Raw genomic sequence first — 227413 nt, 5'->3', positions numbered from 1 at the left:
TGCATCAGCACGCCCTTGACGAGGATCTCGCGCGGAGTGGGATCGGCCTGGAGCAGATCCATCACCTCGGTGGCGAACTCGGCGAGGTCGAGCGCGCGGGGGTTGAGCCGAGCCTGCTCGGGCGTGGTGGCGACAGCCGGGGGGACGAGCTCGGACACCTCGATGCCCGTGCCGTCCAGTTGCGCGCGCAGCGCCTCGGTGTAGGCGTGCACCGCGGCCTTCGACGCCGCGTACGTCGGCATGACCGGGAACGGCAGGAACCCGATACCCGAGGTGACCGTGATGACGGCGCCGGCGCCGCGCCCGACCAGGTGCGGGGTGAACGCGTCGATGACGCGGATGGTGCCCAAGAGGTTGGTGTCGATCATCTGCCGTGCGGCGCCGAAGTGCGCGGGATCGCGCAGGTCCTCGGGCATCCCGATCCCGGACATCGTCACGATCGTGTCGAGGCCCGGGTGGCTGCGGAGGATCGTGTCGCGGGCACGGCCGACGCTGTCCTGGTCGGTCACGTCGATGGGAACGGTGCCGAACCGCTCGGCTGCGAGCCGGTCGAGCAGGTCGGCTCGCCGGCCGCCCAGGACGACGGAGCTGCCGGCCGCGGCGAAGCGGCGAGCGAGCTCGAGACCGATTCCCGAGGTGGCGCCGGCGATGAAGACCGTGCGGTTGGTGATGTCCATTGATTGCTCCTGCTCAGGGCCGGCCCGTCCGCGGCAAAGCCGCTGGGCGCGCTCGTCGAAGTTCCGGATTGCGGTTCCTGCGCCGCGGTGTCTTCAGTGTTGATCCGCTCTCCGGCTGGAGGCAGTGCCCCCGTCTTCCGGGGTCCTGCCAGGGCCCCCTTGGCGCGGAAAGCCCGAAATACGATGGTGAACATGAGCGACGACACGCGTGCCAATCTGCTCGGCGGCTACCTGCGTGCCCGGCGGGCCCTGGTCACCCCGCAGCAGGCCGGGCTCGCGCCGGGCCCGAACCGCCGCGTTCCGGGGCTTCGCCGTGAAGAGGTCGCCATGCTCGCGGGCATCAGCGCCGACTACTACCTGCGGCTGGAGCGCGGCCGCGACAGGAACCCCTCAACGCAGGTGCTCGAATCGCTCGCGCGGGTCCTGCACCTCGACGAGCTCGAACAGGACTACCTTCTCGGCCTGGCCGCCGCACGCCCCAGGTCCCGGCCGCGCAGGAAACCCGAACGCGTCCCCGCGCGGTTGCACCAGCTCCTGGCGAGCGTGCAGGTTCCCGCCTTCGTGGAGGGCCGCGCGTTCGACGTGCTCGCCTCCAACCGACTCGCGGTCGCGCTCTCTCCGCGCCTCCAGCCCGGGTACAACCGTCTGCGGTCGCTGCTACTCGATCCCGAGGAGCAGGCGTTCCAGCAGGACTGGACACGCTCCGCGGAAGGATTCATCGCCGCCTTCAGGAAGTCCGCCGGGGACGACATCGACAACCCGCGCTTCGTGGAACTGGTCGGCGAGCTCGCCCTGTCGAGCGAGCGCTTCCGAACCCTCTGGGCGCGCCACGACATCCGCACCCTCGACGGCGGCACCACCACCGTGAACCATCCCGTCGTCGGCGAGCTGCGCCTGCACCGGGACAAGCTCCCCGTGGACGGCCTGCTCCTGGTGCTCTACTACGCCGATCAGGGCAGCGAGAGTGACGAGAAACTCCGCATCCTCGCCTCCATGGCCCGGACGGCACCCGCCCCGACGGGCGTCGGCTCACCTACGGTGACCTGAGCATCGGCTCGGCCCTCCCCACGCCACCCATCGCGCCGCTCGCGGCCCTGGCGTAGCGGCGGGCCAACTGCGCGAAAGCCTCCCTGAGCTCGGCCGGGCCGACGACCTCGATGCCGGCGTCGAACCTGCCGACGACGACGGCCACATCACCTCCGGGCGCCTCGCGCCGAGGGAAACGCGGCCCGGTGGGGGAGCGCGGGGTGATCCGATCGGCGCGGAAGGTGCGCCAGTCCTCGCGGTCGAGGTCCCAGGCGACCACATGCCAGCGCCCGCCCCAGGTGACCAGATGATGAGGCTCCACCCGGCGCGGCGGCGTCAGCACCCCGTCGTCGTCCGCCTCCTGCGGGGACGCGGCCGCGTAGTCGAAACGCAGCACCTCACCGGCGTGGACGGCGGCGCTGAGCGCCACGAGCACGCCGCCGTCGACCCGTACGTCCGGCCGCGTCGCGAGCCCCTCGACGGTGGTGACCTGGAGGGTGTCGATCCGGCGTCGCAGCCGCGCGGGCATGACCTGCCGGACGGTGTTCAGCGCACGCGCCGCGGCCTCCCCGATACCGGCGCCGGTTGTGGTGGCCGTTCAGAGGGCCACGGCGAGGGCGACGGCCTGGTCGTCGTCGAACAGCAGCGACGGTCAGTCACACAGGGTCCTGGACAGGCGCCGGGAGGCGAACCAGACCCCCGCCCCGGCCAGCACGACCAGGTAGGCCGCGTGCCCCAGCAGCCCCCACCCCAGCACCCCCATGCACAGGCCCCGCACCAGCTCCACCGCGTGGTAGAGCGGCGTGAGCTGGATCAGCACCTCGACCCCGACCGGGTAGCCCTGCACGGGGGAGAACGTCCCGGAGAACAGGAACAACGCGAACTGCCCGGTGCCCATCAGATCGAAGTCCTGCCACCCGCGCATCAGCGTGCTGACCGCCATGCCCAGCCCGCCGAAGGCCAGCCCCACCAGCACGGTCGCCGGAAACGCGGCCAGCGCCCAGCCGGGCTCCACCAGCCCCATCACCACCATCACGACCAGGAAGATCACGGTGTAGAGCGAACCCCGGACGATCGCCCACACCAGCTCGCCCACCGCGATCTCGATGGGCCGCACCGGCGTCGCCAGCACCGCCTCGAACGTCTTCATGTACTTCAACTTGAAGAAAAAATTGAACGTCGTCTCGGCCAGCGCCCCCGACATCGCCGACACCGCCAGCATCGCCGGCGCGACGAACGTCGCGTACGGCATGGTCCGCCCGTCCACCGTCAGCTCACCGATCAGCGCGCCGACACCGACACCGATCGACAGCAGATACAGCAACGGCTCGAAGAAGCCCGACAGCAGCACGATCCAGTACGACGGCCCGGAGCGCAGCGCCCCCACATTGCGGCCGATGACGGCGCCCACCCGGCCGGGGGAGACCCGGGACGCCACCAGCGTCGTCATCATCAGTCCTCCAGCTTCCGGCGGAACGCCCGCACCGCCAGGAAAAGACCCGCCACCGCCCACACCAGCAGGTAGCCGGCATGCACCGGAACCGGCCAGGCCGGGGCCCTGCCCAGCGTCGCCGCCCGGCACAGCTCCACCGCATGCCACATCGGCGAGGCGTACGCCAGCGGGCGCAACACCGCCGTGAGCTGCTCGACCGGGAAGAACACCCCCGAGAACAACGACGCAGGAAGCACCACGAGCCGAAACAGCAGCGAGAAATAACTGTCATGGTCGATCGTGGCGGCGAACGCCGTCACCGGCGCCGCCACCGACACCGTCAGCAACGCGCACACCAGCGGGGTGACCAGCGCCCACGGCGAATGCAGCCCGCCGAAGAACACCACCACGACCAGGAAGGCCACGACGGCGATCGTCACCCGGAAGACCAGGTAGAGCAGATGCCCCCGGACCATGTCCACCGGCTCCACCGGCGTGGCCCGCATCGCGTGATAGGCCCGGACCCACTTAAAGTCACCCAGCACCGAATAGGTCGACTCGCCCACCGCGATCTGGAACGCCGTCGACGCGAGCACGCCCGGCACGATCCACGACAGGTAATCGACCCCCTGCACCCTGCCGACATAACCCCCCACCCCGATGCCGATGCTCAGCAGGAACAGCACCGGCAGCACGAACGAGGAGAACACCGACGCCTGCCACAACCGCCGGTAGAGGGTCAGGTGCCGCTCCAGCACCGCGACCGTCGGATGAACCACCCGCGCCGCAGCCGTCTCGGTCCGCAGTGCCATCTCAGTCCACCAACGTCCGGCCCGTCAGATGGAGGAACACATCCTCCAGCGTCGACCGCCGCACCAGCACGCTCGACGGCTCCAACCCGCGCCGCTGGATCTCGGCCAGCGCGGCGTCGCCGTCGTCCACGTAGACCAGCACCCGATCGGGCAGCGGATCGACCCGCTTGCCCACCCCCTCCAGCGCCCCCGCGTACCGCGCCCCCGCCTCGGGCATGCCGGGGAAACGCACCTCGACCACCTCGGCCGTCGAGTAGGTCTCGATCAGCGACCTCGGCGACCCCTCCGCCACGATCCTGCCGCCGTCCATCACGACCAGCCGGTCGCACAACTGCTCCGCCTCGTCCATGTAATGCGTCGTCAGCACCAGCGTGGTGCCCCGCTGCTTGAGCCGGAACAACCGCTCCCACAACAGATGACGAGCCTGCGGGTCGAGCCCCGTCGTCGGCTCGTCGAGCAGCACGAGATCAGGCTCGTTCACCATCGCCCGCGCGATCGTCAGCCGCCGCTTCATGCCCCCCGACAGCGGCTCCACCTTCCCGCCCGCACGGTCGCGGAGCTGCACGAACTCCAGCAACTCGTCGGCCCGTCTGCGGCTCTCCGCCCGCGACAGCCCGAAATAGCGGGCGTAGGTCACCAGGTTCTCCCGCACCGTCAGATCGGGATCGAGGTTGTCGAGCTGAGGACACACCCCCAGACGCGCGCGGATCCTCGGCCCGTCGTGAACCGCGTCCATGCCCAGGATCCGCAGCTCCCCGGCGGTCGGCGTGGACACACACCCGATCATCCGCATGGTCGAGGACTTGCCGGCCCCGTTGGGCCCGAGGAACCCGAACGCCTCGCCCGGCGCCACATCGAGGTCGATCCCCGCGACGGCGGTGAACTCCCCGAAGCGTTTGACCAGGCCACGCGCGTAGATCAAAGGTTGACCAGCCACGATCCGAGACCCTAACCAACGGCCCCGACATTTCCGCAACAGGTTATCCGCGCCACCCCGACCGGCCCTGCCCCGCCTCCCCGGCGACCACCGCGAAGACGGTCACGCCGCACCTGATCCACCACGACCCGCCCCCAGCCCCGGCCCCGTATCCAGGCGCCCCCCGCGAGCCGTACGCTGACTGGCGTGAACACGTTCGAGCTGGGCACCGACGGCCCGCGAGTGATCCTCGTCGGCATCGACGGCTCGGATACCTCCCTGCGCGCCGCCGCGTACGCCTGGGGGCTCGCCCGCCGCCAGGGCTCGCACGTCGTCCTCGTCTACGTCACCAACCCCGGCGCGATCAGCACGATGATGCCGGCCGCGTCGGCCTCGGTCATCGAGGCGGGGGAGGAGGTCGCCACGGACTTGCGCGCACAGGTGGAGCACTTCGCCCAGACCACGCACTCACCCGTCGACTACACCTTCCGCACCGAATACGGCGATGCCGCCGGCGTCCTCGCCAAGATCGCCGACGAGATCAGGGCGGACGCGGTCGTGGTGGGAGCCTCCACCCAGGCCGGCCACCGCTTCATCGGCTCGGTCGCGCTCCGCCTGGTCCGCACCGGCCGCTGGCCGGTCACCGTCGTCCCCTGATCCACCGCACATCCACCGGGGCTCAGGCTCGGCGGCGGTCCGGGTCCGACACGTCCAGCGCCCGCAGGCCTTCCAGCACCCGCAGCAGCGTCGCCTCGTCCGGGCCGTCCGTCCGCGCGCCCACCGGATGCCGCCGCCCCCGCCGCGGCAGCGCCCCCGCCGACACCCCCGCCGATGCTGCGGCCGATGATCCTGCCGCTGCCGCTGCCGCCGGCCGCCCGCGCGGCCCGGAACCGGCGGCCGGAGCACCCGCCGCCCCCGGCGGACGCGACACCTCCACCGGCGCGATGGCCAGCTCACACCACACGATCTTGCCCCGATCCGGCGCCGAATAGTGGCCCCAGCGCAGGGCCAGGCTGCCGACCAGAACGAGCCCCCGGCCGGTCTCGCCCAGGTCGCCTTCCCCCTCGCCGTGCGGCACCGGCTCGCGGTCGCTGACGTCCCACACCTCGATGAACAGGCTGCGCCGCTCCGGCGCCACCCGGACCCGCAGCGCCACCGTACGCAGGGCCACCGGGAACATCGACGAGGCCATCGGCGGGCTGACCACGGCGTCCGTCGCCCGCACCGCGTTCGTCACCAGTTCGGAGACGACCAACTCCGCCGTCTCGGCCAGGTCCGCGAGCTCCCACCCCCGTAACTGGCACCGCACGAACGCGCGGGCCCGGTGCGGGGCGCTCGCGGCCGACCCGAACACCTTGTAGGCGATCCTGCGGCCCTCCTGTGAAGGGAAGGGAGAGATCAGCATCACACCGGCCGGGCCTCGGCGGACCGGCCGGCGAGAACCGGGACGGCCGGTCGGGGAATACACATGCCTCCGATCATCTGTCATGAACGGCTGAAAAGTGACGGGCTTGACGGCATTCGTCTGACTTTCTCCTCCCGCTCACCATTGGACAGCACCGCATGGACACCGCCGTACCTGACGGAAGATGTCAGGAAAACGCGGCACGCTGGACATATGAACGGACACGCCACCGGCGCCTTCGACATCACCAACTGGACCGAACTGGCCACCGAGGAGAAGGAAGGCACCACCTTCGGCCGCAACCACATCACCAAGGCCTTCCACGGCGACCTCGTCGGCACCAGCACCACCGAAATCCTCACCGTCGTCACCCCCGACGGGCCCGCCGCCTACGTCGGCGTCGAACACGTCGAAGGCATCCTCCACGGCCGCAAAGGCACCTTCGCACTCCAGCACAGCGCGGGCAGCCACAACGGCGAACAGTGGATGAAATGGCAGATCGTCCCCACCAGCGGCACCGGCGAACTGGCCGGCCTCACCGGCGAGGGCACCATCCGCGTGGACGACGGCCACCACTACCTCATCGACTACACCCTCCCCGAGGCCTAACCCGCCCCCATCCGGGTAGCCGCCGGTCCATGGTGAAATCCGCTGACCGGCGGCCCGCGGACGACCCCGCCGCCGCGCCTGCCACCCCCCGAACCCCGGTGCCCCGCGTCGCCGTCATCGCGCACCGCAAGAAAACCCTCGGCGGCGGCCTCGACGAGCTCCGCAAGCTCATCACCGGCTACGACGTCGACGACCTGCTCTGGTACGAGGTCCCCAAGAGCAAGAAGGCCCCCAAGAAGGTCCGCCAGGCCCTCAAAGAAGGCGCCGAGCTGTTCTTCCTCTGGGGCGGCGACGGCACCGTGCAACGCTGCATCGACGCCCTGGCCGGCAGCGACGCCACCGCCGCCATCGTCCCCGCGGGAACCGCCAACCTCCTCGCCCGCAACCTCGGCATCCCCGAAGACCTCCCCGAGGCCGTACGGATCGGCTTCGAGGGCCGCCGCGCCAAACTCGACCTCGGCAAGATCAACGGCGAGCACTTCGCCGTCATGGCAGGCGTCGGCTTCGACGCCGAGATGATCGCCGACGCCGACCGCGGCCTCAAGGACCGCCTCGGCCGCTTCGCCTACATCTGGACCGGCCTGCGCCACGTCGGCGGCGCCGTCACCCCCATGAAAATCAAAATCGACGACAACGACTGGTTCGAGGGCGACGCCAGTTGCGTGCTCATCGGCAACGTCGGCACCGTCACCGGCGGCATCGACGTCTTCGAAGACGCCCAATACGACGACGGCTGGCTCGAAGTCGGCGTCTCCACCGCGGAAGGCCCCATCCAATGGGCCCGCGCCCTCGGCCGCATGAGCGCCGGCAACGCCGAGAAATCCCCCTTCGTCCGCATCACCCGCGCCCGGAAGGTATCGGTCAAACTCCGCACCCCCATGGCGTACGAACTGGACGGGGGAGCCCGCGACCGGGTCAAGCGCATCACCGTCAAAGTCGTGCCCCAGGCCATCACCGTCTGCCTGCCCGGCACCACCACCTGACCCCACGAGTCCCCAACGCTCCGCGCCCGGCTCAAGGACGAACCCCACCATCCGAACCGGCCGGGCGCCCCGAACGGCGACACGCCACCCGGAGCGACCACGACGGCGACCGTGACACACATCACAACGCTCGCGCCGAACCCGGAGACCCGGCACAGTACCCACACACGATGGATAACACGGACCTCCGGCTGCTGCGACTGATCGCCACCGGTGACGAGCATGCCTTCGAACAGCTCTACACCCGGCACGCCCACGCCCTGCTCGCCTACGCCGAAGGACTGCTACGCGACCGCGGCGCCGCCGAAGAGGCCCTGCAGGAAACCTTCATCGCCGTCTGGCGCTCGGCCGGATCCTACGAAGGCCGCTCCACCGTCCGCACCTGGCTGTACGGCATCTGCCGCCGCCAAGCGCTCAAACGCATGAACGGCGGCCGCCCGGCCCCCCCGCCCCCTCGACGAAGCAGCCCACCTCCGATCCGCCGAACCCGACCCCGAAGTCGTGGCACTCGCCCGCGCCGACACCGCCGCCGTCGCCGCCGCACTCACCGCACTTCCCGCCACCCACCGGGAAGTCCTCACCCTCGCCCTGTCCGCCGGACTGTCCCACGCCGAGATCTCCCAGATCCTGGGCATCCCCGTCGGCACGGTCAAAAGCAGGCTGTTCACCGCCTGCGCCACCCAGGCCCGCGCATGGCACCGCACCGCCACCGCCGTACAGGACGACACCGCACGCGTCGCCCCACCGGCCCCGGACCTGTTCGCCGCCATCCGCCGCCGCCTGACGACCACCCCCAACCCGTCCGGCGCGCACCCCGTCCCCGCCTACGTCCTCCGCCGTCAGCCGCCCCGACGGCACCCGTTACCGTCTCGTCAGCCCCGCCCGGCCCGACCCCCGCGCCGTACCGGTCCAGCCCTCGCTTGAGGAGGGGTACGTCGCGCTCATGCACGCGGCCACGAGCGGCTGAACAGCGGGGGAGAGGGGCTGGATGGTCCGGCCGGATGACTCGGGTGTGTCCCGAGTCATCCGCAAATGATCATCTGTCGGCGCGACAGGGGGAGTGGCCCGTCACCGTTGAGCTCGTCGGGCCCGATGGCCTCCGCTGCCACACCCGCTGTCGGGGCAGCACGACCGGCTCGGTCCCGGGCCGCCCAATCCCGCGTACTGGAGCGCTGTGAGCCCGGCGTCGTCGTGATGCGGTGACGGGTCAGGATCGCGAGGAAGAGTACGCGGGATCGGGCGGCGGGAGGAGCGGCCGGAACAGCTTACTTGACATAATGTTCATTATCGAGCAACACAGAAAGGGGCCCGAAGGGCCCGCTCGACAGGGATTGTCCGATCGTCCGGCGGACCGCTCACCGGCCCGCCCGGCGGACTACGCCGTGCATGGATGACGCAGTCCACGGGCGACGGAGTGCACGGACTACACGGACTACGCGGTGCACGAATGACGCAGTGTACGGATAACGGCGTCCGGGCCGTCGCCGCGACGGGCTGCCGGCTGAGCTGTTCGGCCGCCCGCGACGGTGATCCTTTTCAGGGGCCGGAGTGCCCGAGCGGGACCCCGGGAGTCGCATTCTCGGCACCCGGGGTCCCGAGATGCTCCTTCCGACTGCCCGCCTCGCCGAACGGGAACGCTCTCGCCGAACGGGAACGCTCTCGCGTCTCTCCGCCGGGACGACAAAACCCCCACCATGGGCCAAAGACTCCGATTCTGGTTCATACCGGACAGAAGGTGAATTCTGTTCGGTTAGAAAGTGATGTCCGGTCTCTCTGTCGTTGGCCCCGCAACTGCTTGATCGGCTGCCGTACGCACCGCATAAGGGTGCCGTCACACGGGCGAGCACCTCGGCCATCCGCGGGCCGGTCGGCTCGCTCCGGCGATCTCGATCCTTCGGTCTGAACACAGCCGCCCGGAACGCCGCTCCCCCGCTTGCCGGCCGGTCAGGGAGTGACGACGCGGCCGTTCGAAGAACCGTAGTGACCCGAACTTAGGGATTTTGGCGCAGATGTGGTGTTGCCACATTTCTGCGGTGACGATAACGTCACACCGTGACTGCCGGGTCGGCCATGGGCCATAAGCGAGTGAGGCACCCGGCCACGGCGTGATGGCTGGGCGGGCGCGAGGCCCGCCGCATCTGCGACCTCCTGATTCGAAATTCTTCTTCCCGCGTATCGGCACGCCCCTCGGCGTCGGCGACATCTCCGCCGCGCCTCCCCTTTGCCGTGCGCGTTTCCTTCATTCCTTCGTGACCGCCGTCCCTCATTCGGCGACGCGGTCGATTCGCCATGCCCGAAACAAGAAAGCAGAGAATGCCGCACGACTTCAATCAGCAAATCATTCAGGAATTCCGCGCGAACCGCGGGAAAGTGGGCGGCCCCTTCCAGGGAGCCAGGCTGCTCCTCCTGACCACCACCGGCGCCCGCTCGGGAGTCCCCCACACCGTGCCCCTCGGCTACCTGGATGACGAGGGGGGCCGAATGCTCGTCATCGCCTCGGCCGGCGGATCGCCGCGCCACCCTGCCTGGTATCACAATGTGCGTGCCAACCCCTACGTCACCGTGGAGACGGGCGTCTTCACGATCGAGGCCGAGGCCGCTGTTGTGGAAGGCGCGGAGCGTGAGCGGCTCTTCGCCCGCGCCGTGGAGGCGGACTCCGGCTGGGCCGACTATCAAACGAGGTCCGGGCGCGTCCTGCCCGTCGTCGCGTTGACTCCGCGCTCCGGTTCCGAAGGGCACCGGCGCGCGGGACATCTGGACGTCACGCGGGTCCCCGCCACGTCTGACGACCGTGCGGCCGTGACGGCCTCGATCCGGGCTCTGGTCACCGGCCCTCCGGCGCTCGCCGCCGACGTGACGCCCGCGCTCCCCCATACCGGAGGCGTACCGGGACGGTGGGTCAGCGCGGCCGGCGGGTCGGCCACCGAGGACGGCGTCACGCTGTACGTGCACGGAGGCGGCTTCGAGCACACCCAGCCGACGTTGGAGCCCCTCATGGCCTGCCGCCTGTCCCAGGCGACCGGGCGTCCCGCGTTCAAGGTGGACCAGCGCCTGGCGCCCGCCCATCCGTACCCCGCCGCTTTGGACGACGTCGTGGCCGTCTATCGCAGCCTGCTCCAGCAGGGCGTTCCCGCCGATCGCGTCATCGTGTGCGGCGAGTCGTCGGGCGGCACGCTCGTCCTGTCGGCGCTGCTGGCGCTCAGGCAGGCGGGTGATCCCCTTCCCTGCGCGGCCGTCGCGATTTCCCCGCTGACCGACCTGACCCTGTCGAGCCGGTCTCTGGACTCGGGCGACGGCCGCGATGTGATCGACCGCCGTGTCGCCGAACACGTCACCGCCCAGTATCTGGCCGGGGCCCGCGCCGATCAGGCTCCGCAGTCTCCGCTCCACGGTGACCTGCACGGCCTGCCCCCGCTTCTGCTCGTGGCGGGGACCGCGGAGGTGCTGCTGGACGACACCCGTCGCTTCGCCGCAGCCGCCTCGGCCGCCGGTGTCGAGGTGACCCTCGACCTGTATGAGGGCATGCCGCACGCGTTTCACGCGAGCGTGATGGCACAGGACCCGCCCCCCATCGCCGTGACGTTCCTGCGCCGCCTCACCGGCTGGGTCGCTGGAACCCGGGCGGGGAGCACGAGGCTGCGCTGATCAGGCCATAGCGGCCCCTGACCGCCCGAGCAGAACAACCGGCTGGGCGCCCCGTCCCGGGACGGGGCGCCCGGAAATCGCGGCTGCTCGGGCGGTCACCTCGGGAACCCACGTCAGTCAAGGCCCCGGAGGCCGTCCATGCCACCACTCACGGTAGATTCCACGGAATATAGTGCAATGGAAGCTACTTACGGCGGGAGCACACCAATGAGCAAGGAACAGCGCGCCCAGATCGACGCGATGATGCGACAGCCGCGGCCCGATGGCCCCCGGTCGGTCGAGGCGATCCGAGCGGGGTTCAAGGCGCTGATGGCCCGGATGATCGTGCCTGACCGCATTCGCGTCACGCGGACGACGCTGGGCGACCGGCCCGCACTGCGTGTCGAGCCGGACGACGGGCGCCGCGCCGGAACGATCCTGTACTTCCACGGCGGCGGCTGGGTCTTCGGCTCTCCGGAGACCGCCCTGTCGCTGACGGGAAACCTGGTGGCCAAGACCGGCTTCGGGGCGTACTCGGTGGACTATCGGCTGGCCCCCGAGCATCCGTTCCCGGCCGCGATCGAAGACACCCTGGGCGCCTACCGGGCCCTCCTCGACAGCGGGGAAGATCCCTCGACGATCGCGTTCGCCGGCGACTCCGCGGGCGGCGGCCTCACCGTCACCACCTGCCTGGCCGCCCGCGACGTGGGTCTTCCGCTGCCCGCCGCCATCGTGGCCTTCTCCGCGGGCCTTGACGCCACCCGGACGGGCGAGAGCATGGATACCAAGGAGGGCATCGACCCGATCTTCACCCGCGAGGCCGTCGAACGCACCGGAGCCATGTACGTCGCCGGAGCCGACCCGCACCAGCCCCTGCTCAGCCCGGCCGTCCTCGCCGATCTGACCGGCTTTCCTCCGATGCTGCTCCAGGTGGGCACCAATGAGATCCTCCTGGACGACTCCACCCGCCTGGCCGCACGCGCCAGGGCGGCGGGAGTGGATGTCATCCTGGACGTCACCGCCGACGTGCCGCATGTGTTCCAGTCGTTCGCCGGTGTCCTGGACGAGGCGGACGAGGCGCTGGACCGCGCGGCCGTCTTCCTCGGTCAGCGCCTGCGCGCCGGGGGCGCGGCGCGCACGCCGGTGGAGTGGGACCGGCCACGGCCGTCCTCGAGCTGATCGGCACCGATCCCGGCGACTCCGCGTGATCAGCCGGCTGTGGCGGCGCTGACCCGTCGCCGCTCCGCGTACTCGGTGGGAGTTACATGATTACACTGCAATGGTTACCTTTTCTTCGGCAGTGCGACCTCTGGGGTGAAGATCATGATTGTCGAGTACATCCGCTACCGGATCGGCCGGGCGGACGCGGAGGAGTTCGAGGCCGCCTACGGACGTGCCGCGGCTTCCCTGGCGGCCGCGCCGCAGTGTGTGGACTACGAACTGTCCCGGTGCGTGGATGAGCCCGAGTGGTACGTGCTGCGCATCACGTGGACCTCGGCGGATGATCATCTGCAGGGTTTCCGCGGTGGCGAGCACTTCGCGGCGTTCTTCTCCGCGATCAAACCCTACGTCCAGCAGATCGAGGAGATGCGGCACTACGAGCGCACCGCCGTGCGCGGCGCCGGCTCCTCGGTCCCGAGCATGTACGACTGGGCGGGCGGCATCGAGGCGTTGGAGCGGCTCACCGAGACGTTCTACGAGCAGGTTCTCAAGGACGACCTGATCGGTCCCCTCTTCGCCCACATGGACCCGGGACATCCGAAGTACGTCGCGATGTGGCTGGCGGAGGTCTTCGGCGGGCCGTCCCGCTACACCCACGAGCGGGGCGGCTACCATCACATGCTGGTCCAGCATCTCGGCAAGGCCATCACCGAACCTCAGCGCCGCCGCTGGGTGAATCTCCTCATGGACGCCGCCGACGTGGTCGGCCTGCCGTCGGATCCCGAGTTCCGCGCCGCCTTCGCGAGCTACATCGAGTGGGGCACCCGCCTCGCGTTCGCCAACTCCCAGCCCGGCGCTCGCCCTCCCCAGCAGGCTCCCGTCCCCCGCTGGGGCTGGGGTGTGGCCCCGCCCTACTCCCCCACGTCCTGATCTGTCACGGCTGGCGGGGGTCGTCGATCCCCGCCGGTCGGCGGTTGGGCATCGTGGCGGTGGGTCAGCCGATCGGCATGCCGAGCTGGGCCAGCAGTTCCAGTTGGTCGAAGTAGAGGCGCATGCTGACGATCAGCCCGTTCTCGATGGCGCAGACATAGCAGCAGCGGAGATTCAGCGGGCGGCCTGTCGACGGGATGATCTTGCCGCCCGGTCCCAGGTAAGGCCCCTTGTGGGTGCCGATGAGCACCAGCTCGTCGACTGTCATGTCGTCGACGTCGAACGACTCCAAGACCACCGTGTGCACGTCGGGGAAGGCCGCCCAGAACTCCTCCAGGTAGGAGCCCAGTTCCTCACGGCCCTCGGCCATGCCTTCCGGGGTGAGGAACGCCCCGTCAGGGCTGACCGTGCCGAGCAGCGCGTCAATGTCATGCGCATTGAACGCGGCGTTGTATCTGTCGCGCACCCGGCGGGCTTCGCCCACGATGTCGGCCCTCCCTTATCCGGATGGATGCCCTCGGAACGCGACAAGGCGTCCCTGTCTTCGCAGTCTTTGCCGGGCTCTGTTCATAGCCATTGCCCGCCTGAGGCGTTTTCGTCCCGTACGGTGAAGCCGCCTTGGCCGTCGGAGGTCACCTCCGAGGGTCGCCGTGTCGATCCCGGCGCGTCCGCCCAGTGGTAGACCGGCTGCTTCCGCAGCGCGGCTACCCTGCAGCGCGGCTACCCTGCAGCGCGGCTACCCTGCAGCGCGGCTACCCTGCAGCGCGAACACTATGCAGCGCTGGAGCCCAGCACGCCGGGTCTCGTACGATCACGGCATGGCGGAGCTCGACCGGCGTCATCCCGAGGGGCCCGAACCGGATGGGCCGCTCCCCCACAATAGGGAGGACTTCGATGTCGCCGCGTACGTGCGGCGCGTCAGAGGTGGTCCCTGTTTCGTCTGCGCGGTGGTGGCGGGCGACCCCGGCTACGACTTCGAACAGGTCGTGTTCGAAGACGATCATCACATCGCTTTCCTCGACCGTTACCCCACGTTGCCGGGGAAGGTCCTGGTGGCGCCGAAAGCCCACGTCGAGCATGTGGTGCGGGACCTGGACGAGGAGGCGTACGTGCGGCTGATGCGGACGGTGCGCCGGGTCGCCCTGGCGGTCGAGGCGGTCGTCCCCTCGGAGCGTACGTATCTGCTGTCACTGGGCAGCGGGCAGGGCAACGCCCACCTGCACTGGCACATCGCGCCGCTGCCGCCTGGGACGTCGTACGAGCGGCAGCAGTTCCACGCGCTGATGACGGAGAACGGGCTGATCCCGTGGTCGCGGCGGCAGGCGGCCGATCTCGCGGAGAGGTTGCGCGCGGCGCTCGGCGGTCCGGCTGGACCGCGTGTCCCCGAAGAGCGCGAGGAGGTGCTGACCGGGGGTGGGGTCAACCGTGTCGTGCGGGTCGGCGGCACGGTGCGCCGACCGGCCCGCCGGTGGACGCCGGCGGTGCATGCCCTGCTGGACCATCTGGCGGCGGCCGGGTTCGGTGGCGCGCCGCGAGCTCACGGGTGCGACGGCGAGGGCCGGGAGGTGCTGGATTTCCTCCCGGGTGAGGTGCCGGACTATCCCCTGCCGGCGTACGCGATGGCGGATGAGGCGCTGGCCGGCGCCGGGGCGTTGCTGCGGGACTACCACGACGCGACGGTGGGATTCGCGCCTGCGGAGGGCGCCGAGTGGTGCTTTCCGCCGCGTGCTCCGGCGGAGGTGGTCTGTCATGGTGACGTGGCGCCGTACAACTGCGTGTTCCGGGAGGGGCGGCCGGTGGCGTTCATCGACTTCGACACCGCGCATCCGGGGCCGCGGGTGTGGGATGTGGCGTATGCCGCCTACCGGTTCGTGCCGTTGCATGATCCCGGCCGTGACCGGAGCGCTCCAGAGGTGGAGGAGCAGGCGCGGCGGCTGCGGGTGTTCGCCGACGGCTACGGGCTCGGTGTGCGGGACCGGGAGGTGCTGACGCGGACGGCGCGGGCCCGGCTGGAGCATCTGGTCGTCCACATGCGTGCGGAGGCGGCGGCGGGTCACGAGGCGTTCGCCGCTCATGTCGCGGAGGGGCACGATCTGCTGTATCTCACCGACAGCGCGCATATCGCGCGTCATGAGGCGCTGTTCCTGGCGGCGCTTTCGTCGGAGGGGCGGGGCGGCAGGGTCGGGATGTCGGCGGGGTAGAGCGAGAGCAGCAGCCCGTACGGCTCGCCGTCGGGGGGCGGGGTGCGGCCGGGAGGGGGCAGGAGGTCGCGGAGCCGGGCGATGAGGGCGTGGGCTTCCTGCTGGGTGAGCCAGAGGTGGTTCAGCAGGGTGTGCTCGGCCTGGCCGGGCCGGGCGGGCAGCATCTCGGCGAGGGCGGCCCTGATGAGGAAGTCGGGGCCTGCCGCGGCCTCCTCGTGCAGCCGGAAGCCCCGGCTGACCAGGGCGAGGGTCTGCTCGGTGCCTCCGCGTACGTGCCGGGTGCCGGCGAGGCGGACGATGCCGGCGTCGCGCAGGACGCGGACGTGGTAGCCGACGGTGCCCTTGGCGGCCCCCAGCGCCGTGGTCAGCTCCCCGAGTGTCGCGGGGCGCTGGCGGAGCAGGTTGACGATGCGGTGACGGACGGGGTGGCCGAGAGCCTTGAACTGCGCGGGGGTGCGGAGCTCCAGGAGGTCGGGGTCGTGCGGGGGTGTGGCGGGGGGCTCCCCCGTCGTCGTCTCGTCGGTCACGGAGAAAAGTGTCGAGGATCGTCGATGCTTTGACAAACGGGTGAGGTGGCCAGCAGAATCGCCGGGTCGGAAGCGTCGAAAAGTCTCGACTCTTGATGTCTCAGTTGGAGGAAGCCGATGCCTCATTCGACGGCGTACGTCGTCACCGACAGGCCCGAGCGCTACATCAAGCAGCTCGTGTCGGACATGAATCACAAGGTGGAGGCCGTGCTCGGCGGCGACGGCCGGGCGGTGATCGAACTGGGGTCCGCGCGTTGCGTGCTGCGGCCCCGCCGCGGCGGATTCGAGATGATCGCGACCGCCGCCGGCGAGGAGCCGCTGGCCGGGGTGCGGGACGTCGTCACCCGTCACCTGCTGCGGTTCGCCGCCCAGGAGGAGCTCGTGGTCGACTGGTCGCCGCCGGTCGGGGGCGACGCGGCGTGGACCCTGTCCCCGGTCGTGGACGACTACCTGCTCACGCACTGCTCCCCCGCCGATGAGGTGCTGCGGGATCTGGTCGTCAGGACGCGGGAGGAGACGGCCGGCGCGGCCGGGATGCAGGTCTCCCACGACGAGGGCGCCCTACTGACGATGCTGGCGCGGATGTCGGGCGCCCGCCTGGCGGTGGAGGTGGGGGTGTTCACCGGTTATTCCTCGATCTGCATCGCCCGGGGGCTGCCCGCGGGCGGGCGGCTGCTGGCGTGCGACGTGAGCACGGAGTGGACGTCGATCGCCAGGAACTACTGGGAGCGCGCGGGCGTGGCCGACCGCATCGACCTGCGGATCGCGCCGGCGCTGGAGACGCTTCGGGCGCTTCCGGCCGAGCCGGTCATCGGTTTCGCCTTCATCGACGCCGACAAGGAGAGCTATCCGGACTACTACGAGGAGGTGGTCACGCGGCTGAGCCCCGGCGGCCTCGTCGTGGTCGACAACGTGTTCCAGGGTGGGCGGGTGTTCGACCCGGCCTTCCAGGGGGACGCGCAGGTGGCCGTACGCCGCCTGAACGAGACGATCGCGCGTGACGAGCGGGTCGAGTCGGTGATGCTGCCGGTGCGCGACGGCGTCACGATCGCCCGGCGGGTGGGCTGACCCGCAAGGGCTGGTGCGGGGGTTCAGTTGATCAGGCGGGCGAGGAATTCCTCGAAGGTCGTCGGGGTCGCGGTTTCGGCGTCACGCGACTGAGTCATGGCGATCCGGCGCTCGGCGACGTCGATGGTCATGGCGGTGGTGCCGTCTGCCATGTGCGGGGAGAATCCCGCCGCGAGGAGACCTTCGCGCAAGGTGGCGGCGTCGATCCGTTCATAGCGAGCCCCAGGTCGTCCGACCGCCTCGCCGATCGCGGCGGTGATCTCGTTGAGCGTGATCTCTCGGGGGCCCTGCAGTTCGAGTGCGCCGGCGCCGGCCTTGCGGCGCCCGGCGAGAAGATCGGCAGCGACGGCGCCGATGTCGGCCGTGGCGATGGCCGGGAGCGGAAGGTCCCCGGGAATGAGTCCGTGGGCGGTGCCGGTGGCCCGCACCTCCTCGATCATCGGCAGGGCGTTCTCCATGAACCACCCGGGCCGCAGGTGGGTCACCTCCACACCGGTCAGGGTGTCGAGCGCTTCTTCGAGTGGCCGCAGCCCCCACACCGGACCACGGGCACCGGCATGGTTCGCGGCCCAGCCGCTCAGACCGACGATCCGGGTGAGGCCGTCGAGCGCGTCGAGCGCCCGACGATAGGCGCTGATCACGCGCCGCTGGTGGGCGGGGAAGTCACTGCTGCCGGGGATGAGACCGGGTGCGATCATGACGAACGCCCCGTGGGCATCGGCGAAGGCCTCCCGGAGGCTGTGGGGGTCGTCGGTGCGTACTTCGGCCGCTTCGGCGCCGCGCTCCACGAATCGCCGGAGGCGGTCGCGGTCGCGGCCCAGCACCCGAACCTGGTGTCCAGCGGCGAGCAGCGCGTCGGCGACGGCGGAACCGGTGTTGCTGGCGGCGGATGAGACAACGATCATGAGTGTTCCTTGCGTGTGGGATCTGCGATGTGTTGGCGACCGGCGTGCGCGCAGGCCGGCGGTCGGCGGCGCGGACCCGGCCGGTCAGCCGGCGGCGCGGGCGCCGAGAAGTGCGAGCCGGTCGGCCGAGCGCGTGCCGGCCCCGGCGGCGCTGACGATCAGACGCTGCCCCGGATCGTCTGGCAGGCGGAGGATTTCCTCGTTCAGCTCCAGCTCGCCGACGAGAGGATGCCGATAGCGGCGAACGGTGTGCAGGCAGTCGCGTACCGGATGGTCGCGCCACAGGCGGGCGAAGTCGTCGCTGCCGGTGGCGAGCTCGGAGACGAGCCGGTGGAGGGCGAGGTCATCGGGCCGCTCCGCCGTGGCCAGCCGCAGGTAGGACGCGAGATCCTCGGCCTGGCGCTCCCAGTCGGCGAACAGATCGCGGGAATATGCGTCGAGGAAGACCCGCCGGGCCTGATTCGGTGCGTCAGGTGTCCCGATGGCGGCGATCTCGTCGGTCGTGAGGCACCACAGCGCGTATCCGAGCGGATTACCCGCGAGGATGTCGGTGCGCCGTCCGACGAGCACGACGGCGCCGAGGCTGCTGTCGACGAGATCACGGATGGGACCGCGTACGTGGTCCTCGTGGCCGGTCCCCCGCACGGGCGGGAGGGCCCGTGCCAGGCGGTAGAGGTGCGCGCGCTCGTCGGGTGACAGCTTCAGTGCCCGTGCGACGGCCTCCAGGATCGCATCCGAGACCTGATGGCTCTCGCCTCGCTCCAATCGGGTGTAGTACGTCGTGCTGAGCCCGGCCAGCTCGGCGAGCTCCTCCCGTCTGAGTCCCGGCACCCGCCGGCGGTCCCCGTAGGAGGGGGTGATGCCGAGCTCCTGTGGGGTCACCGCGGCACGACGTGCCCGGAGAAACTCACCGAGCTCCTCCGACGAGGACTTGCCGGTCATCACCCCTCCATCATGTCTCGTCGCCCGGGCGGCCTGGTCGCGCCGGGAACCGTTCTCAGGGCCGGTGGTCATGCGGGTTCCAGTGGACGATACGGCGCGGGCACCCACCGGGCCTCACCGTCACGGAATCGGATACGCCCGATGCCGGGGAAGGGAAGATGTGCGCCTCCGACCACCCACCCCCGCGTCCGAATCTCCTCCAGGACGCGCATGCGGGCGGCGCGGGCACCGGGCCGATCGCTGTCGATGTCCATCGCGACGTGCGGGGCCCGCAGCTGAACGGTGTGACTGTGCATGGTGTCACCCCACAACAGCAGCTGTTCCCCTTCACCGCTCACCAGGTAGCCGCTGTGGCCTGGGGTGTGGCCGTGGAGATCGACTGCGGTCACGCCCCGCACCGGCTGCTCACCGTAGGCGAAGGTGGAGAACCGGCCGCCGGCGCGATACGGCGTCAGAGCCTGCACGGCCCATCGGTGGATCTGTGCCTGCACGCCCTCGGCGTTCGCGGCTGCGGCGTCGTTCAACCAGTGCTGAGCGTCGAGTCTCGACAGATGCACGGTCGCGGACGGGAAGGCTGCCTCGCCGTCCGCGGTCACGAGACCGAAAGCGTGATCGGGATGCAGGTGCGTGATGAGTATGTCGTCGACCTGTTCCGGGCGGACTCCGGCGGCGCGGAGGTTCTCCAGCAGATGACCGGTGCCTGGTCCGACGGATGTGCCGGCGCCCGCATCGACCAGCACTGTGCGTCCGCCCGTCTGGAAGAGGAAGGTGTTCACGGCCGTCAGAAGGTCGCCGTCCGGTGGGAGGAATCCGTCAGCCAGGAGCTCGGTGATCCGCTCCGGCGACTCGCCGTGCATGTCGACGGCGAGGATGGGCAGCGCCCCGTCGTAGACGGTGGTCACTGTGATCGCACCGACGCTGGTGCGCGCGAATCCCGGAGCCTGGGCTGGAGCTGTCGCGGTCGAACTCATGACTTGAGTATTCGAGAGGCGGCTGTCGTGTGCCTGTCCATGTCGTGGTCAGGCACACGACCGCGGTATGGCGCTCGCCGGGAGGGGCTGACTGTTCCATGGGACGGGGCATACGATCATCACATGTTCGGCTTGGGCACGGTCGAGGTGTTGATCCTCGCCGTCATCGTGATCGCGCTGCTCGCTGTGGGATTCGCGGCCATGCGGGCCGGCGCCCGCCCGGACGGGCCACTGGCCTGGCGCAGCCCCGGGCTGCTGCCGCCGGTCTCGGCCGACCTGCAGCACCGGGTGCGGGACCTGTACGCCGAGGGCAAGAAGATCGAGGCGATCAAGGTGATCCGCGAGCAGACCGGGCTGGGGCTGAAGGAGGCCAAGGACCTGGCCGACGCCCTGGCCTCCGGGCGGCCGCTGCCGGTGGCGCCGGGGCACGCGCGGCCGGACCTGGCGTCGCGGGTGCGGGAGCTGAAGGCGGCCGGGCGCGGCGAGCAGGCGGTGTTCCTGGTGCGCGGCGAGACGGGCATGGGCCAGGCGGAGGCCGAGCGGTTCGTCGAGGCGATCGACGTCACCGACGCGGGGGGCGGCGGGGCGTAGGAGAGCGCCGCCGCGGCGTTCGCTGTCGGTGCGGCTCGGTACGGTGTCGATCATGCTGCCCGTACAGGTGAACAGGCTGACCGTGCAGGAGGCCGCCGACCGCTATGTGGAGCTGGTCCGGGCCAAGACGGTGACCGGTGCGCTGTCGCCCGCCACGGCCGAGGTCTACGCGCGGGACGTGGCCACGTTCGTTCGGCTGGCCGGGCCGGACCGGGTGCTGGACGACCTGACCGGTGAGGACGTGGACGCGGTGCTGCTGGCCTTCGCGCGCAAACCGGACGAGCGCAGGAAGATCAACGGCCGGGGGGAGGCCGCGGGGAAGAGCACGGGGAAGGAACCGGGGCAGAGCGCGGCGTCGCAGGCGAGGTTCCGCCGGTCGGTGTCGGCGTTGTTCCGGCACGCCACGTCGGCGGGCTGGGTGCATCTGGATCCGATGGCGGCCTCCTCGGTGCGGGCGCGGGAGCGGGGCGGGCTGCGGCCCGAGCGGCGGGCGCTGACACGGGAGCAGGCCGAGGGCCTGATCGAGGCCGCCGCCTCCCCCGGCGCGCCGCCCGCGGAGGCGACCGATTCCGGCTCGGGGCGGCGCAGGCGGGCCGACCAGCGTACGGAGGTGCGTGACGCGCTGGTGGTGCTGCTGCTGACCACGCTCGGCCCGCGGGTGTCGGAGCTGGTGCGGGCCAACGTGGAGGACTTCTACACCAACGACGGGGTGCGTTACTGGCGGATCTTCGGCAAGGGCGGGCGCACCCGGGACGTTCCGCTGCCCGATGTCGTCGCGGTGGCGCTCGATGCGTACCTGGCGGTGCGGGCGGGCGGCGACGGTGAGAAGGCGCTGTTGCTGTCGTGGCGGGGCAGGCGGCTGGCGCGGGGTGATGTGCAGGCCGTCATCGACCGGGTGCAGCGGCAGGTGGATCCGGGGCGGCGCCGGGAGGTGACCCCGCACGGGTTACGGCACACCACGGCGACGCACCTGCTGGCGGACGGCACCGACATGGACGCGGTACGGCGGGTGCTGGGCCACAGCGATCTGTCGACGCTCGGCCGCTACCGGGACGACCTTCCCGGGGAGCTGGAGGTGGCGATGGGGTCGCATCCGCTGCTGCGCCGCCGGCGCGGCCAGGCCGTGCAGGACGACGAGGCCGGGCCGGACACCTGACATGGGAGAGTCCACCGCGGGATTTCTGGAAAAGTTGTCGCGCCGGGTGTCGAGAATGCGGTGGCGGCTCCGTCCCAGGGGCAGGAGCGGCCACGACGGGCCGCGCGAAGAAGGAGAACCACCGTGAAATACCTGCTGCTGAAGCACTACCGAGGTGGCCCGGCCCCCGTCGTCGACTACGGGTCGCTGGACCAGTGGACGCCGGAGGAGGTCGACGCGCACATCCAGTTCATGCGCGACTTCGCGGCCCGCCTGGAAGAGACGGGCGAGTACGTCGGCGAACAGGCGCTGGCGCCCGGGGGCACGTTCGTGCGGTACGACGGCGAGGGGCGCCCACCTGTGACCGACGGTCCGTTCGCCGAGACCAAGGACCTCATCGCCGGCTGGATGATCATCGACGTGGACTCGTGGGATCGTGCGGTGCAGCTGGCCGGGGAGCTGTCCGCCGCCCCCGGGCCCCGCGGCGAGCCGATCCACGAGTGGCTCGAGGTCCGGCCGTTCCTCACCGAGCCGCCCACGGTCACCGAGTGAACGAGTCACTGCTGCGGGAGCTGGTGCCCGCGGTGATCGGCGTCCTCGTCCGGCGCGGAGCCGACTTCGCCTCGGCCGAGGACGCCGTGCAGGAGGCCCTGATCCGGGCGCTGGACACCTGGCCCGGCGACCCGCCGCGCGATCCGAGGGCCTGGCTCGTCGCGGCCGCCTGGCGCAGGTTCCTCGACGCGGCGCGGGCCGAGGCGTCGCGGCGGGGGCGGGAGCTGACCGTGGAGGCCGAACCTCCCGCCGGTCCCGCGCCCGCCGCCGACGACACGCTGCGGCTGTACTTCCTGTGCGCGCACCCCGCCCTGCCGCAGAGTTCGGCCGTCGCGCTGACGCTGCGCGCGGTCGGCGGCCTGACCACGCGGCAGATCGCGGCGGCCCACCTCGTTCCCGAGGCGACCATGGCGCAGCGGATCAGCCGGGCCAAGCGGCGGATCGCGGGGCTGCCGCTCGACCGGCCCGGCGATCTCGGGACGGTGCTGCGGGTCCTCTACCTCGTCTTCAACGAGGGGTACGGAGGAGACGTCGACCTGGCGGCCGAGGCGATCCGCCTGGTCCGCCAGCTCGTCACCTTGACCGGCGAGCCCGAGGTCGCCGGGCTGCTCGCGCTCATGCTGCTGCACCATGCGCGCCGCGCGTCCCGCACCGGCCCGGGAGGCCGCCTGGTGCCCCTCGCCGAGCAGGACCGATCGCGCTGGGACACCCGCCTGATCGCCGAGGGGGTGGCGATCCTGCAGGCGGCGCTGGCCCGCGACCGGCTGGGCGAATATCAGGCACAGGCCGCGATCGCCGCCCTGCACGCCGACGCCCGCAGCGCCTGCGAGACCGACTGGGTGCAGATCGTGGAGTGGTACGACGAGCTGCTGCTCCTCACCGGCAGCCCGGTGGTGCGGCTCAACCGCGCGGTGGCGGTCGGCGAGGCCGACGGACCGCATGCGGGCCTGGCGGCGCTGACCGGCGTGGACCCCGGCCTGCCCCGCTACGCCGCGGTGCGGGCCTACCTCCTCGAACGCGCCGGTGACCTTACGCAGGCCGCCGAGCTGTATGCCGAGGCCGCCCGCGCCGCCACCAGCGTGCCGGAACGCGACCACCTCACCCGAGAGGCCGCCCGGGTGCGGCAACTGCTGCGGCGCCCGGATCGGGGGCTTCGGTGAGGGCCGCCGGTGCCGTGCCGGGTCTACCGGCCGGCCGGGCGCCCGCGATATGCCACGGCCTGAAGTCCCTGCCCACCGAACAATGCTGTCGAACCATCCTGTCGAACTCATGCTGTACCGACACCTCAGGAGGCGACCTTCAGATGCGGTACCTGGTTTCCGTGATCGACGACAAGAGCAATCCCGGCAGCACGGACAGGCAGCCTGCCATCAGCGCGTTCAACGAACGACTGATCGCCGAGGGCTACTGGGTTTTCGCGGGCGGGCTCGCGGACACCGACGCGGCCACGGTGATCGACAACCGGGGCGAGCAGGCGGTGTTCAGCGACGGGCCTTTCGTGGAGTCGAAGGAGTACCTCGCCGGTGTCTGGGTGTGGGAGGCCCCCGATCTGGATGTGGCGCTCAAGCTCGCCGCCGAGGCGTCGAAGGTCTGCGATCGGAAGATCGAGGTGCGGCCGTTCCAGTGAGCGACGCCGAGGAGGCGATCACCCGGGCCCACCACGACGAGTGGGCGCGGGCGGTGGCCGCCCGGTCGCCGTCTGACCCCGCAAGGTACCGCCGGCCGGCCACCATCGGGCAACGATCGCGCCGTCAGGCCGCAAGGGGCGCACGGGCGTAATCGGTTGACCCTCACGTAACGGGAGGCCGCAGGCTTGGACCTCGGAAGGGAGGAGAGCCCATGGGCTACTCGGTCGGCCAGGCCGCCCGCTTCGCGGGGATCACGGTGCGCTCGCTGCACCACTACGACGCGATCGGGCTGCTGCGGCCCAGCGAGCGGTCGGCTGCCGGATACCGGCGCTACAGCGACCCGGACCTCGACCGGCTGCAGCAGGTGCTGTTCTACCGGGAGCTCGGGTTCTCCTTGGAGGAGATCGCCGTCATCCTCGACGATCCGGGCGTGGACCCGGTGACCCACCTGCGCCGCCAGCACGAGTTGCTGCGGCGCAGGATCGGGCGCCTGGAGGCGATGGCGGCGGCGGTCGAACGTGCGATGGAGGCCAGGAAGATGGGGATTTCCCTCACGCCGCAGGAGCGGTTCGAGGTGTTCGGCGACGTCGATCCCGAGCAGTACGCCGAAGAGGCGGAGGAACGCTGGGGCGGCAGCGACGCGTTCGAGCAGAGCCGCCGCCGGACGGCCCGCTACACCAAGGACGACTGGCGGGCCGTCACGGCGGAGGCCGGAGAGGTGCTGGAGGCGTTCGCGGCGGCTTTCGCCGAGGGGGCGCCCGCGGACGGCGAGCGGGCGATGGGCGTGGCCGAACGGCACCGCGCGCACATCACCCGCTGGTTCTACGACTGCACGTACGAGATCCACAAGGGTCTCGGGGAGATGTACGTGGCCGATCCGCGTTTCGCGGCGAACTACGAGCGGGTCGCCGAGGGGCTGAGCCGCTACGTGCGCGACGCGATCCACGCCAACGCGGCGCCGCACGCCTGACGGTAGAGCCGGCGCCTGCCGTCCCTGCGTTGGAACGACCAGGCCCGCCGGGTGTCTCTGGGGGCTTCACAGCCGGGAAACGCGTTGGAAACACGGCCCAGTCAAGATGGGGACTCGTGATCAGGGCCATTCTGTTCGACCTCGACGAGACCCTCTTCGATCATCGCCGGGCGGTCGCGCACGCCGCGACCCGCTGGACCGAGTCGGTCTGCCCCGGTCACGAGCTGCTGCCGGAGACACCCGCGCTGTGGCTCGACCTGGAGGACAAGCACGTGCCCGCGTGGCAGTCCGGGGAGTGCTCGCTGGCCGAGCAGCGGCGCCGGCGGCTGCGCGAGTTCTGCCGGCGGCTCGGGCTGCCCGAGCCGCCGGACCCGGACGCGGCCTTCGCCGGCTTCCTGACCCACTACGAGTCGGCCTGGGCCGCCTTCGCCGACGTGCCCGAGACGCTGGAGGCGCTGACGGCCCTCGACGACGCCCCCGTGCTAGGCGTGCTCACCAACGGGGTGGCCGTGCAGCAGGAGGCCAAGCTGCGCCGCATCGGGCTGATGGACCGCATGGAGGTGGTGCTGACGCCCGACACGCTCGGCGCGTTCAAGCCCGCCCCGCAGTGCTACCACGAGGCGGCGGCGAAGCTCGGCCTGCGCCCGCAGGAGGTGCTCATGGTCGGCGACAACCTCCTGCTCGACGCGGTCGCGCCCACCCGGGCGGGGATGCGCGGGGTGTGGCTCGACCGCTACCGCGCCGAGCCCGGCGCCTCCTCCCCCGCCGTGACGAGGATCACCACCCTGCGCGACCTGCCCGATGTGCTGGCCGCGCTGAGCCCGCGCCTGCTCGGCCCGTCCCGCGCCGCCTGAAGCGCGCCCCTGAACCGCGTCCCTGAACCGCCCAAGGCTCAGGCGCGAAGGTCAGGGGCGCGCCGTTGGTTCAGTCAGGCGCGTAGGCCGGTGGCGGCGACCCGGCGGCGGGCGAAGCCGAGCCGTTCGTAGACGACGACGGCCGCCCGGTTCCAGTCGTCCACCATCAGCGCCGCGCGGCCGTGCTCCGCGAGCAGCGCGGACGCCACGAACCTGCACACCCGCTCCCCCAGCCCCCGTCCCCGCGCCGGTTCGGCGGTCGCGACGCCGGCGAGCAGGCCCACCGTCGGCGCGGACCACGCGTCGGCCGCGACCGCCAGCAAGGCGCCCGACCCGCCGTCGCGGACGCCGGCCCAGCGGCGTACGCGCGGCAGGCCCGGCACGGCGTAGGAGCCGGGGTTGGCGGCGGCGAGCAGCGCTGCCACCTCCGGGGCGGCGGAGTCCGCCAGCCACGAGGCCGTCCCCTCCCGATACGCCCTCTCAGCGCCTATCACCTCTGGGCCTGTCACCTCTTGACGCGGCGCGAGCTTCTCGGTGCCCATCCAGGAGAAGCCGGCCGCCGGCTCCAGCTCCGGCACGGCCGCGACGACCTGTTCGATCAGCGCGGCGTCGCCGAGAGGCCGGTACGACGGCCCGGCCTCGGCCAGGGCGTGCCGCACAAGCGGGACGAGCCGGGCGGCCGTGCCCCCGGCTGTGCCCCGCACCACGAGGCGGTCGCGCCGGGACGCCGCGGGGCTGGCCACCGCCACCGCGTCCCCGTACGCCCAGGCGCGTACGCCGGGCCGCATGCCCTGCGCCGCCCACACCACGAGGTCGTCGTCGCCCGAGGCGGCGACGACCTCGGCCTCGCTGACCAGCTCACGCACGCGTGTCCCTAGAGGATCGCGCCCGGGACGTAGGCGGCGTCGCCGGGATGGCGTGCGGTGATCTCGCCGACCCGCGCGGTCACGGCCGTCACCTGGCCGGCGGCCGCGCCCGCGAAGGAGGCCCGGTCGGCCAGCAGCGCGTCGAGCTCGGCCCGGCCGAGCGGGAAACGCTCGTCGGCGGCCAGCCGGTCGAGCAGCTCGTTGCCCACGCCGCGCGACCGCATGGCCAGCGCCGATGCGACCGCGTGCTCCTTGATGATCTCGTGGGCGGTCTCGCGGCCGACCCCGGCCCGTACGGCCGCCATGAGCATCTTGGTCGTGGCGAGGAACGGCAGGTAGCGGCCCAGCTCGGCCTCGATGACCGCCGGGAACGCGCCGAACTCGTCCAGCACGGTCAGCATGGTCTCCACCAGGCCGTCGAAGGCGAAGAACGCGTCGGGCAGGGCGACCCGGCGCACCACCGAGCAGGACACGTCGCCCTCGTTCCACTGGTCGCCGGCGAGCTCCCCGCCCATCGAGGCGTACCCGCGCAGGATCACGGTGAGGCCGTTGACGCGCTCGCAGGAGCGGGTGTTCATCTTGTGCGGCATCGCCGACGAGCCGACCTGGCCTTCCTTGAAGCCCTCGGTGACCAGCTCGTGCCCGGCCATCAGGCGGATGGTCTTGGCCAGGGAGGACGGGGCGGCGGCCAGCTGCACCAGCGCGGTCAGCACGTCGTAGTCCAGCGAGCGGGGGTAGACCTGGCCGACGCTGGTGAAACGGCGGGCGAACCCCAGGTGCGCGGCGACGCGGTCCTCCAGCTCGGCCAGCCGCTCATCGCCGCCGAGCAGGTCGAGCATGTCCTGCGCGGTGCCGACCGGGCCCTTGATCCCGCGCAGCGGGTAGCGCTCCAGCAGGTCCTCCAGCCGCTCGTAGGCCACCAGCAGCTCGTCGGCGGCGGTCGCGAAGCGCTTGCCGAGCGTGGTCGCCTGCGCGGCGACGTTGTGCGAGCGCCCCGCCATGACGGTCGAGGAGTGCTCGGCGGCCAGGCGGCCCAGCCGGGCCAGCAGCGCCACGACCCTGGCGCGCACCAGCAGCAGGCTGTCGCGGATCTGCAACTGCTCGACGTTCTCGGTCAGGTCGCGGGAGGTCATGCCCTTGTGGACGTGCTCGTGCCCGGCCAGGGCGTTGAACTCCTCGATGCGGGCCTTCACGTCGTGCCGCGTGACCTTCTCCCGCTCGGCGATGGAGGCCAGGTCGACCTGCTCGGCCACCTTCTCGTAGTCGGCGATCGCCTGCTCGGGCACCTCGATCCCGAGGTCGGCCTGGGCCCTGAGCACAGCGATCCAGAGCCTGCGTTCCAGTACCACCTTGTGCTCGGGAGACCACAGACGGGCCAGCTCCGGCGAAGCGTAACGGGCGGCCAGGACATTCGGGATACGCGGCTTGGCATTCACGTTGGCCCAGTCTATTGAGCCCGTTCCCTCCCGTTGTCCGCAGGTGCCGGGCACGGCGGGCGCGGCGGGCACGGGTGAGGGGCGCAAGCCGCGGCGGGCACCGGCGCCGCCTCACCTGACGCCCTCACCCAACGCCCTCACCCGGCAGGCTCGGCCGCCCGGGACCGCGAACAGTCCTTCGCGAAGACTTCTTCACGAAGGACTGTTCGCGGTTCATCTCCGCGGCGGGCTCACTGCGGCTGGCTCACTTGGCCGGTTCGAGGGCCTCCTTGCCGTACACGGTCAGGTCACCGTCGCCGCCGCCCGATGCGGGCTGCTCCGGCGTACGGCGCATGCGCTCCTTCAGCCGCTCCACCATCGTGTAGAGGGTCGGCACCAGCACCAGTGTGAGCAGCGTCGAGGAGATCAGGCCGCCGATCACGACGATGGCCAGCGGCTGGGAGATGAAGCCGCCCGAACCGGTCACGCCCAGCGCCATCGGGGTGAGCGCGCAGATCGTCGCGATCGCGGTCATCAGGATCGGGCGAAGCCGTCGCCGGCCGCCCTCCATGACCGCCTCGACCACGCCCAGCCCCTGCTCGCGGTACTGGTTGATCAGGTCGATCAGCACGATCGCGTTGGTGACGACGATGCCGATCAGCATCAGCATGCCGATCAGCGCGGGCACGCCGAGCGCCGTGTCGGTGGCCAGCAGCAGCCCGATCGCGCCGGTCGCCGCGAACGGGACCGACACCAGCAGGATCAGCGGCTGCATCAGGCTGCGGAACGTCGCCACCATGATCATGAAGACGATCGCCACCGCGAGCAGCATGGCCAGCCCCAGGTCGGCGAACGCGTCCTGCTGCTGGGAGCTCGCACCGCCGATCTTGTACGTCACCCCGGCCGGCAGCGTCAGCGTCTTCAGCGTGTCGGTGACCTTGGTGGTGATCGCACCGAGGTCGGACGCCTCGGCGGTGCCCGACACCGTCGCGGTGCGGTCGCCGTCCTGGCGGGTGATCTGGGTCGGGCCGTCGGCCTGCACCACGTCGGCGACGTCGCCCAGCTTCACCATGCCCGTCGCCGTCGGAATCGCGAGCTTCCTGATCGCCGCGATGTCCTCGGGCGCATCACCGCCGGCGCGCAGGATCACGTCGCTGGAGCGGCCGTCGACGTCGATCGAGCCGACCGGCGCGCCGCGGAACGCCTGCGCGACCAGCTGCCCGATCCCGGCCTCGGTCAGGCCCCGGGCGGCGGCCTTCTCCCGGTCCACGTGCACCTCGACCCTCGGGACGCTGTCTTCGAGGTTGGAGGCGACGTCCCGCAGCCCGCCGATCTCGGCCATGGCGTCGCGCACCGTGGTGGCGGCCGTCTTCAGCGCGGCCTGGTCCGAGCCCTGCACGATGACCTGCACCTGGTTGGAGTTGAACCCGCCGCCGCCGCTGCCGCCGACCGTGATGTCGCCGATTCCCGTCAGGCCCTTCAGCCCGTCTCGCAGCCGGTCCTCCAGTGCGGACGTCTCCACGCCCTCCTTCAGCGTGATGGAGAACGACGCGTGGTCCGAGCCGCCGCCCACCCCGCCGAGGAAGCGGTTCCCGCCGCCGACCGTCACCTGGTAGGACTCCACGCCGCCGTCGGCCGCCAGCACCGTCTCGACCTTCTTGGCCGCCGCGTCGGTGGTCGCCAGGTCGGTCCCGGCCGGCATCCGCTGGCTGATCTGCGTGGTGTCGTTGCCCGAGTTGTCGAGGAAGTTCGTCTTGAGGTTGGGCGCCAGCGCCATCGTGGCGGCGAACACCACCACCCCGATCAGCAGCGTGACCAGCCGCCGCCGCGTCGCGAACCGCAGCACCGGCAGATAGATCCGCTGCAGCGGGCTGCGCAGCTCCTTGCGCTCGGCGTCCTCGCGCACGGCCTGCGCCTCCTGCGGCGTGAGCGCCGGCGCCTTGAGGAACCAGTAGGCCAGCACCGGGATGACGGTCAGCGCCACCAGCAGCGACGCCAGCAGCGCCACGGTCACCGTGATCGCGAACGGGCTGAACAGCTGCCCCACCATCCCGCCGACGAAGGCGATCGGCAGGAACACCGCGACCGTCGTGAGCGTCGAGGCGGTCACCGCGCCGGACACCTCGCGCACCGCGCCGAGGATCGCCCGCCGCTTCTCCTCGCCGTAGGCGAGATGGCGCTTGATGTTCTCCAGCACCACGATCGAGTCGTCGACCACCCGGCCCACGGCGATCGTCAGCGCCCCCAGCGTCAGCAGGTTCAGCGAGTAGTCGCCGATCCATAGCGCGATCAGCGCGATCACCACCGACAGCGGGATCGACACGGCCGTGACCAGGGTCGAGCGGACCGACAGCAGGAACACCAGGATCACGAGCACGGCGAACGCCAGGCCCAGCAGACCCTCGGTGGTGAGGTCCTCGATGGACCGCTCGACGTACGGCGCCTGGTCGAACACCACGGTCAGCTCGGCGCTGTCGCCGAGGGCGCGGGTCAGGTCCGGCAGGGCGTCGTTCACGTCGTGGGAGATCTGCACGGCGTTGCCGTCGGGCACCATCGTGATCGACACGCCGAGGCTCGGGGTGCCGTTGGTGCGGGTGAGCGTGGTCGCGGAGGTGTCCTCGACCTTGATGTCGGCCACGTCACCGAGCTTGACCGGCTTCGGCCGGGCCACGGGGGTCCGCGGCTGCGCCGCGCCCTGCCCGGCAGCAGTTCCCTGCCCGGCGGTCTGTCCTGTGGCCTGTCCTGCGCTCGCGCCGCCGCGCGCTCCGGCCGCGGCGCCCTGGCCCGCTGGCGTACCTTGGCCCGCGGCGGGGGCGGCGGGCGCGAGGTAGAGGTTCTCGAGGTCCTTGACCGTACGCACCGGGTCGCCGATCTGCACGGTCAGCGACTTGCCGTCCTCGCTGAGCGTGCCGGCGGGGATGGACACCCCGTTGGCGCGCAGCAGGTCGGGGATGGCCGCGGCCGACAACCCCCGCGCAGCGAGCCTGCCCTGCTCGGGGGTGATGACGACCTGTTCCTCACGGGCGCCGCTGACCGCGACGTCCCGGACTCCCTCGATCGACTGCAGCTCCGGCACCATGATCTTCTCGATCTTGTCGGCCATGGCGTGCTGGTCGCCGCCGTCGCCCACCGCGAGCGCCATCACCGGGATGTCGTCGGTGCTGCCCGCGACCACCTGCGGATCGACGTCGGCCGGAAGCTGCGTCTTGATCCGGCTCACGGCCTGCTGCATCTTTGCGATCATCTGGTCGATGTCGGTGCCGTACTCATAGGCCACCTGCACCTGGGCCATCCCCTCACGCGAGGTGGAGGTGATGTCGGTGACGCCGGCGATACCCTGGAACGCGCTCTCGATCGGTTTGGTGACCTGCTCCTCCACGATCTCAGGAGCGGCACCCGGATAACTCGCCACCGTGAACGCCGCCGGGAACTCCAGCGACGGGAAAAGCTGTTGCTTCAGCGAGGGGATCGCGAACAAGCCGAGACCCGCGAGCACCAGCGTGATCATGATCACGAGAGTGCGGTTGGCAAGGCTCAGCCTGGCCAAGGAGGTCATCCGAGCTCCTGACATCGGGGGAAAGTATTTGCCCAAGCCTAACACTTCGCATTGTCCGAACATTCCGCTGTCGTATTAACGGCTGGTAACCTCTTGACCCGAGAGGTGACAGTGAACGACAGCCCAGCCGAGTGCCGCGCCACAGCCGGCGCGGCGGCCGCCCCCCGCCCGCAGAACGACCCCGCCACCCTCAGGGAGGCCGGGGAGGACCCCGAGCGCGGGTGCCTCATCGCCCACCTCGCGGAGCTACAGCGCAGCGTGGGCCGCTTCTTCGCCCGCGACCGCTCGATGCCGCTGCTGGCCTCCACGCTCACCATGCAGCAACTCAAGGTCGTCATGTTCCTGTCGTTCGCCGGGCCCGCCTCCGGACAGGAACTCGCCCGCCACCTCGGCGTCGGCCTGGCCACCGTCACCGGCATCGTCGACCGCGTGGTCGCCCAGGGCCTGGCCGGCCGTCACGAAGACCCCCACGACCGCCGCGTACGCCGCGTCGAGCTCACCGAGGCCGGACGGCGGCTCACCAGCGAGATCATCGAAGCCGGCACCGGCGGCTACATCCGCCTCCTGCGGCGCCTCGACACCGAGACCCTGCGCACCATGGAGACGGTGATGCGCAAGATCGAGGACGTGATGCGCGAGATTCACGCCGAAGACGCTGAAGACGCCTGACCCGCCTGCCCGACCCGTCCGCCGGGCCCGCCCCGGCCTGCTGCTAGCTTCCGGCGATATGCCGATCTACATCGAGGAACTCTTCTCCCTCACCGGCCGGGTCGCCCTGGTCACCGGAGGCAGCTCCGGCATCGGATACGCCGTCGCCGAGGCACTCGGACGCGCCGGGGCGGCCGTGGTCCTGGTCGCCCGGCGGCGCAAGGAACTCGCCGAGGCCGTCGGCAGGCTCCACGGCCACGGCGTGCGCGCGGCCGCGATCAGCGCCGACCTCGGCGACCGCGCCGACGTCGCCCGCGTGTGCGAGGAGGCGGAGGACTTCTTCGGCGACATCGACATCCTCGTCAACGACGCCGCAAACAACATCCGAAAGCCCATGGCCGAGCTGACCGTCGACGACTACGACCAGACCATCGCCGTCAACCTGACCGCGCCGTTCCTGCTCGGGCAGCACTTCGGCCCGCGCATGGCCGGCCGGGGCCGGGGGCGGATCATCAACATCGGCTCCCAGCAGTCGATCAGCGCCTTCGGCGACAGCGGCGCCTACGGTGCGTCCAAGGCCGCCGTCTGCGGCCTGACCCGCTCGCAGGCCGAGGCGTGGTCGGCGCACGGGGTCACCAGCAACACGATCATTCCCGGCTTCATCCTGACCCCGCTGACCGCGGCCGCCCAAGCCGTCCCCGGACGGGTGGAGCAACTGGCCGCCCGGTCCATGAGCGGGCGCAACGGCGTCCCCGGCGACTTTCGCGGTGTGGCCGTCTTCCTCGCCTCCGACGCCTCGTCGTACGTCACCGGCCAGGCCATCTGCGTCGACGGCGGCTTCAGCGTCCACTAGAGGCGGCGCCGCTCGTCCGCGACCCGGCGGCTCCACGCGACAGCGCGGTCGAGCGTGTCCGGCTGATCCGGCGGTCGTACGCCGCGACACCACCGCGCCGATCGGTCCACCTGCGGGTTTCCGGCGCCGTGGACGACAGCTGATCACTGCTTGGCCCCGCGCCGCAGCTACGGAGTTCCGGGCCCGGGTATGAGGGGCACGTCCCGGCTGGAACCGGACGAGCGACAGCGAACCCCGGGGCAGGAACAGGAAGGCGCACACCGAGATGTCCCGCTCCCGCGCGCGCGACCCGCGCGACACCAAGGTCCCCGCGATGGGCCTCTCGATCCGGCGACTGGCCATGGCCGCGCTCGTGATCGCCGGGGCGGGGATCGCGGTCGCGCAGCCCGCGATCGCCCGCCTCGCCCCGCATCACCCGCGCGAGGGGCTCACCGCTCTCCGCAACCCCCGCCCGGGCGGAGGCGGCCAGATGATCAGAAGAGGGCGCGCGGGCGGCAATCAGACCATCAAAGGAGGGCGTGCGGGCGGCGGTCAGGGGCAGTCCGGCGCGGGCCGCTTCAATCAGAACCTGACCGGTGTCGTCAGCCCCACCTTCGTCCAGGGGAAGGCGCAGCAGGCCGTCACCGACCACGGCGTGTTCGAGGTGCAGTCCGCCTTCTGCGGATCCCAGCCGGACAACTGCTGGGTCGGGCAGAACCTGCCGGCCCGCCACGGGTCGTGACGCAACGGGACCACAACCGTGAGAGGCCTTCGGCGAGCACCCCCGGCTCGCCGCGGTCCGGGGCCCGCCGTCCGGCTCGCTCCCCCGCGCCGCCTGACGCCTGCGGCGCCAGCCCTCACCCCGGCAGAACGGTCATCGACTCGGCGGAGAGCGTGACCTCGACGGTGATGTACGGGTTGTCCAGCCGCGGGAGCTGAAGCCCGCGCGTGAACTCCTCCGCATCGTCCGGCATCACCTTCGGCTGAACGACGACCTTGATGTGGCCGGTCTCGTCATCCGGGCGCGCCGTCATCGTGGCAACCTCGGAACGGGATCGGAGCCAGGAGACGACCGTGTCCTGGGCCCGCCGGAGCTCCGCGGCCGAGAATCCCTTGCCCCCGATCAGGGTGACTTCCAAGGGGAGGGTCCGGGCCAGCTCGATCGCGCGAGCCGGGATGGGACCCTTGAAGCCGACGCGCAGCCCCCGCTGGTCGTCGACGTATCCGACGCCGGAGATCTCGTCGGGGAACTCCGCGTTGAGTTGATCGATCACCCGGCTGTTGGACGACTGTGAGCCGAAGCGGTCGATGGCCTCCGCATAGGAGATGCCCTCCGATTCGGCGATGGCCCCGAGGTCGACCAGCTCGGCGTAGGGAATGCCGTCGATCGCCACGCCCGGGTCGGTCACCGCAGGGTCGTAACCCTCGAAATCCGTCCGCCTGGGCGACGAGGTGGCAGCCACCCGGGTCGCGTACCGCTTGACCAGCTCCTCCAGGGGCCGGCCCGACGACGCCGCCTCTCGCTTGAGCCGCTCCAGAGTGGGCCGGTGCACTGTGGTCCTGTGCACTGTGGGCTGATCGGCCCGGGACAACACGATCGTCTCGGTCCCGGCCGCAGCGGACATCGGACCAGCACCAGACTGGCCGCAGGCGCACAACGACACGAGCACCGCGACGACGGCCAAACGCGATCTCTTCATACCTGAGGGACGCGCCACCGGCCTGGACGGTTCATCCAGTCACCCCGTCCAGTACGGCGAAGCCCGTTCGTCAGAGTGCGCCTCCCGGGACGGTTCCGTCGATCACCGCTGGCCTGCACGTGGACGGGCCGGTCACGGCATCACGACGAGTCGCCTGCCTTTGAGGTCGGTTCGCTGCCAGGCGGTCTCGATGTCGCTCAGCGGGACCTTCTCCATGTCGAAGGTGAGCTCGCCGGACCGCGTCCACGTCACAATCCGCTGGTACGCCTCCTCCATGGTCCGCGGGTCGAGTCCCTTGGCCGCGCCGTAGATCTCCACGCCGGAAGTACGCAGGCTCGACGCGGCGAGGGTGAGTTCGGCGCCGGCCGACTCGCCGATCTGGACCACGCGGGTCGGCTTGCCAAACGCGAACGACCGCGGCACCAGCGCGCGCAGCAGGATCTCGCTGGGCCTGCCCCACAGGTAGTCGAGGACGACGTCGTAGCCGTCCCCCCTGGCGTCGAGGTAGGCCTGCGCCAGCGCCTCGTCGGAGACCGCGGTGTTGATCACCGCGTCGGCCCCGATGGCCTGCACCTCGCGCAACTGGTCGTCGTCACGGCCGGTGGCGACGATCCGGCCGGCGCCCAGCAGCCGGGCCACCTTGACCGCGAGCCGCCCGGCAACCCCGGTGGCGCCCAGCACCAGCACCGTCTCCCCGGGAACGAACCCCGCGGCCGCCTTCATCGACATCGCGGTGACCGCCGAGGCCATCACGCTCGCCACGGCCGGGTCGACCCCCTCGGGGATCGGCACGTAGGAGCCCTGGGGCACCACGGTCTTCTCGGCGAGCGCGCCGTAGGGCAGGCGGATGCCGCCGAACCCGACGAGCGTGCCGTCCGGGAGGGCGCCGACGCAGTCGAAGGCAGGGATCACCGGGAACCGGCCGATGTACTTCTCACTGGCATAGTGCGTGCCGGCCGCGATCGCCTTGTCGACGTTCTCGACGGCGACCGCCTTGACGTCGATGATCACCTCTCCGTCGGCGGCCACCGGATCGGGGAAGTCCTCATAGCGCGGGATGCCGCCGGCCTCGTGGAGCACCGCTGCCTTCATCCCAGTTCCTGTCCGAACAGGCGGGCGATCCGCGTCTGCCACGCGGTCAGGACGCGAGGCGGACGGGCCGGAGAGTGGTTGAACCCGTGATGGTGCGAGCGGCGGTGCGTGAGGGAGTCCTGCCACCCCTGAGCGTGGCGGGCCTGGCCCTGGTGCCCGGCCGGCCGCCCAGCGTGCGCGGGAACACCTGGAGTGCGGTGGGTCGCGCGGTGCAGCAGGTCGCGGAGCGAGTGCCGGTGTCTCATCGTTGCCTCCTCTGGCACGCGTTTCTCTATCATCGATAGGGAACCCTATCACTGCTAGAGTGCGCAAGGGAGGTGCCGGAATTGGCTCTGGACAAGCGGCGGATCGTCACCGAGGCGGTCGCACTATTGGACGCGGAAGGCCTCGACGGCGTGACCACGCGCAAACTGGCCGCCCGGCTCGGCGTACAGTCGCCGACCCTTTACTGGCACTTCCCGAACAAGGCCGCGCTGGTCACCGCGATCGCCGAGGCGATTCTCGAGCAGCAGTTCCCCGAGCTGGAGCCGCCCGCGCCGGAGGAGCGCTGGCACGGATGGCTGATCGGTCTGGCCGGGCGGCTGCGCCGCGCGCTGCTGGCCCACCCGGACGGAGCCCGGATCATCGCGGTCTCCCAGCTGTCCCTCAAGATGGCCGCCATCTCCGAACTGGCGATGAGCACACTGGTCGGGCGGGGCATCGCCCTGCGGCAGGCTCGCCTGATCGTGTTGACGGTGCTGCGCTTCACCGTCGGCTACGTCCTGGAGGAACAGGCCGGCCGCCCCGACGCGGACGCCCTCGACGGCTTCGACATGGCCGCGTACGCCGCGGCGTACCCCACCGTGATGGCCGGCGTGACCGAGTACTTCCAGCCCGGCCATACCGTCGACGATCTGTTCCGCGACTGCCTGGAACAGATCATCCATGGTCCTGCGGCGCAGTCCGGCCCCACATCCTGACCGCCCGGCCCGGCACGCTGCGGCGTTCTGCGTGAAAGTTGCACGACCCGCCTAACTCCGCCGCAGCTCAGGGCCCCTCCGGGGGCCTTCCGCTTGACCGTTTCAGTACGTCCTGATCACGATCGCACGGGCAAGATCCTCCAGAAAAGGGACGTAATGAGCACCCTGCGCATCGCCAGGCCGGCCATCGCACTCCTCACGGGCGCAGCGGTGGCCGCCCAGGTCCTCACCGGCGTACCCGCCGCGACCGCCGACACCGCGCCCGTCAACGTCACCGTCAACACCCGCGCGGGCCTGGCCGCCGCGTCCGACACCGCCGTCGGCACCAACCACGCGATCTGGGACAGCAACCTCGGCACGAACGAGACCGCCGACCTCCTCAAGGCCGCCGGCGTGAAGATGCTGCGCTACCCGGGTGGGTCGTACAGCGACATCTACCACTGGAAGACCCACACCGCGCCCGGCGGCTACGTCGCCCCCGACACCGACTTCGACACCTTCATCAGCGGAGCCAAGCGCACCGGCGCCCAGCCGATCGTCATCGCCAACTACGGCACCGGCACCGCCCAGGAGGCCGCCGACTGGGTCGAGTACGCCAACGTCACCAAGAAGTACGGCGTGAAGTACTGGGAGATCGGCAACGAGAACTACGGCAACGGCCACTACGGCGCCGACTGGGAGGCCGACGACCACGCCGACAAGAGCCCGGCCGAGTACGCCAGGAACCTCGTGCAGTACTCCGACGCCATGAAGGCCGTCGACCCCACCATCAAGATCGGTGCGGTGCTCACCACCCCCGCCAACTGGCCCGACGGCATCGTCGCCGCCGGCGACCAGGCCACCTGGAACGACACCGTCCTGTCGATCGCCGCCTCGAAGATCGACTTCGTCATCCTGCACTGGTATCCCCCGTACAACGACGTGGCCGACGTCCTCACCAAGACCGCCCACATCCCCGACATGATCTACCTGGTCCGCAAGCAGATCGCCAAGCACGCCGGCGCCCGCGCCGGCGACATCGGCATCGCGGTCACCGAGATCAACAGCGGGATCGCGCCGAACACCCAGCCCGGCGCACTGTTCGCCGCCGACGCCTACGCCGGTTTCATGGAACAGGGCGTGTTCACCGTCGACTGGTGGAACGTCCACAACGGCGCCGGCACCATCAGCACCGTCGCCGGCCACACCGACTACGGCGACTTCGGCATGCTGTCCAGCGGCACCTGCTCAGGCGACACCTGCGAACCCCCGCTCAACACGCCCTTCGCCCCCTACCACGCGCTCACCATGGTCAGCGCGTTCGCCCGCCCCGGCGACCGGTTCGTCCGCGCGGCCACCGATGAGCCGCTGGTCGTCGCGCACGCCGCCCGCCGCCCCAACGGCGACCTCGCCGTCCTGCTGATCAACCGCGACCCGGACGGCGAACACCAGGTGGAGATCGGCTACGCCGGGTTCACTCCCGCCGCCGCGGCGCCCACCGTGCAGACCCTCACCAACGGCGCCACCTCGGTCAGCACCGGCCACGCCGGCACCGCCACCACCCAGACCCTCCCGCCGTACTCGCTGACCACGCTGGTGCTGCACCCGGCCAGCGCCACCACGGGCGCCCCCGCGGCCCCCGGACAGCCCACCGCGAGCGGCGTCACCGACAAGACCGCCACCATCTCCTGGCCCGCCGCCGCCCCCGGCGCGAGCCCCGTCGCCAAGTACGAGATCCACCGCCAGAACGGCGCCGTCACCGAACAACTCGGCGAGACCCCCGGCACCTCCTTCACGGTCCGCAACCTCGTCCCCGGCGCCCGCTACACGGTCAACGTCGTCGCCCGCGACACCGCCGGCCGCGTCTCCTGGGCCTCCGCGCCACTCACCTTCACCACCGGCACCCCCGACGAGAGCTCCTGCGCGGTACGCCTGACGGACACCAGCGACTGGGGCAACGGGTTCGTCGCCACCGTGGACGTCACCAACACCGGAACGGCCGCCGTCGACGGCTGGACGCTCCACTTCACCTGGCCCACCGGATGGCAGACCGTCAGCAGCGGATGGAGCGCCAACTGGACGCAGAACGGGACCGCGGTGAATGTCACCAGCACCCCGGACAACGGCAAGCTCGCACCCGGCGCGAGCACCTCCATCGGCTTCGTCGGCGCCTACAGCGGCCCCAACATCCTGCCGACCGCCTTCACCCTGAACGGCACCCCCTGCACCGCCCAATGAGCCGCACCCGATGATCCCGGGTTGACCTGGAGCGCGCCGCGACTCCCCCGCGTGGCGCGCGGCTCGTAACGCCGGCCCGCCGACCGGCACCGCCGCCGTCAGCCGGCGCGTTCGACAACGTTCGCGCCGGCCAAGCTCTGGAACGCTGAGGCCTATTGTTGAACGGCTGAATTACTTCGGCTGCGCTGGGTGTGTCGTCAAGACATGACGCGACCGTGGGGCAGCCGGTCCGCGGCCCGTCGGCTTGCCGGCCGGGAGAACGACGGCGGGGACGACCGCGGCGACGGCGATGCCGGCCGCCCACCAGAACGCGCCCTGGAATGCGCCGGTGGCGCCCTGGCCGAGGAGCGACTGCAGGACGACGGCCACGATCGCCGTACCGAACGAGGCGCCCACCTGCTGGACGATGCGGCTGTTCATGGTGGCGTGCGGGATGCCCGCCGGTTGGATGTCCTGGTAGGCGATGGACATCGGCGGGATCAGCACCGCACCGATCCCCAGACCGCGAACCAGCAGCACGGCTCCCAGCCACCACAGGCTCGTGTCCGGCCCGGCGAGCGCGAACGGGACGGTGGCGACGGCGGCGAGCAGGAAGCCGGCGATCGTCACGGCTCGCGCCCCGAACCGGTCGACCACCCTGCCGATCAGGAAGCGCGAGGCGAGCGCGCCCACGCCCTGCGGGATCATCAGCAGCCCGGCGTCCAGCACGCTGTCGCCCCGCAGCTGCTGGTAGTACAGCGGCAGCAGGAACATGCCCGCGTACATCGCCGCGCCGGCGGTGAACAGGACCGCGGACGCGCTGCCGAGCGAGCGCACGCGCAGCAGCCGCACGTCGACGATCGGCTCGCGCTCGCCGGGCCGGGAGGCCCAGGCGATGAACCCGCCCAGCAGGACGACCCCGGCCGACAGCGGCACCAGCACCCCGGCGTGGCCGATCCCGCCATGCTCCGACAGCTGCGAGAGGCCGAGCAGGATCCCCGTCAGCGCCGGCGCGAGCAGCACCAGGCCGATCCAGTCCAGGCGCCCGCGCCCGGCGGAGGAGCCGGGACGGTCGGCGGGCAGGAACCGCCACGCCAGCAGCAGCCCGGCGGCGATCACCGGCACGTTGACGAGGAACAGCCAGCGCCAGCTCAGCCAGTTGAGGATCACGCCGCCGATCACCGGGCCGAGGATCGGACCAAGCGCGATCGGCAGGCTGACGGCCGCCATCAGCCGGCTGCTGACACGTCCGCCCGCGGCTCTCACCGCGAGCGTCTGCATCAGCGGGAAGATCAGCCCGGCCGAGAAGCCCTGCAGCGCCCGGAACCCGATCAGGCCGGCGTCGTTCCACGCCGCCGCGCACAGCACCGAGGCGAGCATGAACAGCACCAGCGCGGTCATCCAGGCCCGCTTGCCGCCCCAGCGGCGTTCCGCCCACCCGGTGACCGGGATCGCGACGGCCATCGCCAGCAGGAAACCGGTGGTGACCCACTGGATCGTGTCGGCGGTCGAGTGCAGCTTCACCGCCAGCGTGTGGATCGCCAGCGTGACCATCGTCGAGTCGAGGATCGCCGCGATCCCGCCCACGATCAGCGCGGTCAGCGCGTTCTTCACCTGCGGCGACAGCTTCGCCTCGGTGGTCTCTGTCATCGCCCCGCCCTCAGATTAAGAGTGGAATCCATCTCTTATGAGAGTAGGGTGCCTTTGCTAGGGAATGCAAACCTTCCTTATGATGGGGTCGTGACCACATCTGGCACCGAGCCCGCTCGCCAGCGCCGACGCGGGCCCGAGCTTGTGGCCGCGTTGCTGGACGCGGCCTGGGACGAGCTGGTCGAGGCCGGCTTCGCGAAGCTGACCATGGAGTCCGTCGCGTCCCGGGCCGGCACCGGTATCGCCGTGCTCTACCGTCGCTGGGCCAACAAGGACCAGCTCGTGCTCGCCGCGCTGGAGCACTATCGCAACAGCCACCCGGTCGACCTCCCCGACACCGGCACGCTGCGCGGCGACCTCCTCGCCGCGCTGACCGGCATGGGCGAGGCACGCGCCGGCTTCTCCGCCATCGCCGCGGCCACCGCCTTCTCGGGGCTGCTGGCCGACACCGGGCTCACCCCCACCCAGGTGCGCGACAGGATCATCGGCGACCAGCGGCTTCCACGCGTTCGGGCCATCTACCAGCGTGCCCATGACCGCGGCGAGATCGACCTGGAACGGATCCCTCCCGCGGTGCTCGCCATGCCGTTCGACCTGGTGCGCCACGACCTGCTCATGGACCTCGAGCCCCTGAAGCCCGCCCGCATCCGATCGATCGTCGACGAGCTCTTCCTGCCCCTCGTTCTCAGCCACCACAATGGGCCGGGTCAGGCGGGAGCCGTCTGACCGCACCGCCACCTCACTCCGCGGCCCACAGGAGTCGGCGCATGAACATCGCAACCCCTTATCGCGCGCACGCCAGGCATGCCGGCCGATGAACCGGCCGGTGTGATTGCTCGACGTCGACGGCGTGATCAACGCCTCCCGGCCCGGCTGGGGAGGCGCCCCGCGCAGCGGCACCGCCTACTCCGGCAGCGACGCCTACCGCATACGGTGGGCACCGGCTCTGCTCGACCGCATCCGCGCTCTGCACCGGGCGGGCGGTGTCGAAATCCGCTGGTGCAGCACCTGGTGCGCCGACGCCGACCAGATGGAACGGCTCTTCGCTCTGCCCCGCCTGACCCGCGCCTGGTCCGAGCAACTGTCCAGCACCGCCGCCGCGACGGCCAAACTCGCCGCCGCACGGCAGGTCCTGGCGCACGGGCGGGGGCTCATCTGGACGGACGACGTCGAAGTGCCCACCAGCGGGCCGGTCCACGACGAACTGACAAAGGGCGGCCGGGCCCTGCTGATCGCGCCGTTACCCAGCAGAGGTCTGCAGCCCGAACACATGGACGCTATCGAGGACTTCGTCTCCACCTCGATGACCGAAGCTCCCCGCTCTGCCGCGGACGCCACCCTCGCGGCCGTGGCCCCCCTTACTGCGTGTCGCGCCTGGCGGACCGCTTGGCGATCTCGGTCTTGACGGTCTCGTGCAGCTCGTCCGACGCGAAACCGAGGTTGCGCAGGATCTGCGCGGACAGGCTCTCCTCGACGCGGATCAAGCCCAGCAGCGTGTGTTCCGTGCCGACCCAGTCGTGACCGAGATCGGCCGCCGCGCGCGATGCCTGCTCGATGGCCTCCTTGCTCTCCGGCCGGAACGCGATGTGACCCCGCAGCGCCTTCTGCCCGGCCGGCGGCATCGCTTCCTCGATCGCGTCACGGATACGTTGCTCCGACTCGGTCTTCGCCACCAGCACCTCGTACGCCAGGCCCCGCGGCTCGCCGAGCAGGCCGAGCAGGATGTGCTCGGTGCCGATGAAGTCGTGCTTGTGCGTCCGGGCGGCCTCCTGCGCCAGCACGATGCTGTGCCGGTTCAGGTCGGTGAACCGTTCGAACACGTTGGGCGCGTGGCGTTGCTGGGCGGCCTGTTTGGACACCCCGATGGCGTCGCCGACCTCGCTCCACGACGCGCCGGCCTGCCTGGCCTTGCGGACGTAGTGGTCGATGAGCTGGTCACCGAGGTCGGACAGGGTCTGGGCACGCAGATGCGCCCCGGGGTCCCGGAATACCGCGGCGCCGGCCAGAGCGGTCGGGGCCGGCGCCGCAGAGCAGGAATATCGAACCAGGCCAGGCACCGCCTAACATCACCGGAGGCGCGTGTCCGAGGCGGTTCCACGCGAGGACGTCGGCACGGTGATCGATCACGATCGCCGGTGTTCCAGGCATGGCGGCGAGCAGTCCACGCACTGAGGGACTCAGCTTGCTTCTACGGGCACGAGGACGAGTCGGGCGTCGCGGAGCAGCAAGGATCCGCAGATGTTCGTGCTCAGCCGGAGAGAGCTGCAACGCCGCGGCCAGCGCGTCGATGACAGCACCAGAAGCGCTGCCACTGACCCCCTGCTCCAGGCGCGTGTAGTAGCCGATACTGACCCCGGCAAGTTCGGCCAGCTCTTCCCTGCGCAGCCCCGGGACTCGCCGACGAGTAGCGCAGGGCTCGATACCCGCAGCGTCTGGTGTCAGGCGTTCGCGTCGGCTACGCAGAAAGCCGCCGAGATCGTTCGCTCCTTTGTTGACCACCAGCCCATCGTCGCGCCGATCGCCGATTTCTGCCTGCCCCAAACACGGATACCTTCGCGGACCTCCCGTGCGTTACGCGCTCCTCTCATAAACGGTCCTTATGTCGAGGTCTTCGCGGTGGTACGCCCCTCCAACCGGGCGCGTTACACACACACCTTCGACTACGGGCTCAGACGAAGTACCGGGCCTGCAGGCGGAACAACTCGGCGTAAAGCCCACCGGCCTCACTCAGCCTGTCGTGAGTGCCGACCTCGACGACCCGGCCGCCGTCCAGAACCACGATGAGATCAGCCGCCCGGGCGGTGGTGAAACGATGTGTGACGAGAATGGTCACCCCGCCCTCCAGGCGGCTCAAGTCGGAGTACCGCTGGAACAGCCACTCCTCGGCCCGTGCGTCGAGACTGGCGGAGGGCTCGTCCAGGACCCTCAGCAGCGGCGCCTGCCGCATCGCCGCCCGGGCGTTGGCCACCGTCTGCCACTGGCCCCCCGACAGCCCCTTGCCGTCCCACGATTCTCGCCCGAGCCGGGTCTCCAGGCCCTCGGGCAGCGAAGCGAGAAGCTTGTCGCCGCCGGCCGTCCGCAGCGCCTCGAGGATCCGCTCCGGGTCGTCGCGATGCTCGAGCCAGCCCAGTCCGATCGTGTCCTTCAGGGACATCTCGATGTGTACCGGATCCTGGAAGGCCGCAGTGATCCGGGCGCGCCAGTCCTCCGGCGCGAACTGCGTGAGATCGGCCCCGTCCACCAGGACGCGCCCCGCGCTCGGCCGGTAGAGACCGCTGAGCATCTTGACGAGCGTCGACTTCCCCGCGCCGTTCTCGCCGACCAGGGCCACCACGGCGCCGGCCGGGAGTTCGAGGTCGATGTCGTTCAGTGAAGGCTGATCGCGGTTCCAGTACTGGAAGCTGAGACCCTCCACCTTGATGCCGCCGTCCAGCCGGGCCGGCACCGTCACCGGCGTGCTCGGCACGACGGCCGCCCGCTCCACTGCGCCGTCCTCCACCACGTCGAGGAACGCCCGGGCTGCCCGAAGCGACTCCAGCGTCCAGAAGGTCAAGGTCAACGAGCTCTGCACCTGCCCAGTGATCTGGCTCGCGACGGCGATGGCCGCGACGACGAGGCCGAGCGAGGCGTCCCCGGCCAGGCCGGCCCTCACCATCAGGACGATTGCGGTCGCGTACGCCAGCACGAAGAACAGCCAAGCCAGCGCGACCGGCACCCGGGTCCGTCGATCGGTCCGGGCGATGTCCTGGCCTGCGGAGTCCCACTCCTCGCGGTGCCTGCGCCGCAGCTCGCTCGCCAGTCCGAAAAGGCGGGTCTCGCGCCCGGGTGCGGCCGTGGTGGCGAGCGTGAACAGATGACCGGCCAGCCGGGTCCGGGGCGTGGCGCACTGCACGGCCCGACCGCGCTTCTTGTCCGCCGCCTGGGTGGCCAGCACCGCGGGGACGGCGAAAAGCGGTAGTACGGCGAGGATGGGAACGACCGAGGCCATCAGGACGGCCGAGGCGATCAGGGCCAGCGCGGCTCCGGCCAGCCACAGCAGCCGGTCGAAGGCCGGCCCGATGTCGCCCCGCGCACCACGGACCGCCGCCGCCTTTTCCGAGCGGCTCGAACGCTCGTGGATCTCCAGCGTCGGCGTGGTGCCGACGACGTCGATGAATTGGCGCTCGACTTCGTTCTGGATCTCCTCCTGCAGGCGAAGGCGGGTGAAATAGCCGGCGATGAAGGTGCCCTGGGTGAGCATCACGAAGATCGCCACGCACAGCGCGAGTGTCACCGCACCGCTGATCGATTGCCGGCTCGCCACCTCGCTGAACAGTCCGAGCAGCACTGCGAGGCCGACCCCGGTGACCTGTTCGAGAATCGCCACCGCCACCACGAGCAAGGACCGGACCCAGTCGATGCGGGGTCCGGTCGTGAGAACAAAGCGCAGGGCGCTGATCAAGACGGTGTCTCCTCGAAACGCTTCGCCTGCAGGCGGAACAGCTCGGCGTACCGGCCGTCGGCGGTGATCAGATCCTCATGCGTGCCATCCTCGACGATCTGGCCGTTATCGAGCACGACCACCCGCTCCGCCTTGCGCACGGTCGCGAACCGATGCGAGATCGCGATGGTGGTGGCGCCCGCGGTGAGCTCGTGGAACGTGTCGTAGAGCTGGGCCTCGGCGCGGGCGTCAAGGCTCGCGGCCGGCTCGTCCATGATCAGCAGCCGTGCGCCGTGCCGCAGACCGAACAGTGCCCGGGCGATGGCGATGCGCTGCCACTCGCCGCCCGACGCGTCGACCCCGCCGTCGAAGCCACTGGACATCACCGTGTCCCAGCCCTTTGGGAGTCCCTCGATGATCTTCAGGAGCCCGGCCTGGCGCGCCACAGCCCGCAGGCCCTCCTCGTCGTCCGCATTGGCCAGGGAACCGAAGGCGATGTTGTCCCGCACAGTCAGCTCATAGCGGCCGAAGTCCTGGAAGACGGCGACCACCTGACGCTGCCAGCTCTGGCGATTGGCGTCCTCGATCGGGGTCGCACCGACGCGCACGCAACCCCCGCTCGGAGCGTCCAGGCCGGCGATGAGCCGGGCCAGTGTGGTCTTGCCGGCCCCGTTGAGACCGACGACGGCGAGCGACTGACCCGCGGGAATGGCGAGATCGATGCCGTGGAGCACCTCGCCGGAGGCGCCACCGTAGCGGAAGCGCAGATCCTCGCAGGAGATGGTCGCGACCGGCGCCGACCAGGGATCGGTGTCCGGCCCGACCGGCGTCGCCACGACCGGAAAAGCGAACGCCTCGGCGGCCGCCTTCGAGCCGAAGCCGATGCGGAGGTCGTCCTCGTCCGCCCGGAGCACCTGGAGGAGTGCCCGGACGGCAAGGCCGCCGAGCGCCAGATCACCCACCGTCGAACCTCCGGTTGCCGCCCGGTATCCCAGGTAGTAGAAAACCGAGGCGACCGTGACGCCAGTGACCACAACCACAATGACGACGAACAAGCGATGCTCACGCCGCCGTTGCCAGACCTCCATCATGTTCACGCGCCACTCCGCCTGGTAGGCATCGCGGAAAAAGGCCGCGAGGCCGAAGAGACGGACCTCCCGGGCCACACCCGGCGTGGTCGGCACGTCCCGCAAGTAGGACGTACGGCGCAGTTTCGTCGTCTGACTCACGGTCTCGATGACGGCGATCCGGTAGTTCCGGACCAGCCGGGAGTGGATCACGACGAAGACGGCGAAGACGATGAGCCCCAGCCCCCAGGTGACACGGGTAAGCAAAGCCGCGGAGCCGATGCTGCTCACCCACAGCGAGGCCCTGGTGGAGAAGCCGAAGATCGCTTCCCCGGGCGGCATGTCGATGGTCCCGTTGCCCCGGGCGCGCTCGATCCGGCCGAGGTAGGCCGGATCCTCGAGGTGGCCGATGGTCGCCGGCCCGGAGGCGGCCATCATCACTCGCTCGCTGAGCCGGCCGGTGACCCGGCGGCCGAGTGCCCGGCCCAGAGCCGTCCGCGCAGACTCGGTGATATGAGTGAGGAAGAACAGCACGACGATGAGGACGACCCAGCGATAGCACTCCCGCGCCGCCGGGGTGCCCAGCCCTTGGCCGATCGCCGAGGTGAGCCCGTCCACCAGCTCACCGATCCCAATGGTGATGCCGACCGGGGCCGCGCCGGCGAGGACGGCCAAGACCGCGGTCAGGGTGGTCAAGGCCGGTGCCACGGAGAAGGAGTATCCGACCAGGGCGGGCATCACCCACCTCGTCGCCGGAGACGGCAGGCGACTCGTACGCGCGGTCATGCCTGCCCCCCGCCTTGTTTGCTGGTTTTTCGCGGATATCGCGGCGATCTCTTTATTCTGCGACAAGCGGGCGCCTTTACAAAGTAGATCAGGATAGGAACTCAACAAGCAGACGGGCGACCTCGGCGGGGCGCTCCAGGCTCGGCAGGTGGCCGGCCCAGTCGAGATCGAGCAGCGTCGCATCCGGCAGCGCCTCCGCCATGTGACGCCCGCTCTCCCGGAAGTACGGCAGGTCGTGGCCGCCCGTGACCACCAGCGTGGACGCGGTGACCACCGTCAGATCGATCGGCTCCCTCCGCCGCTCAGGCAGCGGATCGGCGGCCAGTTGCACCTCGAACGCGTGCCGCTGCATCGCCGCCAGCCGCGCCCTGGTCGGCTCGTCCGCCTCGGGACCCAGCCACGTGCGGACGTTGAGGTCCACCGCTCCCCCGACGTCGCCCGCCTCGATCAGCCGGTCCTCCTCTCCCCCGAACGCCTCAAGGTCGGGGGTCGCCGGCAGGCCACAGCCCGCGTTCAGCAGCACGAGCCGCGAGACGAGATCGGGATGACCGGTCGCGAGCTCCAGCGCGACCCGCCCGCCGTACGACGATCCGACGAGTCCGACCCGGCGCAGCCCGAGCGCCGCGAGCAGATCCGCGACATCGCCGGCGTCCGAGTACGGCCCCTCGGACGTGCACGGCGTGTGCCCGTGTCCCCGGAAGTCGAGCCGGATGAGGCGGAACCGCTCCCCTAGCGGCTCCCACTGGGGATCCCACATGCCCGAGTCGGCGACGCCGGAGTGCAACAGGACGACGGGCTCACCGGAGCCCCGCTCCTCGTGCCAGACCGTCACCGGACCTCCAACCCGACGCGGACGCCGAGGGCGACCACGACGGCCCCCGGGGTGGGGAGGCTCTTGACCGGTTCGGGGGCTTCCGCGCGGCCGGCCACCGTGCGCTCTTCGATGGATACCTGGGTCACGTGGTTCAAAGGGACTTCTCCTGTTCGTGCTCGGCGGCGATGCGTTCGATGCCGGCCGGGGCGCGCCGCAGCCGCTCCACGTCGGCGTCGTCGAAGCGCTGCCGGATCACCCTGGCCAAGGCGGTTGTTGTCGTCATCGGCTGTTCACGGATGCCTCGTTCGATGTGATGATCGCATCTGGATCGGTGGAACGTTGCGGCGCCGCGGAGCCTTCCGCGGGCTTGGACCTCGCCAGCCACAGGCCGGTGAACACGGCGGTGGCCAATGTGATGGCGCCGGCCGCGACGAAGGCGCTGTCGATGCCTGCCTCGAAGGACGCGCCGCCGGACTGCCGGGTGCGGACGATGGCTCCGAGTACCGCCACGCCGAGCACCGCGCCGATCTGCCGGGTCGTGCTGCTGATGCCAGAGGCGAGGCCGCCTTCCTGCGGGCTGACCGCTTCGATGGCGGCGCCTGTCAGCGGGGACATGGTCAGGGCGAAGCCGATGCCGACGATTCCCAGCCGCCACCACACGTTCCCGTAGCCGGTGTCGGCGTGCACCATGCCGAGTGCCAGCAGTCCCAGGCCGGCCAGGGCCAGGCCGGTGGTGACCACGATTCGGAAGCCGTACCGGGCGGCGAGCCGGCCCGCGAACGGGCTGACGATCACCATGGCGAGGGAGGCGGGGAGGGTCTGCAGGCCGGCGCGCAGGATCGAGCTGCCCTGGACGTACACGAAGAACTGGGAGAAGAAGAACGACGAGCCCATGAGCGCGAACCCCACCACGATCATGGCGGTGTTGGACACGGTGAACAGCCGCTGCCGGAACAGCCGCAGCGGCAGCATCGGTGCCGAACAACGCGCTTCGACGGCGACGAAGGCGGCGAAGAGGATCACCGCGGCGGCGAAGCCGCCCAGGATCACCGGCGACGTCCAGCCGCGGGCACCACCCTCGATCAACCCGTAGGTCAGCGCCCCCACCGCCAGAACGGACAGCACCGTCCCCGGGACGTCGATTGCGGGGGCGCTCGGATTGCGGGCCTCTTCAAGGTGGCGCAGGCCGACCAGCAGAAGGATCACGCCGATGGGCAGGTTGACCAGGAAGATGGCGGACCAGCCGAAGGCATCTGTCAGCACGCCGCCGGCCACGGGGCCCGCGGCCAGGCCGATTCCGCTGAATCCGGCCCACAGCCCGATCGCCTTGATTCGTTCTCGCGGCACGGGATAGGCGGCGGCGAGCAGGGCCAGCGAGGCAGGGCTCAGCGCCGCGGCCCCGATGCCCTGCAGCACCCGGCCGGCGACCAGCCAGCCGACCGAGGGCGCGAGGCTGCACAGCACCGACGCGGCGGTGAACACCACCACGCCGGTCAGGTACACCCGCTTGCGGCCGAACCGGTCGGCGAAGATTCCGCCGGACAGCAGCAGCATGGCGACCAGCAGTACGTACGCGTCGACGATCCATTGCAGACCGGTCAGCTGAGTGTGCAGCCGGTGCTGCATATCGGGCAGCGCCGCTCCAACGATCGTGTTGTCGAGCAGGACCATGAATTGGCCTAGGCAGGTCACCGTGAGCAGCACGGCCCGGTTCGATCGACTGCCTACGGCCGCATGCGATGCGGTTATGGGGATTCCTCTCAATCGTGGAGTTGCGCCCGGCCACGGCTGACGCGGGTGGCGATACACCTGAGCGCTCTAAAGCAGTCAATGACTGCGTTAGGAGACCATAAGGTGGATTGCCATACAAACGCAAGTCGCGACTGCGTTAAGGTGATGGCATGGACGAGCGACAGCGGGCCCGACGGCCCGGCGGGCGCAGCGCCCGCGTCGGCGCGCAGGTGCACCAGGCCGTCACCGAGCTGATCAGAGAGCACGGCTACGGCAACTTCACCGTCGGCGAGGTCGCGGCCCGCGCGGGCGTCGCCGACAGCAGCATCTACCGCCGGTGGGGCAGCCTGGAAGCCCTGCTCACCGACGTGGCGCTCACCCGCCTCAACACGCGGTCGCCGATGCCCGACACCGGGAGCCTGGCCGGCGACCTGCGCACTTACGCGGCCAACGTGGCCCGCGAGATCACCGGACCCGACGGTCCGGCGGTGCTGCACCTGGCCGTCGCCCTGTCCGGCCACGGTCAGCAGGGCCGGCAGGCTGGTGACGACCTCCGCGCCGAACGCATGCGGCAACTGCAGTCCATGCTCGATCGCGCCCGCGAACGCGGCGAGCACGCCCCCGACGCGTTCGGCGTGCTCGACCACATCCTGGCCCCGATGTACATCCGCGTCTTGTTCGGCATGGGCCCGCTCACCCCGGACTACATCGACGGGCTGGTCGACCGGCTGCTGTGACCTCGGAAATCTCACATGCCCGAGTCGGCGACGCCGGAGCGCGACAGGACGACGGGCTCACGTACGGTGAGCGTGGTTCGGGGGCGAGGCCGGCCCGCACCGCAGTCAGCGGGCCAGGGGGATGACCCTGCGGAACTTGCCGCCGGCCGACTGCTCCGGCTGCTCCTCGGCGCGTTCCAACGCGACGTGCTCGGCCCTGTGTCCGGCCAGCAGGCGCGAGAGCTCCTCGCGCACGGTCCGCCACACGTGATCGGGATCGGCGCCGTCCGCCTGCTTCAGCCGCACCCGCAACGTGGCCGGCGCGCTCTGCACGACCTGGAACTGCGCGATGCCGGGGACGCGGTCCAGCAGCGTGCCGAACACCATGGGGGAGATGCGGACGTGCCCGCCGTCACCGGCGGGGAACTCGAGCATCTCCGCCGCGCGGCCCTGCACCTGGACGGCGGGCAGCGGACTGCCGCACGGGCAGGCGTCGGGCCGCACCAGGACGTTGTCGCCCAGGTCGTAGCGGAGGATCGGCTGGACCCGGTTGGCGAGATTACTCAGCAGGACGGTGTGCGAGGGCCGCCCCGGCGGGACGGGCCGGTGGTCGGCGTCGACCGGCTCCAGCACCGCCCAGTCGGTGTTGACGTGCAGCCAGTTGTGCGCGCAGCCGTAGGCGAGGAAGCCGCACTCGGTGGCGGCGTAGGCGGAGCGGACCTGGGCGTGGAACGCGGCGGCGATCCGGGCGCGGTTCTCCGCGGTGAGCGCCTCGCCGCCGGCGATAACCATCCCCGGGTGGATGCGCAGGCGGCCGGCCTCCTGCTCGCCGGCGAGCAGCCCGAGCATGCCGGAGAAGCCGGCGAGCGAGCTGGGGTTGTATCGGTTCAGCCCGGCGGCCAGTTCCGGCAGCGGCATGTGGATGGAGAACTCCCGCAGCATCCAGCCCAGCCGCGGGTGGTCGCGCCGGAACCGCGCGGCCCCGGCGACGGTGGAGAAGTGGCCGGGCGGCGCGGAGACGATGGCGGTGCGGCCGGCGCCGCGCATGAGGCGCACGAGGTCGCCGACCCCCAGCCCGGCTCGCGCGCGCCGCCCGACCGCGTTGCCCACGGCCACGCTCCGTTCGTCCTGCAGGAAGATGCCGCGCAGCCCGCTGGTGCCGGACGTGGTGGCCACGAGGTACCGCCCCTGGAAGCGCTCGCCCACGAGGGCGGGATCGGCGACGAACTCCCGGGCCTTGGCCAGCGTCACGTCCGGGTCGGTGACCCAGTCGTCGAAGCGCGCCATGAGCGCCTTCTTGCCGGTGACCGGGAGCCGCGCCGGGTCGTCGATCTCGTCGGGCAGCGCCCGGTACAGCTCGCGGTAGTAGGGCGAGTGGGCGCGGGCATAGGCCACAGCCTCGGCCAGGCGGGCCCGTTGCCGCCGCGCGATCCCCTCGGGGCCCTCGCGCAGCGCCCGCCGCGCGTCGCGGGCGAGGCTCCGTTCGTTCTCTGTCATGACGGGTCGCTCCCTTCTGCGGCGTCCGCGCGGACCGAGAGCAGGCCGCGCGCGGCGACGTCGAGGCCGTGCCGCGCGGCCTGCCACAGCTCGTCCTGCGACCGGCCGAGCTCGACGCTCGCCAGGCTCGCCTGCTGAACGGCGCCGATCAGGGAGCCGGTCATCGCGGCGGCGGTGATCGGATCCAACTGGTCCGGGAACGCCTTCAGCAGTTCGCCGGCCATCCTCCGCTGCAGGTCCAGCATCAGGTACAACCCCTTGGCCTGCAGCGCCGGCGTCGTCATCATCAGGCGGACCCCCGCCGACAGCTCCTCGGGCTCCTTGCGGGGCACCTCGGGGCGGCGCCGGGCGGCGTACTCCTGCACCGCCCTGGTCAGCAGCTCGCCCGGGCCCTCCTGCGGCCGCGGCGCCGCCAGCGCGCCGAGCAGCAGGTCGAAGATGTGCTCGGTGTCGGCGAACACGACCTCGTCCTTGGCGCGGAAGTAGTTGAAGAACGTCTTGGGGTCGACGTCCGCCGCCACGGCGATCTGCGCCACCGTGGTCTGCTCATATCCCTGCTCGGCGAACAGCCTCATCGCCGCGGCGACGATCCGCTGCCTGGTCAGCCGCTTCTTACGATCGCGGCGCGATTCCTCCATGCGCAAAACATACATCACATGGAAGTTTCCAGAGACTGGAGGATGTATCGAGCCGGCCGACGCGGCCGCGCGTTCACGAACCGCGATCGTGCTTTCTCACACAGCTACTTCGGGGCCGGGGACACCTTCGGGAGCGGAGGGCCATGCCGGACCGTCACCGCACCTCCAACGCGACGCGGACGCCGAGGGCGACCAGGACGGCCCCCGACACCTGTTCCAGACGACGCCGGACCGCGGGTCTGCCGAGCACGGCACCGGCGCGGCCGATCAGCCAGATCACCCCGACGTACCAGACGACGTCCACGGCCACCCAGATCCCGGCGAGCAGCGTCAGCGTCAGCGGAACGTGGGCGCCCTGGGGTACGAACTGCGGCAGGAACGACATCGCGAACACGGCGGCCTTGGGGTTGGCGCCGCACGTGGCGAGCCCGAGACCGTACGAGCGGCGCAAGCCGCCGCCCGTGGTCCGCGCCTCGCCCCCGTCGTACGGCACGGACGCGTCGAGGGGCACGGGCGCGCGCCTGGCCTTCCACAGCGACTGGACGCCCATCACGACCAGGAGCGCCGCGCCGACCGCCTTCATCGCGCCGTACGCCACCTCCGAGGCCAGGACCAGCGCGGACAGACCGAACACGGCGGCCATCGCCCACAGGAAGATGCCGGTTTCGTTGCCGAGGAGGGCGGCCGCTCCGGACGAGCGCCCGGCCCTGAGCGTCTGCCGCAGGATCACCGCGGTGCTGACACCCGGGATCATCGCGAGCAGGAGGCAGGAACCGACGAAAGCAAACCAAACCATATGCTCATCGTCCTGGCGGGAGTCCGAGCGCCACAACCGGATTCCCACCCGGCGCACCGCGCCGCCGTAGCCGGGCTGAGGCGGCCGGAAGGTGACGGGGCAGGAAGGGTTGTCCGTCCGCAGCGGACGATGCGAGGAACGGGGAGGCTCCGCTCCCCTCCACTCTCAACGTATAGCGGCCAGGGGGACTTGCGGCAAGACCCCGGTCGTGCCGCACAATCGTCGGCCGGAAGCAGCGCCGGCGGAAAACGGGGGATGCGAACGTGCGTATGGTGTCGTGGACTTACGGATCAGGGAGGCAGCGTTGCCCGTCATGGCCACCAGGCCGTCACGGCGGTCCGGGCGCCTTGGTGCGCGTAACGGTCGCAGCCGACCCAGATCGGAGCTGATAGCGTGAACCCGCTGCCCACCAGCGCGTTCGACCTTCCCGACCGCCTCGCCCACAAGGCCGATCCGAAGCTGATCGCCGCCGACGAGCGGCACTTCGCAGCCATCGCGGCCAGCCTCGACCAGTCGATCGCCGACCTGGCCGGCCGCCTCGACGCCGAGCTCAGGGCGCCCGGCGGCAGAGGCCGGCAGGCGATGGACCGGGACCTGGAGGTCCATCGGCTGACCGCGCGCCTGCGCGTGCTGCGTCGTTTCGGTCTGGATCTTTGTCTCGGGCACATGGTCGGCGAGGACGACCCCGAGCCCGTGTACATCGGACGGCTCGGCCTCGCCGACAGCGCGGGTCGCCGGCTGCTGCTCGACTGGCGCTCCCCCGCGGCCGAGCCGTTCTTCGGAGCCACCCACGCCAACCCGATGGGCCTGACGAGCCGCCGCAGGTATCGCTGGAGCCGCGGCCGGATCAGCGACTACTGGGACGAGGTGTTCACCCCGGACGGGTTCGAGGGGCACGCCGCGCTCGACGACCAGTCGGCTTTCATCGCCAGCCTCGGCAGCAGCCGGTCGCCACGGATGCGCGACGTGCTCGGCACCATCCAGGCCGACCAGGACGCCGTCATCCGCGCGGGGTCCCAGGGCGCTCTCGTGGTCGACGGCGGCCCGGGAACGGGGAAGACCGTCGTCGCGCTGCATCGCTCCGCCTATCTCCTCTACTCCGATCCCCGCCTCGGTCACCGCCGGGGCGGCGTGCTGTTCGTCGGCCCGCACCAGCCCTATCTGGCGTACGTCGCCGACGTCCTGCCCAGCCTCGGCGAGGAGGGCGTGCAGACCTGCACCCTGCGGGACCTCGTCCCCGAGGGTGCGGCGGCGGCGGTCGAGACCGACCCGGACGTGGCCCGGCTCAAATCGTCCGCGGATCTGGTGAAGGCGATCGAGCCGGCCGTCAGGTTCTACGAGAATCCGCCCGCCACGGGGATGACGGTCACGACCCCCTGGTCCGGCATCTGGCTGAGCGCCGAGGATTGGGCCGAGGCGTTCGAGGCACCCGACCCGGGCACTCCGCACAACGAGGCGCGCGACCAGATCTGGGCGGAGCTGCTCACCATCCTGGTGGACAAGTACGACGGCGACACGCCCGCCGACCTGCTCCGCAAGTCGCTGCTGCGCAACAGGGAACTGCTCACGACCTTCAACCGCGCCTGGCCGCTTATCGAACCGAACGATCTCGTCGGCGACCTCTGGTCCGTGCCCGCCTATCTGCGGTTGTGCGCGCCCTGGCTCAGCCCCGAGGAGATTCGGAAGCTGCAGCGCGCGGACGCCCACGCCTGGACGGTGTCCGACCTGCCGCTCCTGGACGCCGCGCGACAGCGGCTCGGCGACCCGCAGGCGTCACGGCGCAAGCGCCGGCGGGACGCCGCCCTCGCCGCCCAGCGCGAGCAGATGGCCCAGGTCGTCGAGAACCTGATCGAGGCCGACGACGACGGTGAAGGCCTCGTGACGCAGCTGAGCCGGGAGGACCTCCAGCGAAATCTGGTCGACGAGTCCGAGCTGCCCGCGCTCGACGCGGACACGCTCGCCGGTCCGTTCGCGCACGTCGTCGTTGACGAGGCTCAGGAGCTCACCGACGCGGAGTGGCAGATGCTGCTGCTGCGCTGCCCGTCCAGGAGCTTCACCATCGTGGGAGACCGCGCCCAGGCCAGGCACGGGTTCACCGAGTCGTGGCAGGAGCGGCTCAAGCGGGTCGGGCTCGACCGGATCGAGCTCGCGTCCCTGAGCATCAACTACCGGACGCCGGAAGAGGTCATGGCGGAGGCCGAGCCGGTCATCCGGGCCGCGCTCCCCGACGCCAACGTGCCGACCTCCATCCGCAGCGGCGGCGTCCCCGTCGTACACGGATCCGTTGCGGAGCTGAGCGGGATCCTCGGCACCTGGCTCGCCGAGCATGCCGAAGGGACCGCATGCGTCATCGGCGATCCCGCGTTCGAGGAGACCTCCCGCGTCCGGTCGCTGACCCCGGAGCTGTCGAAGGGGCTCGAGTTCGACCTGGTCGTCCTCATCGACCCCGAGAGGTTCGGCGAGGGCGTCCAAGGAGCGGTCGACCGCTATGTCGCCATGACCCGGGCGACCCAGCGACTCGTCATCCTCACCAGCTCCTGACCGCCGACCGGGGGCGACGGCCCTGTCCGGCTCGCGCGACGGCCTTATCCGGCTCGGGGCGGGGCCAGGCTCGGATCGCACGAGCCGGGCTCCTTCCTCCCCTCGCCGGAGGCGACCGCGAGGTCACCGGGTGCGCGGCGGCGCCCAGGCGCTGCCGCTGGCCGCCGTCACCAGGCGCCGTCACCAGGCGACGGGACCGAGGCGGTCGGTGAAGATCCCCGTCGGCCCGTCGGCGCCGATCATCGCGAGCCCGATGATCGAGTCCGTGCCCTCGGTGACCGTCAACTGACCGGTGTGATTGTTCATGTCGGTGGCGGCGAAGGTTCGGTTCGCGACCTCTCCGGGAGTGGTGGCGTTGAACTTGATCTTCGGAATGGCTTGGGCGTACCGGACGGTGACCATATTCAGCGCCGCTTTCGACGAGGTGTAGGCGAGCTCGTGCATCCTCGAGACGGGCTGCTCCGGATCGGTCACGACCGCGAAGGAACCACCGGCGCTGGACACCATCACCACCCGCGGATGGTCCGCCGCCTGCAGCAGGGGAAGGAACGCGTGCGTGACCCTGATCGGCCCGTACACGTTGGTTTCGTAGACGGAATGGATCTCGTCCACCGTCGCGTCCGCAGGCGGGACGACCCCTCCCGGCGCGCCGGCATTGTTGATCAGGACATCCAGCCGGTCGGTGTGCTCCCAGACGAGCCGTACGGCGCCGGCCACCGACTCGTCCGAGGTCACGTCCAGTGGGACCATGATCACGTTGACGCCATTGGCGGTCAGCTTGTCGGCGGCCGCCCGCCCCCGGCCCTCGTCACGCGAGCCGAGAAAGACCGTCCACCCCTCTTCCCCGAGCCGCCGGGCCGTCTCGAAACCGAGTCCCTTGTTGCCTCCGGTGATCAGCACTGAGGTCTGCTCCGAGTTCGTCATCCGTCCTCACCCCTTGGAGTCACATGCCGCGCGGATCGTCCGCGCGGCGTCCTGACGAACACGAGATGCCGCTGCCCCGCTCCCTGTGACGGCACGGTTGTGTGACATACGCCACCGGTCACCGCGGTCACACAGCCGCGAGCACCGGCATCTTGTGCGTGTGGCACAGTCGAGAGCGATCAGGCAGGAGCCGGTGATGAGCGGAGGACAGGTGGACGCAGCCAAGCCGCTTGTGTGCGGGGAACCCACGGACCCGGCCACGGACCCGGCCACGGACCCGGCCACCGGGGCGTTCGTCGACCACCGCAACCTCTTGTTCACCGTCGCCTACGAGATGCTCGGTTCGGCCGCCGACGCCGAGGACGTGCTGCAGGAGACCTGGCTCCGATGGGTGGGCGTCGATCTCGGCACGGTGCGGGATCGGCGTGCGTACCTGGTGCGGATCGTCACCCGCCAGGCGCTGATCCGGCTGCGTGCGCTGGGGCGGCGCAGGGAGTCCTACGTCGGCCCTTGGTTGCCCGAGCCGCTACTGACCGCGCCCGACGTGGCCGAGGACGTCGAACTCGCCGACAGCGTCTCGATGGCGATGCTGCTGGTGCTGGAGACGCTGTCGCCGACCGAGCGGGCGGTGTTCGTGCTGCGCGAGGTGTTCGACCTCGACTACGACGAGATCGCCGAAGCCGTCGGCAAAAGCCAGCCCGCGGTCCGCCAGATCGCCCACCGCGCACGCGCACACGTCGCCGCCCGACGCCCCCGCGACACCGTCTCCCCGAACCAGACCCGCGAGGCCCTCCATGCCTTCCAGCAGGCGGTGGAGACCGGCGACCTGCAGAGCCTGCTCGACATCCTCGCCCCCGACGTCGTCCTCCTGAGCGACGGCGGCGGCATCAAACACGCCCTGCTCCGGCCCGTCGTGGGGGCCGGCAAGGTGGCTCGTCTTCTGGCCGCCGGCCTGGACAGGTTCGGCACCGAGGTGTCGGTCGAGCCGGTGGGGGTCAACGGTCACCCGGGTCTTGTCATGCGGATCCACGGGGAGATCGACGGCGTCGTGGCGATGCGAATCGAGGGCGGCCTCGTCACCGGGGTCTACTTCGTCCGCAATCCCGACAAGTTGTCGCATGTGGAACGAGAGACCTCACTGAGCCGTTGAGCAGCGGAACGACCGGCAGTCCGGGCCGGTGCCGGCCGCTTAGCTTTCGCCTGCGGCGCCGGTCTCGCCTGCCGGGACTGGGCCGCCGCCCTCCGGGACCGCGCCGTACACGCGGGACAGGTCCGCGACCGCCTCGGCCATCAGTGCGCGGAGATCGGCCGGCTCCAGCACCTCGACGAGGGCGCCCATGCGCAGGAACAGCCACCGGGCGTGCGTGAGGGACTCGATCGGCAGCGTCAGCCGGGTCCAGCCGCCGGGCTCCGGCCGCCCGTCGGCCAGCGCCTTGTCGACCACCTCTCCCCCGAGGGTGTATCGGAGCAGATCCTCCGCGCCCGGCGCGAGCCGCACCACCGCCTCTGCCGTGTACATGCGTGAGGCGAACTCCGCGGCGAAGCCGCGCCAGAACGCGGCGAGATCGAAGTCCTGCGGCCGTTCGAAGCGCTCCGGCAGCACCTCGGCCTCGATGATCCGGCTCACCCGGTAGGTCCGCACCGTGCCCGAGCAGGCGGCGGCGAGATACCAGGAGCCACCCTTGAGAACCAGCCCGTAGGGATGCAGCAGCCGTTCCACCTCGGCCGGCCCCCACCGTCGGTAACGCAGCCGGAGGACGCGCTCCTCCCACACCGCCTCGGCGACCTCCGTGAGAAACGGCGCCTCGTCGGCGCCGCGATACCAGCCCGGCACGTCGAGGTGGAACCTCTCCCGCATCCTGGCCGCGTGGGAACGCGGCTCGGGCGGCAACGCGGCCAGCAGCTTCAGCTCCGCCGCCGCGGCGAAGTCGGCGAGCCCGAGTTCGGCGGCCGGGCCGGGCAGGCCGGCCAGGAACAGCGACGACGCCTCCTCCACGGTCAGCCCGTTCAGGCGGGTACGGTAGCCGTCGAGCAGCCGGTATCCGCCGAGCGGCCCGCGGTCGGCGTAGACGGGGACGCCGGCGGCCGACAGGGCTTCGACGTCCCTGTAGACGGTGCGGACCGACACCTCCAGCTCTTCGGCGATCTCTGGCGCGGTCATCCTGCCGCGGGTCTGCAGGAGGAGCAGCAGAGACAGCAACCGGCTCGCACGCATGTGACCCAGTGTGCCACCTTTACAAAGTAGATTTATTTGATTTCGCACATGTGCTGTGTTCAAATGCACACATGGAAAGTGCCGATCGGATCCGGGCCATCATGAACGCGTTGCGTACGTGCGACAGCGTCTCCGTGGCCGAGCTGGCGCTGGCGTACGGCGTCTCGGAGATGACCATCCGGCGCGACCTTGACGAACTCGCCCAGCAAGGCGTGGTGCGCCGCGTTCGCGGCGGCGCCCTGAGCCTGCTGTTGCGCGGCGAGGAGCCGCCCTTCGGCGTGCGCGAAAGGGAGGCGATCGACGCGAAGCGCCGGATCGGCGCCGAGGTCGCCGCTCTGCTGGCCGACGGCGAGGCCGTGCTGCTCGACGGCGGCACGACCGCGCTCGAAGTCGCCAGAGCCCTGCGCGAGCGCCGCCTGACCGTCCTGCCGCTGGCGCTGCAGGCGGCGCAGGAGCTGGCAGGCGCACCCCGCATCCGCCTGGTCCTGCCCGGCGGCGAGGTGCGGCACGGGGAGATGAACTTCGTGGGGCCGCTCACCGAGATGTCGATCAAGGCCCTCCGGTTCGACACTGCGGTGATCGGCTGCTGCGGCCTGTCGGCCGAACACGGCCTGACCGCGCACGACCTGCCCGAGGTCGCCATCAAACAGGCGGCGATCGCCTCTGCCCGTCGCGTCGTCGTCGCGTGCGACTCGGGCAAGTTCACCCGTACGGCGTTCGGCGCGGTCTGCGGGCTCGACCGGCTCGACATGGTCGTCACCGACGAGAACATCCCTCGGGACCAGCACGACGCTCTCACCGCCGCCGGCGTCGCCGTACGCACCACCCCCGCCTCCGTTCCCGTCACCTGAGCATCGCTCTCCCCGCGAACCAGCGCCGCCCGCGTCGCCTCGCCTCACCCACGCCAGGCGGGCGACGCGAGGGGGAACACGGGAGAGCACGGGGAGAGCACGGGGAGAGCACGGGGAGAGCGCGCACACCTCTCCTGAGCGTTCGCACAGCTCGCCGACGACACCCGCGACGACATGTGCGGCGGACACCCGTGATAACCCCCGCGATGACCCCCCGTGACGACTCCCGTGATGACACCGACGAATCTTCCGGTACGAACCTCCCAGCGCCCGAGGAGCACACCATGGCCTTGTCCGCCCCCGCTCTCCCGGCACTCCTGCGCGCTCGCGTGGCCGTCTACGGACTGTTCCTGCTGGCCGGCATGGCCATCGGCACGTGGACGAGCAGGATCCCCGCCATCAAGGCGGACCTGCGGCTGAGCGACGGCGCGCTCAGCCTGGGGCTGCTCGGCATCGCGGCCGGCGCCATCACCGGCATGCAGGTCGTCGGCAGGTTGGTGGACCGCTACGGCAGCTACCGGATCATGCTGCCGATGGCCGTCGCCCAGGGCCTCGTCCTCGTGGTTCCCGCCTACATGCCGGGCCTGCCGGCGCTCGCGCTCTCCCTGTTCGCGTTCGGCGCGGTCAACGGCACGCTCGACGTCGCGATGAACGCCAACGCCGTGGTGGTGGAGCGGGCGTCCGGGAAATCGATGATGTCGTCCTTCCACGCGGTGTTCAGCGTCGGAGGGTTCGCCGGCGCCGCGGCCGGCGGCATGTTCGCCCACGCCGGAACGAGCCCCGGCGTCACCTTCGCCGCGATGGGTGCGGTGATCATGATCATCGCCCTGCTGAGCGCCCGCTGGGCGATGCGCGACGTCCCGGCCCGGGAGGCGGCGCGGGCGGGCTCCCCCGACGCCGGACCCGCGCGCCGGCGCGTCGGCGGCGGTGTGCTGCTCCTCGGCGTCCTCGCGTTCTGCTGCATGATCGGCGAAGGCGCCGCGGCCGACTGGGGGTCGGTCTACCTGCGCGACAGCCTCGGCTCCTCCCCCGGCTTCGCCGCGGCCGCGTACGCCGCGTTCTCGATCATGATGACGGCCGGCCGGTTCGCCGGGGACCGCCTCGCCGCCTGGCTGGGGCCGGTCACGCTGGTGCGCTGCTGCGGAGCTCTCGCCGGGGCCGGTCTCGCGGCCGGGATCGTCGCCGGCGATCCGGTCGCGGGGGTCGTCGGATTCGGCCTGTTCGGCGCGGGTCTGTCGTGCATCATCCCGCAGGTGTTCTCGGCGGCCGGTCATCGCGACCCCGCTCAGTCGGGCCGCGCGCTCGCCGCCGTGGCGAGCCTCGGCTACACCGGCTTCCTCGCCGGCCCCGTGCTCATCGGCGGCCTGGCCGAGGCAGTCACCCTTCCGCATGCGCTGCTGGTGCCCGCCGTGCTCGCGCTGTTCGTGGCCTTCACCGCTCCGGTGATGCGCTCGCGCCGTCCTGAGCCCGCGTCCGAACCCATGTCCGGACCCGCGTCCGGACGCCACTCCGAGCCCGCCCGCGACTGAGGCGCACGCCCTGCCCGGCCCACAGGCGAGGGTTGGATCGGGCGGGGCCGGGCAGTGGTGGGGCGTGGCCGTCACCAACGATCCCGAGGAGCCGATCCCCGCATACCGGCGGCTCGCGGCGATGCTCCGCGAGGAGATCGTCCACGGCCGGATCGAGCCCGATCGTCCCCTGCCGTCCGAGGAGCGCCTGACGCGCGAGCACGGGTTCGCCCCCGAGGACGTCCGCCGTGCCGTCGAGGTGCTCGGCGGTGAGGGCCTCGTTTACACGGTCGAGGGCCGGGGGGCGTACGTGTCCACCCGGGCGGAGGAGACGGGCGGCGGCTGAGCGGCCGGCCCGTCCCCCACCGGTACGGCGGCTATCCGGCCTGCGCGGACGAGCGGGGCTCGCGCCACATGGGGTACATGACCGGGCCGTCGGGCAGCCGGAGCAACTCGGGCATGTCGACGTAGCCGTGGCGGAGATAGAGCCGCCGGCTCGCCTCGCTGCTCGCCTCCAGGTAGGCCGGGATCCCTTCGGCGTCGAGCCTGCGGTGGTGCTCCTCCAGCAGCAGGCTGCCGAGGCCGCGGCCGGTCCTGCCCCGCTCCAGTGCGATGAACGCCAGGTAGTGGTGCGGCTGCTCGGGATGGAGCTTGCCCGCCACCTCCCCGAACAGGCGGTAGCGTTCGGCGTTGTCGCCCGCGAAGGACGCGATCGCCTCCTGCTCCCCGGCGATCTCGGGGAACGGCGCGGTGAACCAGACCGCCACGCCGGCCGGCTCGCCCGACTCGTGGATGCCGTAGACGTCGCCGTGCTCAAGCGCGTGCCCGGCCCACATCGTGAAGAACCGCCGCTGCATCGGCAGCCGGTCCTCCGCCCGCGGGATCAGCCACCTGGTGATCTCGTCGGTGTGGAAGGTCTCGGCGATGAGCCCGCCGGCCAGGGCCGCGTCCGTCATCCGGGTGATCTCGGCCGTCACTTGGCGCCCCCGTTGACGGCCTGGGCGCCCAGGCCGATGTTGGCGTAGACCTCGGGCCGGGTCGACTTCAGCACCCGCCCCCAGACGAGGCCGAGGACGATCGCGACGACGAAGATTCCGGGCAGGATCCAGCGGAGGATCGAGTCGGGCTCGACCCCGAGGACCGTGTCGAAGTTGATCAGCGTGAGGACGATGATCACGCAGAGCGCCAGGATCGCCAGGACGGGGGCGATGCGGGTGCGCCAGGCGGTCTCCCCTCGCGGATCACGGGCGAAGAACGCGATCACCGAGATCGAGGTGACGGTGAGCAGGGTCAGCAGCCCGAGACCGCCGAACGTGCCGAAGATGAAGAACATCTTGGTGACCGGGTCGAGGCCGGAGACCGCGTAGACGACGATCACGATCAGCCCGAGCACCGTCTGCAGCAGCGATCCGGAGATCGGAGCGGCGGTGCGGGCCGAGGTGCGGCCGAAGATCGAGGGCAGGACGTGCTCCCGGCCCAGGGCGAAGATGTAGCGGGCCGTGGTGTTGTGGAAGGCGATCATGCAGGCGATGCTGCTGGTCACGAACAGCACCGAGCCGATCGTCGAGACGGTGGAGCCCAGGTGGGCGGCGGCCTGGTTGAAGATGAGCTCGGTCCCCTGCTCCGAGGACGCCTTGACGATCCCGTCCGGCCCGGTCGGCACCGTCTGCGCCCAGGCGGAGACGGAGTACAGCACGGCGATGATCGCGATGCCCAGATAGGTGGCGATGGGCACGGTCCGGTGGCGGTCCTTGGACTCCTCGGCGAAGACCACCGACGACTCGATGCCGGCGAACCCCGCGACGACGGTGGCGAGCGCCGCGCCCACGCCGGGCACGAACAGGGCGCCGGGGGTGAAGCCCTCGAAGCTGATCCCTCCCGCGGCGGCGTGGGTCACGTCGCCGAGGTCGAACAGCAGCACGATGACGATCTCACTGACCAGCAGGACGGACAGGATCTTTCCGTTGACGTCCACCCGCAGCAGGCCGAGCACGCCGGTCAGCGCCCAGGCCACGAGCGCGATCACCCACCACGGGGGCGAGCTGCCGAACCAGTCCACGAGCAGCGGCTCGGCCGCGGATCCGATGATTCCGTACAGACCGAGCTGTAGCGCGTTGTAGGCGAGCAGCGCCACCCAGGCGGTCGCAACTCCCTGGGTCCGGCCGAGTCCCTGGGCGGCATAGGCGTAAAAGGCGCCCGCGTTCACCACGTGCCTGGCCATCGTCACGTATCCGACGGCGAACAACGCGAAAATAGCGCCCAGCATCAGGAATGCGAATGGGACACCGATGACGCCCGTCACGGTATAGGCCGTCGGGACAGAACCCGCGACGACCATCAGCGGCGCCGCCGCGGAGATGACGAAGAACACGATGGACGGCACGCCGAGCCGGTCTTCGGCCAGTGCGGCCGTGACGGCGCTGGGCCGTTGCTGTGTGAGGGACACCTGGAACTCCGTGTGAGGGGGGGTGGAGGTCACCGGCGGCTGATGACGGCCTGGCCGACGGCGACCTTGGTCTGGGTGATGAGGCTCCGCACGGGCATGGGGAGCGTGGCGGTCGTGGCGGACACGAACCGGGGATCGTGCTCGGACAGGACCCGCTGGGCGCAACCGGCCGCGACCAGGAGCCCCAGGAGAACGCAGTCCCGGTCCACCGGCGCCTTGCGCCGCTGGATGGCGAGATTCAGCCGGGCGAGCGGCCACGCGGCCCTGTTCATGTCCGCCGGGGCCGGGGGCTGCTGCTTCAGCAGGTGCCTGACCGGCGGCTTGAGCAGCTTCGCCGCGATCATCCTGGCGGTGACGTCGGCATAGAGCGTCCGGGCGAAGAACAGGAGCCACGTGCTGATCGGGTGGTGCGGTTCGGCGACGATGTGCCCGAGAACCGCACGGGTGAGCGGATCGCCGGCGATCTCCCCTGCTGTCGCGTAGAGGCGTTCCGGGTTCGACGCGATGTCGAGCGCCACGCGCTCGGCGAGCATCAGTTCACCGAGGACCCCGCCGGCCAGTGCCAGCCCCGTGAGCCGGGAATGAAGCAACGGATGGCCCGTCACATTGTCGTGCAGGACAAAGTACAGGTCATCGACAAGGGACGGGCTCGAAAGATCGCTTTCAGCCACGGTCGGCGATGATATAGGCGGAATGTTCCATCTGTCATCGCGCGAATTCACAACGAGGCGATCCGGGCGCGAAATACCAGAATTTCGGCAACCGAAACACACTTTCGGTTAATGCAATTACGGCCCGCTTCGCAGAGGGTCACACCGGGCGGCGGAAACCCGCGGCAGGCGCGCCCCGGCTTCGCGACAGGCGCCGGCGCGACCCCCGGGCGGGGCGGGACGCGGCGCCGCGTACGGGGCGTGGGCGGATGCCGGCGATCGGGCGCTCCACGCGCGCCCGCCCTCTGCCCGCTCCCTGCCCGCTCGCCGGGCCGCTCGCCGGGCCTTCGCCGGGCCGAGCCCGGTTTGTCCGTTTTGTGGGCGGGCATCGTCGGCCTATGACCATCCAGGACGACAGGGGCGCGACGGCCCTGGCCCGCGCACACGGGCTCTTCAACATCGCGGGCGGCCTGTGGCCGTTGCTGCACCCGCCGAGCTTCGAGAAGGTGTTCGGCGCGAAGACCGACCGCTGGCTGGAGCGCACCGTCGCCGGGTTGCTCGTGGGCATCGGATGGACGCAGATCCGGGCCGCGTCCGCTCCCGGCGGCGCCGACCACGCGCGCCGTCTCGGCATCGCCACGGCGGCTACGCTGCTCGCCGCCGACCTGGTCTACGTGCCTGCGGGCCGCATCCGGCCCACCTACCTTCTCGACGCGGCGGCCGAGGCGATGTGGCTGCGCGTCTGGCGGGCCCGCGCCGTACGGCCGGAGCCCGCATCCAGCCGGGCCGGTTCGGTGTTCGCCGCGGCGGCGGCGCTGGCCGCCGGATGCGCCACGGGCGGCGTGCTGGCCGCGCGGATGCTGCGGCGGCGAGCCGCGCCGGACGAGTCCGAGCTCACCCGGGCCCGCTACATCCGCCACCCCGCGGCACGGTGAGCGCGGTGAGCGCGGGTCTCCGACCACGACGGCAGGGAGGGACGGGGGCCGGGAGGAACGGCCGTGCCCTCATCCGGGCAGCGTCTCGCCGCCGATCGGGGCGAGGACCTCACCCGTGTAGTACGACGACAGCCGGTTGGCGGCGAAGAACACATACGAGGGAGCGATCTCGTCCGGGTCGGCCGGCCGGCCCATCGGCGCCTGACTGCCGAACTGGTCCACCTTCTCCTCGGGGAACGTGGCGGGAATCAGCGGCGTCCAGACCGGGCCGGGGGCCACGGCGTTGATCCTGATTCCCCGCTCGACCAGCACCTGGGCCATGGAGTAGGTGAACGCGTTGATCGCGCCCTTGGTCGCCGAGTAGTCGATCAGGGTCTTGTTGCCGCGCAGCCCGTTGATCGACGAGGTGTTGACGATCGAGCCGCCCTCGGGCATGTGCCGCAGCGCGGCCTTGGTCACCCGGAAGTAGCTGTGGATGTTCACCGCGAAGGTGCGCTCCCACTGCTCGTCCGGCAGCTCTTCCAATGACCGCACCGGGGACTGCGTGGCCACGTTGTTCACGAGCACGTCGATCCCGCCGAGCTCGCGGACCGTGCGTTCCACGACCTCCTCGCAGTGACGGGGATCGGCGAGGTCACCCGGCATGATCACGCAGCGGCGGCCCTCCTGCTCCACCAGCTTCCTGGTGTGCTCGGCGTCCTCGTGCTCGGTGAGGTAGGCGATCGCGACGTCCGCCCCTTCCTTGGCGAACGCCACGGCGACGGCCCGCCCGATGCCGGAGTCGCCGCCGGTGACGAGCGCCCGCTTGCCCGCCAGCAGGTCGCGTCCGGCGTAGTCGCGCATCTCGTCCCTGGGCTCGGGCGTCATCTCGCCCGTCCGGCCGGGGTAGGGCTGCGTCTGCGGTGGCGGCGTGGAGTTCGGCTGCTCAGACATGCACGTCGGGTACCCCTGCCCGTCCGGGGCAAACGGCCGGCGCGTCGCCCGGGAGCGATCGCCCGACGGATACACACTGTTACCTATCCATCACGCTTTAACGTCCTGAGAGGGGACATCGGGTATGACGTTGCCATGACACCCCGGTCGCGGATCGCTCCGCTCGACGTGGTCTGGAGAACGTGCGACGCCGTGCCCGAGTGCCTCGGCGTCGCTCACGAGCCGTACGGCAGATGCCTGGCGCACCTCACGCCGGCGCAGTCGGCCGAGTTCCTGCGGGGCCTGACGCCCGGCCAGGCCCTCGATCTGCGCGGCACCCTCGTGTCGGAGGACCTGCTCGCGCGGGTCCTTGACGGCGTGGAGCGCCACCTGGGCAGGGCGAGGTTCGACCGCGCGATCTTCACCGGCCCGGCCCGCTTCGGCGAGGTCGTCTTCGCCGGTGACGCGACCTTCGACCACGCGAAGTTCGACCACCTCGCCTCGTTCTACGGCGCCCGGTTCCTCCGCAACGTCTCCTTCCGCGAGGCCCGGTTCCTGCGCGAGTTCTCCCTGCACGACGCGCGGGTGTGCGGCCACGCGACCTTCGACCATGTCACGGTGCGCGGCGACGCCCTGTTCGGTGCGGCACAGTTCGGTGCGGCACAATTCGGCGCGCCCCGGTTGGGCGCCCCGCCGCCCAGGGGCACGGGGAACGCATCGTTCGGGAGAGCGGACAACGGCCTTCTCCCGGAGGCGTCATCCCAGAAGGCGTCGTTCCAAAGAGCGCAGTTCCACGGGTTCGCCGCGTTCGACGCGGCCGTCTTCCACGGGGACGCCTGCTTCCGCGGCGCCCGGTTCCACCGGGCCGTCTCCTTCCGCGGCTCGGACTGCGGGGCGAGCGCCGAGTTCCAGAGCGCACGCTTCGAGGGGGCGGCCTACCTCGGACCGATGCGGGTCGTGCGGCGCCTGTCGCTCGCGGGCGCACGGGCCTGCGCGCCGTTGCACATCGACACCGGCGGGTGCCGTGTGGTGCTGCGCGCGGCGGCCGTCCTCGGGCGGCTCGCCGCACGGCTGTCCGACGCCGAGGTCGACCTGCGGGACGCGAGGCTCGCCGGGCTGTCGGCCGTCACCCGGCGCACCGGCCGGCTGCGCGTGACCTCGCTCGACGGCCTCGACGCGGACGCGCTCACGCTGACCGGGGTGGACCTGCGGGCGTGCGGGCTCGACGGGCTGCGCCGTCCCGAGGGGCTGCGCCTGCGGGAGTGCGTGTTCGCCGCACCTCCGGGCGGGCTCGGGCTGCGCCTGGGATGGCCGCCCGTACGGTGGTGGAGCCGCCGCCGGGTCATCGCCGACGAGCACCTGTGGCGGGGATGGGCGGCGCACAGTCGTGCAGAGCACGGTGTCGATGAGCACGGTGTCGATGAGCACGGTGCCAGCGAACACGGTGCCCACGAGCACAGCACCGGCGAACACGGCGCCCGCAAGCGCGGTGCCGGTCCGGCCGGTGATCCAGCGCCCGACCCGGCGCGCCTGGCGGTTCTGTACGAGCGGCTGCGGCCGGGCGTCGACGACACCCGCGTGGCGGCCGACTTCGCGTTCGGCGCCATGGAGATGCGGCGGCTGGGCAGCCCCCGCGGTCGCGGCAGGCTGCTGCTGTCGCTGTACTGGCTCGCCTGCGGGTACGGCCTGCGCGCGGGGCGGGCCCTCGGATGGCTCGCGCTGGTGGCGGCCGTCGCCGCGGGCGCGGTGTGCTGGGCCGCCGGGGTGCGTCCGGAGGGCAAGCCCGCCGTCCATCGCCCCCGGGTCGCGGTCGTACGGCCCGCGGCGACGGCCTCCCGCCCGGCGCATGGGCTCGGGGGCTGACGACCAGGGGGGAAACAGGGGGGAAACAGGGGTGGAACACCGGGGGTGAAACAGGGGGAGCATCGAAGACTTCGATGCTGAGGAGCACAAGCGTTCACGATTCTTACGGCCGTTACCTCCTGTCGCCAGCATAAGCTCAATCGTTCGCAAAACAGGAGGTTCCATGACAAAGCGCCTATCTGTGGCCATAGTCGGCGCGCTGGTCGTGTCGGCGCTCGCCGGCGGCTGCGGGCGTTCGTCGTCGGGGACCGCCGCGGGCGAGAACGCGGCGGCGACGACGACGGGCAAGACCGCGAAGGACCTGGTTCCCGAGGACGTGCGCAAGGCGGGCACGCTGCGGGTCGCCACGTCGGAGGGCTACCCGCCCATGGAGATGTACAAGAAGGGCACCCAGGAGCTCACCGGTGTCGACCCCGGCCTCGGCGCCGCCATCGCGGCCAAGCTCGGACTGAAGTTCTCGATCACCAACGCGGCCTTCGACGGACTCATCCCCGGCCTCCAGGGCGGGCGCTGGGACATCGTGATGTCCTCGATGAGCGACACCGAGGAGCGGCGCGCGGCGGTCGACTTCGTCGACTACTTCAACGCCGGCGGCGCCATCATGGTGAAGAAGGGCAACCCGGAGGGCATCAAGAACCTCGAGGACCTGTGCGGCCGCACGGTGGTGCTGGCCAAGGGCAGCTCCAACCTCGCCATCGGCGAGAAGCAGAACGAGAAGTGCGCCACGAAGATGAAGATCATGCAGAGCGAGGACGCGCCCACCGGCCTGCTCTCGATCGACTCCGGGCGCGCGACGGCCACGATCGTGGACTATCCCGTCGCCGTCATGTACGCCAAGGACACCGGCAAGTACGACGTGCTGCCCGAGCAGTACGAGGCCGGCCCGTGGGGCATCGCGATCGACAAGCGCAAGACGGCGCTGCGCGACGCGGTCGCCAAGGCGATGGAGGAGCTCCAGGCCGACGGCGGCTACACCTCCGTCCTGGACGAGTACGGCGTGACGGCCAACGCCGTCGACGGCGTGCTGGTCAACACCCAGCCGTGGAAGTGACCGGGGAGAAGGCGGCCGGAGCCGAACTGCCGATCGAGGCCGTGCGTCCCGTACGGCCCGGCCGGTGGCTGGGGGCGGCCGTCGCCCTCCTCTTCCTCGTCTGGCTGGCCTACACGGTCATCGTCAACGAGAACCTGCACTGGGACGTCATCGTCGCCTACCTGACCGACGGCAGGATCCTCGGCGGTCTGTGGGTCACGATCCAGCTCACCGTGCTGTCCATGGCCATCGGCCTGGCGCTGGGCGTGCTGGCCGCCGTCATGCAGCTGTCGGACAACCCCGTGCTGCGCGGCACCTCCGCTCTCTACACGTGGTTCTTCCGCGGCACGCCGCTGCTGGTGCAGCTCATCTTCTGGTTCAACATCGGGCTGGTCTTCCCCACCTTCGCGATCGGCGTGCCGTTCGGCGGGCCCAAGCTGATCGAGTGGCAGGCGAACGCGGTCATCACGCCGTTCACCGCCGCGCTGCTCGGCCTGGCCATCAACGAGGGCGCGTACATGGCGGAGATCGTGCGTGCGGGCATCCGCTCGGTCGACCCGGGCCAGCGGGAGGCGGCCGAGTCGCTCGGCATGTCGCACCGGCAGGTGCTGCGCCGCGTGGTGCTGCCGCAGGCCATGCGGGTGATCATCCCGCCGACCGGCAACCAGTTCATCTCGATGCTGAAGACCACCTCGATGGTCTCCGTGATCGCCGGCGCCGAGCTGCTGACCGTGGCACAGCGCATCTACCTCGGCAACTTCGAGGTCATCGCGATGCTCGTGGTCGCCTCGATCTGGTACGTCGTGCTCACCACGATCGCCAGCGTCGGGCAGCACTTCGTCGAGAAGCGGTTCGAGCGCGGGCACGTGCGGCTGTCCTCCCGGGTGCGCCGCAACCTGTCTCCGCTGCCGTCGAAGGAGCCCCTGCCGGTCGAGTCGTCGAAGGAGCCCCCGTTGCCGAAGGAGCCCTCGTGAACGCGCAGGACCAGCCGATGGTGCGGATCCGTTCCGTCCGCAAGCGCTTCGGGTCGCTGGAGGTGCTCAAGGGCATCGACCTCGACGTCCCCGCCGGCGAGGTGGTGTGCGTCGTGGGCCCGTCGGGGTCGGGCAAGTCGACCCTGCTGCGCTGCGTCAACCGCCTGGAGAGCATCGACTCGGGCCGGATCTGGGTGAACGGCGAGCTGATGGGCTACGCCGAGCGCGACGGACGGCTGCACACGCTGCGTCCTCACGAGCTGTCCCGGCAGCGGCGCGGCATCGGCATGGTGTTCCAGCGCTTCCACCTTTTCCCGCACCGCACCGCGATCGAGAACGTGATGGAGGGGCCGGTCACCGTGCTGCGCACGTCCACCGCCCAGGCCAGGCGGCAGGCGCAGGAGCTGCTCGATCGGGTCGGCCTGGCCGACCGGGGGCACCACTACCCGGCTCAGCTGTCCGGCGGCCAGCAGCAGCGGGTGGCCATCGCCCGCAGCCTGGCGATGCGGCCCAGCCTGATGCTGTTCGACGAGCCGACCAGCGCGCTCGACCCCGAGCTCGTGCAGGAGGTGCTGGCCGTCATGCGGGACCTCGCGGCGACCGGCATGACCATGATGGTCGTCACCCACGAGATGAACTTCGCCCGCGAGGTCGGCGACCAGCTCGTGTTCATGGACGACGGCGTCATCGTCGAGCGCGGCGACCCCCGCGAGGTGCTCGCGGCGCCCCGCCACGAGCGGCTGCGCGCCTTCCTCGGGCAGGTCCAGTGAGCGGTTTCGATCTGCTCATCCGCGGCGGCCTGCTGGTGGACGGCACCGGCCGCCCCGGCAGGCCCGCCGACGTCGGGGTCGCCGCCGGGCGGCTGACCGTGCTGCCCCCGGGCGAGGCCCCGCGCACGGGCGCGGCCGAGGTGATCGACGCGCGCGGGCGCGTGGTCGCCCCCGGATTCGTCGACGTGCACACGCACTCCGACGGCGTCACGCTGCTCGGCCCGTCCGGCGGCCGCTCCGCGCTGGTGCGGGCGTCGGTCCTGCAGGGCGTGACCTCCGAGATCTGCGGCAACTGCGGGTCCAGTCTCTTCCCCGCGGCGCCGGAGCGGCTGGCCGCCATGCGGGCCGAGACGCGGATCACCTTCGGCGGCGACGTCGGCGCGTACGCCGACTTCGCGGGCTTCGCCGCCGCGCAGGCCGAAGTGCCCCGGGCCAACCATCTGGCGTCGCTCGTCGGCCACGGCACGCTCCGGGCGGGCGTGCTCGGCCCCGTGGACCGGCCCGCCCGCCCGGACGAGCTGCACACGATGTGCGCGCTGCTCGACGCCTCCCTGGCGCAGGGCGCGGCCGGGCTGTCCACCGGCCTGATCTACACCCCGGGCTCGTACGCGGGCACCGACGAGGTGGTGGCGCTGGCGGCGGTGGCCGCCCGGCACGGCAAGCCGTACGTCACCCACCTGCGCGATGAGATGTCGCGCGTCGAGGAGGCGCTGGAGGAGGCGATCGAGATCTCCCGGCGCAGCGGCGCGGCGCTGCACGTCTCGCACCACAAGACCGCGGGCCGGTACGCCTGGGGGCGCACCGAGCGCACGCTGCCGCGCATCGCCGCGCTGCGCGCCGAGGGCATGGACGTCACCTGCGACGTCTACCCCTACACGGCGGGCAGCACGGCATTGGCCGCCATGCTGCCGCCCTGGGCGAACGACGGCGGCGTTGGGGCGCTCACCGGGCGGCTCGGCGACCCCGCCCAGCGCGACCGGATGCGCCGCGCCATCGCGGAGGGCGTGCCCGGCTGGGAGAACACGGTCGGCAACGGCGGCTGGGACCGGATCTCGGTCGCGTGCGCGCCCCGCCACCCGCAGGCCGAGGGCAGGACCATCGCCGACCTCGCGGCGTCGGCGGGCGCCGACCCCCTCGACACGGCCGCCGAGCTGCTGCTGGCGGAGGCCGGCGAGGTGACGATCATCAGTCACTCGATGGTCGAGGAGGACGTGCGGCGGGTGCTGGCCGCGCCGTACGCGATGATCGGCTCCGACGGCGTGCCGAAGCCGGGCGGGCGCCCGCATCCGCGCTGGGCCGGGACGTTCCCCCGGGTGCTCGGCCGGTACGTCCGGGAGCTGGGGCTGCTGCGGCTGGAGGAGGCGGTGCACAAGATGACCGGGATGGCCGCGGCGCGCTTCGGGCTGACCGGGCGCGGCGTGGTCCGCGACGGCGCGCACGCCGACCTGGTGGTCTTCGACTACGCGACGGTGGCCGACCGGGCGACGTTCACCGAACCGCTGCTGCCGCCGGACGGGATCGACGCGGTCGTCGCGGCCGGTGAGGTCGTGGTGCGCGACGGCGAGGAGACCGGCGCCCGGCCGGGAAGGGTACTGGCCCTGTGAGGGGGACGACGTCATGAGCGGAAAGGCCGCCGGCGGCACGGACTGCGCGGACGGCCGCACGCCGGAAGCGGTGCGGCCGGAGAAGGCGCGGCTGCAGGAGGCGCGGCTGGAGGAGGCGCGGCTGGAGAAGGTGGCGGCCGCCTGTCCGGGCACGCTGGCCGTCTGCGTTCCCGGGGTGCTCGGCCTGAACGAGGACGTGGTGCTGCCGCTGGCCAGCACCGGCAAGGTGTTGCTGCTCGCGGCGCTCGCGCAGGACGTGGCGGCGGGCGTCGTTGACCCGGACGAGGGCGTGACGCTGCGCGACGAGGACTACGCGGGCGGGTCGGGCCTGCTGACGGGCCTGTCGGCCCGCGATTGGACGGCCGGCGACCTCGCGCTGCTCACCGCCGCCGTCAGCGACAACACCGCGACCAACGCGCTGCTGCGGCGGCTCGGGCTCGGCCGGGTGGACGCGGCCGCCGCCGCGCTCGGGCTGACCAGGACCCGGATCCACGACATGATCCGCGAGCCCCGGCTCCCGGAGCATCCGCCGGCCTTCGCCTCGGGCACGGCGCGCGAGCTGGCGGGCCTGATGCGGTCGCTGGCGCACGGGCGTGAACCGTGGCAGCGGCTGCTGCTCGGCTGGATGGCGCACAACACCGACCGTGCGCTGGTGCCCGCGCTGCTCCCGCACGAGCCCGAGGACCGCGACCCGCCGGAGATCCTGCCGTACGCCGCCGGAGTCTGGGTGGCGAACAAGACCGGCACGGACGCCGGGACGCGGGCCGAGGTGGGCGTCATGGCCGGGGCGCGGTGGGAGGGCTACGCCGTGCTCGCGCACGGACCCGCGGGCCGCGAGCACGCCCTGGTCCAGGCGATCCGCCAGGCCGGTCTCGCCATAGCGGAGACCGTCCTCCCGGCCGGGTGACGCGGGCCGTCGCGAGCGCCTCGGGTGACGCTGCCGCCGCTGTGACCCAGGCCACATGGAGTTCCTGTCAGCAATCGGGGCGCTGCTCCGCTCAATTCACCGGAAGCAGGTGAACCGACAGGAGCATCACATGAAGCACCGCATCGTCGTACTCGGCGCCGGTTATGCCGGAGCCTACGCGGCCGGGACCCTGGCCCGCCGCCTGTCCCCCGCGGACACCGAGATCACCGTCGTCAACGCCGTGCCGGACTTCGTCCAGCGAATGCGACTGCACCAGTTGGCGGCAGGCCGGCACGTCGACGCGCCGAGGCTCGCCGACGTCTTCGCGGGCACGGGGATACGGCTGCGCGTGGCCCGCGTCACCGTGGTCGACCCCGAGCGCCAGGTCGTCGCCGTGGCCGATGACGGCGGCGGCGGCGAGCTCGGCTACGACACGCTTGTGTACGCGCTCGGCAGCCGCGGCGCAGGCCACGCCGTTCCCGGCGCGGCGGAGCACGCCTTCGACGTCGCCGCCAGGCCCTCGGCGCTGCGCCTGCGCGAGCGCCTCGACGGCATGGTCGGCAGGGTCGGCATGGTCGGCCAGGCCAGGGGCGAAGGCGGGCGGGTGGTGGTCGTCGGCGACGGGTTGACGGGCATCGAGACCGCCACCGAGATCGCGGAAGCCCGGCCCGGTCTGTCGGTGACGCTGGTCGCCCGCGGCGAGCTCGGCGCCCGGCTCTCCGCCGGGGCCCGCAGCCACCTGCGCCAGGCCTGCGACCGGCTGGGCATCACCGTCCTGGAGCACACCATCGTCGAAGCCGTCGAGGCGACGCGGGTGCTGTGCGCCGACGGCACCGCCCTGGCGTCCGCCGCGACCGTGTGGGCGGCCGGGTTCGCGGTCAGCCCCATCGCCGCCGTCGCCGGGCTGGAGGTCACCGAGAGCGGTCAGATCGTCGTCGATCGCACCATGCGGTCGGTCTCGCACCCGAACGTCTACGCCGTCGGCGACAGCGCCTACGCCATCGGCGACAACGGCCGGCCGCTGCCGATGTCCTGCGCTTCGGCCGCTTGTATCGGCCGGCAGGCTGTCGAGGCGATCGTGGGACGCCTGACCGGCCGCGCGATCGCGAACACCAAGCTGATCTATACGCTGAACCACATCAGCCTCGGACGGCGAGACGGGATCCTGCAGATGATCGGCGACGAGGGACAGGCAAAACCGAAGTACCTCGGCGGCCGGAAGGTCGCGAGGGCCAAGGCGGGCATACTCGCGATGTCGCTGTGGGCCACTTCGCACCCCACCTTCGGCATGCCCGGCCGCAAGCGCCACCTGGCCGGCGGCCCGCGCACCCGCCCCACCTCGACCGTCGCGGACACGGCCGCACAGCAGGCCACGCACGCGACGCCCTGACCCCCCACCACACACAGCACCCGCCGGCTCAGCAGGTGCCGTCGATCGGATCGCCGCCCCCGTTCACTTCTGAAACACCCGCTGGAGGGTGATCCTCGTGGACAGCACCGAGACGGAGCGCTTCGACACCGGCCGGTTCGAGGCCGACCGGTTCGAGGCCGGCCGGAACCGGCTGGCCGCACTGGCCTACCGGCTCTTGGGCTCCGCCGCCGACGCCGAGGACGCCGTCCAGGATGCGTTCCTGCACTGGCAGGCCGCGGACCGGCAACGGATCAAGGTGCCGGAAGCATGGCTGACCAGAGTCGTCACCAACCTGTGCCTCGACCGGCTCCGGTCGGCGCGGGCCCGCCGCGAACGCGCCGCCGGCGCCTGGCTGCCCGAACCGCTCCTCGACGGCGACCCGATGCTCGGCCCGGCCGACTCGTTCGAGCAGCGCGAATCGGTCTCCCTCGCCGTGCTGACGCTCATGGAACGCCTGTCACCCCTCGAGCGAGCCGTCTACGTCCTGCGCGAAGCGTTCTCCCACAGCCACGCCGAGATCGCGGAGATCCTCGACATCACCGAGTCCGCGAGCCAGCAGCACCTCCACCGGGCCCGGCGCCGCATCACCGCCACCCGCCGCGGCGGCGAAGTCGACCCGGCGTCCGCCCGCAGGGTCGTCGAGGAATTCCTCGCCGCCGCCGCCTCGGGCCACACCGAACGGCTGGTGGCGCTGCTCACCGACGACGCGACCGCGGTCTCCGACGGCGCCGGCCAGGCCGAGAAGCTGCTGTGGTACGACACTCCGCAGCGCATCGCCGCCGTCGTGCGAGCCGGCTTCAAACCCACACCCGCGAAGCGGCGCGTCGCCGGCGGCACGCCCGCCATCCACTACGCGCTCGTCAACGGCGCCCCCGCCATTCTCTTCGTGATCGACGACCGGGTTGTCCTCGCCATGACGTTCGACATCACAGGCGGCAAGATCGCAAGCGTGCGCGGCATCGCCGCCCCCACCCTTCTCGTCCGCCTCACCGAAACCTGGCGGCAGCACGATCCGGACCCGCCGCTCATCAGCCAGTGGTGACCGGGTGCCGACCGCGCGGCCAGGCGCGGCGGCCGCGTTTCACAGAAGGTCGCCCGTGAACACGCGCCGCCCGGCGGCGCGGTGGACGGCGCCACCGCGATGCATATGACCAGGTCTGATGCCGATTCGCCGATACTGGTCGCCGATACTGGGGGAATGCTCAGCAGCCACCGCCTCAAGGTGCTCCTGGAGGTCTTCAGAACCGGGAGCATCGCCGGAGCCGCCAAATCCCTGCGGCTGTCGCCCTCCGCCGTCTCCCACCAGCTCGCCCGGCTGGAGGAGGAGGCGGGGGTCGGGCTGGTGGAGCGGGCCGCGCACAGCCTGCGGCTGACAGCCGCGGGTCACCGCCTGGCCGGGCGGGCCCAGGAGGTGCTCGACCTCATCGAATCTGCCGAGAAGGACCTGCTCGCGCAGGCGCGGGCGGACGCCGGTCAGCTGCGCATCGGGTTCTTCGCCTCGGCCGGCTACCGGCTGCTGCCGATGGCGTTGTCGTCCTTCACCGCGCGTCACCCGGGCGTCGAGCTCGATCTGGTGCTCGGGCAGCCGCACGAGCTGCTGCCCGACGTGGAACGCGGCGAGCTGGACGTGCTGGTCGTGTTCGAGCACGCGTTGGATCCCTGGAAGGCGCCGAAGGGTGTCGAGGTCGTCCACCTGTTCGACGAACCGCAGCTCCTGGTCATGCCGCTCGGTCATCCCGCGGGACACCGGTCCCGCGTACGGCTGACCGACCTGGCCGACGAGCCGTGGATCACCACGTTCGGCACCGAGACCCCGGTGTCGGTGCTGGAGCGGGCCGGCGCCCTGGAAGGGATGACGCCCACCATCCGCTGCCGCAGCGACCACTACGAGGTGACGCTCGGCCTGGTCCGGGCCGGGCTCGGCGTGGCCCTCGTGCCGAGCCTCGGCGTGCAGGGCGCGGCGGGCATCCAGGTGTGCCAGGTGGAGGGACCCAAGCTCTACCGCCGGGTGGGCGCCGCCCTGCGCCCGACCAATCCCAATCCCGCGCTGCGCGCGTTCGCCGACTACCTCAGGGACGCCTCGGCCCGCCTCAGCGTCACCCTCCGATAGGTTGAGCGGCCGCGGAGGTTCCAGCGGCCGCCCGGACGTCCGGAAACGGCGCCCGGCCCGCCGGAAGGCGGGCCGGGCGTTCGTCCGTCACCAGTTGCCGAGCCTGCGCGTGCTTCCCTCGCCCCGCTCGTGCCGGCGGTACACCTGCGCCATCGCCAGCGCGGCGGCTCCCAGCGCCAGGGTCACGAGGCCGATCGCGACGTTGTTCCAAATGGTCGTCGCCGTGGCCTCACGTCCCCCGCGCAGCACAAACGGCGAGACGATCGCCCACACGCCGAGCAGCGGGAGAAGCCACCCCATGCCGTAGGTGCGCCCGTAGGCGGACGCGAGGCCCAGCGCGAGGGCGCTGATCACGAGGCCGATGATCAGGTTGTTGACGGTCATGCCCCGGAATCCGAAGAACCCGATGATCCACGGCGAGAGGGCCAGATACAGGCCGGCCAGGAAGGCCAGCCCCTCCAACACCTGGGCGGGGGCCGTCGAGCCCGCCCGATCGTAGGTCTGGCGCAGTTCGCTGACGTCGGGATGACGTTCGAGGCCGGTGGGTCCAACCATGTCTGATTCCGCCTTTCCTGCCGCGTGCGTTTGCGCCGACAGCCATACCCCCTTAAATCCTCGCATTCTCGATTTTGATTAAAATTACCGTACTTATTCGACATTGTCGGTTAAATACGTTTCGGGCCTATCCAAGCCGACATGCGGCGGGCAGAGCCGGGGAGGGTACCGATAAGCCCGGAAGGGACGGCCCGCGACGAGACCGGAAACGGGGCGCTGGGGTCATGATCGCTGTTGTCCTGGCGGTGCTCGCCGCGGCGGCCAACGCCGTCGCGTCGGTGCTGCAGCGCCAGGCCGCCCGCGGCGCTCCGGCCGACGAGGCGTTCCGGCTCGGCCTGATCTGGGACCTCCTGCGGCGGCCCGCCTGGCTGGGCGGCATCGCCGCGCTCATCGCGGGCTTCCTGCTGCAGGCGGGCGCCCTGACCTCGGGAGGGCTCGCGCTCGTCCAGCCCCTGCTCGTCGCGGAGCTGCCGATCACGATGCTCGTGGCGGGCTGGATGTTCCGGGTTCGCGTCACCCCGCAGACGTGGCTCGCCGTCGGCTCGCTGACGGCAGGCCTGGCCGCATTCCTCGTGGCGGCCTCACCCACCCCCGGTCGCCGGCTTCCCGGCGTGCTGACCTGGGTGGTCTCCGCGGGCGTGACCGCCGGGCTCCTCGCCTGCTGTGTGGCCGTCGCCATCGCCAGCGGCGGACCCGCCCGCGCGGTGCTGCTCGGGGTCGCCGCGGGCCTCGGCTTCGCCTACACCGCCGTCCTCATGAAGCGCACGGTGGAGGAGCTGCCGGGGGGCGTGCGGACGCTCGCCGGCTCCTGGTCGCTGTGGGCCATGGTGGCCGCCGGTCTGTGCAGCCTGTTCCTGCTGCAGAACGCCCTGCACAGCGGTCCGCTCGTCGCCGTGCAGCCCGCGCTGACCGTGACCGACCCCGTGGCGAGCACGGCGTACGGCGTGGCGATGTTCGGCGAGGACATCCGCACCGGCCCGTGGGTGGTGCCCGAGCTGACGGGCATGGCCCTCATCCTGTACGGCAGCGTGCTGCTGTCGAGGTACGCGCCGCTCACGGAGCAGGCTCCCATGGCCGGGGTACGGCATCGCCGGGGAGCAGGAGGCCGGGGAGGAGAAGGGACTCGGCCGGCGCCGAGGTGAACAGCGCGGCCGCCCGCGCGGTGAGCGCGCCCCGCCCGGGCAGACCGGGTTCGAGCCGGTCGAGCGCCCGCAGCAGGTCCGCGCGGCGCCGCGCGTGCACGCTCACCCCGGCGCGGGCCATCGCGAGCACACCGTCCCTGCCGTGCCCCGCGATGGGCCGGTAGGTGACGACCGGCACTCCCGCCGCGAACGCCTCCCTGCAGGTCAGCCCGCCCGCGTTGTCCACCAGCGCGTAGGCGGAGGCGAGCAGGTCCGCCAGGTCGTCCCGCCAGCCGACGGCGGCCCCCGCGCCGGCGCGGCCGAGCAGGCGCCCGAGGCGGCGGCGCAGCCGCTCGTTGCGCCCGCACAGCACGACGGGCGCGTACCGGCCCGAGCGGGCCAGGAGCCGGGCGGTCGCCGCCACCCGGCCGACCCCCCAGGACCCGGCGCACACGAGCACGATCCGGTCGCCGTCCCGCAGGCCGATGCGGGCCCGGACCTCCGCCACCGCGGCGCCCGGAGCCGCGAACCGGGGACGGACGATGGGGGCGCAGCGGAAGGCCGGGCGACCGGCGGCGGCCGTCACGGCGAGGGCCGTGGCCGTGTCCGGGCACAGGTAGCGGTCGTTGCCGGGGTGCAGCCAGAGGCGGTGCACGGCGAAGTCGGTCAGCACGACCACGCTCGGCACGGCCAGCCGCCCCCGCGCCCGCAGGTGGCCGGCGGCCTGCGCGGCCACGTGGAAGACCGGCACCACCACGGAGGGCCGGACGCGGCGCACCACCCGGGCCAGCCCGGCCGCGGCCACGACCGTCAGAGGCGAGGTGGCGGGGGCTCGGGGGGAGACGAAGAAGACGCGGTAGACCAGCGCGTACAGCCACGGCGCCCGCAGCATGACCCCGCGATACCACCACCGCAGGAGCGCGCCCAGCCGCAGCGGCAGCAGGGCGAGCACGTCCACGACCTCCGCGCGCGCGCCGGAGGCGGCCAGGCGGCGGGCCAGCTCCTCGGCCACGGCGTCGTGGCCCGCTCCCATCGAGGCGCTGACGATCAAAGCCCTGTCCCTCATGACCCTCCTTTCCGGGTGGGGGGAGGCGTGACGGACACTGGAATGCGATGAGACCTCACGCGCTCGTCGTCGCCGGGCCGGCCCTGCTGGCCGCCCTGCTGCATGCCGGGCCGGGGGCCACCTGGCTGCCTCCGGTCCGCCGTCTGCTGCCGTCCCTCGCCGGCGAGGGCGACCCCGGGCACGTGGCGCTGACCTTCGACGACGGGCCCGACCCCCGGTCGACCCCGCTGTTCCTCGACGAGCTGGACCGGCTCGGCTGCCGGGCGACCTTCTTCCTCCTCGGCGAGATGCTCGACCGCCACCCCGAGGCCGGGCGGAGCATCGCGCGGGCCGGGCACGAGGTCGCCGTGCACGGCTGGCGGCACCACAACGCCCTGGTCACCCCGCCGGGCAGGGTCGCGGCGGAGATGGGCAGGGCCGCGAGCCTCGTCACCGCCGTCACCGGCGCACGCCCGTCGTGGTATCGCCCGCCGTACGGCGTGCTGAGCGCCGAGGCGCTGCTCGCGGCCCGGTGGCACGGCCTGCGGCCGGTGCTGTGGACGGCCTGGGGCGAGGACTGGACGGAACGGGCCACGCCCGGCTCGGTGCTGCGCACCCTGGAGCCCGGCCTGCGCGGCGGGGCGACGCTGCTGCTGCACGACTGCGACCACACCTCCGCCCCGGATTCCTGGCGCTCGGCACTGGGCGCGCTCGCCGGCGTGGTCGGCCGCTGCCGCGCCGCCGGGCTCCGTGTCGGACCGCTCGGCGCCCACGGCGTGGGTGTACCCGGCGGCGTGCGGCCGCACCGGCGCCCGGTCCCGGCAAGCTTTTACCTGCGGCCGGAAGCATAAACACCCGGAAAAAAGACCACTCGCTCTCGGCGTTATTCTCGACCACTCTTTTGCTCTTTTTTCCTGATATCGTCCGGCCGCGTGCGCCGATTTTCCCGCGGGCTTGCCCATGCAAAGGCGCCTGCCGGGCCGTCGGGTTTTGTGGTGAATTGCGATGGAGATTCTTCAGACATGTCCGCAGCGGACGTACGCGACGCCGCGCGCCGGGAAAACTTCCCGGTGGCCTCCCGCCTGCTTCCGCGCGCGTACCGCCGCGACCTGATGGCCCTGTACTGCTTCGCCCGCTACGTGGACGACGTCGGCGACGAGGCGGACCCGGCCGAGCGCCCCGCCCTGCTCGACGCGGTGGAGGCCGATCTCGGCCGCCTGTACGCCGGGGGGAGCCCGCGGCTGCCCGCCGTGGGCGCGCTGGCGCCGCTGGTCGCCGGGCGGGGCGTGCCGCGGACGCCCTTCCTCCACCTCGTCGAGGCCAACCGGCGCGACCAGGTGGTGCGGCGCTACGACACCTTCGGGCAGTTGCTGGCCTACTGCGAGCTGTCCGCCAATCCGGTCGGCCGGATCGTCCTGCACGTCTTCGGCGTGGCCACCCCGGAGCGGGCGCGGCTGTCGGACCGCATCTGCTCGGCGTTGCAGGTGATCGAGCACTGTCAGGACGTGGGTGAGGACCACGCCCGCGGCCGCGTCTACCTCCCCGGCGAGGACCTGCGCAGGTTCGGCTGCCGCGCGTCCGACCTGGACGCCTCGCGCACCTGCCCGCGGCTGCGCCGGGCCGTCGCGCTGCAGGCCCGCCGCGCCGCCACCCTGCTGGACGAGGGGATGCCGCTGCTGGAGACGCTGAGCGGGTTCGCCCGCACCGCGGTCGCCGGGTACGTCGCGGGCGGCCGCGCGGCGCTCGCGGCGCTGGAGCGAGGCCGGCACGACGTCCTCGGCGGGGCGGTCCGCGCGCGCCGCCGCACGGTGCTGAGCGAGTGGGTACGCGTGCTGAAGGAGGTGAACGGTGACGGTTCCCGGCGCGATTCCTGATCCCGTTCCCGATCACCCGCCCGGCCCCGCGCTGCACCCCGTCACGCCCGCGTCCGTACCGGTGCCGGTGCCGGTTCCGGTGGCCTACCGGTACTGCGAGCGCGTCGTCCGCACCCAGGCCCGCAACTTCGCCTACGGCATCCGCCTGCTCGCCCCGCCCAAGCGCCGCGCGCTCAGCGCGCTCTATGCCTTCGCCCGGCGGATCGACGACATCGGCGACGCGGCCGGGCCGGTGGACGCGCGGCTGGCGGCCCTTGAGGAGGCGCGGACGGGGCTGCGCGCTCCGCGGCCGGACCCCGCCGACCCCGTCCTGGTGGCCCTGCGCGACACCGCCGTGCGCTTCCCCGTCCCGCTGGAGGCGTTCGAGGAGCTCATCGACGGATGCGCCGACGACGTCGCGGGCGCGCGCTACCAGTCCTACGAGGACCTGGTCGGCTACTGCCGGGATGTAGCCGGGTCCATCGGGCGGCTGTCCCTCGGCGTGTTCGGCCTCGCCGACGGGGCGGCACGCGGGGACGGGGCGCTGCGGCGGGCCGCGCGGCTCGCGGACGCCCTGGGCGTGGCGCTCCAGCTCACCAACGTGCTCAGGGACCTGCGCGAGGACCGGTGCGCGGGCCGCGTGTATCTGCCCGCCGACGACCTGCGCAGGTTCGGCTGCACGCTCGATCTGGACGCGTCAGGGGCGTTCGCCGACCCGCCGGAGCGGCTGGCTCGGCTCATCCGGTACGAGGCCGGGCGGGCGCTCGGCTGGTACGCCGAGGGGATGAGCCTGATCCCGCTGCTCGACCGGCGCAGCGCGGCCTGCACCGCGGCGATGGCGGGCATCTACCGGCGCCTGCTCGCCCGCATCGCCGCCGACCCCGGCCGGGCGCTGGCCGGGCGCGTGTCGCTCACGCCGTGGGCGAAGGCGATGGAGGCGGCGCGGGCGATCAAGGGAGCGGCCCGATGAACGGCCAGCTGAACGGCCCGGAGAACGGCACGGAGAACGGCACGGCGCACGGCACGCGGAGCGCCGGGGAGGGCGCGGCCGTTCCGCCCGTGGCCGTGGTGGGCGGCGGCCTCGCCGGCATCACCGCGGCCCTCGCGCTCGCGGAGGCCGGATGGCCGGTGACCCTGTACGAGGCGAGGCCCCGGCTCGGCGGCGCCACCCACTCCTTCACCCGGGGCGGCCTGACGGCCGACAACGGGCAGCACGTCTTCCTGCGCTGCTGCACCGCCTACCGCGGGCTGCTGGACCGGCTCGGCGGCACCGGGCGGGTGCGCCTGCAGGAGCGCTTCGACGTACGCGTGCTCACCCCGCACGGCGGACGGGGACGGCTGCGCCGGGCCGCGCTGCCCGGGCCACTCCACCTGCTGCCCGCGCTCGCGGGCTACCGCCTGCTGTCCCCCGCCGACCGGCTGCGCGCGGCGCGCGGCGCGTTCGCGCTGCGCGGGCTCGACCCGGCGGAGCCCGCCCTCGACCGGGCCGCGCTCGGCGGCTGGCTGGCCGAAAACGGCCAGCGGGAGACCGTGCGGCGGGCGCTGTGGGATCTGTTCGCGGTGGCCGCGCTCAACATCCCGGCCGACGAGGCGGCGCTGGGCCCGGCGGCGATGGTCTTCAGGACGGCCCTGCTCGGCCGCGCCGACGCCGCCGACATCGGCGTGCCGTCCGTCCCCCTGGGCGACCTGCACGGCGGCGCCGCGCTGTCCGCGATCGCCCGGCTGGGCGGCGAGGTGCGGCTGGCGGCGAAGGTCGAGCGGGTGCTGCCGTGCCTGCCGGGCCTGAGCGGACCCTCGATCCTCGTGGGCGGCGCGCGCGTCGGCGCGTCGGCCGTCGTCGTCGCCACCCCGCACGGCCAGGCCGCGCGGCTCGTGCCGCCGGAGGCCGCGCCGGACCGGGATGCCTGGGCGGGCCTCGGGGCGAGCCCGATCGTCAACGTGCACGTCGTCTACGACCGGCCCGTCACCCGGCTGCCGTTCGCCGCCGTCGTCGGCTCGCCCGTGCAGTGGATCTTCGACAGGACCGCCTCCGGCGGGCTGACCCGGGGCCAGTACCTCACCGTCTCGGTGTCGGCGGCGCGGCACTGGATCGACGTGCCCACGGCCGTGATGCGGGAGGTGTTCCTGCCCGAGCTGGAGCGGCTGCTCCCGGCCGCGCGGGCGGCGCGGGTCGTGGACCTGTTCATCACCAGGGAGCGGCGGGCGACCTTCCGGCAGGTCCCGGGCAGCGGGGGGTTGCGCCCCGGCGCGGCCACCCGGTGGCCCGGACTGTTCCTCGCCGGCGCGTGGACCGACACGGGCTGGCCCGACACGATGGAGGGAGCCGTGCGCAGCGGACTCCACGCGGCCCGCCTCGCCAGGCGGCATCTCGAACGGGAGCTGGCTCGATGACCGGCGTCACCACCGGCGTCACCGCCGGAGTCGAAACGGGAGTCGAAACGGGAGTCGCCACGGGGGTCGCCACCGGCGCCGCCCGCGCCGCGACCGCCCTGAAGGCGGCCCGCGACCACCTGCTCGGCCTGCAGGCGCCCGAGGGCTGGTGGAAGGGCGAGCTCCAGACCAACGTGACCATGGACGCCGAGGACCTCCTGCTGCGCGAGTTCCTGGGCGTGCGGACCGACGAGGAGACCGCCGAGGCCGCCCGGTGGATCAGGTCGCAGCAGCGTGAGGACGGCAGCTGGGCCAACTTCCATGACGGGCCCGCCGATGTGTCCACCACGGTCGAGGCGTACGTCGCGCTGCGGCTCGCGGGCGACCCGCCCTCGGCTCCGCACATGCGCGCCGCGGCGGCGTGCGTGCGCGGAGCCGGCGGCGTCGAGTCGGCCCGGGTCTTCACCCGGATCTGGCTCGCCCTGTTCGGGCAGTGGCGGTGGGAGGACCTGCCGGTCATCCCCCCGGAGATCATGTTCCTGCCGCCGTGGTGCCCGCTGAACGTCTACGACTGGGCCTGCTGGGCGCGGCAGACCATCGTCCCGCTCACGATCGTGACCGCGCACCGGCCGGTCCGGCCGCTGCCGTTCGGCCTGCCCGAGCTGCGCACCGGAAGGCCCGTGCGGCGGGCGCCGCGCACCGGCTGGGACGCGGCGTTCGCGGCCCTCGACCGCGCCCTGCACCGGTATGAACGGCGCCCGGTCGCCGGGCTTCGCCGCGCCGCCCTGAGGCGGGCCGTCGAGTGGGTCATGGCCCGGCAGGAGGCCGACGGCTCATGGGGCGGCATCCAGCCTCCCTGGGTCTACTCGCTGATCGCGTTGCACCTGAGCGGGTACGGCATCGAGCACCCCGTCATGCGCTCCGGCCTGGCGGGGCTGGACAGGTTCACCATCAGGGAGGACGGCACGCGCAGGCTGGAGGCGTGCCAGTCGCCGGTCTGGGACACCGCGCTCGCGATGACCGCCCTCCTGGACGCCGGCCTGCCCCGCGACCATGCCGCGCTCACCCAGGCGGGCGAGTGGCTGCTGCGCGAGGAGATCCGAGGGCCGGGCGACTGGACGGTGCGGCGTCCCGGTCTCGCGCCGGGCGGATGGGCGTTCGAGTTCGACAACGACGGCTACCCCGACGTCGACGACACGGCCGAGGTGATCCTCGCGCTGCGCCGGTTGCGCCGGCCCGACGCCCGGCCGGCGCTGGAGCGGGGGCTGCGGTGGATGGCCGGGATGGTCTCCCGCGACGGCGGCTTCGCCGCCTTCGACGCCGACAACACCCGCGAGCTGTGCCTGCGGCTGCCGTTCTGCGACTTCGGCGCGGTCGTCGACCCGCCGTCGGCCGACGTGACCGCGCACGTGGTCGAGGCGCTCGCGGTCGAGGGCATGGCCCGCTCCCCCGTCGTACGGCGGGCCGTGGTGTGGCTGCTGCGGGCGCAGGAGGCCGACGGCTCGTGGTTCGGCCGCTGGGGGGCCAACCACGTGTACGGCACCGGCGCGGTGCTGCCCGCCCTCGTGGCGGCCGGGGTGCGGCCGGGAGCCCCCTGCGTGCGGCGGGCCGTCGCCTGGCTGCGGGCGCACCAGCATCCCAGCGGCGGCTGGGGCGAGGACATGCGCTCCTACCGCGACCCCGCCTGGATCGGGCGGGGCGAGCCGACCGCGTCCCAGACGGCCTGGGCCCTCATCGGCCTGCTCGCGGCCGGGGAGCGAGGGCCGTCCGTGGACAGGGGCGTGGCCTGGCTGGCCGACACCCAGCGCCCCGATGGCACCTGGGACGAGCCGCACTACACCGGGACGGGCTTCCCCGGCGACTTCTCCATCAACTACCACCTCTACCGCCTCGTCTTCCCGGTCAGCGCGCTCGGCCGCTACCTGCGCCTGCACGAGACGGCCGGACCGGAGGCCACACCATGACCGATCTGGGCGACGCCATGACCGATCTGATCGTGTGCACCGCGCTGGGAATGGAGGCCCGGGCCGTCGCTCGCGGCCTGCGGCCGGAGCTCGGGGGCGACCATCCGCGGATCCGGGTCGTGCGGGTCGGGATGGGCCCCGACCGGGCGGCGCGCGCCGCGGCCCTGCTCCCGCCCGCCGCCGCCCTCGCCGTCACCGGCTTCGGCGGCGCCGTCCACGACGGGCTGCGCCCCGGGGACGTGCTCGTCGCCACCGAGGTCCGCTCCGGCGACCGGGTCTGGCCGTGCCCGTCGGCCCCGCTGCTCGCCGGAGAGCTCCTCCGCGCCGGGCTGCCGGCCCGCACCGGCCCGCTCGTCACCTCCCCGCACGTCGTCACCGGCCGCGGGCGGCACGCGCTGGCCCGCGAGGGCGCCTGCGCCGTCGACATGGAAAGCGCCCCGCTGGCCGAGGCGGCGGGGGCCCGGCCGTTCGCGGCCGTGCGGGTCATCGTGGACACTCCCGACGCGCCCCTGCTGAACCTCGCCACGATGGGCGGCGCGGTCGCCGCGCGGCGCACGCTCGCCCGGATCGGCCCGGTGCTGGCGCGCTGGGCGGCGGCGGCGGGGCCGCGGCGGGTCCTGCTGGCCTCGCCCCGCTCGTTCTGCGCCGGGGTCGAGCGGGCCATCGAGATCGTGGAGCGCGCGCTGGACCGGTTCGGCGCGCCCGTGTACGTGCGCAAGCAGATCGTGCACAACATCCACGTCGTACGCGACCTGGAGCGGCGCGGCGCGGTGTTCGTCGACGACCTCGCCGAGGTGCCGGAAGGCGCGGTCACCGTCTTCTCCGCGCACGGGGTCGCGCCCGCCGTGCGGGAGGAGGCGGGGCGGCGCGGGCTGCGCGTCGTCGACGCGACGTGCCCGCTTGTCGCGAAGGTCCACGCGGAGGCCCGCAGGTTCGCCGCGCGGGGCGACCTCGTCGTGCTGATCGGCCACGCCGGGCACGAGGAGGTCGAGGGCGTGCTCGGGGAGGTGCCCGGCGCGGGCGTGCTGGTCGAGGACGAGGCCGGGGTGGCCGACGCGGCGCAGAACGTGCCGTGGGGGCGCGGGGTCGCCTACCTGACCCAGACCACGCTGGCGGCCGACGAGGCCGGGCGGGTCGCGGCGGCGATCCGGCGGCGCTTCCCGGACGCCGAGGGCCCGCGCGGCGACGACATCTGCTACGCGACGACCAACCGGCAGCACGCGGTGCGGGCCGTCGCCGCGCAGGCCGACCTGGTGCTGGTCGTCGGCTCGGCCAACTCCTCCAACGCCCTGCGCCTCACCGAGGTCGCCGCGCGACAGGCGCCGCTCGCCCGCCTGATCGACGATCCGGGCGACATCGCGCTCGATTGGCTGCGGGGGGCGCGGACGGTCGGGCTGACCGCCGGGGCGTCCACCCCCGGCGCGATGGTGGACGCCGTCGTGGCCGCCCTCGGCGGGCTCGGCCCGCTGGAGGTGGAGGAACGGCGGGTGACCGAGGAGAACGTCGAGTTCACATTGCCGAAGGAGGTGCGGCCCTGATGCCGATGCCCGTACGCCAGAGTCTGCGTGTCGGTGCGTACATCCTGGCCCAGCGGCTGCGCCGGCGGGAGAGATTTCCCCTGCTGGTGGAGCTTGAGCCGTTGTTCGCGTGCAACCTGAAGTGCGCGGGCTGCGGGAAGATCCAGCACCCGGCCGGGGTGCTGAAGCAGCGCATGCCGGTCGAGCAGGCGGTGGCCGCCGTCGAGGAGTGCGGCGCCCCGATGGTGTCGATCGCCGGCGGGGAACCGCTCATGCACCCCCAGATCGGGGAGATGGTCGAGGAACTGGTGGCCCGCAGGAAATACGTCTTCCTGTGCACCAACGCGCTGCTGATCCCGCGCAAGATCGAACGGTTCACGCCCTCGCCGTACTTCGCCTGGGCCGTGCACATCGACGGCCTGCGCGAGCGGCACGACGCGTCGGTGTGCAAGGAGGGGGTGTTCGACGAGGCGGTCGCGGCGGTGCGCGAGTGCCGGCGGCGCGGCTTCCGGGTCACCACCAACACCACGTTCTTCGCCGGGGACAGCCCGCGCACCGTGATCGAGGTGCTCGACTTCCTCAACGACGACCTGGGCGTCGACCAGATGATGATCTCGCCCGGGTACGCGTACGAGAAGGCGCCAGACCAGGACTGCTTCCTGGGGGTGCGGCAGACGCGGGAGATGTTTCGCGCCGCGTTCGCGGGCGGCAACCGCAAGCGCTGGCGGTTCAACCACTCGCCGCTGTTCCTCGACTTCCTGGAGGGGAAGGCCGACTTCCCCTGCACGGCCTGGGCGATCCCGTCCTACTCGGTGTTCGGCTGGCAGCGGCCCTGCTACCTGATGGCCGACGGGTACGCGCAGAGCTATCGGGAGCTGGTCGAGGAGACCGACTGGAGCTCCTACGGTCGGGGGCGGGACCCGCGCTGCGCCAACTGCATGGCGCACTGCGGCTACGAGCCGACGGCGGTCTTCGCCACCCTCGGCTCGCTGCGCGAGTCCCTGCGCGCGCTGCGCGGCGCCTGAGCCTCAGGGGCTGAATCTCAGGGGCTGAACTCAGGGCCGCCCGAAGCGGCGGGCGAGGGCGCGGAACGCTCCGGGCGCGGCCCCGTGCAGGCGGGCGGGCAGCCGCAGCCAGGCAGGCACGTACACCTCGGCGCGGTCGCGCTCGACGGCGGCCGCGATGGCCCGCGCCACCCGCTCCGGCGGGACGGGCGCCGGCCTGCGGCGCGTGTACGGCCTGCCGCGCCGGGCGAAGAACGCCGTGTCGACCACCCCGGGCACCACGGACGTCACGCCGACGCCGTTCCCGTTCCCGTCGACGGCGGGCAGCTCGTACCGCAGGCTCTCGGCGAAGGCCAGCAGGCCCGCCTTGGTCGCGGCGTACACCGCCTCCTCCCGCACGCCCACCGCGCCGGCGATCGAGGCGACGTAGACGAGGTGACCCCGGCCGCGCTCCAGCATCCCGGGCAGCAGCAGCCGGGTGAGCCGCACGTGCGCCGTCAGGTTGACCGCGATCATGCGTTCGGCCGTGCCGCCGGGCATCCGGGCGAGCGGCCCGCTCCAGCCCTCGCCCGCGCAGGCCACCAGCACGTCCACCGGTCCCGCGCGTACGGCGAGGTCGGCCGAGGGGTCGGACAGGTCGGCGGGCACGACCTGCCCGCCGGTCCTGGCGGCGACGCCGGCGAGCGCCTCCTGGTCGCGCCCGGACAGCACCAGACGCGCGCCGCGCGCCGACAGCTCCAGCGCCGTGGCCGCGCCGATGCCCGACGACGCCCCCGTGACGAGCACCCGCGCCCCCGCCAGCCGCATGCGCCCCACCCCCTCGCCCCGGGTCGTACCCCGTGGTTTCCCGCGACGGGGTCTCCCGCCACGGGATTTCCCGCGAAGTGGTTTCCGCGAACCGGTGGACCACCGACGGTATGACTGGGTAGCCTGCCAAGTATGACCAAGAAGATTACGATCTCTTTGCCGGACGAACTCGCCGACGAGGCGCAGGCGTCCGGCAACGCCTCGGCCTACATCGCCGCGGCGCTGCGGGAGCGGCGGCGCATCCAGGGCGACCTGGCCATCATGGCCGATTTATGGGGGCCGGGCTGGCAGGACGGGATCACCGATGACGACAGCGCCCGCGCGGCGCGCCTGATGACCGGCGGCGACGCCACGGCGGACGCCGCGTGAGCGACCCCGTCCCACCGGCCGGCGCCCTGTCCGGCCACGTGCTGGACCTCGACGCCGTGGTCCACCTGATCGAGGGCAAGAGCATGTACGGCAGGGCCGTCGTGCGGCAGTCCTCGGCGCACGGCGTCACCCTCCTCGTCCCCGCGCTCGCCGTCCAGGTGCTGTCGCTGGGCCCCATCCAGCCCCGGCTCGAACGCTTCCTGCGCATGTCGATGGTGGTTACCGGCGCGCTCTCCCCCGACGACGCCGTCGAAGGCGGGCCGTACGCGCAGGCGATCATGACGAGCCTGCGGCGCCACCGGCCGTCCGCCGCCGACGCGCTCCTGCCCGACGTCCTGGTGGCCGCCCACGCGGCCGTCCACGCCACCCGCCGCAGCTGGCGGATCATCACCGCCACTCCCTATCTGTACGAGGGCCTCGGCGTCCGCCTGGAGATCCTCCCCTAGACGAGCCCGCGCTCCTGACCATGACGGCGACTACGACGGCCGCCACGACGGCCGCGGCCCTGCCGCCGGCAGGAGGTACGCGCCGGGCGTGCCGGGGTACCAGCAGGGCATGGCCGCCCTTCCGGCGTACACGCCGATGATGGCCCGGCTCGGGCCGCTGCCCGAGCCCGAGGGCGGCTACGCGTACGAGATGAAGTGGGACGGCGTCCGCGCGCTCGGCTACGTCGAGGACGGCACACTGCGACTGGTCTCCCGCAACGCCAAGGACATCACCGCCGCCTATCCCGAACTCGCCGGCCTGGCCGGAGCCACGGGCGGGCACGCGGTGGTGCTCGACGGGGAGATCGTCGCCTTCGACCAGCAGGGCAGGCCGTCGTTCGAGGCGCTGCAGCCGCGCATGCACCAGCGCAACCCGCTGAAGATCAGGCAGCTCCTGGTCACCACGCCCGTGACCTACCTGCTGTTCGACGTGCTGCACGTCGATGCCGCGACCGCGATCACGATGACCTACACCGAGCGGCGCCGGCGCCTGGAGGACCTCGTCCACGCCGGCCGCCACTGGGCCGTCCCGCCCTGCTACGCCGACGGCGGCGAGCACGCGCTGGCCGACTCCCGGCGACTGGGGCTGGAGGGCGTCGTGGCCAAGCGGCTCGCCTCGCCCTACCACCCCGGCCGCCGCTCCCCCGACTGGGTGAAGGTCAAGAACGTCCGTACGCAGGAGGTCGTCGTCGGCGGGTGGCGGGCCGGGGAGGGCCGCCGGGCCGGCACGGTCGGCTCGCTGCTCGTGGGCGTCCACGACGACAGCGGCCGCCTGCGGTACGCCGGCAGCGTCGGCACCGGCTTCACCGACGAGGCGCTGCGGCGGCTGGGCGAGCGCCTGGCGCCGCTGCGCCGGGACACGCCCCCCTTCGGCGACATTCCCAGGGAGGAGGCCAGGGGCGGCCGGTGGGTGGACCCGGTCCTGGTCGGCGAGGTGCAGTTCGCCGAGTGGACGGGCGAGGGGCGGCTGCGCCACCCCTCCTGGCGGGGCCTGCGCGACGACAAGGAGCCCGGCGAGGTCGTCCGCGGGGAAGGATGAACGCCGCAGTCGCGGCACTCCGCCGGGCTGCCGGTCGGCCGGGCGGTCCCGCCCGAAGCCGCGGGCATTCACTCGGCCGTAGGGTTGGGCGGCATGGCGCTGCGACTTGTTCAGGTGAATTTCAAGGCTCGGGATGACGCGGCCCTCGGCCGGTTCTGGGCGGAGGCGCTGGGCTGGGGTGTTTTCAGCGAGGGACCCTGTGTGACAGGCGTTGGGCCCCTGGGTTTCGTCTGGCCGGACCCCGCCGCCGTCTGCGTCTGTGTCGTCACCGTCCCGGAGCCCGAAACGGTGAAGTACCGCGTGCACCTCGATCTCGCCACCACCTCCGCGGCCCATCAGGCGGAGCTGGTCGCGCGCCTGAAGGAGCTCGGTGCGACGCCCGCCGACGTGGGCCAGGGCGACGTGCCGTGGACGGTCCTGGCCGACCCGGAGGGCAACCTGTTCTGCGTGCTTGAGCCTCGGGAGATCTACCGGGACACCGGGCCGATCGCCACGGTGGTGGTCGACTGCGCGGACCCGCGGGCCGTGGCCCGGTTCTGGGGCCAGGCGACGGACTGGACCCTGCACGAGGTGACCGACGATCACGCGCGGCTGCGCTCGGCCACGGGTGTCGGGCCGTACCTGGAGTTCCTGCGCACCACGCCCGGGGAGAAGACCGTGTGGAACCGGGTCCATCTCGACCTGCTGCCCTACCCCGGTGACGACCAAGCGGCGGAGGTGGCCCGCCTGCGGACCCTCGGCGCGACGCCCGCCGACGTCGGCCAGGGCGATGTGTCGTGGATCGTCCTCGCCGACCCGGAGGGCAACGAGTTCTGCGTCCTCGCTCCAGCCTGACGCGAGCCTTCCCGGCCCGCACCGTGGGCACCGGTGAGGGCGACCGGCCGGGCCTCGGCGACACCGTCGAAGTTCCGGCCGGAAAACCGTTTGAGCCCTCCGCCCGTAGTCCCATAGGGTGCCGGCAGCCCGTCGCCGTGAGGACAGAGGACAAGACCGCGTGACCCCGCCTGCTCTTCAGATCTGACACCTTCTTCCGCCCACCTGTAGCCGACGCTCCCGTCGGTTCTGCCGGGCTGCCCTTGTGCGCCCGGTCATACGGCGTCTGAGGCCGCGCGTAATCGGCCTCGTGTCAGGTCTTGAGAGATCATGTCTTCACATCCTCATATCATGCTGCCCTGGGTCGTCCGCCGGACCACGCTGCCTCTGCTGTCGTTGCGGTGCGTGGACTGCGGGTCGCAGTCGGCCACCACCGGCGAGGGCAGGTTCCGCGTCAACGCCAACGGCAAGCTGCTGGACGTGTGGCTGCTGGTCCGCTGCGTGTCCTGTGATCGGACGAGCAAGCTCACCGTGCACGAGCGGGCGCCGGTCAGATCCCTCGATCCGGCCGAGCTCCACGGCTACCGCGTCAACGATCCGGAACTGGTGGCGTCCACGCTGCTGGATCCGCTGCTCGCCCGGCGGGGCCGCTTCACCCTGGACTGGACGGGGGCCTGGCGGCTGGACACCCCGTCCGCACGGCTCGACGACACGTGGCCGGTCCGGGTGGAGGTCGTCTTCGACGATCCGGTGCCGGTGCGCCCGGAACGGCTCATCGCGCACGGGCTCGGCCTCAGCAGGAACGAGGTACTGCGCCGGATCAAGTGCGACATTCCGCTGCGCCGTTCGACGAGCACCGGCTTCACCTTCACCGTGATGGCCGGAGACTAGCCGGGCGGGCCGGGCGGGCCACCCAGCCCGCCCGGCCTCAGCCGGCGCCTCGGCGCCGCCGGTCAGGCGTCCTCGTCACGCCTCCACGCGGCGGCGAGGACGACGGCGCCGACGACCGCGACGAGCAGGTTGGCGTAGATCTCATAGCCGGTCAGGAAGTCCAGGCGCGGGATGACCCGGCGGTTGAAGACGTTGAGTATCGCGCCCCAGAACGGCTGCACGGCCAGGTGGTCGATGGTCCCGCTGATGCCCGCGGCGACCAGGAACGCCCCGGCGAGCCGGATGACTTCACGCATGGCGCCGACGCTAGGGAACGGCGCACCCGCCGGGGATCGGGCGTCGGCATGCTCCCGTCCGGCGAAGGTCTCCGGCCGGGAGGCAGTCCGTCCGACCGAAGTCGGACGGCGCCCGACTTCGGTATGGTCTTCGCCGCTCGGCCGTGGGCGCGCCGCCTGGCAGGTCGTACGCTGCGGAGGTAATGGATCCCTCCGCCGCCCCCCGGCACCGGCGAAACCGGCGCGACTGGCTCGTGGACTCGGCGATGTTCGTCCTCGCCGTGGCCTTCACGCTTCTCACATCGGCGGACCGCCTCGACACCGCGCCGCTGCCGCCGGCGTGGCTGTTCCCCTTCGACCAGTTCGCAGGCGCGCTCGCCTGCGCCGCGTTGTGGCTGCGCCGCCGGTGGCCGGTCGGGCTCGCGGTGACGCTCGTCGCGCTGTCGGCCGTCTTCGAGATGGTCGCGGGCCCGATGCTGGCCGCGCTCTTCTCCGTCGGGGTCCACCGCCGCCCGCGTACCTCCGGGACGGTGTTCGCGCTCAGCGTGCTCGCCGCGGCCGTCTTCACATATCTGCGCCCCGACCCGGACCTACCGCCGCTCGCGATGCTGATGCTGGGCCTGGCCCTCCAGGGCGCGGCGGTCGGCTGGGGGCTGTTCGTCCACCACCGGCGGCGGCTGGTGCTGGCCCAGCGCGACCGCGCGGCCCGGATGGAGACCGAGGCGAGGCTGCGGGCCGAGCAGGTGCAACACCAGGTGCGCGAGGCGATCGCCCGTGAGATCCACGACGTGCTCGGCCACCGGCTGTCACTGCTGAGCGTGCACGCGGGGGCGCTGGAGTTCAATCCCGGCGCCGACCCCGCCGACGTCGCCCGCGCGGCACGGGTGATCAGGGAGAGCGCCCACCAGGCCCTGCAGGATCTGCGCGAGGTGATCGGCGTGCTGCGCGCCCCGACCGGCGAACCCTCCGCGCCCACGCGGCCCGGCCTGCCCACCCTCGCCGACCTGCGAAAACTCGTCGCGGAGTCGGGGCAGGCGGGCATGCCAGTCGAGCTGTGCGACGACCTCGGCGCGCGCGAGACGGTCCCGGACCGGACGGGCCACACGGCCTACCGCGTCGTGCAGGAGGCCCTGACCAACGCGCGCAAGTACGCGCCGGGCGCCGGTGTCCAGCTGCGGCTGGCGGGCGCGCCCGGCGAGGGCCTGACGGTCGAGGTGGTCAACGACGTCCCCGCCGCCGTCGCATCGGACGCCGCCGGCGGGGGCCACGGCCTCGCCGGCCTGGCCGAGCGTGTCACGCTGGCAGGGGGACGGCTGGAGCACGGGCCCGTGCGTCGCGACGGCGACGGGGGCCCGGGTGGCTGGCGCGTGCGGGCCTGGCTACCGTGGCCTGCATGATCGCGCCAGAAGCCGCGCCGATCGGCGTGCTCATCGCCGACGACGATCCCCTGGTCCGGGCCGGGCTCGTGATGATGCTCGGCGGCGCCCCGGACATCCGCGTCCTCGCCCAGGCCGGTGACGGCGCCGAGGTGCTGCCGCTGGCCGGCCGGCATCACCCCGACGTGGTGCTGATGGACATCCGGATGCCGGTGATGGACGGCCTGGCCGCCACCGAGGCGCTACGCGCCCGCGACGGCGCGCCCGAGGTGATCGTGCTGACCACCTTCGACGCCGACGAGCACGTGCTGCGCGCCCTGCGCGCGGGGGCCGCCGGGTTCCTGCTGAAGGACACCCCGCCGGGCGAGATCGTGGAGGCCGTCCGCCGGGTGGCCGCCGGCCATCCGGTCCTGTCCCCGGCGGTCACCCGGCGGCTCATCGCCCGGGTCGCCGAGGACGGACAGGACCGGCGCCGGGCCCGCGCCCGGGAGCGCCTGGCCCTGCTCAACGACCGGGAACGGGAGGTCGCGGTGTCGGTCGGCCAGGGCAGGCCGAACGCCCAGATCGGCGCCCTGCTGCACCTCAGCGTCCCCACCGTCAAGACGCACGTGTCGAGCATCCTCGCCAAGCTCGGCCTCAACAACCGCGTCCAGATCGCCCTGCTCGTCCACGACGCCGGGCTGCTCGACGACCCGCACGGCACCGGCGGCTGACGCGGCCGTCGTGGCGGCGCCGCTATGTCCCGGCCTGCCCGGCGGACCACAGGACGGTGACCTCTTCACCCAGCTCGGCCCGGACCCGCTGAAGGGTGCGCGGGCTGGGGTCGACCAGGCAACGCCGTGCCGCGGCCCGCAGCAGCGGCAGGTCGACGGCGCTGTCGGTGTAGGCGTGGGCCACCGGTATCGTGACGCCGATCTCCCGCAGCCGCTCCGGTTTGGCCGCGCCGTGGCAGCCGCGTACCGCCTTGAATGCGTGGCGGCCACGACGCAACTGCGCGGCGATCACCTCCACCCCGTCCAGGCCCAGACTCCGGCAGACGGCGGTGGCGAGCGGGTCGGCGCAGGCGGTGGCGACGACGACCCGATCACCGGCGTCCAGATGCGCCTGGAGCCGGTCCAGCGCCACGCTGATCCGGCGGGGCTCGGCGGTGTGCGCGACGGCGAACTCCTCCGCCAGGTCGAGGAAACGCTCCGGCGGCACCCCGGCCGTGGCCAGCCATATGAACCCCTGCGTCGCCCGCCGCCTGGTGGGCGGCAGGAGGAACAGCGGCACCAGCACCACCGCCGTGGTCAGGGCCACCGTCGCCCGTAACGGGCGCCGCAGCAGCAGCATGCGCAGGAAACGCGAGAACGAGTCGCCGCGTACGAGGGTGTCGTCGAGATCGAAGACGACGACGGGCCGTTCAGGGCGCGAAGCGGCGGAACGCGAAGCGGCGGGGCCGGTCATCGGTGCTCCCGGTTCTCCGGCAGGCCGAGCAGGCCGAGCAGGACCTCCAGGACCTCATGGGAGGACCGCGCCCCGGTGGCGCCGGGTAGCGCGTTCCAGATCCACAATTGCGCCAGCCCGTGCAGGGCCGCCCACAGCGCGCCGGTGACCTGCCGGTTGTCGGCCGCCGGGTTCCACCCCTCCGCCTGGCAGGCGCCCACCAGCGCAGCCAGGGTGTCGAACACCTCCAGGCTCGCCCCGGCCAGCTTCGGCTCCTGCGGATCGACGAGGTCGTGCCGGAACATCAGGGCGAACATGCCTGGCTGTTCGAGCGCGAACCCCACGTACTCGCTCGCGGCCGCCCGCAGTCGCTCGAAGGCGCCGGCCTGCGCGGGAAGGGCGCCGAGGACCCGTTCGCCCCGTGACGCCAGGTCGCCGAACCCCAGGGCCGCCACCGCCGACAACAGGGCCGCCCGCCCGGAGAAGTGCCGGAGCGGCGCGCTGTGCGACACCCCCGCCTCCCGTGCGATGGCACGCAGGGTGACGGTCCCGGGGTCGCCCTCGGCGACCATCCCCCTCGCCACCGCGATCAGATGATCGCGAAGGCCGATCTCCACGTCCATGTGGACAGTGTCTACACCACCGGTGTAGACACTGTCCACAAAGACTGCCTCGCGCTAGGCGACGCGGTACGGCTCGGCCACTCCGGCGCGCAGCGACAGGCCGTGGCCCGGCGCGTCCGATGGGCTTACGGCGCCTCCCGTGGGATCGGCCGCGCCATCGAACAGGTCGCCCTCGATGCGCACGTGGTCGTGGAACCACTCGATGTGGCGCAGGTTCGGCGTCGCGGCGGCGACCGGCGCGTGCAGGTTGGGCGCGCAGTGCGCCGACACCTCCAGCCCGTGCCCGGCGGCGATCGCCGCCGCGCCGGACCAGCCCGTGTAGCCGCCGCAGCGGGTCGCGTCGATCTGCAGGCAGTCGACCGCGCCCGCCGCGCACATGCGGGTGAAGTAGACGAGGTCGCCGCCGTACTCCCCGGCCGCGACGTCGGCGTCGGCCCGCTCGCGCACCAGGCGCAGCCCGGCCAGGTCGTCGGAGGACACCGGCTCCTCGAACCACCGCACGTCGTGGTCGCGCATGCGGCGTTCGATCCGCACGGCCTGCTTCGCGCCGTAGCCGCCGTTGGCGTCCACGTACAGCTCCGCGGCGTCCCCGACGACGCGGCGGGCGAGCGCCACGCGGTGCAGGTCGCGGGCGGGCGCGGCGCCCGCGGACTCCCCGATCTTGATCTTGACGCGGGGGATGCCCTGCTCGTGCGCCCAGTGCGCGAGCTGCGCCGTCGTGACGTCGTCGTCGTAGGTGGTGAACCCGCCCGAGCCGTACACGGGCACGGACCTCCTGGCCAGGCCGAACAGGCGGGCGAGCGGCACCCCGAGCAGCCGGGCCTTGAGGTCCCAGAGCGCGACGTCGACCGCGGAGATCGCATACCCGGCGACGCCCGTGCGGCCCGCGTTGCGCACCCGGCGGACCATCGCGGTCCACAGGCCCGGCACGTCCATGGGGTCGCCCCCTCGCACCACCGGCGCGAGCAGATCCGTGACGACCGCCGCGGCGGCGGCCGGCGCGTAGGTCCAGCCGAGCCCGGCCGCCTCCCCGGCGTCCGCGCGGACCACCACCATCGTGGTCGCGTCCCAGCTCAGCGTGCCGTCGGCCTCCGGGCGGTCGGTCGGCACGCGGTAGGCCGACACGTGGAGGTCCCTGATCACGAGGTCCCTGATCACGGCCGTCCCCCTACCCTGGCGTGCCCCCCGGACTCTGGATCGGAGGAAAGATTTTCCATGCGGTGAGTGTTCGGCTTCCCATTCCGGGGGCAGCGCGGCACGTATGACGGAAATCGCCGCAGAAGTACTCATCAGACGGCTCGCCGACTGGGGGGTCGACACCGTCTTCGGGCTCCCCGGTGACGGCATCAACGGCATCATGGAAGGGCTGCGCCGCCACACCGATCGTGTCCGCTTCGTGCTGGTGCATCACGAGGAGGCGGCCGCGTTCATGGCGGCCGCGCACGCCAAGGCCACCGGCCGCATCGGGGTGTGCCTGGCCACCTCGGGCCCCGGCGGGATCCACCTGCTCAACGGCCTGTACGACGCCAAGCTCGACCACCAGCCGGTGTTGGCCATCACGGGCATGCAGGAGACCAGCGTGCTGGGCACCGGCTACCAGCAGGAGGTCCACCTCGACCGGCTGTATGAGGACGTGGCGGAGTACAACCTCGTGGTGGACAACCCGGCCCAACTGCCGGGAGTGGTGGACATCGCCATCCGCACGGCGTACGCGCGGCGCGGGGTGGCCCACCTGTGCCTGCCCAACGACGTCCAGGTGGCCCCCGCCGACGCCGACCCCTACCAGCACGTCGCCCCCGCGCGGCCCCCCGCGACCGCCCCCATCTATCTGTCCCCGCCCGGCGTGCCGCGTCAGGAGGACCTGCGGGCCGCCGCCGAGGTGCTCAACGCGGCCCGGCGGCCCGCGATCCTGGCCGGGGCCGGCGCCCTGCACGCCCGCGAGGAGGTGCTGGCCATCGCCGAGGCGCTGGGCGCCCCCGTGATCAAGACGCTGCCCGGCAAGGCGGTCATCCCCGACGACTCGCCGTACGCGGTGGGCGGGATCGGCCTGCTCGGCACGAAGCCGGGCGAGGAGCTGGTCGAGGACTGCGACACCCTGCTGATGGTCGGCACCAACTTCCCCTACACCAAGCACCTGCCGGAGCCCGGCAGGGTCCGCGTCGTGCAGATCGACGCCGACCCCGCCCGCGCGGGCGTGCGCATGCCGACCGAGGTGCCGATGGTCGGCGACGCCAAGGAGGGGCTGGCCGCGCTGCTGCCGCTGCTGCATCGCGTCGACGACCGGGCGCACCTGGAGAAGTACCAGAAGGCCATGGCCGAATGGCGGAAGAACATGGCCGCGCTGGAGAACCCGGAGCGCGCCCCGATCGCCCCGCAGTACCTGATCGGCTGCGTGGACCGGGCCGCCTCCAACGACGCCATCCTCACCTGCGACTCCGGCACGATCGCGACCTGGGCGGCCCGGCACTGGACGATCCGCGGCGACCGGGAGTTCTACCTGTCGGGCAACCTCGCCACGATGGCCCCCGGCCTGCCGTACGCGATCGCGGCGCAGCTCGCCCACCCCGACCGGCAGGTGATCGCGTTCATCGGCGACGGCGGCTTCGCGATGCTGATGGCCGAGTTCCTCACCGCGGCCCGGCTCGGCCTGCCGATCACGGTGGTGGTGAACAACAACGACTCGCTCGGCCAGATCCTGTGGGAGCAGATGGTGCTGGGATATCCCGAGCACGGGGTCAGGTTCGGCGAGCCGTCCTCCGACTTCTCCGCCTGGGCCCGCTCCTGCGGCGGGTACGGCCGCAAGGTCACCGACCCCGCCGACGTGGACGAGGCCGTACGGCAGGCCCTCGCCCATCCTGGGCCGGCGCTGGTGGACGTGGACGTCGACCCGAACGAGCCGCCCATGCCGGGCAAGGTCGCCCGCGACCAGGCGGTCAAGTTCGCCGAGGCGTTCCTGAAGGGGCAGCCGCACAAGGCGGCCATCGCGACGACGCTGTTCAAGGACAAGATCTCTCAATTGGGGCGGTGACGCCATGACGGACCAGGTACTCGTTCCCGGGCCCGTGACCACCCGGCCGCGCGGGCCGTACGTGCGGCTGCGCGACCTGGAGCGGGACCTCGCCGCCCGGGTGGACGGCGAGGTCAGGTTCGATCCGGGCAGCCGGGGGGCCTACTCCACCGACGGATCGAACTACCGGCAGGTGCCGCTCGGGGTGGTGGTGCCGCGCTCGGTCGACGCGGCGGCCGAGGCGATCGCCGTCTGCCGGGAGCACGGCGCGCCCATCACCTCACGGGGCGGCGGGACGAGCCTGGGCGGTCAGACCTGCAACGCCGCCGTCGTCATCGACTGGTCCAAGTACTGCCACCGGCTGGTGTCGGTGGACGCCGCGGCCCGCACCTGCGTGGTCGAGCCCGGCATCGTGCTCGACGTGCTGAACCGGCTGCTGGCCGACACCGGCCTGACGTTCGGGCCGCGCCCGTCCACCCACTCCCAGTGCACGCTCGGCGGCATGATCGGCAACAACTCCTGCGGCTCGACCGCCCAGGCGTACGGCAAGACCGCCGACAACATCGCGCGGCTGGAGATCCTCACCTACGACGGCCAGCGGATGTGGGTGGGGCCGACCGGCGAGGAGGAGTTCGACCGGATCGTCGCCGAGGGCGGGCCGAGGGCGCGGATCTACCGCGAGCTGCGCGCGATCGTGGACGAGCACTCCGACGAGATCCGCCGCCGCTTCCCCGACATCCCCCGCCGGGTGTCGGGCTACAACCTCGACCAGCTCCTGCCCGAAGCCGGGTTCGACCTGGCCAGAGCGCTGGTCGGGTCGGAGGGCACGCTGGTCACCGTGCTGCGGGCCGAGCTGCGCCTGGTGCCCGCGCCCAAGGCCGAGTGCCTCGTCCTGCTCGGCTACCACGACATCGACGTGGCCGCCGACGCCGTGCCGCGCATCGCCCGCTACGGCCCGCTCCAGCTGGAGGGGGTGGACGACAAGCTCGTGGACTACGAGCGGCGCAAGCACATGCATCCCGACGCCCTCAAGCGGCTGCCGGAGGGCGGCGGCTGGCTGATGGTCTCCTTCGGCGCCGGCTCCCAGAAGGAGGCGGACGCCAAGGCGTGTGAACTGCTGAAAGAGCTGAAGGGCAGCGAGCACGCGCCGCACATCTCCTTCATCGACGACGCCAAGATTGAGAAGGAGCTGTGGGAGGTCCGCGAGTCCGGGCTCGGCGCCACCGCCCGCGTGCCCGGCATGCGCGAGACGTGGGAGGGCTTCGAAGACTCGGCCGTCCCGCCGGACAGACTCGGCGGCTACCTGCGCGACCTGCGCCGCCTGTTCGAGGAGTTCGGCTACGGCGACGCCTCCCTGTACGGCCACTTCGGGCAGGGCTGCGTGCACACCCGCATCCCGTTCGACCTGGTGACTGCCGAGGGGGTGGCGGCCTTCCGCGCCTTCCTCGAACGGGCCGCCGACCTTGTCATCTCCTACGGCGGCTCGCTGTCGGGCGAGCACGGCGACGGGCAGGCCAGGGGCGAGCTGCTGCCCAAGATGTTCGGCCCCGCGGTCATGACCGCCTTCGAGCGGGTCAAGGCCGTCTTCGATCCCGGTGACCGGATGAACCCGGGCAAGGTCGTCGCGCCGTACCGGCTGGACGAGAACCTGCGGCTCGGCCCCGAGTGGACGCCCGCCGACCCGGCCGTCCACTTCGGCTACCCCGACGATGAGGGCAGCTTCCAGCGGGCCGTCATGCGGTGCGTGGGGGTCGGCCAATGCCGCGAGCACACCGGCGGGGTGATGTGCCCGTCCTACCGGGCCACCGGCGAGGAGGAGCACTCCACCCGCGGGCGCTCCCGGCTGCTGTTCGAGATGCTGAACGGCCACGCCGACTCCGCGGTGCGGGACGGCTGGCGCTCCACCGCCGTGCACGACGCCCTCGACCTGTGCCTGGCCTGCAAGGGCTGCAAGCACGACTGCCCGATGCAGGTCGACATGGCGACGTACAAGGCCGAGTTCCTCGCCCACCACTACGCCCGCAGGATCAGGCCCATGGACCACTACGTCATGGGGTGGCTGCCGGTGTGGGCCCGCGTCGCCGCGCTGGCCCCCGGCGTGGTCAACGCGCTGGCGCACGCGCCCGTGCTGTCCGGGCTCGGCAAGCGCCTGGCGGGGCTCGAACCGGCCCGGCCGGTGCCGGAGTTCGCGCGGGTCCGCTTCAGCGACTGGTATCGGCGGCGCGGGACGCGCGGCGGGGGCGAGCGGGGGCCCGTGGTGCTGTGGCCGGACACCTTCACCGACAACCTCCACCCCCACATCGGCCGCGCCGCCGTCGAGGTGCTGGAGGCGGCGGGCTATCGCGTGCTGATCCCGCCGCGCACGCTGTGCTGCGGCCTGACGTGGATATCGACCGGCCAGCTCGGCGTTGCGCGCCGGGTGCTGCGCCGCACCGTGCGGACCCTCGCCCCGGCGTTGCGCCGCGGCATCCCGATCGTCGGGCTGGAGCCGAGTTGCACGGCGGTGTTCCGCGCCGACGCGCCCGAGATGTTCGCGCACGACCGGGACTTCGCCCGGCTGCGCGAGCAGACCAGGACCCTCGCTGAGCTGCTGAGCGCGACCGACGGGTGGGATCCGCCCCGGATCGACCGGGACGCCGTCGCCCAGCCGCACTGCCACCACCACTCGGTGCTCGGCTTCGAGACCGACCGGGCCCTGCTGTCGCGGGCCGGCGTGCGGGTGGAGGCGGTGGGCGGCTGCTGCGGCCTCGCCGGGAACTTCGGCTTCACCGCCGGTCACCTGGAGGTGTCGATGACCTGCGCGGAGCACGAGATCCTGCCGGCCATCCGCGCCGCCGACGCCCGCACGGTCGTCCTCGCCGACGGCTTCAGCTGCCGTACGCAGATCGAGCAGGCGGGGGTGGGACGCCAGGCGATCCACCTCGCGGAGTTGCTCGCGGCCGGGGTGCGCGGCACACCGCTGGGCGACCACCCCGAGTGGCGCGCCGCGCGCAGGCCCGGCCCGCCGCGGGTCCTGGGGACGCGATGAGCGCCGGAGCCCTGAATTCCGGAGCCCTGGATTCCGGAGCGTCGCACGAGACCGACCCCGCGCTGGAGGAGGACGCGTGGTCGGTCGAGGACGCCTCGCTCGCCCTGGTGGAGATGACCCTCAACGCGGTGGCCCGCGGCTCCGACCTGTCGGTCACCCAGTTACGGGTGCTGCTCGCGGTCGACCGGCACGGCCCGCTGAACCTGAGCGGGCTCGCCGCCCTGCTGGGCATGTCGGTCTCGGCCGCGGGCCGTCTGGTGGCCCGCCTGCACACCGCCGGGCTGCTGACGCGCCTGCTGTCCCCGCACAGCCGCCGTGAGGTCAGCATCGACGTCACCGAGACCGGCCGACGCTCGCTCGAACGCATCCGCGCGGCGCGGCGCGGGCAGATCGCCATCGCGCTGCGCCGTCTGCCCCCGGGCAGTCGCCGTACGCTCGCGCAGACCCTGCGCGAGCTCACCGCGGCGGCCGAGGCGGACACCCGCTAGCCCCGTTTTCCGCCCGACCTGTGACGTCTGGGGGCCGCCATGCGTGCCATCGTGATCGAGAGATTCGGCGGACCGGAGTGCCTGGTGTACCGGGAACTGCCGGAGCCCGAGCCCGCGGCGGGCCACGTCGTCATCGAGGTGAAGGCGTTCGGCCTCAACCATGCCGAGTTGCACATGCGCAGGGGCGAATGGGCCGAGGCCGCGCCGGTGAGCGGCATCGAGTGCGTCGGCCTCGTCCACGCCTGCCCCAGCGGCGAGTTCCCCATCGGAGCCAGGGTGGCCGCGCTGATGGGCGGCCTCGGCCGCACCGTCAACGGCAGCTACGCGGAGTACACCCGGGCGCCCGCGTCCAACGTGGCGCTCATCGACTCCGACCTGCCGTGGGCGGATCTCGCAGCGATCCCCGAGACGTACGCCACCGCCTGGACCTGCCTGTTCCGCAACCTGGAGATCAGCCGAGGGCAGACCCTGGTCGTCCGGGGCGGGACCTCCTCCTTCGGCCAGGCCGCGATCAACCTCGCGGTGGACGCCGGCGTGCGGGTCATCGCCACCACCCGCGACCCTGACCGGTTCCGTCTGCTGGAAGAGCTCGGCGCGGAGCGCGGCGAACTGGACAGACCCGATCTCGGCCGGCGGATACCCGAGGCCAAGCGCCTGGACGCCGTGCTCGACCTGGTGGGCAACAGCACCATCCTGGACTCCTTGGCGATGCTGCGCCGGGGCGGGCGCGCCTGCCTGGCCGGATGGCTGGGAGGCCTCGACCCGATCCCCGATTTCAACCCGCTGGCGCAGATGGCCAGTGGCGTCCATCTGACCTTCTTCGCCAGTTTCGTCTTCGGCACCCCGGGGTTTCCGTTGTCCGACGTGCCGCTGCACGCCATCGCCGACAAGGTGGCGGCCGGCCGCCTTCGGGGGAGACCGTCGCGGGTGTTCCGCTTCGAGGAGATCAGGGAGGCGCATCGCGTGATGGAGGCCGGGGAGGCGGGCGGCAAGATGGTGGTCGTCCTCTGAGATTCGAGCCGCGTTCCCCGGCGGGTGATCAGACCGGCGGTGTGGCCGCCCGCGTGGACGACCTAGCGGTCGCGGTCGGCGGCGAGGCGGGCCAGGGCCTCCAGACCCGCCGCCGGCCCCGGCGCCGGCTCCGCCGACCGCAGCGCCTCCAGCGCCTCGGACAGCAGGTCGTCGACCCTGGCGAGGCTCCACGCCCGTCCGCCCGCCTCGTCCACCAGCCGTGCCGCGCGTGCGAGGTCGGTCTGCGCGAGCGGGTGACGGTACAGCACGGCGAGCGCCCGCCCGGCCGACGTGCCCGACGTCAGCGCGGCGACGACCGGCAGGGACTTCTTCCGGTTGCGCAGGTCGGAGTGCACGGGTTTGCCGGTGACGGCCGGGTCGCCCCAGATGCCCAGCAGGTCGTCGACGATCTGGAACGCCAGCCCCACGCGCTCGCCGAACACCCTCAGGAAGGCCGTCTGCTCGGTGGTGGCGCCCCCCGAAAGACCGGCGGCCTGCAGCGCGCCGAGGGCGCAGGCGCAGCCGAACAGCGCGCCCGTCTTGCCCTCCGCCATGCGGAGGCACTCCCCCAGGCTCACGTCCCCGCGTTCCTCGAAGCCGAGGTCGGCGCTCTGGCCGTCCAGCAGCGACTGGACACAGCGGGCCAGCGTGCGCGCGCTGTCGGCGGGCCGGCCTCCCTCGGCGAGCACGGCGAAGGCCAGCGCCAGCAGGGAGTCGCCGGCCAGGATGGCCTCGGAGCGCCCGAAGACGTTCCACACCGTGGGACGGTGGCGGCGGACCGCGTCACCGTCCATCACGTCGTCGTGGACGAGGGAGAAGTTGTGCACCAGCTCGACCGCGACCGCGGCCGGCAGTGCCGTGTCCGGGTCTCCCCCGGCGCTTTCGGCCGCCAGGAGCGTGAACGCGGGCCGGAGGGCCTTTCCTCCGCCCGCCGGCGTCGGCCGCCCCCGCGCGTCCCACCATCCGAAGTGGTATCCCGCCACCCGGCGCATCGACGGAGGCAGGGTGCCGACCGCACGGCGCAGGGCGGGCTCCACGAGGTCGCGCGTCCGGGCGAGCACGTCCGCCGCGGTCCGCACTCCCTCTGCAACCGGTTCCGTCACGCTCCCACCACCTCGGGCTCGGTTGGACCCCACAGGCCGGCTGGACTTGTCGGCATACCCCGGCCGTCCTCTCACCACACGTGCTTCCCGCTCACCGCCGGGGCGCGCACATCCGCGAACTCAGCCCTCGTGGCCGGCACCCGCTCGCCATCTCCTAACGTGGTTCCCTATGCGGAAATGGGTGCAGGAGATGGGTCTCGGGCTCGCCGCGCTCGGGCGTCCGGCGTACATCACGCTCGGCCGGGACGAAGACCTCGGCGGCGACCGCGACGTGGCGGCGATGCGGGCGCGCACCTGGGAGGTGCTGGACGCCGCCCGGGCGGCGGGCGTGCGCTACTACGACACGGCCCGCTCCTACGGCCTGGCGGAGGAGTTCCTCGCGGGCTGGCTGGCCGACCGGGGCATCCGGCCCGGCGAGGTCGAGGCCGGGTCGAAGTGGGGGTACGAGTACGTCGGCGGCTGGCGCATGGACGCCGGCCGCCACGAGGAGAAGGACCTGTCGGCCGCGCGGCTGCGCCGCCAGCTCGGCGAGACCCGGGAGCTGCTCGGCGAGCATCTGTCGCTCTACCAGATCCATTCCGCCACGGTCGAAAGCGGGGTGCTCGACGACGAGGAGGTGCTCGGCGAGCTGCGCGCCCTGCGCGCCGAGGGCGTCGCCGTGGGCCTGTCCACCACCGGCCCCCGGCAGGCCGCGACGATCGACGAAGCGATCGCGACCGGGCTCTTCGACACCGTGCAGTCGACGTGGAACCTGCTGGAGCGCTCGGCCGGCGAGGCCCTGGCCCGGGCGCACGCGGCCGGCCTCGGCGTGATCGTCAAGGAGGGCGTGGCCAACGGCAGGCTGACCGCCCGCGGCGCGCCGCCGGCGCTGGTGCGCGCGGCACGCGAACGCGGCGTCACCCCCGACGCCCTGGCGCTGGCCGCCGTGCTCGCCCGCCCGTGGGCGGGGATCGTGCTGAGCGGCGCGGCCACGACCGCCCAGCTCGCCGAGAACCTGGCGGCGACCGCCGTCACCTGGGACGACGCGGCCGAGGAGGCGCTCGCCGAGCTGGCGGAGGACGCCGAGACCTACTGGGCCCGCCGCGCCGCCCTCCCCTGGAGCTGACTAGGCGCGGAGCTCACCGTCCGTGAGTTCCAGGACGCGGTCGGCCAGGCCGACGAGGCCCTCGTCGTGCGTGGCCACCAGCGCGGTGACGCCCTCGCCCCGGACGAGCACCCGGAGCAGCTCCATGATCTGGAGGGCGGTCCGGGAGTCGAGCTGACCGGTCGGCTCGTCGGCGAGCAGCAGGCGGGGCCGGTTGGCCAGGGCCCTGGCGATGGCCACGCGCTGCTGCTGGCCGCCCGACAGCTCGTAGGGCCGCTGCGCGGCCTGGCCGGACAGCCCGACCAGGGACAGCAGCACCTTCACCCGCTCGTCCCTGTCCTTGGCGGGCACCCGCGCCAGCCGCAGCGGCACGCCCACGTTCTCGGCGGCCGACAGCACCGGGATCAGCCGGAACGACTGGAAGACGAACCCGACGACGTCGCGGCGCAGCCGCAGCAGGCCCTCCTCGGGCAGCTCGGGCACCGGCTGCCCCGCTACCCGCACCCGCCCCGCGTCGGGCCGGTCCAGGCCGCCGACCAGGTTGAGCAGCGTCGTCTTGCCCGCGCCGGAACGGCCGCGGATCGCGACCAGCTCGCCGGGGTGCGCCTCGAAGGAGACCCCTCTCAGGGCGCGCACGCCCTTGGGGTAGGTCTTGCGCAGGTCCTCGACGACGACCAGCGGCTCACTCATTCGTCTCTTCCTCCGCGTCGTCCGCGTCCTCCGCGTCGCTGCCGGTGGCCGAGGGCCAGACCCCGATGTGGTCGCGTTCGAGCTCCAGGCGCACCCGGTGCTCCATGGACAGGGCGTCGATGAACTCCCTCGGCAGCTGCAGGCGCCCGGCCCGGTCCAGCACCGCGTACTCCTCGGCGACCACCCTCCCGTCGGAGGAGGTGCGGCGGAGCGTCTCGCTGGAGGTGCGGCCGTCCCGGATGCCGATGGTCCGGTCGACCTGCCGCGACACCATCGGGTCGTGCGTCACGACGACGGTCGTGACCCCGAGCTCGCGGTTGGCGTGGCGCAGCACGCCGAAGACCGTCTCGGCGCTGTCGCTGTCCAGCTCCCCGGTGGGCTCGTCGGTGAGCACCACCTCGGGCGCGTTGGCCAGAGCCACGGCGACGGCCACCCGCTGCTGCTCGCCGCCGGACATCTCCCCGGGCCGCCGGTCCGCACGGTCCGCCATCCCCGTCAGCTCCAGCAGCTCGTCCGTACGGGACGACCTGGCCCGCCGGGACGTGCCGCCCGCCAGCCTCATGGGGAGCATGACGTTCTCCCGCGCGGTGAGATACGGCAGCAGGTTGCGGGCGGTCTCCTGCCAGACGAAGCCGACGACCGAACGCCGGTAGCGGAGGCGGTCGCGCGGGGTCATGGACAGCAGGTCGATCCCGGCGACCCGGGCCAGCCCAGCCGTGGGCACGTCGAGCCCCGACAGGATGTTGAGCAGCGTCGACTTGCCCGATCCCGAGGCGCCGACGATCGCCACCAGCTCACCCCGGCCGATGAGCAGGTCGAGGCCCTGCAGGGCGACCACCTCGACCGCGGCCGACCCCTCGGTCTTGTAGATCCGCACGAGGTTGTCGCACAGGATGTGGGCGTCCGCGCCGAACGCGGGACCGCCCCGCGCGGCCCGGGCCTCCAGGTCAGCCAGCGTGTCCACGGCTTCCTCCCAGGTAGGCGCCCGCGAGGGCGACGGCGGCGACCCCGGCGGCCAGCGCGCCGGCCAGGGCAGCGGGCAGGATGGGCAGGGCCGCACCTGCGGCCAGGGCGCCGGGGCGCCCTCCCGCGTACGCCGACAGGTCGATGCCCGGCCCGAGCAGCGCGGGCATGGCGAGACCGGCCGCCAGCCCGGCGACGGCGGTCAGGACGAGCAGCGGGGCCGCCTCCAGGACGGTGATCAGCCCGGCCTGCCTGCGGGTGAGGCCGAGGGCGCGCAGCAGGCCGAGGTCCTCCGCCCGCCGGGCCGCGCCTCCGGTCAGGGCGATCGCGACGGCCGCCAGCGCGTACGCGGCCAGCGCCGCGGCGGCGACCCGCAGCGTGGCGGTCAGCGCCGCCGTCAGCGGCGTGCCGGTGATGTCGGCGAGCGCGCCCGCCACGGTCGTCATGCGCGCGCCGGACGGCAGCAGCGGCCTGACCGCGCCGGCGTCTCCCGCGATCAGCAGCGTGTTGGCGTGCTCGGGAGCCGCGGGGAGGACGATGAGAGCGCCGTCGCCCGCCCGCACCCCCGGCATCGCGTCGACGGTCCCCGCCGGGGTGACCGTCGTCCGCACGGGCCAGCCGATCTCGAAGCTCCGCATGGCGGACAGGTCGTGCGACACCAGCGCGCCCGTCGCCCGCGCCGGGCGGCCGGGCAGGCGCAGGGGGCTGCCCGCGACCAGCCGGCGGTAGGCGTCGAGGTCGACCGCGACGACCGTGGCCGGCCGCCCGCCGAAGCCCACCTCGGCGGTCGTCGTCCCGACGGCGGCCGGGACGACGGCCCTGACGCCCGGCGCGTGGACGATCCGCTCCAGCGTCTCCCGGGGGATGCCCTGCTCGCGCTCCACCCTGATCTCGGCGCCGGCCCGCTCCCACGCCGCCTGCCGCTGGGCGTCCTCCAGGCCCCCGGCGGCGACCATTCCGTACGCCGCCAGCGCGACGGCCGGCAGCAGCGTGAGCACCGGCAGCGCGGCTCCCGGCACGGCCCGGGCGGCGGCGAGCCCGAGGAACGGAACGGCGGCGGTGCGGCGGGCGGCGGCCCGGAAGGCCAGGTGGATCACGGCCGGGCCGCCGCGCAGCACCGCCAGCGCGGCGGCCAGCGTCAGCAGCACGGGGGCCGGCGCGAGGAACGCGTCGCCGGTGCCGAGGCCGCGTGTGCGCATCAGACGCAGGCTCGCCAGGGCGACGACGAGCACCAGGATCTCCATCACGATCCGGCGGGCCGCGCTTCCGGTCAGCCATCCTTGAGCCCGCCGTCGTGGGGAGTGGCGCCTCGGGGAGTGGCGCAGCGCGACGGCGGCGCAGGCGATCGCGACGGTCCCCGCCGCCAGCGCGGCGGGTCCCAGCCGCGCTGGCGCCGTCGTGGCGCCCGGCACGAGGCCCGCGGCCGCCTGGCCCGCCGCGGCCGCCGGCACCGCCGCGAGCGCGACCGCTCCCCCGCAGGCGAGCACGACCTGGGCCAGGGACGCGCCGCGTGCGCGCATCAGCAGCAGGGCGCCGTGCACCCGCCGCACGAGCAGCAGCACGGCCAGGGCCGTGGTGCCCAGGCACACGACGGCCAGCCCACTCAGGAACACGGTGATGAGCGCGCGTGTGACGGCCAGCCGGTCCAAGTACTCCCGCAGCATGCGGTCGAACCCGGTCGACAGGGTCAGTTCGAGGTCCTGCCTGTCCAGGCGGCGGCCGAACTCCTCCACGGCCGCGAGCACGGCCGCCGTGTCGCCCGCGGTGACGCGGTCCGGCACGGGGGTGACGAGCCATCGGAAGATCATGGGCAGTTCGGCGCCCGCGAGGCTGTCGCCGTCGGTGAGCGCGGTGACGATCAGGTCGTCCTCCGTGGCGAGCGGCACCCGGTTGTGGATGACATAGGTGAGGTCCGGCTCAAGGGCCCAGAACCGGTCGGCGGGACGCGCCGGCTCGAACAGGCCGGTGACCTTCGCGGTCAGCTCGCCGAGGCGGACCGTGTCACCTGTTCTGATCGACATCTCCGCGGCGGCGGCCGCGGGGACCGCCACCTCGAGACGAGTGCCCGAGCCGGGGCCCGGGGGGCCGCCCTCGACGTACCGCACCCGCCGGTCCGCCCCGGAGACCCATTTCAGCGTCAGGTATCGATGCGCCTGGCCGTTGATCAGCACCGGCAAGGCGGAGAAATCGAAGAGCGGGTCGGGATCGGCGACCTCCCGCAGCGCCGGGGGAAGCAGGGCGCGCCAGGCGGTGTCCGCCCCGGCCGCGTCGGCCGTCGTCCGCATGGGCCTCAGGTCGAAGCCCCGGGTGTGCCGGACCGTCAGCGAGGCCGTGCCGGGCGGGGCGGCGCCGATGAGCGACCTGGCCGCCGCGTCGAGGGAGGACTCGACCATCCGGGGCAGGGCCGAGACGACCAGGGCGGCGCCGAACACCAGCGCGGCCAGCAGTGCCGCCACTCCCCTGTGTACTCCTAGAAGCCTGTGTACTCCTAGAAGCCTGTGCACACCCAGCAGGCGGATCACGACGTCTCCCCCGCACGCAGCACGGCGGCCGGCTCACGGCGGTGCAGCGACCGCGCGAGCCCCGCCACGATCACGAGGAGCACCGCGAGGACCGCGACGGCGAGCGCCGCCACCTGTGGCCACGGAATGTGGAGCAGCACCGGCAGCCCGCCCCCGGTCGCGTATCCGGCGGTCACCATCGGCGGCACCACCGCGGCGGAGACGGCCATGGCGAGCGCCACCCCTCCGGCCAGCGACAGCCCGATCACGAACGACTGCTCGGCCGCGAGCAGGCCGAGCGTCTGCCGGAAGCTCACGCCGAGCGCGCCGAGCACGGCGAACTCGCCTCTGCGCTCGCGCGCCGAGACCGCCGCGTTGACCAGGAATCCCAGCACGGCGAACGCCAGCGCCGCCGCGAAGCCGAGCAGCAGCGCGCCCTGCAGACCCGCCGCCGTGGGGTCGTCCCTGTAGCCGGCGGTCAGCGTGGCCACGTCGACGACGTCCCTGCGCGCCAGCGCGGTGGCGGCACGCGTGGTGTCGTTCCCGTCGGCGGCCAGCCACCATTCCGTCACCGGCCAGTCCGCCCCCTTCGCGCCTTGTCCCCGCAGCGCCGACAGGTCGGCGAGCAGGGCCGGGGCGCCCTCCGGCGTGCCGGGCATCGCCGTGACGACGCCCACGACCCGGATCGGGATCGACGCCGTGCCGGCCGTGATCCGTACGGTGTCGGCCAGGCCGGGGGTCACCACGACCGGAAGCGGCTGTCCGGCGGACCCGGCGATCCGGGACATCAGCGTGGCCGGCGACAGCTCCGACAGGTCGGGGCGCAGCAGCAGGACCCGGCTCAGGTGCGCCGCGTCCGCGGCGATCAGGGTGGCGTCGGCGCCGTCCGCGACGACCCTGGCGCGGTGCGCGGGCACGGCCGCCGCGACCCCCGGCAGCGTGGTGAAGGTCCGCGCGTCGTCCCCGGGGAGGGCCGGGACGCGCAGGGCGGCGCCGGCGAGGTGCCGGGCCCGGTCCTCCTGGGCGCCGCGCCAGGTCGCGGCGGTGGTCAGGGACAGCACACCGATCGCCGTCGCCATCGTCAGCAGCAGCGCGGGGCCCGAATAGCGGGCCGGGCGCCGGCTCACCTGCCGGGCGGCCAGGGCCGGCCCGAACCCGGGGCGCCGCCGCGTCGCCCGCTCGGCGACCCTGGCGACGGCGGGCACCAGCCGCAGGGCGGCCATCCCGCCGCAGAGCAGGGCGAGCGCCGGTCCCGCCCCGACGAGCGGGTCGAGCCAGAGCTCGCCGCCGAGGCGCGTCGTCTCCGGCGCGTCCTGGCCGCGCAGGCGCCAGACGGCGAGCGCCGCCAGAACGAGCAGCGCCACGTCGGCCCCCGCCCGCTGGACCAGGCCCGGCCGGTCGGCGCGCCCGCGCGCCGCCTGCTCCTCGACGTACGTGCGGCGGGCGGCGAGCAGGGGCGGGGCGGCCAGCATGGCGGCGCAGGCGAGCGCGACCGCCGCCGCGACCGCGAACGTGGTCCCGTCGGGCGCGCGGGGCGGCTCCACGCCGGTGGCCTCGATCCAGGGGAAGGCGCTCATCGGCCGCAGGAGGACGGGCGCGAGGAACGGCGCCACGGGCGCGCAGGGTAGCGCGATCAGCAGCGCCTCCCCCGCCGCCATGGCGGCGAGCCGCGACGACCCGCCGCCCCTCGATCGCAGCAGAGCCGTCTCCATCCGGCGGTGCTCGGCGAGCAGCCGCGCGGTCAGCGCCAGCGCGTACGCGCTCAGCACCAGCAGTTGAAGCACCGGCACGAGCATGGTCGAGCGGGCGACCAGGGCGCCGCGGTCGAGCCGCAGCAGCGTGCCGGACAGCGTCTCGGTGACGGAGCACCGGGGGCAGCCGGCCCGTACGTCCGCCGAGACCGCGGCGACCGACGCCGAGAACGGCCGCAGCCGGTCGGGGGAAAGCCGGCGCAGATCGGGTTCGGCGAGCCAGCGGGCCGAGACGCCGGTCGCGAACCGCTCGAAGAAAGCGCCGGCCGGCACGACCAGGGGGCCGCGGGAGGTGAAGTCGCCGGTCTGCGTGCCGTAGCGCAGCAGCTCCTCCCCCTTCCAGCGCGGATCGTCGGGGTCTCGCAGCCGGAAGACGCCGGTGACGCGCACGCGGACGGGTTTGCCGTCCAGGCGTCCGACGACGGTGAACTCGTCGCCGGTGGCGACTCCCATCGCCCGGGCGGCCGGCTCAGAGAGCGCGACCGTCGTTCCCTCCGTGGGCCAGCGGCCACTCACCAGGTCCGCCTGGCCGTCCAGTCCCTCGTACGCGGCGAACCGGGTCAGGACGGGCCGGCCGCCGTGGTCCTCTTCCTTCAGCGCGTACGAGGCGGACTCGACGCGCACGGTGACCCGTACGGGCACCTCGCCGTGGGCGTGGGCGATCCCCGCGCGGACGGCCCGGTCGGCCCCGGCGAAGTCGCCGGCGGCGACGGAGGAGGTGACGACGGTGGCGGTGGCGGCGAGCGGAGCCGTGTCCAGGGCCCGCCGCACGCCGGCCTGGGTCGCCGACCCCGCGTGCAGCAGGAGAGCCGAGATCGCCGTGGTGGCGAGCATGATGGAGCCGAACGCGGCGGCCAGCAGCAGGGGCTCGGCCAGCGCGCGCCGGACCACCAGCGGCAGCCGTCCGCGCACCGTCCTCACCATCCGGGCCTCACCATCCGGACATCACCACGTGCATCCCGGCATCATGGCAAGCATGATCGAGGAGCACCAGCGTTCCGTTCATCTGAGGTGAGGGGAAACGGGCCGAGGAGGGCTGCATGCCTGCGGTGGGGCCGTTGCTCACGGGAGCCCGGCGGGTCGCGCCGTTCTGCGTGGCCCGGGTGCTCGACTTCGACCTGGACGGCCCCCGGCGCCGCGCGCGTGCCCCTGCGCTTCACGGCACCCTTCGCGGGCGTGTGGCGCGGCAGGGTGGACTACGAGCCCGGCGCGTACGACACGACCGTGCGGCTGACGCGCGTGTCGATGCAGGGCAACTGCGTGCACAACGGCACGATCTACCTCACCGTCCACGACACTCGCCGTGCCCGTTCTAGTCGAAGAACGAGCCGTTCTTCATGATCGCCACGCTGGAACGTACATAGAGGCACACTTGCGAAACATCCGGCACGAAGGTGTATGTTGACCACCGCAAGCGACGGACGTGGAGGAAGCCGGTGTGAATCCGGCGCGGTCCCGCCACTGTCACCGGGGAGCGACCCTCACCACGCCACTGCCCTGCACGGGCGGGAAGGCTGAGGGAAGCGCCGATCCGGGAGCCAGGATACTCCGGCCGTCGGACCTTCGACCGGGGGCGCGGACACCCCCAGGGGGGACATCCCATGGCCGGGATGCCCGGCGGTGGCCTGCTTGTCGCGGGCACCACCTCCGATGCCGGGAAGAGCGTGCTGGTGACCGGCCTGTGCCGGTGGCTGGCCCGCCGCGGCGTACGGGTCGCGCCGTTCAAGGCGCAGAACATGTCGCTGAACTCCTATGTCACGGCCGACGGCGCGGAGATCGGGCGGGCGCAGGCCGTGCAGGCGGCCGCCTGCGGGCTGGAGCCGACGGCCGACATGAACCCGATCCTGCTCAAGCCGGGCAGCGACCGCCGCAGCCAGATCGTCGTGCGCGGACGGCCGGTCGCGGACGTGGACGCCATGGAATACGGCGCGCGCCGCGACGAACTGCGCGCGATCGCCGTGGAGTCGTATCGGCGGCTGGCCGGCGAGTTCGACGTGGTGATCTGCGAGGGAGCGGGATCCCCCGCCGAGATCAACCTCCGGGCCGGGGACATCGCGAACATGGGCCTGGCCAGAGCCGTCGGGCTGCCGGTGATCGTCGTGGGTGACATCGACCGCGGTGGCGTCTTCGCGCACCTGTACGGCACGGTCGCGCTGCTCGACGCCGCCGACCAGGCGCATATTTCCGGATTCATCGTGAACAAGTTCCGGGGCGCGCGGGAGCTGCTCGCGCCGGGGCTGGACATGATCGAAGGACTGACCGGGCGCCGGGTCTACGGGGTCGTGCCGTGGCTCGACGGATTGTGGATGGACGTCGAGGACTCGCTGTCGCTCGACACCCGGCCCGCGCACGCGGCGAGCGCGCCCGTCGACGGCGCGTTGCGGGTGGCCGTCGTGCGGTATCCGCGCATCTCCAACTTCACCGACGTGGACGCGCTGGCCGCCGAGCCTGGAGTCACGGTCAGCTTCGTCACCTCACCGGCCGCCTGCGCCGACGCCGACCTGCTGGTTCTGCCGGGTTCGCGGGCCACGGTGCACGACCTGGCCTGGCTGCGCGACACCGGCATCGCCGACGCCGTCGTCCGCAGGACGGGTCCGGTGCTCGGGATCTGCGGCGGCTACCAGATGCTCGCCCGCACCATCACCGACCACGTGGAGTCCGGCGCGGGCACCCTGCCCGGCCTGGGGCTGCTCCCCGCCGACGTCACGTTCGCGCCGGACAAGACGCTCGGCCGGCCGGCCGGCGAGGGCTACGGGCATCCGGTACGCGCGTACGAGATCCACCACGGGGTCGTCACCCGCGACGGCGGCGAACCGTTCCTCGACGGGTGCCGCGCCGGAAACGTGTGGGGCACGACCTGGCACGGTGCGCTGGAGAACGACGGGTTCCGGCGAGCCTTCCTCGGGGAGGTGGCGCGGGCGGCGGGGCGGGAGTTCCGCGGTGATCCGTCGCTGTCGTTCGCGGGGCTGCGGGAGGCGCGGCTGGACGCGCTCGGCGACCTGGTCGAGGGCAACGTCGACACCGACGCACTGATCTCGCTCATCGGAAGCGGGCCCACGCCGGGCCTGCGGACCCTGCCACCCGGCACGGGCGGCACGGGCGGCGCGGGCGGCCCATGCTGATCATCCGCCAGGCGGGGACGCCGGGCACGCGGCGCGCCTGTTTCCCCACGCCGGAGGACGCCGACCCGTCGGGGCTGGCGCAGGCGGCCACGCCGGCCCTGCCCGAGGACGCGGTGGTCTTCGCCGCGCCCTGGCCCGCGGCCGTGGCGACCGCGCGGGCCGCGTCCGGGCGGGAGCCGGTCGTGGCCGGCGCGCTCGCCGAGGCCGACTACGGCACGTGGGCGGGCAGGCCGTTCGCGGAGATCGCGGAGACCGAGCCCGAGGGTCTCGCCGCCTGGCTGACCGACCCCGGCGCCGCCCCGCACGGCGGGGAGAGTCTCGCCGGGCTGGGCGCGCGGGTGGCCGTGTGGCTGGAGTCGGTACGGCCGGATGCCGCCCGCGTGGTCGCGGTCTGCGACGCCGGGCCCATCCGGGCCGCGCTCGCGCACGCGCTCGGCCTGACCGCGACGCGAGCCGCGTCCTTCGACATCGCTCCGCTGTCCCGCACCGAGCTGGCCGCCCGGCACGGCGGCTGGCGGATCGCCTACGTCAACCGGAAGGCCACCCTGTGAACCCCGCCTATCCGTTCAGCGCCGTCGTCGGACTCGCCGATCTGAAGCTGGCCCTGGTGCTCAACGCGGTCTCGTCCCGGGTCGGCGGCGTTCTCGTCCGCGGGGAGAAGGGGACCGCGAAGTCCACGATCGTGCGCGCCCTGGCGGCGCAGTTGCCGCGGGTGGCGGTGGTGGCGGGGTGCCGGTTCCACTGCGATCCAGGAGCGCCGGACCCCGGCTGCCCCGACGGGCCGCACGAGACCACCGCTGCCGGCGGGGCCGACGCGGCCGGAGCGCTGCGGGCGGCGTCCCTCGTCGAGCTTCCGGTGGGGGCGTCCGAGGATCGGCTGGTCGGTTCGCTCGATCTGGAGCGGGCGCTGACCGAGGGCGTGAAGGCGTTCGAGCCGGGGCTGCTCGCGGCGGCCCATCGCGGCGTGCTCTACGTGGACGAGGTCAACCTCCTGCACGACCACCTCGTGGACCTGCTGCTCGACGCGGCCGCTCTCGGGGTCTGCTACGTCGAGCGGGAGACCGTCTCGGTACGGCACGCCGCGCGGTTTCTGCTCGTGGGGACCATGAATCCGGAGGAGGGCGAGCTGCGGCCGCAGTTGCTCGACCGGTTCGGGCTGACCGTGGAGGTGCGCGCGACACGGGAGCCGGACGAGCGTGCCGAGGTCGTACGGCGGCGCTTCGCGTTTGACGCCGATCCTGAGGGGTTCGCCGCGCGATGGGCCGCGGAGGAGGCCGTCCTGGCCGCACGGATCGCGCGTGCCCGCGCCGCCCTCGGGTCGGTGCGGCTGCCCGACTCTCGCCTGCGGCAGATCACGGCCGTCTGCGCGGGGTTCGAGGTGGACGGGCTGCGAGCCGACCTCGTCACGGCGCACGCGGCGGTCGCGCACGCGGCGTGGCAGGGCCGGGACGTGGTGACCCGGGAGGACGTCCGGGTGGCGGCCCGGCTGGCACTGCCCCACCGGCGTCGCCGGGATCCGTTCGACGCGCCCGGCTTGGACGAGCGTCTTCTCGACGAGCTCCTGGACCAGACCGAGCCCGCCGCCCCCGACGACCCCGACAATCCCGAAAGCCCCGAGGATCCCGAAAGCCCCGGGGATCCCGACGACTCCGGCGGCTCCGGCGGCTCCGGCGGCTCGGACGGCTCGGGGGCCGGCGACGGCGCGCCCGCCGCCCCCGAAAGTGCTCCCGAAGGCGCCCCCGACGGCGCCCCCGACGGCGCCCCCGACGGCGCTCCCAAGGGCGGTGCCGAAGGCGCTCCCGACGGCGCTGCGGGCCCCTCCGAAGGGTCCGGCACCGGCACCGGCTCCGGCACCGGCTCCGGCGATCGCCCCCAAGACGTGGCGGCGGCCGGTGCTCCCTTCCGCGTTCCCGTGCTCAAGGTCGCCGGGGTCGGGGCGGGTGTGGCGGGGCGGCGGTCGAGCGGCCGGGGACGGCACGGCCGGACGATCGGCGCCCGCGTTCCGACCGGCGCCGGCCCCGCCGGCATCGACCTTCCCGCGACCCTCCTCGCCGCCGCCCCGCACCAGCTCCGCCGCGGCAGGCGCGGCCCCGGCCTGGTCCTCAGGCGGGACGACCTGCGCGAGCCCGTCCGCGAAGGCCGCGAAGGCAACCTCGTCCTGTTCGTCGTGGACGCCAGCGGCTCGATGGGCGCGCGCAGGCGGATGACGGCCGTCAAGACGGCGGTGCTGAGCCTGCTGCTGGACGCGTACCAGCGCAGGGACAAGATCGGCCTCGTCGTCTTCCGGGGCGCGGGCGCCACGGTCGCGCTCCCCCCGACCTCGTCGGTCGAAGCCGGCGCGGCCCGCCTCCGGGCGCTCCCGACCGGCGGCCGCACCCCGCTCGCCGAGGGCCTGGCCACCGCCGCCGAGGTGCTCCGCGTGGAACGGCTCCGCGACCCCGACCGCCGCCCCCTGCTGGTCGTCGTGACCGACGGACGCGCGACCTCCGGCGGCGACGTGACCCGCGCGGCCGCCGCGCTCGCCGGTGTGACCTCGGTGGTCGTGGACTGCGAGAGCGGCCCGGTCCGCCTGGGCATGGCGCAGGCGCTCGCCCTGCGACTGGGCGCGCGCGTGCTTCCGCTGGAGTCGCTCGGTGATCTCGTACGCGATCGAAGGAAGGCGGGCTGACATGCCGCAGGGCAAGCCGGAGAACGTACCCGACGACGGCCTGACGACCCGGCAGCGCCGGACGAGGCCGCTGCTGATGGTCCACACGGGCCCGGGGAAGGGCAAGTCGACGGCCGCGTTCGGGATGGCGCTGCGCGCCTGGAACCAGGGCTGGCCGATCGGCGTGTTCCAGTTCGTGAAGTCGGCCAAATGGCGGGTCGGCGAGGAGCGCGCGCTGACCGTGCTGGGCGCGAGCGGCGAGGGCGGCACGGTCGCCTGGCACAAGATGGGCGAGGGCTGGTCGTGGATCCAGCGGCCGGGCACCGAGGCCGACCACGCCGCCGACGCGCGTGAGGGCTGGGAGCAGATCAAGCGCGACCTCGCGGCGGAGACCTACCGCTTCTACGTGCTGGACGAGTTCACCTACCCGCTCAAGTGGGGATGGATCGACCTCGACGATGTGATCTCGGCGCTCGCCGGCCGGCCGGGTGCGCAGCATGTCGTCATCACCGGCCGCGACGCCCCGGCGGGGCTCGTCGAGGCCGCCGACCTCGTCACGGAGATGGGCAAGGTCCGCCACCCCATGGACGCCGGGCAGAAGGGTCAGAAGGGCATCGAGTGGTGACCGGCGTCCCGCGTCTCGTGGTCGCCGCCCCGGCCTCGGGGAGCGGCAAGACGACCGTGGCCACCGGGCTGATGGCGGCGCTGGCGGCGCGCGGGCTGCGCGTCGCGCCGTTCAAGGTGGGCCCCGACTACATCGACCCGGGGTATCACACGCTGGCCGCCGGGCGTCCCGGCCGCAACCTCGACCCCTGGCTGACCGGCGAGGACCAGGTGACGCCGCTGTTCCTGCACGGCTCCGCGGGCTGTGACATCGCGGTCGTCGAGGGCGTGATGGGGCTGTTCGACGGGCGCGGCGAGGGCGACTTCGCCTCGACCGCGCACGTGGCGCGGCTGCTCGGCGCGCCCGTGCTGCTCGTGGTGGACGCCGGGAAGCAGAGCAGGTCGGTGGCGGCGCTGGTGCACGGGTTCGCGACGTTCGACCCGCGGGTGCGGGTGGCGGGCGTGGTGCTGAACCGTCTCGGGTCGGCGCGCCACGAGGAGCTGTGCCGGGCCGCGCTGGAGGAGACCGGGGTCCCCGTGCTGGGTGCGGTCCGCCGCGACGACGCCGTGATGACGCCGTCGCGGCACCTCGGACTGGTCCCGGCGGCCGAGCGGCTGCCCGCCGCCGTGTCGGCGGTGGACCGGCTCGGCGCGCTCGTGGCGGACTCGTGCGATCTGGACGGTCTCGTACGCCTCGCCGCGACGGCGTCCCCGCTCACCGGGCAACCGTGGGACCCGTCGGACGGACGCGAACCCGGCGAACGGCGGGTGGTGGCGGTCGCGGGCGGCGCGGCGTTCACGTTCGGCTACGCCGAGCACGTGGAGATGCTGGCCGCCGCCGGGGCCGAGGTCGCCGTGTTCGATCCGGTGCGCGAGGAGTCTCTGCCCGAGGGCGCGTCCGCGCTGGTCGTCGGCGGCGGTTTCCCCGAGATGTACGCGGCGGAGCTGTCGGCCAACGAGCGGCTGCGCGCCGAGGTGGCCGCCTTCCCCGGCTCGGTGGCGGCCGAGTGCGCGGGCCTGCTCTATCTCTGCGAGGAGCTGGACGGCCGTCCGATGTGCGGGCGGGTGCCGGGCGTGGGGCGGATGACCGACCGGCTGACGTTGGGATACCGCGACGCCGTGGCCGTACGCGACACGCTGCTCACCCGGCAGGGCGAGCGGCTGCGCGGCCACGAGTTCCACCGGACCGTGATCACCGGCGGCGGGCAGCCCGTCTTCCGGTGGCGGGACGGGGCCGACGGGGCCGGCGACGCCCGGCTCACCGCGTCCTACCTGCACCTGCACTGGGCGGGCGCGCCACAGCTCGCGCGGCGGCTGCTGGCCTACGCCGAACCCTCTTCGAGGTCGCCCTCGATCGCGAGGTAGGCCTCGCGCACCCCGGCGAGCACATCGGGGTCGGGGTGCTCCCACATGCGCCGCTCGGCGGCCTCCAGCAGGCGCTGCGCGATGCCGTGCAGCGCCCACGGGTTGGACGCGGCCATGAACTCGCGGTTGACCGGGTCCAGCACGTACGCCGAGGCGAGCGTGTCGTACATCCAGTCGGCGACGACGCCGGTGGTGGCGTCGTACCCGAATAGGTAGTCCACCGTCGCGGCCAGCTCGAACGCGCCCTTGTAGCCGTGGCGGCGCATCGCGGCCAGCCAGTTGGGGTTGACGACCCGGGCGCGGAAGATCCGCGCGGTCTCCTCCGACAGCGTCCGGGTGCGGACGGCGTCGGGACGGGTGCTGTCGCCCACGTACGCGGCGGGCGCGCGGCCCGTCAGCGCGCGGACGGTCGCGATCATGCCACCGTGGTACTGGAAGTAGTCGTCGGAGTCGGCGATGTCGTGTTCGCGGGTGTCCACGTTCTTGGCCGCGACCGCGATCCGGCGGTAGGCGTTCTCCATGTCCTCGCGGGCGGGCGCGCCGTCGAGGTCGCGGCCGTAGGCGTAGCCGCCCCAGACGGCGTACACCTCGGCGAGGTCGGCGTCGTCGCGCCAGTTGCCGCTGTCCATGAGCGGCAGCAGGCCCGCGCCGTACGCGCCGGGACGCGACCCGAACACGCGCAGCGTCGCACGCCGGGTATCGCCGTGCGCGGCCCGGTCGGCGTCCACGTGGGCGCGCACGTAGTTGTCCTCGTGACTTTCCTCCAGCCCCGCGACGAGCCGGACGGCGTCGTCGAGCATGGCCACCACGTGCGGGAACGCGTCCCTGAAGAACCCGCTGATGCGCACCGTCACATCCACGCGCGGGCGGCCCAGCTCGGCCGGCGGCACCGGTTCGAGCGTGGTGACGCGCCGCGACGCCTCGTCCCAGACGGGCCGCACGCCGAGCAGCGCGAGCACTTCGGCGATGTCGTCGCCGGCGGTGCGCATGGCGCTGGTCCCCCACACCGACAGCCCGACCGAGCGCGGCCACTCGCCGGTCTCCGCGCGGTAGCGGGCCAGCAGGGAGTCCGCCATGGCCTGCCCGGTCTCCCAGGCGAGGCGGCTCGGCACGGCGCGCGGGTCGACGGAGTAGAAGTTGCGGCCGGTCGGCAGCACGTTGATCAGCCCGCGCAGCGGCGACCCGGACGGCCCGGCGGGCACATACCCCCCGGCGAGCGCGTGCAGCACGTGGTCGAGTTCGTCGGTGGTGCGCGCGAGGCGCGGCACCACCTCGGTCGCCGCGAACAACAGCACCCGCGCGACCGCCGGGTCGTCCGTGACATCGGCGACGGCGGCCGGGTCCCAGCCGCGTTCCTCCATGGCGGTGACGAGCGCGCGGGCCTCGGCCTCGACGCGGTCCACGACGCCGGTCGCGGCGCTGCCGTCCTCGGCCAGGCCGAGCGCCTCGCGCAGGCCGGGCAGGGTCTCGCGGCCGGCCCACATCTGGCGGGCGCGCAGCATGGCCAGCACGAGGTTCACCCGGGCCTCGCCGGTCGGGGCCGCGCCGAGGACGTGCAGGCCGTCGCGGATCTGGGCGTCCTTGACCTCGCAGAGCCAGCCGTCCACGTGCAGGATGAACTCGTCGAACTCGGCGTCGTGCGGGCGCTCGCTCAGGCCGAGGTCGTGGTCGAGGCGGGCGGCCTGGATGAGGGTCCAGATCTGCGCGCGGATCGCGGGCAGCTTCGCCGGGTCCATCGCCGCGATCGTCGCGTGCTCGTCGAGGAGCTGTTCCAGGCGGGCGATGTCGCCGTAGGTCTCGGCCCTGGCCATCGGCGGCACCAGGTGGTCCACGAGCACGGCGTGCGCCCGGCGCTTGGCCTGGGTGCCCTCGCCGGGGTCGTTGACCAGGAACGGGTAGACGAGCGGGAGGTCGCCGATCGCCGCGTCGGTGCCGCAGGACGCCGACAGGCCCGCCGCCTTGCCCGGCAGCCACTCCAGGTTGCCGTGCTTGCCGACGTGGACCATGGCGTGCGCGCCGAACCCTGTGCCTTCCCCAGCCGACAGCCACCGGTAGGCCGCCAGGTAGTGATGGCTCGGCGGCAGGTCGGGGTCGTGGTAGATCGCGATCGGGTTCTCCCCGAAGCCGCGCGGGGGCTGGACCATCACCACGACGTTCCCGCTGCGCAGCGCCGCGAGCACGATGTCGCCCTCGTGGACGAACAGCTCGCCGGGCGGTGCGCCCCAGTGGCGTTCCACGCCGGCGCGCAGGCCGGCGGGCAGCGTGTCGTACCAGGCGCGGTAGGTCGCGGCGGGGATGCGCACGGGGTTGGCCGCGAGCTGCTCCTCGGTGAGCCAGTCCTGGTCCTGGCCGCCCGCGGCGATGAGCGCGTGGATCAGCGCGTCGCCGTCCTGCGCGGCCTGACCGGGGAACCCGTCGCCGAGGTCGTAGCCCTCCTCGGCCAGGCGGGCCAGCAGCCTGACCGTGCTGGCCGGGGTGTCCAGGCCGACGGCGTTGCCGACCCGCGAGTTCTTCGTCGGATACGCCGACAGCATCACGACGAGCCTCTTGTCCCGCGGGGGCACGTGACGCAGCAGGCCGTGCCGGACGGCGATGCCCGCGACCCGGGCCGCGCGCTCGGGGTCGGGGACGTAGACGGTCAGGCCGTCGTCGTCGATCTCCTTGAACGAGAACGGCACCGTGATGATCCGCCCGTCGAACTCGGGGATCGCGACCTGTGAGGCGGCGTCCAGCGGCGACAGGCCGTCGTCGCCGGCCTCCCACTCGGCGCGGCCGGTCGTCAGGCACAGGCCCTGCAGGATGGGCACGTCGAGGCCGGCGAGCGCGCCGACGTCCCAGGCCGCGTCGTCCCCGCCCGCGGACGCGGTCGCGGGCCGCGAGCCGCCCGCCGCGAGCACGGTCACGACGAGGGCGTCCGCGCGGCGCAGCACGTCGAGCAGCTCGGGCTCGGCGGTGCGCAACGAGGAGCAGAAGACCGGCAGGGCCCGGCCGCCCGCGTCCTCGATGGCCTCGCACAGCGCGGTGACGAAGCCGGTGTTGCCCGCCATGTGGTGCGCCCGGTAGTAGAGCACGCCGATCACCGGGCCGTCGCCGGGCCGGGCGTCGCGTTCGAGTACGCCCCAGGTCGGGGTGGCGGCCGGGGCCGCGAAGCCGCGGCCGGTCAGCAGGACCGTGTCGGACAGGAACGCGTGCAGCTCGGCGAGGTTGGCGGGGCCGCCGTGCGCGAGATAGGCGTGCGCCTCGGCGCAGACGCCGCCGCTCACCCCGCCGCTCACCGTGGACAGCTCCATCAGCTCGGCGTCCGGGGCCTGCTCGCCGCCGAGGACGACCACCGGGCGCGGGCCGGCGAGCAGGGCGTCCAGCCCGTCCTCCCAGGCGCGCCGCCCGCCGAGCAGCCGGACGACCACGAGGCCGGCCCCCTCGACCAGGGCGGGCAGGTCGTCCACGGTGAGCCGGGCCGGGTTTCCCAGGCGGAACGCCGCCCCGCTGGCGCGCGCGCTCAGCAGATCGGTGTCCGAAGTGGACAGCAGCGCGATGAGCGGCTCGTCCGTGCGCATGGCAGGGTCCTCCCTCGGGGTCCTCGCCCCGGGTCGTGGCGGCACGACGGCAGGAGTCTCCTGGCTCCCGGATCGACGCTCACCCCGGCCTTCCCGTCTTCCGACAGTGGCCGTGTGGTGGGGTTCGCTCCCCGGTCACAGTGGCGGGACCGCGCCGGATTCACACCGGCTTCCTCCGCTTGCCATCGTTCACCGCAGACCTTACGGGACGGAGGCCTGATCGAAAAACTGGCGTTAGCATCCTGCTTGTGGTCATAGGTGGCATTTCCGGACGCGTGGCTCGGGACGCCTGCCCCGGCGCGCTCCAGGTGCACGCCGCCGCGGACGGGGCGCTGGCGCGCGTCCGCGTGCCCGGCGGCGCGCTGACCGCCGGCGCGCTGCGCGAGCTGGCCGCCTGCGCGGAAGAGCTGGGCAACGGCGTCATCGAGCTCACCTCACGCGCCAACGTCCAGGTGCGCGGGCTGGCCGACCCGGCCGCGTTCGCCGCGCGGACGGCCGCCGCCGGGCTGCTGCCCTCGGCGACCCACGAACGCGTGCGCAACATCGTCGCCTCACCCCTCAGCGGCCGGTCGGCCACGAGCGTCCTCGACGTCCGGCCGCTGGTGGCGGCGCTGGACGCGGGTCTGTGCGGGCGTCCCACGCTGGCCGATCTGCCCGGCCGGTTCCTGTTCGCGCTCGACGACGGCACCGGCGACGTCCTCGGGCTCGGCGCGGACGTGACGCTCGCCGCGCGGCCCGGCGGGGATGTGACACTCCTGCTCGCGGGCGAGCCGGTCGGCTCGGTGACCGCCGGCGACGCCGTCGCCGTCGCTCTCGCCGCCGCCGAGGTCTTCCAGTCGGTACGCGGGGACGCCTGGCGGGTGGCCGAGCTCCCCGACGGCCCCGCGACGATCGCCGCCCGCCTTCCCGGCCGCGCGCCCGTGGCCGTGACGGCCGCCGAACCGCGTAAGGGCGGCGTGTTCGCGCAGGTGGACGGGCGAATCGCGGTCGACGTGATCGTGCCGCTCGGCCGGCTCACCACCGCGCAGGCGGGCCTGCTCGCCGACCTGACCCCCGCCGAGGTGCGGCTGACGCCGTGGCGTACCGTCGTGCTGCCCGATCTCGCCCCCGAGGCGGCCGGGCCGGTGACCGCCGCGCTCACCGGAGCGGGTCTGGTGACCGATCCCGCCTCCCCGTACGCCCGGCTGTCGGCCTGCACCGGGCGGCCCGGCTGCGCGAAGGCCCTGGCCGACGTCCAGGCCGACGCGCTGCGCTGGGCGGAGACCGGTATGCCCGAGCTTCGCGCCGGCCCGATCCACTGGGCCGGGTGCGAGCGCCGCTGCGGGCGTCCGCGCGGGCGGGTCACCGATGTGGTCGCCACGCCCGGCGGCTACCGCGTGAGCCATTGAACGAACAGGGGTACCCGTGCCCGAGCACGACTACGTCCGCGACGGAGCGGAGATCTACCGGCGGTCGTTCGCGACCATCAGGGCCGAGGCCGACCTGACGGGCCTGCCCGCCGACGTGGCCAGGGTCGCGGTCCGCATGATCCACGCCTGCGGCATGACCGACCTGGTCGCCGACCTCGGCTACTCCCCCGCCGTGGTCGCGAAGGCGCGCGCCGCGCTGCTGGCGGGCGCGCCCGTGCTGTGCGACGCGCAGATGGTGGCCTCCGGCGTCACCAGGAAACGCCTGCCGGCCGCCAACGAGATCATCTGCACACTGAACGACCCCCGGGTGCCCGCGCTCGCCGAGCGGCTCGGCACCACACGCAGCGCCGCCGCCCTCGACCTGTGGCTCGACCGCCTCGACGGCGCGGTCGTGGCCGTCGGCAACGCCCCGACCGCGCTGTTCCGGCTGCTCGAACTGGTCGCGCAGGGCGCGGGACGGCCCGCCGCCGTGCTGGGCGTCCCGGTCGGCTTCATCGGCGCGGCCGAGTCCAAGCGCGCCCTCGCCGCGTCCGGCCTGGAGTTTCTGGTTGTCCACGGCCGCCGGGGCGGCAGTGCCATGACGGCGGCGGCGATCAACGCCATCGCCAGCGAGCAGGAGTGACGTGACGTGACAGGTACCCTCTACGGCGTCGGCCTCGGCCCCGGCGACCCCGAACTGATGACGGTCAAGGCCGCCCGCCTGATCGGCGCGGCCGACGTGATCGCCTACCACGCCGCCCGGCACGGCCGCAGCATCGCGCGCTCGATCGCCGCCCACCACATGCGCGACGGCCAGGTGGAGGAGCTGCTCCAGTATCCCCTGACGACCGAGACGACCGACCACCCCGGCGGCTACCAGGGCGCGCTCGACGACTTCTACGCCGACTGCGCGGCCCGGCTGGCCGCCCACCTGGACGCCGGGCGCGACGTCGTCGTCCTGTGCGAGGGCGACCCGCTCTTCTACGGCTCCTACATGCACATGCACAAGCGGCTGGCGCACCGCTACCCGGCCGAGGTCGTCCCCGGCGTCACGTCGATCGCGGGCGCGTCGGCCGTGCTCGGCCGCCCGCTGGTCGAACGCGACGAGACGCTGACGGTCCTGCCCGGGACCCTGCCCGCCGACGTGCTCGCGGAGAAACTGCGCGGCGCGGATTCCGCGGCGGTGCTCAAGCTGGGCCGCACCTTCGAGAAGGTGCGCGACGCCCTCGCCGAGGCGGGCCGTCTCGACGAGGCCTGGTACGTCGAACGCGCCACCACCGACGCCCAGCGCGTCGCCCCGCTCAAGGACGTGGAGCCCGGCCAGGCGCCGTACTTCTCGCTGGCGCTGATCCCGAGCCCGGCCCAGCTCACGTTCGTGCCGGAGACCGCGGAACGCACCGGTCCCGGCGAGGTCGCGGTCGTCGGCCTCGGCCCCGCCGGACGGCCCTGGCTGACCCCGGAGGCGCAGGAGGTCCTCGCCGGGGCCACCGACCTGGTCGGATACGGCCCCTACGTGGACCGCGTCGCGCCCAACCCGCGGCAGAACCGGCACCGCACCGACAACCGGGTCGAGGCCGAACGCGCGCGTCACGCGCTCGACCTCGCCGTCGCCGGGGCGCGGGTGGCGGTCGTGTCGTCGGGCGATCCGGGGGTGTTCGCGATGGCCGCCGCGGTGCTGGAGGCCGCCGCCGACCCGCGTTACGCGGACGTCCCGGTGCGGGTGGTGCCCGGTCTGACCGCCGCGCAGGCGGTGGCGAGCCGGGCCGGCGCGCCGCTCGGCCACGACTACTGCGTGCTGTCGCTGTCGGACCAGCTCAAGCCGTGGGAGGTGGTCGCGGGCCGGATCTCCGCCGCGGCCCGCGCCGACCTGGTGCTCGCGATCTACAACCCGGCGTCGAAGACCCGCACCTGGCAGGTCGCCGCGGCCCGTGACCTGCTGCTCGAACACCGCGACCCGGCCACGCCCGTGGTCGTCGGCCGCGATGTCGGCGGCGCGCAGGAGTCGGTCGCGGTCACGACGCTCGGCGACCTCGACCCGGCCACGATCGACATGCGCTGCCTGCTGATCATCGGCTCGTCCACCACCCGCGTCGTCGAACGCGCCGGCCGGGCGACCGTCTACACGCCGCGCCGCTATCCCGCGTGATCGCGAACCCAGGTGACGGCGTCGGCGACGTCCGTCACCTGGGTGACGCCGCCTGGCGCCGGTGGCCGGTCCACCATGACGACCGGCAGCCCGAGCTCGCGCGCCGCGACCAGCTTGGCGCGGGTCAGCTCACCGCCGCTGTCCTTGGTGACCAGCACGTCGAGCCGGTGCTCGCCGATCAGGGCGCGCTCCCCCGCCACCGTGTAGGGCCCCCGATCGAGGATCACGTGGACGTTCGCGGGCACCGGCGGCTCCGGCGGGTCCACCGACCTGGCCAGGAACCACAGCCCGGTCACCGGCGCGAAGACCGGCAGGCTGCGGCGGCCCGTGGTGAGGAACACCCGGCTGCCGAGGCCGGGCAGCGCGTCCGCCGCGGCCTTCAGCGACGGCACCCGCAGCCACGCGTCCTCCGGCCCCTGCGGCCAGCCGGGACGCCGCAGCCCGAGCAGCGGCACGCCGGTCGCCGCGCACGCGCGCGCCGCCGACTCGCTCATCGTCCGCGCGAACGGATGCGTGGCGTCCACCACGGCGCCGGGGGCGTGCTCGGCGAGCCACCGGGTGAGCCCCTCCGGGCCGCCGAAGCCGCCGGATATGACCTCGCCCACCGGCAGCCGGGGGTCGGCGACCCGCCCGGCCAGCGACGACACCACCCGCAGGCCGGGCAGGGCGGCCAGCCCGGCCGACAGCGCCCGCGCCTCCGCGGTGCCGCCGAGGATCAGGACGAGCACGCCCGATCCCGCTCGGCCGAGTAGAGGTGGCTGTCGCGGAACTTCTGCGCGGCGAGCGCCCGGCCCACCACGATGACGGCGGTCCGCTTGATCCCCGCCGCGACCACCCGGTCGGCGATGTCGTCCAGGGTGCCCCTGATGATCTCCTCGTCGTCCCGGCTCGCCCGCGCGACGACCGCCACCGGGCAGTCCGCGCCGTACGCGGGCAGCAGCTCGGCCACGACGGCGCCGATCCGCTGCACGGCGAGGTGCAGCACCATCGTGGCGCGGCTGGCCGACAGCGTCGCGAGGTCCTCGCCGGGCGGCATCTTGGTGGCGCGCGCCGACGTCCTGGTCAGGATGATCGTCTGGCTCACCTCGGGCACCGTGAGTTCCCGCCCCAGCGCCGCCGCGGCGGCGGCGAAGGCGGGCACGCCGGGGACCACCTCGTACGGCACACCGTGCGCGTCGAGCCTGCGCATCTGCTCGGCGACCGCGCTGAACAGCGAGGGATCGCCCGAGTGCAGGCGCGCCACGTCGAGCCCGGCTTCGTGCGCCGCAGTCATCTCCGCGATGATCTCGTCCAGGGTGAGGTCGGCGGTGTCGACGAGCCGCGCGCCGGGCGGGCAGTCGGCGAGCAGGTCGCGTGGCACGAGCGACCCCGCGTACAGGCAGACCGGGGCCGCCTGCAGGGCGCGCAGCCCGCGCACCGTGATGAGGTCGGCCGCGCCGGGTCCCGCACCGATGAATCGAACCGTCACTGCTCGCGCTCCTTCCGCGCCGTCCAAATGGTCACCGGCATCAGGGGACGCCACCCGGTGAAGCCGCCCACCGGGGAGGCACGCTGCACCGACACCCGCACGAGGTCCCCGCCGAGCCGGGCGCGCCACGTGGCGACAGCCGCCTCCGACTCCACGGTGACCGCGTTCGCCACCAGCCTTCCGCCGGGGGCGAGGGCGTCCCAGCAGGTCTCGACCACGCCGGCCCCCGTCACGCCGCCGCCCACGAAGACGGCCGCCGGGGCCGGCAGGCCGTGGAGCACGTCCGGCGCGGACCCGGTGACGACCCGCAGGCGCGGCACGCCCAGCGTGTCCGCGTTGCGCCTGACGCGGTCCGCCCGCACGGGGTCGCGCTCGACGGCGACCGCCCGGCACAAGGGATGGACGCGCAGCCACTCGATGGCCACGCTTCCCGAACCCGCGCCCACGTCCCACAGCAACTCGCCCGGCAGGGGCGCCAGCTTGGCCAGGGTGACCGCGCGCACCTCCTGCTTGGTCAGCTGACCGTCCGATTCGTACGCGCCGTCCGCGAGCCCGGACGCCCATCCCGGTGGCTCGGCGTCCGGGACGTCGGCGCAGGTCACCGCCACGATGTTCAGGGCCGGCATCGGCCCTGCGCCCGTCCAGTCGGCCGCCGTGCCGTCGTGACGCGACTCGGTCGCCGCGCCGAGATCGCCGAGGACGGTGACGCGGCTCGCCCCGTAGCCCCGTTCGGTCAGCAGGGCGGCGACCCGCGCGGGCGTGTCCGCGTCGGCGCTGAGGACGAGAACGCGGCGGCCCGGCGCGAGCGCGGCGGTCAGCGCGGCGAGCGGACGCCCGACCAGGCTGACGGTCTCGACGTCCTCGGCGGGCCAGCCGAGCCGCGCGCAGGCGAGCGTGACCGACGACACGTGCGGCAGCACGCGCAGCCGCTCGGGTCCGAGCAGCCGGGCCAGCGTCGCGCCGATCCCGAAGAACATGGGATCGCCGCTCGCCAGCACCACGACCGCGCGCCCCGCGTGCGCATCGAGCAGCCCCGGCAGCCCTTCGACCAGCGGCGACGGGTACGGCACCCGCTCGGGGGCCACCGACGCGGGCAGCAGCGCGAGCTGCCTGGCCGATCCGACCACGACGTCCGCGGCGACCAGCTCGGCGCGCGCGGTGTCGGTGAGACCGGCCCAGCCGTCCGCGCCGATCCCGACGACCGGCACCGGCCTCATCGAGCGGGCTTCCTGAGCAGGTAGGTGTCCATGACCCAGCCGTGCGCCTCCCGCGCCTGCGCCCTGAGCCGCCGGATCTCGCCCGCGACCTCGCGCACCGGCCCGGCGAGGAGGATCTCGTCCTCGGTCCCGACGTACGCGCCCCAGTAGACGTCCGCGTCGGCGGCCTCCGGCAGGTCGGCGAACGCGCATCCCGCGTCGAGCATCACCACGAGGTCGTCGGCGGCCTCGACGTCGGCGGGCAGGCGGCGGCCGGTCGTGATGTGCAGCGGCCTGGCGACCCTGGTCAGGCTGACGCGGTGCCGCGCGGCCAGCGCCGACACGCTGCTGATCCCCGGGATCACCTCGTAGTCGAACGGCTCCCCGCCCCTGGCGAGGACGTCCTCGACGATGGCGATCGTGCTGTCGTACAGGGCGGGGTCGCCCCAGACGAGGAACGCGCCGACGCCGTCCTCGGGCACCTCGTCGGCGATGAGCCGCGCGTAGACGCCGGCCCGGCGGGCCCGCCAGTCGGCCACCGCCTCCGCGTAGGCGCCGCTCGTCCGGTCGCGTTCCGGGTCGCGGGCCTCCACCGTCCGGTACGGCTCCCGCGCGTGGGCCGCGATCAGCTCGCGCCGCAGCCGCACCAGGCCGTCCTTCTCCGCACCCTTGTCGAGCAGGAAGAACACGTCCGCCGACGCGATCGCCGCGGCGGCCTGGAAGGTGAGGTGGGCTGGGTCCCCGGCTCCGATGCCGATGATGAGGACGCGCTTCATAGGTCACGAGTATGGACCACGGCTTGACGTACCTATGCCGACGGTGCACGCTCTAGAGGACAAATACAGACAGAGGCGACGGTGTGCAGGAACCTGGTGCGAATCCAGGACGGTCCCGCCACTGTGACCGGGGAGTGTCCCCGCTGGTGACCACGGCCGAGACGGCTGGAAGGTCGGGCGACACGATGACCCGGGAGTCAGGACACTGACCCGTTGTCCTCCATCACCGGGGCGAGCGACCCCGTGAGGAGAAGGCACATGGCTCAGCCGGCCATTCCCGTATCCCGGCCCCTGCCGGTCACCATCCCCGTACGCGAGATCCTGCCCTGGGCGATCTTCGCCGCCGTGGTCGGGCTCATCCTGGTCTACTTCGTCGGCGCGGAGCAGGGCGCCACCCACCTCATCAGCGGGCACACCGTGCACGAGTTCGTGCACGACGGCCGGCACCTTCTCGGCTTCCCCTGCCACTGAGGCCCGCCCGATGCCCACCATGCGCGCCCTGCTGGTGCGCGGCATGCTCGTCGGCCTCGCGGCCGCGCTGCTCGCCTACGTCGTGGCCTGGTTCGCCGGCGAACCCCAGGTCGCCGCGGCCATCTCCATCGAGGAGACCCGGGCCGCCGCGACCGGGGAGGCCGCCGAGCCCGAACTCGTCAGCCGGATCGTCCAGGAGACCGCCGGCCTCCTGACCGCCCTGCTCGTCTACGGCGCCGCACTCGGCGGTTTCTTCTCCATCGCGTACGCCTTCGCGCACGGCCGCCTCGGCGCCCTCGGCGCCCGCGCGACGGCCCTCGTCGTCGCGTCCGCCGGATTCGTCGCGGTGTACGTGACCCCCGTCCTGAAGTACCCGCCCAATCCCCCGGCCGTCGGCAACTCCGACACCATCGGCCGGCGGACCGCGCTGCACTTCACGATGATCCTGATCGCCCTGCTGGCCGCCGCGGTCGCGGCGTACGCGGGCCGCGCCCTGTCACCCCGGTTGGGCGGCTGGAACGCGACCCTCGCGGGCATCGCCGTCTACGCCGTCCTCGTGGGCGTCTCGTACGCCGTGCTGCCCCGGATCAACGAGGTTCCCGGCGACTTCCCCGCCGACACCCTCTGGTGGTTCAGGGTGTCGTCGTTCGGCGTCCAGTTCGTCCTGTGGGCCGCCATCGGACTGCTGTTCGGCGGCCTCACCGAGCGTTCCCTGCGCCAGGGCGCACGCGCCGGGGCGCGAGCGCATCCGGCCGCGACCGCCTGACTCCGCATCAGCCGAGGGCCTCCAGGAGAGAGGTGAGGGCCGGTCCGAGAGGGACGTCGAAGGTCATCAGCGCCTCGCCGTCGCCCCGGGTCGGCCCCTGGTTGATGATCGCGACGGGGATCGAGCGGGCGGCGGCGTGCCGGACGAATCGATACCCGGACATGACGGTCAGCGAGGATCCCAGGACGAGCAGCAGACCGGCCCGCTCGGTCAGCGCGTAGCACTCCTCGACCCGGGACGGCGGCACGTTCTCGCCGAAGAACACCACGTCGGGCTTGAGCACGCCGCCGCAGCCCCCGCAGTCCACCGTGCGGAACGTCTCGATCTCGTCCACGGCCAGGACGGCGTCGCCGTCGGGGTTGATCACCGCGTCGGTCACCTTCGTGCGGGCCAGCCAGCCGGAGTTGGCCACGCGCAGCCGCCGGTCCAGCCCGTGCCGCGACGTGCGGTGGCCGCAGGTCAGGCAGCGCACCCGATGCAGACTGCCGTGCAGTTCGACGACCTTCTGCGCGCCCGCCGCCTGGTGCAGGCCGTCCACGTTCTGCGTGATGATCCCGGCGACCAGGCCACGGCGCTCCAGCTCGGCGACCGCGCGATGCCCGGCGTTGGGCGAGGCGTCCACGATGTGACGCCACCCCAGATGGCTGCGCGCCCAGTAGCGCCTGCGAGCGGCGTCGCTGCTCACGAACGTCTGGTAGGTCATTGGCTCGGCCCTGCGCCTGCGGCCGGTCTCCCCCCGGTAGTCCGGGATCCCGGACTCGGTCGACAGGCCGGCCCCGCTGAGGACCACCACCTCTCCGTCGGCCACGAGATCGGCCAGCATGCCCCACCGCTCGGCAATCCCCGCATCACGCACCACAGTCACTCATCCATGGTGCCCGAAGCATCACACATGTCAGCCCCGCCCCTCCCCCAGCCGGACGTCGAAGATGATCTCGACCTCGTCACGCAGCTTGAGCGCCCCGAAGAACGCGGAGTAGGGGCGGATGCCCCACCCGGACTGCGTGACGATCGCCCGTCCCCGGGCCCGCCCTTCCGCCAGCGCACCGTCCACCACGGCCGGCCGCGTGACGCCCACGATCGTCAGTTCGCCCTCGACGCGGAACGCCTCGGGATCGCCCTCGACCCGGGTCGACCGGAACGTGACCAGAGGGTGCTGATCCGCCTTGAGGACCTTGTCACGCATGTTCTTCTCGATCTCGACGCGGTCGGAGTCGGTGAGCGGCTTGACTCCGCCCGTGCCCTCCCGGACCCGCATCGAGGCCGCCTCGGCCTCCACCGTCACCCGGCAGGCCGCCGGGTCGTCCGGCTCCACCACCGCCTCGCCCCGCCACCTGGTGACCTCGATGGTCAGATCGTGCCCGGCCTTGGCGCCCAGCCCCGCGCGGCCGGTGAGGACCAGGAGCCGGCCGGACCTCGGCCCCAGCGCGTACGTGCCCGCCTCGACGTCCATTTCGTGGGCATTCCCGCGGAACGGGCCGGAGATGTCGGCGCGGGATGACATCGTGGTGATCCAATCACCCGAAGGAGACGGATCATGAGTGAGCCCGAGACGTTCACCGTACGGCCCGTCGGCGTCGTACGGTCCGTGCTGACCGATCTCGCCGAGGCGCCGCGGCAGGGGCGCGAGGGGGCGCCGGACGCCTGGCTGGAGGTCGACCCGGCCTTCTCGCAGGCCCTCGACGGAGTGACGGCGGGCGACGAGGTGCTCGTCCTCACCTGGTTCCACCAGGCCGATCGCGAAACCCTGCGGGTCCACCCGCGCGGGGAGACGAGCAACCCGTTGACCGGCGTGTTCGCCACACGCTCCCCGGACCGCCCCAACCCGATCGGCCTGCACCGGGCCACGGTCCTGGAGGCCGACCCGGCCCGGGGTCTGCGCGTGCACCCGCTGGAGGCGATCGACGGCACCCCCGTCATCGACGTCAAGCCCGTGCTGGACGCGACCGAGCGCTGACGACCGTCCGAGCTCCTTTACGCTGTAGATCAGGAGATCGGCCCTTCCCGTCGCCCGGCGAAGCCGATGAATGCGATCGGCGTTTGCGAAATAGCGGGCATGCGGAATTCGACGACGCGGGATTTCGCGCCGATGCGACCCCATGACCGTCCGCCGTCCGGCTCCGCCCACGCGGCCCGGCACGCGAGCAATTACCGGTAATCGATCGGAAACTTTCGGACTCGAACTGCAATTTCGGGCCGAATTTTAGGTCCGCCGCTAACAGCCGTCAAGAGCGTCCACACAGCCGCCGGCTCCGCGCGCCCCGCGGGGGGTCTCCCTGACGACAGGGCGTTTACGCAGGCAGAGCCACCTCTACTCGGGCTCCCACCGGGCCTGGGCCGGCCGATTCGAGGGGCGCCCCCGTGAACGCGTCCGTCGCCGGGCCGCCGCGGCGCGGCACGCGGCCCTGCGGCCGGCGGGCGGGTTCCACCCCTCGGACCGGAGGAGCGGCCTGAAATTTTCGCCAATCCGGCCCGACGTATTGAGCCGGACTACCCGGCGTGCTATCACTATGGGTGTTCACCTCAAGTGCGATTCACGCAATTCCTCCCCCAATCATCAGTCGCAATTGTTAACGCTATCAATGATTGGCCGCACCGAGAGAGACTCGCACGCGAAGCCCTGTCGCGAGCCGCCGGCCCTGCCGCAAGGTCCCGAGATGCCGGTTCGGGCACCGAAAGCTCCCCCTGACAACCGAACCCCGGAGTAGCCATGCGTAGACATCTGATCGTGGCCTCACTACTCGTCGTTCCGCTGATCTGGCAGGCGCAGCCGGCGGCCGCGTCGGCGGTCGCCATCGACATCGACAACAGCGCCAAGTACCAGAAGATCGACGGGTTCGGCGTCTCCACTGCGTTCCGCCGCAATGAGCTGATCAAGGCTCTGCCGGAGGACAAGCAGCGGGAGATCCTCGACCTGTGGTTCAGCCGCGAGAAGGGTGCCGGGTTCAGCCTCCTGCGGCTCGGCATCGGATCGAGGCCGGCCGGCGTCCCGTACGACCAGATGGTCTCGATCCAGCCCGAAGACCCGGGCGGCCCGGCCGCGCCGCCCAAGTACGTCTGGGACGGCGACGACAACAGCCAGGTCTGGATGGCGAAGGCGGCCCGGAGATACGGGGTCGAGCGCTTCTTCGCCGACGCCTGGAGCGCCCCCGGCTACATGAAGGACAACGGCGACGCGAGGAACGGCGGCACGCTGCTGCCCGAGTGGCAGCAGGCCTACGCGAACTACCTCGTGCAGTACGCGAAGTTCTACGCGCAGGAAGGGATCAAGATCACCGACTTGGGCTTCACGAACGAGCCCGACTGGACGGCCCCCTACGAGTCCATGCGCTTCACTCCTGAGCAGGCCGCCCAGTTCGTCAAGGTGCTCGGCCCGGTGGCCTCGGCCGCGCACGTGAACCTGGTGTGCTGCGACTCGTTCGGCTGGGACCAGGCCAAGGCGTACACGGAGGCGATCGAGGCCGACCCCGAGGCCAGGCGGTGGGTGAAGGTCCACAGCGGGCACTCCTACGCCAGCCCTCCGACCTCCCCGCTGCCGACGGACCGGAACACCTGGATGTCGGAGTGGGGCCCCGGCGGCAGCACCTGGGACGAGAACTGGGACGACGGCAGCGGCCAGGACGGCATGACGGTCGCGCAGGCCGTCAACGACGCGCTCACGCTCGGCAACGCCTCCGCCTACATCTACTGGCTGGCGGTCTCAAGCGGCGCCACCAGGGCGTTCATCAGCGTCGACACCACGAACAAGACCTACCGGGTGTCCAAGCGGCTGTGGGCGATGGCCGCCTACAGCCGGTTCATCAGGCCTGGCGCGGTACGGCTCGGGGCGACGGCCTCGGACCCCGCGCTGAAGGTCTCCGCGTTCCGCAACGCCGACGGCTCCCGCGTGATCGAGATCCTCAACACGGGCACGAGCCCCGTCACCTGGGACAAGATCAAGGGGCACGGCCGGGCGAGGGCGTACGTGACCGACGAGAACAACGCGGTGGCCCCCATCGCCCTGCACGGCAAGAGCGTGACGGTCGCGCCGCGCGCCCTGACCACCGTCGTCCTGGGCTGACTCGTTCCGCACCGCTGAACGAGGGCCGCCGAACGAGGGCCGCGCCCGCGCTCCGGCGCCGGTGCGGCCCTCGGACGGTCCGGCGCCTTCAGTGCTCGCCGTCGCGGGGCCGTACGACCGCGACGGGGCAGTGCGCGCGGTGCAGCACGGCGTGACCGACCGAGCCGATCAGCGCGCCGCGCACGCCGCCCAGCCCCCGCGACCCGACGACCACGAGGTCGGCGACGAGCGAGGCGTCGGCCAGCGCCGGGACCGGGTGGCCGCAGACCGCCGACTCGACGAGCGGGACGTCCGGGTGCTTGTCGCGCCACGGCGCGAGCCGCAGCCGCGCCGCCCGGCGCTCGTTGTCGAACACCTCCTGGAGTGCCGTCCCGTAGCCGACCGCGAAGGGCGAGAACGTCGGCATCTCCCAGGCGTAGACCGCGTGCACCCGCCCGTGCCGCGTCCGGGCCTCCTCGAAGGCGAACTGCAGAGCCGCCTCCGAATGAGGTGATCCGTCGAAGCCGACCACGACCTCGTGGTAGTCGTCCCGGTGCGGTTTGCGCACTACCACGACAGGGACCTGCGCGTGACCGGCCAGGCCGAGGCCGACGGAGCCCAGGAGCAGGCCGGAGAAGCCGCCCATTCCCCGGCTGCCGACCACGAGGGCGTCGGCATCGGCCGACCGGGCGCGCAGGGTCTCGACGACCGTCCCCTCGACGAGCTCCGTGGTCGTCTCCAGGCCGGGGGCGATCTCGCGGGCGCGGGCGGCCGCCGCCGCGAGCACGCCCTCGCAGAACTCGCTGTAGGACTGGGCGAAGCCTTCGACGGCATGGAACGGGTATTCGTGCGCCCACGCCTCTCGCACGTGGACGATCCTCAGGGCGGCCCCCCGGCGCCGCGCGTCGTCCGCCGCCCACTCCAGCGCCGCCGTCGCCGGCTTCGATCCGTCGACGGCGGCCACGATCTGTCCGGCCATGTAATTCTCCTCCTGTGCTCGGCGGGCACGGGAACGCGCGGGGGTCGGCGCTCCCGGCCACCATCGCACCGTGTCCGCCGCCCACGCCGCAGCAGACGAAAGTCCTCAAGCACAGGGACTTCCGCCCGCCCCGGCGTGCTCTGACCCCGCTCAGGCCCTCGACAGCCTGATCACGTTCCAGGAGACCGGCGGCAGCACGATCCGGAGCGGATCGCTCCGGTGGCTCGTGTTGGGCCGGGGCGCCACCCGGTCGGGGTCGTCGGCGGAGTTACGGGCGTACACGTCCTCATGGGTGAGCGTCGTCGCCTCGACGATCCGCACGGCGCCTCCACCCGCGCCCAGCGGCCCCGCGTCGAGCTCCAGCTCCAGCGGCTCGGCCGTCGACCTGTTCACCACGAACAGCGTGGTGTCCGCCCCGTCCTGGGTGGCGACCGCGTGGAGCACGGGCACCTCGCCGAACTCGGCCGTCTCGTACGTCGGGCAGACGGGCTCGACCCGTACGACGTCGCCCCTGGCGTGCTGTGTCGCCTGCGCGAACGGGTGGAAGGTCGTCTGCCGCCAGGCCCGGCCGCCCGGCTCGGTCATGATGGGCGCGATCACGTTCACGAGCTGGGCCATGCAGGCCGCCGCGACCCGGTCGCTGTGCCGCAGCAGCGTGATGAGCAGGCTGCCGAAGGCCACGGCGTCGGCGAGGTGGTAGTGGTCCTCCAGGAGCGGCGGCGCGACCGGCCAGTCCTGCCGGGGCGCCGCCGCCTGGACGCGGCTCAGGTACCAGACGTTCCACTCGTCGAAGGACAGGGAGATCTTCTTCCGGGAGCCGAGCCTGGCCCCCACCTGGTCGGCCGTGGAGACGACCGTCGAGATGAAGTGCTCCATGTCGGTGGCGCAGGCCAGGAAACCGCCGAGGTCGCCGTCCTTCTCCTCGTAGTAGGCGTGGCAGGAGATGTGGTCGACCAGGTCGTAGGTCTCCTCCAGGACGGTCGCCTCCCAGGTGCCGAAGGTCGGCATGGAGGAGCCGGAGCTGCCGCAGGCCACCAGCTCGAGACCGGGGTCGACCATGCGCATGGCCCGGGCGGTCTCGGCGGCGAGCCTGCCGTACTCGTGGGCGGTCTTGTGCCCGATCTGCCAGGGGCCGTCCATCTCGTTGCCCAGGCACCACATGCGGATGTCGTGCGGCTCCTTGGCGCCGTTGGCGATCCGCAGGTCCGACAGCGCGGTGCCGGACGGGATGTTGCAGTATTCGAGCAGGTCCACGGCCTCCTGCACCCCGCGCGTGCCGAGGTTGACCGCCATCATCGGCTCAAGTCCGGCTATCCGGGTCCACCGGACGAACTCGTCGATCCCGATCTCGTTGGTCTCGGTGGTGTGCCAGGCGAGGTCGAGCCGCCGGGGGCGCCGATCACGCGGGCCGACGCCGTCCTCCCAGCGGTAGCCGGAGACGAAGTTGCCGCCGGGGTAGCGCACGGTGGTCACGCCGAGCTCGCGGGTGAGCGCGAGCACGTCGCCCCGGAACCCCTCCTCGTCCGCCGTGGGGTGGCCCGGCTCGTAGATGCCGGTGTAGACGCAGCGGCCGAGGTGCTCGACGAACGTGCCGAACGTGCGGCGCCGTACGGGGGCCACCCGGTGGGCGGGATCGATGGTCAGCTGTGCCTGGAGCACGAAGATCTCCTTCAACGGGCAGGGGTCTCGCGTGCCGATTGTTAGCGTTCGCATTGTCTCTGGTCAAGGTTTCGTTCTGGAAGACTCGACCGCTGACCCACCTCACTGTTATCGCTAACAGACCGCACATCCGCATCGCAGGCAGTGCGCCGGCGAATGCCCGGCATCCCTCCGGGCATGCTCTCAGTCAAGGAAACTCTCGGGGCGGGAGCGTGCATCGTGAACGGCGGCGTGACAGACGGCCGGGCGGGCCGTGCCAGGTGGGCGTCCGCCGTGCTGGCCGCGCTCAGCCTGCTGGCGGGCGCGTGCGGAGCCAGCCAGGGAGTCAGCCAGGGCACCGGCCGGCAGAGCGGCGCGGCGACCGTCCAGCGGAGCAGCCCGGTGGCCACCGCCCCCACTCCCTCCACCTCCACCCCCTCCTCCACCGGGGGTTCCCTTGTGGCGGGCCGCTACCAGCCGCTGTGGCCGTTCGCCGACGAGAAACAGGCGCGGGACTGGCAGGAGAGCTACCGCTCGGGCGGCCATCAGCCCTGGCATCTGGACGCGGAACGGACCGCGCTGTCCTTCACCCAGGGATTTCTGGGCTTCACCGGCGTCGACCAGGTGGTCAAGCGCACGGTGACCGGCGGGGACGCCCGCGTCTCCGTCGGCATCCGCGGCGAGGGCGGCGGACGGCCCGGCATCGCCGCCGTCATCCACCTGGTCAGGTTCGGCGCCGGGCCGGACGCGCCGTGGGAGGTGGTGGGCACCGACGACACCACCTTCTCCCTCACCACTCCCGGCTACGGCGCCGTCGTGTCCTCACCCGTCAGGGTGGGCGGCAGGATCACCGGAGTGGACGAGAGCATCCGGGTGGACGTGCGCGCGACCGGGAGCGCCCGCCCCCTCGGCGAACGCTGCTGCGTCGCGGCCGGAGGAGACGGCGTCCCCTGGTCCGCCACCGTGACCTTCCGCGCGGCCCCGGGCCGGACGCTCACCCTCGTCGCCAGCACCGGCGGCCACGTGGCGAAGGTCGAGCGCTTCGCCGTCACCGGCGTCCGGGTGGCCCGATAAGTCGCTCACTTCGCGTGAACGCCCTACTTCGCGTGGACGACGACGCTGCCGCGGGCCGCGTCACCGGCTCCGTTCTGGTAGACCACGTCGCCGGTCCTCTCGTCCCAGATCCGGACGGCGAAGCGGTCCACACCGTCCCCGTCGCGGGTGTCGCCGTCGCGGGCGACGACTTCGAAGCCGTACCGCCCGGCGCCGCCGATCGTCCCGATGCCGCGGTAGCGGACCTCCCCGCCCGAGACCACGAGCCAGTCGTACGCCGTGGACGTGAATTCCATGGGCCCGGACTGGAACGAGAAGGTGGTGCTCCCTGTCGGAGTGGCGTGGTCCTTCCCCGCCGCGTTCTTCGCGTACCTGGCCGTGAACTCGAAGGTGGCCATGCCGGTCAGCGCCGGATTGGCGCGGTAGGCGCGGGGAGGCGAGTCGATCCAGCCGCCGCCGGTGACGAAGCCGGCGTCCCGGTCGTACACGACCACCGGACGGCCGGTCGCCGAGGCGGTCGCGCCGTCGTCGTCGGCGAGGGCGACCGCGGGCTCGTGGACGCCCGGTTTCGCATAGGTGTGCCGGGCCGTGCACGTCCCGCCGGCGACCGCGCCGGGCCGGGTGGTCCCGTCCTTCCAGTCCACCGTGCAGGTGAGCTCGTCGTTCGCGCCCCGGTCGGCGACCGGGACCGAAAGGGTCACCCGCGTGCCCGCCTCGACCGGACCGGCGGGGGTGACGACGTCCCCGGCCTCGGGAACGGCGTTGGCGATGGTCACCCTGGCGCTGTCGCGGCTGCGGCCGGAGGTCAGCGTGACGGTGTAGGCCCCGTCGTCGCTGCAGGTGAAGGCGGTCTCGGCGGCGCCGGGATCCGCGAAGGAGCAGGTGGCGCCGGAGTCGACACCCTCGCCGGGCTCGTAGCTCCACTTGGCCGCGCCACTCGCCGACCCGGCCAGCCGGATCGGGGTCCCCTCGCTGCCCTTGACGTCCGGTCCGGCGTTCGCGACCGACACCGGGGCGACGCTCTCCAGCGTCGGCACGACCTTCTTGATCAGGCCGTTCTCGTCGAACTCCATCCGGTCGACGGTGGTCTCCCGGTGGGTGCCGTCGCCGCCGGGGATGGCGAAGCGGTGATAGGCGATGTACCAGTCGTCGGTCCCGGGCACCCGTACGACCGAGTTGTGACCCGTGCCCTTGATCCCGAGGGACGGGTCCTTCTGCAGGATCACGCCCCGCTTGGTCCACGGGCCGAGCGGCGAGGCGCCGGTGGCGTACGCGACCTGGTAGTTCTCGTCGCGCGTGTCGTTCTCCGACCACATGAAGTAGTAGATCCCGCCACGCTTGAAGACGAACGAGCCCTCGTTGTAGCCGCTCGGCTTGTACGTCTTCACCTTGGCGGGGTCGAACGACACCATGTCGTCGTTCAGCGGCACCTGGTAGGAGCCGCCGTTGCCCCAGTAGAGGTACGCCTGGCCGTCGTCGTCGACGAACACATCCGAGTCGATCATCTGGCCGCCGTAGGTCCCGGCCGCCACCAGCGGCTTGCCCAGGGCGTCCCGGAACGGCCCGGCCGGCGAGTCGGACACGGCGACGCCGAGGTGCTTGCCGGTGTTGCCGGTGGCCATGCCGCCGCTGAAGTAGAAGTAGTACGTGCCGTTCCGCTCGGCGATCGTCGGCGCCCAGGCGCTGTTGTCGGCCCAGGTCACGTCGGGCCCGAGGTCGAGGACGACGCCGTGGTCGGTCCAGTGGACCAGGTCCTTGGACGAGAACGCGTGGAACTGCGTGCCGCTCCAGCCGGCGAAGCCGTCGGTGGTCGGATACATGTAGAACGTGTCGCCGAACACGGCGATGTTCGGGTCGGCGTACAGGCCGGGGATCACCGGACTCTTCATCACCCTCGCCTCGGCCGTCCACGTCCGCCGCGCGCCGTCGGAGCCGGTGACGGTGTAGGTGACCGGCTCTGACAGGTCGCGCACCGTGCCCGACGCCGGGCTGATGCCCGCCCCCGGGACCAGGGTGAACGCGGGCGCGAGCCGGGTGAGGTCGGTGCCCTCCTTCACCGGCAGCACGATCCTGCCGTTCGCGCCGTCCACGATCGCCGGGACCTTGAGCTCGGGCAGCGTGGCGCCGGCGACGTCCGCCGTGTTACCGGAGACCTGGAGCACCTCGGTCGCCGACAGCGCGTGGTCGTAGATCCGGAAGTCGTCCACCTCACCGGCGAAGTAAGGGTCGGCCGAGTAGAGCGACTTCCCGATGTAGCCGGTGTAGTCCTTGCTCGCGTCGTACAGGTCGGAGGGCTCGACCGGCACGTCGGTCGAGCGCGCCACCTCGATGCCGTCGAGGTACATGACGGCGGTCCCGCTGCCGCCGTCGACGGTCACCGCGACGTGCTTCCAGGCGCCGCCCGGCAGGGCCGGCCCCCCGGACAGTTTCGACTCGGCCTGCCAGCCGCCCGTCGTGATCGCCGAGTAGAGGATCTTGCCGCCGTTGTACGGCGAGGCGAACAGGTATCTGGTGCTGTCCGGGCCGAGGCCGTACAGCCACTGGTTCACCGTCGTGGAGGCGTTCCACTTCACGTACGTGGCGACGGTGACACCGCTGCGGCCCTTCAGCACGCCGTTCGGGATCTTCACGTACGGCGCGGTGGTGGACGAGGACGGCCCTCCGGCCATGGCGAACGAGCCGCCCTCGACGCCCTGGCCGAAGGCGGGCGTCCGCTCGTAGCTGCCGTCGTTGCCGTGGCCCGAGGCGTCGTGGACGACGGTGCCGCCCGTCTCGTCGAACGTGTACCGCAGCAGCAGGCCGGACGGATCCGCCGCTTCGGCCGCGTGCGCCGGGGGCGTGAGCCCGCCCGCCGCCAGGAACAGCGCGGCGACCGCCGCGAGGGCTCTGCGGGCGAGGCGAGGGAGACGGCCTGGGGGGCGGCATGGGGGGCTGGTGCGGCTGTGCATCGTCTCTCCCGGCCGGCGGCGCGGGACCACCGGTCTTGTTAGCGTTAACACCAGGAAACCTGGGCCACCCCCGGCGGGCCGGGGGCGGGTTGAGTCGGTTTCGTGAGTGTCAACCGCGGGACGTCTGATCGTCAAGACCCCGCGCGGGCCGGGTGTCAGTGGCCCCGGCGGATCCACTCGTCGAGGTGCGGCAGCTCCGCGCCGATCGTCGTGCTGTCGCCGTGGCCGGTGTGGACGACGGTCTCGGGCGGCAGGACCAGCAGGCGGTCGCGGATCGAGTCGACGATCAGGCCGAAGTCGGAGAACGAGCGCCCGGTCGCACCGGGACCGCCCTGGAACAGGGTGTCGCCGGTGAAGACGACGCCCAGATCCGGCGCGTGGAAGCAGCAGGCGCCGGGGGCGTGCCCGGGAGTGTGGAGCACTTCCAGGCGGGTTCCGCCGACCTCGATGACCTGGCCGTCCGAAAGCGTGCCGCCGGGCTCGCGATCGGGGTGGGTGAGCCGCCAGACCGGCAAATCGGCCGGGTGCAGCAGAACGGGCGCCCCGGTCGCCTCCGACAGCTCCGGCGCGACCCGCACATGGTCGTCGTGGGCGTGGGTGGCGAGGATGGCGAGGACGCGCCGGCCCGCGATCACGTCCGTGATCGCCTTGACGTCGTGGGGCGCGTCGAACACCACGCATTCGGCGTCGTCGCCGAGCACCCAGACGTTGTTGTCGACGTCGAAGGTCTGGCCGTCCAGGCTGAAGGTGCCCGACGTGACGGCATGGTCGATACGGGCACTCACTTGAAGATCACCACCGTGCGGAACATGACCTTATTCTGCACGTGGTCCGCGGGAAATCGCGACCGGGGGTCACGGCCCCTGCCGCTGGTCCTCGGCGGTCCGGGAGGGCTTGGGCGGCAGCACCGGCTCAAGGCGGAACATCCCGGCCGGCACCTCCTCGTGCGCAGACGCGGCCCCCCGCCTGCCCGCGACCGCCACGAGCACGTCGGTCACGGTGACGAGACCCTGCAGGGTGCCGGAGGCCCCGATGACCGGGACGACGTCCACCCCCGACTCCAGCATGACGGCCGCGACGGCGGGGAGCGACGCGTCGGGCGGCACATGCGGGCATCTGCGCCCGGTCAGCAACTGGCGCACCTGGCTGCTGGACTGCTCCGCCGGCCCGCCCGACCAGTGGGCCGCGATGTCCTCGCGCGTGAGCACGCCGATGATGCGGGAACCGGAATCCACCACGGGCAGGTGATGCATCGATCCGCGGCGCATGAGTTCCCACGCCATGAGCGGCGACTCGTCCGGCTTCACCGTCACGAGCACTCTGCTCATCACGTCGGCGGCGGTCATGGCTTCTACGGTCATCGTTCCTCCCCGCGGGCGCACGCCGACGCACACGGGCGGTGCGCCCTGGGCCGAGCACGTGCACCCACCTCCATCCGACCACCCGGGCGCGGGCGCCGCACGGGCCCAAAGACCCCACCGCCGGGGACCTCCGGCACCTGCCCGTCCGGCCCGGGCGGCGGTGGAATAACGGTGGAATGAGCCTGCGAGACCACGAGGGCGACAGACGGGGAAGGTGGACCATGCTGGCCGGTGAGGTCATGCGCAGCCCGGCGATCACCCTGCGCCGCGACGACTCCGTGCGGCGGGCGATCCGGGTGCTGTACGACCACGACATCACGGCCGCCCCCGTGCTCGGGGAGCACGGCGAACTGGTCGGGATGGTCAGCGAGATCGACCTGCTGTGCGGCGCGTTCACGCCGGGCGTCTCGGCGCCCCGCGCCGTGGGAGACGTCATGTCGCGCCAGGTGAGCTCCGTCGAGGACACCACCGACGCGCGGGTGCTGACCGACCTCATGATCACGAAGAGGGTCAAGAGCGTGCCGGTGCTGCGCGACGAGCGGGTCGTCGGGATGGTCAGCCGCCGCGACCTCATGGCGCTGCTGGCCAGGTCGGACGACGAGCTGCGCGAGGCCGTCCTGGCCGCCCTGCGCGAGCGCTACCCCTCCGATGCGTCCTGGGAGGTCCTCGTGCGCGACGGCGAGATCGACCTGCGGGGTCCCGAGGGTCAGGGCCCCGGGCACGTGGCCGACCTGCTGGAGCGGACGGTCCCGGGAGTGCGGCCGGCCCGCCTCCTCGGGTGACTCACCGCCCCCTGCCGCCTCCCCTCACGACCGCACCCCCCCTCACCACGGCCACCGGGCAGTGCGCGTGGGCGAGCACGGCGCGGCTCACCGAGCCGAGCACGGCCGCGGTGAAGGCGTTGCGCCCGTGGGAGCCGACGACGAGCATGACGGCCCGGGACGAGGCCTCGATGAGCGCGGCGACCGGATGGCCGCGGACCATGTCCAGCTCGGTCTTGACCTCGGTGTTCCCGCCCTGCCACGGCTGCAGCTCGGTGCGCGCGTAGTCCTCCGCGGCCCGCTGCATGTCGTCCGGGTCCCCGGCGATCACGGGTGCGTACGGCACCGGCGGCTCCCAGGCGCAGACGATCCGCACCCGGTGGCCGCGCAGCCGCGCCTCCTCGAACGCGTACGCCAGGGCGGGCCCGGACGCCTCCGAGCAGTCGAACCCCACCGCGATCTCGGCCACCGCCTCCGGGGGCGCCGGCCGGACGACGACGACCGGCACGGCCACGTGCCCGGCGACGTGGTTGCCCACCGATCCGAGCAGCATGCCGGGGAAGCCGCCCGCACCGTGGCTGCCGAGCACCACCTCGGCGGCGCGGGCGGCCTGGTCGCGCAGGACCCGGCCGGGACGCCCCTCGGCCGGCTCCGTCGTCACGTCGAGGCCGGGCCGCCGGTCCCGGGCGACCCGCTCGGCATGATCGAGGATCTGCCGGCCCGAGGGCGCCAGCCTGTCGTAGCTGTCGGGGATGGGATAGCACGGGACGTCGTAGGGCAGGCGCTCGACGGCGTGGACCACCCGCAGGGGCAGGCCCCGCAGGCCGGCGTGGTCGGCCGCCCACTCCACCGCCCGGGTCGCTCCCGTAGACCCGTCGGTGCCGACGACGACCGGATCGGCGCCCGGATCGGCGACCGGGGCACTGAACGGCTCGGTCATGGCGCGATGCCTCCTCCCGACGTCTTCTCACAGGGTCTGCTCACAGCGTCTCCTCATGGCGCTGCGGCAGCGGGACGCTCCAGCACAGGCGCGTTCCTCCGCAGGCGAGGGCCTCGGCGGCGCACGACCCGCCCAGGCCCTCGGCGCGGTCGCTCAGGTTGCGCAGGCCGCTGCGCCGTCCCCCCACCGGGATGCCGACCCCGTCGTCCTCCACGAGCAGCGTCAGCCGGTCCTCCTCCAGGCGCACGGTGACGCCGGCGCGGGTGGCGTGCGCGTGCCGCACCACGTTGGAGATCGCCTCCCGCGCCACGGCCAGCAGGTGCTCCCCGACCGGGGCGGGCACACGGGTGTCGAGCTGCCCGTCCATGCACAGGGCCGGCATGAAACCGAGGGGCCGCCGCGCGCCCTCGACCAGCTCGACGAGCCGGGCGCGCAGCCCGGGGGCGCCGGCCGGGGTCCGCAGTGCGAAGATCGTGGAGCGGATCTGCCGGATCGTGCCGTCGAGTTCGTCGATCGCGGTCCGCAGCCGCGCGGCCGCCTCCGGATGCTCCACGAGCCGCGCGGCGCCCGTCAGCGTCATCGCGACGGCGAACAGCCGCTGGATGACCACGTCGTGCAGGTCCTTGGCGATGCGGTCGCGGTCCTCCAGCAGGCCGAGCCGCTCGGCGTCCCTGCGCGCCTCGTCCAGTTCGAGCGCGACGGCCGCGTGCCCGGCGAAGGAGTGGACCATGCACACCTCCGCGCGGCTGAACGGGACGCGGCCGGGCCGCCTGCCCAGCGACAACACCCCGCGCACCGCTCCCGGGCCCCCCAGCGGCACGGCGCACACCGCTCCCGTCTCCCCGGCCGCCGTACGCAGGTCGGTGTCGCCCACGTCGGTGACCACGCGGGGCTTCGCGCAGGCGAACGCCTCCCCGGCCAGCGAGTCCTCGACGGGCAGCCGGCGCCCTCGGGCAGGGCCGGGCATGCCGTCCGCGATCGCGATCCGCAGCGTCCGGCCGCCGTCCTCCGGCAGCAGGATCGCCACCGTGTCCGCGCCGGCCATCCGCCGGGCACGGCGGGCGATCAGCGTCAGCACCCGCGGCGTCTCGGCGCCGGACAGCAGGCTCCTGGTGATCTCCGCCGACGCCTGCAGCCAGGTCTCCCTGCGGCGGGTGTCCTCGTACAGGCGGGCGTTCTCGATGGCCACCCCGGCGGCGCTGGCGAGGGCCACGACGATCGCCTCGTCGTCCTCGTCGAACTCCCCTCCCCCGCGCTTTTCCGTCAGGTAGAGGTTGCCGAACACCTGACCCCGGACCCGTACGGGCACGCCGAGCAGGGCCGCCATCGGGGGGTGGCCGGACGGGAAGCCGTACGACTCGGGGTGGTCGCAGATGCGGGGCAGCCGCAGGGGCCGGGGTTCCTTGATCAGCAGCCCGAGCAGGCCCAGGCCGTGCGGCCAGTGCTCGATCCCGGCGATCTCCTCCTCGCTCATCCCCACCGGGACGAAGCGGGCGAGGGTGTTGTCCTCCCCGATCACGCCGAGCGCGCCGTATCTGGCGTCGACCAGCTTGGCGGCGGTCTCGACGATCCGGCGCAGCACGGTCTCCAGATCGAGGTCGCCGCCCACCGAGACAACCGCCTCCAGCAACGCGTGGACCCGGTCACGCGTCGACAGGACCGCCTGCAGCCTCGTGTGCAGTTCGGCCAGCAGCCCGTCCAGGTGCGTCTGCGGGATCATGGTCCGCTCCCCCGTCGGCGCCACGCACGCCCCCACAGTTGGAGTCTCGCAAACCGGGGCACCGCGGGCTCCTGGTCTTTGTCAGGTCACGACCGGCTTCTTACGGTCCGTATGCGCTCATCCGCCGTCGGCGACGGACATACTCGGATAGAGCCCAATGGACGCGGGGGTGCGCCATGAGGGAGCCGCGTGACGGCGTCATCCGGGTCGCCTGGCACGGAGCCGACCGGTTCGACGTCCGCGTCCGGCGCCACGTGGTCCGCGCCGACCAGCCCGCGGACGTCGGCGGGAGCGACACCGGCCCCACTCCGGCCGAGCTGTTCGTGGGCAGCGTGGCCGCCGGCGTCGCCTGCTGCGCCGAACGCTACCTGCGCCAGCGCCAGTTGCCCGCCGGGGTGGGCGTGACCGCGCGCTACGACCTGGGCGTCTGCCCGGGACGGATCGACTCCATCGAGCTGTCGGTGGAGGCCCCCGGCCTGCCCGCGGGGCTGCGCGCCTCGCTCCTGTCGGTCCTGGAGCACTGCGCCGTCTGCACCACGCTGCGGGTTCCGCCGCGGGTCACGTTCGAGGTCCGCCAGGAAGCCTGCCCGCGGGCCGGTCAGGCCAGCCGGCCGACGCCGCCGAGGACGTAGCCGCCCTTGCTGTGCTCGACGAAGCCGCCGTCGGTGCGCCAGTCGGCCACGTCGACCAGCCCCGGCTCGACCAGCTCGAACCCCGTGAAGAACCGGGCGATGTGCTCGGGCGTGCGGTCGCGCAGCGCGGCCGTGGACTTCTCGTACACCGCCCGGGCCCCGGTGATCGTGTCCTCGCTCAGGCGGCCCTGCGTGCCGTGGGAGATGACGAGGTAGCTGCCGGGGGCCATGCGCTCGCGGAAGTGGGCCACGACGCGCTCGGCGTCGTCGTCGTCCACGAAGTGCAGCACGGCGACGAGCAGCACGGCCACCGGCTCGGCGAAGTCGATCAGCTCCGTGGTGATCGGGCTTTCGACGATCGCGTCCGGGTCGCGCATGTCGGCCTGCACCACGCCCGTACGGCCGCTGCCGGTCAGCAGCGCCCGGCCGTGCGCGGCGACGATCGGGTCGTTGTCGACGTAGACGACGGTCGCCTCGGGATCGATCTCGTGGGCGACCTCGTGGACGTTGCCCCGCGTGGGAATGCCGGTGCCGAGGTCGAGGAACTGCCGGATGCCCGACTCGCTGAGGAAGCGGACGGCGCGGCCGAGGAACTCCCGGTTCTGCCTGATCACCAGGCGGCCGTCGGGGCCGACCAGTTCGAGGAGTTTCTCGGCGGCGGCCCTGTCGACCGCGAAGTTGTCCTTGCCGCCCAGCCACCAGTCGTAGATCCGCGCCACACTCGGCGTGGAGAAGTCGATGGCCTTCAGCGCTTCCTCGTCCCGGCTCACCCGCGATCTCCGTTTCTCACGTTCGCCGCCGATCTTAACGAACGTTGATCGATTCAGGCATCGCCGGTGACGGCGGCCCGGTAGTCGCCGGCGATGCGGGCCGCGACGGCCAGCAGCGGATCGACCAGGCGGGGCAGCTCGCGCACCCGCCTGGAGGAGACCACGATGCCGACGGCCGCGACGGGCCGGTCTCCGACCAGCACCGGCGCGGCCGCCGAGCAGGAGCCGAGCGTCATCTCCTCGTGCGTGGTCGCGTATCCCTGAGCGCGCACCTGGGACAGCTCGCGGGCCAGCCGGCCCGGCTCGGTGACGGTGTGCGGGGTCGGCCGCTCCAGCGGCCGGGACAGGTAGGACGTGACGAACCAGCCCGGCTCGAAGGCCAGCAGCGCCTTGCCGACGCCGGTCGGGTGCATGGGCAGGCGCGAGCCGGTCCGCGACACGATCGGCACGGCCCGCTTGCCGTACACCTTGTCGACGTAGAGCACCTCGACCCCGTCGCGCACCGCCAGGTGGACGTTCTCCCCGGTGCCGCCGAACAGCTCCTGCAGCCAGGGGTGCGCCACCTCCTGCAGCGGGTCGGGAGCGAGCTGTCCCAGCTCCCACATGCGGCGGCCGATCTGGTAGCGCCCGTCGGCGCCGCGGCGCAGCGCGCGCCACTCCTCCAGCTCCGCGACGAGCCGGTGAACGGTGCTCAGCGCCATGCCGGTCCGGCCGGCGATCTCCGTCAGCGTGAGCCGCGGGTGGCGGGCGTCGAAGGCGCCGAGAACGGCCAGCACCCGCGACGTCACCGAACGCCCCGGATCGCGTGCGCCGCCGGCCATGTGACCCCTTCTTCCACTCAGTAGAAGCAAAGCCTACGCGGGACGGCGGGTGCTTCCCGATGCTTGGGCCATGCGAACTCAGGTCGGGATCATCGGAGCAGGACCGGCCGGCCTGCTGCTCTCCCATCTCCTCCATCTGCGCGGAATCGAGTCCGTGGTGCTCGAACGCCGCAGCAGGGAGTACGTCGAGCGGCGGGTGCGGGCGGGGGTGCTCGAACAGGGCACGGTGGACACGCTCGTCGAGGCGGGCGTCGGCGAGCGGATGAAGCGGGAGGGCCTGCCCCACCACGGCATCGAGCTGCGGTACGGCGGAGCGGGCCACCGCATCGCCTTCGAACGGCTGGTGCCCGGACGGGCCATCACCGTGTACGGCCAGCAGGAGGTCGTCAAGGACCTGATCGCCGCCCGGCTGGCGGCCGGGGGCGACGTCCGCTTCGAGGTGGACGACGTGGCCGTGCACGACATCGACACCGACCGGCCGTACCTCACTTTCGGGGGCGAGCGGCTGGACTGCGACGTGATCGCCGGGTGCGACGGCTTCCACGGCGTGTCCCGGCCGTCGATCCCCGAGGGCGTGCTGACCGAGTATCAGCGCGACTACCCCTTCGCCTGGCTCGGCATCCTCGCGAAGGTGAAGCCGTCGTCGGAGGAGCTGATCTACTCGCGGACCGAGCGCGGCTTCGCGCTGCACAGCATGCGCACCCCGGAGATCAGCCGCTTCTATCTGCAGGTGGCCCCCGACGAGGACCTCGCCGCGTGGCCCGACGAGCGGATCTGGGCCGAGCTGCGGGCCAGGCTGGAGACCGTGCCCGGCTTCACCCTCGCGACCGGCGAGATCGTCGAAAGAGGGATCACGCCCATGCGCGGCTTCGTGGCCGAGCCCATGCAGTACGGCAGGCTGTTCCTGGCCGGGGACGCGGCCCACATCGTGCCGCCGACCGGCGCGAAGGGGCTCAACCTCGCGGTGGCCGACGTCCGCGTGCTGACCGAGGCGCTGGCGCGCCTGTTCGCCGACGGCTCGACGGAGGCCCTGGACGGCTATTCGACGGCCTGCCTGCCCCGGGTGTGGCGGGCCCAGCATTTCTCGTGGTGGATGACGACGCTGCTGCACACGTTCGAGTCCGACGACGCCTACGCCCGGCGGCTGCAGACCTCCTACCTCGACTACGTGACGTCCTCCGACGCGGCCGGGACGACGCTGGCGGAGAACTACGTGGGCCTGCCCTACCAAGAGGAGACATCGTGACGCACCCCCCCTACCTGCACCCGGACTACGCCAGCACGGTCCTGCGGGCGCCGTCCCGGCCGCCGCTGCAGATGAAGGAGGACCCGGAGGCGGCCGAGCTGACCGGCCCGGTCTTCGGCCGCGGCGAGGTGGACCCGCTCGACGCCGACCTGACCGCGGGCCACGCGGGCGAGCCCCTCGGCGAGCGCATCATCGTCACCGGGCGGGTCCTTGACGCCTCGGGCTGGCCGATCCCGGACACGCTGGTGGAGCTCTGGCAGGCGAACGCCGCCGGCCGGTACGCCCACCAGCGCGACCAGCACCCGGCTCCGCTCGACCCCAACTTCACCGGCGCGGGCCGGTGCCTGACCGACGGCGAGGGCCGCTACCGGTTCGTCACGATCAAGCCGGGGGCCTATCCCTGGCGCAACCACCCGAACGCCTGGCGGCCCGCGCACATCCACTTCTCGATCTTCGGCACGGCGTTCACCCAGCGCCTGGTGACACAGATGTACTTCCCCGGCGACCCGCTGTTCGCCTTCGACCCGATCTTCCGGTCCATTCCCGACCCGGCCGCCCGCGAGCGGCTCGTCGCCACGTTCGACCTGGACATCACCGAGCCGGAGTGGGCTCTCGGCTACCGGTGGGACGTCGTGCTCGGCCGTACCCCGATGGAGGACGCGTGACCACCCCTTCGCAGACCGTCGGCCCCTTCTTCGGGTTCGCCCTGCCGTACGCGGCCGACTGGGAGCTCGTCCCCGAGGGCCATCCGGGGGCCGTGACGATCACCGGCCGGGTGTTCGACGGCGCCGGCGAGCCGGTGCCCGACGCCCTGCTGGAGCTGTGGACCGGGGAAGGCGGCGATCGGGGCGCCCTCGGCCGCGGCGGGAGCGGGGTCTCCGGCTTCGGGCGATGCGGCACCGCCCCCGACGGTTCCTACCGGTTCCGCCTCGCGCCGCCCGCCCGGCCGTACGCCGCGCTGCTGGTCTTCGCGCGGGGCCTGCTCAAGCCGGTGTGGACCCGCGTCTACCTCGCGGACACGCCCGACCCCCTGCTCGACTCCCTCGACCCGGTCCGCCGCGCGACGTTGCTCGCCCAGGCCGAGGGGCAGGGCGTCTACCGGTTCGACGTACGGCTGCAGGGCGAGCAGGAGACGGTCTTCCTTGAGTTCTGACGCGGGTTCCGACGTGGGGTTGCTGTCCCCGGTGTGGGCGGGCACGGAGGTGGCGGCGGTCACGGCCGACGACGCCTGGCTGCGGGCGATGCTGGAGGCGGAGGTCTGCCTCGCGCGGGCGCAGGCCCGCCTCGGCGTCGTCCCCGAGTGGGCCGTCGCCGCGATCGCCGAGGCGGCCGTGGCCATGAGCGGGCAGGACCGCTACGACCCCGCCGGCCTCGCCCGCCGCGCCAGGGACGCCGGCAACCCCGTCGTGCCGCTGGTCATGGACCTGCGGGCCGCCGCAGGCGAGGCGGGATCCTGGGTGCATCACGGCGCCACCAGCCAGGACATCCTCGACACGGCGGCGATGCTGGTGGCCGCGCGGGCCCGCGAGACCATCCTGCGCGACCTCGGCCTGACGCTCGCCGCGCTGGCCCGGCTGGCCGGCGAGCACCGGGACACCCCGATGGCGGGCCGCACGCTCGGGCAGCAGGCGGTGCCCACCACGTTCGGGCTGAAGGCCGCCGGGTGGCTGGTCGGCTGCCGCGACGCGCTCGACCGCCTGGCGGCGGTGCGGCTACCGGTCCAGCTCGGCGGCGCGGCCGGCACCATGGCCGGGTACGGCGAGCGTGCGCTGGAGCTGCTGCCGCTGTTCGCGGCCGAGACCGGGCTGGCCGAGCCGGTGCTGCCCTGGCACGCGCTGCGCACGCCCGTGACCGACCTGGCCTGCGCGCTCGCCGCCGTGACGGGCGCGCTGGGCAAGCTCGCCACCGACGTGATCCTGCTGGCGCAGAGCGAGGTGGGCGAGGTGGCCGAGCCCTCCGCGCCGGGCCGGGGCGGCTCGTCGGCGATGGCGCACAAGCGCAACCCGGTGCTCGCCACGATGATCAGGTCGGCGGCGCTGCAGACGCCCGCGCTCGCGCAGATCCTGCTCGCCTCGCGGGTCGCCGAGCACGAGCGGCCCGCGGGAAGCTGGCACGCCGAGTGGCAGCCGCTGCGCGAGTGCCTGCGCCTGGCCGGCGGCGCGGCCGGGACGGCCGCCGAGCTGGCCGAGGGGTTGGAGGTGTTCCCCGAGCGCATGCGGCACAATCTCGATCATCTACTCGCCGTGCTGGCCGAGCATGGGGAGGACCCGGGCATCGGGGCGGCGCCCGCCCTCGTCGACCGGGCTCTGGAGCACCACGAGGAAAAGGCATCATGATCCTGCACCACCGCTTCGACGGGCCGCCGGACGCCCCGGTCGTCGTGCTCGGGCCCTCGCTGGGCACGACGCTCGACCTGTGGGAGCCGCAGCTTCCCGCACTCACGCGCACCTGGCGGGTGCTCCGCTACGACCTGCCCGGCCACGGCGGCTCGCCGGCCGCCTCCGGTCCCACGCGTGATCTGACCGTGGACGACCTCGCCGACGGGGTGCTGGCGCTGCTCGACCGCGCCGGCCTGGAGTCGGTCTCGTACGCGGGGGTGTCGCTGGGCGGGGCCGTCGGGACCACGCTGGCGCTGCGCGCGCCGGACCGCGTCGCGAGCCTGGTCCTGTGCTGCACCTCCGCGCGGTTCGGCACGGCGGAAAGCTGGCACGAGCGCGCCGCGCTGGTCCGCGCGGAGGGCACGAAACCGCTGGCCGAGGCGACGAGGAGACGGTGGTTCACGGCGGGTTTCCCCCACGCCGAGCGCTACCTGGACATGCTCCGCGACGCCGACCCCGAGGGATACGCCGCGTGCTGCGACGCCTTGGCGATCTTCGACGTCCGCGACCGGCTCGGCGAGGTCCGCGCGCCCGCCCTGGTGATCGCCGGAGCCGAGGACCCGGCGACCCCGCCCGCGCACGCCGAGGTCCTGGCCGGGGGCATCCCGGACGCCGAGCTGCTGGTCGTGCCGCGGGCGGCCCACCTGGCCACCGCCGAACGCCCGGACGTCGTGAACGAGGCGATCACGCGGCATCTGACCACCCGCTGGAGGACGGCATGAGCGGCGAGGACGGCATGCGGGTGCGCCGCGAGGTGCTGGGCGACGCGCACGTGGACCGGGCGCAGGCCCGGATCACCGAGTTCACCGCGGACTTCCAGGACCTGATCACCCGGTACGCCTGGGGGGAGATCTGGACCCGCCCGGGGCTGGACCGCCGCACCCGCAGCTGCATCACCCTCACCGCCCTGGTGGCCCGCGGGCAGTTGGAGGAGCTGGCCATGCACGTGCGGGCCGCGCGGCGCAACGGGCTCACCATCGACGAGATCAAAGAGGTGCTGCTGCAGACCGCGATCTACTGCGGGGTTCCCGCCGCCAACGCCGCGTTCGCCGTCGCCCAGCGGGTGCTGGAGGAGGACCAGGACGAGGATCACGCAGGACGTTCCTCGTGACCGGCGAGAGCGCCGACCGGCGGCGCGCACCAATCATCGGACCGTCCGGGCGGTGTCAGGGATGAACGCCCCGCAGCTCACATCGGCCCTGCAGGGGCGCTTCAGTCCTCTGCGCTTCGACCCCAGCCATGTGCTGTCCGGCTCGGACGTCGAAACCCTGCTGGAGGCGGCCCGGTGGGCTCCCTCCGCCGGCAACGCTCAGCCCTGGTCGTTCCATCTGCGCCGCCGGGAAGAGGACGGACACGGTCAACTTGTCGAACACCTCGCTGGAAGCTCGCGCCGATGGGCGCCCGCCGCCGGCGCGCTGGTCGTCAACATGGCTCGCCGCGAGGTCGACGACACCGGCATGCTCTACTCCGAGTTCGCCGACTACGACCTCGGCCAGGCGGTGGCGCACATGACCGTGCAGGCCCACGCCATGGGCCTGTCCTGCCGGCAGTTCCGCGCCTTCGATCTCGAAGGGCTGCACAACCGGCTCGGCGTCAGGCCCGGTTGGCGCATCCTCACGATGACGGCCATCGGAGTTCCGCTCCGAAGCGACACGACGCTCCCCGCACGAGAGCGCCGGAGCATCGCGGACCTGCGCACCGCAGGTGTGGCATCTCCACGAGAGCGGCAGCCACCGGAGTGAGCAGGGCGCGGCAGCGCGCCCCTTCATCCCGGGCGGAGGAACTCCCGCAGCCGATCCACCGGCCAGGTGTTGATCACCCGGTCGGGGGTGAGCCAGCCGCGCTGCGCGGTGCCGACGCCGTACCGCATGACGTCGAGGTGCGGCACGGCGTGCGCGTCGCTGTCGATCGAGAACAGCACGCCCCGGTCGGCGGCACGCCGGACGAGGCCCGAGGGCAGGTCGAGCCGGTCGGGGAAGGAGTCGATCTCCAGCGCCGTCCCGGTGAGCACGCAGGCGTCGAACACCCTCGGCCAGTCGGCGTCCACCGGCTCGCGCCTGCCGATGATCCGCGCCGTCGGATGACCGATGATCTTCACGTACGGGTTCTCGCAGGCCCGGATCAGCCGCCGGGTCATCTCCTCGGGCGGCTGGGTGAAGTGCGAGTGCACCGAGGCCACGCACAGGTCGAACCCGGCCAGGAACTCCGGCGGCCAGTCGACCTCGCCCTCCGGGCCGATGTTGAGCTCGCACCCGTGTAGCAGCGTCATGCCGTGGCGGGCCGTGCCGAGGCGGCGGAGCCGCTCGCGCTGCTGCAGCGCCTTCTCGTCGGTCATCCGCTGCATGAAGAGGTTGGGCGCGTGGTCGGTCACCGCATAGTAGGCGTAGCCGCGCGCCGCGGCCGCCTCGACCATCTCCTCCAGCGGCGCGAGCCCGTCGGTCAGGTCGGTGTGGGTGTGCAGGTCGCCGCGGATGTCGGTCGAGGTCACCACCCTCGGGAGCCCCACGCTGAGCGCGGCCTCGATCTCCCCGGTGTCCTCGCGCAGCGTCGGCTCGATCCACGGCAGGCCGAGCATGCCGTACACCTCCGCCTCGTCCGCCGATGTGATCTTCTCGCCGGTCGCCACGTCGAACACGCCATACTCCGACAGCTTCAGCTTCCGGTGCACGGCGATCTCCCGGGTGCGGATGTTGTGCGCCTTCGACCCGGTGAAGTACTGCAGCGCGGCTCCCCAGGAGTCCCTCGGCACCACCCGCAGGTCGACCTGGAGTCCCGCGGCCGTGCGGACCGAGCTCTTCGTCTCGCCGTGGGCGATCACCTCGGTGACGTACGGCAGCGCGGTGAAGGCCGCCATCAGGGCGGCAGAGTCGTCGGCCGGGTCGCCCACCGAGGCCAGGATGTCGACGTCGCCGATCGTGTCCTTCATCCGCCGCAGCGACCCGGCGTACGCGCACCGCTCGCAGCCCGGCACGGCCGACAGCGCGGGGACGACTTCCTCGGCGACCGCCATGGCGATCCCGATGTGCACCCGGCTGCCGGTCTTGCGCATCACCTCGATGCCGTGCAGCAGGTTCTCCTCGGTCTTCGTCCCGAACCCGTGCAGCCCCTCCAGGGCCCCGGCGTGAATGGCGTCCTCCAGCTTCTCGATCGAGTCGACGCCCCGCTCGTGATACAGGACCATGGCCTTCTTCGGCCCGAGCGTGGGGATCGTGGTCAGCAGGCGCACCCCGGCGGGGATATTCGTCCGCAGTTCCTCCAACTGGTGGATCGACCCGGTCCGCAGGTATTCGTCGATCTTCGCGGCGATCGACGCGCCGACGTTCGGGATCGCCCGCAGGGCCGCCGCGTCCATGCCGTCGATCTCGCGGCCGTACCCGCCGACCGACCGGGCCGCCTTCTCGTAGACCCGCACCTTGAACGCGTCACCTCCGGTGATCGCGATCAGGTCGGCGTACTCCTGCAGCAGCCCGGCGACCTCCTCGTTGCACCGTCTCATCGCAGGCACCCCCAGGCCAGGCTGCGACGCGCTCCGGCGACTTCTCCAGGTGCGGAGGTCCCGGCCGCGTGGGACCGAAGACCCGGGTGATTCGTACTGCCAGGAAAGCGATATTCCGCCCTGCCCGCCTGGGCCGGAGGCAGACGATAATGACGGTCATGACAGAGGCGGCGGCGTGGGCGGAGGAGTGCGGGCCCGGGGACGCCCGGCCGGGCCGTTTCCGGCCCCGGCTGCCCATTCGGCTCCCCGCACGGGTGCCGGCCCGGTTGCTCGCCCCCGCGCTCGGGCTGACCGTCCTCCTGCTGCTGGCGCCGGGCGCCGTCGCGGTGTCGGCGGATCCCTCCTGGCCCGCCTTGACCCTGGTGGCCGCCGCGGGGTTGTCGTTCGTGGGGGCCGTGGTGACCGCTCACCTGGCCCGCCCCGCCGTGCGGCCCCTGCCCGTAGCCTTCGTCGCGCTGCTCGCGGCGGTGACGATCACGGCGTCCCTGGCCTACCGGACGAACGGGTGGCAGACGCTGTTCTCCCTGCTCGCCGTGGCCGTGGCGCTCGTGCTCCGGGTTCGGTCCGCGCCGCCGCTCATCGCCGTCACGGCCGCGCTGGCCGCGATCGTCCCGGTGCACGACGGCTCGTTCGGCGAGGCGCTGTGGGGCGCCGCGCTGACCACCTTCCTCGCCGGGATCACGACGTACGGCTTCCGCCGGATGGCCGAGGTGATCGAGGAACTCGGCCGGACCCGGGAGAAGCTCGCCGTCGCCGCCGTCTCGGCCGAGCGCCTGCGCTTCTCCCGCGACCTGCACGACCTGCTCGGCCACACGCTCTCGATGGTGGTGGTCAAGGCCGAGGCCGTGCGGCGGCTGGCCCCGCGCGACACGGAGGCGGCCATGCGGCACGCCGCGGACATCGAGGCCATCGGACGGCAGGCGCTGACCGAGGTGCGCGAGGCGGTCACGGGTTACCGGGACGCGAGCCTCGCCTTCGAGCTCGACAGCGCACGGGCGGCCCTGGCCACGGCCGGCGTCGACTGCGTGGTGAAGGAGTCGGGGCCGGCGCTGTCGCGGGAGACCGACATGCTGCTGAGCTGGGTCGTGCGGGAAGGGATCACGAACGTCGTGCGGCACTCCGGCGCCCGGCGCTGCGTCATCACGCTGCGCCGCGACCGCGACCCGGTCCTGGTCGAGATCACCGACGACGGCCCTGGTGACGACGGCGCGGGCGGCGCCGCCGGCGAGGAGGACGGCAGCGGCCTGCGCGGGCTGCGCGAGCGCCTGGCCGCCGCGGGCGGGCGGCTGACCGCCGCCCGCCTGCCGCAGGGGTTCGTCCTCACCGCCGAGATCCCGCACGCGGGCGTGGACGACGACGGAGAGGACGGCCTGTGACCCGCGTGCTGATCGCCGAGGACCAGACGATGATGCGCGACGCGCTCACCGTGCTGCTCGACCTGGAGGACGACTTCGAGGTCGTCGCGCAGGTCGCGACGGCGGGCGAGATCGTTCCCACCGCCTTGCGGGTCAAGCCAGACGTGGCCCTGCTCGACATCGAGCTGCCCGGCGGCAGCGGGCTCGACGCGACCGCGGACCTGCGGGCCGCCCTCCCGGAGTGCGTGGTGGTCATCGTCACGACGTTCGGACGGCCCGGTTACCTCCGCCGGGCGCTGGACGCGGGCGCCCGCGGTTTCGTGGTCAAGGACCGGCCCGTCGGCGAGCTGGCCCAGGCGATCAGGCGCGTGCTCGCGGGCGAGATCGTGGTCGATCCCGCCCTGGCCACGGCCGCTTTGAGCGCCGGGCCGAACCCGCTGACGCCGCGGGAGCGTGAGGTGCTCACCGCCGCCGCCGACGGCTCCGCCGCCGGCGACATCTCCCGCCGTCTCTTTCTGTCGGAGAGCACCGTACGCAACCACCTGTCGGCGTGCATCACCAAGACCGGCACCCGCAACCGCATGGAGGCCGTCCGGGTCGCCCGCCACAACGGCTGGCTCTGAGCCGGGCGTTCCTCAACGGCTGAGGTACTCCTCGCCGAGGGCGCGCAGGCGGGCGTGCGCGGAGCCGTACACGTCCGGGTCGCCCAGGTACGCCTTGGGCAGCTTGGCCACCATCGTGTAGTTGGTGTCGCAGACATTGCCGACCGGAGCCTGTCCGCCCTGGCTGACGAGCTGGTAGGCGTCCAGCTCGTCGAGGCCGGTGAGGGAGGCGGCCCAGGTGACGAGGTCGTGCTGGCTGATGCGGTAGGCGTCCTCCAGCGGCCGGGCCGAGCCGGTCGACATGATGTGGCGGTCGTCCTCCAGCCGCGGCCACGGCGTGGCGACGCCCTTGATCAGCTCGACGGCCACGACGGTGTTCATCGCCGCCTCGACGGCGGTGCCGCAGACCTCGCCGTGGCCCTGGCGGCAGTGGCCGTCGCCGATCGCGAACAGCGCGCCGGGAACGTTGACGCCCAGGTAGACCGTGACCCCGGCCCGCAGCTCGGGGGTGTCCATGTTGCCGCCGTGGGCGTCCGGCGTGATGGTCATCCGCGCCTCGGCGGCGGCCGGGGCGACGCCCACGGTCCCGTGCATCGGGTCGAGCGGCATCTCGACGGCGAAGTCGCCGCGCCGGGCCCGGTAACGCACGGTCCGCCGCCCGGCGTCCACCTCGTACATCCACACGGCCTCCTCCAGCGGGGGCTGCAGCGTCGGGGTGGTGTGCGTGCTCGTCAGCGCCCCGAAGTGCGGGAACGTCGTGGAGACCGCCCAGTCGCGGGCGGGCTCGATGGAGACGAAGTGGAGGGCCAGGGTGTCGCCGGGCTCGGCCCCCTCGACGTGGAACGGGCCGGTGACCGGATTCAGATAGGGGAACTCGCAGACCTGCGACGGCAGGTCTGCGATGCCGCGCACCCGGCCGCCGAAGCAGTCCTCGGTGTACAGCTCCAGCACCGCTCCGGGGGCGACGGACTCGACGGCCGGGCGGCCGCCGAAGGTGTACGACAGGTCGTCGGGGCGGGGACGGTAGGACACGACGTTCACTCGTTGGCCTCCGGGGTGACGGCGGACAGGGTGGGGCGCCGGCCCATCATGTAGGAGCCGGCGAGGATCACGACGCCGATGGCCAGCCAGACGAAACCGAGCACCTGGGCGGCGATGCTGGCGTTGATCACGACGTAGAGCAGGATCAGGAAGCCGATCGCGGGGGCCACGAGGTGCCGCCACCAGTCACGGCTGCGGTTGCGGACGACATAGTGGACAACGACCGAGACGTGCAGGGCGAGGAACGCGGTCATCGCGCCGAAGTTGACCAGCGTGCCGAGCAGCGTGATGCCGTCGTCGCGCGAGCTCATGTAGAGGCCGAGGACCAGGGACACCCCGGCCACCAGGAACGTCGCGTTGACCGGCACCCTGTGCTTGGGGTGCACCTTGCCGAGGAACGCCGGGAGCTGGCGGTCGCGGGCCATCGCGAACAGCAGGCGGGAGGTGGCCGCCTGGGCGACCAGCGAGTTCGCGAACCCCCAGGCCACGGCGGTCGCGACGGCCGTGAGCACGCTCAGCCAGTGGCCTCCGGCGTACTCCGCGGTGTCGTAGAACGCGGTGCCGGCCGGGTCGCCCTTCGTGAGCAGGTCGGCGCGGTTGGGGGCGAGCAGCGCCGCCACCCAGGTCTGCACGACGAACAGCGCGCCGGCCAGGGCGAGGGCGAAGACCATCGAGCGGCCGAGCCGGCGGCTGCTCTCGCGGCTCTCCTCGGCGAGCATCGAGATGCCGTCGAACCCGAGGAAGGACAGCACCGCCACGGACACGGCCCCGAACGCCAGCGGCCAGGAGAACGTGGAGGAGTCGAACAGCGGGCTGAGCGCGGCGCCGTGGCCCTTGCCCTGCGCCAGGGCGACGGCCCCGACGACCAGGAAGATCGCCAGCACGATCAGCTCGGCGACCAGCATGATCTTGTTCATCCGGGCGGTCATCTCGATGCCGAGGTAGTTGACCACCGTGTTGAGCACGATGAAGGCGATCAGCCACACCCAGATCGGCACGCCGGGCACGAACGACGTCATGGCCGCGCTCGCCACGAGGTACAGCAGCGACGGCACGAGCACGTAGTCGAGCAGGATCACCCAGCCGGCGAGGAAGCCGACCGGGGCGGCGATGCCCCGGCCGGCGTAGGTGTAGACCGAGCCCGCCATCGGGAACGCGCGGGCCATCTGGGCGTACGACAGGGCGGTGAACGCCATCGCGACCATGCCGATGACGTAGGCGAGCGCCACCATCCCGCCGGACGACTGGAAGACGCTGCCGAAGATGCCGAACGGCGCGATCGGCACCATGAAGATCAAACCGTAGATGAGCAGGTCGGCGAAGCCGAGCGAGCGCCGCAGCTCCTGCTGGTAACCGAAGCGCTCGACGCCGGGCGCCTCTGACTGTGGGGAGGACATGGATCCGCTCCTAAACGCACGGGGGCAGAGCCGTACGATAGGGGCATTCCTTGAAAACGAAAAGGTTTCTGGTGGAAGTTTTACATCGGGTACATCAGCGACGTCACGACCTCGAAGTCCAGCCCGTCGGCCCGGCCGAGGTACACCCGCTGGCGCACCCGGCCCTCGGTCAGCGTGAGCGGGCCGCGCCCGGACACGACCGTCGTGCCGTCGGCGACCGCCTCGACGGCCGGCACCGCCAGCGTGCCCGCGCGCCGCGCCAGGGCGGCCAGCATGAGCACCCCCTCGTAGCAGCCGTGCCCGTGCCCGTTCAGCAGCGGCGCCTCCGGGCCGAACATCGCCGTGTACCGCTCGGCCAGACTGAGATTGGCGTCGGTCGCGATGCCCCCGAAGTAGCCCATCGCGGCGTAAAGCCCACCGGTCGTGTCGCCCCCGGCGGCGAGCAGGCCGTGCTCCTCCAGCGCGCCGCACAGTCGCTCGCAGCCGAGACCGCTCGCGGCGAACGCCCGGTTGAACGCGATCAGGTCGCTGCCGATGAGAGTGAGCAGCACGGCGTCCGGCCGCACGGTGACCAGTTGCTCCAGCAGCCGGTCCATCGCGCCCGTCCCGGGTGGGACGAGCCGCTCCCCCACGACCGTCGCGGACCGGGCGCGCAGGTGCCCGCGGGCCGAGGCGTGCACCAGGCGCGGCCAGACGTAGTCGTTGCCGAGCAGGAACCAGCGCCGGGCCCGCCGGTGCTCCACCAGCCAGTCGATTCCCGGGCCGACCTGCAGCGAGGCGGACTCGCCGAGGTAGTAGACGCCCGGACGGCGGGCGCCGCCCTCGTACGGCGGGGTGTAGACGAAGGGGGCCGCGCCTCCCAGCGCCTGCTCGACCGCGACGCGCACGTCGCTGGCGTGAGTGCCGACCACCGCCTCCACGACCCCGGAGCGCACCAGGCCGCGCACCTCCCCGGCGACCGCGGCCGGGCCGCGGCCCCCGTCCACGAGCACGAGTTCGACCGGCCTGCCCAGCACTCCACCGGCGGCGTTGACCTCCCGGGCGGCCAGCAGGGCACAGTTGATCGCTCCCGGCCCGAGCAGGCCGAGCACGCCGGAGACCGGCACCACCAGCGCGACGCGGAGCGTGTCCGCGGGCAGCAGATGAGCCTCAAGAGAGTCGATGACGACTGTGACAGGATCGGCCACGTGCACGAGTATCCCCTGACCGAACCGGTGACCGGCCTCGGGTCGTCCCTCGCCTATCTGCTCAGCCGGGCCGAACGCAGCGTCAACCGGGGGCTGGCCGCCGCGCTCGCCACCGAGGACGTGACCGTCGAGCAGTGGCGCATCCTGCAGGCGCTCGCGGACGGGCGCGGGCACTCGATGGGCGATCTGGCCGAGGCCGCGCTGATGCCCCACCCCACGCTGACCAAGGCGGTGGACCGGCTGGTGGAACGCGCGGTGGTCTACCGGGGGCACGACCCGGCCGACCGCCGCAAGGTCGCGGTCTTCCTCGCCGACCGGGGCCGCGACCTGCTCGCCCGCCTGGAGGCGGGCATCGCCGAACACCAGCGGGCGATCCTCGCGGCGTACGGCCCGGCCCGCACCGAGCGGCTGATGCGCGACCTTGAGTCATTGCCGGCCTGCCTGGAGGACTGAGCCCGGCCGGGTGACTTCGGCCTTGCCCGGTCGCCCTCCACGGCGTACGGTCGACTTTGTGACCGGAATCGTCATCTCGGTCACGGCGGCGGCGAAGGGGGCGCGATGACGGACCTCGACTCCGGACCGGCGGGCCCGGCCTCCGCCCCGCGGGAGCGCGAGCGGCGGGCCGAGCGCATCCTGGACGCCGCGGGCGAGCTCCTGGTGGCCTGGGGATACCCGCGCATCACGGTCGAGGACGTGGCCCGGCGGGCCGGCGTCGGCAAGGGCACCGTCTACCTGCACTTCAGCACGAAGGAGCTGCTCTTCCTCGCGGTGTTGATACGGGCCGAGGCCCGCATCATCGAGCGCTTCGCCGCCGGCATGCGCGCCGACCCCTCCGCGGTCCTGCTCAGCAGCGTGGCCAGGTCGACGTACCTGTGGATGCACGAGGAGCCGATCTTCCGTGCGACGCTCCTCGGCGACGGCGACACCCTCGGCACGCTGAGCAGGAGCACCGCCGAGAACCTGCCCGACCTGCTCGACGCGCGCGATCGCGCGCTCCTGGCGCACGTCGAGGTGCTGCGCGAGCACGGCCTGGTCCGCACTGCGCAGTCCTCGGCCCTCCAGGTCCACGCGTACGAGTCGATCCTGACCGGCTTCGTCACGATCGAGCCTCTGTCGCCGTCCACCGTGCCCGCCTTGGAGGACAACGCCGACATGATCGCGCACGTCGTCCGCGCGGCCTTCGAGCTCCCGGGGCCGCCGGAGAGCGTCCGGGCGGCGGCGCCGCGGGTGAACGCGATCTACCAGTGCCTGCTCGACCGGCTGAACTCGGCTGTACCGACCGCACGGGAGATCCACCGGCACGAACGCACCTGACACGTGGAGGTAGGCATGAGCACTTCCAGCACGGCAGGACCCGTCAACCTTTTCGACGCGGACCTGGTGCGCGACCCGTTCGGGGGCTACTCGCGTCTGCGGGAGCAGGCCCCGATGGTGCGCGGTTCCTTCCCCGGCCTGGACTCCCCGGTCTGGCTCGTCACGCACTACGACGACGTCAAGACCGTGCTGAGCGACCGCCGGTTCGTCAACAACCCGGCCAACGTGCCGGGAGCGGACGTGCACAACATCCGCGAGCAGCTCATCGAGGCCCGCGGGATCCCCCGCGAATACGCCGCGTACATCCTGGACAGCGTTCTCGACGCCGACGGCGAGGACCACCTCCGGCTGCGCCGGCTGGTCTCGCGCGCCTTCACCGCCCGCCGCGTGGCGGAGCTGCGCCCCCGCGTCGAGGAGATCGCCGAGGAGCTCCTCGACCGGCTGCCCGGCCACGCCGAGGACGGCGCCGCCGACCTGATCGAGCACTTCGCCTACCCGCTGCCGATCACCGTCATCTGCGAGCTGGTCGGCATCCCCGAGGAGGACCGCCCGCTGTGGCGGGAGTGGGGCAGGAGCCTGGTCTCGCTCCAACCGGGAGCGGTGGCCGAGCCGCTGCGGCACATGGTGACCTACATCCAGGAGCTCATCGCCCGCCGCCGCGCCGAGCCGGCCGGCGACCTGCTGACCGGTCTGATCCGCGCCCACGACGAGGACGGCGACCGGCTGACCGACACCGAGATGGTCACCATGGTCCTCACGCTCGTCCTCGCCGGGCACGAGACCACCGCCCACCTCATCGGCAACGGCACCGCCGCCCTGCTGACCCACCCGGACCAGCTCGCCGCGCTGCGGACCGACCCGGGACTGCTGCCGCGCGCCGTCCACGAGCTGATGCGCTGGTGCGGGCCCGTCCAGGGCACCCGGATCCGGTACGCGGCCGAGGACGTCGACTTCGGCGGCATGACCGTGCGCCGGGGCGAGCCCGTGATGGCGGTGCTGGTCTCCGCCAACTACGACCCCCGGCGCTTCGACGATCCCGACCGGCTGGACATCACCCGCGAGCCCGACGGCCACAAGGAGGTCCACGTCGGCTTCGGCCACGGCCTGCACTACTGCCTGGGCGCGGCGCTGGCCCGCCAGGAGGGCGAGGTGGCCTTCGGCGCGCTGCTGCGCCGCCACCCCCGGCTCGAACTCGCCGTCGCGCCGGAGGATCTCGACCGGCAGTTCCTCCCGTTCTCCTGGCGCCTCACCCGTCTTCCCGTACGCCTGGGGACGTGAAGGGCGCCCGTGTGATCCGGGCCCGGCGCGTGCGGCCGCGGCGCGTGCGGCCGCCGCTCAGCCGGTCGCGCCGGGGATGCCCCGGCCGGCGATCAGCGGTTCCAGGGTCAGGCCCTCGTGCTCGCGCTGGATGGAGCGCATGCGCCACTGGTCGGTGAACACGGCGAGCAGGGCCTGGTCGCGGCTGCGGGAGAGCACCTCCGCGCCGCGCTGGCGCCGCAGCACCTCCGCGGACTCGGCGTCGGTGCGGAGGGCGAGGGTGTACTCCAGCCGGTCGAGGATGATCTCCGCGCCGAACTCGGTGGCCAGGCGGTGCTGCACGACCTCGAACTGCATGGGCCCGACCGCGGCGAGCACGGGGGCCTGGTCGCCGCGCAGGTCGGAGCGGAGCACCTGGATCACGCCCTCGCCGTCGAGCTGGTCGATGCCCCGGCGGAACTGCTTGGACTTGGCGGTGCTCCGGGACCGGGCCACGGCGAAGTGCTCGGGGGCGAAGCTGGGGATGGGCGGGAACTCCACCGGCTTCCCCTCGTAGAGGGTGTCCCCGGGCCGCAGCGCGGTGGCGTTCACCAGCCCGACCACGTCTCCCGGGTACGCCTCGTCGATGGTGGCGCGCTCCTGGCCGAACACCGACTGGGCGTACTTGGTGGCGAAGGGGCGGCCGGTGGCGGCGTGGGTGAGCACCATGCCGCGCTCGAACCGGCCGGAGCAGACCCGGACGAACGCGATCCGGTCGCGATGGGCGGGGTCCATGTTGGCCTGCACCTTGAAGACCAGGCCGGAGAACGGCGCGTCCAGCGGCCGGACGGTTCCCTCGACGTCCGGCCGGGGCGCCGGGGCGGGGGCGAGGTCGACGAGCACGTCGAGCAGCCGGGCCACGCCGAAGTTGGACAGCGCCGCGCCGAACAGCACCGGCGTGGACTCGTGCGCCTCGAACGCCTTCTGGTCGTGCTCGGCGCCGATCGCGGCGAGCAGATCGGTCTCCTCCCACGCGCGGGTCCAGTCGGCCCCGAGCTCGGCGGCGCCCTGCTCGGGAGTCAGCTCGGTCTCCAGCGCCTTCGTGGCGCCGCCGGGGGTGCGGGTGTAGCGAACCGCGCGGCCCTCCATCCGGTCGACCACGCCGTGGAAGTTTCCCGCGACGCCGATCGGCCAGGTGACCGGCGTGGGACGCAGGCCGGTGCGCTCCTCGATCTCGTCGAGCAGTTCCAGCGGCTCCTGGCCCGGCCGGTCCCACTTGTTGACGAACGTGATGACGGGGATGCGACGGTGACGGCAGACCTCGAACAGCTTCATGGTCTGCGGCTCCATGCCCTTGGCCGCGTCGAGCAGCATGACCGCGCAGTCGACCGCGGCCAGCACGCGGTAGGTGTCCTCGGAGAAGTCCGCGTGGCCGGGGGTGTCGACCAGGTTGAACATGTGGCCGCGGTAGTCGAAGCGCAGCGCGGCCGAGGTGATGGAGATGCCGCGGGCCCGCTCCATCTCCATCCAGTCGGACGTCACGCCCCGCCGGCCGGCCTTGCCGTGTACGGCTCCCGCCTGGGTGATCGCCGAGGCGTGCAGGGCGAGCGCCTCGGTCATCGTGGACTTTCCGGCGTCCGGGTGGCTGATCACCGCGAACGTGCGGCGGCGGGCCGCCTCACTTGTGGCGGTGCTCATCGCAGGATCCCCCTGTCGGCGCGGGCGCGGGTCGTCGTGGTGCGGTCGTGCGTGCAGGCCATCCGTGCTCCCAAACAGCGTTAGGACGGTTGAGGTTACCGCGCCGGGCGCCGCGCCCCGGAATCGGCGGCTCCCGGCGCGCGGCCCGGCAGTCAGGAAACCGGCACTCGCGACGCCGGCATCGGGCCGATTCCGGCCCTGTCCACCGTGACCGGACCGGCTCCGGCCGGGACCTCCACCACGACCAGGAGACGAAGCAGGTCCTCTTCCCCAACGGAGCCGGCCGGAACCGCCGTGCCGGGGCCGCTGTGCTTGGGGCGCCGCGCCGAGACCAACTGTGCTGGGACCGGTGCGCTGGGGGCGCCGTGCCGGGACCACCGTGCCGGACCGCTGTGCTGGGACCACCGTGCCGGGACCACCGCCCTGGGGCCGCGTGCCGGGACCGCCGTGCCGGAACCTACTGCGCTGGGGCGCCGTGCCGGACCGCTGTGCTGGGGCGCTGCCGCTGGCTCGCCCTCCCAGTGATCCTCGTCGGTGCGTTCATAACGATCCTCGACGGGACGTGCGCTTTGCGGCGTTTTCTCCCGCGAAGCCGCTCGAATACACCTGTAACTCCAACTAATCCGTTCCGCCAGTTGCTTCCCACAAAGACCGAGTGAAAGAATTAGCACAAGATTTCGAATCACGGAGGAGGGTGAGATGGATCTATTCAATCTGGATCCCGATCGCCCTCGTCGTACCAATAAGGCTGATGACGGCTGGTGGGATCGGCTCATCGCCGATTCGCCGCTGTGGTCGTTCAACAGTTCGCTCGCACGCGACAAATACTCCTTTGGCCCCTTTCCGCTTGAACCCGAGAAGCGCGATTCCGGGGGCCGGGGAAATGGTCCGCGTAATGGCGATACGACCCATGGTCAGAATGACGGGACCACCGACGACTGTGCCGCGAATGCCGGGCCTGGGGGTGCCGGGCCTGGGGGTGCCGAGCGAGCTCGGTCGTCGTGGGTGTTGGTGGGTTCGTTGCGTGAGCCGGCGCAGGCGTTGGCGTTGGCGGCGTTGCCGGGCGATGCGGACATCTGCGTGGTCGAGGCCGAGGATTTGCTGTTCGCGCGGGATCGGATCACGTGCGCTCTTGCCGATCGGGTGGGGAAGGTGCATCGGGCGGGGCAGGCCAGACAGCATGGGCATGCCTCCACCCGCAGTTGGCTGCGCACCGCCGCCGGGATGAGCGTGGCGGGGGCGGGCCGTCTGCTGACCTTGGCGGTGGAGTTGGCCCGCCTGCCGAAGGTGCGGGAGAAGTTCGCCGCCGGGGTGTTGTCGGCGGGGGTGGTGGAGGCGATCTGTACGGCCACCGCGCGGTTGAGCGATGAGCATGCGGGGCTGGCTGAGCCGATTTTGCTGGAGTTGGCGGGTAAGGCGGGGCCGGCGGAGGTGGCCAAGGCGGGGCGGTATCTGCGGGCGGTGCTCGACCCTGACGGTGAGGAGCGGGACGAGCGGGCGGACTACGGGCGGCGGTTTCTGCGGGTCCGCCCCACTGCGGGTGGGGGCTTGGAGGGGGAGTTCTATCTGCCGCGTGAGGCGGCCGCGCGGTTGCGGGCGCTGTTGGATGCTTACGCCAAGCCACGCGCGGAGGGCGATGACCGGCCGCTGCGGGTCCGCCAGGCGGATGCGTTCATCGCGCTCATGGAGCAGAAGATCGTCGCCGAGCTCCTGGTCCTGGTCAACGCCGAATCTCTCCCCACCGACCCCCAACCCGACCACCCCGAAGACCCCGCCCCCGAACCCGGCCCCGGCCCCGGCCCCGACCACCCCGAAGACATCGAAGACGCCCAGGATGCCGAGAACGCCGAGGACGTCCAGGGTCAGGACAGAGCCGAGGACACCGAGGGCGGCGAGAACGCCGAAGAGGCCGAGGACGCTGACGCGCAGGGTGCTGAGGACACCGAGGACGGCCGGGACGCCCAGGGCGCGCACCGCGCCGAGGGCGGCCGGGACGGCGAGAACGCCGAAAACGGCGAGGGCGTGCAGGGCGCCGGGGACGGCCGGGACGCTCAGGATGCCGAGGGTGCGGACAGTGAGGATGGGTGGGGCAGCGAGGACACTGGCGCATTCGGCGACGCTGGAAGCGTTGACGGGCCCTGCCCCGTGGAAGACAGCGACGTCGAAGACGCCATCCCCACCGACGCCGACCCCGGCAACCTCAGCGACGACGACCCCGGCGACGCGCACCCCAGCGATGTGGGCGACGCGGGCATGACCGGTGCTGCCACGCCTGCTCGGGGTGAGGGCCACTACCAGCCACGTGACCCCGACACCGCCGAGGCCGCAACAGCAGCCACCCCGGCAGCCGATGCCGAGGCGGCAGCCGGTCCGGCAGCCGATGCCAATGCCGATGCAGCCGCGGACACCGCCGCCGGGAGCACCGACCTTGACCTGGCCGCCACCGCCCCCTGCGAAAAGGAGTCTCGCGACCCCGAAGTTGACGAACAGGAGGCCTGCGAGCACGAGGCCGACGAGCACCGAACCCGCGAGCACGGAGCCTGTGAGCGCGGGACTAGTGAGCACGAGGCCGGTGGGCGCGGGGTTCGTGAGCAGCGGGCCGGCGATCACGACACCGCGAACGCCGCCCCGGCCGAGGGCGGTGGTGCTGGTGACGCGAGCACGGCCTCCGCTGAGAGCGACAACACCGCACCCACCAAGGATCGAGCCCGCGACCGTGGCGCGGCCCACACCGGGACAATGCGCGCCAGAACAGCATGGCCTACCTACGGTGGTAGCGCGCCTCCACACGCGGCGCCTCCCAGCGCAGCGCAGTCCCACGCAGCGCAATGGCCGGACCCTCCCCCTGAGGACGCCGCCGCGCATCACACTCACGCCGGGCACCAGCCTGCGGGGGACTGCCGGCATGCGCAGGGCACGCCCGAATGCCACAACGACGTACACAATGAGCAGTCGGCGGCAGGGACGGGGCAAGGCGCGGCACCGGGGGCGCCGGAGCTGGGGAGGCAACCGCAGGCGGAGCCGGGAAGGCCATCGGAGTCAGAGCCGGGAACGGCGCCGGGCGCGTCGTGGCCGGAGCCGGGGACACCGCCGGGCGAGCCGGGGCCGGGGACACCCCCGGGGACAGCGCCCCGGACGCCGCCGGGGAGGCCAGCGGGAACAGCGTCGGAGACGCTGCTCGGGGCGGTGCCGGGGGCGCTGTGGGGGGCGGCGCCGGGGTTGTTGCTGGCGACCGGGCAGATGCTGCCGGTCTCCAGTGTGCATCGCCTGGCCCGCACCTCCGCGCTGGTGCGGCTGGTGATGGACGCCGAGGGGCAGGTGCTGGACATGGGCCGCAAGGTTCGCCTGGCCACCCCGGCCCAGCGACGGGCGCGTCTACGCCCGCTACGCCACCTGCTGGATCGACGGCTGCCCGCTGCCCGCCACCATGTGCCAGATCGACCACGCCGACAACTGGAGCACCGGCGGCCTGACCGACCTGAAACTCCTCGGCCCGGCCTGCCAGTTCCACAACCGCGACCGCTACCAGCACCCCGACCGCTACACCCGCCACAAGACCGGCACCGACCGCTGGACCTTCACCTACCACCCGGCCCGCATGAGGAGGCCGCGAGTTGACGGGCGGTGGCCGGGAGACGGTCAGGCGGCCGCTCGGTGAAGGCGGTGCAGGCTGGTCGCGGCAAGGCCCCGTACGCCCAGGACGGCCACGACGCAGGCCATCGAGATCGTGCGCGCCGAATACGACCCCGCCATCGGCGGCGTGGTCACCGCCACCCCGCGAAAGGAGGACGGCCCGGCCCTCGCCGTCGAGCGGCGCTGTCGCGAGCCCTCCCTTCTAGGAGGACGACCCTTCTAGGAGGACGGCTGAGCCGCGCCGACCACGAAGGACTCCAGCCGGTGCAGCAGGGCGGCTATCTCGCCCTTGGGCAGACGGGTGGTGTCGGCGATCAACTCCACGCCGAGCGTGCCCTTCCAGCGCATCAAGGCCACACAGAAGTCGCAGCTGCGCTTGTCCGTGCTGGGGAGCCACTCCAGCTCGGACTCCCCGTCCTCGGGGCCGGCGCCGCCCGGATCCTCGCCAAGGCGCAGGTCGTTGAAACAGCACGACGGGAACATGGGGACGCCCCGGTCGGCGCTCATCCGGTCGATCATCGCCTTCAGAGCCAGCGAGTCGAAGCGGGCGCGACGATAGGAGGCGAGAACGGCCGGATAGGCGCTCACCAGGGTCTCGGAAAGGCTTCCGCTTGGGCCCAGGGTGAAAAGGCCCAGCTGGTTCAGGCTGGTGACCAGGTCCCGGGTCCGGTCGCTGAAGCGGTTGTGCACGATCGGGGTGATCGCGCACACCTCGTGCCCGGTCAGCTCCCGCAGCAGCATGGTGACCGCCACCAGCAGGACGGTGGCGGTGCTGACACCGGTACGGCCGGCGAGCACCTGGGCGGCGTGGTTGAGCCGGGGCGAGGACAGCACGGCCCGCGCGTACCTCGGCGTCGCGCCCGCCGCGACCGCTTTCGGGAACATGCCGGACGGCACGGTCCGGAGAAGCGTCTCCCACTGCGCGATCATCCGCTCGGAACGGGCCGACGCCGCCTCCTCATCCCGCACCAGGTCGAGCAACTGCAGCGACGGCGGCCGGGGGATCGTCCCGCGGAGGAGCAGCATCCGCAGGTCGCGCACCACGACATCGGCCGCGCGCCAGTCCGCGACGACGTGATTGAGCACGAGCGCCACATGGGTGGCGGCGCCGTCGCAGACCACGAGACCGGCGCGCAGCGGCTGCTCGCCGTCGCCGAAGGATCGACCGGCCAGGCGGTCGACGAGGTCCGCCGCAGCGTCGTCCGCGTCGCCGTGCGCCGCCTCGACCAGCTCGATCGACACGGTCCCGGCCGCCGCCACCTCCTGGTACGGCCCGGCCGCGCCGATCCGTACCAGGGATCGCAGGGCGTCGTGGCGGCCCATCACCGCCGCCAGGGCGGCCCCCACGACCCGGGGAGGGCGCGGGCCGCCCGCACGCGGGACGGACAGGACCCGGGGCACGTTGAAATAGTGCGCGCTGTCCGGCCCCACACCGTCGATGGCTTCCCATATGTCCCGCTGCCCCCAGGCGAGCTCCGTTGTCCCGGAACGACCGGAGGCGAATTCCACAGAAAGCCGCATGACTCTCCTTCGCGGACCGTGTCGCGGGCGGGATGGGCGAACGCTTCCAAGAAGGCTAGGTTTCGCCTCCGGACGGGTCAAGATCCTCCCGCACCGGCGTGGCCTTGTCGATCGCGCCGGTGGCGTTGCGGCAGACGAGCGGGCCTACCCGCTCGGGGTGATGCGCGCGCTCATCCCGAGATCGGCCCGCCGAGCCGGAGGCGCTTGAACTGGGTCGCCTGGGCGGCGATCGCCTTCTCCGTAGGGAGGCGCTCCATCGACGAGGCCCCGAAGAAGCCCGCGATCCCGTTCGTGTTATCGAGCACGAACTGGGCGTCCTCCGGTTCGGCGATGGGACCGCCGTGGCACAGCACGATGACGTCGGGGTTGACCGCGACGGCGGCGTCGCGCATCTCCTGCACCGCGGCGGCCGCCTCTTCGAGGGTGAGGGCGGTCTCGGCGCCGATGCTGCCGCTCGTGGTCAGCCCGACGTGGGGCACGAGGACGTCGGCTCCGGCCTCGGCCATCGCCGCGGCCTGCTCGGCGTCGAAGACGTAGGGGGCGGTGAGCAGGTCACGCCGCCGCGCTTCCCTGATCATGTCCACCTCGAGCCGATACCCCATCCCCGTCTCCTCGAGGTTCTGCCGGAACTTGCCGTCGTACAGGCCCACGGTGGGGAAGTTCTGCACGCCGGCGAAGCCCATCGCCTTCAGCTGGTCGAGGAAAGGGCCCATGAGACGGAAGGGGTCCGTGCCGCAGACCCCGGCCAGCACGGGGGTGTCGCGCACGACCGGGAGGACCTCCCTGGCCATGTCGACGACGATCGCGTTGGCGTCGCCGTACGGAAGCAGCCCGGCGAGCGACCCCCGGCCGGCCATGCGGTAGCGGCCCGAGTTGTAGATGATGAGCAGGTCGACGCCGCCGGTCTCGGCGGCCTTGGCCGACAGGCCGGTGCCGGCGCCGGCTCCGATGATGGGCCGGCCGGCCTCGGCGGCGGCGCGCAGGCGTTCGAGAGCTGTCTCGCGGTTCATCTCATTCTCCAGTTCGGCGTGCGAAATCGGACGCACTGATGAGGCGGTGCAGGGCTTGCGCCGCGGTCCGGCCGAAGCCCGGATCGTTGATGGCGGCGTCTACGTCGTGGACGGGGACGCCGGTGTCCTTCAGTGCGTCCCGCAGCGCGGTGAAGCAGGCGGCGTCGGCGTCGGGGTCGGCGAAGGGCCCGCCTTCGACGTCGATCCCGGAGACGCCCTTCGCCGGCAGGTAGACCTCCACGGGCCCGGTGGCGCGGCGGAGCTTGTCGCCGATCCTGGCGCCCAGCGCCGCCATCTCGTCGCGGGTGGTCCGCATGAGGGTGACCGTGGGGTTGTGCACCAGGAACCTCCGGTCCGCGAACCTTTCCGGGACGGTGTCCCGGGGCCCGAAGTTGACCATGTCGAGCGCGCCGACGCTGACCACCTGCGGGATGCCGGCCCGCCCGGCCGCCTCCAGCCGGTCGGGGCCGGCGGTGAGCACCCCTCCGACGAGGTCGTCGGCCAGTTCGGTGGTGGTCAGGTCGAGGACGCCGTCGAGCATGCCGGAGGCGGCGAGGGCCTCCATCGCCCGCCCGCCGGATCCCGTGGCGTGGAAGACCAGCACTTCGTATCCGAGGCCGGTCAGTTCGTCGCGGGCCTCGTCGACGGCGGGCGTGGTGAGCCCGAACATCGTGGCGGCCACGAGCTTGCGCTCGTCGCCGATGTCGTCCCCGCTCTCGCCGCGGACCCGCGCGTACCGCTGGGCCATGCCGGCCACCGCGGCGGCGGCGTTGCCGAGGACCGCCCGCGAGAGCCGGTTGATGCCGGAGATGTCCACGACGGAGTACATGAGGGTGACGTCCACGTCTCCGACGTAGGGGCGGACGTCGCCCGAGGCCATCGTCGAGACCAGCAGCTTGGGCACTCCGACGGGCAGGGCCTGGAGCGCCCGGGCGGCGACCGACGAGCCGCCGGAGCCGCCGATCGCGAGCAGCCCGTCGAGACGCCCCTCGTCGAGCAGCCGCCGGACGATCACGGCGGCGCCGGTCGCCATCGCGTCCATCGCGGCGCCGCGGTCACCGGCGTCGCGGAGCCGGTCGAGCTCGGCGCCCGCCGCCCGCGCCACCTCGTCCGCACCGATGTCGGCGAGCTCCGCCCCGTGGGCGAAGGTGCCGACGTTGATCAAAAGCACGTCGCAGCCCGCGTCGCGCAGTTGATCGCGGACCCAGCGATACTCCTCGGTCTTGGTGTCCAGCGTTCCCAGCAGCACCACCGTCGCCACCGCGACCTCCCTGTCGTCGTCGACCTGCGCGTACGGTCGAGGATGTCCGCCCGTCGCGGCATCGGCCAGGCCAATCACGCAGAATTGGTCCATGGCACGTGCGGAACATGTCGACAGCGCCGCGTTGGCCCGCCTGATCGGCGGGTGGCGGACGGAGGACGTGCCGCTGCCGCACGCGCTCGCCGGCGCGCTCGCCGAACTGATCGCCGGAAACGTGCTGGTCGAGGGGGCCGCGCTGCCGCCGCAACGCGCGCTGGCCGCCGCGCTCGGGGTCTCCCGCGGGACCGTCGCCGAGGCGTACGCGGAGCTGGCCGCGCGGGGGCGGCTGACCTCCCGGCAGGGGTCCGGGTCGCGCGTGCGGCGCGGCCGCGGCGCGGGAGGGGATCACGTCGTCGAGGGACGGCTGGCGTCCTTCGGCCGCACCCGCCGCCCCGTCGAGCTGGACCTTTCCAGCGGCGCCCTGCCCGCCCTGTCGCTGGTGCGCGACGCCGTGTCGGCGGTCGACCTGCGCGAGCTCGACGTCTATCTCGCGGACGACGGCTACTACGCCGCGGGGCTGCCCCGTCTCCGCACGGTCGTGGCCGAGCAGTACACCGTGCAGGGGCTGCCCACCGCGCCCGACCAGATCCTCGTCACCTCCGGCTCCCAGCAGGCCGTCTGGTTGTGCGCGTCGTCCCTGGTCGCGCCGGGAGACGAGGTCCTGGTCGAGGAGCCGGGCTACCGGGGCGCGATCGAGGCGTTCCGTACGGCCGGGGCGCGGCTGACGGGGGTGCCCGTACGGCAGGACGGCCTCGATCTCGACCACCTCGAACGGGTCGCGCATCGGGCCGCCCTCCTCTACTGCCAGCCCGCGGCGCACAACCCCACCGGGATCAGCTGGCCGGCGGCGGGCCGGGAGCGGCTCAGTGAGATCGTCGGCAGGCACGGCGTGCTGACGATCGAGGACCGATCCTGCGCCGACCTCGTCCTCGACGACCGCGGGGTGCGGCCCCCGCTGCCCGAGCCGGCGGATCCCGGCTCGGTGGTCCGCATCGGCACCGCGTCCAAACTGCTCTGGGGCGGGCTGCGGGTCGGGTGGATCCGCGCGGAGCGTCCGATGATCACGCGGTTGACGCAAACCAAGGCGGCACTGGACCTGGCGGCTCCGGTGCTCGACCAGATGGTGACCGCCGAACTCCTGGCGCAGGCCGACCGGGCCCGGCGGGAGCGCTCCCGGCGCCTGCGCGCCCATCTCGCCGAGGCGGCGGCGGTCCTGGCGGAACGACGCCCGGCGTGGCGGTGGACGCCGCCGCACGGCGGCACGGCCCTGTGGATCGACACCGGAACCGACGCCGTCGCCCTGGCCGGACGGGCACGCGAGAAGGGCGTGCTGGTCACCGCCGGCCCGGCCTTCTCCCCCTCGAACGCGCAGCGTTCCCGGCTGCGGCTGCCGTTCTGGAGACCCGTGGAGCAGTTCGCGCACGCGGTCGAACTGCTCGAATGAGGAAGGGCCTGACCACCGGCTACGGCGATCAGGCCCTCGGACATCGGCCATCAGACGTCGGCCGTCGGCCGTCGGCCGTCACCTCACCGCCGGTCGCGGCCCTCGGCAGCGTGCAGGCGGCGCTGGTGGTCGGCGAACACCTCGTCGTTCGACGACACGGTGGCCCCGGGCACGGTCGGGGAGACGAACGTCGGCACCACGACGCCCCGGCCGGCGAGCACGGCGGCCGTCCGGGTGACGATCTCGTGGCTGACCACGCTGGCCACCACCGTCGAGGCGCCTCCTGTCGGACGGTCCCAGCCGTCCACCTCGATGATGGCGTCCTGCACCGGCACGCCGGTGTCGATCGTGACGTCGCAGATCTCCGCGATCCGCCGGCCGCTGGAGTGCTCGGCCGGGCGTTCGAGGTTGGCCACCGAGGTGACCGCGACGGTGAACAGGCCGCGCTCGGCGGCGTACATGGCCGCCTCGACGGGCGCCGCGTTCCTGCCGCCGTGGCTGTAGACCACCATCACGTCGCCGGAGGCGAGCGGCTCGTGGTCCAGGTACTGCTTGATGTACCCCTCGGTGCGCTCCAGCCAGAGCAGTTCGCGCACACCGCCCGGCCCCAGCACGTTGTGCCACATCAGCCGGGGATCGGTGAGCGGGTGGATGCCCGCGAAGCTGCCGTACCTGGGGAAGGCGTCCATGGTGGGGATCACCGAGTGGCCGCTGCCGAACAGGTGGATCAGGCCGCCGTTCTGGATGGCGTCCGCGCAGCGCTCGGCCACGGTCGCCAGGGCCTCCTCCTGCGTGGAGTCGAGCCGGTCAAGGATGGACATCAGGGTTCGGGTGTAACTCACGGGAGTTCCTTTCATGAGGTCCGCAACGCCAGTCGCACGCGGTATCGGTCACCGCGCATGACGCTGCGTACGTGTTCGAACGGGCCATGGGCGTCGAAGGTGAGGCGTTCGACGTAGAACGCGTGGGCGCCCGGGGCCACTCCTAAGGTCGTGGCGTCCTCGTCGAGCACGCCGCCGACCGTGAAGGTCTCGACGGCCTCGCGCGGGACCAGCCCGTAGCGCTCGTTGAGGGTGCGGTAGAGCGACCGGTCGGTGAAGTCGATGTCGGCGAGACCCGGAAACCGGTCGAGCGGGAGGAGCGCGGTCTGCACGCCCACCGGCCGGGAGCCGTCGGTCCTGAGCCTGCGCAGCCGCAGCATCCGGGCGTCGGCCGGCAACTGCATCTCGGGGGGCAGATCCTCCTCGCCCGCCGTGACGACCGTCTGGCCGAGGACCCGCGAGCCCGCGCTGTGGCCGAGCTGCGCGAGCTCGGCGGTGAAGGACGTGACCCACCGTGCGCCGGCGGTCAGGCTCGTGTCGCGGACGAAGGTGCCCCGGCCCTGTTCCCGGACCAGCACCCCGCGGTCGACCAGCCGGGCCACCGCCTGCCGGACCGTGACGCGGCTCACGCCGTACGCCTTGCCCAGCTCCTCCTCGGTCGGCAGCCGCTCGCCGGGCACCCACTCGCCGACGTCGACGCGTTGCTGCAGGCTCCGTTCGACCTGCAGGTAGAGAGGCACTCCGGAAGTGGGGTCCAGCCTGTTGACGATCACCATTCCTCCGTTCTGGCGATGAGGAGTGCCCCCACGACGCCCGCCCGGGAGCCCAGGGCGGCTGGCCGCACGGGCACCCGGCGGCCGTCGGGTGAGGCGAACCTCGCGACATGCCGCTGCAGCGGAGGGCCGAGGACGTCCATCGCGTCGGCCAGCCCGCCGCCGATGAGAATGATCTCGGGATCGATCGTGCTGGCGACAGCCGCGACTCCCCTGCCGAGGCGGGCGGCGTACGCGTCGAGCGCGGCGCGTGCCCGCTCGTCCCCCGCGCGGGCCGCCGCCACCAGGGCGGGGCCGTCGCGCAGCGAGGAGCCGGAGGCGGCCTGCTCGAACGGGCCGTGCGCCGAATCGTGAACCGGGTCGTCCGGCATGCCGGCCGGCAACCAGCCCCACGATCCGGCGCTGCCGTGGACCCCACGCCAGATCCTGCCGTCGATCAGGAGGGCGCCGCCGATGCCGGTCCCGACGGCCAGCAGAACGGCGGACCCGACCCCCTTGGCCGCGCCTTCCGCGGCCTCGGCGAGCAGGGTGAGGTGGCCGTCCAGGCCGAGCCGCACCGGCGCGTCGAGGCGCGCCTCCAGGTCCTCCCGCAGCGGACGGCCCTCCAGCCACGGCAGCGCGGGGACGAACAGCGGCCCGCTCTCGCCGGAGGTCCCCGGCAGGCCGACCCCGACTCCCGCCGGTCGTGCCGTTCCCGCGCAGAGCCCGGTCACCTGGGTGAGGAACGCGTCGTAGGAGCCGGCCACCGGAGCCGTGACCAGCTCGCCGCGTCCGTCCGGCGTCTCGGCCAGGACCCGTACGGAGGTGCCGCCGACGTCGATGCCGACGAACGTCGTCATCCCTTCACCCCCGTCCGGGAGATGCTCTGCACGAACACGCGCTGGGCGAGCAGGAACACCACGATCGTGGGCACGCTGGCGATCAGCGCTCCGGCCATGACCACGTTCTGGTACTGCACGCTCGTGCTGTAGGACAGCAGTCGGCTCAGCGCGAGGACGACGGGGAACTTGTCGTCCGATTGCAGGATCGACAGCGGCCACAGGAAGTTGTTCCAGTAGAAGACGAAGGCGAAGATCGCGAGGCTGACCAGCGCGGGGCGCAGCAACGGCGTGACGATCTGCCAGACGATGCGCGCCTCCGAGGCGCCATCCAGCCGGGCGGCCTCGATCAGCTCCTCGGGAACGTCCGCGATGAACTGCCGCATCAGGAAGATGCCGAAGGCGTTGGCCAGCCAGGGCAGCATCACGCCCAGGTAGGAGTCGGCCAGGCCCATCGTGGAGACCAGCCAGTACAACGGCACCAGGGTCACGATCGGCGGCAGGAACATCGTGGCGACGACCGACCAGAAGAGCAGGTCGCGGCCCCGGAATCGGTACTTCGCGAACACGAAGCCCGCCATGACGCTGGTCACCAGGACCGACAGCGTGGAGACCCCGGCGATCAGGACGCTGTTGAGGAAGGCGCTGCCGAAGGGGACGGCCTTGAAGACCTCGCCGAACGCGGAGAGCGTCACGTGGGACGGGAACCAGGTCGGCGGCGCCTTCTGGAGCTCTTCCGGACCCTTCAGGGCCGAGATGACCATCCAGTACAGGGGGAACAGCGGCACCAGGATGACCAGCCCGAAGGCGAGAGCCGTGGCCGCGCGTACCGTCCGCCTCATGACCGTCCCTCCGCCGCCGTCCTCCGGCGCATCGCCGCGAGGACGACGCCCGCGACGGCCACCAGCACGAGCAGCAGGCTGAAGGCCATCGCGCTCGCCTGGCCCGCCATCCCGTTCTGGAACGCCGCCCGCTGGATCGCGTACGACAGGACCGTGGTGCTCTCGGCCGGCCCGCCCTGGGTGAGGATGTAGACGGGGTCGAAGACCTGGATCGCGTTGATCGCGGCGATCAGCACGATGAACGTCGTCGTACGGCGGAGCAGGGGCAGCGTGACGCTGAACGTCTGCCGCCAGAAGCCGGCGCCGTCGATGCGGGCCGCCTCGTACACGTCGTCGGGGATCTGGGTGAGCCCCGCGATGACCAGGATCGTGTAGTAACCGGTCATCTGCCAGACGTGGAAGACGCCCAGGGAGAGCAGCGCCGTCTGGGGGTCGCTCAGCCAGGCGGGCGAATCGATCCCGACAGCGCCGAGCGCCTGCGAGAGCGGGCCGTAGTCGGGCGCGTAGAGCGCTCCCCAGACGATCGCGATGGCCACCGTGGGGATCACGTAGGTCGAGAACAGAGCGGCCCGCGCCACCCCCTTGCCCGCCATCTTGGGGAAGTAGAGCAGCATCCCGAGCGCCAGGGCCAGCGGAACCGTCGTCACCAGGACGATCACGACGTACACCAGGGTGTTTTCGAGCGCGTTCAGGAAGTCGTCGCTGTGCAGCAGGTCCGCGTAGTTGCCCAGGCCCCGCCACGTCATCTGCGACAGCGGCGTGTACATCGACCAGTCGTGCAGGCTGATCCAGAACGTCAGGGCGATCGGCACGGCGACGAACAGGACGATGACCGCCATCGCCGGCGAGAGGAAGGCGATCGCCGCCCCCCGCCTAGCGGTGTGGGACGTCTGGACCGTCATGCCCCGGCCTTGGCGAGGATGGCGGCGACCTCGTTCTGCGCCGCGGTCATCGCCTGCTGCGCGGTCTCCTTGCCGAACACGATGTTCTCGATGTGCTTCTGCACGGCCTGGCTCATGGCCTCGCCGCCCAGCACGGTCGGGAAGGGCTTGGCGTTCGGCAACTCCGCGACGTACGCCGCGATGAACGGGTCGGACAGGTCGGCCTTGTGCGCCGTGAGGTCACTGGTCCTGCTGGGCAGGATGCCCATCGACATCAGGATGTCGCCCATCGCGGACGATCCGCCCTTGCCGCTGTCGGGTCCGTTGAGGAACTGGAGGAACTTCCACGCCGCGTCCTGCTTGGCCGGCGAGGCCTTGCCGTTCACCATCGTCAGCCAGGAGTAGGACACGCCCGCCGACGCCGTGCCGTCCGGGCCGACCGGCACCGGCGCCACGCCGATGTCGGAGTAGCGGTCGCCCATCGCCTGCTTGAGCGAACTCTGCCACCAGTTCGCCATGATGATCATGCCGGTCTTCCCGTTGACGAAGTTGTCGAGGTACGGCCCGGTCGTGTTGGCGTTGGCGCTGCTCATGGACGGCTGGGTGGCCCCGCTCTTGACGAGGTCCGCGTAGAGCTGCGCGGCGGCCACGACCTTCGGGTCGTCCAGCTTGGGAGTGCTGCCGTCGAGCAGTTGCCCGCCGTTGGAGTTCACCAGCGACAGCCAGGGGTGGACGGCGCCCGAAGCCCAGCTCGTGATCACGCCGAGGCCCTGCTGCGTCACCTTGTCGCCGTCGCGCTTGGTCAGCTTGGCGGCGTCGGCCACCAGCTCGTCCCAGGTCTTGGGCGGCGCGGGGATGCCCGCCTCGGCGAACAGCTTCTTGTTGTAGTTGAGCGCGTAGAGGTCGACCTCGTTCGGATAGCCGCGCACCTGGCCCTGCTTGGTGACGTCGTCGACCATGTTGCCCGGCCAGCCCGCCTTGACGTCCGCTGCCGCCCCCGAGGGGGCGGAGGCGGCGAGACCGTCCCGCACCAGTTCGGGAAGCCAGAGGTCGTAGATGCCCGCGATGGTGGGACCGTTCGGGCTCGAGCCCTGCGTCCTCAGCGTGCTGAGCAGATTGGCGAACGGAACCGGCCGGATGTCGACGGTGACATCGGGATTTTTGGTGTGGAACGCGGCGGCTGCGGCCTTGAGCGCCGTCACCTGCTCGGGTCCCCAATGGGTAAGGAATGAAATCGTCTGCGGGCCGCCGGCCGCTCCGGAATCACCCGAGCCGCCGCATCCGGCCAGCGCGAGCGCCAGCACGGCACCTAGTGAGATCGCTCCGACAGTTCTCAAGGGGGTCGCCTCCTCCCCGCTGTACGCCGCCGCCGACCGGGCGTCGTTACATCGTTATGTTGTTATAACGAATTTTGGGCGAGAGGGGAAGATAGTGGCCAGGACTTAACCTGGATTTTGCGTCAGTACGGGAGCGTCACCGGCGTGCGGAACGTCGCACGCGCGCAGTGAAGACCGGGGCGGCGACGGCCGCAGCGAGCACGGGCAGGCCGGCGGCCAGGGCGGCGATCCACGGCCACGGCGTGGCGAATCCCGCCCGGGGCGGCGGCTCCCACGCGGAGGAGGTCGTGACCGGCCACGCCAGGAGCAGGCCGGCGAGGCATCCTGCGGCCACACCCACCGCCGTGCCGATGGCGGCGGCCAGCGCCGCACGGCGCGCGGCGGCCTGCCACGACCGCGCGTCCGAGCCTCCGGCCGCGGCCAGCGCGCCCGCGAGCGCGACGACGACCGCGGCCACGACGACGATCCGCCAGTCGGACGGAGGCTGGTACCCCCGTTCGACGTATGTCTGCGCCACGCCGCCGAGCGACCGGTCCAGCCGCCGCTGCTCGGTCACGGAAGTGGAGTGCACGGAGGGATCGACGATCAGCGCATCAGGTCTGAGGTCCTGGCCGAGGCCCCGGAAGACCTTGGCCGGAAGGAAGACCTCCTCCACCGAAGGATCGGCGGGCCTGACGACGACCGCGGGGACCTGCTTGACCACCGGTGCCGTGTCGTCATCCTGGCCGAAGAGGCTGTACTCGATCGTCATGGAGGCGACCTCGGCGTCGCCGGTCGTGACCACCACGGCCGTGTTCTCCTCGTAGGGCGTCGACGGGTCTCCGGTGAGATAGCGGAGCAGTGCGCCGTCGCCGATGACGCCGGATGTGACGAAGCCGTCCTGCTCCGGCAGATCCGCGCCGTCGGCGTGCAGGCTGTAGGGCCGGATCTCCCGGTGGCGGTAGGTCTGGACGACGGGAACACCCGGCAGTTCGCGCCGCACGGCCGCGAGCGCGGCCGGCGCGTCCGCCTCGGAGAAGTAGCGTACGAGGAGGGCGCCGGGCCGGGCCTCGGGTCTGTAGTCGGCCCTGTTCTGTGACGTCGCGGCGGCCGCCACGATCACCACCGTGACCGCGAGGGCCGTGGCGGACATCGTCGCCGCGATCCAGGGCACTGTCCGGGCACGATCACGCGCGAGAACGGACCATCGCCCCGCGACCCCCAGCAGCAGTGCGAGGAAGGGGCCCAGGCCGAGAAGGACCAGGGCACCGCCCACTATGGTCACCAGCAGGGTCACGGCCGATCCGAAGTCGTCGTAGTGCACGTCTTCGTGCGTGGACCACGCGGCGAGCGCCATGATCACGCAACCGCCCACGAGGAGCGCCGATCCCCAGACCGGGGGACGCCGGCGTACGAGCGCACCGGGGGCCGACGGGACCGACCGGGCCGCGAGCACCATCGAGCCGAGCCCGAACCCCGCGAAAAGGAACGTGAGGATCTCCAGCGCCACGTCTGCAGCGTATGGCCCGAGACCGATCCCGGGCCATCACGGCGGTGAACAGTTGCCTGCCAACGGTCCGTGCCACTCGGTGGGACGAGCGGGCGCCGTCGTCTCCGGCGGTTCAGATCAGGTTGTCCTCGACCGTCAGGCCGAACTCGCCCTTGCCGTACATCGCGAGGGCCCGCTCCACGTCGTTGGCCACGTGGACGCTGCCCGCGTGGGCGTCGCGCCAGGCCCTCTCGATGGGGTTGCCCCGGCTGAGAGAGTTGCCCCCGGCGGTCTTGAACAGGATGTCGATCGCCTCCAGCGCCCGCTCGGTGGCGCGCACCTGGTCCCTGCGCGCCCGCAGCCGCAGCTCGGCCGGGATCGTCTCGCCCCGCACCGCGTGCTCGTACACCTCCCGCACGTTGCGGTCGGTCTGCAGGATCGCCGCGTCGATCTCCGACGCCGCCCGGGCGACGGCGACCTGCGCGAACTGGTCCTCGGTGAACCGGGCGCCGCCCAGGCTGAGCCGTACGCGGTCGCGCATCGCGCTCACGTACGACCGGTAGCAGCCGGCGGCCATCCCGATGACCGGGGCGGTGATCGTGGTGGTGAACACGGTGCCGAACGGGATGCGGAAGAGCGGGCCGGTGTTCACCTTCTGGCCGGGGCCGCGCAGCTGCGCCATCTCGTGGTTGCGCATCACGCGGTGGGCGGGCACGAAGGCGTCCTCGACGAGGATGTCGTTGCTGCCCGTGCCGCGCAGCCCTATGACGTCCCACACGTCCGCGATGAGGTAGTCGGAGCGGGGCACCAGCACGGTCATGAAGTCCACCGGCCTGTCCTGGTCGCCGAGGACGAGGCCGCCCAGCATCGCCCACGACGCGTGCTCGCAGCCCGAGGAGAACCGCCACCGGCCGGACAGCCGATAGCCGCCCTCGACGGGAACGAGCCGTCCGACCGGCGCGTACGACGAGGAGATCAGCGCGTCCGGGTCGCCTCCCCACACCTCGTCCTGGGCGGCCTCCTCGAACAGGGCGAGCTGCCAGGGGTGCACGCCGAGCACGGCGACGGTCCAGCCGGTGGACCCGCACACCGCCGAGATCTCCCGGACCACCTCGTAGAAGCTCACCGGATCGCCTTCCAGGCCGCCGTACCTCTTGGGCTGCAGCATCCGGAAGACTCCGGCCCGGGCCAGCTCACTGATCGACTCCGCCGGGACCCGCCGGTCCTCGTCGGTGGACCGGGCCCGTTCGGCGATCTTCGGCAGCAGCGCCCGAACCGCGTCCAGGACCTCGTTGCTCATCTGGGAGTCCTCCGTGTCACGCTCGCCGGTCAGATGCCGTCCATGATGGCGGTGCCGCGTTTTCAGATGGGCAGCCGGGCCGCGATGCCGTCGAGGACGCTGTCCAGCCCCAGCTCGAACTGCCAGTCGTCGTCGTCCTTCCTGACGCCCTGGCGGATGTAGCGCTCGAACGCGGGATAGCGGCCCGACTCCAGCAGCCACTTCATTCTCGATGAATAGAGGCTGCGCAGGTCGTCCATCTTCTCCGCGCCCTCCTTGCGCATCAGCCTGACCATCCTGATCCGGGCGGTGGTCGCCCCGGTGACGAACGCGGTGACCGTGCCGATCACGGTCATCGCCGTGTCGGCGTCGAGACCGAGACCGTCCAGCGAGGCGAGGAGCCGGTCGGTGCGCGCGACGAAATTGGGGGTCAGCGGCCCGGCCTGGGCCGTGGTCTCGACCAGCCAGGGATGGCGCAGGGTGAGAGCGCGCAGCCGCAGGGCGGACACGCGCAGGACCTCCCGCCAGTCCCCGCCCTCTCCGGCCCGCGCTTCCTCGGCGTAGACCGCGTCCACCATCAGCTCGATCACGTCGTCCTTGCCGCGCACATAGCGGTAGAGGCCCATGGTGGCGACGCCGAGCCGCTCGGCCAGCCGGCGCATCGAGACCGCGTCGAGCCCCTCGGCGTCGGCGATCTCCACGGCCGCCGCCGCGATCTGCGCGTGGGTCAGCGCCGCGCGGGGAGGCCGGGCGGGACGCTCCATCCGCTGCCAGATGGACTCCTGGGCGCCGTCGTCCGCATCGTCCGTCTTCTTCCCGGCCATCGTCGCGTTCCTCCCCGGTTCGGTGTGTACATCGTACTCCCACTTGTACGCCGTACACATCTGCGCGTACGTTGTACGCGTTGCGTACGACGTACTCATCTCGTGGAGGAAGCATGTCCGGAGAAGACCGGCTCAATGTGGCGATGATCATCGGTAGCGTCCGGGACGGGAGGGTGGCGCCCCTCGTCGCGAACTGGTTCGCCGGTCAGGCGGAGCGGCGCGACGACGTCGCGCTCGACGTGATCGACCTGGCCGAGACCCGGCTCCCCGACGGGCTGCGCGGGCACTTCGGCGGCGAGAGGCCGCAGGAGGTGACCGGGCTGCGGCCCCGCGTGGAGGCGGCGGACGCCTTCGTCGTCGTGACCCCGGAATACAACCGCAGCTTCCCCGCCGCGCTCAAACTGATGATCGACAGCTACCACCGGGAGTGGGCGGCCAAGCCCGTCGGGTTCGTCTGCTACGGCGGCATGTCCAGCGGCCTGCGGGCCGTCGAGCAGCTCCGGCTGGTCTTCGCGGAGCTGCACGCGGTGACGATCCGCGACTCCGTCGCCTTCCAGAGCCCCTGGACGCTGTTCGACGCGGAGGGGAACTGGCCGAAGGACGCGGCGGGCCCGGAGGGCGCCGCCAAGGTCATGCTCGACGAGCTCGTCTGGTTCGGCCGGGCCCTGCGCGACGCGCGGGCGGCGCGTCCGTACGGGGGCTGAGATGGGCTCCCTGCTCCGCTCCAGTCTGCGTTCCCGTCGCGGCGCCGTCTCCCTGATCGCCGTGCTCCAGATCGCGCAGGCGCTCGCCGCCCTCCTGCTGCCCACGGTCAACGCCGCGCTCATCGACGACGGCGTGCTGCGCGGCGACACCGGGCTGATCCTGCGTCTGGGCGGCGTCATGGTGGCCGGGACGCTGGCACAGGTCCTGTGCTCGGCCGTGGTGGGAGTCCTCGCCGCCAGGACCGCCGCCGCCGTCGCTCACGACCTGCGCGCGGCCGTCTACGCGAAGGTCCAGTCGTTCTCGTCCCGCGAGGTGGGCCGCTTCGGGGTGCCGTCCCTGATCACCCGCACGGTCGGCGACGTGCAGCAGGTGCAGACGCTCGTCTTCATGGGGCTGACCGGCCTGGCCGCCACGCCCATGATCTTCCTCGGCGGGGTGGTCATGGCGCTGCGGCAGGACCTGCGCCTGTCCACGCTGCTGCTGGTCGCGCTGCCCGCGCTGTCGGCCGTCCTGTGGGTGATCCTGCACCGGCTCACCCCGCTGTCGCAGGCGACGCAGCGCGGCGTCGACCAGGTCAACCGGCTGGTGCGCGAGCAGATCGCCGGGGTCCGGGTCGTCCGGGCGTTCGCCGCCGAGGACCGCGAACGCGCCAGGTTCGCCGAGGTCAACGGCGCGCTGCTGGGCTTCGCCGTCCGCGCCGCGCGGCTGGCGGCGGTGATGTATCCCGCCGGGATGCTGATCGGCAACCTGTGCGGCGTGGCGGTGGTCTGGTACGGCGGGCGCCTCGTGGACGACGGCGTCACCCAGGTGGGCTCGCTGGTGGCGTTCCTCAACTACCTGGCCGTGATCCTGGGGTCGGCCCTGCTCGCGACCTTCACCGTCCTGGCCGCGCCGCGCGCCCGGGTCTGCGCCCTGCGGGTGCGCGAGGTGCTGGAGACCGGGACGGAACCGGACGCGCCGCCGACCGGCGCCGACCGGATGTGGCAGGGCCGGACGTGGAAGGGAGAGGTCGAGGTCCGCGACGCGCACCTGCGCTATCCGGGGGCCGAGGAACCGGTGCTGCGGGGCGTGAACCTCCTCGTCCGCCCCGGCGAGACCGTCGCCGTCGTCGGCTCCACCGCCTCGGGCAAGACGACCCTGCTCAACCTCGTGGCCCGGCTGCTCGATCCGACCGGCGGGCGGGTGCTCCTCGACGGGACGGACCTCGCGTCGCTGCCCCCGGAGGAGCCGGCCGGCGTCGTGGGGCTGGTGCCGCAGCGGCCGTACCTGTTCTCCGGCACCATCGGCGGCAACCTCAGGTATGGCAGGCCCGAGGCGACGGACGCCGAGCTGTGGCACGCGCTGGACGTCGCGCAGGCGCGCGACTTCGTGGAGGCGCTGCCGGAGGGCCTGGACACGGCGCTCGGGCAGGGAGGCGCGTCGCTGTCCGGCGGCCAGCGGCAGCGCCTGACGGTGGCGCGGGCCCTGGTCGCCCGCCCCCGGGTGCTGCTGCTCGACGACCCGTTCTCCGCGCTCGACCCGGTCACCGAGCGGGCGCTCGCCGACGCGCTGGCGCGGGAGACCCGTGACGTCGCCGTCGTCCTGGTCGCCCAGCGGATCTCCTCGACCCGGCACGCCGACCGGCTGGTGGTGCTCGACGAGGGCCGCGTCGCCGGGTCGGGAACCCACGAGGAGCTGATGGCCTCGTGCCCCGCCTACCGCGAGATCGTCTTCTCCCAGACAGGCCAGGAGGTGGCCGCATGACAGCCCGGAACCGAGGCGCCGTACGGCGTCTGCTGGAGACGGCCCGCCCCGAACTCCCGCTCGCCGTGGCCGCCCTGGCCTGCGCGGCAGCGGCCGTGGCCCTGACCGTCGCGGTCCCCCGGCTGCTCGGCGCGGCCACCGACCTGGTGCTGTCGGCCGTGTCCGGGCACCACCGGGTGGACTTCGCCGCGACCGGCCGGGTCCTGCTGAGCGCCCTCGCCTGCTATCTGGCCGCGTTCCTCCTCTCCTTCGCCCAGCAGCGGGCGACCGCGACCATCGCGCAGCGGCTGGTCTTCCGGCTGCGGGAGCGGACCCAGGCCAAGCTCGCGCGGCTGCCGCTGGCCTACTTCGACGGGCGGCAGCGGGGCGACGTGCTCTCCCGCGCCACCAATGACGTCGACAACGTCGGCCAGACGCTGCAGCAGGTGCTCACCGTGGCGGTCACCGCGCTGCTCATGCTCGTCGGCGTGCTGGCGATGATGGTGTGGACCTCGCCGCTGCTCGCCCTGGTCTCGGTCGTCATGGTGCCACTGTCCGTCGTGGCGGCCAGGGTGGTCGGCAGGCGGGCCCAGCCGAGGTTCGCCGAGCAATTCGCCGCCACGGGCCTGCTCAACGCCCACATCGAGGAGACCTACACCGGGCACGCCCTGGTCGGGGTCTTCGGCCGGCGGCGCCAGGCCGTACGGGAGTTCGGCGAGCGCAACGACGCGGTGTTCCGCGCCGGGTTCCGGGCGCAACTGCTGTCGAGCCTGATCGGCCCGTCGATGTCGCTCGTCATGAACCTCAACTACGTGCTCGTCGCGGTGATCGGCGGCCTGCGGGTGGCGGCCGGCGCGCTGTCGATCGGCGACGTGCAGGCGTTCATCCAGTACTGCCTGCAGTTCGGGCAGCCGGTCAACCAGGTCGCGTCGATGTCCACCCTCCTGCAGTCGGTGCTCGCCTCGGCCGGCCGGATCTTCGAGCTGCTCGACGAGGACGAGGAGGAGCCCGTCGCCGACCCCGTCCACCTTCCGGCCACGGCCACGGGACGGGTGACGTTCGAGACCGTCTCGTTCCGGTACGCACCGGATCGTCCCCTCATCGAGGACCTGTCCCTGGTCGCGGAGCCGGGGCAGACCGTCGCGATCGTCGGCCCGACGGGCGCGGGCAAGACCACGCTGATCAACCTGCTCATGCGTTTCTACGACGTCACGGGCGGGCGGATCACGGTCGACGGGGTGGACATCGCCCGGGTGCCCAGGCAGGAGCTGCGCGCCAGGATCGGCATGGTGCTGCAGGACACCTGGCTGCGGCACGGCACGATCGCCGACAACATCGCGTACGGCGCCGGCGACGTGCCGCGTGAGCGGATCGTCGAGGTGGCCAGGGCCACCGGCGTCGACCACCTCGTGCGCACGCTGCCCGGCGGGTACGACACGGTGGTCGACGACGACGGCGAGGGGCTGAGCGCGGGCGAGCGCCAGCTCGTCACCATCGCCCGCGCGTTCCTGGCCGATCCCCCGATCCTGGTGCTCGACGAGGCCACCAGCGCGCTCGACAGCCGCACCGAGGTGCTGGTGCAGCGGGCCATGACCTCGCTGCGGGCCGGGCGCACCGGGTTCGTCATCGCGCACCGGCTGTCGACCGTCAGGAACGCCGACGTGATCCTCGTGATGGACGAGGGGCGGATCGTCGAGCAGGGCACGCACGACCGGTTGCTGGCGGCGGGAGGCGCCTACGCCCGGCTGTACCGCTCTCAACTCACCGGGGCCCAACTCACCGGGGCCCAGCCCGCTGCGTCGGACCCGGTGCCGGCGAGCTGACACCGCGGTCCGTCACACGGCCGCCGAGACCAGACACTCCACCGGCTGCTCGACGAGCTCGTGCAGCCGGGCCGCAGGTGGTCCTTCGGCAACGGCGCCACCGTCACCTGGTACGACCGGGTGCCGTCACGAACCGCCGCCCGCTCCGCCGCCGCTAGCGCGGAGCGGAGCGGGCGGCACCGGGCGTCAGCGGGCCTCGTGGCGCCGCTGGCAGGCGATGCAGTAACGGGCCATGGGCCGGATCTTCAGCCGGCCGAACGGGATGACCGCGGTGCAGTCGGCGCAGCGGCCGTAGTTTCCCTCCTCGACCCGCTCCAGCGCCTTGCACAGCTCGGCCACCGCCCGCTCGGTGGCGGCGACGTCGGCGAGCAGCGCGAGCCTGGCGGTGTCGTCGTTGCCGCCGTCGACGGCGGCCCGCAGGTCACGCAGCTGCACCTCACGCCGGTGGAGCTGCTCCTCCAGGTCGGCGCGCATCGCCTGCCTCTGCGGCTCGCTGATGGCGGTGAACTCGTCACTGGTGGTCATCGTCGATGTCCTTTCGTCCGATGGCAGAGGTGCCAGAAGAGCCAGAGGTGCCAAGCAGGCAGGCCAGCCCTCTGACGGTCGCGTTGGCGGGATCGGCCACGGGGCTGACGGTGATCCGCAGCTCCGCGCAGAGCTTGCGGGCCAGCTCCGGGTCGCGGGCGCCGCCGCCCGTGATCAGCAGGCCCTGCTGCCGGACGGTCGCCCGCAGGGCGGCGGGAACACGCGCGATCAGGTCGGCGACCATCGCCACGACGCGTTCCCGCGCGTAGGGCGGGCAGCCGGCGCCCTCCGCCGGCTCGCCCGCGCCGACCTGCCCGGCGACCTGCACGGCGCCCGCGTCGGCGATCTCTCCGGCGCGGATGACGACGGCCTCGGCGATCCCCGCTCCCGCGTCCAGCAGGAGCCGGGGCCTCGGGTCGGCGATGTCCACACCGCAGCCGACCGCCGCGGCCAGCGGCTCCTCGACGATCGCCACCCGGCAGCGGGCGGCGCTGCTGACCGCCGCGTACGCGGCCCGCCGGTCCAGTCGCGAGGCCGCGACGGGCACGCCGAGCAGGACGCGCTCCAGCGGCGGGTGCCGCTCGGTCACGGCGTCGCTCAGCGCCGTGCGGACCAGCCGGGCGCATCCCGGCATGTCGGCGACCATGCCGTGCCGCACCGGCCACCGGCGCGCCTCCGGATCGCCGCACGCCGACGGCCGCTCCCTGATCGTCGTGCTGCTGGACAGCAGCAGCCGGATCCGCGCGGTGCCGAGGTCGAGGGCCAGGGCCGTCATGCCGTCAACCGGGTCTCGCCGGCGCAGGAGGCGCACTGCTGCACGTGCGGCGCGAGCCGGAGCCGGTCGAGCGGCAGGAACACCTCGCATCGGGTGCAGGTGCCGTAGAGGCCCCGATCCATCCGCTCCAGCGCCGCCTCGATCGCGGCGACGTCGAGACGCGCCTGCCGTACGCGCGCGGCGGACGGCCGGGTGCGGGCGGCGGACGGCGCCACCTCGCAGGGGTCGTACGGGTCCCGCAGCCGGGCCAGCTCGGCCTGGGCGGCGTGGAGCCGCTCTTCGAGCAGCATGCGCAGCTCGGACAGCTGCGTCGTGTACCGCCGGCACTCCTCCATGAGGAGGCGCGGCGACCTGATCTCTGCCATAAGCGGCATCACTCCAGGTGAGGGATGAGGCGGCGCGCGAGCACGCGCGCCATCGACGCACCGATGCCGGTGCGCGAGACGGGTACGCGGGCGGACCCGCATGTGCTGATGGCCGAAACGCTCGGAGGGCGGCCCGGGGCGCGCCACGACCGCCGGGGCACGACGCGTGGTCGCGCCGCCGGACGGCTGGGCGGCTGGCGGTATGGCGAAGTGCGACGCGCCGGGCCGGCGTGGCCGGGGACGGGTCAGGCGCGCGCGGACGAGGACCGGGACGGTGCCGCGGTTCCGGCGCGCTCCGAGCGGGCTCGGGTCACAGGGACTGTGGCGGGCTGCGCGAGCCGGCGGTGCGATGCCCGGTCTGTTGCGGGCTGAGGACGATGTCCTCGTGGTGCCGGGCCTGCGCCGGCGCGGAGACGGGAGCCGCAGGCGCGGCCGCCACATTATGCGGCCGGGACGGGAACGGCAGATGCTCGGGACCGGCGGCGCCCGTCGGCAGCGTCGCCGACTGCGGCGTCCACGCCCCCGGCGTCCACACCTCGGCGGCGGCCTGCGGCATGCGCTGGGCGGGGTCGCCGCCATACCAGGCGGGCGTGGAGGCGACCAGCGCGAGGGCAAGCATCAGCAGGCCCACCACCAACGTGAAGGCGGTGGACCCGCACGTGCCACGTCGTGAGGTCGCCATGAGACCGACCATAACCCACCTTCGCGAAACGGTCATCCGCGTTTTCCGTTGCCCGTTTCTCCCTATCGGCCCCTGCCCGATTTCCGCCATTCGTAGTGCGTACCCGCATTCCGGACACGCTCCCGTCCGCCTGGGCGCGTTTTTCCGTTCCCCCTGGCGCGGGTACGGCACGCGGCACCCGCGCACGGAACTCGCTACGGTGGCCGCAAGACCGGTTCGTGGGAGGGAGGGAACCCGTGCGACGCAGGCTGACCGCCGCGCTGCTGCTCCTGCTGCACGCGATCCTCCTGACCTCCGGCGGCGTGCCGGCGTCCGCGTCCGCGACGCAGACGCCGTATCGCGCCGCCGGCGTCCACAGCGCTCACGTCGACGCCGGCCCTCGCCATCACCAGGGCTCCCAGCTCGCCGCGGGCCGCCCGGCGGCCCGCACTCCCGCGCACGCGACGCGACCGGCCCAGGGCGACCCACCTCGGGTCCAGGCGGGAGCGGGCGGCGCCGGCGCGTCCGGCGGCCCGGTCGTGCTGCCCAACCCGGCGGCGCCGCGCGGCGGCACCCGGGTCACCCGGGCCGGGCCGCACCACGACGGCCCGCCCGCCCAGTTCCCGCGCCGGCCCGCCACGGCCCGCGCTCCTCCCTCCACCGCGTACTGAGACCTTTCCCACTCGTACGCCTGTGGAGGCTTCATGTCCCGTGCGCCCATGTGGCGTGCGGTGGCGGCGCTCGCCGTCATCGCGACCTCACTTCTGCTCGCCCTCACCATGGCCCCGCGCCTCGGCCTCGACCTGCGCGGCGGCACCCAGCTCGTCTTCGAGACGAAGGACTCCCCCACGGTCAAGGCGGACGCCGACGCCACCGACCGTGCCCTCGACGTGCTCCGGCGCCGGGCGGACGCCCTCGGAGTCGTCGATCCCACCCTGGTCCGCTCCGGCGAAAGGCGGATCATCGTCGAACTGCCCGGCGTGCTCGACCCGCGCGAGGCCTCCGCGGTCATCGGCAAGACCGCCCAGCTCAACTTCCATCCGGTGCTCGGTCCCGCCGAGGGCGAAGACAGGGACGCGGTCGCCGACGAGAGCGGCCAGAAGCTGAAGCTCGGCCCGGTCGCCCTCAGCGGGGCCGGCGTCACCGACGCCGCCGCGCGCAGCGACCCCCAGGCGGGGCCCGGCTGGTTCGTCACGATCGACTTCAAGGAACCCGGCCCCTGGCGGGAGCTGACCGGGAAGGCGGCCTGCGCGCCGCCCGGCGACCACAAGCGCCGCGTCGCCATCGTCCTCGACAAGGAGATCATCTCCTCGCCGCAGGTGGACGAGTCGATCGCCTGCGAGGTGGGGATCTCCGGCGGCACCACGCAGATCACCGGGTCGTTCACCCCGCAGGAGGCACAGAACCTCGCGGTGCTGATCAAGGGCGGCTCGCTCCCGGTGCCGCTGGAACTGGTCGAGCAGCGCACGGTCGGCCCGACCCTCGGCGCCGACGCCATCGCCGCGAGCGCCAAGGCCGGCCTCGTCGGGGTGATTCTGACCGCGGTGTTCATCGGCGTCGTCTACCGGCTGGTGGGCGTGCTGGCCGCGGTCGCGCTCGCCTGCTACGGCCTGATCTCGTACGCCGGGCTCGTGGCCATGGGGGCCACGCTCACACTGCCCGGCCTGGCCGGGTTCGTCCTGGCGATCGGCATGGCGGTGGACGCCAACGTGCTGGTCTTCGAACGGGCCAGGGAGGAGTACGGCGCGGCGCCCCGCCGGGGCCTCAAGGCGGCCCTCGACCGGGGCTTCAAGAACGCCTGGAGCGCGATCGCCGACTCCAACATCACCACCCTGCTCGCCGCGGGGCTGCTGTTCTGGCTCGCCTCCGGGCCGGTGAAGGGCTTCGGCGTGACGCTGGCCATCGGCGTGCTCGCCTCGCTGGTCTCGGCGATGCTGATCACCCGGGTGCTCACCGCGGCCCTCATCGCCAGGATCGGCCCCCGGGCGTCCGGGATCGGCTCGATCGGCCGGGTCAGGACCTGGTTGACCCGGCGCGACCCGGACCTGATGCGCGGCAGGCGGCTGTGGCTCGCCGTCGCGGCCGGGCTGCTCGTGCTGGCGGGGGCGGGGCTGGTCACCCGCGGCCTGAACTACGGCGTCGAGTTCACCGGCGGCCGGATCGTGGAGTTCGGCACGAGCAAACCCGTCGACGTCGCGGCGGCCAGGCAGGCGGTGGCGGACGCCGGGTTCCCCTCGGCCGTCGTGCAGCAGTCGGACGACGCGATCTCGGTCCGCACCGGGCAGATCAGCGCCGACGACGTGGTCCGCATGGAGGAGGCGCTGGACCGGAGTGTGGGCGAGGTCGCCAAGCAGCGCGACGAGCTCATCGGGCCGAGCCTCGGCGAGGAGCTGCGCCGCAACGCGCTCATCGCGCTCGCCGTCGCGCTCGCGGCGCAGCTCGCCTACCTGGCGTTCCGGTTCCGGTGGACGTTCGGCGCGGCGGCCGTGGCGGCGCTGTTCGTGGACGCGGCCGTCGTCGTCGGAGCGTTCGCCTGGATGGGCAAGCCGATCGACGGGGTGTTCCTGGCCGCGATGCTCACCATCATCGGCTATTCGGTCAACGACAAGGTCGTGCTCTTCGACCGGGTGCGGGAGCTGTGGCCGGTGCGGCGCGGGGAGCCGTTCGTCCGGGTGGTGAACACCGCGATCCTGCAGACCGTGCCGCGCACGGTCAACACCGGGCTCGGTGCGCTGTTCATCCTGGCGGCGCTGGCGGTGTTCGGCGGCGACTCGCTGCGCGACTTCGCCGTCGCCCTGCTGATCGGCATCATCGTGGGGACGCTGTCGTCGTCGTTCGTGGCCGGACCGGCGGCGATCGCGCTGGAGAAGCGCACCACCCAGCCGCCACCGGTTCCCGCGGCCCCGCGTGCCAGGCCCGCGCGGCGCGACGGTTCCGGCGCCGTGGTCTGACCCGGCCGGCCCGGGTTCCGGGGTGGGGCGTCCCACCCCGGGGCCCGTACGGGCTACGGCCGGCCGAGGGCGCGCAGCTGGGCCGGCGTCAGCGTGGAGACGTTCTGGTCGATGGGCGAGTCGGTGTACTGGTGGATCGCCCAGGACTTCCAGTCGGCGGGCGGCGTGATGTCACCCGGGGCCTTGCTGTAGTGGGCCACCCACAGGGGGTACTGGCCGAGGCCGCGGCCGTACTTGTTGGCGAAGTTCCACCCGCTGTAGAACATCGGCCTGGCGCCGGTCTTGGCCGTCACGTACTCCAGCCAGGTCTTGGCCCACTTGTTGACGTGCTCGACGGACTCGCCGTCGGTGTCCTCCAGGTCGAGGACCAGGATGTCGCCGGGCTTGCTCGGCTGCGAGTTCACCACCTTGAGGAAGTGGTTGGCGTCGGCGATGGGGTCGTCGGAGGGGTGGCCGTAGTGGTAGGCGCCGCGGACGATGCCCTTCTTGGCCAGCTCCTGCCAGTGCCGGGGGAAGGACGAATCGACCCAGTCGGTCCCCTCCGTGGCCTTGATGAAGCCGAACTGCGCGCGGCTGTTCATCCAGTCGTGGTCGGCCTCGTAGCCGGAGACGTCCTGGCCGTACGTGTGCGGGTTCGCGTAGGCCGGGGCGGGCAGGGCGACGCCCGCCGTGACGGCGGCCGAGATGGCGAGGGTCGCCGCCGCGAGGGCGGAGCGCAGGCGCCGGCGGGAGGGCCGGCTCCCGGGGGAGAGCCGATGGGTGCACATGACGGGGTTGACTCCTTGCTTCCATGCCGCCTACCGGGTTAGCTGACGGGTTCGGGCAGGAAGTGCCCTACGGGCGCATCTGGGGGCCTGCGCGCCGATTCACCCCGAAGAGAGTGGGTCCCCGGCTCCACATGACGCGGATTCGGCGGCCGCGCGATCACCGCGCGGTCCGGGCAACGACACGGCAACGGATATGGCGCTGAAGTGTGGCCGGGTACCCCTGCCGTGTGGCCTAAAGGTACACACATCCCCAGAAAGGTGTAAATAGGACAAAACACGTCTTTACCTGGGCCGATGCCGTCGGGGGCCACCCCGCCAGCCGGGGCGGTCGTCCGGGACCGAAACCTCCGAAGTAAGGACTGTGACTACCAACGGTAAGTAGTCGCTCTCTCACGCACCGTGAAATGGTCGTCGCCGAGGGGTCCTGGGAGACCCCGCAACGGTCTCGGAAAGGGTGTCAATGGGAGTCTTCCGTCGTGTCCTCACCGTCCGCGTAGTAGCTCTCACGGCAGGGTGAGAGACATCCCTCGTCACGTGGCGTGCGTCATGGACGGGAACGGCCGGTGGGCCGCACAGCGGTCGCTGCCCCGCACCGAGGGGCATCGGGCGGCGGAGGTCGCCGTGATCGACGTCATCGAGGCGGCCCACACGGCCGGCGTCGAGTGGTTGAGCCTGTATGCCTTCTCCACCGAGAACTGGCGGCGCCCGGCCCCCGAGGTCGACGTCCTGCTGCGACTGGTGCGCCGGGCCGTCCGCAAACACGCCCTGTCACTGCACACACGCGGGATCCGCTGCCGATTCCTCGGGGTCGCCGACCCGCGAATCCCGCCCGCGCTGGCCCGGGACATCGCCGATTTGATGACGCTGACCCGCGACAACCGCCGGATGACGTTGACGGTGGCCTTCGACCACGGCGGCCGCCGCGACATCGTCGAGGCCGCCCGGTCGCTGATCCGCGACGGGGTGCCGGCCGAGCTGGTCACCGAGGAGAGTTTCGCCCGCCGTCTGCCCCACCCCGACATGCCGGAGGTGGACCTGGTCATCCGCACCTCCGGAGAGCAGCGGATCTCCAACTTCATGCTCTGGCAGGTGGCATACGCCGAATGGGTCTTCCCCCGGGTGCTGTGGCCGGACTTCCGGGCCGGGCACTTCTGGGAATGCCTGGAGGTCTACCGACGGCGCGACCGCCGGTTCGGCGCCGCACAGGCACCGGCCACCACAGGAAAGGGATGTCAATGAGCGACGCCACAGCGGCCGGAACAGACGCCGATCCGCTCGGCCCGGGATCGATGCTCCACCAGTTGACCCGGCAGACGCGCTGGGGGCTGGTGGCGACCCGGGCCATCGTCTTGGAGGCCGCGCACCCGCAGATCGGCGCCGCGCTGATCACCAATTCGACCTTCGTCGCGCACCCGTGGCGCCGGCTGCGCAACACCGTGCTCAGCGCACAGCGAATGGTCGACCCCGACGCGCGGGTGCGGCAGCGGGAGGCGGCCCGGCTCAACCGCCTGCACGCCCGCATCACCGGGACCGACGTCGAGGGCCGCCCGTTCAACGCCGCGGATTCCGAGGCGCGCGCCTGGGTGGTGGCGACGCTGTTCGAGTCCACGGTCACGATGTGCCGGTTGAGCGGCGAGTCCCTCGACGGCCCCACCTTGGACCGGCTGTACGCCGAGTTCCAGTCGTTCCTCGCCCTGATGGACCCCTACGGCGGGAAGCTCCCACCCACGCTGCGGGAGTTCTGGCGCTACTACGCGTCCGTCGTCGAGGAGCGACTGGAGAACACCGAAGCGGTCCACGTCGTCCTCGACCGCCTGTTCGCGCAGGTGCCCGCTCCCCCGCTGCTCCGCGACCGGCCTGCGGTGTGGGCGGCGGGCAGGGCGCTCGCTGGTCCCGCCGCCACCGCGATCGTCGTGGCGTCGCTGCCCGAGCCGCTCCGCGCGCGCCTGGGGCTCGCCGAGTTGCCGGGCACGCGCACGCTGATGCACGCCGCCTACCTGTCCACCCGGCTCGCGACCCGGGTGCTGCCGGAGGCGTGGACGCGGCTCGACACGGTCATGACCATGCTCGACCCGGCGTACGCCCCGCAGCGCAACGACGACGTCCCGGCCGGGGCACCCGCGCCGGAAGGGCTGCGCGCGCTGGACGGGCTACGCCGTGGTGTGTCGAAGGCGGGGGCGCTCCTGCGCCTCCTCACGCCCGATCCGGAGACGCCGGCCGCCGGCGACGCGGCGACGCGCTCCGCCGCACGGTTCTTCTCCGAGGTCCTGGACCAGACCGGCGACGGCCACCTCGACTGGCCCGACCTCGCCGCGATGGCCCGGGAGATCGCCACCCGCCTCGATCTCGACGTCCAGGACGAGGACCGCCTGTTCGCCGCCTTCGCCGACTGGTGGCGCGAGCTGCAGAAAGAGCTCGACACCGACGGCGACGGACGCATCACCGGCCACGAGTACGCCGCGGCCGCCGCCGCCATGGCCGGCTCCGCCCTCATCAGGATCGCCGAAGTCCTGTTCGACGTCACCGACACCGACGACGACCAGGTCATCGACGCGCGGGAGTACCGGGCTCTCTTCCGCACGGCGTTCGACCACGACCCGGGCGGCGGAGGCGAGCAGTTGACGCGGGGCGAGTTCGTCCGCCGGTTCCTGGGCTTCATGGCGGGCCGTCGGCACTCCGGCGTCTACGACCAGATGTTCGCCCAGTCCTGACGGCATCGCCTCCTGGTGCGCCCACGCCGTGCGAAAGCAGCGGCGGCTCTTCCGTGACGCCAACTGGACAGACGCCGCGAACACGACGATCATCCCGATGAGCGAGAGGCTTCCGTTGACCGGGATCCCGTGCGATCCGCTCACGAGGGGTTTGTAAGTTCGTTACGTGAGGCACCGACACGCACGCGAGGTGAGTCCATGACCGCTGCACACGCCGACCCCGAGTTCACCGAGGTGGCGCCGCCGGCACCGGCCGAGTTCCGGCGTGCGCTGGGCATGTTCGCGACCGGCGTGACCGTGGTCACGGGCCTCGACGACGGCGAACCGGTGGGCTTCGCCTGCCAGTCCTTCGCATCGGTATCCCTCGAACCGCCGCTGATCCTGTTCTGCGCCGACCACAAGGGCCACGCCTGGCCGCGGATCAGGAAGTCGGGCCGCTTCTGCGTGAACGTGCTCGGCGAGGACCAGGTCGATCTGTGTGGCCGGTTCGGCTCCAGCAAGGGCGCCAAGTTCGCGGGACTCGACTGGGACCTGTCGCGGTGGGGAACTCCGGCGTTGCGGCAGGTGCTGCTGCGCGTGCACGGCGAGGTGCGCGACGTGCACGTCGCGGGGGACCACGACGTGATCATCGGTCACGTGTGCGAGCTCGAAACCGTCGACACCGAGCAGCGCCCGATGCTGTTCTTCCGCGGCCGGTTCGGCGTGGAGCAGGACGACCAGGCCGCCGCCCTCGGCCCCAACCTGTGGGGATGGGGCGACCACTGGGGCTGAGCACCCGCACCCGCTCCCGACGACCGGGACGTGCCCCCACCCCGTGCGTGACCCGTTCGTGACCTTGATAGCCTGCCTGCCCCAGAGGCCGGCGGACGGTTCGTGGATCGGGGATCAGATGGGGGAAAGACAGCGGCTGCGTCTCAATCCTCCGCTGGACACGGCCGGGATCGTCCTCGCCGCCGCCTTCTTCTCCCTGTCCCTCACGCCGTCGTTGCTGCCCCGGCCCTGGACGCTGCAGGGGATCATCGCGGGCGTGCTCACCGCCACCGGATACCTGGTGGGAGTGTTCGCCGGCGCGCTCCTGCGCCCAGCCGCGGCACGACTCCCGGCGAGGTGGCGCGCGGCGTGGAACCGCACGGGACGGCGGCGGGTCCGGCGCCTGGTCGCGACGTTCGGCTGCGGTCTCGGCGCCGCCTCGCTGGTCCTGGGCGTGCGCGCGCAGCAGGACATCTACGTGCTGATGGGACTGGACCCGCCGGAGCGGCTCAACTACCTCGGCGTCCCGCTGATCGCGGCGGCCCTGTTCCTCGCCCTGCTGGCCGCCGCCCGGGCGTTGCGGATCGCGGCGCGGGCGCTCGGCCGCCTCCTAGGGCGGTGGTTTCCCGCCACGGCCGCGCAGTTCGCCGCGGGGCTCGGGGTGGGCGTGCTGGCCGTCTTCCTGACCGACGGGATCCTCGCCGAGGCCCTGCTCAAGGGGGCCGACCGCAGCTTCGCCGCGATCAACACCGAGACCGCCCCCGGCGTCACCCCGCCGGTGGCCGCCACGCTGTCGGGCAGCCCCTCCTCGCTCGTCTCCTGGGCGTCCCTCGGGCTTGAGGGCCGCGCCTTCGCCGCCGACGCGCCGGCGGTGGGCGAGCTGAGCCGCTTCAGCGGGCGGCCCGCCGTCGCCCCGATCCGGGTCTACGCGGGGCTCGACTCCGCCGAGACCACCCGCGAAAGGGCCGCCCTGGCCGTACGGGAACTGGAGCGGACCGGCGCGTTCGGCCGCAGGGTGCTCTGCGTGATCACGACGACCGGCACCGGCTGGGTGGACCCGCAGGCGGCCGCCGCCCTGGAGTTCATGTACGGCGGCGACACCGCGCTGGTCTCCATGCAGTACTCCTACCTGCCGAGCTGGCTGTCGTTCCTGGTGGACCGCGAGCGGGCCATGACGGCCGGGCGCGAGCTGTTCGACCAGGTGTACGCCCGCTGGTCGAAGCTGCCCGCCGGTCACCGGCCCAAGCTGCTGGTCTTCGGGGAGAGCCTGGGGGCGTTCGGCGCGGAGTCGGCGTTCGGCGGCGACCGGGACCTGCGCGAGCGCACCGACGGCGCGCTGTTCGTCGGGCCGCCGGACAGCAGCGCGCTGTGGCGGCGGCTCGTCGACGGCCGCGATCCCGGCAGCAGGGAGGCGCTGCCCGTCTACCGGGACGGCGAGACCGTGCGCTTCGCCAACCACCCCTCTGACCTGAATCTCCCCGCGTCACCGTGGAACGCCCCGCGGGTCGTCTACCTCCAGCACCCCTCCGACCCGATCGTGTGGTGGACGCCCCGGCTCGTCCTCACCCGGCCCGACTGGCTGGAGGAGCGGCGCGGCGCCGACGTGCTGCCCTGGATGCGGTGGTATCCGTTCGTGACGTTCTGGCAGATCACCGCCGATCTGGTGTTCTCCCTCGACGCGCCCCCGGGGCACGGGCACGACTACGACGGCGAGGTGATCGCCGCATGGGCGCGGATCGCGCCGCCGGACGGGTGGGACGACGGGCGGACCGCGGCGCTGACCACCCTGCTCGCGAAGCGCGTGGCAGGGTCAGGCGCCCGATGAGCCGCCCGATGAGCCGCCCAGTGAGTCGAGCCACCCGATCAGCCGGGCCCCCTCGCGCGTCATGATCTCGGGGTCGCGCAGGGCGTTGGCCAGCAGCGACATGCCCTGGTAGGCGCCCACCAGGGTCAGCGCGAGACCGTCGGGCTCGGGCAGGCCAAGCTCGCGGAACTGGCGCTCCACCCAGTCGAGCAGCAGCCGGATCACCCGGCCCGCCTCCGCGTCCAGGCCGCCCTCGTCGCGTTTGTCCAGCTCGGCGGCGAGTGTGCCGGTCGGGCAGCCGTACCGGGCCGCGAGATCGCGCCCGCCGACCCACGTCTCCACCAGGCCCTTGAGCCGCTCCCGGGGGTCGGGCAGACGCTCCAGCCGTTCGGTGAGATCCCGCAGGTGGCGGGCGTGCTCGGCCAGCGCGGCGGCGACGAGCTCGTCCTTGGTCTTGAAGTAGTAGTACACGTTGCCGACCGGCACGTCGGCGGCGCGGGCGATGTCGGCGATGGTGGTCCGTTCCGCGCCCTGCTGGTGCACCACCTCGGCGGCGGCGGCCATGAGCCGCTGCCGCTTGGCGCTCGCGGCCCTCACCCGGACACTCGTCGAGTCAGTCACCTGACTGACTATAGGAGGGCCGGGCCCGGGTCCAACACCGCCGGGCCCGGCGTGACCGTCACCAGTTGGCCGGCAGCCCCGGCGTGGTGGGCGGCAGGGGGCGGTTCTTCGGGTGGATGACGTACACGATCCCGCCGCTGCCGGTGCTGCGCAGCCAGACGTTCTCGAAGGCGGCCCGCGGGTAGACGTGGCGCACCGCGTCGTTGTCCGGCGACGCGGGGTCGTTGGCGATCACGTCACCGTCGGCGGTGAAGCCGATGATGACCATGAGATGACCGTTGGTGCCGTATCCCGCGCCGGGCAGTTCCTCGGCCTTGAACGACTGCGAGGTGACGACCGGGATGCCGGCCCGGATCAGCCGCTCCATCTCGGTCAGCGAGCGGAGCCGGGTGACGAATCCCTCCAGTCCGTACCGTCCCGCGTAGGCCGTGTTGAACGGCCAGTTGCCCGCTCCCTCGTACGCGTAGTCGTAGGTGTACCGGGCGGCGTAGTCGACCTCGGGGTTGGGATCGGAGGGATCCACCCAGGAGGTGTCCTGCTTGCCGGGCCACTTGCCCCAGTAGCCGAGGACCATGGTGGTCGAGGTCGGGCTGCACCACGCCTCTCCCCCGCCGTCCCACTCTGGGTAGTGGCCCTCGTGGACGTTCTGCGACCGGCGGGGCACGGGCAGCTCGACGCCCCAGGCGATGCCGCCGGGGCTGACCGGGACGCTCGCCCGGTCGGGCACGGCGGAGGCCATCGCGCCGAGTTCGCGCACGACCGGCTGCACGGCCGAGCCCGGCGTGCGGTACAGCGTGACGCGCAACTGGTAGGAGGTGATCGCCTTGCCCGCCGCGGCCACGAACGTGTCGACCGAGACGGTGCCGTCGGCGTCCCGCTGTCCGGACAGCGACGTGCGGCGGATGTCCTCGTCGCCGTACGCCCAGCGGCCGAGTACGTACCACTTCGTCTGCCCGGCGGAGTGGCGGCCGCGCATCTCGACCTGCAGCCAGCTGCCGGCGGGCACGTCGGCGTTCCAGGAGGCCACCAGCTCGGTGGCGGCGAACCCGATGGGACGCTCGGTGCCGGTCCACCGGGCGTACTCCCAGGTCTTGGTGCCGAGTGCGTCGCTGTAGGAGATCGTGCCCACGGGGGCGGCGAAGGACAGGGTGTTGCCCGGCTTCACGCCCTCCCGCAGGCCGGGCCCGAAGTGGGCCCGCTGGTAGACGACGTCGACGGCGGACGTCGCGGGCGGCGGCGGGGGCTTGGCCACGGCCTCGGCGGCCGTGGAGGTGACGGTGATTGAGGAGGTCATCAGAAGGGCGGACAGGAACGCGGTCAGCACGCGCATGGCTCACCTCGGGGTCTCGTCGGCGCCCTCGACGGTAGAGACCGCAGCCCGTCCGGCACATCGGCAGGAATACGTATCCGCTGACGATGGTGCGCTGGGAGCACCGCGGTCACCACCGGCGACGGCGGGCGGCGGATCCGCCACGAAGCGGCGGCGAATTACCCGAGAAGCCACACCAAACCACATATGTCACATGAGTGTCGGCACTTTGCCGATATTTTGCGATGTTTCATCCGAAATGCCCGAATAGTCATGGCACGCTGATTCGCATGTCCGCTCGGAAACTTTCTCTTGGTGTCTCCATGGTCGCTTTTGCCCTGGTCACGGGGGTGGCGTCGCCGGTTCTCGCGCCTGCCGCCCTGGCCGCACCCGGCCCGGCGCGGCACCTTTCCACGCTCGCGTACGCGCCGCCGCAGGTGCATGGGCGGGCCGTCTATCTGTGGGACGCCACGACCGGGAAGGACCTGCTGGACAAGCAGGCCGGCAAGCGCATGCCGGTCGCCAGCCTGACCAAGATGATGACCGCCTACATCGTCCTGCGCGACGCGAACCTCGACGACGAGGTCACGATCAAGCGGGAGGACGTCGAGTACGCCGAGGACAACGACGGCACGACGGCCGACCTCGAGCCCGGCGACACCCTGCCGGTCCACGAGCTGCTGTACGCGCTGCTGCTGCCCTCGGGCGCGGACGCGGCGCACGCCCTGGCCCGCGTGTACGGCCCCGGCGTGCCCGGTTTCGTGGACAAGATGAACGCCACCGCACGCCAACTCGGACTGAACGACACCCTCTACGTCAACGCCGACGGGCTCCCGACCTCCCATGGCGACGGTTACTCCACCGCCCGCGACCAGGCCAGGCTCGCGGAGATCGCGCTGCGGAACCCGGTCTTCAAGAAGATCACGTCGACCAGCGAGCACTCGACGGAGGACGGCCGGTACGACTGGTACAACACCAACCACATGCTCGGCCTGCCGGGCGCGATCGGCGTGAAGACCGGCTCGACGAACGCCGCCGGGTTCTGCCTGGCGTTCGCGGCCGACCGGGGCGGCCACCGGCTGATCGGGATCATCCTCGGCGAGAACGTCGCCAACCGCCGCTGGGACACCGCCGAGACGCTGCTCGACTGGGCGAGCGACCGCTGAGCCAGCGCGCGGCGAGGCGGGCCCGCGCAATACCCCGGCGGGCCAGAAAACAGGTCCTTTCCGAATCAGTCAAACCCGGTTAGGTTCCCGATCAGTGTCCATCGGGAGCAGACCATTGGACCGTTCGGACCGTCATTGGACCCAAAGGAGAGCCCAATGCGCGCCTCGCTTGGCATGCGGGCCGCCGTCGCCACCGCGGCGTCCGCCCTCGTGCTTCCCCTCCTGCCGGCCGCACCGGCGAACGCCGATCCCGGCCCCGCCCGCATCGCGCAGACGGTGGTCGCGTCGGCGGTGAAGAAGCATCTGCGCAAGCTGCAGGACATCGCGAACGCCAACGGCGGCACCCGCGCCGCCGGCACTCCCGGTTACGCGGCCTCCCGCGACTACGTCGCCGGAGCGCTGAAGAAGGCCGGCTACACGGTGACCCTGCAGGAGTTCGACTTCCCGTTCTTCAAGGAGAACTCCACCGCGGTCCTGCAGCGGACCGCGCCCTCCGCCAAGACGTACGCGCCCACCCCGCCGGACGGCAGCAGTGTCGGCGACTTCGCCACGATGACCTACTCCGGATCGGGAGACGTCACCGGAGCCGTCCGGAACGTCGACCTCGTGCTGCCTCCCGGCCCCACGGCCAACACGTCGACCTCCGGCTGCGAGGCCGCCGACTTCGCCGGCTTCCCGGCCGGCGCCGTCGCACTGGTGCAGCGCGGCACCTGCAACTTCCAGGTGAAGGCCGAGAACGCGCAGGCCGCGGGCGCGTCCGCGGTGATCATCATGAACGAGGGCCAGCCCGGGCGCACCGACACCCTGCAGGGCACGCTGGGCGAGCCCACCGTGCACATCCCCGCCGTGGGCGTGAGCTTCGCGGTCGGCGAGGAGCTGTCCGCCGCCGGCACGTCCGTACGGGTGAAGACCGACACCACGAGCGAAATCCGTAAGACCCACAACGTCGTCGCCGACTCGCGGTGGGGCGACGCGAACAAGGTGGTGCAGCTCGGGGCGCACCTCGACAGCGTGCTGGCGGGGCCCGGCATCAACGACAACGGCTCCGGCAGCGCCGCGATCCTGGAGGTCGCCACCGCGTTGGGCAAGATCCCGACCAGGAACAAGCTGCGCTTCTCCTTCTGGAGCGCGGAGGAGCTCGGCCTGCTCGGCGCCGAGCACTACGTCGCGAGCCTGTCCCCCGCCGACCTGGCCAAGATCAAGGTGTACCTGAACTTCGACATGGTCGCCTCCCCGAACTACGCCCTGAAGATCTACGACGGCGACGACTCCGACGCCACCGGCGCCGGCCCCGGTCCCGAGGGCTCCGGCGAGATCGAGAAGCTCTTCGAGAAGTACTTCGACACGCTCCGTCAGCGCCACAACGGCACCGACTTCGACGGACGGTCGGACTACGGGCCGTTCATCGCGGCCGGGATTCCGTCCGGCGGGACGTTCACCGGTGCCGAGGGCGTCAAGACGCCCGAGGAGCAGACGATGTTCGGCGGCACCGCGGGCCAGGCGTACGACCCCTGCTACCACCAGGCCTGCGACACCACCGCCAACATCAGCGACAAGGCCCTCGCGCTGAACACCGGCGCGATCGCCACCGCCGCGGCCGTGTACGCGTTCAGCCGGGACCTGCCCGGTCCGGACAACCGCCCCACCGCGGCCGCCGCGCGCACCGCCGCGGCCACCACCGGTTCCACCGCTGCTCACCGCAGCCGGGGGCACGCCGCGCCCGCTCAGTGATCCCCGCGCCGATCCGCACGCGGTAGCCGTACCCGGTAGCCGTACGCGCGGGCCCCGCCGGCCGACCGGCGGGCCCCTCACCGGGGTCGTCACCCCGTAAGTTCACGTCGCCGCATCGTGTGGACCACAGCCCGGCCGGTGCGGCCCGACGTGCCGAGGTCGACCGAGTAGCCCGCCCCCGGTTCAGGTGCGGTCGCGAGGGGCCTGCTGCACCTGCTCCGACTTGGCCAGGAACGGCGAGCGGCCGAGGATGACGATCCCCGCCACGAGCGCCACCAGGCCGCCGACCTCCCCCGCGAGAGCCGGCGGATCGACGCGCAGGCGCTCGCCGAAGATCACGACTCCCAGGACGATCCCGATGATCGGCTCGGTCGCGGTGGTGGCGGGCAGCGAGATCCGCAGCGGCGCGGCGTCGAAGGCGCTCTGGTTGAGCAGGATGCCGGTCGCCGCGATCACGGGGAGCAGGTAGGGCTCCCACGAGGTGAACAGCGCCACCGGTCCCCATGCCAGGATCAGCAGGGACCCGCGGGTCAGCGCGTCCTGGAGGCCGTACAACGCCCCCGCGGCCGCGGCGAGCAGCATCGCCTTGGGCTGCAGGGGCATCCGAAGCGCCACGGCGACCACGCCCGCGGCCACTCCCACCACGGCCAGCACGGCGATCCACACCGCGGAGCCCGGCGCCGGCACCCCGCCGCCCTGGGGGCGGCCGGCCACGAGGAAGGCGGCCACGCCGCCGCTGACCAGCACCGCGCCCAGCCACTCCGCCGCTCCCAGGCGCTCCTTGTAGAACAGGGCCGCGGCGGCGAGGGCGAAGATGAGGTTGGTCGCCAGGAGCGGCTCCACGGACGCCACGTCGGCACGCCGCAGGGCCAGCGCCCCGAGGACCTGCCCGCCGATCATCGCGACGATCCCCGCCAGCCAGACCGGCTTGCGCGCCAGGTCGAACAGCAGGCGCACGTGCAGCATCTCGCCCAGCGGTTCGGTGTACGCGACGTGCTGCTGCGCGACCCAGCCGAGGCCGAGGAAGGCCGCCGCCGCGAGACCGAGAACCACCGTGACGATCACGGCGGCGCCCCGCCCGCCGGAGCCCTCGGCATCATGACCGGTCCCTCCCCTCGGCGGCGGGGTCTCCCCCTGTATTCGCCCATCCCCCGCGACGGCGACCTCATGTCCGGTGTTAGGCTTCTGGGCAGTCGTCCAAGTCGATCGTCCAAGTCGACCGACCGAGACGGTCGTACGAGAACCGAACGGAGCACGTGGGAGATGGCAGAGGCGTCCGCCGACCGGGGCAGGACCACACGGCAGCGGCTGCTGGGCGCGGCGGCGGCCCTGATCGCCGAGGTCGGCTGGGGCGGCGTGAGCACGCGGATGGTGGCCGAGCGGGCCGGGGTCGCCCCCGGAGTCGTCCACTACCACTTCGCGTCGCTGCCCGACCTGCTGATCACGGCCTCGACCGGGGTCGCGCGCGCGATGCTGGAGGAGCTGACCGGGCGGCTGGCGGAGCAGCCCGACCCCGAGACCGGCGTCGAGTGGCTGCTGGGCGAGCTGTCCCGCTACACGGGAACCGACCCCGCCTCCCTGCTGATCGTGGAGATGTACCTGGCGGCCGCCCGGCTGCCGGAGCTCCGCGACCTGCTGCACGAGATCGTCGCCGATTCCCGCACACAGATCGCCTCCTGGCTGCGTGACCGCGGCCACGCAGGCGACACCGAGGCCACCGCGGCGGTCCTGGTCGCGGCGGTGGACGGCCTGGTGCTGCACCGCGGGCTCGACCCCGGCCTCGACCTCACCGCTCTGGCCGGGCCGCTGCGGGCGATGGTGCGTACGGACGGACACGAGGAGGGCAGTGAGACATGAGAGCGATCGTCTGCGGCGCCGGGATAGCCGGGACGGCCCTGGCCTGGCACCTGGAGCGCGCCGGCTGGGACGTCGAAATGGTCGAGCGCGCTCCGGCGTTCCGCGAGGGCGGATACATGATCGACTTCTACGGCCCGGGGCTGGAGGCGGCCGGGCGGATGGGGCTGCGTCCCCGGCTGGAGGAGGTCCGCCACCCCGTCCACGAGATCGGTTACGTCGACGGCTCCGGACGGCAGACCAGCCGTCTCGCCGTCAAGGAGGGATTCGCTGAGGTGGTCAGCCTGCTGCGGGGCGACCTCGCCCGCGTACTCGCCGAGCAGGTGCGCGCGCCGGTGCGGTACGGCACGACGGTCGCGGCCGTCAGGCAGGACGACGGGGGCGTCGAGGTCGAACTGACCGACGGCACCCGGCACGAGGCGGACCTGCTGGTCGGCGCCGACGGCGTGCACTCGCGGGTCAGGGAGCTGGTCTTGGGTCCCGAGGAGCGCTTCATCCGCTATCTCGACCACCACGTGGCCGCATACGTGGTCGAGGACGAGGACCTCAGCCGGCTGGTCGGCCCGCGCTATCGGATGCTGACCGTGCCGCATCTGATGGCCGGCGCCTACGCGGTGGGCGGGAACCGGCTCGCCCTGCTGTTCCTGCGCCACGAGCCCGACCCCGCCGTTCCCGCCGACCCGGCCGCCTCGCTGCGCGAGCACTTCGGGCAGCTCGGCTGGATCCTGCCCGAGGTGCTCGGCCGGTGCCCGCAACCGCCGGAGCTGTACTACGACCAGGTGACACAGGTCGAGGCCCCGCGGTGGAGCAGCGGCCGTGTGGTCCTGCTCGGCGACGCCTGCCAGGCGGTCTCCCTGTTCGCCGGGCACGGCGCGTCCCTCGCGGTGGCCGCGGCGTGGGTGCTCGCCGGCGAACTGCGCACGGCCGCCTCCGGCGACCTGTCCCCCGCCCTCGACCGGTACGCGGCGCGTATGCGACCGGTCGTGGGCGACGTCCAGTCGTTCGGCCGCCGCTTCCTCCCCTGGATGGCGCCGTCCAGCCGCCTGCGCATCACGGCCCGCGACTGGCTGCTGCGGCTGGCCTCCCTCCCTGGAGCCGACCGGCTCTTCATGAACTCCCTCAGCCCCGGCGGCCACCGCCTCATCACCTGACGCGCGCGGATGCGCCACGCTGCGCGTCGTAGTCTCGGACCATGGCGGCCAGAGCATTCGACGCGGTGCTGTGCGACTTCGACGGCGTCCTGAAATTTCAGGATCTTGAGCAGCAGGCGGAGATCGAGCGGGCGTACGGCGTGGAACCGGGGACCGTGGCACGGGTGACCGGCGAGTCGGCGCTTGTGGTCCCGGCCCTGACCGGGCTGGTGACCCGTGAGGAGTGGCTGGCCTCGGCCGTTCCCGTCCTCGCCGGGCTGGTGGGCTCGGCCGCGCGGGCGAGCGCGCTGACCGCCGACTGGCTGGCCGCCCGCACCTGGGCGGACGAGGAGGTGCTCGCGCTGCTCACGCGGGCGCGCGCCCGCGTCCCCGTCGTGCTCGTCAGCAACGCCACCTCGGAACTGGCCGCCCACCTGCACGAGCTGGAGTTGCACGACGCCTTCGACCACGTCGTGAGCAGTTACGACGTGGGGGTGGCCAAGCCCGACCCACGGATCTTCGAGATCGCCGCCGAGCACGCGGGCGCGCCGCCGGAGCGGTGCCTGTTCATCGACGACCGGGCCGAGAACGTCGACGCGGCGAGGGTGCTCGGCATGACCGGGGTCGTCTACCGCACCCCCGCGGACCTGGAGACGGCGCTGCTGGCGCTGTTCGAGGAGGCGTGCTGAGACGGTGCGGCGGGTGCTCGCCTTCGTGGACCGGCCGCGCGAGCGGTTCGAGGCGGCCGCGGCGTTCTGGACCGCCGTCACCGGCACGCGCCTGTCCTCCCGCCGGGGACGGCCCGGCTCCCGCCGGTGTTCGCCGCCACCCGCCTCGACCAGGTCAGCCTCGACATCGCGCCCGACGCGTACGAGGAGGAGGAGGCGTTCTGGGCGGCGCTGACCGGGTGGTCCCCGCGCCGGGGACCGTTGCCCGAGTTCACGGCGCTGACGACGCCGGGGACGCCGGTGCGGATCCTCCTGCAGCGGCTCGGCGAGGGCCCCGGCCGGTCGGCCCATGTCGACCTGGCCTGCGCCGACCCCGATGCCGTTCGCGCGCTGCACGAACGGCACGGCGCGGTGTGCGTGACGCGGGGGCGGCACTGGATCGTCATGCGTGACCCGGCCGGCGGGGTCTACTGCCTCACGGAGCGGGACCCGGAGACCGGCGTGCTGCCCCCTGCGTGATCAGCCGGCGGGACGCAGGTGCCGCAGCGCGGGGGCGAGCCGGGCCAGTTCGGCCACCATCGCGTCCGCCGCCGAGTTCATGACCTCATTGGGCTGGAGGCGGCCCTCCTCGTCGAGGAGCTGGGCGACGAAGGGGATCGAGACCGCCTCGAACAGCGGCACCATCTTCAGCGTGGTGACGACCTGCTTGAGCATCTGCACGGCCCGCGTGCCCGCGGATACGCCGCCGTAGCTGACGAACCCGGCCGGCTTGTAGTGCCACTCGTGGTGCAGGTAGTCGAGGGCGTTCTTCAGGACGGCGTTGAAGCCGTAGTTGTACTCCGGCGTGACGAACACGAACGCGTCGCCGCGCTCGATGGTCGCGCTCCACTCCTTGGTGTGCTGGTGGACGTACTGCCGGAGGCGGGGGTGGTTGGGCTCGTTCATGAACGGCAGGTTCACCTCCGCCAGGTCGACAAGCTCGACCTCGAAGAGGTCCTGGGCGGCCGCGCGCTCATAGAACCACTCCGCGACCGGCAGCCCGACCCGCCCGGGACGCGTGCTGGCGATGACGATCTGCAGAACAGGCTTCGCCACAATCTCCCCCAAAACACTCATAAGCGGATATAACCGCTCAACAGTATGGTCTGCCCGATGAGAACACCGATCGGGGTGCGCGGCTTCCCGCACTCCGGCTCGATGTCGTGAACGGAAGCGAACCTCTCGGCCCGGCGGGGTCCGCGGCGTCTCGCCACCCTCCACACCGAGGCCACCCACCGTCCGTTCGGCCTACAGAGCATCCGATCTCAATCACATCAACACTGCCACGCCTGGATCGATCCAGAATGTATGCATGACCTCATGATCCAATTACGACGACACCCTCGCGCCGCCGCCGCGCTCGCACTGGTCGGCCTCCTCACCGCCTGCGGCGGGGCCACGACGAACAAGGACGCCACTGCCATCATCGGCGCCCTCGGCACCAACGGAGTGCCCGCCAAGCTCGGCACCGTCTACGACGAGAACACTGACCCGAACAAGCTGCTTGGCCGCCCCAACGGCTACCTCAGCAAGGCCGAGTTCACCGATAGCAGGGTCAATGTCGATAAGGCGGGCAGTGTCGAGGTGTTCGAGGACGCCGACGGCGCCGAGGCCCGCGCCGAGTACATACAGGCGCTCGGGAAGACTCCGATGCTGGCTGAGTACACATATGTGAAGGGGAACGTCGTGGTGCGCGTGGACAAGGACATGGCCCCCTCCGATGCCAAGGCGTACGAGGACGCGCTCAACGAGATCGTCGAATAGATCCGAAACGCGCCAAACGGCCCCGCCTCCGGAAGAGGACGGGGCCGGAGCTGGTGGGCGGGCCGGCCGGACCGCGCAGCAGGTGGCCGCCGATCTGCAGATCAGCGACCAGGCCGAGCCGGCGATGACGCGGCGGGCCGCCTCCCAGCACAGGAAATCGGGGTCTTCGCATGTAAGGGCTACCTGGCCAGGTGACGGCTGATTACGAGGCGCTGGATCTGGTTGGTGCCTTCGAAGATTTGCATGATCTTCGATCCCCTCCGTGTCCACTTGCGAAAATCCGTCGATCAGAAGCGTGACCAGGGGTTACCGTTACGGCTGGCTCTCATCGTTTCTCGCTGTTCTCGGCCATCCCACGGAACAGTGACGGAACAGGGCAGGAGGTTGCCAATGGCGATCCCGAAGCAGGGTTCGCGGCTCATCACCGTCAATGACAGCGTATTCCGCTGGCGCGTCCGCCGTAAGCCCACGTATTGCCAGGGGAACAGCTGGGGGCCGATGACCTTCGCGGTGGAACTTGCCGACGCGTCGAGTCGTGTCCTTTTGGTGTCGCTTCCCTGCTCACGGCCGGACGCATGGTTGGGAGAACGGACGATGGCAATACGGCCAGCGCTTGTGACGGCGGTCATACGCACGGCGCTCGGGCACGGCTGGGATCCGCAGCAAGCAGGCAACGCCTTCGAGCTTGCCCTCACAGATAAGACCCTGACCGAGCTGATGAACAGCCAGCCGCCTGCCTACGACGTCCCTTCCATGCGGAGATAGCCTGCTACGCGACAGCACGACCGTCCGCTTTTCAGGCGGAACAATCGCCCTGCCCGGGTCCCGGAGACTGTGGTCAGAGGGTGGTGGATGGCTGCCGCCGGATGCCTCTGTTGGCCGACGTTGCTGTCACCACTGCTGTCATCGCGCGCCGCCGCCCTCGCTGCATGCCAGCAAGATCTCAATAGCTTCGAGTACATCCGTGACCACATGGTCGGCCTGGTGGTTGGCGTCGGGCCAGGTGCCTCGATCGATCTAGGTCGTTCGGAAACCCGCAGCACCCCCGCCGACTATATCGGCGGTGAGGTTATCACCGATCATCCATCCGCCCTCGGCGAGAGTCACGCCGCAACGCTTGGCCGCGATCTCAAACAATGCAACGTCGGGCTTACGGATGCCTTCAACGCCCGACAGTGCGTAGGCGTCCACGGCCTCGGCCAACCCGGTCTGCTGAATTTTCCCGAGCTGGTTGTCCGCCCTGTGGGACGCCCATGGAGCCGGACAACCTCTGACGTAGCTGGGGAGCCATCCGCAAGGCGGTCGGGCTCGGCGACATGCGCTTTCACGACCTCCGCCACACTTGCGTGACGCTCCTGCTCAACCTCAGCGTCCCGCCCCAGGTCGTCCGCGACATCGTCGGCCACAGCGACATCGAGGTCACGATGACCATCTACGCCCACGCCTCCCTCGATGACAAACGCCATGCCTTGAAGAAACTGAGCCAGACGTTGGAGTAGGAAAGTAGATAGGCGACCAGTGGCGGGCCGCCTATCTACTTTGAGTCAGGTAGCGCATTGATCTCCATCAGGACCTGGACCATTTCTTCAGGCACCTCCTCGACCTTGACATTCTTTGCGATTCCCTCAAATGAAACCGCTTTGAATCCCACTCCTTGGAGAAATCGATTCATCTCGGCGAGGACATCTTTAGGCGGGCAGTTTGAATACCGAAAATCGAGACTTCCCCACTTAGCCCGGAATTCCTGCTGCGCTTCTCTATGGAGGGCAACCGTCTCGCGAGGATTGTACCTCTTCTCGTTCTGGACCTCCGCGAAAAAACGAGAAAAGATGGGATCCTCCATGCCTGCCACTATCCGATCAAGCTCAGTCGAGACTGTTTCCGTCGGACACTTGCTAAGGCGCGATATGACAGTGGGCAGCAACAGGTAGCTCTCAAGCTCTTTCCTGTTCCAGACGTGAGCCTGAAATCCCGCGTCTTTCAGCTTCCCCTCGACAGCGGCGACCTGCCGATCTGTCCTGTAGTCTCTGTCAAGAAGGATCATTGAGCGCACAGCGTTTTGCAGGAATTGATCAGCGAACCACTTGAACGGCTCTACATGGTTCCAGTTCGAATAACCATTGATGGGTACTACAGCAAGCGCGGTCTCCTGAATGATTCGTTCTAGCCCGAGCTGCCTGCCCAGAAGTTTGAGAATTTTTTGATCTTTACCTTCGATGAAGAGAACGCCCCGCGCTCGGAGAGCGCGCGCCAAACCAAGATTAAAGGCACTTCCCAGTGCAGCATCCAATCCTGCCATGGATTCATCTTTGGGTGAACGGATGGCTCTTGAACGAGTTTTGTCGACCCACACGATCGCATCCCGAGGCGCTTCCGCCAGCACCTCGCTGGAGTGCGTCGCCAGCACCACTTGTGCGCGCAACGAGTCGAGCAGGCGCACCAGTCGACGTTGCAGGTCCGCGTGTAGGAATACCTCCGGCTCGTCTAGAACGAGCGTCGGAAGGCTCTGCGCTCGATAGAGGTGCATAAGGAGTTGGAGCCAGATTTGCACCCCGTCCCCGGCCCATACGAGTTCTTTCTCTACGCGACTTCCTGGCTCCGTGTAGAAAACATCAATGCTGGATTCCCCATCGGCGCCGTATCGACTTAGCGGCTTCGACAGCTTGATCCCGCCCAGCCAGGGGTTGGCAAAGTCTAGAAATCCCTCCCACTCGCCGTCGCCTACGAGCATCCGGAGATTGTTCCTAAAGTGGCGACTACTCAGCCTCGTCGCAAAGTTTTTGCGAACGTAGTCGTCACTCAAGATCTGTTCCTCATGCTCCAGAGGAGATAGCGTAGGATTGATACCGACTGTTGGGTATCCTTCCCTTACTTCCTTCGGCGTTCGCGGTACCCGGCCATCCTTATCGAGCAGGTAGAAAAACGGCTCAGATCTTTCCTCATCGCCAGAATCAGGAAGCCACACCGCACGCAATTTATATCCCGAGCGCCAGGTGAGCTCCAGGCTCGTCTCTTCATTCCGGAAGTCGAAGCGGATGCTTTCGTTCAACGCCTCGAACTCCCTAATAGGCGTTGGGTGCGCCTGAACCCACACGTCGCGATGTTGGCATGCAAGCGATGGACGAGTTCTACGTGCCAGTCGCAGGCACGCTTCCGCCAGACGGAGTGCAGTGAGAACGGTACTCTTCCCTGCGCTGTTTGGACCCACGAGGAAGGAGGTATCTTGGAAATTCATGGCGAACTTCTCGAAGGCTTTGAAGTTACGCAGGCGCATGTCCTTAATCATGGTCTTATGCCACCGATACCTGTCCTTGAGAGCCATCTATTGAAGGATGGCTAAGTTTACGGATGGTATCCACGCCACTGCAACACGTATTCAATACGGGGACATCACGATTGTGGGGAGTCGACTTCTGAACACGAGGGCACCCAACGCCCATGCCGGCCGTACTTGCGGAGAGGCGCCACCGACCCAACTCATCCTGCGAGCCGCATCGCTCTGGTCGTTGCTGTCAGCGTTGGTGTCACTGGAGATCAAAAACGCCCCGGAGCGTGATCGCTTGGGGCGTTTGGGCTGTTCAAGGGTGGTGGTCAGGGGCAGGGTCGAACTGCCGACCTTCCGCTTTCAGGCGGAGCAGTCACCCTGCTCGGCTGACGGAGACGTTGCTGCAGGCACTGCTGTCGCCTCAGCCATGGTCACCCGGTGGCAAGGCCCGACGGAGGAGGGCCTTGCCGGTGATCGCCCCAGCCCGTACAACGGGCACCGAAGTCCGCGGTCGTCACGGCCTCAGCCACCGTGCCGCCCTCAGATCTGTAGCCAGTTCGACCGCGTCCACATCCGTACACGAACAGTCAAAGGTCCTGCCTTATGACGTAATCGGGCGAAGGAGAGGCCCACAGTCGTCGAGGACAGTCCAAGGTGGTTGTTAGCGACTGCGTTAGCAAGATCACGAGATGTGGAGGCAGAACCGGAACGCTGAACACATGACGGCGGCACGCGCGCGTGATCCACTGGTCACATGGAGAGCGTGGTGACGAGCCTCGTAGCAATCTTGGGAACACTGTTGGGAGCCACCGCCACATATGTTTTCCAGATACGGACTGCCAAGCAGGCGCGCCAGTCAGCGCGGGAAGAACGACTGTGGCAAGAACGTCTGGCGGCGTACAGCACCTTCGCCGGCGCACTTACGGACTTCCGGAAGAGCCAGAACGACCGATGGCACAGGGAGCAGGAAGACTCCCAGAGCCCTGCGTACGCTACCGCACGCGATGAGTCCTATCGCCAGCGCGCCAACGCGACGGCCGCGCTCTTCAGGCTGCGACTGGTCACAACGAACCAGAAACTCGATAGCTTGGCGTCGTTGGCATTGAGGCTGGCCGAGGAAATCCACGACGCTACAGATGAACAAGATCGTGCTGAGCGAGGCCGGAAGGCCCGCCGAGCCCTTCTCGACTTTGCTCAGGCAGCGGCAATTGATATCCAGCAGCTCCGCGTGTAGCGATCTCGAACTGCCGACGGAACCGTTGTCGTCTTGAGCGTCTGCTTGCGAACGGGAGCCGAGCACGACTTGGAGAGGCTTCGGCCCTGCTTGGACATGTGCTGGAGGATGTCAGAGTGAGCCACAGTGCGGTCCCGTTGCTGTGCTTCTCTCCTGTACAGCACCACCACCGCAAGTGCCCAGCCCGCTCATCCGGTGGCAAGGGGGCCCGTACCGCGGGGCCCGTCAGGCCCGAAGAACAGAAGCCCCGCGGTAGCCTGACCTTCCGCTTCCGAAATGAATTGGATGCAGGAAACACGCATATCGAGTTTCCGATCAAATGCGCAGAACGCGTCAACACGAGGTTGCCCTGGCGGTCAGTGCGTGGTCGTCGTTGGCCGCAACTGGCCGAAGACCGCAGCGCGGTCAGCAACTCTGTGGGTTCACCGTCCGCTTCCACAATGCTCGGCTCCCACGGCCGTGCCCGCAAGGCGATTGACGACCGCCTGTTCCGTCCACGCGAGGTCTCTTACGGAACAGGGACGGAACAAGGATCAATTGGAACTACTCCCACACACGACGAACCCCGCCACCCAGCAGGGGAAGCGGGGTTTTCGCCTGTCAGAGGCTACTTGGCGAGGTGGCGGCTGATGACCAGGCGCTGGATCTGGTTGGTGCCCTCGAAGATCTGCATGATCTTGGCCTCGCGCATGTAGCGCTCGACGCGGAACTCGCGCGTGTAGCCGTAGCCGCCGAGGACCTGGACCGCGTCGGTGGTGACCCGCATCGCGGTGTCGGTCGCGACGAGCTTGGCGACGCTGGCCTGCCTGCTGTACGGCAGGCCGGCGTCGCGGCGGCGGGCCGCGTCGATGTACGTCGCCCGGGCGCAGTCCACCCCGGCGGCCATGTCGGCGAGCAGGAAGCCGAGCCCCTCGTGGTCGATGATCTTCTTGCCGAACGCCTCGCGCTCCTTGGCGTACGCGACGGCCTCGTCGAGCGCGGCCTGGGCGAGGCCGACGGCGCAGGCGGCGATGCCCAGCCTGCCGGAGTCGAGTGCGCCGAAGGCGATGGACAGGCCCTGGCCCTCCTCACCGATGCGGCGGTCGGCGTCGATCAGCACGCCGTCCCAGTGGGCGGTCGTGGTGGGGACGGCGTGCAGGCCCATCTTCTCCTCGGGGCGGCCGAAGGTCAGGCCCTCGGCGGCGCCGGGCGCGAGGAAGCAGGAGATGCCGTGCGAGCCGGAGCCCGTGCGGGCGAACAACGCGTAGAAGTCCGCCCGGCCGCCGTGGGTGATCCACGCCTTGGTGCCGGTGATCCGGTAGCCGCCCTCGGTCTTCTCGGCCTTGCAGGTCAGAGCCGCGGCGTCCGACCCGGCCTGGGGCTCCGACAGGCTGTAGCCGCCGATCAGCCGCCCGGCGAGCATGTCCTGCAGCCAGCGCTCCCGCTGCTCCGGTGTGCCGTACACCGCCAGAGGCAGACAGGACAGCGTGTGCACGCTGACCGCGACCGCGACGGCGGCCCACCGCGCGGCCAGCTCCTCGATCACCTGGAGATACACCTCGTACGGCTGGCCGCCGCCGCCGTGCTCCTCCGGGTAGGGAAGGCCGAGGAGCCCGGCGGCCCCGAGCGTGGCGAACAGCCCCTCCGGGTAGGTCTCCGCGCGCTCGTGCTCGTCGACGCGGCGGGCGAGTTCCTTGTCGGCGATCTCACGGGTCAGCTCGATGAGGTCCCGGGCGTCCGGGCCGGGCAGCAGACGGTCGACGGTCACGATGACTCCTGGAGGACGGGCGCGTTCAGCTCGGCGAGAAGGGCGGCGGCGCGGTCGCGGAACTCCGCGACACGGGCGAGCTTGATGTCCTCGTACCCCCGGATCAGGTCCGGCAGGGCGGCGATCTCCGCGACGGCCGCGGCGGTCGCCGGGGTGAGCCGGTCGAACGCGCGCCTCACCAGCTCGCGGTACTCCACCACCAGCGTACGCTCCACCCGGCGGACGGCGGCGTACCCGAACACGTCCAACGCGGTGCCGCGCAGCACGCGGGCGGCCCGCAGCCCGCGGAACACGACGCCGGCGGACCGGCGCAGCCTGATCTTGCGCGTGAGGCCCATCGCCCGCAGCAGCGGCGGGTGCAGCAGCACCGACACGGCGGCGCCGGGGCCGAACTCCCGCTCGCGCCGGGCCCGCTCCACCGGGTCGAGGTGCAGCCGGGCGACCTCGTACTCGTCCTTGTACGCCATGAGCCTGTGCAGGCCCCGGGCGTAGGCGAGCCCGATGCGCGCCCCGGCCTCCTCCCCCGCCCGTTCGGCGGCCAGCGCGGCCACCCGGCGCACCTCCCGGGCGTACGAGCGGGCGTAGGCCGCGTTCTGGTAGCCGGTCAGATCGGCGACGCGTACGGCCAGCGCCTCCTCGATCGCCCCGGTTCCCGCCGCCTCGCGCAGGGCGGCGTCGTCCACCGGAACGACCGGCGGCTCCGGAGGGACGGCAGCCCGGAACACGGCCTCGCGGTCGATCACGGCGGCCCGCCCCCAGCGGAAGGCGGCCAGGTTCCGCTCCACGGCCGCACTGCTGGAACCACCGTTGAGGCGAATGGCCCGCTCGATCGCGTCCGCCGAGATCGGGATGCAGCCGTGCTGGTAGGCCGCGCCGACGAGCACGAGGTTGGCGGGCATGTGATCGCCGAACAGCGCCTCGGACAGCGCTCCGGCGTCCAGGTGGAGGCCCGTGCCGGGCACGGTGGCCGAGGCGATGCGGGCGATCGCGTCCCCGGCCCCGGAGAGCGCGGCGCGGCCGGTGACCATGGCGGCCGTCGGCACGATCGCGGTGTTCACGACGGCGACCGTGCGCCCGGGCGAGGCGACGGCGAGGGTGTCGTCGGCGGCGGCGCCGAGCGCGTCGAAGCCGATGAGGACGTCGGCGGTGCCGCGGGCGGCGCGCACCGAGCCGGTGATCGGGTGGGGAGAGATCCGCACGTCGCTGACGACGGGGCCGCCCTTCTGCGCCAGCCCGGTCTGGTCGAGCCCGGCGGCGTGCAGGCCGTCGAGGTGGGCGGCCATCTGCAGGATCTGCGAGACGGTCACCACCCCCGTGCCGCCGATGCCGGGCATCCGCAGCAGCGCCGCGCGCTCAGGGAAGCGCGCCACGGGCTCGGTCAGCGCCACCGGCGGCTCGGGCACCGTACGCGGGGTCCGAGGGCGAGGCTCGACGAGCAGGAACGACGGGCAGTCGCCCTTGAGGCAGCTCAGGTCGGAGTTGCACGACGCCTGGTGGATGCGGGTCTTGCGGCCGAACTCGGTCTCCACCGGCTGCACGGACAGGCAGGTGGAGGCGTCCCCGCAGTCGCCGCAGCCCTCGCACACGCGCTCGTTGACCACGACCCTGGCCGTCGGCGTGGGCAGTTTCCCGCGTTTGCGCAGCCGCCGCTCCTCGGCCGCGCAGCGGTCGTCGTGGATGAGCACGGTCACCCCGTCGACCGCGGCGAGCTCCCGCTCCACGGCCGGGAGGTCGTCGCGGTGCCGTACGGACGCGATCGACGCCAGCCGGACGCCCCGGTAGGTCTGCGGCTCCGGCGTGGTGACCACCACCCGGCGCACCCCCTCGGCCGCCAGCCACCGCGTCAGCGCCGGGACGTCGAGGCGGCCCTCCGCGCGCTGCCCGCCGGTCATCGCGACCGCGTCGTTGTAGAGCAGCTTGTACGTCATCGAGACGCCGGCCGCGACGGCGGCGCGTACGGCCAGGGAGCCGGAGTGGTGGAAGGTGCCGTCGCCGAGGTTCTGGGTGAAGTGGCGGTCGGAGGTGAAGGGGGCCAGGCCGAACCACTGGGCGCCCTCGCCCCCCATCTGCGTCATGCCGACCTGCCTGCCGCGTCCGTTCCCGTCCAGGGCGATCATGGCGTGGCAGCCGATGCCCGCGCCCACCAGCGTGTCGCTGGAGGCCCGCGTCGCGGCGTTGTGCGGGCAGCCCGAGCAGAAGTACGGCGTGCGGGCGGCGACCAGCGGGAGCATGACGCGGCGCCGGGCAGGGGCGGGCGCCAGGATCGCCGCTTGGCGGGGCAGGCGGTCCGGGCCGAGACAGGTGGCGAGCGCCCCGGCCACGTCCTGCGCGCCGACCGTGCCGCGCGCCGTCAGCAGTTCCCTGCCGATGACGTCGGGGCGCTGCCCGGTGTCGTACAGCGCCTGCTTGAGGTGCCCCTCCAGGAACGGCACCTTGTCCTCGACCACGAGCACCCGGTCGAGCCCTGCGGTCATGGCGGCGAGGTCGTCGTACGCGAGCGGGAACGGCATGGCGAGCCGGATGAGCCGCAGGCCGAGGTGGTCCATCGCGGCCTCGTCCAGGCCGAGGTCGGCGAGGGCGCGCAGGACCACGGCGTAGGAGGTGCCGGACGCGAGCACGCCCGTCGTGGCTCGCGGCGCGTCGTGGGTCACCCGGTTGAGGCCGTGCGCGCGGGCGTACTCGCGGGCCAGGCCGAGCCGGCGGGTGAGCATGTCGTGCTCGGCCTCGAGCGAGGCCGGGCCGACCAGGGTGGGCGGCGCCCCCCGGTCGGCGCGGTCCGGCACCGGGACGCCCGACCGGATGTCGTCGCGCAGCGGTCCGAGGTCGACGGTGGCGGAGGCGTCGGCGACGTCGGCGACGATCTTCAGGCCTGCCCACAGGCCGGTGGCCCGCGACAGCGCCACCGCGTGCAGCCCGAGCTCGACGACCTCCGCCACGGAGCCGGGGGCGAGCAGCGGCATCGACAGGCTCTGGCACATCGGCTCGCAGGAGCTGGGCACGGTCGAGGACTTGCTGCCGGGGTCGTCGCCGATCCAGGCGACCGCCCCGCCGAGCGGCGCTGTGCCGGCGAGGTTGCCGTGCCGGATCGCGTCGGCGGCCCGGTCGAGGCCCGGGTTCTTCCCGTACCAGAACCCGGTCACCCCCTCGTGCCGACGGCCCGGCACCTGGGCGAGCAGCTGGGTGCCCGCGACCGCCGTGGCCGCGAGCTCCTCGTTGAGGCCGGGCCGGGCCACCACGCCCGCCTCCGTGAGGAACCGCGCGGCCCGTGCCATCTCCAGGTCGACGCCGCCCAGCGGTGAGCCGGGGTATCCGGAGACGAAGACCCGCGTGTCCAGGCCGCGCTCGGCGTCGAGGCGGCGCTGCTCCAGGGTCAGCCGGACGAGGGCCTGGACGCCCGAGATCAGCACGGTGCCGTGCTCGGCCGCGTACTTGTCGTCGAGCGAGACGGGAGACGTGGACGCGGGGGCAGACACGGTGCGAACCTCCTGAGTTCCGAGGGTGACCCACAGCACACCAACGCCCTGGGCGTACGCGCAAGCATCACGCGGGAAACGGCCGACAAGACGCAAAAAGATGGAGAAGTCCGCGTTGGACGCTACTGTTCTTTGCGCCGCGCCGGTTGGACGGGCCGGCTGAAGAGGGAGCACGCCATGGCGGAGATCGACGACATCGACCACCGGCTGCTGCGCCTGCTGCGCGAGGACGGGCGCAGGACCTTCTCCGAGATGGCGGCCGAGATCGGCCTGTCGGTGGCCGCCGTCAAGCGGCGGGTCGACCGCCTGCGGGAGATCGGCGTCATCACCGGCTTCACCGTGCGGATCGACTACGCCAAGCTCGGCTGGGGCATCGAGGCGTTCACCGAACTGCGCTATCCGGGCACGACCCCGGTCGGCAAGATCGTCCGTACCGTCACGGACGTGCCGGAGGTGCAGGAGGTGTTCACCATCGCCGGGGACCCGGACGCGCTCATCCACGTCCGCGTCCGCGACCTCGGGCACCTGCAGCAGGTCATCGACCGGCTGCGCCGCGCCGGCGACGTGACCGGCACCAAGACCCTGCTCGTGCTCGGCTCGTGGACCCGCGACGTCGGCGCGGTCGAGGACCTCAGTCGCCGCCCCTCCGCGCGCTGAGGCCGGCGGCGTTCAGGAAGTCGACGAGCGGGCCGTCGGCGAGCCGGCCGTCCTGGTGCGCCTGCTGGAGTTTGCCGAGCAGGTCGCGGACGCGCTCCGCGGCCTTGTCGCCCCCGTCCCCGCCCCGGCCACTGCCCCTTCCCCTGTCCCGGCCCCTGGGCATGTCCCTGGACATGTCCCTGGCCGTCCTCCTGATCTCCTCGTGGGCGTCGCGGGCCAGCTTCGGCTCGATGCCGCCCCGGCGCTCCTGCTCCTGCACGGCGTGGTCGAAGGCGGCCAGCCACTCCTGGTAGCTGCGGTAGACGCGGCGCGCGGACGGCGTGGGAGACGGCTTCGGGGACGGCTTCGGGGACGGCCTGAGAGACGGTGTCCTGCTCGGCCGGGGCGTCGGAGCGGCCGAGCCCTTCCTCTCCGGGGTGGGTGAGTCGCCGGCGGCCGCCGGCGACTGGGCCGCGACCGCGGATTCCGCCTGCCCGCCGCCGCCGGACAGCGCCGCCACCCCGATCGTGACCGCGGCGAGGCCCGCCACCGCGGCCCCGAGCCGGATGAGCGTGCGCCGCTCGGGCGACGCCCCCGCCCCACGACCGGCCGCGACGCCGGGCGGCGGGGCGTCGAGCAGCGCGGCGTCCAGCAGCGTGGCGTCCAGCAGCGCCGTGTCGCCCGCACGCGCGCCGTACGGCGCCTGCGGCATCCCGGCCTCGCGCGGCGGGTTCCCCGGGGCGAGGGCGACGGCCGCCAGGATCCGGCGGGCGACCTCCGCGTCGGCGGGCCGGCCGGCGGAGTCCTTGGCGAGCAGCGCCATGATGAGGCGCTCCAGCTCGGCGGGGATGTCGGGACGGTGCCGGCTGGGCGGCACCGGAGCCTGGTGGATGTGCTGGTAGACCAGCTCCGGGGCCGACCCGGTGAACGGCGGATGCCCGCACAGCAGCTCGTAGCAGACGCACCCCAGCGCGTACAGATCGCAGGCGGACCCGCCGCCCCTGCCGTCGATCTGCTCCGGAGCCAGGTAGGCGGCGGTGCCGACGACCGCGCCCACCATGGTGAGCCGCGCCGCCTCGGTCGCCACCTGGGCGACGCCGAAGTCGACCACCTTGAGCACGCCGCTCGCGGTGAGGTGCAGGTTGGCGGGTTTGACGTCCCGGTGCACGACCCCGGCGCGGTGCGCGGCGTCCAGGCCCGCGGCGGCCTGGCTCATGAGACGGCACGCCTCCGCCACGCCGTACCGGCCCCGGTCGAGCAGCTCCTCGGCCAGGCTGCGGCCGGTGAGCAGCTCCATCACCAGATAGGGCCGCGCGTCCTGCTCGCCCACGTCGAGCACGGTGACCACGTTCGGGTGCACCACGCGGGCGGCGGCGCGGGCCTCACGGGCGAAGCGCTCCCGCGAGGCGACCCCGGCGACCTGCGGCGCGAGGATCTTCACCGCCACGGGGCGGTGGGCCCGCAGGTCCCGGCCCCGCCAGACCTCGCCCATCCCGCCCCGGCCGATCAGCTCCTCCAGCTCGTAACGACCGCCGAGCGTGGACGGCACCACTCCCGAACCTCCCCATGGCCACTCGCGCCCCGATGATCGTGAGCCAACCTATCCTCTCGGGCAGACGACACGAGAACGGCCGGATCGGCGGAACCCGTTCACGGCGGCGGCGCCGTGCTCGAACGCAGAGAGATCGGCGGGGCGAGCAGAACGTTGCGGGGCGGCGTGCCGGGCTCGGCCAGTCGCTCGGCCAGCAGTTCCACGGCCCTTTCCGCCATGTCGGTGATCGGGACGTCGGCCGCGGTGAGCGGCGGATGGAACTCCTCGGCCCAGTGCCGCCCCACGACCCCGGTGACGGAGATGTGCCGGGGCACCGCGCGCCCGAGGCGTCGCAGCGCGCGCTCGATGCCGGGCAGGGCCGCCTCGTTGATCGTGACGAGGCCGGTGACTCCCGGCCGGGCCGCCAGCAGGTCCTCGATGAAGGTCTCGCCCGCCGCCGCCTCGTCGGGGCAGCACGACGCGGTCGCGGACAGGGACCGTGCCGCCGCGGCGGCCTCGAACCCGTCCAGGGCGCGGCGGGCCGGGCCGTAGCCGGAGTCCAGCAGCTCTCGCGGCCGGTTGATCAAGGCGATCTCGCGGTGCCCGAGGTCGGCCAGATGACGCACACAGCTCGCGACGAGCCCTTGGTAGTCCAGATCCACCCAGTAACCGGTCGCGGCGTCCGCGGTGTGGCCGATCGCGACGAAGGGCACACCCGACTCCCGCAGGCGGGCGGCCCTCGCGTCCCGCAGCCGGACCTCCATCAGGATCACGCCGTCGACGCGGCGACCGCGGACCATCCGCTCGAACGAGCGGTCGTGCTCGCCGCCGCTGGGCGACAGGAGCACGTCCAGTTCGCGCCGGCCGGCGGCGGCCACGACATCGGCGACGAAGCCGAGCTGGATCGGGGTCAGCCGCCGCCCGGCGGGCGGGATGACCAGGCCGATGGCACGGGTGCGGCCCTCCGCCAGGGCTCTGGCGGAGGCGTTGGGCCGGTAGCCGACGTCGTCGATGACCTGGAGGATGCGTCGGCGGGTCGCGGCGGAGACCGCGCGCTTGCCGCTGAGAGCGTAGGAGACCGTGCTCCGCGACACGCCCGCCCGCTTGGCGATCTCCCCGATGTTCACCCGTCCCCCGCGGCAGCTCATCGACGCGATGCTTCGAATCGATTCGACCGCAGGCTACGCAGGCGTCCGCGGTCGTGTCAAAGCCGCCGCCTCCGCCGTCTGCGTCCGCCGTTCGCGCCGCGCTTCGTCGGCGGCGGCGAGGATGAGGTAGGCGCTGGCCGTCCAGGTGTAGGCGCGGTCGCGCAGCCCCTCGCCGGTGCGCGCGTCGAAGTTCTCCGCGAAGCCGGACCGCTCACAGAGCGCGCGGAAGCGGGCGCTGATCTCGTCGGCCAGCCCGACGTGGCCGGCGCGGCGCAGGCCGTCCTCGATGAGCACGGTCGACGGGGCCCAGATCGGTCCCCGCCAGTAGCCGTCGTCCTGGTAGTGCTCGGACTCGGGGTGCTCGGTGGCGGGCCCGAACGCGGTCAGATGCGCGGCGATGCGTGCGGCGAGCGCCGTGTGCACCGGCTCGGGAAGCTCGTCGCCGAGCACGATGGGCATGAGGTCGAGCAGGCTGGAGCTCGACCAGGTGCGCCCGGAGTTCGCGCCGCGGGCGACGAAGCGGTCCCCCGTCCACAGCTCGGCGAGCAGCGCGTCGCGCATCCGGTCGGCGGCGCCCGACCAGTGGGCCGCCGCGGCCGGGTCCGGGGCCCGGCGGGCCAGCTCGCGCAGCTGCAGGACGAGGAAGGCGGCCAGGTCGGCGGTCTCGACGACGCGCTCGGGGTCGAAGGTGGTGGCGTTGTCCCAGCCGCTGTCGTTGCCGTGCTGGTAGTGCGGCAGGTCACCGCCCGGGACGCGCCGCGCCGTGAGCCAGAAGGTCGTCCAGCGTTCCAGCAGCCGGTAGATCTCCTCCGGCTCGGCCGCCGGCGGGAGGCTGCGCAGGGCCCAGCCGTGGATGGGCGGCTTCACGAAGTTGTAGAGGATCTCCGAGTGGGTGACGGAGTCGGGCAGCGCGCCCGCGTCGTCCTGGTGGTCGAAGGGCAGTCGGAACTGGTCCCACGCCAGGCCCGGCAGGCCGTCGGCGAGGGCGATGGCGTTGAAGCAGTGGTCCCAGCTCCACACCTTGTCCATCCAGTGCTTGGACATCAGCACGGCGGGCCGGGTGACGAACCCGGCCGGACGCACGGTCGCCGACCACAGGACGTAGGCGGCCAGCTCGGCCGCGGGCGTCCGGTCGCTGCGCCAGGGCGCGACCGCCGCGGTGAACGCGTCGAACTCGGCCCGCGCCGCCGCGGCCACCTGCTCGAAGGCGTCCGTGCGCGCATAGGGGGCGCGCGCGGTCTCGTACTCCTCGACGGCGATCTCCCACTCGCCGCTCAGGACGACGCCGCGTTCGGCGGTGCCGAGCGCCTGGGCGCCCCGCGCCTCGGCCTGACCGGCGAGCACCGTGATCCGGTAGCGGCGGCCGGTCTGGTAGACGGTGAAGACGAACGATCCGTCCACCGGGTCCTGGTAGAAGTACGGGCCGCTGAACGGCGTCAGGGCGGGGTCGGCGGCCAGGAGGCTCAGCCCGAGGCCCCGGCCGCGCAGCCGCACCGTGTCGGCGTTCTCATAGGCGAGGTCGATCCGGCCGTCGGCGCGGCTCCAGGTGAGCTGGTGGGGCGTGGCGGTGACGTCGCTCTCGGCGGACGGCGCCAGCCGCAGGATCGGATGCATGCCGGTCTGGTGGGAGACCAGGTGCACGTCCGGGGCGTAGGTCTTCTGCGCGATCACCGGCGAGAAGCCGAACCAGGAGCCGCGGTAGCTGAACGGGATTTCCCGCAGGGAGAACACCGGGCCTGAAGCGGCGACGGTCATGAAGAGGGGGTCCCTTCTCGGAGAGGCTCAGTCCTTGACGGCGCCGGCGGTGACGCCCGCGGCGACGTAACGCTGGGCGACGATGAGCAGAACGGTGGCCGGGATGGAGGCGACCACGGCGGTGGCCATGATGGCGTTCCATTCCTGGTTGTTGTTGCCGATGTAGTGGTAGATGCCGAGCGTGATCGGCTGGTGGGCGCCGCCCTGGTCGAGGGTGGAGGCGAAGACGAAGTCCGACCAGGCCCACAGGAACGCGAACAGCGACACCGTGATGATCGAGTTGCGGGAGACCGGCAGCACGATCGAGACGAACGTGCGCATCACCCCGGCGCCGTCCACGCGGGCCGCCTGCAGCAGTTCCTCGGGGATGCCGGACATGAACGCGGTGAGGATCAGCACGGCGAACGGCACCGCGAGGGTGGAGTCGGCCACGATCAGCCCGGGAACGGTGTTGAGCACGCCGGTGGTGAGGAAGATGGCGTAGAAGCCCATCGCCATGATGATCCCCGGGATCATCTGCGCGATCAGCAGCACGAAGCTCAGCACGCCGCCGCCGCGCGGGCGCAGCTTGGCCAGCGAGTACGCCGCCGGCGCCGCGACCAGGAGGGTCAGCACGACGGTGCCCAGCCCCACGACGAGGCTGGTGGCGAGGTAGGGCCCCTGCTGCTCCAGCACCGCGCGATACCCCTCCAGCGTCCCGTGGACGGGGAACCAGTACGGCGGCGACTTGCGCATGTCCTGGTCTCGGGTGAACGAGACGTTGATCATCCAGTAGACCGGGAACAGCATCACCGCGGTCAGCGCCAGCCCGATGACGGTCGTGAGCCGCCTCATGCCGCGGCCTGCCGTCGCTGCACGCGGATGTAGACGAGGCCGAAGGCCAGCGCCATGAGGATCAGCAGATTGCCGACCGCCGCGCCGGGGCCGAAGGAGGGCAGCATGTTGCCGAATCCCAGCCGGTAGGACCAGGTGGCCAGCGTCGTGGAGGCGTCGCTCGGCCCGCCCTTGGTCATGATCCAGATGATGTCGAACACCTTGAGCGTGTAGACCAGCCCCAGCAGGACGGTGATCGCCGACACGGGACGCAGCAGCGGGAAGGTCACCCGCCAGAACCGCTGCCAGGCGCCGGCCCCGTCCAGCGCCGCCGCCTCGTACACGGCCGATGGGATCGCCTGCAGGCCGCTGTAGAGCACGACCAGGTTGAACGGGATGCCGATCCAGATGTTGGCGATGATCACCGACCACAGCGACCAGTCCGGGGAGGTCAGCCAGTTGACCGGCCCGACGCCGACCCAGCTCAGGGCGGTGTTGACCACCCCGGACTCGCTGTTGAGCATCCACGACCAGGTCGAGGCGGACACGATCAGCGGCAGCAGCCACGGCACCAGGAACAGCGCGCGCAGTGTGGCCGACAGCCGGAAGTTCCGGCTGAAGAACACGGCCAGGGCGAGCCCGATGACGAACTGGAAGGCCAGCGACACCAGCGTGAACACGATGGTGTGCCACAGCGCCGGCGCGAAGGTGGCGTCGGCGAACACCTTGGCGTAGTTGGCGACTCCGGCGAACGGCGCGTCGCCCTGCACGAACGAGCGCACCGTGTAGTTGCGCAGGCTCAGCTCGACGTTGCGATACAGCGGGTAGGCGTAGAAGATCAGCAGGTAGACGACGACGGGGGCGAGGAACGCCCACGCCGCCCACTGCTGCGCCGCCCGCTTCCCCGGCCGGGTGCGTGCCACCCGGCGCTCCCGCCCCTGAACGGGGGCGGGGGCGGGGGCGGAACGCACCGGCGTTCGCGGCACTCGGCTCGTGCTCATTACTGGGTCGCGCTCGCCGCCGTCGACTGGGCCGCCGCCATCGCCTCCTGAGGAGCCGTGGAACCGCTCAGCGCCGCCTGCACGGCGCCCCACATCGGCTCGGAGATCTTCGGGTACTTCGTGCCCAGGTTGTCGCTGGTACGGCCCTTCGCGGCCTTGACCGCCTCCACCCACACCTTGAGCTCGGCGTTCTGCTCGACCTGCTTGGCCTGCACCGCTTCCGCCGGCGCGATGTACGACAGCGTGGTCGTGGTCGCCAGGGAGTTGTCGGTGCTGGTCAGGCAGCTCACGAGCTTCTGGGAGGCGACGTAGCGCGCGGTGTCCGACTGCACCGGGATGCTCACGAACTCACCGCCGGTCGGGGCGGGGGCGGTGCCGCCGTCCTTGGCGGGGATCGGGATGATGCCGTAGTCGAAGCCGGCCTTCTTCGCGTTGGCGAGCTGCCAGGTACCGTTCTCGGCGAAGGCGAAGTCCCCGGTCGCGAACTCCTGCCAGCTCGTGGTCTGGGTGTTGTTGATGACCGAGTTGGGCGCGTAGCCCTTCTTCAACCAGTCGGCCCACAGGGCCACCGCCGAGACGCCCTCGGGTGAGTCGAGCTTCGTGAGGTTCGCGCCCGAGCCCCAGAACCAGGGCAGGAACTGGAAGCTGCCCTCCTCTGTGCCGATGGCCGAGAACGTGATGCCCTTCTTGCCCGCCGCCTTGACCTTCTCCAGCGCCGCGGTCAGCGACGCCCAGTCCTTCACCGCGTCCGCGTCCACCCCGGCCTTCTTCAGCACCTCCTTGTTGTAGTAGAG

General features: G+C 72.3%; 210 protein-coding genes, 1 tRNA gene, 1 pseudogene and 4 riboswitches (1 of these 216 cut by a window edge). Of the genes and pseudogenes, 111 read left to right on the top strand and 101 right to left on the bottom strand.

Going from position 1 to position 227413, the window contains the following annotated elements:
• Positions 1 to 677: the 5' portion of an SDR family oxidoreductase gene (locus tag FLX07_RS13000; RefSeq protein WP_142571003.1), read on the bottom strand. The gene continues 85 nt to the left of window position 1, outside the view; the window shows 677 of its 762 coding nt (coding positions 1-677); its start codon is at positions 675 to 677; the stop codon falls past the left edge of the window.
• Positions 678 to 869: 192 nt separating this feature from the next.
• On the opposite strand from FLX07_RS13000, the gene FLX07_RS12995 reads away from it, so the two are divergent.
• Positions 870 to 1724: a helix-turn-helix domain-containing protein gene (locus FLX07_RS12995; RefSeq protein ID WP_142571002.1), complete on the top strand. Its 855-nt coding sequence runs from the start codon at positions 870 to 872 to the stop codon at positions 1722 to 1724.
• Here the strand turns inward: FLX07_RS12995 and FLX07_RS12990 are convergent.
• From FLX07_RS12990 to FLX07_RS12975, 4 genes are all read right to left on the bottom strand, one after another.
• Positions 1711 to 2232 carry a helix-turn-helix transcriptional regulator gene (locus tag FLX07_RS12990; RefSeq protein WP_223853363.1) on the bottom strand — a complete coding sequence of 174 codons (522 nt, stop codon included), beginning with the start codon at positions 2230 to 2232 and terminating at the stop codon, positions 1711 to 1713. The two genes, FLX07_RS12995 and FLX07_RS12990, sit on opposite strands and share 14 nt — an antisense overlap.
• A 123-nt stretch (positions 2233 to 2355) precedes the next feature.
• Positions 2356 to 3156 carry an ABC transporter permease gene (locus FLX07_RS12985; protein WP_142571001.1) on the bottom strand — a complete coding sequence of 267 codons (801 nt, stop codon included), beginning with the start codon at positions 3154 to 3156 and terminating at the stop codon, positions 2356 to 2358.
• Positions 3156 to 3947 (bottom strand): ABC transporter permease, encoded by a 792-nt coding sequence (locus FLX07_RS12980; protein WP_142571000.1) that lies wholly within the window; start codon positions 3945 to 3947, stop codon positions 3156 to 3158. Before FLX07_RS12980 ends, FLX07_RS12985 begins: the two co-directional genes overlap by 1 nt.
• 1 nt (position 3948) lies before the next feature.
• Positions 3949 to 4884: an ABC transporter ATP-binding protein gene (locus FLX07_RS12975; protein WP_208762191.1), complete on the bottom strand. Its 936-nt coding sequence runs from the start codon at positions 4882 to 4884 to the stop codon at positions 3949 to 3951.
• A gap of 186 nt (positions 4885 to 5070) precedes the next feature.
• Here FLX07_RS12975 and FLX07_RS12970 point away from each other — a divergent pair, with 186 nt between their 5' ends.
• On the top strand, positions 5071 to 5520 hold the full coding sequence (locus FLX07_RS12970; protein WP_142570999.1) for a universal stress protein: 450 nt from the start codon (positions 5071 to 5073) through the stop codon (positions 5518 to 5520).
• A gap of 22 nt (positions 5521 to 5542) precedes the next feature.
• Here the strand turns inward: FLX07_RS12970 and FLX07_RS12965 are convergent, their stop codons facing one another.
• Positions 5543 to 6268, bottom strand: coding sequence for an ATP-binding protein (locus FLX07_RS12965; protein WP_142570998.1), 726 nt, complete (start codon positions 6266 to 6268; stop codon positions 5543 to 5545).
• 213 nt (positions 6269 to 6481) lie between these two features.
• On the opposite strand from FLX07_RS12965, the gene FLX07_RS12960 reads away from it, so the two are divergent.
• The 7 genes and pseudogenes from FLX07_RS12960 (at position 6482) to FLX07_RS12930 (ending at position 13575) form a co-directional block, all read left to right on the top strand.
• Entirely contained in the window at positions 6482 to 6877 is a 396-nt protein-coding gene (locus FLX07_RS12960; RefSeq protein WP_167748223.1) for a DUF3224 domain-containing protein, read from the top strand.
• Positions 6878 to 6906: 29 nt separating this feature from the next.
• Positions 6907 to 7860, top strand: coding sequence for a diacylglycerol/lipid kinase family protein (locus FLX07_RS12955; protein ID WP_142570996.1), 954 nt, complete (start codon positions 6907 to 6909; stop codon positions 7858 to 7860).
• 170 nt (positions 7861 to 8030) lie between these two features.
• Positions 8031 to 8273 (top strand): annotated as a pseudogene (locus tag FLX07_RS38845) (RNA polymerase sigma factor); the annotation flags it as partial.
• A gap of 88 nt (positions 8274 to 8361) precedes the next feature.
• Positions 8362 to 8784: a sigma factor-like helix-turn-helix DNA-binding protein gene (locus tag FLX07_RS12945; protein ID WP_142570995.1), complete on the top strand. Its 423-nt coding sequence runs from the start codon at positions 8362 to 8364 to the stop codon at positions 8782 to 8784.
• 1365 nt (positions 8785 to 10149) lie between these two features.
• Complete coding sequence (locus FLX07_RS12940) at positions 10150 to 11505, top strand: nitroreductase/quinone reductase family protein (RefSeq protein ID WP_308424388.1); 1356 nt, start codon at positions 10150 to 10152, stop codon at positions 11503 to 11505.
• Between the two features lie 207 nt (positions 11506 to 11712).
• A complete protein-coding gene (locus FLX07_RS12935) occupies positions 11713 to 12663 on the top strand; it encodes an alpha/beta hydrolase (protein WP_142570993.1) in 951 nt (316 codons plus the stop codon).
• Between the two features lie 144 nt (positions 12664 to 12807).
• Positions 12808 to 13575, top strand: a complete 768-nt coding sequence (locus FLX07_RS12930) for a group II truncated hemoglobin (protein ID WP_142570992.1) — start codon at positions 12808 to 12810, stop codon at positions 13573 to 13575.
• A 64-nt stretch (positions 13576 to 13639) separates the two neighbouring features.
• Here the strand turns inward: FLX07_RS12930 and FLX07_RS12925 are convergent, their stop codons facing one another.
• A complete protein-coding gene (locus FLX07_RS12925) occupies positions 13640 to 14059 on the bottom strand; it encodes an ester cyclase (protein WP_167748222.1) in 420 nt (139 codons plus the stop codon).
• 334 nt (positions 14060 to 14393) lie between these two features.
• On the opposite strand from FLX07_RS12925, the gene FLX07_RS12920 reads away from it, so the two are divergent.
• Entirely contained in the window at positions 14394 to 15776 is a 1383-nt protein-coding gene (locus FLX07_RS12920; protein WP_223853362.1) for a phosphotransferase, read from the top strand.
• On the opposite strand, the gene FLX07_RS12915 is transcribed toward FLX07_RS12920, so the two are convergent.
• Positions 15704 to 16303: an ArsR/SmtB family transcription factor gene (locus FLX07_RS12915; RefSeq protein WP_167748221.1), complete on the bottom strand. Its 600-nt coding sequence runs from the start codon at positions 16301 to 16303 to the stop codon at positions 15704 to 15706. The genes FLX07_RS12920 and FLX07_RS12915 overlap by 73 nt on opposite strands.
• Before the next feature lie 117 nt (positions 16304 to 16420).
• Between FLX07_RS12915 and FLX07_RS12910 the strand changes: the two genes are divergently transcribed.
• Positions 16421 to 17371, top strand: a complete 951-nt coding sequence (locus tag FLX07_RS12910; protein WP_308424387.1) for a DUF2218 domain-containing protein — start codon at positions 16421 to 16423, stop codon at positions 17369 to 17371.
• A 23-nt stretch (positions 17372 to 17394) separates the two neighbouring features.
• On the opposite strand, the gene FLX07_RS12905 is transcribed toward FLX07_RS12910, so the two are convergent.
• From FLX07_RS12905 to FLX07_RS12895, 3 genes are all read right to left on the bottom strand, one after another.
• The gene (locus tag FLX07_RS12905; protein ID WP_142570989.1) at positions 17395 to 18276 is read right to left on the bottom strand and encodes an NmrA family NAD(P)-binding protein; all 882 of its coding nucleotides are present in this window, start codon (positions 18274 to 18276) and stop codon (positions 17395 to 17397) included.
• Positions 18277 to 18360: 84 nt separating this feature from the next.
• Entirely contained in the window at positions 18361 to 19218 is an 858-nt protein-coding gene (locus FLX07_RS12900) for a helix-turn-helix domain-containing protein (RefSeq protein ID WP_167748220.1), read from the bottom strand.
• Between the two features lie 68 nt (positions 19219 to 19286).
• Entirely contained in the window at positions 19287 to 20189 is a 903-nt protein-coding gene (locus FLX07_RS12895; RefSeq protein WP_142570986.1) for an MBL fold metallo-hydrolase, read from the bottom strand.
• Positions 20190 to 20312: 123 nt separating this feature from the next.
• Between FLX07_RS12895 and FLX07_RS12890 the strand changes: the two genes are divergently transcribed.
• From FLX07_RS12890 to FLX07_RS12860, 7 genes are all read left to right on the top strand, one after another.
• On the top strand, positions 20313 to 20780 hold the full coding sequence (locus FLX07_RS12890) for a ribosomal protein L7/L12 (RefSeq protein ID WP_142570984.1): 468 nt from the start codon (positions 20313 to 20315) through the stop codon (positions 20778 to 20780).
• A gap of 52 nt (positions 20781 to 20832) precedes the next feature.
• Positions 20833 to 21936: a tyrosine-type recombinase/integrase gene (locus FLX07_RS38385; RefSeq protein ID WP_142570982.1), complete on the top strand. Its 1104-nt coding sequence runs from the start codon at positions 20833 to 20835 to the stop codon at positions 21934 to 21936.
• Positions 21937 to 22059: 123 nt separating this feature from the next.
• Complete coding sequence (locus tag FLX07_RS12880; protein WP_142570980.1) at positions 22060 to 22467, top strand: YciI family protein; 408 nt, start codon at positions 22060 to 22062, stop codon at positions 22465 to 22467.
• Positions 22464 to 23627: an RNA polymerase sigma factor gene (locus FLX07_RS12875; RefSeq protein ID WP_142570978.1), complete on the top strand. Its 1164-nt coding sequence runs from the start codon at positions 22464 to 22466 to the stop codon at positions 23625 to 23627. The genes FLX07_RS12880 and FLX07_RS12875 overlap by 4 nt, the downstream gene beginning before the upstream one ends.
• Positions 23628 to 23770: 143 nt before the next feature.
• On the top strand, positions 23771 to 24094 hold the full coding sequence (locus FLX07_RS12870) for a YciI family protein (RefSeq protein ID WP_142570976.1): 324 nt from the start codon (positions 23771 to 23773) through the stop codon (positions 24092 to 24094).
• A gap of 212 nt (positions 24095 to 24306) precedes the next feature.
• Positions 24307 to 25065: a MerR family transcriptional regulator gene (locus FLX07_RS12865; RefSeq protein ID WP_142570974.1), complete on the top strand. Its 759-nt coding sequence runs from the start codon at positions 24307 to 24309 to the stop codon at positions 25063 to 25065.
• 116 nt (positions 25066 to 25181) lie between these two features.
• Positions 25182 to 25919, top strand: a complete 738-nt coding sequence (locus FLX07_RS12860; RefSeq protein WP_167748219.1) for an HAD family hydrolase — start codon at positions 25182 to 25184, stop codon at positions 25917 to 25919.
• 74 nt (positions 25920 to 25993) lie between these two features.
• Here FLX07_RS12860 and FLX07_RS12855 read toward each other — a convergent pair whose 3' ends face one another.
• The 3 genes from FLX07_RS12855 to FLX07_RS12845 all read right to left on the bottom strand — a co-directional run bounded on the left by FLX07_RS12855 (position 25994) and on the right by FLX07_RS12845 (position 31756).
• Positions 25994 to 26785 (bottom strand): GNAT family N-acetyltransferase, encoded by a 792-nt coding sequence (locus FLX07_RS12855; protein ID WP_208762190.1) that lies wholly within the window; start codon positions 26783 to 26785, stop codon positions 25994 to 25996.
• An 8-nt stretch (positions 26786 to 26793) separates the two neighbouring features.
• A complete protein-coding gene (gene purB, locus FLX07_RS12850) occupies positions 26794 to 28221 on the bottom strand; it encodes an adenylosuccinate lyase (RefSeq protein WP_142570971.1) in 1428 nt (475 codons plus the stop codon).
• A 244-nt stretch (positions 28222 to 28465) separates the two neighbouring features.
• Complete coding sequence (locus FLX07_RS12845) at positions 28466 to 31756, bottom strand: efflux RND transporter permease subunit (RefSeq protein WP_142570969.1); 3291 nt, start codon at positions 31754 to 31756, stop codon at positions 28466 to 28468.
• A gap of 111 nt (positions 31757 to 31867) precedes the next feature.
• On the opposite strand from FLX07_RS12845, the gene FLX07_RS12840 reads away from it, so the two are divergent.
• From FLX07_RS12840 to FLX07_RS12830, 3 genes are all read left to right on the top strand, one after another.
• Positions 31868 to 32425 carry a MarR family winged helix-turn-helix transcriptional regulator gene (locus FLX07_RS12840; RefSeq protein WP_229689579.1) on the top strand — a complete coding sequence of 186 codons (558 nt, stop codon included), beginning with the start codon at positions 31868 to 31870 and terminating at the stop codon, positions 32423 to 32425.
• Between the two features lie 58 nt (positions 32426 to 32483).
• Complete coding sequence (locus tag FLX07_RS12835; protein WP_142570967.1) at positions 32484 to 33257, top strand: SDR family NAD(P)-dependent oxidoreductase; 774 nt, start codon at positions 32484 to 32486, stop codon at positions 33255 to 33257.
• 265 nt (positions 33258 to 33522) lie between these two features.
• Entirely contained in the window at positions 33523 to 33978 is a 456-nt protein-coding gene (locus FLX07_RS12830) for a hypothetical protein (protein ID WP_142570965.1), read from the top strand.
• A gap of 115 nt (positions 33979 to 34093) precedes the next feature.
• Here FLX07_RS12830 and FLX07_RS12825 read toward each other — a convergent pair whose 3' ends face one another.
• The 3 genes from FLX07_RS12825 to FLX07_RS12815 form a co-directional block, all read right to left on the bottom strand.
• The gene (locus tag FLX07_RS12825; protein ID WP_142570963.1) at positions 34094 to 34804 is read right to left on the bottom strand and encodes a hypothetical protein; all 711 of its coding nucleotides are present in this window, start codon (positions 34802 to 34804) and stop codon (positions 34094 to 34096) included.
• A 264-nt stretch (positions 34805 to 35068) separates the two neighbouring features.
• Positions 35069 to 36028: a quinone oxidoreductase family protein gene (locus tag FLX07_RS12820; protein WP_142570960.1), complete on the bottom strand. Its 960-nt coding sequence runs from the start codon at positions 36026 to 36028 to the stop codon at positions 35069 to 35071.
• Entirely contained in the window at positions 36025 to 36273 is a 249-nt protein-coding gene (locus FLX07_RS12815) for a hypothetical protein (RefSeq protein WP_142570958.1), read from the bottom strand. Before FLX07_RS12815 ends, FLX07_RS12820 begins: the two co-directional genes overlap by 4 nt.
• 81 nt (positions 36274 to 36354) lie before the next feature.
• Here FLX07_RS12815 and FLX07_RS12810 point away from each other — a divergent pair, with 81 nt between their 5' ends.
• A complete protein-coding gene (locus FLX07_RS12810; protein ID WP_142570957.1) occupies positions 36355 to 36987 on the top strand; it encodes a TetR family transcriptional regulator in 633 nt (210 codons plus the stop codon).
• Between the two features lie 156 nt (positions 36988 to 37143).
• Positions 37144 to 39204 (top strand): cellulose binding domain-containing protein, encoded by a 2061-nt coding sequence (locus tag FLX07_RS38380; protein WP_142570955.1) that lies wholly within the window; start codon positions 37144 to 37146, stop codon positions 39202 to 39204.
• 171 nt (positions 39205 to 39375) lie between these two features.
• Here FLX07_RS38380 and FLX07_RS12800 read toward each other — a convergent pair whose 3' ends face one another.
• Complete coding sequence (locus FLX07_RS12800; protein ID WP_142570953.1) at positions 39376 to 40833, bottom strand: MDR family MFS transporter; 1458 nt, start codon at positions 40831 to 40833, stop codon at positions 39376 to 39378.
• A 90-nt stretch (positions 40834 to 40923) separates the two neighbouring features.
• Here FLX07_RS12800 and FLX07_RS12795 point away from each other — a divergent pair, with 90 nt between their 5' ends.
• Positions 40924 to 41559, top strand: a complete 636-nt coding sequence (locus FLX07_RS12795) for a TetR/AcrR family transcriptional regulator (RefSeq protein WP_142570951.1) — start codon at positions 40924 to 40926, stop codon at positions 41557 to 41559.
• A 106-nt stretch (positions 41560 to 41665) separates the two neighbouring features.
• Complete coding sequence (locus tag FLX07_RS12790) at positions 41666 to 42238, top strand: HAD domain-containing protein (RefSeq protein WP_208762189.1); 573 nt, start codon at positions 41666 to 41668, stop codon at positions 42236 to 42238.
• Here FLX07_RS12790 and FLX07_RS12785 read toward each other — a convergent pair.
• The 8 genes from FLX07_RS12785 to FLX07_RS12760 form a co-directional block, all read right to left on the bottom strand.
• Entirely contained in the window at positions 42192 to 42881 is a 690-nt protein-coding gene (locus tag FLX07_RS12785) for a Clp protease N-terminal domain-containing protein (RefSeq protein WP_223853403.1), read from the bottom strand. The two genes, FLX07_RS12790 and FLX07_RS12785, sit on opposite strands and share 47 nt — an antisense overlap.
• Positions 42769 to 43332 carry a helix-turn-helix domain-containing protein gene (locus FLX07_RS37685; RefSeq protein ID WP_142571149.1) on the bottom strand — a complete coding sequence of 188 codons (564 nt, stop codon included), beginning with the start codon at positions 43330 to 43332 and terminating at the stop codon, positions 42769 to 42771. Before FLX07_RS37685 ends, FLX07_RS12785 begins: the two co-directional genes overlap by 113 nt.
• Before the next feature lie 169 nt (positions 43333 to 43501).
• On the bottom strand, positions 43502 to 45274 hold the full coding sequence (locus tag FLX07_RS12775; RefSeq protein WP_142570947.1) for an ABC transporter ATP-binding protein: 1773 nt from the start codon (positions 45272 to 45274) through the stop codon (positions 43502 to 43504).
• The gene (locus tag FLX07_RS12770; RefSeq protein WP_223853359.1) at positions 45271 to 47211 is read right to left on the bottom strand and encodes an ABC transporter ATP-binding protein; all 1941 of its coding nucleotides are present in this window, start codon (positions 47209 to 47211) and stop codon (positions 45271 to 45273) included. The genes FLX07_RS12775 and FLX07_RS12770 overlap by 4 nt, the downstream gene beginning before the upstream one ends.
• Positions 47195 to 47938, bottom strand: a complete 744-nt coding sequence (locus tag FLX07_RS12765; RefSeq protein WP_142570945.1) for an alpha/beta fold hydrolase — start codon at positions 47936 to 47938, stop codon at positions 47195 to 47197. Before FLX07_RS12765 ends, FLX07_RS12770 begins: the two co-directional genes overlap by 17 nt.
• On the bottom strand, positions 47935 to 48075 hold the full coding sequence (locus FLX07_RS36420) for a hypothetical protein (protein ID WP_167748218.1): 141 nt from the start codon (positions 48073 to 48075) through the stop codon (positions 47935 to 47937). The genes FLX07_RS12765 and FLX07_RS36420 overlap by 4 nt, the downstream gene beginning before the upstream one ends.
• A complete protein-coding gene (locus FLX07_RS38375) occupies positions 48072 to 48203 on the bottom strand; it encodes a hypothetical protein (RefSeq protein WP_263407628.1) in 132 nt (43 codons plus the stop codon). Before FLX07_RS38375 ends, FLX07_RS36420 begins: the two co-directional genes overlap by 4 nt.
• Entirely contained in the window at positions 48200 to 49612 is a 1413-nt protein-coding gene (locus FLX07_RS12760) for an MFS transporter (protein ID WP_189104930.1), read from the bottom strand. The genes FLX07_RS38375 and FLX07_RS12760 overlap by 4 nt, the downstream gene beginning before the upstream one ends.
• A gap of 209 nt (positions 49613 to 49821) precedes the next feature.
• Here FLX07_RS12760 and FLX07_RS12755 point away from each other — a divergent pair, with 209 nt between their 5' ends.
• Positions 49822 to 50388: a TetR/AcrR family transcriptional regulator gene (locus FLX07_RS12755; RefSeq protein ID WP_142570943.1), complete on the top strand. Its 567-nt coding sequence runs from the start codon at positions 49822 to 49824 to the stop codon at positions 50386 to 50388.
• Between the two features lie 105 nt (positions 50389 to 50493).
• Here FLX07_RS12755 and FLX07_RS12750 read toward each other — a convergent pair whose 3' ends face one another.
• From FLX07_RS12750 to FLX07_RS12740, 3 genes are all read right to left on the bottom strand, one after another.
• On the bottom strand, positions 50494 to 51864 hold the full coding sequence (locus FLX07_RS12750; protein ID WP_142570941.1) for a phenylacetate--CoA ligase family protein: 1371 nt from the start codon (positions 51862 to 51864) through the stop codon (positions 50494 to 50496).
• Positions 51861 to 52502 carry a TetR/AcrR family transcriptional regulator gene (locus FLX07_RS12745; RefSeq protein ID WP_142570939.1) on the bottom strand — a complete coding sequence of 214 codons (642 nt, stop codon included), beginning with the start codon at positions 52500 to 52502 and terminating at the stop codon, positions 51861 to 51863. The genes FLX07_RS12750 and FLX07_RS12745 overlap by 4 nt, the downstream gene beginning before the upstream one ends.
• A gap of 154 nt (positions 52503 to 52656) precedes the next feature.
• Positions 52657 to 53298: a LysE family translocator gene (locus tag FLX07_RS12740; RefSeq protein ID WP_142570936.1), complete on the bottom strand. Its 642-nt coding sequence runs from the start codon at positions 53296 to 53298 to the stop codon at positions 52657 to 52659.
• A 393-nt stretch (positions 53299 to 53691) separates the two neighbouring features.
• Here FLX07_RS12740 and helR point away from each other — a divergent pair, with 393 nt between their 5' ends.
• A complete protein-coding gene (helR, locus tag FLX07_RS12735; RefSeq protein WP_142570934.1) occupies positions 53692 to 55839 on the top strand; it encodes an RNA polymerase recycling motor ATPase HelR in 2148 nt (715 codons plus the stop codon).
• Positions 55840 to 56019: 180 nt separating this feature from the next.
• On the opposite strand, the gene FLX07_RS12730 is transcribed toward helR, so the two are convergent.
• A complete protein-coding gene (locus FLX07_RS12730; RefSeq protein WP_142570932.1) occupies positions 56020 to 56763 on the bottom strand; it encodes an SDR family NAD(P)-dependent oxidoreductase in 744 nt (247 codons plus the stop codon).
• 196 nt (positions 56764 to 56959) lie between these two features.
• Here FLX07_RS12730 and FLX07_RS12725 point away from each other — a divergent pair, with 196 nt between their 5' ends.
• Positions 56960 to 57913, top strand: coding sequence for an RNA polymerase sigma-70 factor (locus FLX07_RS12725; RefSeq protein WP_142570931.1), 954 nt, complete (start codon positions 56960 to 56962; stop codon positions 57911 to 57913).
• A gap of 39 nt (positions 57914 to 57952) precedes the next feature.
• On the opposite strand, the gene FLX07_RS12720 is transcribed toward FLX07_RS12725, so the two are convergent.
• A complete protein-coding gene (locus FLX07_RS12720; protein WP_142570929.1) occupies positions 57953 to 58978 on the bottom strand; it encodes a helix-turn-helix transcriptional regulator in 1026 nt (341 codons plus the stop codon).
• A gap of 71 nt (positions 58979 to 59049) precedes the next feature.
• On the opposite strand from FLX07_RS12720, the gene FLX07_RS12715 reads away from it, so the two are divergent.
• The 3 genes from FLX07_RS12715 (at position 59050) to FLX07_RS12705 (ending at position 61683) form a co-directional block, all read left to right on the top strand.
• Entirely contained in the window at positions 59050 to 59829 is a 780-nt protein-coding gene (locus FLX07_RS12715; protein WP_142570927.1) for a DeoR/GlpR family DNA-binding transcription regulator, read from the top strand.
• Between the two features lie 284 nt (positions 59830 to 60113).
• Entirely contained in the window at positions 60114 to 61358 is a 1245-nt protein-coding gene (locus tag FLX07_RS12710; protein WP_142570925.1) for an MFS transporter, read from the top strand.
• Positions 61359 to 61422: 64 nt separating this feature from the next.
• The gene (locus FLX07_RS12705; protein ID WP_208762187.1) at positions 61423 to 61683 is read left to right on the top strand and encodes a winged helix-turn-helix domain-containing protein; all 261 of its coding nucleotides are present in this window, start codon (positions 61423 to 61425) and stop codon (positions 61681 to 61683) included.
• A gap of 31 nt (positions 61684 to 61714) precedes the next feature.
• On the opposite strand, the gene FLX07_RS12700 is transcribed toward FLX07_RS12705, so the two are convergent.
• The 3 genes from FLX07_RS12700 to FLX07_RS12690 are packed head-to-tail and all read right to left on the bottom strand — an operon-like array spanning position 61715 to position 64454.
• Positions 61715 to 62314 (bottom strand): GNAT family N-acetyltransferase, encoded by a 600-nt coding sequence (locus tag FLX07_RS12700; protein ID WP_142570923.1) that lies wholly within the window; start codon positions 62312 to 62314, stop codon positions 61715 to 61717.
• Positions 62311 to 63783 (bottom strand): APC family permease, encoded by a 1473-nt coding sequence (locus FLX07_RS12695; RefSeq protein WP_142570920.1) that lies wholly within the window; start codon positions 63781 to 63783, stop codon positions 62311 to 62313. Before FLX07_RS12695 ends, FLX07_RS12700 begins: the two co-directional genes overlap by 4 nt.
• 29 nt (positions 63784 to 63812) lie before the next feature.
• A complete protein-coding gene (locus FLX07_RS12690) occupies positions 63813 to 64454 on the bottom strand; it encodes a GOLPH3/VPS74 family protein (protein ID WP_167748216.1) in 642 nt (213 codons plus the stop codon).
• Between the two features lie 377 nt (positions 64455 to 64831).
• On the opposite strand from FLX07_RS12690, the gene FLX07_RS37005 reads away from it, so the two are divergent.
• The gene (locus tag FLX07_RS37005) at positions 64832 to 65368 is read left to right on the top strand and encodes a hypothetical protein (protein WP_208762186.1); all 537 of its coding nucleotides are present in this window, start codon (positions 64832 to 64834) and stop codon (positions 65366 to 65368) included.
• 69 nt (positions 65369 to 65437) lie between these two features.
• On the opposite strand, the gene FLX07_RS12680 is transcribed toward FLX07_RS37005, so the two are convergent.
• Positions 65438 to 66301, bottom strand: a complete 864-nt coding sequence (locus FLX07_RS12680) for an SDR family oxidoreductase (protein WP_142570916.1) — start codon at positions 66299 to 66301, stop codon at positions 65438 to 65440.
• Between the two features lie 135 nt (positions 66302 to 66436).
• Between FLX07_RS12680 and FLX07_RS12675 the strand changes: the two genes are divergently transcribed.
• The 9 genes from FLX07_RS12675 to FLX07_RS12635 all read left to right on the top strand — a co-directional run bounded on the left by FLX07_RS12675 (position 66437) and on the right by FLX07_RS12635 (position 76949).
• The gene (locus FLX07_RS12675; RefSeq protein ID WP_142570914.1) at positions 66437 to 68143 is read left to right on the top strand and encodes a pentapeptide repeat-containing protein; all 1707 of its coding nucleotides are present in this window, start codon (positions 66437 to 66439) and stop codon (positions 68141 to 68143) included.
• Between the two features lie 163 nt (positions 68144 to 68306).
• On the top strand, positions 68307 to 69194 hold the full coding sequence (locus FLX07_RS12670) for an ABC transporter substrate-binding protein (protein ID WP_142570912.1): 888 nt from the start codon (positions 68307 to 68309) through the stop codon (positions 69192 to 69194).
• Positions 69185 to 70147, top strand: a complete 963-nt coding sequence (locus FLX07_RS12665; protein ID WP_142570910.1) for an amino acid ABC transporter permease — start codon at positions 69185 to 69187, stop codon at positions 70145 to 70147. The genes FLX07_RS12670 and FLX07_RS12665 overlap by 10 nt, the downstream gene beginning before the upstream one ends.
• Before the next feature lie 17 nt (positions 70148 to 70164).
• Complete coding sequence (locus tag FLX07_RS12660) at positions 70165 to 70917, top strand: amino acid ABC transporter ATP-binding protein (protein ID WP_142571145.1); 753 nt, start codon at positions 70165 to 70167, stop codon at positions 70915 to 70917.
• Positions 70914 to 72521, top strand: coding sequence for an N-acyl-D-amino-acid deacylase family protein (locus FLX07_RS12655; RefSeq protein ID WP_142570908.1), 1608 nt, complete (start codon positions 70914 to 70916; stop codon positions 72519 to 72521). Before FLX07_RS12660 ends, FLX07_RS12655 begins: the two co-directional genes overlap by 4 nt.
• A 13-nt stretch (positions 72522 to 72534) precedes the next feature.
• The gene (locus tag FLX07_RS12650; protein ID WP_142570906.1) at positions 72535 to 73428 is read left to right on the top strand and encodes a serine hydrolase; all 894 of its coding nucleotides are present in this window, start codon (positions 72535 to 72537) and stop codon (positions 73426 to 73428) included.
• 130 nt (positions 73429 to 73558) lie between these two features.
• On the top strand, positions 73559 to 74818 hold the full coding sequence (locus tag FLX07_RS12645; RefSeq protein ID WP_142570904.1) for an NAD(P)/FAD-dependent oxidoreductase: 1260 nt from the start codon (positions 73559 to 73561) through the stop codon (positions 74816 to 74818).
• Between the two features lie 97 nt (positions 74819 to 74915).
• Positions 74916 to 75881 (top strand): sigma-70 family RNA polymerase sigma factor, encoded by a 966-nt coding sequence (locus FLX07_RS12640; protein WP_229689578.1) that lies wholly within the window; start codon positions 74916 to 74918, stop codon positions 75879 to 75881.
• Between the two features lie 156 nt (positions 75882 to 76037).
• Positions 76038 to 76949: a LysR family transcriptional regulator gene (locus FLX07_RS12635; protein ID WP_142570901.1), complete on the top strand. Its 912-nt coding sequence runs from the start codon at positions 76038 to 76040 to the stop codon at positions 76947 to 76949.
• Between the two features lie 87 nt (positions 76950 to 77036).
• On the opposite strand, the gene FLX07_RS12630 is transcribed toward FLX07_RS12635, so the two are convergent.
• Positions 77037 to 77504 (bottom strand): SPW repeat protein, encoded by a 468-nt coding sequence (locus FLX07_RS12630; protein WP_142570899.1) that lies wholly within the window; start codon positions 77502 to 77504, stop codon positions 77037 to 77039.
• A 224-nt stretch (positions 77505 to 77728) separates the two neighbouring features.
• Between FLX07_RS12630 and FLX07_RS12625 the strand changes: the two genes are divergently transcribed.
• Complete coding sequence (locus FLX07_RS12625) at positions 77729 to 78646, top strand: DMT family transporter (RefSeq protein ID WP_142570897.1); 918 nt, start codon at positions 77729 to 77731, stop codon at positions 78644 to 78646.
• Here FLX07_RS12625 and FLX07_RS12620 read toward each other — a convergent pair.
• Positions 78558 to 79691 (bottom strand): MGDG synthase family glycosyltransferase, encoded by a 1134-nt coding sequence (locus FLX07_RS12620; RefSeq protein ID WP_142570895.1) that lies wholly within the window; start codon positions 79689 to 79691, stop codon positions 78558 to 78560. The genes FLX07_RS12625 and FLX07_RS12620 overlap by 89 nt on opposite strands.
• 47 nt (positions 79692 to 79738) lie before the next feature.
• Between FLX07_RS12620 and FLX07_RS12615 the strand changes: the two genes are divergently transcribed.
• From FLX07_RS12615 to hpnH, 7 genes are all read left to right on the top strand, one after another.
• The gene (locus FLX07_RS12615) at positions 79739 to 80521 is read left to right on the top strand and encodes a polysaccharide deacetylase family protein (protein WP_142570893.1); all 783 of its coding nucleotides are present in this window, start codon (positions 79739 to 79741) and stop codon (positions 80519 to 80521) included.
• 171 nt (positions 80522 to 80692) lie between these two features.
• Entirely contained in the window at positions 80693 to 81544 is an 852-nt protein-coding gene (hpnC, locus tag FLX07_RS12610; protein WP_142570891.1) for a squalene synthase HpnC, read from the top strand.
• Entirely contained in the window at positions 81519 to 82493 is a 975-nt protein-coding gene (locus tag FLX07_RS12605; RefSeq protein WP_229689577.1) for a phytoene/squalene synthase family protein, read from the top strand. The genes hpnC and FLX07_RS12605 overlap by 26 nt, the downstream gene beginning before the upstream one ends.
• On the top strand, positions 82490 to 83914 hold the full coding sequence (gene hpnE / locus FLX07_RS12600) for a hydroxysqualene dehydroxylase HpnE (protein WP_142570889.1): 1425 nt from the start codon (positions 82490 to 82492) through the stop codon (positions 83912 to 83914). Before FLX07_RS12605 ends, hpnE begins: the two co-directional genes overlap by 4 nt.
• Entirely contained in the window at positions 83911 to 85857 is a 1947-nt protein-coding gene (gene shc, locus FLX07_RS12595; protein ID WP_142570887.1) for a squalene--hopene cyclase, read from the top strand. The genes hpnE and shc overlap by 4 nt, the downstream gene beginning before the upstream one ends.
• A complete protein-coding gene (gene ispH / locus FLX07_RS12590) occupies positions 85854 to 87395 on the top strand; it encodes a 4-hydroxy-3-methylbut-2-enyl diphosphate reductase (RefSeq protein WP_223853357.1) in 1542 nt (513 codons plus the stop codon). Before shc ends, ispH begins: the two co-directional genes overlap by 4 nt.
• Positions 87395 to 88399: an adenosyl-hopene transferase HpnH gene (gene hpnH / locus FLX07_RS12585; RefSeq protein WP_142570885.1), complete on the top strand. Its 1005-nt coding sequence runs from the start codon at positions 87395 to 87397 to the stop codon at positions 88397 to 88399. The genes ispH and hpnH overlap by 1 nt, the downstream gene beginning before the upstream one ends.
• A gap of 30 nt (positions 88400 to 88429) precedes the next feature.
• Here the strand turns inward: hpnH and FLX07_RS12580 are convergent, their stop codons facing one another.
• Positions 88430 to 89185: an SDR family NAD(P)-dependent oxidoreductase gene (locus FLX07_RS12580; protein ID WP_142570883.1), complete on the bottom strand. Its 756-nt coding sequence runs from the start codon at positions 89183 to 89185 to the stop codon at positions 88430 to 88432.
• 132 nt (positions 89186 to 89317) lie between these two features.
• On the opposite strand from FLX07_RS12580, the gene FLX07_RS12575 reads away from it, so the two are divergent.
• From FLX07_RS12575 to FLX07_RS12555, 5 genes are all read left to right on the top strand, one after another.
• Positions 89318 to 89554 (top strand): ribbon-helix-helix domain-containing protein, encoded by a 237-nt coding sequence (locus tag FLX07_RS12575; protein WP_142570881.1) that lies wholly within the window; start codon positions 89318 to 89320, stop codon positions 89552 to 89554.
• Positions 89551 to 90000, top strand: a complete 450-nt coding sequence (locus tag FLX07_RS12570) for a hypothetical protein (RefSeq protein WP_142570880.1) — start codon at positions 89551 to 89553, stop codon at positions 89998 to 90000. Before FLX07_RS12575 ends, FLX07_RS12570 begins: the two co-directional genes overlap by 4 nt.
• Before the next feature lie 109 nt (positions 90001 to 90109).
• Positions 90110 to 91078 carry a non-homologous end-joining DNA ligase gene (ligD, locus tag FLX07_RS12565; RefSeq protein WP_142570878.1) on the top strand — a complete coding sequence of 323 codons (969 nt, stop codon included), beginning with the start codon at positions 90110 to 90112 and terminating at the stop codon, positions 91076 to 91078.
• A 93-nt stretch (positions 91079 to 91171) separates the two neighbouring features.
• Positions 91172 to 91912 carry a VOC family protein gene (locus FLX07_RS12560; protein ID WP_142570876.1) on the top strand — a complete coding sequence of 247 codons (741 nt, stop codon included), beginning with the start codon at positions 91172 to 91174 and terminating at the stop codon, positions 91910 to 91912.
• A 330-nt stretch (positions 91913 to 92242) separates the two neighbouring features.
• Positions 92243 to 92782, top strand: coding sequence for a DUF1062 domain-containing protein (locus tag FLX07_RS12555; RefSeq protein WP_208762185.1), 540 nt, complete (start codon positions 92243 to 92245; stop codon positions 92780 to 92782).
• A 62-nt stretch (positions 92783 to 92844) separates the two neighbouring features.
• Here FLX07_RS12555 and FLX07_RS12550 read toward each other — a convergent pair whose 3' ends face one another.
• Positions 92845 to 93078, bottom strand: coding sequence for a hypothetical protein (locus tag FLX07_RS12550; RefSeq protein WP_142570872.1), 234 nt, complete (start codon positions 93076 to 93078; stop codon positions 92845 to 92847).
• A 182-nt stretch (positions 93079 to 93260) separates the two neighbouring features.
• Between FLX07_RS12550 and FLX07_RS12545 the strand changes: the two genes are divergently transcribed.
• Both FLX07_RS12545 and FLX07_RS12540 read left to right on the top strand, forming a co-directional pair.
• Positions 93261 to 94454: a sensor histidine kinase gene (locus FLX07_RS12545; RefSeq protein ID WP_142570870.1), complete on the top strand. Its 1194-nt coding sequence runs from the start codon at positions 93261 to 93263 to the stop codon at positions 94452 to 94454.
• A complete protein-coding gene (locus FLX07_RS12540) occupies positions 94451 to 95146 on the top strand; it encodes a response regulator (protein WP_142570868.1) in 696 nt (231 codons plus the stop codon). The genes FLX07_RS12545 and FLX07_RS12540 overlap by 4 nt, the downstream gene beginning before the upstream one ends.
• A 22-nt stretch (positions 95147 to 95168) precedes the next feature.
• Here FLX07_RS12540 and FLX07_RS12535 read toward each other — a convergent pair whose 3' ends face one another.
• The 3 genes from FLX07_RS12535 to FLX07_RS12525 are packed head-to-tail and all read right to left on the bottom strand — an operon-like array spanning position 95169 to position 97639.
• Positions 95169 to 95879 (bottom strand): haloacid dehalogenase-like hydrolase, encoded by a 711-nt coding sequence (locus FLX07_RS12535; protein WP_142570866.1) that lies wholly within the window; start codon positions 95877 to 95879, stop codon positions 95169 to 95171.
• Positions 95876 to 96481 carry a TetR/AcrR family transcriptional regulator gene (locus tag FLX07_RS12530; RefSeq protein ID WP_142570864.1) on the bottom strand — a complete coding sequence of 202 codons (606 nt, stop codon included), beginning with the start codon at positions 96479 to 96481 and terminating at the stop codon, positions 95876 to 95878. Before FLX07_RS12530 ends, FLX07_RS12535 begins: the two co-directional genes overlap by 4 nt.
• 54 nt (positions 96482 to 96535) lie before the next feature.
• Positions 96536 to 97639: an enolase C-terminal domain-like protein gene (locus FLX07_RS12525; RefSeq protein ID WP_229689576.1), complete on the bottom strand. Its 1104-nt coding sequence runs from the start codon at positions 97637 to 97639 to the stop codon at positions 96536 to 96538.
• Between the two features lie 103 nt (positions 97640 to 97742).
• Between FLX07_RS12525 and FLX07_RS12520 the strand changes: the two genes are divergently transcribed.
• From FLX07_RS12520 to FLX07_RS12505, 4 genes are read left to right on the top strand one after another with little or no spacing between them, the layout of a single operon-like run.
• Entirely contained in the window at positions 97743 to 99509 is a 1767-nt protein-coding gene (locus FLX07_RS12520; protein WP_142570860.1) for a thiamine pyrophosphate-dependent enzyme, read from the top strand.
• A gap of 4 nt (positions 99510 to 99513) precedes the next feature.
• Positions 99514 to 102516 carry an FAD-binding and (Fe-S)-binding domain-containing protein gene (locus FLX07_RS12515; protein WP_142570858.1) on the top strand — a complete coding sequence of 1001 codons (3003 nt, stop codon included), beginning with the start codon at positions 99514 to 99516 and terminating at the stop codon, positions 102514 to 102516.
• The gene (locus FLX07_RS12510; RefSeq protein ID WP_142570856.1) at positions 102513 to 103004 is read left to right on the top strand and encodes a MarR family winged helix-turn-helix transcriptional regulator; all 492 of its coding nucleotides are present in this window, start codon (positions 102513 to 102515) and stop codon (positions 103002 to 103004) included. Before FLX07_RS12515 ends, FLX07_RS12510 begins: the two co-directional genes overlap by 4 nt.
• Positions 103005 to 103043: 39 nt before the next feature.
• Complete coding sequence (locus FLX07_RS12505) at positions 103044 to 104015, top strand: zinc-binding alcohol dehydrogenase family protein (RefSeq protein WP_142570853.1); 972 nt, start codon at positions 103044 to 103046, stop codon at positions 104013 to 104015.
• A gap of 62 nt (positions 104016 to 104077) precedes the next feature.
• On the opposite strand, the gene FLX07_RS12500 is transcribed toward FLX07_RS12505, so the two are convergent.
• Complete coding sequence (locus FLX07_RS12500; protein ID WP_229689575.1) at positions 104078 to 105118, bottom strand: family 2 encapsulin nanocompartment cargo protein polyprenyl transferase; 1041 nt, start codon at positions 105116 to 105118, stop codon at positions 104078 to 104080.
• Between the two features lie 169 nt (positions 105119 to 105287).
• On the opposite strand from FLX07_RS12500, the gene FLX07_RS12495 reads away from it, so the two are divergent.
• The gene (locus tag FLX07_RS12495) at positions 105288 to 106223 is read left to right on the top strand and encodes an aldo/keto reductase (RefSeq protein WP_142570851.1); all 936 of its coding nucleotides are present in this window, start codon (positions 105288 to 105290) and stop codon (positions 106221 to 106223) included.
• On the opposite strand, the gene FLX07_RS12490 is transcribed toward FLX07_RS12495, so the two are convergent.
• From FLX07_RS12490 to FLX07_RS12475, 4 genes are all read right to left on the bottom strand, one after another.
• Positions 106224 to 106892, bottom strand: a complete 669-nt coding sequence (locus tag FLX07_RS12490; RefSeq protein ID WP_142570849.1) for an ABC transporter ATP-binding protein — start codon at positions 106890 to 106892, stop codon at positions 106224 to 106226.
• Entirely contained in the window at positions 106885 to 107856 is a 972-nt protein-coding gene (locus FLX07_RS12485) for an ABC transporter ATP-binding protein (RefSeq protein ID WP_208762184.1), read from the bottom strand. The genes FLX07_RS12490 and FLX07_RS12485 overlap by 8 nt, the downstream gene beginning before the upstream one ends.
• Positions 107840 to 110311 carry an FtsX-like permease family protein gene (locus FLX07_RS12480; protein WP_142570847.1) on the bottom strand — a complete coding sequence of 824 codons (2472 nt, stop codon included), beginning with the start codon at positions 110309 to 110311 and terminating at the stop codon, positions 107840 to 107842. Before FLX07_RS12480 ends, FLX07_RS12485 begins: the two co-directional genes overlap by 17 nt.
• A 62-nt stretch (positions 110312 to 110373) precedes the next feature.
• Positions 110374 to 113031, bottom strand: coding sequence for an FtsX-like permease family protein (locus FLX07_RS12475; RefSeq protein ID WP_142570845.1), 2658 nt, complete (start codon positions 113029 to 113031; stop codon positions 110374 to 110376).
• A 252-nt stretch (positions 113032 to 113283) separates the two neighbouring features.
• Between FLX07_RS12475 and FLX07_RS36415 the strand changes: the two genes are divergently transcribed.
• The 6 genes from FLX07_RS36415 (at position 113284) to FLX07_RS12455 (ending at position 119844) form a co-directional block, all read left to right on the top strand.
• Positions 113284 to 113448, top strand: coding sequence for a hypothetical protein (locus tag FLX07_RS36415; protein ID WP_167748215.1), 165 nt, complete (start codon positions 113284 to 113286; stop codon positions 113446 to 113448).
• Between the two features lie 34 nt (positions 113449 to 113482).
• Positions 113483 to 113678, top strand: a riboswitch (cobalamin riboswitch).
• Positions 113679 to 113708: 30 nt separating this feature from the next.
• The gene (locus FLX07_RS12470; RefSeq protein ID WP_373292482.1) at positions 113709 to 115229 is read left to right on the top strand and encodes a cobyric acid synthase; all 1521 of its coding nucleotides are present in this window, start codon (positions 113709 to 113711) and stop codon (positions 115227 to 115229) included.
• Complete coding sequence (locus FLX07_RS12465) at positions 115223 to 115780, top strand: histidine phosphatase family protein (RefSeq protein WP_142570842.1); 558 nt, start codon at positions 115223 to 115225, stop codon at positions 115778 to 115780. The genes FLX07_RS12470 and FLX07_RS12465 overlap by 7 nt, the downstream gene beginning before the upstream one ends.
• Positions 115777 to 117897, top strand: a complete 2121-nt coding sequence (locus FLX07_RS12460; RefSeq protein WP_142570840.1) for a VWA domain-containing protein — start codon at positions 115777 to 115779, stop codon at positions 117895 to 117897. Before FLX07_RS12465 ends, FLX07_RS12460 begins: the two co-directional genes overlap by 4 nt.
• A 1-nt stretch (position 117898) precedes the next feature.
• Positions 117899 to 118501, top strand: a complete 603-nt coding sequence (cobO, locus tag FLX07_RS37000; RefSeq protein ID WP_208762183.1) for a cob(I)yrinic acid a,c-diamide adenosyltransferase — start codon at positions 117899 to 117901, stop codon at positions 118499 to 118501.
• Positions 118495 to 119844 (top strand): cobyrinic acid a,c-diamide synthase CobB, encoded by a 1350-nt coding sequence (locus tag FLX07_RS12455; RefSeq protein ID WP_373292481.1) that lies wholly within the window; start codon positions 118495 to 118497, stop codon positions 119842 to 119844. The genes cobO and FLX07_RS12455 overlap by 7 nt, the downstream gene beginning before the upstream one ends.
• On the opposite strand, the gene cobN is transcribed toward FLX07_RS12455, so the two are convergent.
• Positions 119802 to 123401 (bottom strand): cobaltochelatase subunit CobN, encoded by a 3600-nt coding sequence (cobN, locus tag FLX07_RS12450; RefSeq protein ID WP_142570836.1) that lies wholly within the window; start codon positions 123399 to 123401, stop codon positions 119802 to 119804. The genes FLX07_RS12455 and cobN overlap by 43 nt on opposite strands.
• Before the next feature lie 53 nt (positions 123402 to 123454).
• A riboswitch (cobalamin riboswitch) is annotated at positions 123455 to 123577 on the bottom strand.
• A gap of 99 nt (positions 123578 to 123676) precedes the next feature.
• Between cobN and cobG the strand changes: the two genes are divergently transcribed.
• From cobG to FLX07_RS12435, 3 genes are read left to right on the top strand one after another with little or no spacing between them, the layout of a single operon-like run.
• Positions 123677 to 124789 carry a precorrin-3B synthase gene (gene cobG / locus FLX07_RS12445; RefSeq protein ID WP_229689574.1) on the top strand — a complete coding sequence of 371 codons (1113 nt, stop codon included), beginning with the start codon at positions 123677 to 123679 and terminating at the stop codon, positions 124787 to 124789.
• Positions 124790 to 124805: 16 nt separating this feature from the next.
• On the top strand, positions 124806 to 125432 hold the full coding sequence (locus FLX07_RS12440; protein WP_142570832.1) for a precorrin-8X methylmutase: 627 nt from the start codon (positions 124806 to 124808) through the stop codon (positions 125430 to 125432).
• Positions 125433 to 125438: 6 nt separating this feature from the next.
• The gene (locus FLX07_RS12435) at positions 125439 to 126935 is read left to right on the top strand and encodes a precorrin-2 C(20)-methyltransferase (protein ID WP_142570830.1); all 1497 of its coding nucleotides are present in this window, start codon (positions 125439 to 125441) and stop codon (positions 126933 to 126935) included.
• Here the strand turns inward: FLX07_RS12435 and FLX07_RS12430 are convergent.
• Genes FLX07_RS12430 through cobF form a run of 4 tightly spaced genes read right to left on the bottom strand, consistent with a single transcriptional unit; the run spans position 126923 to position 130375 of the window.
• Complete coding sequence (locus tag FLX07_RS12430; RefSeq protein WP_142570828.1) at positions 126923 to 127663, bottom strand: cobalt-precorrin-6A reductase; 741 nt, start codon at positions 127661 to 127663, stop codon at positions 126923 to 126925. The genes FLX07_RS12435 and FLX07_RS12430 overlap by 13 nt on opposite strands.
• A complete protein-coding gene (cobM, locus tag FLX07_RS12425) occupies positions 127651 to 128403 on the bottom strand; it encodes a precorrin-4 C(11)-methyltransferase (protein WP_142570826.1) in 753 nt (250 codons plus the stop codon). Before cobM ends, FLX07_RS12430 begins: the two co-directional genes overlap by 13 nt.
• Positions 128400 to 129620, bottom strand: a complete 1221-nt coding sequence (gene cbiE / locus FLX07_RS12420) for a precorrin-6y C5,15-methyltransferase (decarboxylating) subunit CbiE (RefSeq protein ID WP_142570824.1) — start codon at positions 129618 to 129620, stop codon at positions 128400 to 128402. The genes cobM and cbiE overlap by 4 nt, the downstream gene beginning before the upstream one ends.
• On the bottom strand, positions 129617 to 130375 hold the full coding sequence (gene cobF, locus FLX07_RS12415; RefSeq protein ID WP_142570822.1) for a precorrin-6A synthase (deacetylating): 759 nt from the start codon (positions 130373 to 130375) through the stop codon (positions 129617 to 129619). The genes cbiE and cobF overlap by 4 nt, the downstream gene beginning before the upstream one ends.
• 64 nt (positions 130376 to 130439) lie before the next feature.
• Positions 130440 to 130603: riboswitch (cobalamin riboswitch) on the top strand.
• Positions 130604 to 130633: 30 nt separating this feature from the next.
• On the opposite strand from cobF, the gene FLX07_RS12410 reads away from it, so the two are divergent.
• Together FLX07_RS12410 and FLX07_RS12405 are read left to right on the top strand one after the other, a co-directional pair.
• Positions 130634 to 130846 carry a CbtB domain-containing protein gene (locus tag FLX07_RS12410; RefSeq protein WP_139572278.1) on the top strand — a complete coding sequence of 71 codons (213 nt, stop codon included), beginning with the start codon at positions 130634 to 130636 and terminating at the stop codon, positions 130844 to 130846.
• Positions 130847 to 130856: 10 nt separating this feature from the next.
• A complete protein-coding gene (locus tag FLX07_RS12405) occupies positions 130857 to 131612 on the top strand; it encodes a CbtA family protein (protein WP_223853355.1) in 756 nt (251 codons plus the stop codon).
• 7 nt (positions 131613 to 131619) lie between these two features.
• On the opposite strand, the gene FLX07_RS12400 is transcribed toward FLX07_RS12405, so the two are convergent.
• A complete protein-coding gene (locus FLX07_RS12400) occupies positions 131620 to 132435 on the bottom strand; it encodes an NAD-dependent protein deacetylase (protein WP_189104929.1) in 816 nt (271 codons plus the stop codon).
• Between the two features lie 72 nt (positions 132436 to 132507).
• Entirely contained in the window at positions 132508 to 133116 is a 609-nt protein-coding gene (locus FLX07_RS12395; RefSeq protein ID WP_223853354.1) for a YceI family protein, read from the bottom strand.
• A gap of 33 nt (positions 133117 to 133149) precedes the next feature.
• On the opposite strand from FLX07_RS12395, the gene tsaA reads away from it, so the two are divergent.
• The gene (gene tsaA / locus FLX07_RS12390) at positions 133150 to 133569 is read left to right on the top strand and encodes a tRNA (N6-threonylcarbamoyladenosine(37)-N6)-methyltransferase TrmO (RefSeq protein WP_142570820.1); all 420 of its coding nucleotides are present in this window, start codon (positions 133150 to 133152) and stop codon (positions 133567 to 133569) included.
• Between the two features lie 753 nt (positions 133570 to 134322).
• Positions 134323 to 135672 (top strand): glycoside hydrolase family 30 protein, encoded by a 1350-nt coding sequence (locus FLX07_RS12385; protein WP_142570818.1) that lies wholly within the window; start codon positions 134323 to 134325, stop codon positions 135670 to 135672.
• A gap of 88 nt (positions 135673 to 135760) precedes the next feature.
• On the opposite strand, the gene FLX07_RS12380 is transcribed toward FLX07_RS12385, so the two are convergent.
• The gene (locus FLX07_RS12380; RefSeq protein WP_142570816.1) at positions 135761 to 136630 is read right to left on the bottom strand and encodes a universal stress protein; all 870 of its coding nucleotides are present in this window, start codon (positions 136628 to 136630) and stop codon (positions 135761 to 135763) included.
• A 150-nt stretch (positions 136631 to 136780) separates the two neighbouring features.
• On the bottom strand, positions 136781 to 138289 hold the full coding sequence (arfA, locus tag FLX07_RS12375; protein WP_142570814.1) for an arabinosylfuranosidase ArfA: 1509 nt from the start codon (positions 138287 to 138289) through the stop codon (positions 136781 to 136783).
• Between the two features lie 231 nt (positions 138290 to 138520).
• Between arfA and FLX07_RS12370 the strand changes: the two genes are divergently transcribed.
• Entirely contained in the window at positions 138521 to 139342 is an 822-nt protein-coding gene (locus FLX07_RS12370) for a hypothetical protein (RefSeq protein ID WP_208762182.1), read from the top strand.
• Positions 139343 to 139365: 23 nt separating this feature from the next.
• On the opposite strand, the gene FLX07_RS12365 is transcribed toward FLX07_RS12370, so the two are convergent.
• From FLX07_RS12365 to FLX07_RS12355, 3 genes are all read right to left on the bottom strand, one after another.
• Positions 139366 to 142269, bottom strand: coding sequence for a family 43 glycosylhydrolase (locus FLX07_RS12365; protein ID WP_142570812.1), 2904 nt, complete (start codon positions 142267 to 142269; stop codon positions 139366 to 139368).
• A 155-nt stretch (positions 142270 to 142424) separates the two neighbouring features.
• On the bottom strand, positions 142425 to 143054 hold the full coding sequence (locus tag FLX07_RS12360) for an MBL fold metallo-hydrolase (protein ID WP_142570810.1): 630 nt from the start codon (positions 143052 to 143054) through the stop codon (positions 142425 to 142427).
• A gap of 69 nt (positions 143055 to 143123) precedes the next feature.
• On the bottom strand, positions 143124 to 143630 hold the full coding sequence (locus FLX07_RS12355; RefSeq protein WP_142570808.1) for a CBS domain-containing protein: 507 nt from the start codon (positions 143628 to 143630) through the stop codon (positions 143124 to 143126).
• Positions 143631 to 143806: 176 nt separating this feature from the next.
• Between FLX07_RS12355 and FLX07_RS12350 the strand changes: the two genes are divergently transcribed.
• Positions 143807 to 144412 carry a CBS domain-containing protein gene (locus FLX07_RS12350; protein WP_142570806.1) on the top strand — a complete coding sequence of 202 codons (606 nt, stop codon included), beginning with the start codon at positions 143807 to 143809 and terminating at the stop codon, positions 144410 to 144412.
• A 1-nt stretch (position 144413) separates the two neighbouring features.
• Here the strand turns inward: FLX07_RS12350 and FLX07_RS12345 are convergent, their stop codons facing one another.
• Entirely contained in the window at positions 144414 to 145331 is a 918-nt protein-coding gene (locus tag FLX07_RS12345; protein WP_142570804.1) for a universal stress protein, read from the bottom strand.
• 40 nt (positions 145332 to 145371) lie between these two features.
• A complete protein-coding gene (locus FLX07_RS12340; RefSeq protein ID WP_142570803.1) occupies positions 145372 to 147051 on the bottom strand; it encodes a sensor histidine kinase in 1680 nt (559 codons plus the stop codon).
• Between the two features lie 176 nt (positions 147052 to 147227).
• Between FLX07_RS12340 and FLX07_RS12335 the strand changes: the two genes are divergently transcribed.
• Positions 147228 to 147683 carry an OsmC family protein gene (locus FLX07_RS12335; protein WP_142570801.1) on the top strand — a complete coding sequence of 152 codons (456 nt, stop codon included), beginning with the start codon at positions 147228 to 147230 and terminating at the stop codon, positions 147681 to 147683.
• On the opposite strand, the gene FLX07_RS12330 is transcribed toward FLX07_RS12335, so the two are convergent.
• Together FLX07_RS12330 and FLX07_RS12325 are read right to left on the bottom strand one after the other, a co-directional pair.
• On the bottom strand, positions 147650 to 148453 hold the full coding sequence (locus tag FLX07_RS12330; RefSeq protein ID WP_142570798.1) for an SAM-dependent methyltransferase: 804 nt from the start codon (positions 148451 to 148453) through the stop codon (positions 147650 to 147652). The genes FLX07_RS12335 and FLX07_RS12330 overlap by 34 nt on opposite strands.
• A 53-nt stretch (positions 148454 to 148506) precedes the next feature.
• Positions 148507 to 149274: an IclR family transcriptional regulator gene (locus FLX07_RS12325; RefSeq protein WP_142570796.1), complete on the bottom strand. Its 768-nt coding sequence runs from the start codon at positions 149272 to 149274 to the stop codon at positions 148507 to 148509.
• A gap of 70 nt (positions 149275 to 149344) precedes the next feature.
• On the opposite strand from FLX07_RS12325, the gene pobA reads away from it, so the two are divergent.
• The 7 genes from pobA to FLX07_RS12290 all read left to right on the top strand — a co-directional run bounded on the left by pobA (position 149345) and on the right by FLX07_RS12290 (position 154640).
• Positions 149345 to 150520, top strand: coding sequence for a 4-hydroxybenzoate 3-monooxygenase (gene pobA, locus FLX07_RS12320; RefSeq protein WP_142570793.1), 1176 nt, complete (start codon positions 149345 to 149347; stop codon positions 150518 to 150520).
• Positions 150517 to 151185 carry a protocatechuate 3,4-dioxygenase subunit beta gene (pcaH, locus tag FLX07_RS12315; RefSeq protein WP_308424385.1) on the top strand — a complete coding sequence of 223 codons (669 nt, stop codon included), beginning with the start codon at positions 150517 to 150519 and terminating at the stop codon, positions 151183 to 151185. Before pobA ends, pcaH begins: the two co-directional genes overlap by 4 nt.
• Entirely contained in the window at positions 151182 to 151673 is a 492-nt protein-coding gene (locus FLX07_RS12310) for a peptidase associated/transthyretin-like domain-containing protein (protein WP_142570791.1), read from the top strand. Before pcaH ends, FLX07_RS12310 begins: the two co-directional genes overlap by 4 nt.
• Positions 151663 to 152856, top strand: a complete 1194-nt coding sequence (gene pcaB / locus FLX07_RS12305; protein ID WP_208762181.1) for a 3-carboxy-cis,cis-muconate cycloisomerase — start codon at positions 151663 to 151665, stop codon at positions 152854 to 152856. Before FLX07_RS12310 ends, pcaB begins: the two co-directional genes overlap by 11 nt.
• Positions 152853 to 153620 (top strand): 3-oxoadipate enol-lactonase, encoded by a 768-nt coding sequence (pcaD, locus tag FLX07_RS12300; protein ID WP_142570789.1) that lies wholly within the window; start codon positions 152853 to 152855, stop codon positions 153618 to 153620. The genes pcaB and pcaD overlap by 4 nt, the downstream gene beginning before the upstream one ends.
• Positions 153617 to 154009 (top strand): 4-carboxymuconolactone decarboxylase, encoded by a 393-nt coding sequence (pcaC, locus tag FLX07_RS12295; RefSeq protein ID WP_142570786.1) that lies wholly within the window; start codon positions 153617 to 153619, stop codon positions 154007 to 154009. The genes pcaD and pcaC overlap by 4 nt, the downstream gene beginning before the upstream one ends.
• Positions 154010 to 154070: 61 nt before the next feature.
• Positions 154071 to 154640, top strand: a complete 570-nt coding sequence (locus FLX07_RS12290) for a nitroreductase family protein (protein ID WP_142570784.1) — start codon at positions 154071 to 154073, stop codon at positions 154638 to 154640.
• A 23-nt stretch (positions 154641 to 154663) separates the two neighbouring features.
• Here FLX07_RS12290 and polX read toward each other — a convergent pair whose 3' ends face one another.
• Complete coding sequence (gene polX, locus FLX07_RS12285) at positions 154664 to 156394, bottom strand: DNA polymerase/3'-5' exonuclease PolX (protein WP_142570782.1); 1731 nt, start codon at positions 156392 to 156394, stop codon at positions 154664 to 154666.
• Positions 156395 to 156552: 158 nt separating this feature from the next.
• On the opposite strand from polX, the gene FLX07_RS36995 reads away from it, so the two are divergent.
• Together FLX07_RS36995 and FLX07_RS12275 are read left to right on the top strand one after the other, a co-directional pair.
• Entirely contained in the window at positions 156553 to 157770 is a 1218-nt protein-coding gene (locus FLX07_RS36995; protein WP_208762180.1) for a sensor histidine kinase, read from the top strand.
• The gene (locus FLX07_RS12275; RefSeq protein WP_142570780.1) at positions 157767 to 158372 is read left to right on the top strand and encodes a response regulator transcription factor; all 606 of its coding nucleotides are present in this window, start codon (positions 157767 to 157769) and stop codon (positions 158370 to 158372) included. Before FLX07_RS36995 ends, FLX07_RS12275 begins: the two co-directional genes overlap by 4 nt.
• Before the next feature lie 12 nt (positions 158373 to 158384).
• Here FLX07_RS12275 and FLX07_RS12270 read toward each other — a convergent pair whose 3' ends face one another.
• The 3 genes from FLX07_RS12270 to FLX07_RS12260 form a co-directional block, all read right to left on the bottom strand.
• On the bottom strand, positions 158385 to 159392 hold the full coding sequence (locus FLX07_RS12270) for an acetamidase/formamidase family protein (protein ID WP_142570778.1): 1008 nt from the start codon (positions 159390 to 159392) through the stop codon (positions 158385 to 158387).
• Positions 159389 to 160789 (bottom strand): APC family permease, encoded by a 1401-nt coding sequence (locus tag FLX07_RS12265; protein ID WP_142570776.1) that lies wholly within the window; start codon positions 160787 to 160789, stop codon positions 159389 to 159391. The genes FLX07_RS12270 and FLX07_RS12265 overlap by 4 nt, the downstream gene beginning before the upstream one ends.
• Before the next feature lie 80 nt (positions 160790 to 160869).
• The gene (locus tag FLX07_RS12260; RefSeq protein WP_142570774.1) at positions 160870 to 161976 is read right to left on the bottom strand and encodes a substrate-binding domain-containing protein; all 1107 of its coding nucleotides are present in this window, start codon (positions 161974 to 161976) and stop codon (positions 160870 to 160872) included.
• On the opposite strand from FLX07_RS12260, the gene FLX07_RS38370 reads away from it, so the two are divergent.
• From FLX07_RS38370 to FLX07_RS12245, 3 genes are all read left to right on the top strand, one after another.
• Positions 161977 to 162429, top strand: a complete 453-nt coding sequence (locus FLX07_RS38370; RefSeq protein WP_268239459.1) for a MarR family winged helix-turn-helix transcriptional regulator — start codon at positions 161977 to 161979, stop codon at positions 162427 to 162429.
• Between the two features lie 105 nt (positions 162430 to 162534).
• Positions 162535 to 163290: a TetR/AcrR family transcriptional regulator gene (locus FLX07_RS12250; RefSeq protein WP_142570770.1), complete on the top strand. Its 756-nt coding sequence runs from the start codon at positions 162535 to 162537 to the stop codon at positions 163288 to 163290.
• Between the two features lie 15 nt (positions 163291 to 163305).
• Positions 163306 to 164568, top strand: a complete 1263-nt coding sequence (locus FLX07_RS12245; protein ID WP_142570768.1) for a cytochrome P450 family protein — start codon at positions 163306 to 163308, stop codon at positions 164566 to 164568.
• 57 nt (positions 164569 to 164625) lie between these two features.
• Here FLX07_RS12245 and FLX07_RS12240 read toward each other — a convergent pair whose 3' ends face one another.
• Positions 164626 to 166224, bottom strand: a complete 1599-nt coding sequence (locus FLX07_RS12240; RefSeq protein WP_142570765.1) for a peptide chain release factor 3 — start codon at positions 166222 to 166224, stop codon at positions 164626 to 164628.
• Positions 166225 to 166923: 699 nt separating this feature from the next.
• Here FLX07_RS12240 and FLX07_RS38365 point away from each other — a divergent pair.
• Complete coding sequence (locus FLX07_RS38365) at positions 166924 to 169842, top strand: DUF222 domain-containing protein (RefSeq protein ID WP_167748214.1); 2919 nt, start codon at positions 166924 to 166926, stop codon at positions 169840 to 169842.
• 21 nt (positions 169843 to 169863) lie between these two features.
• Here FLX07_RS38365 and FLX07_RS38360 read toward each other — a convergent pair whose 3' ends face one another.
• The 4 genes from FLX07_RS38360 to FLX07_RS12215 all read right to left on the bottom strand — a co-directional run bounded on the left by FLX07_RS38360 (position 169864) and on the right by FLX07_RS12215 (position 173727).
• Complete coding sequence (locus FLX07_RS38360) at positions 169864 to 169998, bottom strand: hypothetical protein (RefSeq protein WP_263407627.1); 135 nt, start codon at positions 169996 to 169998, stop codon at positions 169864 to 169866.
• Between the two features lie 78 nt (positions 169999 to 170076).
• The gene (locus FLX07_RS12225) at positions 170077 to 171378 is read right to left on the bottom strand and encodes a condensation domain-containing protein (RefSeq protein ID WP_142570763.1); all 1302 of its coding nucleotides are present in this window, start codon (positions 171376 to 171378) and stop codon (positions 170077 to 170079) included.
• Positions 171379 to 171548: 170 nt separating this feature from the next.
• Positions 171549 to 172388, bottom strand: coding sequence for a phosphoenolpyruvate hydrolase family protein (locus FLX07_RS12220; RefSeq protein WP_142570760.1), 840 nt, complete (start codon positions 172386 to 172388; stop codon positions 171549 to 171551).
• A 1-nt stretch (position 172389) separates the two neighbouring features.
• Positions 172390 to 173727 carry a Tm-1-like ATP-binding domain-containing protein gene (locus FLX07_RS12215; protein ID WP_229689573.1) on the bottom strand — a complete coding sequence of 446 codons (1338 nt, stop codon included), beginning with the start codon at positions 173725 to 173727 and terminating at the stop codon, positions 172390 to 172392.
• A gap of 13 nt (positions 173728 to 173740) precedes the next feature.
• Here FLX07_RS12215 and FLX07_RS12210 point away from each other — a divergent pair, with 13 nt between their 5' ends.
• Positions 173741 to 175132, top strand: a complete 1392-nt coding sequence (locus FLX07_RS12210; protein ID WP_142570758.1) for an aminotransferase-like domain-containing protein — start codon at positions 173741 to 173743, stop codon at positions 175130 to 175132.
• Positions 175133 to 175215: 83 nt separating this feature from the next.
• Here the strand turns inward: FLX07_RS12210 and FLX07_RS12205 are convergent, their stop codons facing one another.
• From FLX07_RS12205 to FLX07_RS12165, 9 genes are all read right to left on the bottom strand, one after another.
• The gene (locus FLX07_RS12205; RefSeq protein ID WP_208762179.1) at positions 175216 to 175974 is read right to left on the bottom strand and encodes a sugar isomerase domain-containing protein; all 759 of its coding nucleotides are present in this window, start codon (positions 175972 to 175974) and stop codon (positions 175216 to 175218) included.
• Between the two features lie 11 nt (positions 175975 to 175985).
• On the bottom strand, positions 175986 to 176729 hold the full coding sequence (locus tag FLX07_RS12200) for a GntR family transcriptional regulator (RefSeq protein WP_142570754.1): 744 nt from the start codon (positions 176727 to 176729) through the stop codon (positions 175986 to 175988).
• Positions 176723 to 177565, bottom strand: a complete 843-nt coding sequence (locus FLX07_RS12195) for an ROK family protein (protein WP_142570752.1) — start codon at positions 177563 to 177565, stop codon at positions 176723 to 176725. Before FLX07_RS12195 ends, FLX07_RS12200 begins: the two co-directional genes overlap by 7 nt.
• Entirely contained in the window at positions 177562 to 178386 is an 825-nt protein-coding gene (locus FLX07_RS12190; RefSeq protein WP_142570750.1) for a carbohydrate ABC transporter permease, read from the bottom strand. The genes FLX07_RS12195 and FLX07_RS12190 overlap by 4 nt, the downstream gene beginning before the upstream one ends.
• The gene (locus FLX07_RS12185) at positions 178383 to 179288 is read right to left on the bottom strand and encodes a carbohydrate ABC transporter permease (protein ID WP_142570748.1); all 906 of its coding nucleotides are present in this window, start codon (positions 179286 to 179288) and stop codon (positions 178383 to 178385) included. The genes FLX07_RS12190 and FLX07_RS12185 overlap by 4 nt, the downstream gene beginning before the upstream one ends.
• Positions 179285 to 180604 (bottom strand): extracellular solute-binding protein, encoded by a 1320-nt coding sequence (locus tag FLX07_RS12180; protein ID WP_208762178.1) that lies wholly within the window; start codon positions 180602 to 180604, stop codon positions 179285 to 179287. Before FLX07_RS12180 ends, FLX07_RS12185 begins: the two co-directional genes overlap by 4 nt.
• Positions 180605 to 180740: 136 nt before the next feature.
• Positions 180741 to 182093, bottom strand: a complete 1353-nt coding sequence (locus tag FLX07_RS12175) for a hypothetical protein (RefSeq protein WP_142570746.1) — start codon at positions 182091 to 182093, stop codon at positions 180741 to 180743.
• Positions 182094 to 182205: 112 nt separating this feature from the next.
• Entirely contained in the window at positions 182206 to 183372 is a 1167-nt protein-coding gene (gene hsaA / locus FLX07_RS12170; protein WP_142570744.1) for a 3-hydroxy-9,10-secoandrosta-1,3,5(10)-triene-9,17-dione monooxygenase oxygenase subunit, read from the bottom strand.
• A 62-nt stretch (positions 183373 to 183434) separates the two neighbouring features.
• Positions 183435 to 184175, bottom strand: a complete 741-nt coding sequence (locus FLX07_RS12165; protein ID WP_142570741.1) for a TetR/AcrR family transcriptional regulator — start codon at positions 184173 to 184175, stop codon at positions 183435 to 183437.
• Positions 184176 to 184288: 113 nt separating this feature from the next.
• Here FLX07_RS12165 and FLX07_RS12160 point away from each other — a divergent pair, with 113 nt between their 5' ends.
• From FLX07_RS12160 to FLX07_RS12150, 3 genes are read left to right on the top strand one after another with little or no spacing between them, the layout of a single operon-like run.
• Positions 184289 to 184879, top strand: coding sequence for an NADPH-dependent FMN reductase (locus FLX07_RS12160; RefSeq protein ID WP_142570739.1), 591 nt, complete (start codon positions 184289 to 184291; stop codon positions 184877 to 184879).
• Between the two features lies 1 nt (position 184880).
• Entirely contained in the window at positions 184881 to 186623 is a 1743-nt protein-coding gene (locus FLX07_RS12155) for an ABC transporter ATP-binding protein (protein ID WP_142570737.1), read from the top strand.
• Complete coding sequence (locus FLX07_RS12150; protein WP_142570735.1) at positions 186620 to 188425, top strand: ABC transporter ATP-binding protein; 1806 nt, start codon at positions 186620 to 186622, stop codon at positions 188423 to 188425. Before FLX07_RS12155 ends, FLX07_RS12150 begins: the two co-directional genes overlap by 4 nt.
• Before the next feature lie 186 nt (positions 188426 to 188611).
• Here the strand turns inward: FLX07_RS12150 and FLX07_RS12145 are convergent, their stop codons facing one another.
• The 4 genes from FLX07_RS12145 to FLX07_RS12130 form a co-directional block, all read right to left on the bottom strand.
• The gene (locus FLX07_RS12145; RefSeq protein ID WP_142570732.1) at positions 188612 to 188950 is read right to left on the bottom strand and encodes a TraR/DksA family transcriptional regulator; all 339 of its coding nucleotides are present in this window, start codon (positions 188948 to 188950) and stop codon (positions 188612 to 188614) included.
• The gene (locus tag FLX07_RS12140) at positions 188937 to 189725 is read right to left on the bottom strand and encodes a rod shape-determining protein (RefSeq protein WP_167748213.1); all 789 of its coding nucleotides are present in this window, start codon (positions 189723 to 189725) and stop codon (positions 188937 to 188939) included. The genes FLX07_RS12145 and FLX07_RS12140 overlap by 14 nt, the downstream gene beginning before the upstream one ends.
• On the bottom strand, positions 189722 to 190090 hold the full coding sequence (locus FLX07_RS12135) for a TraR/DksA family transcriptional regulator (RefSeq protein ID WP_142570729.1): 369 nt from the start codon (positions 190088 to 190090) through the stop codon (positions 189722 to 189724). The genes FLX07_RS12140 and FLX07_RS12135 overlap by 4 nt, the downstream gene beginning before the upstream one ends.
• A gap of 310 nt (positions 190091 to 190400) precedes the next feature.
• Entirely contained in the window at positions 190401 to 190772 is a 372-nt protein-coding gene (locus FLX07_RS12130; RefSeq protein ID WP_142570727.1) for a hypothetical protein, read from the bottom strand.
• Between the two features lie 236 nt (positions 190773 to 191008).
• On the opposite strand from FLX07_RS12130, the gene FLX07_RS12125 reads away from it, so the two are divergent.
• Together FLX07_RS12125 and secD are read left to right on the top strand one after the other, a co-directional pair.
• Entirely contained in the window at positions 191009 to 191422 is a 414-nt protein-coding gene (locus FLX07_RS12125; protein WP_142570725.1) for a hypothetical protein, read from the top strand.
• A gap of 33 nt (positions 191423 to 191455) precedes the next feature.
• Positions 191456 to 193702, top strand: a complete 2247-nt coding sequence (gene secD, locus FLX07_RS12120; protein ID WP_142570723.1) for a protein translocase subunit SecD — start codon at positions 191456 to 191458, stop codon at positions 193700 to 193702.
• A 53-nt stretch (positions 193703 to 193755) separates the two neighbouring features.
• On the opposite strand, the gene FLX07_RS12115 is transcribed toward secD, so the two are convergent.
• Positions 193756 to 194469, bottom strand: coding sequence for a glycoside hydrolase family 25 protein (locus tag FLX07_RS12115; protein ID WP_142570721.1), 714 nt, complete (start codon positions 194467 to 194469; stop codon positions 193756 to 193758).
• A 12-nt stretch (positions 194470 to 194481) separates the two neighbouring features.
• A riboswitch (cyclic di-AMP (ydaO/yuaA leader) is annotated at positions 194482 to 194627 on the bottom strand.
• 355 nt (positions 194628 to 194982) lie between these two features.
• Between FLX07_RS12115 and uppS the strand changes: the two genes are divergently transcribed.
• The 4 genes from uppS (at position 194983) to FLX07_RS12095 (ending at position 199755) form a co-directional block, all read left to right on the top strand.
• The gene (gene uppS, locus FLX07_RS12110) at positions 194983 to 195708 is read left to right on the top strand and encodes a polyprenyl diphosphate synthase (RefSeq protein WP_189104914.1); all 726 of its coding nucleotides are present in this window, start codon (positions 194983 to 194985) and stop codon (positions 195706 to 195708) included.
• On the top strand, positions 195705 to 197180 hold the full coding sequence (locus FLX07_RS12105) for an oxygenase MpaB family protein (RefSeq protein ID WP_142570719.1): 1476 nt from the start codon (positions 195705 to 195707) through the stop codon (positions 197178 to 197180). The genes uppS and FLX07_RS12105 overlap by 4 nt, the downstream gene beginning before the upstream one ends.
• A 198-nt stretch (positions 197181 to 197378) precedes the next feature.
• Entirely contained in the window at positions 197379 to 197951 is a 573-nt protein-coding gene (locus tag FLX07_RS12100; RefSeq protein WP_142570718.1) for a flavin reductase family protein, read from the top strand.
• Between the two features lie 118 nt (positions 197952 to 198069).
• On the top strand, positions 198070 to 199755 hold the full coding sequence (locus FLX07_RS12095) for an alpha/beta hydrolase (protein ID WP_142570716.1): 1686 nt from the start codon (positions 198070 to 198072) through the stop codon (positions 199753 to 199755).
• Here the strand turns inward: FLX07_RS12095 and FLX07_RS12090 are convergent.
• Both FLX07_RS12090 and FLX07_RS12085 read right to left on the bottom strand, forming a co-directional pair.
• Complete coding sequence (locus FLX07_RS12090) at positions 199741 to 200355, bottom strand: TetR/AcrR family transcriptional regulator (RefSeq protein WP_142570714.1); 615 nt, start codon at positions 200353 to 200355, stop codon at positions 199741 to 199743. The two genes, FLX07_RS12095 and FLX07_RS12090, sit on opposite strands and share 15 nt — an antisense overlap.
• Positions 200356 to 200413: 58 nt before the next feature.
• Complete coding sequence (locus FLX07_RS12085; protein WP_142570712.1) at positions 200414 to 201685, bottom strand: C39 family peptidase; 1272 nt, start codon at positions 201683 to 201685, stop codon at positions 200414 to 200416.
• A 302-nt stretch (positions 201686 to 201987) separates the two neighbouring features.
• Between FLX07_RS12085 and FLX07_RS12080 the strand changes: the two genes are divergently transcribed.
• Complete coding sequence (locus FLX07_RS12080) at positions 201988 to 202830, top strand: D-alanyl-D-alanine carboxypeptidase family protein (protein ID WP_223853352.1); 843 nt, start codon at positions 201988 to 201990, stop codon at positions 202828 to 202830.
• A gap of 156 nt (positions 202831 to 202986) precedes the next feature.
• Complete coding sequence (locus FLX07_RS12075; protein WP_142570708.1) at positions 202987 to 204561, top strand: M28 family metallopeptidase; 1575 nt, start codon at positions 202987 to 202989, stop codon at positions 204559 to 204561.
• Between the two features lie 183 nt (positions 204562 to 204744).
• Here the strand turns inward: FLX07_RS12075 and FLX07_RS12070 are convergent, their stop codons facing one another.
• The gene (locus tag FLX07_RS12070) at positions 204745 to 205626 is read right to left on the bottom strand and encodes a DMT family transporter (RefSeq protein WP_208762176.1); all 882 of its coding nucleotides are present in this window, start codon (positions 205624 to 205626) and stop codon (positions 204745 to 204747) included.
• Between the two features lie 198 nt (positions 205627 to 205824).
• Here FLX07_RS12070 and FLX07_RS12065 point away from each other — a divergent pair, with 198 nt between their 5' ends.
• The 4 genes from FLX07_RS12065 (at position 205825) to FLX07_RS12050 (ending at position 208732) form a co-directional block, all read left to right on the top strand.
• Positions 205825 to 206418: a TetR/AcrR family transcriptional regulator gene (locus tag FLX07_RS12065; RefSeq protein WP_142570706.1), complete on the top strand. Its 594-nt coding sequence runs from the start codon at positions 205825 to 205827 to the stop codon at positions 206416 to 206418.
• Positions 206415 to 207566 (top strand): FAD-dependent monooxygenase, encoded by a 1152-nt coding sequence (locus FLX07_RS12060; protein WP_142570704.1) that lies wholly within the window; start codon positions 206415 to 206417, stop codon positions 207564 to 207566. The genes FLX07_RS12065 and FLX07_RS12060 overlap by 4 nt, the downstream gene beginning before the upstream one ends.
• Before the next feature lie 41 nt (positions 207567 to 207607).
• Positions 207608 to 208234 carry an HAD family hydrolase gene (locus FLX07_RS12055; protein ID WP_142570702.1) on the top strand — a complete coding sequence of 209 codons (627 nt, stop codon included), beginning with the start codon at positions 207608 to 207610 and terminating at the stop codon, positions 208232 to 208234.
• A 126-nt stretch (positions 208235 to 208360) separates the two neighbouring features.
• Positions 208361 to 208732, top strand: coding sequence for a VOC family protein (locus FLX07_RS12050; RefSeq protein ID WP_208762175.1), 372 nt, complete (start codon positions 208361 to 208363; stop codon positions 208730 to 208732).
• Here FLX07_RS12050 and FLX07_RS12045 read toward each other — a convergent pair whose 3' ends face one another.
• Entirely contained in the window at positions 208733 to 209308 is a 576-nt protein-coding gene (locus FLX07_RS12045; RefSeq protein ID WP_208762174.1) for an NADPH-dependent FMN reductase, read from the bottom strand.
• 264 nt (positions 209309 to 209572) lie between these two features.
• On the opposite strand from FLX07_RS12045, the gene FLX07_RS12040 reads away from it, so the two are divergent.
• Together FLX07_RS12040 and FLX07_RS12030 are read left to right on the top strand one after the other, a co-directional pair.
• The gene (locus FLX07_RS12040) at positions 209573 to 210016 is read left to right on the top strand and encodes a hypothetical protein (protein ID WP_142570698.1); all 444 of its coding nucleotides are present in this window, start codon (positions 209573 to 209575) and stop codon (positions 210014 to 210016) included.
• Positions 210017 to 210406: 390 nt separating this feature from the next.
• The gene (locus tag FLX07_RS12030) at positions 210407 to 210781 is read left to right on the top strand and encodes a hypothetical protein (protein WP_189104913.1); all 375 of its coding nucleotides are present in this window, start codon (positions 210407 to 210409) and stop codon (positions 210779 to 210781) included.
• Between the two features lie 252 nt (positions 210782 to 211033).
• On the opposite strand, the gene FLX07_RS37670 is transcribed toward FLX07_RS12030, so the two are convergent.
• Positions 211034 to 211234: an HAD family hydrolase gene (locus tag FLX07_RS37670; RefSeq protein WP_142571128.1), complete on the bottom strand. Its 201-nt coding sequence runs from the start codon at positions 211232 to 211234 to the stop codon at positions 211034 to 211036.
• A 71-nt stretch (positions 211235 to 211305) separates the two neighbouring features.
• Here FLX07_RS37670 and FLX07_RS37665 point away from each other — a divergent pair, with 71 nt between their 5' ends.
• Complete coding sequence (locus FLX07_RS37665; RefSeq protein ID WP_268239468.1) at positions 211306 to 211515, top strand: tyrosine-type recombinase/integrase; 210 nt, start codon at positions 211306 to 211308, stop codon at positions 211513 to 211515.
• Between the two features lie 35 nt (positions 211516 to 211550).
• Here FLX07_RS37665 and FLX07_RS12015 read toward each other — a convergent pair whose 3' ends face one another.
• Complete coding sequence (locus tag FLX07_RS12015; RefSeq protein WP_142570696.1) at positions 211551 to 213338, bottom strand: ATP-dependent nuclease; 1788 nt, start codon at positions 213336 to 213338, stop codon at positions 211551 to 211553.
• Positions 213339 to 213601: 263 nt separating this feature from the next.
• Positions 213602 to 213698: transfer RNA gene (locus FLX07_RS36405), tRNA-OTHER, on the bottom strand.
• A 337-nt stretch (positions 213699 to 214035) separates the two neighbouring features.
• Between FLX07_RS36405 and FLX07_RS12010 the strand changes: the two genes are divergently transcribed.
• Positions 214036 to 214515, top strand: a complete 480-nt coding sequence (locus FLX07_RS12010; protein ID WP_142570694.1) for a hypothetical protein — start codon at positions 214036 to 214038, stop codon at positions 214513 to 214515.
• Positions 214516 to 215122: 607 nt separating this feature from the next.
• On the opposite strand, the gene FLX07_RS12005 is transcribed toward FLX07_RS12010, so the two are convergent.
• Both FLX07_RS12005 and FLX07_RS12000 read right to left on the bottom strand, forming a co-directional pair.
• The gene (locus FLX07_RS12005) at positions 215123 to 216262 is read right to left on the bottom strand and encodes an acyl-CoA dehydrogenase family protein (RefSeq protein WP_142570692.1); all 1140 of its coding nucleotides are present in this window, start codon (positions 216260 to 216262) and stop codon (positions 215123 to 215125) included.
• On the bottom strand, positions 216259 to 219735 hold the full coding sequence (locus FLX07_RS12000; protein WP_142570690.1) for an indolepyruvate ferredoxin oxidoreductase family protein: 3477 nt from the start codon (positions 219733 to 219735) through the stop codon (positions 216259 to 216261). The genes FLX07_RS12005 and FLX07_RS12000 overlap by 4 nt, the downstream gene beginning before the upstream one ends.
• Positions 219736 to 219912: 177 nt before the next feature.
• On the opposite strand from FLX07_RS12000, the gene FLX07_RS11995 reads away from it, so the two are divergent.
• A complete protein-coding gene (locus tag FLX07_RS11995) occupies positions 219913 to 220392 on the top strand; it encodes an Lrp/AsnC family transcriptional regulator (protein WP_142570688.1) in 480 nt (159 codons plus the stop codon).
• Here the strand turns inward: FLX07_RS11995 and FLX07_RS11990 are convergent.
• From FLX07_RS11990 to FLX07_RS11965, 6 genes are all read right to left on the bottom strand, one after another.
• Positions 220367 to 221923 (bottom strand): serine/threonine-protein kinase, encoded by a 1557-nt coding sequence (locus FLX07_RS11990; protein WP_142570686.1) that lies wholly within the window; start codon positions 221921 to 221923, stop codon positions 220367 to 220369. The two genes, FLX07_RS11995 and FLX07_RS11990, sit on opposite strands and share 26 nt — an antisense overlap.
• A gap of 98 nt (positions 221924 to 222021) precedes the next feature.
• Positions 222022 to 223050 (bottom strand): LacI family DNA-binding transcriptional regulator, encoded by a 1029-nt coding sequence (locus FLX07_RS11985; RefSeq protein ID WP_208762173.1) that lies wholly within the window; start codon positions 223048 to 223050, stop codon positions 222022 to 222024.
• A 33-nt stretch (positions 223051 to 223083) separates the two neighbouring features.
• Complete coding sequence (locus tag FLX07_RS11980; RefSeq protein ID WP_142570684.1) at positions 223084 to 224805, bottom strand: amylo-alpha-1,6-glucosidase; 1722 nt, start codon at positions 224803 to 224805, stop codon at positions 223084 to 223086.
• A 27-nt stretch (positions 224806 to 224832) separates the two neighbouring features.
• Entirely contained in the window at positions 224833 to 225639 is an 807-nt protein-coding gene (locus tag FLX07_RS11975) for a carbohydrate ABC transporter permease (protein WP_142570682.1), read from the bottom strand.
• Positions 225636 to 226541: a carbohydrate ABC transporter permease gene (locus FLX07_RS11970; protein WP_229689571.1), complete on the bottom strand. Its 906-nt coding sequence runs from the start codon at positions 226539 to 226541 to the stop codon at positions 225636 to 225638. Before FLX07_RS11970 ends, FLX07_RS11975 begins: the two co-directional genes overlap by 4 nt.
• Before the next feature lie 77 nt (positions 226542 to 226618).
• Positions 226619 to 227413: sugar ABC transporter substrate-binding protein (locus FLX07_RS11965; protein WP_142570678.1), on the bottom strand; the 795-nt coding region annotated here is incomplete at its 5' end.

It is taken from the genome of Microbispora bryophytorum (assembly GCF_006874465.1).
Classification (GTDB): domain Bacteria; phylum Actinomycetota; class Actinomycetes; order Streptosporangiales; family Streptosporangiaceae; genus Microbispora; species Microbispora bryophytorum.
Note: the sequence above shows the minus strand (reverse complement) of the source record. Positions and strands in the feature narration are given on the sequence as shown.

Coding starts and splice junctions, on each gene's coding strand:
- FLX07_RS12745 (WP_142570939.1), bottom strand. CDS start 52,502: ATGGAGGAATCGCGCCGCGATCGTAAGAAGCGGCTGACCAGGCAGCGG.
- tsaA (WP_142570820.1), top strand. CDS start 133,150: ATGAGTGAGCCCGAGACGTTCACCGTACGGCCCGTCGGCGTCGTACGG.
- FLX07_RS12085 (WP_142570712.1), bottom strand. CDS start 201,685: ATGCGCGTGCTGACCGCGTTCCTGTCCGCCCTTCTGATGACCTCCTCA.
- FLX07_RS12080 (WP_223853352.1), top strand. CDS start 201,988: ATGGTCGCTTTTGCCCTGGTCACGGGGGTGGCGTCGCCGGTTCTCGCG.
- FLX07_RS12645 (WP_142570904.1), top strand. CDS start 73,559: ATGAAGCACCGCATCGTCGTACTCGGCGCCGGTTATGCCGGAGCCTAC.
- FLX07_RS12395 (WP_223853354.1), bottom strand. CDS start 133,116: ATGTCATCCCGCGCCGACATCTCCGGCCCGTTCCGCGGGAATGCCCAC.
- FLX07_RS12520 (WP_142570860.1), top strand. CDS start 97,743: ATGACGGAAATCGCCGCAGAAGTACTCATCAGACGGCTCGCCGACTGG.
- hpnH (WP_142570885.1), top strand. CDS start 87,395: ATGCCGATGCCCGTACGCCAGAGTCTGCGTGTCGGTGCGTACATCCTG.
- FLX07_RS12660 (WP_142571145.1), top strand. CDS start 70,165: ATGGTGCGGATCCGTTCCGTCCGCAAGCGCTTCGGGTCGCTGGAGGTG.
- FLX07_RS12750 (WP_142570941.1), bottom strand. CDS start 51,864: ATGACAGAGAACGAACGGAGCCTCGCCCGCGACGCGCGGCGGGCGCTG.
- FLX07_RS12865 (WP_142570974.1), top strand. CDS start 24,307: ATGGGCTACTCGGTCGGCCAGGCCGCCCGCTTCGCGGGGATCACGGTG.
- shc (WP_142570887.1), top strand. CDS start 83,911: ATGACCGGCGTCACCACCGGCGTCACCGCCGGAGTCGAAACGGGAGTC.
- FLX07_RS12920 (WP_223853362.1), top strand. CDS start 14,394: ATGGCGGAGCTCGACCGGCGTCATCCCGAGGGGCCCGAACCGGATGGG.
- FLX07_RS12405 (WP_223853355.1), top strand. CDS start 130,857: ATGCCCACCATGCGCGCCCTGCTGGTGCGCGGCATGCTCGTCGGCCTC.
- hsaA (WP_142570744.1), bottom strand. CDS start 183,372: ATGAGCAACGAGGTCCTGGACGCGGTTCGGGCGCTGCTGCCGAAGATC.
- ispH (WP_223853357.1), top strand. CDS start 85,854: ATGACCGATCTGGGCGACGCCATGACCGATCTGATCGTGTGCACCGCG.
- FLX07_RS12940 (WP_308424388.1), top strand. CDS start 10,150: ATGCCCGAAACAAGAAAGCAGAGAATGCCGCACGACTTCAATCAGCAA.
- FLX07_RS12620 (WP_142570895.1), bottom strand. CDS start 79,691: ATGAGGGACAGGGCTTTGATCGTCAGCGCCTCGATGGGAGCGGGCCAC.
- FLX07_RS12960 (WP_167748223.1), top strand. CDS start 6,482: ATGAACGGACACGCCACCGGCGCCTTCGACATCACCAACTGGACCGAA.
- FLX07_RS12055 (WP_142570702.1), top strand. CDS start 207,608: ATGGCGGCCAGAGCATTCGACGCGGTGCTGTGCGACTTCGACGGCGTC.
- cobO (WP_208762183.1), top strand. CDS start 117,899: ATGCCGCAGGGCAAGCCGGAGAACGTACCCGACGACGGCCTGACGACC.
- hpnE (WP_142570889.1), top strand. CDS start 82,490: ATGAACGGCCAGCTGAACGGCCCGGAGAACGGCACGGAGAACGGCACG.
- FLX07_RS12715 (WP_142570927.1), top strand. CDS start 59,050: ATGGAAAGTGCCGATCGGATCCGGGCCATCATGAACGCGTTGCGTACG.
- FLX07_RS12335 (WP_142570801.1), top strand. CDS start 147,228: ATGAGGGAGCCGCGTGACGGCGTCATCCGGGTCGCCTGGCACGGAGCC.
- FLX07_RS12470 (WP_373292482.1), top strand. CDS start 113,709: ATGGCCGGGATGCCCGGCGGTGGCCTGCTTGTCGCGGGCACCACCTCC.
- FLX07_RS12680 (WP_142570916.1), bottom strand. CDS start 66,301: ATGTCTGAGCAGCCGAACTCCACGCCGCCACCGCAGACGCAGCCCTAC.
- FLX07_RS12540 (WP_142570868.1), top strand. CDS start 94,451: ATGATCGCGCCAGAAGCCGCGCCGATCGGCGTGCTCATCGCCGACGAC.
- FLX07_RS12065 (WP_142570706.1), top strand. CDS start 205,825: ATGGCAGAGGCGTCCGCCGACCGGGGCAGGACCACACGGCAGCGGCTG.
- FLX07_RS12545 (WP_142570870.1), top strand. CDS start 93,261: ATGGATCCCTCCGCCGCCCCCCGGCACCGGCGAAACCGGCGCGACTGG.
- FLX07_RS12670 (WP_142570912.1), top strand. CDS start 68,307: ATGACAAAGCGCCTATCTGTGGCCATAGTCGGCGCGCTGGTCGTGTCG.
- FLX07_RS12250 (WP_142570770.1), top strand. CDS start 162,535: ATGACGGACCTCGACTCCGGACCGGCGGGCCCGGCCTCCGCCCCGCGG.
- FLX07_RS12675 (WP_142570914.1), top strand. CDS start 66,437: ATGACACCCCGGTCGCGGATCGCTCCGCTCGACGTGGTCTGGAGAACG.
- cbiE (WP_142570824.1), bottom strand. CDS start 129,620: ATGAGGCCGGTGCCGGTCGTCGGGATCGGCGCGGACGGCTGGGCCGGT.
- FLX07_RS12290 (WP_142570784.1), top strand. CDS start 154,071: ATGAACGCCCCGCAGCTCACATCGGCCCTGCAGGGGCGCTTCAGTCCT.
- FLX07_RS36995 (WP_208762180.1), top strand. CDS start 156,553: ATGACAGAGGCGGCGGCGTGGGCGGAGGAGTGCGGGCCCGGGGACGCC.
- FLX07_RS12535 (WP_142570866.1), bottom strand. CDS start 95,879: ATGACCGGCCCCGCCGCTTCGCGTTCCGCCGCTTCGCGCCCTGAACGG.
- FLX07_RS12575 (WP_142570881.1), top strand. CDS start 89,318: ATGACCAAGAAGATTACGATCTCTTTGCCGGACGAACTCGCCGACGAG.
- FLX07_RS12380 (WP_142570816.1), bottom strand. CDS start 136,630: ATGGCCGGACAGATCGTGGCCGCCGTCGACGGATCGAAGCCGGCGACG.
- FLX07_RS12130 (WP_142570727.1), bottom strand. CDS start 190,772: ATGGCGACCTCACGACGTGGCACGTGCGGGTCCACCGCCTTCACGTTG.
- polX (WP_142570782.1), bottom strand. CDS start 156,394: ATGAGACGGTGCAACGAGGAGGTCGCCGGGCTGCTGCAGGAGTACGCC.
- FLX07_RS12340 (WP_142570803.1), bottom strand. CDS start 147,051: ATGATCCCGCAGACGCACCTGGACGGGCTGCTGGCCGAACTGCACACG.
- FLX07_RS12730 (WP_142570932.1), bottom strand. CDS start 56,763: ATGACGAACTCGGAGCAGACCTCAGTGCTGATCACCGGAGGCAACAAG.
- FLX07_RS12075 (WP_142570708.1), top strand. CDS start 202,987: ATGCGCGCCTCGCTTGGCATGCGGGCCGCCGTCGCCACCGCGGCGTCC.
- FLX07_RS12115 (WP_142570721.1), bottom strand. CDS start 194,469: ATGTGCACCCATCGGCTCTCCCCCGGGAGCCGGCCCTCCCGCCGGCGC.
- FLX07_RS12365 (WP_142570812.1), bottom strand. CDS start 142,269: ATGCACAGCCGCACCAGCCCCCCATGCCGCCCCCCAGGCCGTCTCCCT.
- FLX07_RS12635 (WP_142570901.1), top strand. CDS start 76,038: ATGCTCAGCAGCCACCGCCTCAAGGTGCTCCTGGAGGTCTTCAGAACC.
- FLX07_RS12475 (WP_142570845.1), bottom strand. CDS start 113,031: ATGGTGAGGACGGTGCGCGGACGGCTGCCGCTGGTGGTCCGGCGCGCG.
- FLX07_RS12040 (WP_142570698.1), top strand. CDS start 209,573: ATGATCCAATTACGACGACACCCTCGCGCCGCCGCCGCGCTCGCACTG.
- FLX07_RS12900 (WP_167748220.1), bottom strand. CDS start 19,218: ATGACCGGCAAGTCCTCGTCGGAGGAGCTCGGTGAGTTTCTCCGGGCA.
- FLX07_RS38375 (WP_263407628.1), bottom strand. CDS start 48,203: ATGACGACAACAACCGCCTTGGCCAGGGTGATCCGGCAGCGCTTCGAC.
- FLX07_RS12930 (WP_142570992.1), top strand. CDS start 12,808: ATGATTGTCGAGTACATCCGCTACCGGATCGGCCGGGCGGACGCGGAG.
- FLX07_RS12820 (WP_142570960.1), bottom strand. CDS start 36,028: ATGAAGGCAGCGGTGCTCCACGAGGCCGGCGGCATCCCGCGCTATGAG.
- FLX07_RS12990 (WP_223853363.1), bottom strand. CDS start 2,232: ATGCCCGCGCGGCTGCGACGCCGGATCGACACCCTCCAGGTCACCACC.
- FLX07_RS12495 (WP_142570851.1), top strand. CDS start 105,288: ATGCGGAAATGGGTGCAGGAGATGGGTCTCGGGCTCGCCGCGCTCGGG.
- FLX07_RS12190 (WP_142570750.1), bottom strand. CDS start 178,386: ATGAGGCGGACGGTACGCGCGGCCACGGCTCTCGCCTTCGGGCTGGTC.
- FLX07_RS11975 (WP_142570682.1), bottom strand. CDS start 225,639: ATGAGGCGGCTCACGACCGTCATCGGGCTGGCGCTGACCGCGGTGATG.
- FLX07_RS38385 (WP_142570982.1), top strand. CDS start 20,833: ATGCTGCCCGTACAGGTGAACAGGCTGACCGTGCAGGAGGCCGCCGAC.
- FLX07_RS12325 (WP_142570796.1), bottom strand. CDS start 149,274: ATGGCCGGCGGCGCACGCGATCCGGGGCGTTCGGTGACGTCGCGGGTG.
- FLX07_RS12355 (WP_142570808.1), bottom strand. CDS start 143,630: ATGACCGTAGAAGCCATGACCGCCGCCGACGTGATGAGCAGAGTGCTC.
- FLX07_RS12220 (WP_142570760.1), bottom strand. CDS start 172,388: ATGAACCGCGAGACAGCTCTCGAACGCCTGCGCGCCGCCGCCGAGGCC.
- FLX07_RS12490 (WP_142570849.1), bottom strand. CDS start 106,892: ATGAGTGAGCCGCTGGTCGTCGTCGAGGACCTGCGCAAGACCTACCCC.
- FLX07_RS12100 (WP_142570718.1), top strand. CDS start 197,379: ATGACCGCTGCACACGCCGACCCCGAGTTCACCGAGGTGGCGCCGCCG.
- FLX07_RS12060 (WP_142570704.1), top strand. CDS start 206,415: ATGAGAGCGATCGTCTGCGGCGCCGGGATAGCCGGGACGGCCCTGGCC.
- FLX07_RS12870 (WP_142570976.1), top strand. CDS start 23,771: ATGCGGTACCTGGTTTCCGTGATCGACGACAAGAGCAATCCCGGCAGC.
- FLX07_RS12150 (WP_142570735.1), top strand. CDS start 186,620: ATGACAGCCCGGAACCGAGGCGCCGTACGGCGTCTGCTGGAGACGGCC.
- FLX07_RS12015 (WP_142570696.1), bottom strand. CDS start 213,338: ATGGCTCTCAAGGACAGGTATCGGTGGCATAAGACCATGATTAAGGAC.
- FLX07_RS11980 (WP_142570684.1), bottom strand. CDS start 224,805: ATGACCGTCGCCGCTTCAGGCCCGGTGTTCTCCCTGCGGGAAATCCCG.
- FLX07_RS12835 (WP_142570967.1), top strand. CDS start 32,484: ATGCCGATCTACATCGAGGAACTCTTCTCCCTCACCGGCCGGGTCGCC.
- FLX07_RS12625 (WP_142570897.1), top strand. CDS start 77,729: ATGATCGCTGTTGTCCTGGCGGTGCTCGCCGCGGCGGCCAACGCCGTC.
- FLX07_RS12105 (WP_142570719.1), top strand. CDS start 195,705: ATGAGCGACGCCACAGCGGCCGGAACAGACGCCGATCCGCTCGGCCCG.
- FLX07_RS12550 (WP_142570872.1), bottom strand. CDS start 93,078: ATGCGTGAAGTCATCCGGCTCGCCGGGGCGTTCCTGGTCGCCGCGGGC.
- cobF (WP_142570822.1), bottom strand. CDS start 130,375: ATGAAGCGCGTCCTCATCATCGGCATCGGAGCCGGGGACCCAGCCCAC.
- FLX07_RS12165 (WP_142570741.1), bottom strand. CDS start 184,175: ATGGCCGGGAAGAAGACGGACGATGCGGACGACGGCGCCCAGGAGTCC.
- FLX07_RS12650 (WP_142570906.1), top strand. CDS start 72,535: ATGAGCGGAAAGGCCGCCGGCGGCACGGACTGCGCGGACGGCCGCACG.
- FLX07_RS12935 (WP_142570993.1), top strand. CDS start 11,713: ATGAGCAAGGAACAGCGCGCCCAGATCGACGCGATGATGCGACAGCCG.
- FLX07_RS12830 (WP_142570965.1), top strand. CDS start 33,523: ATGTCCCGCTCCCGCGCGCGCGACCCGCGCGACACCAAGGTCCCCGCG.
- FLX07_RS12815 (WP_142570958.1), bottom strand. CDS start 36,273: ATGAGACACCGGCACTCGCTCCGCGACCTGCTGCACCGCGCGACCCAC.
- pcaC (WP_142570786.1), top strand. CDS start 153,617: ATGAGCGGCGAGGACGGCATGCGGGTGCGCCGCGAGGTGCTGGGCGAC.
- FLX07_RS12010 (WP_142570694.1), top strand. CDS start 214,036: ATGGAGAGCGTGGTGACGAGCCTCGTAGCAATCTTGGGAACACTGTTG.
- FLX07_RS12985 (WP_142571001.1), bottom strand. CDS start 3,156: ATGATGACGACGCTGGTGGCGTCCCGGGTCTCCCCCGGCCGGGTGGGC.
- cobN (WP_142570836.1), bottom strand. CDS start 123,401: ATGCGCACGGACGAGCCGCTCATCGCGCTGCTGTCCACTTCGGACACC.
- FLX07_RS12245 (WP_142570768.1), top strand. CDS start 163,306: ATGAGCACTTCCAGCACGGCAGGACCCGTCAACCTTTTCGACGCGGAC.
- FLX07_RS12560 (WP_142570876.1), top strand. CDS start 91,172: ATGGCGCTGCGACTTGTTCAGGTGAATTTCAAGGCTCGGGATGACGCG.
- FLX07_RS12630 (WP_142570899.1), bottom strand. CDS start 77,504: ATGGTTGGACCCACCGGCCTCGAACGTCATCCCGACGTCAGCGAACTG.
- FLX07_RS12965 (WP_142570998.1), bottom strand. CDS start 6,268: ATGCTGATCTCTCCCTTCCCTTCACAGGAGGGCCGCAGGATCGCCTAC.
- FLX07_RS12385 (WP_142570818.1), top strand. CDS start 134,323: ATGCGTAGACATCTGATCGTGGCCTCACTACTCGTCGTTCCGCTGATC.
- FLX07_RS11995 (WP_142570688.1), top strand. CDS start 219,913: ATGGCGGAGATCGACGACATCGACCACCGGCTGCTGCGCCTGCTGCGC.
- FLX07_RS12905 (WP_142570989.1), bottom strand. CDS start 18,276: ATGATCGTTGTCTCATCCGCCGCCAGCAACACCGGTTCCGCCGTCGCC.
- FLX07_RS12555 (WP_208762185.1), top strand. CDS start 92,243: ATGCTGCCCTGGGTCGTCCGCCGGACCACGCTGCCTCTGCTGTCGTTG.
- FLX07_RS12890 (WP_142570984.1), top strand. CDS start 20,313: ATGTTCGGCTTGGGCACGGTCGAGGTGTTGATCCTCGCCGTCATCGTG.
- FLX07_RS12895 (WP_142570986.1), bottom strand. CDS start 20,189: ATGAGTTCGACCGCGACAGCTCCAGCCCAGGCTCCGGGATTCGCGCGC.
- FLX07_RS12135 (WP_142570729.1), bottom strand. CDS start 190,090: ATGGCAGAGATCAGGTCGCCGCGCCTCCTCATGGAGGAGTGCCGGCGG.
- FLX07_RS12800 (WP_142570953.1), bottom strand. CDS start 40,833: ATGACAGAGACCACCGAGGCGAAGCTGTCGCCGCAGGTGAAGAACGCG.
- FLX07_RS38380 (WP_142570955.1), top strand. CDS start 37,144: ATGAGCACCCTGCGCATCGCCAGGCCGGCCATCGCACTCCTCACGGGC.
- ligD (WP_142570878.1), top strand. CDS start 90,110: ATGGCCGCCCTTCCGGCGTACACGCCGATGATGGCCCGGCTCGGGCCG.
- FLX07_RS12510 (WP_142570856.1), top strand. CDS start 102,513: ATGAGCGCCGGAGCCCTGAATTCCGGAGCCCTGGATTCCGGAGCGTCG.
- FLX07_RS12580 (WP_142570883.1), bottom strand. CDS start 89,185: ATGCGGCTGGCGGGGGCGCGGGTGCTCGTCACGGGGGCGTCGTCGGGC.
- FLX07_RS12160 (WP_142570739.1), top strand. CDS start 184,289: ATGTCCGGAGAAGACCGGCTCAATGTGGCGATGATCATCGGTAGCGTC.
- FLX07_RS12740 (WP_142570936.1), bottom strand. CDS start 53,298: ATGGTTTGGTTTGCTTTCGTCGGTTCCTGCCTCCTGCTCGCGATGATC.
- FLX07_RS11985 (WP_208762173.1), bottom strand. CDS start 223,050: ATGAGCTGCCGCGGGGGACGGGTGAACATCGGGGAGATCGCCAAGCGG.
- FLX07_RS12980 (WP_142571000.1), bottom strand. CDS start 3,947: ATGGCACTGCGGACCGAGACGGCTGCGGCGCGGGTGGTTCATCCGACG.
- FLX07_RS12515 (WP_142570858.1), top strand. CDS start 99,514: ATGACGGACCAGGTACTCGTTCCCGGGCCCGTGACCACCCGGCCGCGC.
- FLX07_RS12725 (WP_142570931.1), top strand. CDS start 56,960: ATGAGCGGAGGACAGGTGGACGCAGCCAAGCCGCTTGTGTGCGGGGAA.
- FLX07_RS12145 (WP_142570732.1), bottom strand. CDS start 188,950: ATGACCACCAGTGACGAGTTCACCGCCATCAGCGAGCCGCAGAGGCAG.
- FLX07_RS12210 (WP_142570758.1), top strand. CDS start 173,741: ATGGCACGTGCGGAACATGTCGACAGCGCCGCGTTGGCCCGCCTGATC.
- FLX07_RS12155 (WP_142570737.1), top strand. CDS start 184,881: ATGGGCTCCCTGCTCCGCTCCAGTCTGCGTTCCCGTCGCGGCGCCGTC.
- hpnC (WP_142570891.1), top strand. CDS start 80,693: ATGTCCGCAGCGGACGTACGCGACGCCGCGCGCCGGGAAAACTTCCCG.
- pobA (WP_142570793.1), top strand. CDS start 149,345: ATGCGAACTCAGGTCGGGATCATCGGAGCAGGACCGGCCGGCCTGCTG.
- FLX07_RS12845 (WP_142570969.1), bottom strand. CDS start 31,756: ATGACCTCCTTGGCCAGGCTGAGCCTTGCCAACCGCACTCTCGTGATC.
- FLX07_RS12995 (WP_142571002.1), top strand. CDS start 870: ATGAGCGACGACACGCGTGCCAATCTGCTCGGCGGCTACCTGCGTGCC.
- FLX07_RS12195 (WP_142570752.1), bottom strand. CDS start 177,565: ATGACGACGTTCGTCGGCATCGACGTCGGCGGCACCTCCGTACGGGTC.
- FLX07_RS12185 (WP_142570748.1), bottom strand. CDS start 179,288: ATGACGGTCCAGACGTCCCACACCGCTAGGCGGGGGGCGGCGATCGCC.
- FLX07_RS12225 (WP_142570763.1), bottom strand. CDS start 171,378: ATGCGGCTTTCTGTGGAATTCGCCTCCGGTCGTTCCGGGACAACGGAG.
- FLX07_RS12910 (WP_308424387.1), top strand. CDS start 16,421: ATGCCTCATTCGACGGCGTACGTCGTCACCGACAGGCCCGAGCGCTAC.
- FLX07_RS12400 (WP_189104929.1), bottom strand. CDS start 132,435: ATGCTGGCCGATCTCGTGGCCGACGGAGAGGTGGTGGTCCTCAGCGGG.
- secD (WP_142570723.1), top strand. CDS start 191,456: ATGTCCCGTGCGCCCATGTGGCGTGCGGTGGCGGCGCTCGCCGTCATC.
- FLX07_RS12955 (WP_142570996.1), top strand. CDS start 6,907: ATGGTGAAATCCGCTGACCGGCGGCCCGCGGACGACCCCGCCGCCGCG.
- FLX07_RS12465 (WP_142570842.1), top strand. CDS start 115,223: ATGCTGATCATCCGCCAGGCGGGGACGCCGGGCACGCGGCGCGCCTGT.
- FLX07_RS12755 (WP_142570943.1), top strand. CDS start 49,822: ATGGACGAGCGACAGCGGGCCCGACGGCCCGGCGGGCGCAGCGCCCGC.
- FLX07_RS12345 (WP_142570804.1), bottom strand. CDS start 145,331: ATGACCGAGCCGTTCAGTGCCCCGGTCGCCGATCCGGGCGCCGATCCG.
- FLX07_RS38365 (WP_167748214.1), top strand. CDS start 166,924: ATGGATCTATTCAATCTGGATCCCGATCGCCCTCGTCGTACCAATAAG.
- FLX07_RS12265 (WP_142570776.1), bottom strand. CDS start 160,789: ATGTCCTCCCCACAGTCAGAGGCGCCCGGCGTCGAGCGCTTCGGTTAC.
- FLX07_RS12615 (WP_142570893.1), top strand. CDS start 79,739: ATGAGACCTCACGCGCTCGTCGTCGCCGGGCCGGCCCTGCTGGCCGCC.
- FLX07_RS12240 (WP_142570765.1), bottom strand. CDS start 166,224: ATGAGCACCGCCACAAGTGAGGCGGCCCGCCGCCGCACGTTCGCGGTG.
- FLX07_RS37005 (WP_208762186.1), top strand. CDS start 64,832: ATGACCATCCAGGACGACAGGGGCGCGACGGCCCTGGCCCGCGCACAC.
- FLX07_RS12030 (WP_189104913.1), top strand. CDS start 210,407: ATGGCGATCCCGAAGCAGGGTTCGCGGCTCATCACCGTCAATGACAGC.
- pcaD (WP_142570789.1), top strand. CDS start 152,853: ATGATCCTGCACCACCGCTTCGACGGGCCGCCGGACGCCCCGGTCGTC.
- FLX07_RS12505 (WP_142570853.1), top strand. CDS start 103,044: ATGCGTGCCATCGTGATCGAGAGATTCGGCGGACCGGAGTGCCTGGTG.
- FLX07_RS12095 (WP_142570716.1), top strand. CDS start 198,070: ATGGGGGAAAGACAGCGGCTGCGTCTCAATCCTCCGCTGGACACGGCC.
- FLX07_RS12530 (WP_142570864.1), bottom strand. CDS start 96,481: ATGGACGTGGAGATCGGCCTTCGCGATCATCTGATCGCGGTGGCGAGG.
- FLX07_RS12200 (WP_142570754.1), bottom strand. CDS start 176,729: ATGGTGATCGTCAACAGGCTGGACCCCACTTCCGGAGTGCCTCTCTAC.
- FLX07_RS12710 (WP_142570925.1), top strand. CDS start 60,114: ATGGCCTTGTCCGCCCCCGCTCTCCCGGCACTCCTGCGCGCTCGCGTG.
- FLX07_RS12720 (WP_142570929.1), bottom strand. CDS start 58,978: ATGCGTGCGAGCCGGTTGCTGTCTCTGCTGCTCCTCCTGCAGACCCGC.
- FLX07_RS12140 (WP_167748213.1), bottom strand. CDS start 189,725: ATGACGGCCCTGGCCCTCGACCTCGGCACCGCGCGGATCCGGCTGCTG.
- FLX07_RS12410 (WP_139572278.1), top strand. CDS start 130,634: ATGGCTCAGCCGGCCATTCCCGTATCCCGGCCCCTGCCGGTCACCATC.
- FLX07_RS12350 (WP_142570806.1), top strand. CDS start 143,807: ATGAGCCTGCGAGACCACGAGGGCGACAGACGGGGAAGGTGGACCATG.